Source organism: Pseudoduganella sp. RAF19 (assembly GCF_052114165.1).
GTDB lineage: Bacteria > Pseudomonadota > Gammaproteobacteria > Burkholderiales > Burkholderiaceae_D > Rugamonas.
In genome coordinates this window covers 109,014-330,765 of sequence record NZ_JBFREF010000008.1, presented here as the reverse complement: position 1 = coordinate 330,765, position 221,752 = coordinate 109,014, and the positions used below count along the sequence as shown (strand labels likewise).

General features: G+C 61.9%; 218 protein-coding genes and 1 tRNA gene (1 of these 219 running past the window's edge). 106 read left to right on the top strand and 113 right to left on the bottom strand.

Features of this window, described 5'->3' with window-relative positions; translation table 11 throughout:
* Positions 1–327: 327 nt before the first annotated feature.
* Both AB4Z19_RS22490 and AB4Z19_RS22485 read right to left on the bottom strand, forming a co-directional pair.
* Positions 328–981 (bottom strand): hypothetical protein, encoded by a 654-nt coding sequence (locus AB4Z19_RS22490; protein ID WP_442022836.1) that lies wholly within the window; start codon positions 979–981, stop codon positions 328–330.
* A 13-nt stretch (positions 982–994) separates the two neighbouring features.
* Positions 995–1,432, bottom strand: coding sequence for an Lrp/AsnC family transcriptional regulator (locus tag AB4Z19_RS22485; RefSeq protein WP_442022835.1), 438 nt, complete (start codon positions 1,430–1,432; stop codon positions 995–997).
* A 411-nt stretch (positions 1,433–1,843) separates the two neighbouring features.
* Between AB4Z19_RS22485 and leuA the strand changes: the two genes are divergently transcribed.
* Together leuA and AB4Z19_RS22475 are read left to right on the top strand one after the other, a co-directional pair.
* Positions 1,844–3,541 (top strand): 2-isopropylmalate synthase, encoded by a 1,698-nt coding sequence (leuA, locus tag AB4Z19_RS22480; RefSeq protein ID WP_442022834.1) that lies wholly within the window; start codon positions 1,844–1,846, stop codon positions 3,539–3,541.
* A 107-nt stretch (positions 3,542–3,648) separates the two neighbouring features.
* Positions 3,649–5,262: a methyl-accepting chemotaxis protein gene (locus AB4Z19_RS22475; protein ID WP_442022833.1), complete on the top strand. Its 1,614-nt coding sequence runs from the start codon at positions 3,649–3,651 to the stop codon at positions 5,260–5,262.
* Here AB4Z19_RS22475 and egtB read toward each other — a convergent pair.
* Together egtB and egtD are read right to left on the bottom strand one after the other, a co-directional pair.
* Positions 5,246–6,424 carry an ergothioneine biosynthesis protein EgtB gene (gene egtB, locus AB4Z19_RS22470; RefSeq protein WP_442022832.1) on the bottom strand — a complete coding sequence of 393 codons (1,179 nt, stop codon included), beginning with the start codon at positions 6,422–6,424 and terminating at the stop codon, positions 5,246–5,248. The two genes, AB4Z19_RS22475 and egtB, sit on opposite strands and share 17 nt — an antisense overlap.
* A 13-nt stretch (positions 6,425–6,437) precedes the next feature.
* Complete coding sequence (gene egtD, locus AB4Z19_RS22465; RefSeq protein ID WP_442036047.1) at positions 6,438–7,439, bottom strand: L-histidine N(alpha)-methyltransferase; 1,002 nt, start codon at positions 7,437–7,439, stop codon at positions 6,438–6,440.
* Positions 7,440–7,540: 101 nt separating this feature from the next.
* Between egtD and AB4Z19_RS22460 the strand changes: the two genes are divergently transcribed.
* The 6 genes from AB4Z19_RS22460 (at position 7,541) to AB4Z19_RS22435 (ending at position 11,995) form a co-directional block, all read left to right on the top strand.
* Complete coding sequence (locus AB4Z19_RS22460; RefSeq protein WP_442022830.1) at positions 7,541–8,407, top strand: putative selenate ABC transporter substrate-binding protein; 867 nt, start codon at positions 7,541–7,543, stop codon at positions 8,405–8,407.
* Between the two features lie 3 nt (positions 8,408–8,410).
* On the top strand, positions 8,411–9,247 hold the full coding sequence (locus AB4Z19_RS22455; RefSeq protein ID WP_442022829.1) for a phosphonate ABC transporter ATP-binding protein: 837 nt from the start codon (positions 8,411–8,413) through the stop codon (positions 9,245–9,247).
* Positions 9,238–10,062 carry a PhnE/PtxC family ABC transporter permease gene (locus tag AB4Z19_RS22450; protein WP_442022828.1) on the top strand — a complete coding sequence of 275 codons (825 nt, stop codon included), beginning with the start codon at positions 9,238–9,240 and terminating at the stop codon, positions 10,060–10,062. Before AB4Z19_RS22455 ends, AB4Z19_RS22450 begins: the two co-directional genes overlap by 10 nt.
* A complete protein-coding gene (phnE, locus tag AB4Z19_RS22445; RefSeq protein WP_442022827.1) occupies positions 10,059–10,847 on the top strand; it encodes a phosphonate ABC transporter, permease protein PhnE in 789 nt (262 codons plus the stop codon). Before AB4Z19_RS22450 ends, phnE begins: the two co-directional genes overlap by 4 nt.
* 3 nt (positions 10,848–10,850) lie before the next feature.
* Positions 10,851–11,531 carry an ABC transporter ATP-binding protein gene (locus tag AB4Z19_RS22440; protein ID WP_442022826.1) on the top strand — a complete coding sequence of 227 codons (681 nt, stop codon included), beginning with the start codon at positions 10,851–10,853 and terminating at the stop codon, positions 11,529–11,531.
* Positions 11,532–11,704: 173 nt separating this feature from the next.
* Positions 11,705–11,995: a hypothetical protein gene (locus tag AB4Z19_RS22435; protein WP_395407214.1), complete on the top strand. Its 291-nt coding sequence runs from the start codon at positions 11,705–11,707 to the stop codon at positions 11,993–11,995.
* Positions 11,996–12,047: 52 nt separating this feature from the next.
* Here the strand turns inward: AB4Z19_RS22435 and AB4Z19_RS22430 are convergent, their stop codons facing one another.
* Positions 12,048–12,611 carry a TetR/AcrR family transcriptional regulator gene (locus AB4Z19_RS22430; protein WP_442022825.1) on the bottom strand — a complete coding sequence of 188 codons (564 nt, stop codon included), beginning with the start codon at positions 12,609–12,611 and terminating at the stop codon, positions 12,048–12,050.
* Between the two features lie 9 nt (positions 12,612–12,620).
* Complete coding sequence (locus AB4Z19_RS22425) at positions 12,621–13,091, bottom strand: nuclear transport factor 2 family protein (RefSeq protein WP_442036045.1); 471 nt, start codon at positions 13,089–13,091, stop codon at positions 12,621–12,623.
* A 227-nt stretch (positions 13,092–13,318) separates the two neighbouring features.
* Here AB4Z19_RS22425 and moaA point away from each other — a divergent pair, with 227 nt between their 5' ends.
* The 3 genes from moaA (at position 13,319) to AB4Z19_RS22410 (ending at position 15,528) form a co-directional block, all read left to right on the top strand.
* Positions 13,319–14,335: a GTP 3',8-cyclase MoaA gene (gene moaA / locus AB4Z19_RS22420; protein ID WP_442022823.1), complete on the top strand. Its 1,017-nt coding sequence runs from the start codon at positions 13,319–13,321 to the stop codon at positions 14,333–14,335.
* Between the two features lie 13 nt (positions 14,336–14,348).
* Positions 14,349–14,594 carry a MoaD/ThiS family protein gene (locus AB4Z19_RS22415; RefSeq protein WP_442022822.1) on the top strand — a complete coding sequence of 82 codons (246 nt, stop codon included), beginning with the start codon at positions 14,349–14,351 and terminating at the stop codon, positions 14,592–14,594.
* A 64-nt stretch (positions 14,595–14,658) separates the two neighbouring features.
* The gene (locus AB4Z19_RS22410) at positions 14,659–15,528 is read left to right on the top strand and encodes a hypothetical protein (protein WP_442022821.1); all 870 of its coding nucleotides are present in this window, start codon (positions 14,659–14,661) and stop codon (positions 15,526–15,528) included.
* A gap of 13 nt (positions 15,529–15,541) precedes the next feature.
* Here AB4Z19_RS22410 and AB4Z19_RS22405 read toward each other — a convergent pair whose 3' ends face one another.
* Positions 15,542–15,739, bottom strand: coding sequence for an HVO_A0114 family putative DNA-binding protein (locus tag AB4Z19_RS22405; protein ID WP_442022820.1), 198 nt, complete (start codon positions 15,737–15,739; stop codon positions 15,542–15,544).
* Positions 15,736–17,145 carry an aminotransferase-like domain-containing protein gene (locus tag AB4Z19_RS22400; protein ID WP_442022819.1) on the bottom strand — a complete coding sequence of 470 codons (1,410 nt, stop codon included), beginning with the start codon at positions 17,143–17,145 and terminating at the stop codon, positions 15,736–15,738. Before AB4Z19_RS22400 ends, AB4Z19_RS22405 begins: the two co-directional genes overlap by 4 nt.
* A gap of 172 nt (positions 17,146–17,317) precedes the next feature.
* Between AB4Z19_RS22400 and AB4Z19_RS22395 the strand changes: the two genes are divergently transcribed.
* The 7 genes from AB4Z19_RS22395 to AB4Z19_RS22365 are packed head-to-tail and all read left to right on the top strand — an operon-like array spanning position 17,318 to position 26,349.
* Positions 17,318–19,636, top strand: a complete 2,319-nt coding sequence (locus AB4Z19_RS22395) for an FdhF/YdeP family oxidoreductase (RefSeq protein WP_442036043.1) — start codon at positions 17,318–17,320, stop codon at positions 19,634–19,636.
* On the top strand, positions 19,629–20,984 hold the full coding sequence (locus tag AB4Z19_RS22390) for a cytochrome ubiquinol oxidase subunit I (RefSeq protein ID WP_442036042.1): 1,356 nt from the start codon (positions 19,629–19,631) through the stop codon (positions 20,982–20,984). The genes AB4Z19_RS22395 and AB4Z19_RS22390 overlap by 8 nt, the downstream gene beginning before the upstream one ends.
* Positions 20,977–21,942 (top strand): cytochrome d ubiquinol oxidase subunit II, encoded by a 966-nt coding sequence (locus AB4Z19_RS22385; RefSeq protein WP_442036040.1) that lies wholly within the window; start codon positions 20,977–20,979, stop codon positions 21,940–21,942. The genes AB4Z19_RS22390 and AB4Z19_RS22385 overlap by 8 nt, the downstream gene beginning before the upstream one ends.
* Positions 21,943–21,951: 9 nt before the next feature.
* Complete coding sequence (locus AB4Z19_RS22380; RefSeq protein ID WP_442028786.1) at positions 21,952–22,851, top strand: bestrophin family protein; 900 nt, start codon at positions 21,952–21,954, stop codon at positions 22,849–22,851.
* Between the two features lie 30 nt (positions 22,852–22,881).
* On the top strand, positions 22,882–24,123 hold the full coding sequence (locus AB4Z19_RS22375; protein WP_442036038.1) for a paraquat-inducible protein A: 1,242 nt from the start codon (positions 22,882–22,884) through the stop codon (positions 24,121–24,123).
* Positions 24,116–25,753 carry a PqiB family protein gene (locus tag AB4Z19_RS22370; protein WP_442036036.1) on the top strand — a complete coding sequence of 546 codons (1,638 nt, stop codon included), beginning with the start codon at positions 24,116–24,118 and terminating at the stop codon, positions 25,751–25,753. The genes AB4Z19_RS22375 and AB4Z19_RS22370 overlap by 8 nt, the downstream gene beginning before the upstream one ends.
* Positions 25,750–26,349, top strand: coding sequence for a PqiC family protein (locus AB4Z19_RS22365; protein WP_442027369.1), 600 nt, complete (start codon positions 25,750–25,752; stop codon positions 26,347–26,349). The genes AB4Z19_RS22370 and AB4Z19_RS22365 overlap by 4 nt, the downstream gene beginning before the upstream one ends.
* Here AB4Z19_RS22365 and moaB read toward each other — a convergent pair.
* The 7 genes from moaB to AB4Z19_RS22330 all read right to left on the bottom strand — a co-directional run bounded on the left by moaB (position 26,346) and on the right by AB4Z19_RS22330 (position 32,257).
* The gene (gene moaB, locus AB4Z19_RS22360; RefSeq protein ID WP_442027370.1) at positions 26,346–26,846 is read right to left on the bottom strand and encodes a molybdenum cofactor biosynthesis protein B; all 501 of its coding nucleotides are present in this window, start codon (positions 26,844–26,846) and stop codon (positions 26,346–26,348) included. The genes AB4Z19_RS22365 and moaB overlap by 4 nt on opposite strands.
* Positions 26,839–27,654 (bottom strand): formate dehydrogenase accessory sulfurtransferase FdhD, encoded by an 816-nt coding sequence (fdhD, locus tag AB4Z19_RS22355; RefSeq protein WP_442027371.1) that lies wholly within the window; start codon positions 27,652–27,654, stop codon positions 26,839–26,841. Before fdhD ends, moaB begins: the two co-directional genes overlap by 8 nt.
* Positions 27,655–27,757: 103 nt before the next feature.
* Positions 27,758–28,516: a GNAT family N-acetyltransferase gene (locus tag AB4Z19_RS22350; protein ID WP_442027372.1), complete on the bottom strand. Its 759-nt coding sequence runs from the start codon at positions 28,514–28,516 to the stop codon at positions 27,758–27,760.
* An 85-nt stretch (positions 28,517–28,601) separates the two neighbouring features.
* Positions 28,602–29,156 carry a hypothetical protein gene (locus AB4Z19_RS22345; RefSeq protein WP_442027374.1) on the bottom strand — a complete coding sequence of 185 codons (555 nt, stop codon included), beginning with the start codon at positions 29,154–29,156 and terminating at the stop codon, positions 28,602–28,604.
* Between the two features lie 51 nt (positions 29,157–29,207).
* Positions 29,208–30,662 carry a Ppx/GppA phosphatase family protein gene (locus AB4Z19_RS22340; protein WP_442036034.1) on the bottom strand — a complete coding sequence of 485 codons (1,455 nt, stop codon included), beginning with the start codon at positions 30,660–30,662 and terminating at the stop codon, positions 29,208–29,210.
* A gap of 140 nt (positions 30,663–30,802) precedes the next feature.
* The gene (locus AB4Z19_RS22335; RefSeq protein WP_442030262.1) at positions 30,803–31,960 is read right to left on the bottom strand and encodes a GGDEF domain-containing protein; all 1,158 of its coding nucleotides are present in this window, start codon (positions 31,958–31,960) and stop codon (positions 30,803–30,805) included.
* Between the two features lie 21 nt (positions 31,961–31,981).
* Positions 31,982–32,257 carry a hypothetical protein gene (locus tag AB4Z19_RS22330; protein ID WP_442036032.1) on the bottom strand — a complete coding sequence of 92 codons (276 nt, stop codon included), beginning with the start codon at positions 32,255–32,257 and terminating at the stop codon, positions 31,982–31,984.
* A 138-nt stretch (positions 32,258–32,395) separates the two neighbouring features.
* Here AB4Z19_RS22330 and AB4Z19_RS22325 point away from each other — a divergent pair, with 138 nt between their 5' ends.
* The 3 genes from AB4Z19_RS22325 to AB4Z19_RS22315 all read left to right on the top strand — a co-directional run bounded on the left by AB4Z19_RS22325 (position 32,396) and on the right by AB4Z19_RS22315 (position 36,339).
* Complete coding sequence (locus AB4Z19_RS22325) at positions 32,396–33,160, top strand: methyltransferase domain-containing protein (RefSeq protein ID WP_442025572.1); 765 nt, start codon at positions 32,396–32,398, stop codon at positions 33,158–33,160.
* Between the two features lie 94 nt (positions 33,161–33,254).
* Complete coding sequence (locus tag AB4Z19_RS22320) at positions 33,255–36,125, top strand: bifunctional diguanylate cyclase/phosphodiesterase (protein WP_442036030.1); 2,871 nt, start codon at positions 33,255–33,257, stop codon at positions 36,123–36,125.
* 25 nt (positions 36,126–36,150) lie between these two features.
* Positions 36,151–36,339, top strand: a complete 189-nt coding sequence (locus tag AB4Z19_RS22315; RefSeq protein WP_442025574.1) for a hypothetical protein — start codon at positions 36,151–36,153, stop codon at positions 36,337–36,339.
* Positions 36,340–36,422: 83 nt separating this feature from the next.
* Here the strand turns inward: AB4Z19_RS22315 and AB4Z19_RS22310 are convergent, their stop codons facing one another.
* Both AB4Z19_RS22310 and AB4Z19_RS22305 read right to left on the bottom strand, forming a co-directional pair.
* Positions 36,423–36,890, bottom strand: coding sequence for an acyl-CoA thioesterase (locus AB4Z19_RS22310; RefSeq protein WP_442025580.1), 468 nt, complete (start codon positions 36,888–36,890; stop codon positions 36,423–36,425).
* 53 nt (positions 36,891–36,943) lie between these two features.
* The gene (locus AB4Z19_RS22305; protein WP_442025575.1) at positions 36,944–37,702 is read right to left on the bottom strand and encodes a hypothetical protein; all 759 of its coding nucleotides are present in this window, start codon (positions 37,700–37,702) and stop codon (positions 36,944–36,946) included.
* An 80-nt stretch (positions 37,703–37,782) separates the two neighbouring features.
* On the opposite strand from AB4Z19_RS22305, the gene AB4Z19_RS22300 reads away from it, so the two are divergent.
* The 3 genes from AB4Z19_RS22300 to AB4Z19_RS22290 are packed head-to-tail and all read left to right on the top strand — an operon-like array spanning position 37,783 to position 40,843.
* Positions 37,783–38,121 (top strand): YnfA family protein, encoded by a 339-nt coding sequence (locus AB4Z19_RS22300; protein ID WP_442025576.1) that lies wholly within the window; start codon positions 37,783–37,785, stop codon positions 38,119–38,121.
* A 15-nt stretch (positions 38,122–38,136) separates the two neighbouring features.
* On the top strand, positions 38,137–39,453 hold the full coding sequence (locus AB4Z19_RS22295) for a M16 family metallopeptidase (RefSeq protein ID WP_442036028.1): 1,317 nt from the start codon (positions 38,137–38,139) through the stop codon (positions 39,451–39,453).
* A gap of 4 nt (positions 39,454–39,457) precedes the next feature.
* Positions 39,458–40,843: a M16 family metallopeptidase gene (locus AB4Z19_RS22290; protein ID WP_442036026.1), complete on the top strand. Its 1,386-nt coding sequence runs from the start codon at positions 39,458–39,460 to the stop codon at positions 40,841–40,843.
* A 143-nt stretch (positions 40,844–40,986) separates the two neighbouring features.
* Here AB4Z19_RS22290 and AB4Z19_RS22285 read toward each other — a convergent pair whose 3' ends face one another.
* Together AB4Z19_RS22285 and AB4Z19_RS22280 are read right to left on the bottom strand one after the other, a co-directional pair.
* Complete coding sequence (locus tag AB4Z19_RS22285; protein WP_442025579.1) at positions 40,987–41,346, bottom strand: hypothetical protein; 360 nt, start codon at positions 41,344–41,346, stop codon at positions 40,987–40,989.
* Positions 41,347–41,412: 66 nt separating this feature from the next.
* Positions 41,413–41,550 carry a hypothetical protein gene (locus tag AB4Z19_RS22280; RefSeq protein ID WP_442036024.1) on the bottom strand — a complete coding sequence of 46 codons (138 nt, stop codon included), beginning with the start codon at positions 41,548–41,550 and terminating at the stop codon, positions 41,413–41,415.
* Between the two features lie 186 nt (positions 41,551–41,736).
* Between AB4Z19_RS22280 and AB4Z19_RS22275 the strand changes: the two genes are divergently transcribed.
* On the top strand, positions 41,737–41,895 hold the full coding sequence (locus tag AB4Z19_RS22275; protein ID WP_442023111.1) for a hypothetical protein: 159 nt from the start codon (positions 41,737–41,739) through the stop codon (positions 41,893–41,895).
* On the opposite strand, the gene AB4Z19_RS22270 is transcribed toward AB4Z19_RS22275, so the two are convergent.
* On the bottom strand, positions 41,882–42,046 hold the full coding sequence (locus AB4Z19_RS22270; protein WP_442023112.1) for a hypothetical protein: 165 nt from the start codon (positions 42,044–42,046) through the stop codon (positions 41,882–41,884). The two genes, AB4Z19_RS22275 and AB4Z19_RS22270, sit on opposite strands and share 14 nt — an antisense overlap.
* Before the next feature lie 157 nt (positions 42,047–42,203).
* Between AB4Z19_RS22270 and AB4Z19_RS22265 the strand changes: the two genes are divergently transcribed.
* The 6 genes from AB4Z19_RS22265 to AB4Z19_RS22240 are packed head-to-tail and all read left to right on the top strand — an operon-like array spanning position 42,204 to position 48,775.
* Positions 42,204–43,046 carry an FAS1-like dehydratase domain-containing protein gene (locus AB4Z19_RS22265; protein WP_442023113.1) on the top strand — a complete coding sequence of 281 codons (843 nt, stop codon included), beginning with the start codon at positions 42,204–42,206 and terminating at the stop codon, positions 43,044–43,046.
* A gap of 8 nt (positions 43,047–43,054) precedes the next feature.
* Positions 43,055–44,212 (top strand): acyl-CoA dehydrogenase family protein, encoded by a 1,158-nt coding sequence (locus AB4Z19_RS22260; protein WP_442023114.1) that lies wholly within the window; start codon positions 43,055–43,057, stop codon positions 44,210–44,212.
* An 11-nt stretch (positions 44,213–44,223) separates the two neighbouring features.
* Positions 44,224–45,402: a CaiB/BaiF CoA transferase family protein gene (locus tag AB4Z19_RS22255; RefSeq protein ID WP_442023115.1), complete on the top strand. Its 1,179-nt coding sequence runs from the start codon at positions 44,224–44,226 to the stop codon at positions 45,400–45,402.
* Between the two features lie 9 nt (positions 45,403–45,411).
* A complete protein-coding gene (locus AB4Z19_RS22250) occupies positions 45,412–46,800 on the top strand; it encodes an MmgE/PrpD family protein (RefSeq protein WP_442036022.1) in 1,389 nt (462 codons plus the stop codon).
* On the top strand, positions 46,797–47,759 hold the full coding sequence (locus AB4Z19_RS22245) for an HpcH/HpaI aldolase/citrate lyase family protein (RefSeq protein WP_442023117.1): 963 nt from the start codon (positions 46,797–46,799) through the stop codon (positions 47,757–47,759). Before AB4Z19_RS22250 ends, AB4Z19_RS22245 begins: the two co-directional genes overlap by 4 nt.
* A 14-nt stretch (positions 47,760–47,773) precedes the next feature.
* Positions 47,774–48,775: a TRAP transporter substrate-binding protein gene (locus tag AB4Z19_RS22240; RefSeq protein ID WP_442023118.1), complete on the top strand. Its 1,002-nt coding sequence runs from the start codon at positions 47,774–47,776 to the stop codon at positions 48,773–48,775.
* Here the strand turns inward: AB4Z19_RS22240 and AB4Z19_RS22235 are convergent.
* The 5 genes from AB4Z19_RS22235 to AB4Z19_RS22215 form a co-directional block, all read right to left on the bottom strand.
* The gene (locus tag AB4Z19_RS22235) at positions 48,765–49,664 is read right to left on the bottom strand and encodes a LysR family transcriptional regulator (protein WP_442023119.1); all 900 of its coding nucleotides are present in this window, start codon (positions 49,662–49,664) and stop codon (positions 48,765–48,767) included. The genes AB4Z19_RS22240 and AB4Z19_RS22235 overlap by 11 nt on opposite strands.
* Positions 49,654–51,549, bottom strand: coding sequence for a hybrid sensor histidine kinase/response regulator (locus AB4Z19_RS22230; RefSeq protein ID WP_442023120.1), 1,896 nt, complete (start codon positions 51,547–51,549; stop codon positions 49,654–49,656). The genes AB4Z19_RS22235 and AB4Z19_RS22230 overlap by 11 nt, the downstream gene beginning before the upstream one ends.
* The gene (locus AB4Z19_RS22225; RefSeq protein WP_442023121.1) at positions 51,549–52,145 is read right to left on the bottom strand and encodes a YfiR family protein; all 597 of its coding nucleotides are present in this window, start codon (positions 52,143–52,145) and stop codon (positions 51,549–51,551) included. Before AB4Z19_RS22225 ends, AB4Z19_RS22230 begins: the two co-directional genes overlap by 1 nt.
* 1 nt (position 52,146) lies before the next feature.
* Positions 52,147–54,072 carry a TonB-dependent receptor plug domain-containing protein gene (locus tag AB4Z19_RS22220; RefSeq protein WP_442023122.1) on the bottom strand — a complete coding sequence of 642 codons (1,926 nt, stop codon included), beginning with the start codon at positions 54,070–54,072 and terminating at the stop codon, positions 52,147–52,149.
* 91 nt (positions 54,073–54,163) lie between these two features.
* On the bottom strand, positions 54,164–55,330 hold the full coding sequence (locus AB4Z19_RS22215) for a mandelate racemase/muconate lactonizing enzyme family protein (RefSeq protein ID WP_442023123.1): 1,167 nt from the start codon (positions 55,328–55,330) through the stop codon (positions 54,164–54,166).
* A 118-nt stretch (positions 55,331–55,448) separates the two neighbouring features.
* Between AB4Z19_RS22215 and AB4Z19_RS22210 the strand changes: the two genes are divergently transcribed.
* The 8 genes from AB4Z19_RS22210 to AB4Z19_RS22175 all read left to right on the top strand — a co-directional run bounded on the left by AB4Z19_RS22210 (position 55,449) and on the right by AB4Z19_RS22175 (position 62,405).
* Entirely contained in the window at positions 55,449–56,324 is an 876-nt protein-coding gene (locus tag AB4Z19_RS22210; protein ID WP_442023124.1) for a LysR family transcriptional regulator, read from the top strand.
* A 65-nt stretch (positions 56,325–56,389) separates the two neighbouring features.
* The gene (modA, locus tag AB4Z19_RS22205) at positions 56,390–57,133 is read left to right on the top strand and encodes a molybdate ABC transporter substrate-binding protein (RefSeq protein ID WP_442023125.1); all 744 of its coding nucleotides are present in this window, start codon (positions 56,390–56,392) and stop codon (positions 57,131–57,133) included.
* Positions 57,134–57,137: 4 nt separating this feature from the next.
* Positions 57,138–57,812 (top strand): molybdate ABC transporter permease subunit, encoded by a 675-nt coding sequence (gene modB, locus AB4Z19_RS22200; protein ID WP_442036020.1) that lies wholly within the window; start codon positions 57,138–57,140, stop codon positions 57,810–57,812.
* The gene (gene modC, locus AB4Z19_RS22195) at positions 57,809–58,876 is read left to right on the top strand and encodes a molybdenum ABC transporter ATP-binding protein (protein ID WP_442029649.1); all 1,068 of its coding nucleotides are present in this window, start codon (positions 57,809–57,811) and stop codon (positions 58,874–58,876) included. The genes modB and modC overlap by 4 nt, the downstream gene beginning before the upstream one ends.
* An 8-nt stretch (positions 58,877–58,884) precedes the next feature.
* Complete coding sequence (locus AB4Z19_RS22190) at positions 58,885–59,361, top strand: molybdopterin-dependent oxidoreductase (RefSeq protein ID WP_442029645.1); 477 nt, start codon at positions 58,885–58,887, stop codon at positions 59,359–59,361.
* Position 59,362: 1 nt separating this feature from the next.
* On the top strand, positions 59,363–60,172 hold the full coding sequence (locus AB4Z19_RS22185) for a TOBE domain-containing protein (RefSeq protein ID WP_442036018.1): 810 nt from the start codon (positions 59,363–59,365) through the stop codon (positions 60,170–60,172).
* A gap of 47 nt (positions 60,173–60,219) precedes the next feature.
* Positions 60,220–61,083, top strand: coding sequence for a Kdo hydroxylase family protein (locus AB4Z19_RS22180; RefSeq protein WP_442029279.1), 864 nt, complete (start codon positions 60,220–60,222; stop codon positions 61,081–61,083).
* Between the two features lie 110 nt (positions 61,084–61,193).
* The gene (locus AB4Z19_RS22175) at positions 61,194–62,405 is read left to right on the top strand and encodes an aminotransferase class I/II-fold pyridoxal phosphate-dependent enzyme (protein WP_442029278.1); all 1,212 of its coding nucleotides are present in this window, start codon (positions 61,194–61,196) and stop codon (positions 62,403–62,405) included.
* Between the two features lie 6 nt (positions 62,406–62,411).
* Here AB4Z19_RS22175 and AB4Z19_RS22170 read toward each other — a convergent pair whose 3' ends face one another.
* Both AB4Z19_RS22170 and AB4Z19_RS22165 read right to left on the bottom strand, forming a co-directional pair.
* Complete coding sequence (locus tag AB4Z19_RS22170; RefSeq protein WP_442036016.1) at positions 62,412–62,711, bottom strand: hypothetical protein; 300 nt, start codon at positions 62,709–62,711, stop codon at positions 62,412–62,414.
* Between the two features lie 35 nt (positions 62,712–62,746).
* On the bottom strand, positions 62,747–62,953 hold the full coding sequence (locus AB4Z19_RS22165) for a hypothetical protein (RefSeq protein WP_442036014.1): 207 nt from the start codon (positions 62,951–62,953) through the stop codon (positions 62,747–62,749).
* Between the two features lie 54 nt (positions 62,954–63,007).
* Here AB4Z19_RS22165 and AB4Z19_RS22160 point away from each other — a divergent pair, with 54 nt between their 5' ends.
* Together AB4Z19_RS22160 and AB4Z19_RS22155 are read left to right on the top strand one after the other, a co-directional pair.
* Positions 63,008–63,970 carry a LysR family transcriptional regulator gene (locus AB4Z19_RS22160; RefSeq protein ID WP_442036012.1) on the top strand — a complete coding sequence of 321 codons (963 nt, stop codon included), beginning with the start codon at positions 63,008–63,010 and terminating at the stop codon, positions 63,968–63,970.
* A gap of 91 nt (positions 63,971–64,061) precedes the next feature.
* Positions 64,062–64,907 (top strand): helix-turn-helix domain-containing protein, encoded by an 846-nt coding sequence (locus AB4Z19_RS22155; protein WP_442025312.1) that lies wholly within the window; start codon positions 64,062–64,064, stop codon positions 64,905–64,907.
* Positions 64,908–64,909: 2 nt separating this feature from the next.
* On the opposite strand, the gene AB4Z19_RS22150 is transcribed toward AB4Z19_RS22155, so the two are convergent.
* Positions 64,910–66,304 carry a TolC family protein gene (locus AB4Z19_RS22150; RefSeq protein ID WP_442025311.1) on the bottom strand — a complete coding sequence of 465 codons (1,395 nt, stop codon included), beginning with the start codon at positions 66,302–66,304 and terminating at the stop codon, positions 64,910–64,912.
* 169 nt (positions 66,305–66,473) lie between these two features.
* Here AB4Z19_RS22150 and AB4Z19_RS22145 point away from each other — a divergent pair, with 169 nt between their 5' ends.
* The 3 genes from AB4Z19_RS22145 to AB4Z19_RS22135 are packed head-to-tail and all read left to right on the top strand — an operon-like array spanning position 66,474 to position 69,877.
* Positions 66,474–66,728, top strand: a complete 255-nt coding sequence (locus AB4Z19_RS22145; protein ID WP_442025310.1) for a YtcA family lipoprotein — start codon at positions 66,474–66,476, stop codon at positions 66,726–66,728.
* A 6-nt stretch (positions 66,729–66,734) separates the two neighbouring features.
* Positions 66,735–67,796 (top strand): multidrug transporter subunit MdtN, encoded by a 1,062-nt coding sequence (gene mdtN / locus AB4Z19_RS22140; RefSeq protein ID WP_442025309.1) that lies wholly within the window; start codon positions 66,735–66,737, stop codon positions 67,794–67,796.
* The gene (locus AB4Z19_RS22135) at positions 67,793–69,877 is read left to right on the top strand and encodes an FUSC family protein (protein WP_442025308.1); all 2,085 of its coding nucleotides are present in this window, start codon (positions 67,793–67,795) and stop codon (positions 69,875–69,877) included. The genes mdtN and AB4Z19_RS22135 overlap by 4 nt, the downstream gene beginning before the upstream one ends.
* Positions 69,878–70,008: 131 nt before the next feature.
* Here the strand turns inward: AB4Z19_RS22135 and AB4Z19_RS22130 are convergent, their stop codons facing one another.
* The 3 genes from AB4Z19_RS22130 to AB4Z19_RS22120 are packed head-to-tail and all read right to left on the bottom strand — an operon-like array spanning position 70,009 to position 75,717.
* Positions 70,009–71,478 carry an efflux transporter outer membrane subunit gene (locus AB4Z19_RS22130; RefSeq protein WP_442025307.1) on the bottom strand — a complete coding sequence of 490 codons (1,470 nt, stop codon included), beginning with the start codon at positions 71,476–71,478 and terminating at the stop codon, positions 70,009–70,011.
* Positions 71,475–74,591: an efflux RND transporter permease subunit gene (locus tag AB4Z19_RS22125; RefSeq protein ID WP_442036010.1), complete on the bottom strand. Its 3,117-nt coding sequence runs from the start codon at positions 74,589–74,591 to the stop codon at positions 71,475–71,477. Before AB4Z19_RS22125 ends, AB4Z19_RS22130 begins: the two co-directional genes overlap by 4 nt.
* On the bottom strand, positions 74,584–75,717 hold the full coding sequence (locus tag AB4Z19_RS22120; protein ID WP_442036008.1) for an efflux RND transporter periplasmic adaptor subunit: 1,134 nt from the start codon (positions 75,715–75,717) through the stop codon (positions 74,584–74,586). Before AB4Z19_RS22120 ends, AB4Z19_RS22125 begins: the two co-directional genes overlap by 8 nt.
* Before the next feature lie 220 nt (positions 75,718–75,937).
* Here AB4Z19_RS22120 and AB4Z19_RS22115 point away from each other — a divergent pair, with 220 nt between their 5' ends.
* Positions 75,938–76,618 carry a response regulator transcription factor gene (locus AB4Z19_RS22115; RefSeq protein WP_442025008.1) on the top strand — a complete coding sequence of 227 codons (681 nt, stop codon included), beginning with the start codon at positions 75,938–75,940 and terminating at the stop codon, positions 76,616–76,618.
* A complete protein-coding gene (locus AB4Z19_RS22110; protein ID WP_442025010.1) occupies positions 76,611–78,008 on the top strand; it encodes a sensor histidine kinase in 1,398 nt (465 codons plus the stop codon). Before AB4Z19_RS22115 ends, AB4Z19_RS22110 begins: the two co-directional genes overlap by 8 nt.
* Here AB4Z19_RS22110 and AB4Z19_RS22105 read toward each other — a convergent pair.
* Positions 77,980–78,411: a YcxB family protein gene (locus tag AB4Z19_RS22105; protein WP_442025012.1), complete on the bottom strand. Its 432-nt coding sequence runs from the start codon at positions 78,409–78,411 to the stop codon at positions 77,980–77,982. The genes AB4Z19_RS22110 and AB4Z19_RS22105 overlap by 29 nt on opposite strands.
* A 337-nt stretch (positions 78,412–78,748) precedes the next feature.
* On the opposite strand from AB4Z19_RS22105, the gene AB4Z19_RS22100 reads away from it, so the two are divergent.
* Together AB4Z19_RS22100 and AB4Z19_RS22095 are read left to right on the top strand one after the other, a co-directional pair.
* Positions 78,749–80,395, top strand: coding sequence for a methyl-accepting chemotaxis protein (locus tag AB4Z19_RS22100; protein ID WP_442036006.1), 1,647 nt, complete (start codon positions 78,749–78,751; stop codon positions 80,393–80,395).
* Entirely contained in the window at positions 80,395–82,143 is a 1,749-nt protein-coding gene (locus AB4Z19_RS22095; RefSeq protein ID WP_442036004.1) for a sensor domain-containing phosphodiesterase, read from the top strand. The genes AB4Z19_RS22100 and AB4Z19_RS22095 overlap by 1 nt, the downstream gene beginning before the upstream one ends.
* Here AB4Z19_RS22095 and AB4Z19_RS22090 read toward each other — a convergent pair whose 3' ends face one another.
* Positions 82,144–82,524, bottom strand: coding sequence for a hypothetical protein (locus tag AB4Z19_RS22090; RefSeq protein WP_442025016.1), 381 nt, complete (start codon positions 82,522–82,524; stop codon positions 82,144–82,146).
* A gap of 152 nt (positions 82,525–82,676) precedes the next feature.
* On the opposite strand from AB4Z19_RS22090, the gene AB4Z19_RS22085 reads away from it, so the two are divergent.
* Positions 82,677–83,288: a CGNR zinc finger domain-containing protein gene (locus AB4Z19_RS22085; RefSeq protein WP_442036001.1), complete on the top strand. Its 612-nt coding sequence runs from the start codon at positions 82,677–82,679 to the stop codon at positions 83,286–83,288.
* A gap of 2 nt (positions 83,289–83,290) precedes the next feature.
* Here the strand turns inward: AB4Z19_RS22085 and AB4Z19_RS22080 are convergent, their stop codons facing one another.
* Positions 83,291–84,262 (bottom strand): zinc-binding alcohol dehydrogenase family protein, encoded by a 972-nt coding sequence (locus AB4Z19_RS22080; protein WP_442025018.1) that lies wholly within the window; start codon positions 84,260–84,262, stop codon positions 83,291–83,293.
* Positions 84,263–84,378: 116 nt separating this feature from the next.
* Between AB4Z19_RS22080 and AB4Z19_RS22075 the strand changes: the two genes are divergently transcribed.
* Positions 84,379–85,068, top strand: coding sequence for a haloacid dehalogenase type II (locus AB4Z19_RS22075; RefSeq protein WP_442025019.1), 690 nt, complete (start codon positions 84,379–84,381; stop codon positions 85,066–85,068).
* Here AB4Z19_RS22075 and AB4Z19_RS22070 read toward each other — a convergent pair.
* Positions 85,039–85,524, bottom strand: coding sequence for a DoxX family protein (locus AB4Z19_RS22070; protein ID WP_442025021.1), 486 nt, complete (start codon positions 85,522–85,524; stop codon positions 85,039–85,041). The genes AB4Z19_RS22075 and AB4Z19_RS22070 overlap by 30 nt on opposite strands.
* 142 nt (positions 85,525–85,666) lie before the next feature.
* Between AB4Z19_RS22070 and AB4Z19_RS22065 the strand changes: the two genes are divergently transcribed.
* Together AB4Z19_RS22065 and AB4Z19_RS22060 are read left to right on the top strand one after the other, a co-directional pair.
* Positions 85,667–86,338, top strand: a complete 672-nt coding sequence (locus AB4Z19_RS22065) for a heavy metal response regulator transcription factor (protein ID WP_442035999.1) — start codon at positions 85,667–85,669, stop codon at positions 86,336–86,338.
* Positions 86,335–87,738 carry a heavy metal sensor histidine kinase gene (locus tag AB4Z19_RS22060; RefSeq protein ID WP_442035997.1) on the top strand — a complete coding sequence of 468 codons (1,404 nt, stop codon included), beginning with the start codon at positions 86,335–86,337 and terminating at the stop codon, positions 87,736–87,738. Before AB4Z19_RS22065 ends, AB4Z19_RS22060 begins: the two co-directional genes overlap by 4 nt.
* On the opposite strand, the gene AB4Z19_RS22055 is transcribed toward AB4Z19_RS22060, so the two are convergent.
* The 3 genes from AB4Z19_RS22055 to AB4Z19_RS22045 form a co-directional block, all read right to left on the bottom strand.
* Positions 87,707–88,777: a hypothetical protein gene (locus AB4Z19_RS22055; protein WP_442024288.1), complete on the bottom strand. Its 1,071-nt coding sequence runs from the start codon at positions 88,775–88,777 to the stop codon at positions 87,707–87,709. The two genes, AB4Z19_RS22060 and AB4Z19_RS22055, sit on opposite strands and share 32 nt — an antisense overlap.
* A gap of 70 nt (positions 88,778–88,847) precedes the next feature.
* The gene (locus AB4Z19_RS22050; protein WP_442024286.1) at positions 88,848–89,213 is read right to left on the bottom strand and encodes a hypothetical protein; all 366 of its coding nucleotides are present in this window, start codon (positions 89,211–89,213) and stop codon (positions 88,848–88,850) included.
* A gap of 36 nt (positions 89,214–89,249) precedes the next feature.
* On the bottom strand, positions 89,250–89,660 hold the full coding sequence (locus AB4Z19_RS22045) for a hypothetical protein (protein ID WP_442024284.1): 411 nt from the start codon (positions 89,658–89,660) through the stop codon (positions 89,250–89,252).
* Between the two features lie 231 nt (positions 89,661–89,891).
* Between AB4Z19_RS22045 and AB4Z19_RS22040 the strand changes: the two genes are divergently transcribed.
* Both AB4Z19_RS22040 and AB4Z19_RS22035 read left to right on the top strand, forming a co-directional pair.
* The gene (locus AB4Z19_RS22040; protein WP_442035995.1) at positions 89,892–92,603 is read left to right on the top strand and encodes a 2-oxoglutarate dehydrogenase E1 component; all 2,712 of its coding nucleotides are present in this window, start codon (positions 89,892–89,894) and stop codon (positions 92,601–92,603) included.
* Entirely contained in the window at positions 92,600–93,103 is a 504-nt protein-coding gene (locus tag AB4Z19_RS22035) for a hypothetical protein (protein WP_442024280.1), read from the top strand. Before AB4Z19_RS22040 ends, AB4Z19_RS22035 begins: the two co-directional genes overlap by 4 nt.
* Here AB4Z19_RS22035 and AB4Z19_RS22030 read toward each other — a convergent pair.
* From AB4Z19_RS22030 to AB4Z19_RS22010, 5 genes are all read right to left on the bottom strand, one after another.
* The gene (locus AB4Z19_RS22030; RefSeq protein WP_442035993.1) at positions 93,034–94,056 is read right to left on the bottom strand and encodes a GlxA family transcriptional regulator; all 1,023 of its coding nucleotides are present in this window, start codon (positions 94,054–94,056) and stop codon (positions 93,034–93,036) included. The two genes, AB4Z19_RS22035 and AB4Z19_RS22030, sit on opposite strands and share 70 nt — an antisense overlap.
* Before the next feature lie 48 nt (positions 94,057–94,104).
* Complete coding sequence (locus AB4Z19_RS22025; protein WP_442024276.1) at positions 94,105–95,634, bottom strand: MFS transporter; 1,530 nt, start codon at positions 95,632–95,634, stop codon at positions 94,105–94,107.
* Position 95,635: 1 nt separating this feature from the next.
* Positions 95,636–96,784, bottom strand: a complete 1,149-nt coding sequence (locus AB4Z19_RS22020; RefSeq protein WP_442035991.1) for an HlyD family efflux transporter periplasmic adaptor subunit — start codon at positions 96,782–96,784, stop codon at positions 95,636–95,638.
* Positions 96,777–98,204 carry an efflux transporter outer membrane subunit gene (locus AB4Z19_RS22015; protein WP_442024272.1) on the bottom strand — a complete coding sequence of 476 codons (1,428 nt, stop codon included), beginning with the start codon at positions 98,202–98,204 and terminating at the stop codon, positions 96,777–96,779. Before AB4Z19_RS22015 ends, AB4Z19_RS22020 begins: the two co-directional genes overlap by 8 nt.
* An 86-nt stretch (positions 98,205–98,290) precedes the next feature.
* Entirely contained in the window at positions 98,291–99,226 is a 936-nt protein-coding gene (locus AB4Z19_RS22010) for a LysR family transcriptional regulator (RefSeq protein WP_442024270.1), read from the bottom strand.
* Between the two features lie 133 nt (positions 99,227–99,359).
* Here AB4Z19_RS22010 and AB4Z19_RS22005 point away from each other — a divergent pair, with 133 nt between their 5' ends.
* The 6 genes from AB4Z19_RS22005 (at position 99,360) to AB4Z19_RS21980 (ending at position 105,124) form a co-directional block, all read left to right on the top strand.
* Positions 99,360–100,562, top strand: a complete 1,203-nt coding sequence (locus AB4Z19_RS22005) for an MFS transporter (RefSeq protein ID WP_442035989.1) — start codon at positions 99,360–99,362, stop codon at positions 100,560–100,562.
* 26 nt (positions 100,563–100,588) lie between these two features.
* Positions 100,589–100,942 (top strand): CzcE family metal-binding protein, encoded by a 354-nt coding sequence (locus AB4Z19_RS22000; RefSeq protein ID WP_442023457.1) that lies wholly within the window; start codon positions 100,589–100,591, stop codon positions 100,940–100,942.
* 11 nt (positions 100,943–100,953) lie between these two features.
* Positions 100,954–101,388 carry a DJ-1/PfpI family protein gene (locus tag AB4Z19_RS21995; protein ID WP_442023459.1) on the top strand — a complete coding sequence of 145 codons (435 nt, stop codon included), beginning with the start codon at positions 100,954–100,956 and terminating at the stop codon, positions 101,386–101,388.
* Positions 101,389–101,536: 148 nt separating this feature from the next.
* On the top strand, positions 101,537–103,339 hold the full coding sequence (locus AB4Z19_RS21990; RefSeq protein WP_442023461.1) for a DUF885 domain-containing protein: 1,803 nt from the start codon (positions 101,537–101,539) through the stop codon (positions 103,337–103,339).
* Positions 103,340–103,380: 41 nt separating this feature from the next.
* Positions 103,381–103,728 carry a hypothetical protein gene (locus AB4Z19_RS21985; RefSeq protein WP_442023463.1) on the top strand — a complete coding sequence of 116 codons (348 nt, stop codon included), beginning with the start codon at positions 103,381–103,383 and terminating at the stop codon, positions 103,726–103,728.
* Between the two features lie 31 nt (positions 103,729–103,759).
* Positions 103,760–105,124 (top strand): aminotransferase-like domain-containing protein, encoded by a 1,365-nt coding sequence (locus tag AB4Z19_RS21980; RefSeq protein ID WP_442023465.1) that lies wholly within the window; start codon positions 103,760–103,762, stop codon positions 105,122–105,124.
* A 3-nt stretch (positions 105,125–105,127) separates the two neighbouring features.
* Here the strand turns inward: AB4Z19_RS21980 and ligK are convergent, their stop codons facing one another.
* Genes ligK through AB4Z19_RS21965 form a run of 3 tightly spaced genes read right to left on the bottom strand, consistent with a single transcriptional unit; the run spans position 105,128 to position 107,979 of the window.
* Positions 105,128–105,811, bottom strand: a complete 684-nt coding sequence (gene ligK / locus AB4Z19_RS21975) for a 4-carboxy-4-hydroxy-2-oxoadipate aldolase/oxaloacetate decarboxylase (protein ID WP_442023475.1) — start codon at positions 105,809–105,811, stop codon at positions 105,128–105,130.
* An 11-nt stretch (positions 105,812–105,822) separates the two neighbouring features.
* Positions 105,823–106,848, bottom strand: coding sequence for an amidohydrolase family protein (locus tag AB4Z19_RS21970; protein ID WP_442023477.1), 1,026 nt, complete (start codon positions 106,846–106,848; stop codon positions 105,823–105,825).
* A gap of 24 nt (positions 106,849–106,872) precedes the next feature.
* Positions 106,873–107,979: a 4-oxalomesaconate tautomerase gene (locus AB4Z19_RS21965; RefSeq protein ID WP_442023467.1), complete on the bottom strand. Its 1,107-nt coding sequence runs from the start codon at positions 107,977–107,979 to the stop codon at positions 106,873–106,875.
* Between the two features lie 118 nt (positions 107,980–108,097).
* Between AB4Z19_RS21965 and AB4Z19_RS21960 the strand changes: the two genes are divergently transcribed.
* Positions 108,098–109,300 (top strand): LysR family transcriptional regulator, encoded by a 1,203-nt coding sequence (locus tag AB4Z19_RS21960; RefSeq protein ID WP_442023468.1) that lies wholly within the window; start codon positions 108,098–108,100, stop codon positions 109,298–109,300.
* A gap of 15 nt (positions 109,301–109,315) precedes the next feature.
* Here the strand turns inward: AB4Z19_RS21960 and AB4Z19_RS21955 are convergent, their stop codons facing one another.
* The 7 genes from AB4Z19_RS21955 to AB4Z19_RS21925 form a co-directional block, all read right to left on the bottom strand.
* The gene (locus AB4Z19_RS21955; protein ID WP_442023470.1) at positions 109,316–111,904 is read right to left on the bottom strand and encodes a family 20 glycosylhydrolase; all 2,589 of its coding nucleotides are present in this window, start codon (positions 111,902–111,904) and stop codon (positions 109,316–109,318) included.
* A 2-nt stretch (positions 111,905–111,906) separates the two neighbouring features.
* Complete coding sequence (zwf, locus tag AB4Z19_RS21950; protein ID WP_442035987.1) at positions 111,907–113,370, bottom strand: glucose-6-phosphate dehydrogenase; 1,464 nt, start codon at positions 113,368–113,370, stop codon at positions 111,907–111,909.
* A gap of 53 nt (positions 113,371–113,423) precedes the next feature.
* A complete protein-coding gene (locus AB4Z19_RS21945; RefSeq protein ID WP_442035985.1) occupies positions 113,424–114,374 on the bottom strand; it encodes a 2-hydroxyacid dehydrogenase in 951 nt (316 codons plus the stop codon).
* Positions 114,375–114,381: 7 nt separating this feature from the next.
* Positions 114,382–116,010 (bottom strand): GH35 family beta-galactosidase, encoded by a 1,629-nt coding sequence (locus AB4Z19_RS21940; RefSeq protein ID WP_442028522.1) that lies wholly within the window; start codon positions 116,008–116,010, stop codon positions 114,382–114,384.
* 62 nt (positions 116,011–116,072) lie between these two features.
* Complete coding sequence (locus AB4Z19_RS21935; protein WP_442035983.1) at positions 116,073–116,690, bottom strand: TetR/AcrR family transcriptional regulator; 618 nt, start codon at positions 116,688–116,690, stop codon at positions 116,073–116,075.
* 40 nt (positions 116,691–116,730) lie between these two features.
* Complete coding sequence (locus tag AB4Z19_RS21930; protein WP_442035981.1) at positions 116,731–117,444, bottom strand: SDR family NAD(P)-dependent oxidoreductase; 714 nt, start codon at positions 117,442–117,444, stop codon at positions 116,731–116,733.
* Positions 117,445–117,463: 19 nt separating this feature from the next.
* Positions 117,464–118,339 carry an NmrA family NAD(P)-binding protein gene (locus AB4Z19_RS21925; protein ID WP_442028525.1) on the bottom strand — a complete coding sequence of 292 codons (876 nt, stop codon included), beginning with the start codon at positions 118,337–118,339 and terminating at the stop codon, positions 117,464–117,466.
* Between the two features lie 217 nt (positions 118,340–118,556).
* Between AB4Z19_RS21925 and dctA the strand changes: the two genes are divergently transcribed.
* Together dctA and AB4Z19_RS21915 are read left to right on the top strand one after the other, a co-directional pair.
* Positions 118,557–119,849 carry a C4-dicarboxylate transporter DctA gene (dctA, locus tag AB4Z19_RS21920; protein WP_442035979.1) on the top strand — a complete coding sequence of 431 codons (1,293 nt, stop codon included), beginning with the start codon at positions 118,557–118,559 and terminating at the stop codon, positions 119,847–119,849.
* A 62-nt stretch (positions 119,850–119,911) separates the two neighbouring features.
* Positions 119,912–120,937, top strand: coding sequence for a porin (locus AB4Z19_RS21915; protein ID WP_442035977.1), 1,026 nt, complete (start codon positions 119,912–119,914; stop codon positions 120,935–120,937).
* 1 nt (position 120,938) lies between these two features.
* Here the strand turns inward: AB4Z19_RS21915 and AB4Z19_RS21910 are convergent, their stop codons facing one another.
* The gene (locus tag AB4Z19_RS21910; RefSeq protein ID WP_442023015.1) at positions 120,939–121,862 is read right to left on the bottom strand and encodes a LysR family transcriptional regulator; all 924 of its coding nucleotides are present in this window, start codon (positions 121,860–121,862) and stop codon (positions 120,939–120,941) included.
* A gap of 113 nt (positions 121,863–121,975) precedes the next feature.
* On the opposite strand from AB4Z19_RS21910, the gene AB4Z19_RS21905 reads away from it, so the two are divergent.
* Positions 121,976–122,851, top strand: coding sequence for an amidohydrolase family protein (locus tag AB4Z19_RS21905; protein ID WP_442035976.1), 876 nt, complete (start codon positions 121,976–121,978; stop codon positions 122,849–122,851).
* A gap of 21 nt (positions 122,852–122,872) precedes the next feature.
* Here the strand turns inward: AB4Z19_RS21905 and AB4Z19_RS21900 are convergent, their stop codons facing one another.
* Both AB4Z19_RS21900 and AB4Z19_RS21895 read right to left on the bottom strand, forming a co-directional pair.
* A complete protein-coding gene (locus AB4Z19_RS21900; RefSeq protein ID WP_442035975.1) occupies positions 122,873–122,998 on the bottom strand; it encodes a PEP-CTERM sorting domain-containing protein in 126 nt (41 codons plus the stop codon).
* 26 nt (positions 122,999–123,024) lie between these two features.
* Entirely contained in the window at positions 123,025–123,552 is a 528-nt protein-coding gene (locus AB4Z19_RS21895; RefSeq protein ID WP_442023012.1) for a hypothetical protein, read from the bottom strand.
* 198 nt (positions 123,553–123,750) lie between these two features.
* On the opposite strand from AB4Z19_RS21895, the gene AB4Z19_RS21890 reads away from it, so the two are divergent.
* From AB4Z19_RS21890 to AB4Z19_RS21875, 4 genes are all read left to right on the top strand, one after another.
* Positions 123,751–124,983 (top strand): alpha-hydroxy acid oxidase, encoded by a 1,233-nt coding sequence (locus tag AB4Z19_RS21890; RefSeq protein ID WP_442035974.1) that lies wholly within the window; start codon positions 123,751–123,753, stop codon positions 124,981–124,983.
* Between the two features lie 121 nt (positions 124,984–125,104).
* On the top strand, positions 125,105–126,082 hold the full coding sequence (locus AB4Z19_RS21885) for a LysR family transcriptional regulator (RefSeq protein ID WP_442023010.1): 978 nt from the start codon (positions 125,105–125,107) through the stop codon (positions 126,080–126,082).
* Positions 126,083–126,093: 11 nt separating this feature from the next.
* A complete protein-coding gene (pdxR, locus tag AB4Z19_RS21880; RefSeq protein ID WP_442023009.1) occupies positions 126,094–127,512 on the top strand; it encodes a MocR-like pyridoxine biosynthesis transcription factor PdxR in 1,419 nt (472 codons plus the stop codon).
* A gap of 195 nt (positions 127,513–127,707) precedes the next feature.
* Positions 127,708–128,679 (top strand): GlxA family transcriptional regulator, encoded by a 972-nt coding sequence (locus AB4Z19_RS21875; RefSeq protein ID WP_442023008.1) that lies wholly within the window; start codon positions 127,708–127,710, stop codon positions 128,677–128,679.
* On the opposite strand, the gene AB4Z19_RS21870 is transcribed toward AB4Z19_RS21875, so the two are convergent.
* Together AB4Z19_RS21870 and AB4Z19_RS21865 are read right to left on the bottom strand one after the other, a co-directional pair.
* Complete coding sequence (locus AB4Z19_RS21870; RefSeq protein WP_442023007.1) at positions 128,676–129,419, bottom strand: hypothetical protein; 744 nt, start codon at positions 129,417–129,419, stop codon at positions 128,676–128,678. The genes AB4Z19_RS21875 and AB4Z19_RS21870 overlap by 4 nt on opposite strands.
* 3 nt (positions 129,420–129,422) lie before the next feature.
* On the bottom strand, positions 129,423–130,652 hold the full coding sequence (locus AB4Z19_RS21865) for a hypothetical protein (protein ID WP_442035973.1): 1,230 nt from the start codon (positions 130,650–130,652) through the stop codon (positions 129,423–129,425).
* Between the two features lie 216 nt (positions 130,653–130,868).
* On the opposite strand from AB4Z19_RS21865, the gene AB4Z19_RS21860 reads away from it, so the two are divergent.
* The 5 genes from AB4Z19_RS21860 to AB4Z19_RS21840 all read left to right on the top strand — a co-directional run bounded on the left by AB4Z19_RS21860 (position 130,869) and on the right by AB4Z19_RS21840 (position 136,931).
* Positions 130,869–132,314, top strand: coding sequence for an efflux transporter outer membrane subunit (locus AB4Z19_RS21860; RefSeq protein ID WP_442023005.1), 1,446 nt, complete (start codon positions 130,869–130,871; stop codon positions 132,312–132,314).
* A gap of 17 nt (positions 132,315–132,331) precedes the next feature.
* Positions 132,332–133,480 carry an HlyD family secretion protein gene (locus tag AB4Z19_RS21855; RefSeq protein ID WP_442023004.1) on the top strand — a complete coding sequence of 383 codons (1,149 nt, stop codon included), beginning with the start codon at positions 132,332–132,334 and terminating at the stop codon, positions 133,478–133,480.
* A gap of 9 nt (positions 133,481–133,489) precedes the next feature.
* A complete protein-coding gene (locus AB4Z19_RS21850; protein ID WP_442035972.1) occupies positions 133,490–135,049 on the top strand; it encodes a DHA2 family efflux MFS transporter permease subunit in 1,560 nt (519 codons plus the stop codon).
* Between the two features lies 1 nt (position 135,050).
* Complete coding sequence (locus AB4Z19_RS21845) at positions 135,051–135,617, top strand: LuxR C-terminal-related transcriptional regulator (protein WP_442035971.1); 567 nt, start codon at positions 135,051–135,053, stop codon at positions 135,615–135,617.
* Between the two features lie 78 nt (positions 135,618–135,695).
* Positions 135,696–136,931 carry an NADH:flavin oxidoreductase/NADH oxidase family protein gene (locus tag AB4Z19_RS21840; RefSeq protein ID WP_442029471.1) on the top strand — a complete coding sequence of 412 codons (1,236 nt, stop codon included), beginning with the start codon at positions 135,696–135,698 and terminating at the stop codon, positions 136,929–136,931.
* A gap of 177 nt (positions 136,932–137,108) precedes the next feature.
* Here AB4Z19_RS21840 and AB4Z19_RS21835 read toward each other — a convergent pair whose 3' ends face one another.
* From AB4Z19_RS21835 to AB4Z19_RS21825, 3 genes are all read right to left on the bottom strand, one after another.
* The gene (locus tag AB4Z19_RS21835; protein ID WP_442035970.1) at positions 137,109–137,261 is read right to left on the bottom strand and encodes a hypothetical protein; all 153 of its coding nucleotides are present in this window, start codon (positions 137,259–137,261) and stop codon (positions 137,109–137,111) included.
* 120 nt (positions 137,262–137,381) lie between these two features.
* Positions 137,382–137,801, bottom strand: a complete 420-nt coding sequence (locus tag AB4Z19_RS21830) for a MerR family transcriptional regulator (protein WP_442035969.1) — start codon at positions 137,799–137,801, stop codon at positions 137,382–137,384.
* Between the two features lie 89 nt (positions 137,802–137,890).
* Positions 137,891–138,478: a TetR/AcrR family transcriptional regulator gene (locus AB4Z19_RS21825; RefSeq protein WP_442029763.1), complete on the bottom strand. Its 588-nt coding sequence runs from the start codon at positions 138,476–138,478 to the stop codon at positions 137,891–137,893.
* Between the two features lie 100 nt (positions 138,479–138,578).
* Between AB4Z19_RS21825 and AB4Z19_RS21820 the strand changes: the two genes are divergently transcribed.
* Complete coding sequence (locus AB4Z19_RS21820) at positions 138,579–139,778, top strand: epoxide hydrolase family protein (protein WP_442035968.1); 1,200 nt, start codon at positions 138,579–138,581, stop codon at positions 139,776–139,778.
* Positions 139,779–139,848: 70 nt separating this feature from the next.
* On the opposite strand, the gene AB4Z19_RS21815 is transcribed toward AB4Z19_RS21820, so the two are convergent.
* The 5 genes from AB4Z19_RS21815 to AB4Z19_RS21795 all read right to left on the bottom strand — a co-directional run bounded on the left by AB4Z19_RS21815 (position 139,849) and on the right by AB4Z19_RS21795 (position 143,311).
* Positions 139,849–139,939 (bottom strand) — tRNA-Ser (locus AB4Z19_RS21815).
* 101 nt (positions 139,940–140,040) lie between these two features.
* Positions 140,041–141,333 carry a serine--tRNA ligase gene (gene serS, locus AB4Z19_RS21810; protein WP_442025439.1) on the bottom strand — a complete coding sequence of 431 codons (1,293 nt, stop codon included), beginning with the start codon at positions 141,331–141,333 and terminating at the stop codon, positions 140,041–140,043.
* A gap of 84 nt (positions 141,334–141,417) precedes the next feature.
* The gene (locus tag AB4Z19_RS21805; RefSeq protein WP_442025440.1) at positions 141,418–141,618 is read right to left on the bottom strand and encodes a hypothetical protein; all 201 of its coding nucleotides are present in this window, start codon (positions 141,616–141,618) and stop codon (positions 141,418–141,420) included.
* A 142-nt stretch (positions 141,619–141,760) separates the two neighbouring features.
* Entirely contained in the window at positions 141,761–142,522 is a 762-nt protein-coding gene (locus tag AB4Z19_RS21800) for an alpha/beta fold hydrolase (RefSeq protein ID WP_442025441.1), read from the bottom strand.
* Positions 142,523–142,660: 138 nt separating this feature from the next.
* Positions 142,661–143,311, bottom strand: coding sequence for an FMN-dependent NADH-azoreductase (locus tag AB4Z19_RS21795; protein ID WP_442025442.1), 651 nt, complete (start codon positions 143,309–143,311; stop codon positions 142,661–142,663).
* 99 nt (positions 143,312–143,410) lie between these two features.
* On the opposite strand from AB4Z19_RS21795, the gene pdxR (AB4Z19_RS21790) reads away from it, so the two are divergent.
* Positions 143,411–144,880 (top strand): MocR-like pyridoxine biosynthesis transcription factor PdxR, encoded by a 1,470-nt coding sequence (gene pdxR / locus AB4Z19_RS21790; RefSeq protein WP_442025443.1) that lies wholly within the window; start codon positions 143,411–143,413, stop codon positions 144,878–144,880.
* On the opposite strand, the gene AB4Z19_RS21785 is transcribed toward pdxR (AB4Z19_RS21790), so the two are convergent.
* The 3 genes from AB4Z19_RS21785 to AB4Z19_RS21775 are packed head-to-tail and all read right to left on the bottom strand — an operon-like array spanning position 144,875 to position 149,227.
* A complete protein-coding gene (locus tag AB4Z19_RS21785) occupies positions 144,875–146,182 on the bottom strand; it encodes a replication-associated recombination protein A (RefSeq protein WP_442035967.1) in 1,308 nt (435 codons plus the stop codon). The genes pdxR (AB4Z19_RS21790) and AB4Z19_RS21785 overlap by 6 nt on opposite strands.
* A gap of 4 nt (positions 146,183–146,186) precedes the next feature.
* On the bottom strand, positions 146,187–146,813 hold the full coding sequence (gene lolA / locus AB4Z19_RS21780; protein WP_442025445.1) for an outer membrane lipoprotein chaperone LolA: 627 nt from the start codon (positions 146,811–146,813) through the stop codon (positions 146,187–146,189).
* Positions 146,814–146,821: 8 nt separating this feature from the next.
* A complete protein-coding gene (locus tag AB4Z19_RS21775; protein ID WP_442035966.1) occupies positions 146,822–149,227 on the bottom strand; it encodes a DNA translocase FtsK in 2,406 nt (801 codons plus the stop codon).
* Positions 149,228–149,404: 177 nt separating this feature from the next.
* On the opposite strand from AB4Z19_RS21775, the gene trxB reads away from it, so the two are divergent.
* From trxB to AB4Z19_RS21760, 3 genes are all read left to right on the top strand, one after another.
* Complete coding sequence (gene trxB / locus AB4Z19_RS21770; RefSeq protein ID WP_442035965.1) at positions 149,405–150,355, top strand: thioredoxin-disulfide reductase; 951 nt, start codon at positions 149,405–149,407, stop codon at positions 150,353–150,355.
* Positions 150,356–150,362: 7 nt separating this feature from the next.
* Positions 150,363–151,061, top strand: a complete 699-nt coding sequence (locus AB4Z19_RS21765; RefSeq protein WP_442029241.1) for a Smr/MutS family protein — start codon at positions 150,363–150,365, stop codon at positions 151,059–151,061.
* Positions 151,062–151,164: 103 nt separating this feature from the next.
* Positions 151,165–151,794, top strand: coding sequence for a trimeric intracellular cation channel family protein (locus tag AB4Z19_RS21760; RefSeq protein WP_442029242.1), 630 nt, complete (start codon positions 151,165–151,167; stop codon positions 151,792–151,794).
* Between the two features lie 34 nt (positions 151,795–151,828).
* On the opposite strand, the gene AB4Z19_RS21755 is transcribed toward AB4Z19_RS21760, so the two are convergent.
* Together AB4Z19_RS21755 and AB4Z19_RS21750 are read right to left on the bottom strand one after the other, a co-directional pair.
* Positions 151,829–152,167, bottom strand: a complete 339-nt coding sequence (locus AB4Z19_RS21755) for a P-II family nitrogen regulator (RefSeq protein ID WP_442029243.1) — start codon at positions 152,165–152,167, stop codon at positions 151,829–151,831.
* A gap of 20 nt (positions 152,168–152,187) precedes the next feature.
* On the bottom strand, positions 152,188–154,242 hold the full coding sequence (locus AB4Z19_RS21750) for an NAD(+) synthase (protein WP_442035964.1): 2,055 nt from the start codon (positions 154,240–154,242) through the stop codon (positions 152,188–152,190).
* 144 nt (positions 154,243–154,386) lie between these two features.
* Here AB4Z19_RS21750 and AB4Z19_RS21745 point away from each other — a divergent pair, with 144 nt between their 5' ends.
* Positions 154,387–155,526 carry a GNAT family N-acetyltransferase gene (locus AB4Z19_RS21745; protein WP_442030004.1) on the top strand — a complete coding sequence of 380 codons (1,140 nt, stop codon included), beginning with the start codon at positions 154,387–154,389 and terminating at the stop codon, positions 155,524–155,526.
* Here AB4Z19_RS21745 and AB4Z19_RS21740 read toward each other — a convergent pair.
* Positions 155,504–156,409: a cupin domain-containing protein gene (locus AB4Z19_RS21740; protein ID WP_442035963.1), complete on the bottom strand. Its 906-nt coding sequence runs from the start codon at positions 156,407–156,409 to the stop codon at positions 155,504–155,506. The two genes, AB4Z19_RS21745 and AB4Z19_RS21740, sit on opposite strands and share 23 nt — an antisense overlap.
* 100 nt (positions 156,410–156,509) lie before the next feature.
* On the opposite strand from AB4Z19_RS21740, the gene AB4Z19_RS21735 reads away from it, so the two are divergent.
* The gene (locus tag AB4Z19_RS21735) at positions 156,510–157,046 is read left to right on the top strand and encodes a carboxymuconolactone decarboxylase family protein (protein ID WP_442029080.1); all 537 of its coding nucleotides are present in this window, start codon (positions 156,510–156,512) and stop codon (positions 157,044–157,046) included.
* On the opposite strand, the gene AB4Z19_RS21730 is transcribed toward AB4Z19_RS21735, so the two are convergent.
* From AB4Z19_RS21730 to hemC, 6 genes are all read right to left on the bottom strand, one after another.
* The gene (locus tag AB4Z19_RS21730; RefSeq protein WP_442029081.1) at positions 157,047–157,715 is read right to left on the bottom strand and encodes a substrate-binding periplasmic protein; all 669 of its coding nucleotides are present in this window, start codon (positions 157,713–157,715) and stop codon (positions 157,047–157,049) included.
* Between the two features lie 106 nt (positions 157,716–157,821).
* Positions 157,822–158,358, bottom strand: coding sequence for an inorganic diphosphatase (gene ppa / locus AB4Z19_RS21725; protein ID WP_442035962.1), 537 nt, complete (start codon positions 158,356–158,358; stop codon positions 157,822–157,824).
* Between the two features lie 83 nt (positions 158,359–158,441).
* Positions 158,442–159,638 (bottom strand): heme biosynthesis protein HemY, encoded by a 1,197-nt coding sequence (locus tag AB4Z19_RS21720; RefSeq protein WP_442035961.1) that lies wholly within the window; start codon positions 159,636–159,638, stop codon positions 158,442–158,444.
* Between the two features lie 3 nt (positions 159,639–159,641).
* The gene (locus tag AB4Z19_RS21715) at positions 159,642–160,811 is read right to left on the bottom strand and encodes a uroporphyrinogen-III C-methyltransferase (protein ID WP_442029084.1); all 1,170 of its coding nucleotides are present in this window, start codon (positions 160,809–160,811) and stop codon (positions 159,642–159,644) included.
* Positions 160,808–161,572, bottom strand: coding sequence for a uroporphyrinogen-III synthase (locus AB4Z19_RS21710; RefSeq protein WP_442035960.1), 765 nt, complete (start codon positions 161,570–161,572; stop codon positions 160,808–160,810). The genes AB4Z19_RS21715 and AB4Z19_RS21710 overlap by 4 nt, the downstream gene beginning before the upstream one ends.
* Before the next feature lie 38 nt (positions 161,573–161,610).
* Positions 161,611–162,717 carry a hydroxymethylbilane synthase gene (gene hemC, locus AB4Z19_RS21705; RefSeq protein ID WP_442029773.1) on the bottom strand — a complete coding sequence of 369 codons (1,107 nt, stop codon included), beginning with the start codon at positions 162,715–162,717 and terminating at the stop codon, positions 161,611–161,613.
* 165 nt (positions 162,718–162,882) lie between these two features.
* Between hemC and ppc the strand changes: the two genes are divergently transcribed.
* Both ppc and AB4Z19_RS21695 read left to right on the top strand, forming a co-directional pair.
* Positions 162,883–165,696 (top strand): phosphoenolpyruvate carboxylase, encoded by a 2,814-nt coding sequence (ppc, locus tag AB4Z19_RS21700; RefSeq protein ID WP_442035959.1) that lies wholly within the window; start codon positions 162,883–162,885, stop codon positions 165,694–165,696.
* A gap of 138 nt (positions 165,697–165,834) precedes the next feature.
* On the top strand, positions 165,835–166,455 hold the full coding sequence (locus AB4Z19_RS21695) for a GIN domain-containing protein (protein ID WP_442029580.1): 621 nt from the start codon (positions 165,835–165,837) through the stop codon (positions 166,453–166,455).
* On the opposite strand, the gene AB4Z19_RS21690 is transcribed toward AB4Z19_RS21695, so the two are convergent.
* Positions 166,439–167,101: a GNAT family N-acetyltransferase gene (locus tag AB4Z19_RS21690; RefSeq protein ID WP_442029582.1), complete on the bottom strand. Its 663-nt coding sequence runs from the start codon at positions 167,099–167,101 to the stop codon at positions 166,439–166,441. The genes AB4Z19_RS21695 and AB4Z19_RS21690 overlap by 17 nt on opposite strands.
* 13 nt (positions 167,102–167,114) lie before the next feature.
* On the opposite strand from AB4Z19_RS21690, the gene AB4Z19_RS21685 reads away from it, so the two are divergent.
* The 3 genes from AB4Z19_RS21685 to AB4Z19_RS21675 all read left to right on the top strand — a co-directional run bounded on the left by AB4Z19_RS21685 (position 167,115) and on the right by AB4Z19_RS21675 (position 169,851).
* Entirely contained in the window at positions 167,115–167,453 is a 339-nt protein-coding gene (locus tag AB4Z19_RS21685) for a zinc ribbon domain-containing protein YjdM (RefSeq protein ID WP_442029584.1), read from the top strand.
* A gap of 69 nt (positions 167,454–167,522) precedes the next feature.
* Complete coding sequence (locus AB4Z19_RS21680; protein WP_442035958.1) at positions 167,523–168,629, top strand: HAF repeat-containing protein; 1,107 nt, start codon at positions 167,523–167,525, stop codon at positions 168,627–168,629.
* Between the two features lie 298 nt (positions 168,630–168,927).
* Positions 168,928–169,851 (top strand): SMP-30/gluconolactonase/LRE family protein, encoded by a 924-nt coding sequence (locus AB4Z19_RS21675; RefSeq protein ID WP_442035957.1) that lies wholly within the window; start codon positions 168,928–168,930, stop codon positions 169,849–169,851.
* Between the two features lie 139 nt (positions 169,852–169,990).
* Here the strand turns inward: AB4Z19_RS21675 and AB4Z19_RS21670 are convergent, their stop codons facing one another.
* On the bottom strand, positions 169,991–171,094 hold the full coding sequence (locus AB4Z19_RS21670) for a Gfo/Idh/MocA family protein (RefSeq protein ID WP_442027852.1): 1,104 nt from the start codon (positions 171,092–171,094) through the stop codon (positions 169,991–169,993).
* 79 nt (positions 171,095–171,173) lie between these two features.
* Positions 171,174–173,633 (bottom strand): RNA polymerase sigma factor RpoD, encoded by a 2,460-nt coding sequence (rpoD, locus tag AB4Z19_RS21665; protein ID WP_442027851.1) that lies wholly within the window; start codon positions 173,631–173,633, stop codon positions 171,174–171,176.
* A 355-nt stretch (positions 173,634–173,988) separates the two neighbouring features.
* Between rpoD and AB4Z19_RS21660 the strand changes: the two genes are divergently transcribed.
* Positions 173,989–174,435 (top strand): ProQ/FINO family protein, encoded by a 447-nt coding sequence (locus AB4Z19_RS21660; RefSeq protein WP_442035956.1) that lies wholly within the window; start codon positions 173,989–173,991, stop codon positions 174,433–174,435.
* Positions 174,432–175,229 carry a 3'-5' exonuclease gene (locus AB4Z19_RS21655; protein ID WP_442035955.1) on the top strand — a complete coding sequence of 266 codons (798 nt, stop codon included), beginning with the start codon at positions 174,432–174,434 and terminating at the stop codon, positions 175,227–175,229. Before AB4Z19_RS21660 ends, AB4Z19_RS21655 begins: the two co-directional genes overlap by 4 nt.
* On the opposite strand, the gene AB4Z19_RS21650 is transcribed toward AB4Z19_RS21655, so the two are convergent.
* Entirely contained in the window at positions 175,181–176,632 is a 1,452-nt protein-coding gene (locus AB4Z19_RS21650) for an aminotransferase-like domain-containing protein (protein ID WP_442035954.1), read from the bottom strand. The genes AB4Z19_RS21655 and AB4Z19_RS21650 overlap by 49 nt on opposite strands.
* Before the next feature lie 93 nt (positions 176,633–176,725).
* Here AB4Z19_RS21650 and AB4Z19_RS21645 point away from each other — a divergent pair, with 93 nt between their 5' ends.
* On the top strand, positions 176,726–177,418 hold the full coding sequence (locus tag AB4Z19_RS21645) for a c-type cytochrome (RefSeq protein WP_442027895.1): 693 nt from the start codon (positions 176,726–176,728) through the stop codon (positions 177,416–177,418).
* A 7-nt stretch (positions 177,419–177,425) separates the two neighbouring features.
* The gene (locus AB4Z19_RS21640) at positions 177,426–178,709 is read left to right on the top strand and encodes a c-type cytochrome (RefSeq protein WP_442027897.1); all 1,284 of its coding nucleotides are present in this window, start codon (positions 177,426–177,428) and stop codon (positions 178,707–178,709) included.
* A 63-nt stretch (positions 178,710–178,772) separates the two neighbouring features.
* On the opposite strand, the gene AB4Z19_RS21635 is transcribed toward AB4Z19_RS21640, so the two are convergent.
* Positions 178,773–179,885, bottom strand: a complete 1,113-nt coding sequence (locus AB4Z19_RS21635; protein ID WP_442035953.1) for a type IV pilus twitching motility protein PilT — start codon at positions 179,883–179,885, stop codon at positions 178,773–178,775.
* A gap of 226 nt (positions 179,886–180,111) precedes the next feature.
* On the opposite strand from AB4Z19_RS21635, the gene AB4Z19_RS21630 reads away from it, so the two are divergent.
* The gene (locus AB4Z19_RS21630; RefSeq protein ID WP_442027900.1) at positions 180,112–180,879 is read left to right on the top strand and encodes a head GIN domain-containing protein; all 768 of its coding nucleotides are present in this window, start codon (positions 180,112–180,114) and stop codon (positions 180,877–180,879) included.
* 3 nt (positions 180,880–180,882) lie between these two features.
* Here the strand turns inward: AB4Z19_RS21630 and AB4Z19_RS21625 are convergent, their stop codons facing one another.
* Genes AB4Z19_RS21625 through AB4Z19_RS21605 form a run of 5 tightly spaced genes read right to left on the bottom strand, consistent with a single transcriptional unit; the run spans position 180,883 to position 185,241 of the window.
* Positions 180,883–183,117, bottom strand: a complete 2,235-nt coding sequence (locus AB4Z19_RS21625) for a TonB-dependent receptor (protein ID WP_442035952.1) — start codon at positions 183,115–183,117, stop codon at positions 180,883–180,885.
* Positions 183,118–183,126: 9 nt separating this feature from the next.
* Positions 183,127–183,576 (bottom strand): YcnI family copper-binding membrane protein, encoded by a 450-nt coding sequence (locus AB4Z19_RS21620; RefSeq protein ID WP_442029600.1) that lies wholly within the window; start codon positions 183,574–183,576, stop codon positions 183,127–183,129.
* An 11-nt stretch (positions 183,577–183,587) separates the two neighbouring features.
* Positions 183,588–184,034, bottom strand: coding sequence for a copper chaperone PCu(A)C (locus AB4Z19_RS21615; RefSeq protein WP_442029602.1), 447 nt, complete (start codon positions 184,032–184,034; stop codon positions 183,588–183,590).
* Between the two features lie 33 nt (positions 184,035–184,067).
* Positions 184,068–184,493, bottom strand: a complete 426-nt coding sequence (locus AB4Z19_RS21610) for a DUF2946 domain-containing protein (RefSeq protein ID WP_442035951.1) — start codon at positions 184,491–184,493, stop codon at positions 184,068–184,070.
* Between the two features lie 19 nt (positions 184,494–184,512).
* Positions 184,513–185,241, bottom strand: a complete 729-nt coding sequence (locus AB4Z19_RS21605) for a M48 family metalloprotease (protein ID WP_442027602.1) — start codon at positions 185,239–185,241, stop codon at positions 184,513–184,515.
* 102 nt (positions 185,242–185,343) lie between these two features.
* Here AB4Z19_RS21605 and AB4Z19_RS21600 point away from each other — a divergent pair, with 102 nt between their 5' ends.
* Positions 185,344–186,888: a lysozyme inhibitor LprI family protein gene (locus AB4Z19_RS21600; protein ID WP_442035950.1), complete on the top strand. Its 1,545-nt coding sequence runs from the start codon at positions 185,344–185,346 to the stop codon at positions 186,886–186,888.
* A 13-nt stretch (positions 186,889–186,901) separates the two neighbouring features.
* Here AB4Z19_RS21600 and AB4Z19_RS21595 read toward each other — a convergent pair whose 3' ends face one another.
* The 7 genes from AB4Z19_RS21595 to purU all read right to left on the bottom strand — a co-directional run bounded on the left by AB4Z19_RS21595 (position 186,902) and on the right by purU (position 191,549).
* Positions 186,902–187,279, bottom strand: coding sequence for a VOC family protein (locus AB4Z19_RS21595; protein ID WP_442027600.1), 378 nt, complete (start codon positions 187,277–187,279; stop codon positions 186,902–186,904).
* A complete protein-coding gene (locus tag AB4Z19_RS21590) occupies positions 187,279–187,665 on the bottom strand; it encodes a YybH family protein (RefSeq protein ID WP_442027599.1) in 387 nt (128 codons plus the stop codon). The genes AB4Z19_RS21595 and AB4Z19_RS21590 overlap by 1 nt, the downstream gene beginning before the upstream one ends.
* Positions 187,652–188,050 carry a VOC family protein gene (locus AB4Z19_RS21585; protein WP_442027598.1) on the bottom strand — a complete coding sequence of 133 codons (399 nt, stop codon included), beginning with the start codon at positions 188,048–188,050 and terminating at the stop codon, positions 187,652–187,654. Before AB4Z19_RS21585 ends, AB4Z19_RS21590 begins: the two co-directional genes overlap by 14 nt.
* A 283-nt stretch (positions 188,051–188,333) precedes the next feature.
* Positions 188,334–189,284, bottom strand: a complete 951-nt coding sequence (locus AB4Z19_RS21580; protein WP_442035949.1) for an MBL fold metallo-hydrolase — start codon at positions 189,282–189,284, stop codon at positions 188,334–188,336.
* Between the two features lie 341 nt (positions 189,285–189,625).
* Positions 189,626–190,000 carry a hypothetical protein gene (locus AB4Z19_RS21575; RefSeq protein ID WP_442035948.1) on the bottom strand — a complete coding sequence of 125 codons (375 nt, stop codon included), beginning with the start codon at positions 189,998–190,000 and terminating at the stop codon, positions 189,626–189,628.
* Positions 190,001–190,133: 133 nt separating this feature from the next.
* Positions 190,134–190,670: a YaeQ family protein gene (locus tag AB4Z19_RS21570; protein ID WP_442035947.1), complete on the bottom strand. Its 537-nt coding sequence runs from the start codon at positions 190,668–190,670 to the stop codon at positions 190,134–190,136.
* A gap of 9 nt (positions 190,671–190,679) precedes the next feature.
* Positions 190,680–191,549, bottom strand: a complete 870-nt coding sequence (purU, locus tag AB4Z19_RS21565) for a formyltetrahydrofolate deformylase (protein ID WP_442035946.1) — start codon at positions 191,547–191,549, stop codon at positions 190,680–190,682.
* Between the two features lie 125 nt (positions 191,550–191,674).
* Between purU and AB4Z19_RS21560 the strand changes: the two genes are divergently transcribed.
* The 3 genes from AB4Z19_RS21560 (at position 191,675) to AB4Z19_RS21550 (ending at position 193,675) form a co-directional block, all read left to right on the top strand.
* A complete protein-coding gene (locus AB4Z19_RS21560) occupies positions 191,675–192,691 on the top strand; it encodes an NADP-dependent oxidoreductase (protein ID WP_442035945.1) in 1,017 nt (338 codons plus the stop codon).
* A 58-nt stretch (positions 192,692–192,749) separates the two neighbouring features.
* Complete coding sequence (locus AB4Z19_RS21555) at positions 192,750–193,268, top strand: hemerythrin domain-containing protein (protein WP_442027658.1); 519 nt, start codon at positions 192,750–192,752, stop codon at positions 193,266–193,268.
* Positions 193,269–193,375: 107 nt separating this feature from the next.
* Positions 193,376–193,675 (top strand): KGG domain-containing protein, encoded by a 300-nt coding sequence (locus tag AB4Z19_RS21550; RefSeq protein ID WP_442027660.1) that lies wholly within the window; start codon positions 193,376–193,378, stop codon positions 193,673–193,675.
* Here the strand turns inward: AB4Z19_RS21550 and AB4Z19_RS21545 are convergent.
* Complete coding sequence (locus AB4Z19_RS21545; protein ID WP_442027662.1) at positions 193,665–195,002, bottom strand: hypothetical protein; 1,338 nt, start codon at positions 195,000–195,002, stop codon at positions 193,665–193,667. The genes AB4Z19_RS21550 and AB4Z19_RS21545 overlap by 11 nt on opposite strands.
* Complete coding sequence (locus AB4Z19_RS21540) at positions 194,999–195,343, bottom strand: hypothetical protein (RefSeq protein ID WP_442027664.1); 345 nt, start codon at positions 195,341–195,343, stop codon at positions 194,999–195,001. The genes AB4Z19_RS21545 and AB4Z19_RS21540 overlap by 4 nt, the downstream gene beginning before the upstream one ends.
* 102 nt (positions 195,344–195,445) lie before the next feature.
* Here AB4Z19_RS21540 and AB4Z19_RS21535 point away from each other — a divergent pair, with 102 nt between their 5' ends.
* Complete coding sequence (locus AB4Z19_RS21535) at positions 195,446–196,621, top strand: hypothetical protein (RefSeq protein WP_442035944.1); 1,176 nt, start codon at positions 195,446–195,448, stop codon at positions 196,619–196,621.
* Positions 196,622–196,633: 12 nt separating this feature from the next.
* Here the strand turns inward: AB4Z19_RS21535 and AB4Z19_RS21530 are convergent, their stop codons facing one another.
* Positions 196,634–197,431 (bottom strand): hypothetical protein, encoded by a 798-nt coding sequence (locus AB4Z19_RS21530; RefSeq protein ID WP_442027667.1) that lies wholly within the window; start codon positions 197,429–197,431, stop codon positions 196,634–196,636.
* A 2-nt stretch (positions 197,432–197,433) separates the two neighbouring features.
* A complete protein-coding gene (locus tag AB4Z19_RS21525; protein WP_442035943.1) occupies positions 197,434–197,595 on the bottom strand; it encodes a DUF7661 family protein in 162 nt (53 codons plus the stop codon).
* Between the two features lie 44 nt (positions 197,596–197,639).
* On the opposite strand from AB4Z19_RS21525, the gene AB4Z19_RS21520 reads away from it, so the two are divergent.
* A complete protein-coding gene (locus tag AB4Z19_RS21520) occupies positions 197,640–198,143 on the top strand; it encodes a YgjP-like metallopeptidase domain-containing protein (protein WP_442024781.1) in 504 nt (167 codons plus the stop codon).
* Here AB4Z19_RS21520 and AB4Z19_RS21515 read toward each other — a convergent pair.
* The 10 genes from AB4Z19_RS21515 to AB4Z19_RS21470 all read right to left on the bottom strand — a co-directional run bounded on the left by AB4Z19_RS21515 (position 198,140) and on the right by AB4Z19_RS21470 (position 209,544).
* Positions 198,140–198,709, bottom strand: coding sequence for a TIGR00730 family Rossman fold protein (locus AB4Z19_RS21515; protein WP_442024779.1), 570 nt, complete (start codon positions 198,707–198,709; stop codon positions 198,140–198,142). The two genes, AB4Z19_RS21520 and AB4Z19_RS21515, sit on opposite strands and share 4 nt — an antisense overlap.
* Entirely contained in the window at positions 198,706–199,371 is a 666-nt protein-coding gene (locus tag AB4Z19_RS21510; protein ID WP_442024777.1) for a TetR/AcrR family transcriptional regulator, read from the bottom strand. The genes AB4Z19_RS21515 and AB4Z19_RS21510 overlap by 4 nt, the downstream gene beginning before the upstream one ends.
* 47 nt (positions 199,372–199,418) lie before the next feature.
* A complete protein-coding gene (locus tag AB4Z19_RS21505) occupies positions 199,419–199,823 on the bottom strand; it encodes a phasin family protein (RefSeq protein WP_442024775.1) in 405 nt (134 codons plus the stop codon).
* 62 nt (positions 199,824–199,885) lie between these two features.
* The gene (locus AB4Z19_RS21500; protein WP_442024773.1) at positions 199,886–200,656 is read right to left on the bottom strand and encodes a substrate-binding periplasmic protein; all 771 of its coding nucleotides are present in this window, start codon (positions 200,654–200,656) and stop codon (positions 199,886–199,888) included.
* A gap of 15 nt (positions 200,657–200,671) precedes the next feature.
* Positions 200,672–204,298, bottom strand: a complete 3,627-nt coding sequence (locus AB4Z19_RS21495) for an EAL domain-containing protein (protein ID WP_442024771.1) — start codon at positions 204,296–204,298, stop codon at positions 200,672–200,674.
* Between the two features lie 38 nt (positions 204,299–204,336).
* Positions 204,337–205,473, bottom strand: a complete 1,137-nt coding sequence (locus AB4Z19_RS21490) for an ATP-binding protein (protein WP_442024769.1) — start codon at positions 205,471–205,473, stop codon at positions 204,337–204,339.
* Positions 205,474–205,526: 53 nt separating this feature from the next.
* The gene (locus AB4Z19_RS21485) at positions 205,527–206,423 is read right to left on the bottom strand and encodes an esterase/lipase family protein (protein ID WP_442035942.1); all 897 of its coding nucleotides are present in this window, start codon (positions 206,421–206,423) and stop codon (positions 205,527–205,529) included.
* 10 nt (positions 206,424–206,433) lie between these two features.
* Positions 206,434–208,059, bottom strand: coding sequence for a GMC family oxidoreductase N-terminal domain-containing protein (locus tag AB4Z19_RS21480; RefSeq protein WP_442024765.1), 1,626 nt, complete (start codon positions 208,057–208,059; stop codon positions 206,434–206,436).
* Positions 208,056–208,571 (bottom strand): hypothetical protein, encoded by a 516-nt coding sequence (locus AB4Z19_RS21475; RefSeq protein WP_442024763.1) that lies wholly within the window; start codon positions 208,569–208,571, stop codon positions 208,056–208,058. Before AB4Z19_RS21475 ends, AB4Z19_RS21480 begins: the two co-directional genes overlap by 4 nt.
* Positions 208,572–208,773: 202 nt before the next feature.
* Positions 208,774–209,544, bottom strand: a complete 771-nt coding sequence (locus AB4Z19_RS21470) for an RNA methyltransferase (RefSeq protein ID WP_442035941.1) — start codon at positions 209,542–209,544, stop codon at positions 208,774–208,776.
* 158 nt (positions 209,545–209,702) lie between these two features.
* Between AB4Z19_RS21470 and AB4Z19_RS21465 the strand changes: the two genes are divergently transcribed.
* From AB4Z19_RS21465 to AB4Z19_RS21430, 8 genes are all read left to right on the top strand, one after another.
* Positions 209,703–210,485, top strand: coding sequence for an inositol monophosphatase family protein (locus AB4Z19_RS21465; RefSeq protein ID WP_442023615.1), 783 nt, complete (start codon positions 209,703–209,705; stop codon positions 210,483–210,485).
* A 215-nt stretch (positions 210,486–210,700) separates the two neighbouring features.
* Entirely contained in the window at positions 210,701–212,149 is a 1,449-nt protein-coding gene (locus tag AB4Z19_RS21460) for a DEAD/DEAH box helicase (RefSeq protein WP_442023610.1), read from the top strand.
* A gap of 117 nt (positions 212,150–212,266) precedes the next feature.
* The gene (gene otnI / locus AB4Z19_RS21455) at positions 212,267–213,043 is read left to right on the top strand and encodes a 2-oxo-tetronate isomerase (protein WP_442023608.1); all 777 of its coding nucleotides are present in this window, start codon (positions 212,267–212,269) and stop codon (positions 213,041–213,043) included.
* Positions 213,044–213,118: 75 nt separating this feature from the next.
* Positions 213,119–213,928: a hypothetical protein gene (locus AB4Z19_RS21450; protein ID WP_442023606.1), complete on the top strand. Its 810-nt coding sequence runs from the start codon at positions 213,119–213,121 to the stop codon at positions 213,926–213,928.
* Positions 213,925–214,365 (top strand): hypothetical protein, encoded by a 441-nt coding sequence (locus AB4Z19_RS21445; protein WP_442023604.1) that lies wholly within the window; start codon positions 213,925–213,927, stop codon positions 214,363–214,365. Before AB4Z19_RS21450 ends, AB4Z19_RS21445 begins: the two co-directional genes overlap by 4 nt.
* Before the next feature lie 54 nt (positions 214,366–214,419).
* Positions 214,420–214,842 (top strand): VOC family protein, encoded by a 423-nt coding sequence (locus tag AB4Z19_RS21440; protein WP_442023602.1) that lies wholly within the window; start codon positions 214,420–214,422, stop codon positions 214,840–214,842.
* A gap of 22 nt (positions 214,843–214,864) precedes the next feature.
* Positions 214,865–215,236 (top strand): TraR/DksA family transcriptional regulator, encoded by a 372-nt coding sequence (locus AB4Z19_RS21435; RefSeq protein ID WP_442023600.1) that lies wholly within the window; start codon positions 214,865–214,867, stop codon positions 215,234–215,236.
* An 11-nt stretch (positions 215,237–215,247) separates the two neighbouring features.
* Positions 215,248–216,276, top strand: a complete 1,029-nt coding sequence (locus AB4Z19_RS21430; RefSeq protein ID WP_442023598.1) for a universal stress protein — start codon at positions 215,248–215,250, stop codon at positions 216,274–216,276.
* Here the strand turns inward: AB4Z19_RS21430 and AB4Z19_RS21425 are convergent.
* Together AB4Z19_RS21425 and AB4Z19_RS21420 are read right to left on the bottom strand one after the other, a co-directional pair.
* Complete coding sequence (locus AB4Z19_RS21425; RefSeq protein WP_442023596.1) at positions 216,273–216,632, bottom strand: hypothetical protein; 360 nt, start codon at positions 216,630–216,632, stop codon at positions 216,273–216,275. The genes AB4Z19_RS21430 and AB4Z19_RS21425 overlap by 4 nt on opposite strands.
* 189 nt (positions 216,633–216,821) lie before the next feature.
* Positions 216,822–217,376 (bottom strand): hypothetical protein, encoded by a 555-nt coding sequence (locus tag AB4Z19_RS21420; protein WP_442023594.1) that lies wholly within the window; start codon positions 217,374–217,376, stop codon positions 216,822–216,824.
* Positions 217,377–217,510: 134 nt separating this feature from the next.
* On the opposite strand from AB4Z19_RS21420, the gene AB4Z19_RS21415 reads away from it, so the two are divergent.
* Positions 217,511–218,974 (top strand): ATP-binding protein, encoded by a 1,464-nt coding sequence (locus AB4Z19_RS21415; protein WP_442023592.1) that lies wholly within the window; start codon positions 217,511–217,513, stop codon positions 218,972–218,974.
* Positions 218,971–220,284 carry an HD domain-containing phosphohydrolase gene (locus AB4Z19_RS21410; protein WP_442023590.1) on the top strand — a complete coding sequence of 438 codons (1,314 nt, stop codon included), beginning with the start codon at positions 218,971–218,973 and terminating at the stop codon, positions 220,282–220,284. Before AB4Z19_RS21415 ends, AB4Z19_RS21410 begins: the two co-directional genes overlap by 4 nt.
* On the opposite strand, the gene AB4Z19_RS21405 is transcribed toward AB4Z19_RS21410, so the two are convergent.
* Both AB4Z19_RS21405 and AB4Z19_RS21400 read right to left on the bottom strand, forming a co-directional pair.
* The gene (locus AB4Z19_RS21405) at positions 220,259–221,512 is read right to left on the bottom strand and encodes an ATP-binding protein (protein ID WP_442035940.1); all 1,254 of its coding nucleotides are present in this window, start codon (positions 221,510–221,512) and stop codon (positions 220,259–220,261) included. The genes AB4Z19_RS21410 and AB4Z19_RS21405 overlap by 26 nt on opposite strands.
* Before the next feature lie 6 nt (positions 221,513–221,518).
* Positions 221,519–221,752, bottom strand: the end of a protein-coding gene (locus AB4Z19_RS21400; protein WP_442023586.1) for a zinc-dependent peptidase. The gene runs 663 nt beyond the window's last position; only the last 234 of its 897 coding nucleotides appear in the window; its start codon lies beyond the right edge, outside the window; the stop codon is at positions 221,519–221,521.

The window sequence follows — 221,752 nt, the reverse complement described above, 5'->3', positions numbered from 1 at the left end:
GCATCGACGACACGAACAATATTATCCTCGCCAACGTAGTCGTCCAACTGCTCTGGAAAAAGAATACACTGGCTGCGATCTGCTCCCTCGACATACCGCTTCATCCCGGCCTCCTGAGTGCATGCGTTGAAGTGATAACGCTTCAGGAAMCATCTCGTTTACATTGAGGCCATGTTTTCACACAGTCTCGGGCGGGAACGGACTACCGCATACGTTCTCGTTTAGCGTACTGCATGGTTATGTTGGGTGCCGAAGGATTCGACTCTAAATCTCGAGCGGCCGGCAACCTGAGAGGTGGAAGCGCCCTCAGGCGCATCAATGGGACCGCTACGAACCACTCCGCGGAGATAGGAAGCGGAACGTTGGCTCGATATTTTTCGAATGGAGGTAGGTGACGATGTCCTCCAGCGTCGCATCCTTCAGCAACAATCCTTCTGGCGCAACGCCAGCCGCCACAGTCACTTCTGGCGACCGCGCAGCGCCGGCTGCGGGCTGTCGCAACTGATCCAATGCCTGTGCAAATTGCGAGGCACCTATGCTTTGCAATCCCTCCAGCAAGCCCACCTGCCCTGCTTCCGGCGGCTGCACATCCAACCCTTCATCGCCAGCAAACGAAGCGCCCATGCCTGGATGAATAAACGCCGCCCACTTGCCACTGGATGGATTCAGGACAGGCGGCAGTGCGGCCTGCACGCTTGCAGCGTCGGCGCACAGTAGCCGCGCAAATTCCTCTGCTTCCACCGCGGGCGCTGGCGTCTCCAGGGAAAGCCATAGACCAAAAGCATTCTCACCGGAGATGCTCACGGCTGGCGCAGGCAAACCAAGATCGGCCTGTAAGGCGTTCGCCACTGCGCACAAACGCTGCCAGTGACCATCGTCGCCATCGTTGGCCAGTTTCTTGAACGTCAAAGTGATGACTCGCGTTGTGCCCTCAGGCGTGGACGGATACAGCCTTTTTAATTCTGCATTTAGTTTTTGCATCAAGATTCCTTTGTCAAGCCAGCGGCGCGCGCACGGGTGTCTGGTGCAGGATCACGCGGCTATAGGTGTCCTGCACGCCCGCCTCGCGCAGGGCGTCGATCAGGCGCAGCAAATGGGCCTGGTCGCGGCAGGCCACGCGCAGCAAGCCGTCATAATTACCCGTCAAGAGCGCCACTTCAAGCACACCGGGGATGTTTTGCACCAGGGCCTCGAATTCGTGGGTATTGGTGCCGGCCTTCAGCTTCACGTCGATATAGGCTTGCAGGTGCAGCCCGAGCGCGGCGGGATCGATGCTCGCCTCGAAGCCGCGCACGACGCCATCCGCCACCAATCGGCGCACGCGATCGGCCACCGTGTTGGCGCTGAGGCGGACGCGCTCGCCTAAATCCTTAAAACTTATCCTCGCATCGTCGCGCAAATGCTCGATTATTTCTCGGTCAATCTTATCCATAGACGATTTATCCTCGATCAGTGGCGTATTCTAGCATCCGAAAGCGCGAATATATCGATTTGCGGCGCTGCAAAATTTCCTTGACAGCCCGGAACCGGCTCACTTACATTGGTCAACATGTTCACGCATCTGCACCTATCCGCTTTCCTGCTAAGCGCCCTATCCGAGGCGCTACTACTAGCACGCGCCTGATTTTCCCCTGCTGCACCCTGCGTCGGCCACAAGCCGGCAAAGTTCAAAAAAATCCAGGAAAGTTTGTACCGATGTCCACCAAGGCTTATCGTCCGCTGCCCGCACCACCGCTACTGCTACCGACCGGTTGCCTGGTCTAGCGTCCCGTGGCCCATCAGGCAGCCCAATCGCCACATCGTCCAACTTTCCCGAATTCGAAGAACACAGGAGTACCAAGCCATGATGCTGCAGAACCCAGCTGCGAAATACCGCCCTTACCCGACCATCGACTCGAACGACCGGACCTGGCCGAACAAGACCATCGACACGCCGCCAATCTGGATGAGCACTGACCTGCGCGATGGTAACCAGGCGCTGATCGAGCCAATGAGCGTGGAAAAGAAGCTGAAGTTCTTCGATCTGCTGATCAAGGTCGGCCTGAAGGAAATCGAAGTGGGCTTCCCTTCCGCATCGCAGACGGACTTCGACTTCGTGCGCAAGCTGATTGAGGAAAACCGTATTCCGGACGACGTGACCATCATCGTGCTGACGCAGGCGCGCGAAGAATTGATTCGCCGCACCGTGGAATCCTGCATCGGCGCCAAGCGCGCCATCGTGCACATGTATAACTCCACCGCGCCGGTGTTCCGCAAAGTGGTGTTCGGCGCGAGCCGCGAAGAAATCACGAAGATCGCGACCGACGGCACCAAGCTGGTGAAAGAGCTCTTGGCCCAGCACCCGGAAACCGACTGGACCTACGAATACACGCCGGAATCCTTCTCCACCACGGAGCTGGACTTTGCCAAGCACATCGTGGACGCCGTCTCCGCCGTCTGGCAGCCGACGCCGAACAAGAAGATGATCGTCAACCTGCCGGCTACCGTGGAATGCTCCACCCCGAACGTGTACGCCGACCAGATCGAATGGATGTCGCGCAAGCTGGAGCGCCGCGATTCCATCATCATCTCCGTGCACCCGCATAACGACCGCGGTACCGGCATCGCTGCCGCAGAAATGGCCGTGATGGCGGGCGCCGAGCGCGTGGAAGGCTGCCTGTTCGGCAATGGCGAACGTACCGGCAACGTGGACCTGGTCACGCTGGCCTTGAACCTGTACACGCAGGGCGTGCATCCCGGCCTGGACTTCTCGGACATCGACTCCGTGCGCAAAGTGGTCGAAGAGTGCAATCAGCTGCCAGTGCATCCACGCCATCCGTATGTCGGCGATCTGGTGTTCACCGCCTTCTCCGGCTCGCACCAGGATGCGATCAAGAAGGGCTTCGCCAAGCAGCAGGAAGGCGCGCCATGGGAGATCCCCTATCTGCCGATCGACCCGCAGGACGTGGGCCGCAGCTACGATGCGGTGATCCGCGTGAACAGCCAGTCCGGCAAAGGCGGCATGGCCTATCTGCTGGAGCAGGACTACGGCCTCGAACTGCCACGCCGCCTGCAGATTGAATTCAGCCGCGCCGTGCAGGCTGTCGCCGACCAGACCGGCCTGGAAATCACCGCCGCCGGCATCTACGAAATCTTTGAGAAGGAGTACCTGACTCAGAACACGCCTTACGCTTACGGCGCGCACAAGATGGTCGAGGACACCAGCAGCGATGAGCCGGTGCAGATCGATATCTCGCTGGTCCACAACAAGGCGCCAATGTCCCTGCAGGGCGGGGGCAACGGTCCGATCGACGCCTTCGTCGATGCGCTGGGTCTGGACGTGAAGCTGATGGACTACCACGAACACGCCATCGGCCACGGCGCCAATGCCAAGGCGGCCTGCTACGTCGAGCTGCGCCTGGATAACGGCCCTACCCTGTTTGGTGCGGGCATCGACAGCAATATCGTCACCGCCTCCTTCAAGGCCGTACTGAGCGCCGTGAACCGTCAGCTGAAGGCCAGGGCCGCAGCGTCGGCTAGCTCATCGCAAGTAGCCGCCTAAGCGCCTTCTTCACTCTGGGAGCGAGCCCGCTCCCCTGCCCCAACAGCGCCGCTGCCAGCATGGAGCGGCGCTTGTTTATACTGAATTATCAGCGAAAGGGGGACGTCATGCGCGTAGCGAACCTGAAGATTGGCATTCGGCTTGGCTTGTGTTTCGCAGTAGTCTTCGTTCTGATGACGATGTTGATCGTCGTCGGGCAGCAGCGGCTAAGCAGCATCGGCGATCTGACCGACACCATCATCGAAAAGGACTGGATCAAGGCACGTGCCGCGTCCACCGTCGCCACCACCACACGCGCCAACAGCGCCATCGTCATGGAGCTGCTGGTCAGCGCTGATGCCGCCCACGCCGCGGAACTGAAGCGCCAGCTCGATACCAACAAAGCCATCATCAGCAAGGCGCTCGATACGCTGGAGAAGCTGATTTACCGGCCCGAAGCCAAAGTGCTGATGGTACAGATCCGCAGCGAGCGCGTGGCCTATGTCCAGTCCTTCACCAAGGTTCTGGCCTTGCTGGACGCAGGCCAGCGTGAGCAGGCGACGCAGATGGCCATGTCCGACACCATGCCGCGTTTGACCGCACTGCAAACCAGCGTCGAACGCATGGCCGACATCCAATCGAAACTGGTCACGGAACACGGCGCCCTCGTAATGCAGGACATTTCAATGGCGCGGCAGCTGATGGTCGGCCTGGGCATCTCCGCTTTGCTGATGGGCGCCGCCTGCGCGTGGTGGGTCACGCGCTCCATCACGCAGCCGATTTCGCATGCGCTGAAAGTGGCGCGCGCCGTGGCGTCGGGCGATCTGACCAGCGACATTCACGCGCAACACCACGATGAAGCGGGCCAGCTACTGCAGGCCTTGCGCGACATGAACCACAGCCTGTCCAATATCGTCGGGCGCGTGCGGCATGGCACGGTGGCGATTGCGTCGGCATCGAGCCAGATCGCCAGCGGGAATATGGACCTCTCCTCCCGCACCGAAACCCAAGCCAGCGCGCTGGAGGAAACGGCATCGTCGATGGAAGAATTGACGTCCACCGTGCGCCAGAATGCGGACAACGCACGCCAGGCCAATCAACTGGCGCGTTCCGCCTCGGAAGTGGCGCAGCGCGGCGGCGAAGTGGTGTCGCAAGTCGTGGCCACCATGGGCTCAATCAACGATTCCTCGCGCCGCGTGGTGGACATCATCTCGGTTATCGACGGCATCGCCTTCCAGACCAATCTGCTCGCCCTGAACGCCGCCGTCGAAGCGGCGCGCGCCGGCGAACAGGGACGCGGCTTCGCTGTCGTGGCGGGCGAAGTGCGCAGCCTCGCCGCCCGCTCAGCCGAAGCCGCCAAAGAAATCAAGGCGCTGATCGCCGATTCAGTCGAACAGGTGGACGCCGGCGCGCGCCTGGTGCAGCAGGCCGGCAGCACGATGGACGACGTGGTGGCATCCGTCGAGCGCGTAACAGCCGTGGTGCGCGAGATCACACTCGCCACATCAGAGCAGTCCGACGGTATCGAACAGGTCAACGTGGCCATTACCCAGATGGATGAAACCACGCAGCAGAACGCGGCCCTCGTCGAAGAAGCCGCCGCAGCGGCATCGGCCATGCACGAACAGGCCGACTCCCTTGAGCAATTGGTCAGCCAGTTCCGCCTGGCTGGCGATGCTCAGCAACGGCGCGTCATGGCTAATAACGCCAGCAGCGCGGCGCGGCTTAGCGCGCCAGCCTGATGCCCGTGAACTGCCAGCGTGCGGTGGCGGGGAAGAAGTTGCGGTAGCTGGCGCGGGCGTGGCCGGAGGGCGTAGCTTGCGAGGACCCGCGCAGCACGTACTGGTTCACCATGAACTTGCCGTTGTACTCGCCCAGCGCGCCTTCGGCGGGACGGTAGCCGGGATATGGCGCGTAGCTGCTGCTGGTCCATTGCCAGCAGTGGCCGAACATCTGGCGCAGGCTTTCGTCGGCGCTGGCCACTTCCCACTCGGCTTCCGTTGGCAGGCGAACTCCGGCCCAGCGGGCGTAGGCGTCGGCTTCGAACATGGAGATATGAGTGGCGGGCGCGTGGACATCCAGTGGCGCCAGGCCGTGCAAGGTGAATTCGTGCCAGCGGCCGTCCACCGGTTGCCAGTAAATCGGCGCAGACAGGCGCTGTGTGTTGACCCAGTCCCAGCCTTCCGCCAGCCATAGCGACGGATCGCGATATCCGCCCGCTTCCACGAAGGCCAGGTATTCGCCATTGCTCACCAGCCGCGAGGACAGTTCGAACGGCGCCACATATGCACGGTGGCGCGGCAGCTCGTTGTCAAAGCAGAAGCCGTCGCCGCCGTAGCCGATGTTCGACAAACCTCCTTCATACGCTTGCCAGCCCATTGGCCCCGCTGGCACAGGCGCGGACGCGGCGTCGGCACGGTAGGCCGGCATCAGCGGATTCTGCGCCAGCAGATGCTTTACATCGGTCAGCATGAGTTCCTGGTGCTGCTGCTCATGCTGCAACCCCAACGTAATCAGCGACGCCAGCTCCGCATCGATGCCGGCGCTGATCAGCACCGCCATGCGCTCATCGACATTGGCGCGATAAGCGCGTACCTCAGCCATCGAAGGCCGCGTCAGCAAGCCGCGCTGCGGGCGCGGATGCTTCTCGCCCACGCCGTTGTAATAGGAATTGAACAGCACGCGGAAGGCCGGATGGAAAGGCTTGAAATGGGCTTCACGGCGTTCGAGGATAAAGGTCTCGAAGAACCAGGTGGTGTGCGCCAGATGCCATTTGATGGGACTCGCGTCCGGCATCGATTGCGCACAACAGTCTTCATCGGAGAGTGGTTCAGCCAGCGCCAGCGAGGCGGCACGGACGGTCTGAAAACGCGCGGACCACAGGCCCGCATCGTGCATGTGCATGGGAATTCCCCTCTTATTCGGTCGCTACGCGGGCGTGCATGACGGCGAACCATTGCGCTGCATCGGTCCACACGCCATCCACACGGAAGCCGGCCTCGCTCAGCAAGGCCTTGAATCCTTCGATGGTGTATTTGTAGCTGTTTTCGGTATGAATGCGCTCGCCGCGCGAGAACTCGCGTTCACCGCCGGACCAGCGCACCGTGTGTGCTGCCAGCGCCTCCACGTGCATCTCGATGCGGCTCTCCTCGGCATTGAAGAAGGCCACGTGGCACCACAGGGTCACGTCGAAATTCGCACCAGCCAAGTGATTCAGGTGGCGCAGCATGTTCAGGTTGAAGGCGCCGGTGACGCCGATCGGATCGTCGTAGGCCGCGTTCAGCACGGCATGGTCCTTGACCAGGTCGACGCCGATCAGCAGACCGCCATCACTGCCGGTGTTCTCGCGCACATGGCGCAGGAAGCGGATCGCCTCATGCGGCGTGAAGTTGCCGATCGAAGAACCGGGATAGAAAAACTGGCGGCGCTCGGCCCCCACTTCCGGCGGCAAGGCGAAGGGACCGGACAAGTCCAGCGCCAGCGGCGTCATTTCAATCTGGGGGAAGCGATCGCGCAGGCGCTCGACAGCGCCATTGAGAAAATCGCGTGAAATATCGATCGGCACATAATGCGCCGGCTGGAGCAGCGGAAACAGACTGGCCGCCTTCGCGCAATTGCCGGCGCCAAGGTCGAGCAAGGTCATGCCGGGGCCGGTATGGGTCGCCATGTCCGCCGCGTGCTGCGCAAAAATCGAGGCTTCGGTGCGCGTTGGATAATATTCCGGCAACTCGGTAATCGCCTCGAACAGCTTGGACCCCAGGCTGTCGTAGAAGTATTTGGGCGACACCGATGCTTGCGGCGCCAGCAGGCCCGCACTGATCTCGGCAATGGTCGAGCTATCGCCGTGGGCTTTCCCCACCGGCTCATTGCTCACTTTGGGCGCAACCACGCGGATCGCTGCAGAACGGGACAAGGTCATAGCAAAAGCTCCGATGACATTTTTGTTATGATAGCTGAATATCCAAGATCAGGTGCCGCGGTACCTTTGCCGTGCGTGCCACTAACAATAAGGACCTTAAAATGACCTTCTCTCCCAAACGTGCCCTGAAAACCCTGCTGGCTGCCAGCGTGATGTTCGCCGCCGCACATAGCCAGGCGCAGCAAGTGCTGCGTGTTTCCGCCATCCCTGATGAAGCGCCAACCGAGCTGCAACGCAAGTTCAAACCGCTGGGCGAGTATCTGGAGAAGAAGCTCAACATGAAGGTCGAGTTCACCCCGGTGACCGATTACGCCGCTTCGGTTGAAGGCCTGATCAACCATAAGCTGGACATGGTCTGGTTCGGCGGCTTCACCTTCGTACAGGCCAAGGACCGCAGCAAAGGCAATGTGGTGCCGCTGGTGCAGCGCGTGGAAGACGAGAAGTTCCGCTCCGTGTTCGTCACCACGTCGAAGAGCATCACCAGCCTGGCTGACCTGAAGGGCAAGACGCTGAGCTTCGGTTCCGAGTCCTCGACCTCCGGCCACCTGATGCCGCGCCACTTCCTGCTGGCCGCCAAGATCGATCCGGACACCGACTTGAAACGCATCGCTTTCTCCGGCGCGCATGACGCCACCGTGGCTGCGGTGGCAGGCGGCAAGGTCGATGCCGGTGCGCTGAACATCTCCGTGTGGGAGAAGCTGGTCGAGCAGAAGAAGGTGGACACCAGCGCGGTGCACGTGTTCTACACCACCCCGCCTTACTTCGACTACAACTGGTCCGTGCGTGCCGACATGCCGGCGGAACTGAAGAAGAAAATCACCGACGCTTTCTTGTCCCTGGACAGCAGCACGCCTGAAGGCAAAACCATCCTGGAACTGCAACGCGCCACCAAGTTCATTCCAACCAAGGCCGAGAACTACGTGAACATCGAAGCCGCCGCCAAGAATGCAGGCCTGCTGCAGAAGTAATCAATGACGCAATCCGGTAATAACGCGCCGCTGTACCGCCTGCAGAATCTGTCGGCGCGCCACAGCGGCGGCACGCGGGACTATGCGCTGCAGGACTTGAACCTGCGCTTCGATCCTGCGGAGCACGTGGCAGTAATCGGCCCTTCGGGCGCCGGCAAGACTACCCTCCTCTCGCTGCTGGCTCTGGCCCACAAGCCGGAGTCGGGCAGCTTTGAAGCGTTTGGCGCCGAGCCCTGGCAGCTGGGCGACGCCGCGCGCCACGCACTGCGTTCGCGCCTGTTCCTGGCGCCGCAGACGCCGCCGCTGCCGCCGCGCCAGCGTGTGGTGACGGCCGTGCTGGCGGCACGTCTGCCGCATTGGAGCTTGTGGCAATCGCTGGTGTCGCTGGTGAAGCCCACCGATCCGGATGCGGCTTACCGCGCACTGTCCCGTTTCAATCTGGGCGACAAGTTGTATAGCCGTGTCGATCGCCTGTCCGGCGGCGAGCGCCAGCGCTGCGGCCTGGCGCGCCTGCTGCTGTCGTCCGCTGAAGTGCTGCTGGTCGACGAACCGCTGTCCGCACTGGACCCGGCCTTGTCCCAATTAGCCATCACCACCTTGCAGCAGGAAGCCACGGAGCGCAAGGCGCTGTTCGTGTGTAATCTGCATCAGGTGGACATGGCACTGGCCCACTTCCCGCGCATCGTCGCGCTGAAACAGGGCCGCATCGTATTCGACCTGCCGCGTGCGCAAGTCACGCAAGCCATGATCGACGAGCTGTATCAGGGCGAGCAGGCGTCGGACAATCTGTTCATCGAGCAGGACCTGTCCTCCAAGCTGGCGGTGAGCGCATGCAGGTAGTGCAGCACCACGATCCGGCCTGGCGCGGCCGGGTGATGTGCACCTTGCTGGCTATTGTGCTGTTGTGGCCCATGGTCGTGGCCAGCGAATTCCATCCGTCGATTCTGTTCGACATGCAAAGCCTGCAGGCGACGCTGCACTTCCTCGCCGCTTTCGTGCCGCCGGCCCATTCGGCGGAATTCCTGGAAATGCTGGTGACGGAGACGTGGAAGACCGTCGCCATCGCCACCAGCGGCCTGACGCTGGCCATGCTGGGCGCCATTCCCGCCACCCTGATCGTTACTGAGCGCCTGTCCATTTCGCGCCTGGGCACCGGCCGCATGGCCTTTGTCTCGCGCGCATTGCGCCAACTGGTGCGCTGGCTGCTCATCCTGTTGCGCAGTGTCCCCGAACTGGTGTGGGCGCTGCTGTTCGTGCGCATTATCGGCCTCGGTCCTACTGCGGGGGTGCTGGCGATCGCCCTCACCTATTGCGGCATGCTGGGCAAGGTGTATGCGGAGATTCTCGAATCGTCCGACCGCCATGCCAGCGACACGCTGCTGCAGAACGGCAGCAGCCGGCTGGCCGCGTTTCTGTTTGGCGCGCTGCCGGAATCGGCGGCTGAACTCGTGTCCTACACGGTGTACCGCTGGGAGTGCGCGATTCGCGGCTCAGTGGTAATGGGCTTCGTGGGCGCAGGCGGTTTGGGCCAGCGCATGGACGAATCGATGAAGATGCTGGCGGGCGACGAAGTCTCGTCCATGCTGATCATTTTCGTTCTGCTGGTCGCCATCGCTGATGTGATTTCGCGCTACCTGCGCCGGAGGCTGGGATGAGCCATATGCCTTCTCCACCGCCGCGCAATTGGTCGGGCCTGGTGTTCGGCCTGGCGCTCGTGGCGTTGATCATCGCCAGCTTTGCTTCGCTGTCGCTGAAGTTCGGCGAATTCTTCACGGCGGATGCACTGCACAGCATGGCCGAATTCGTCCACGGCTTCTTCCCGCCCGAATCGGGCAGCGGCTTTGTACGCAAAGTCGCTCTCGCCACAGGCGAAACGCTGGCCATGTCGGCCCTTGGCACGTTGCTGGCTGTAGCGGGCGGACTGCTACTGGCCATTCCCGGCGCCGGCCGCTTCGGACGCGCCGCACGTTCAGCAGTGCGCGCCTTGCTGAACGTGTTGCGCTCGATTCCTGAACTGGTGTGGGGCGCCATCCTGCTGATCGCAGCGGGACTGGGACCGTTCGCCGGCACGCTGGCACTGGCCGCGCACACCACCGGCGTGCTGGGACGCCTGTTCGCGGATGCGCTGGAAAACGCAGCGCCACTGCCGGAACAAAGCCTGCGCACCAATGGCGCCTCGCCGATGGCGGCCTTCTTCTATGCGACCTTGCCGCAAACCCTGCCGCAGATGCTGTCGTACACGCTGTACCGCTGGGAGAACAATATCCGCGCCGCGGCCATTCTGGGCGTGGTGGGCGCGGGTGGCCTGGGGCAGATGCTGAAATACCACCTGTCCCTGTTCCAGATGCAGCGCGCCGCCAGCGTGGTGCTGGCCATGCTGCTGCTGGTGGCCCTGGTCGATGCGCTGAGCTTTGCCATGCGCCGCGGCCTTACACGTTAAGCCATGCTCGAACTGCGCAACCTCAGTAAGACTTACGCCTCCGGTCATCCGGTCCTGGACCGGGTCAACTGGACTTTCGCTCCCGGCGAATTCGTCGCCATCATGGGCGATTCGGGCGTGGGCAAGTCCACTTTGCTGAATCTGATCGCGGGCCTCGACCAGCCCGATCCCGGCGAGGCCTCGCCCATCATCGTCGACGGCGTGGCCATGTCCGCGCTGGACGACGATGCCGCCACCAGATTGCGGCGCGAGCGTATGGGCTTCATCTTCCAGGCCTTCCACGTGCTGCCGCATCTGACCTTGCATCAGAACGTGGCCCTGCCCCTGCTGCTGAACGGCTTGCCGCAGCAGCGGGCCGACGACATGCTGGCGGCTGTCGGATTGAAAGGCCGCGAGCGCGATTATCCGCACCAGCTGTCCGGTGGCGAGATGCAGCGCGTGGCCATCGCCCGCGCCCTGGTGCATCGGCCAGCCCTGGTGCTGGCCGATGAACCCACCGGCAACCTCGATCCGGACACCGCCCACGCCATCCTCCAGCTGCTGCAAACCGAAATCCGCGCCAGCGGCGCCTGCACCATCATGGTCACCCACTCCCCCGCCGCAGCCGCCATGGCTGACCGCATACTGAGACTTACAAGGTCCGGATTACGGGAATCCAACGCTGTCAACGCGACTGAGCAATAACTCAGATTATTTTTTGTACAAAACCTCGCAAAATTTTGTAACCGTAGTATGATTTAATTAACTTGCTTGGTCATATTTACAACAGATACGCCACGCCAGGGACAACCAAGAGTCAGTGGCGCCAGACAAGCATTCGCCTTTCTATCCATGTAGTTAACTTCAGGGAGGAGCAAATGAGCGTCAGGCAAAAGAAACTGGAATTGATCGAAGCGATGAACCGGGCCAGAGCATTGGAACCGTCTAGCTTCGTTCCGAATAAGCTACTCGATACCCTGATCGAGAAGATGCACCTGAAGAATGATGCGGAGTTGTGCCGTGTGCTGGAAGTTCAGCCTCCCATCATTAGCAAGATCCGTCACAGAAAGCTGGCAGTGGGGGCTACCATCCTGCTGCGTATGCATGAGAAGTCCGAGCTCTCCATCAGGGAACTCAAAGAACTCTCGACTGCTTCACAAGTGCACTAAAAATCCGCACGATGCCAGGCGCCGGCATCGCAGTCACCGGCGCCATCTCCCCTTACTGCCCCGGCAGCAGCCGCGCGCGCAGTCGATCCAGTGTTGCAGTGAAGACTTCCGTGCGATCGAATGCACGCGACAGCACCAAAGCCCCCTGAATACCACCGACCGCCTCTTCGGCCAATGCGTGCGCTTGCTTCCTGCTATGGCCGGCCCGAACAAGTGCCTCTGCCAGCGCATCGATCCAGACAGCAAAGTAATCGCGGACGCGCTCGGCAAAGCGGTCGCGCTCGTTGCCCAGGGCGAACACCCCCACCAGGCACACTTTGCGGCCGGACAGGAAATAGCGCCCCACCTCGTCGAACATGGCGGCGATGCCTTGCTTAGCGTCGGCATTGTCGCGCAGCGGTTCGAACACGTGCTGGTGGAACCAGCCGTCGATCTGTTCCAGCACGACGGCCGCCATTTCCTCTTTGCCTCCGGGGAAGAAGTGATAGATGCTGCCTTTCCCTAACCTGGTTCCTTCAGTAATACGAGCCAGACTGGCCCCTTCGAAACCATAGGTGCGGAACACTTCCGCCAGCAGCGGAATCACGTCTTCCCGTTCCGCGATGACTCTCGCCATGAATACTCCTTAAAAACCGAAATCGCTCAGGCCCGGGTGATCGGCCGGGCGCGGACCGCTATTGTCCCAGAAGAACTTGCGATCCTCCTGTTTGATTGGATGCTCATTGATGCTGGCGTGACGGTGGTGCATTAGGCCGTTTTCGTCGAACTCCCAGTTTTCATTGCCGTAAGCACGATACCACTGGCCGGAATCGTCGCGGTATTCGTAGGCAAAGCGCACGGCAATGCGCGCACCGTCATGTGCCCACAGTTCCTTGATCAGGCGGTAGTCGAGTTCACGCGTCCATTTGCGCTTGAGGAAGCCGACGATGGCTTCGCGGCCCTGGACGAACTCGCCGCGGTTGCGCCACCAGCTGTCTTCGGTATAGGCCAGAGCGACTTTTTCCGGGTCGCGGGTGTTCCAGCCGTTTTCGGCGAGGCGAACTTTTTCGATAGCGGTTTCACGGGTGAAAGGTGGCAGGGGCGGACGGATGGACATGTTAATTCTCCTTAAGTGTACTGATTGGGACATTATTTACCGAACGGTACAATTACTATATTCCGCTTGCTGGCACGCCGCAAGCTTTTTTTGAACCCACAGCCTGAAGCGGGTGGCTGCCACGCCGTGGCAGCCACCTGGTTCACGCCTTGGGTTCTTTCTGTACCCCTGGTTAGCAGCCGTGACTGTGCTGCTGTACTCTCCCGCCCCGGCGCTATCCTTTTGCCATGGATACTCTCGATACCCGCGGCCGGCCCCTGAAGGATTTGCGCTTGTCTGTCATCGACCAGTGCAACTTCCGCTGCCCCTATTGCATGCCGAAGGAAAGTTATGGACCGGACTTTCCCTTCATGACTTCGTCCGAGCGCCTGTCGTTCGACGAACTGGCCCGGCTGGCGAAAGTGTTTGTCGGCCTGGGCGTGGAGAAAATCCGCATCACCGGCGGCGAGCCGCTGCTGCGCAAGGATCTGCCACGGCTGATCGAATACTTGGCTGCGATGCATACCGTGAGCGGCAAGCCGCTCGATATCGCGCTCACCACCAATGGCTCGCTGCTGGCCAAGCAGGCGCAGTCGCTGAAGGACGCAGGTCTGCGCCGCATCACGGTCAGCCTGGACAGCCTGGATGAAGCGCTTGCGGCGCGCATGAACGGCGTCGGCTTTCCCGTGGCGCGCATCCTCGAAGGCATTGAGGCGGCGCAGCGCGTAGGCCTGGCGCCGGTCAAGGTCAACACCGTGATCGAGCGCGGCGTGAACGACAGCCAGATCCTGCCGCTGGTGCGCCATTTCCGCTACAGCGGCGTGCAGCTGCGTTTCATCGAATACATGGACGTGGGTGGCGCCAGCCGCTGGAATTCCTCGCAGGTGCTGGAGGCGGACGCCATCCGCGCCATCGTGCAGCAAGCCTGGCCACTGCTGCCCGGCATCGCGCCGCGCGGCCACGACACGGCCGAACTGTGGCACCACGCGGACGGTGCGGGCACCGTAGGCTTCATCGCCAGCATGTCTCATCCCTTCTGCGGCGACTGTACGCGCGCTCGCGTGGCGGCGGACGGCAAGGTCTATCTCTGCCTGTTCGCGCAGCAAGGCACCGACTTGCGGCCGTGGCTGGGCGAGGAGCAGGAAGGTGCGTTGGCTTCACGCGTACGCGCCCTGTGGCAAGCGCGCGGCGACCGTTATTCCGAATTACGCGGCCCGGCCGCGCGCAAGCACCGCGTGGTGCGCATGTCTTTGGTGGGAGGTTGAATTGAAGTTCAGAGTGCGATATTTCGCCGCACTGCGCGAGCAGTCAGGCATCAGTACCGAATCAATTGAAATAGACGAGCCACGCATCACGCTGGCCGACCTGCAGGAACGCCTGGCAGAGCGCAATCCCGCACTGGCGGAAGCTTTTGCCACGCAACGCCTGCTACGCATCTCCGTCGACTTCCGCATGCGCGGCCCCGAACACGAGCTGACTCACGACTGCGAAATCGCCTTCTTCCCCCCGGTGACCGGCGGGTAGACTTCATCCACAGCATTGCTTGCCATATGATAAATTTAGCTTTTCTGACAAAAGAACTAAATTCATGGCAGTCTCGCTTCAAAAATGGACTCAGCTGGCAGGCAAGTTTCGTGACTTTCTGCTCGGCGCACTGGGCCTTGCCTGCATCGGAATCGCAATCTACTTTTCGGCAAATGACCGCCTTCAGACGGCCAGCCTGCTTTTCACTGCGGGCTTGCTCCTGTGCGCGTTCTCCAGCCTTTCACGCTTTGAATCGATCAAAGGCCTCGGTGTCGAAGCAAAGCTGGTCGCATTGAACGACAAAGTGTCGGAAGCCGACCAGCTCTTGAAGCACATGCGGGAGATGGCTGGCTTGATGGCGGATACATCGTTTCAGATGATCGGGAAACTTGGCCGATGGGATGCAGAGATCCCGAAACAGGAAATGCTGAGGACTGTCGAAGGCCTCAATAAGCTGCTGATTGCGCTCGGCGAAGCTGGTCCGGAAATCGAACGCCGCTTAGGCCCATGGCACGCCCACAATGTGCGCGAGTTAGCCCAACCTATTGCGGGAGCACTTCAAAAATTCGTGCAATTTCAGAATCAGCTATTAACCGATCAAACGCGACAGCCTGCCAGCGCCCTGCTCACACCAGCAGAGGTCAGCGACAAGTTCGAGCGAAACGCGGAATTTTTAAGAAAGACCATCGACATCTGGCGCGCCGACGTTGATCGCCTGCCCGATGCGGTAACGGATCTGATTCGCGGGTCGACCAACGCGCCGCCTGAACATCTCCGCTGGCTTCAGGGCCAACTCGATGGCACGCTTGAAGAGCTGCGCTTCTACCTCAAACACAAGAAGTTCCAGAATCAGGCTGCCTGGCTGGCACGCCCATATGCCTGGGAAATACCGCTCGACTTTACCAGCCTGAAAATCCCCGCGATCAAATATTGAGGGCCGGTGCAGTTCAAGCAGCCGGCGGGATAATGCGCACATTGTCGCCGTCGCGCTGAACCAGACCTGCGGCTTCCAGCACGGACAACTCGCGCAGCAAAGTGCTCATCGCCCTGCCCGACTGCTTCGCCAGGCGCGCCAGCGAACAGGGGCGTTCCGCTTCCAGCTCCGCGATCCTGGCCAGCAGGGATACCAGTTCTTCCTCATTCACAGTAATTCTCCAACCAGTTTGCCCAGCGTGCGCAGGGCGTCCTCGATCTCTTTCGACCAGGGATAGCTGAAATTCAGCCGGATGTAGTTCGTGTAACTGCCGCGCGCCGAGAACATATGGCCTGGGCCAACCGTGATCTTGCGCTCCAGCGCTTTCGAATACAGCTGCATCGCGTCCACGCCGTCGGGCAGTTTCACCCACAGCACGTAGCCGCCCTGCGGTTCCGAGACTTCCGTCCCGGCCGGGAAAAAGCGCAGCGCGGCCGCCGCCATCATCCGTGCCCGCTGTTCATAGCCTTTGCGGACTTTGCGCAGGTGGCGGTCGTAGCCATCGTTTTGCAGATACTCCGCAATCGCCAGCTGCGGCAAGGATGGTGTAGTGAGCGTGTTCAGGAACTTGAGCTTTTCCACTTGCGCCGTATAGCGTCCCGGCAGCGCCCAGCCGATGCGGTAATTGGCGGTCAGGCTCTTGGAAAACGATGAGCAGTGCAGCACGATGCCCTTGGTGTCATACGACTTCAGGCAGGTCGGGTGGGTGTCGCCGTAATACAGCTCGTGGTAGACATCGTTTTCGATCACAGGAATGTCGTGCTCCGACAGCAGCTCCACCAGCTCGCGCTTGCGCGCGTCAGGCATCTGGAAGCCCAGCGGATTCTGGAAGTTCGGCATCACCATGCAGGCCGCCACACGCTGCTGCGCCAGCGCCGTGCGCAGCGCTTCAATGCTGATGCCCTTGCGGTGATCGGTCGGGATTTCCAGCGCACGCATGCCCATGCGCTCGATCGCGTGCAGCATGGCGTAAAAAGTCGGCGATTCGACGGCGATGGTGTCGCCCGGCTTGGCCACGGCCTGAAGGCACATATTGATCGCTTCCGTGGCGCCTACCGTGATGATGATTTCGGAAGGATCGACCACCAGCCCATTCTCCATATGGCGGCGCGCGATCTGGCGGATCAGCTGCGGATTCCCCGGCGGCAGATCGTCCATCACACTCCATTCCTGGCTGCGGCGCGCAATCGCGTTGGCGTACTGGCTGATGCGCGGCCAGGGGAACGGTGCGGGGTCGGGATACGGCGAGCCTAGCGGAATGGCGCCCTGGGTGCGGATGGTACGCAGCGTCGATAGCACCAGCCGGCTCACATCCACTTCCGACGACAGCACCAGTGGCGCCGGCTCCGCACTGCGCAGCGTGGTCCGTGGACGTGGGCGCACGAAATAGCCTGACTGCGGACGGCTCTCGATCACGCCGCGGCTCTCCAGCAGCGAGTAGGCGCGCAGCACGGTGCTGATACTCAGCGAGCGATGCTGGCTGGCCTGGCGCACGGAAGGCAGGCGCTCGCCTTCCAGCAGCACGCCGCGCACCACCTGGCCCTCAATATCCGCAGCAAGTGTCTCGTAAAGATTCATAGGCATAGCATGGTAGGGCGGATCATCGATCCGCCATGCCAGTATATCGCAGCAGTACAGTTGCGAACTGGCCCGGTCCACTGTACTCCCCTCCGCCGCCTCTTTCTGTACACGCCGCGCATCACCCAGCGCCAATAACCTTACGGTACGCACAACAGAAAGGAAGCGCATCATGGCAAAACCCGAATCCAAAGGCCATATCTCCCCCTACAGCAACCCTGCCGGCGGCTGGGGAGCCCTGAAATACGTGGCCCTGAACCTGTACCGCGAACGCGTCAGCGCAGGCAATCTGAGCACGCTGTTCTCCCAGAACCAGCCGGACGGCTTCGACTGCCCCGGCTGCGCATGGCCCGACCGTGCCCACACCTCCACCTTTGAATTCTGCGAAAACGGCGTGAAGGCCGTGGCGGCCGAAGCGACCAGCAAGCGCGTACGCGCCGAATTCTTCGCCAAATACACCGTCGCGCAGTTGATGGAGCAAACCGACTACGAGCTGGAACAGCATGGCCGCCTGACCGATCCGATGGTGTACGACAGCGCCAGCGACAAATACGTCCCCATCGCCTGGGCCGATGCCTACAAGCTGATTGGCCGCCATCTGAACGCACTGGACGATCCGAACCGCGCCGCCTTCTACACTTCCGGCCGCGCCAGCAACGAAGCCGCCTATCTCTACCAGCTGTTCGTGCGCATGTACGGCACCAACAATTTCCCCGACTGCTCCAATATGTGCCACGAAGCGACCAGCCGAGGACTGCCGCAAACGGTCGGCGTCGGCAAAGGCACCGTCACGCTGGACGACTTCGAACATGCGGATACCCTGCTGCTGTTCGGTCAGAACCCCGCCACCAATCACCCGCGCATGATGGGCGAGCTGCGTGAATGCGCGAAGCGCGGCGCCACCATCGTTTCCATCAACCCGCTGAAGGAGCGCGGCCTGGAGCGCTTCCAGGACCCGCAAAGTCCCGGCGAGATGGTCACCAACGGCAGCACCCACATCAGCAATATGTTCGTGCAGCCCAAACTCGGCGGCGACTTCGCGCTGATCAAAGCCATCGCCAAGCGCCTGGTGGAACTGGATGACAAAGCCATGGCCGCAGGTCTGAGCCGCGTGCTCGATACGGACTTCATCGCCGAGCACACCGTCGGCTTCCACAATTTCGCCCGCGACCTGCGCGACGAAAGCTGGCATGTGCTGATCGAAGAATCAGGCATCAGCCGCGAACAAATCGAAGAACTGACCCTGCTCTATGCCACCAGCGAACGCGTGATCTGCACCTGGGGCATGGGCCTCACCCAGCACAAAAATTCCGTGCAGGCGATCCAGATGCTGTCGAATCTCATGATGATGCGCGGGAATATCGGCAAGCCCGGTGCGGGACTGTGCCCGGTGCGTGGGCACTCCAATGTACAGGGCGATCGTACCGTCGGCATTGAAGAACAGCCTTCCGTCGAATTCCTCGACCGCCTGCAGAAGGTCTACGATTTCGAGCCCCCGCGCCATCACGGCCTGGACGTGGTGAACACCATCCACGCCATGCTCGATGGCCGCGTCAAAGTCTTCATCGGCTTGGGCGGCAACTTCGCCCAGGCCACGCCGGATACGCCGCTGACCTGGCAAGGCCTGCGCAATTGCGACCTGACCGTGCATATCGCCACCAAACTGAATCGCAGCCACCTGATTCACGGCCGTGATGCGCTGATCCTGCCAACCCTGGGCCGTACCGAAATCGACCTGCAGAACGGCGTGGCGCAAGGCGTGACCGTGGAAGACTCGGTCAGCATGGTGCACATCTCCTACGGCATCAACCAGCCCGCCTCGCCCAACCTGATGTCGGAAGTGGCCATCGTCGCCAATATTGCGCAGGCCACGCTGGGCAGCAAGAAGGTCGACTGGCTGCGCTTTGCGGGCGACTATGCCCTGATCCGCGATGAAATCGAAAAAGTCTTCGACGACTTCTACGACTACAACGAGCGCATCGCCAAACCGGGCGGCTTCCATCTGAAGGTCGCTTCGCGCGAACGCGAATGGCTGACGCCAAGCGGCAAGGCGCAGTTCCTGGTCAACGCCGTCGACCGCGACACGCCGATCCACCGTGCCCGCGCCATTCATGGCAAGCGTCTGCTGACGATGATGACCACGCGTTCGCACGACCAGTACAACACCACCATCTATGGTCTGGATGACCGCTACCGCGGCGTGTTCGGTCTGCGCCGCGTGATCTTCATCAACAAGGAAGACCTGCATATGCTGGGCTTCCAGGCTGGCGGCCGCGTGGACGTTACCAGCGTCTGGCCGGATGGCGTGCAGCGCCGCGCCGACGACTTCCTGCTGGTGGAATACGACATTCCGCGTGGCTGCGTGGGCGCCTATTACCCCGAGACCAATCCGCTGGTGCCGCTGGAAAGCGTGGCGGACCTGGCCAATACGCCAACCTCCAAGTCGATCCCGGTCCTGCTGCATCCCGCCCAAGGAGAACATCATGCATGAGGCGAGCCTGATGCTGTCGCGCGCGCAGTTCGCGATGACAGCCATCTTTCACATCCTGTGGCCCATCCTGACCATCAGCCTGTCCGCCTTCGTGATGCTGATGGAAGCGCTGTGGCTGCGCCGTGGTGAAGTGATCTACTACCACCACGTGCGCTACTGGAGCAAGCTGCTGATCCTGAACTTCGCCGTGGGCGTGGTCAGCGGCATTCCGATGGAATTCCAGTTCGGCACCAACTGGGCAGGCTTCTCGCGCTTCACCGGACAATTTATCGGCAATATCCTCGGCTTCGAAGGCGCCATGGCCTTCATGCTGGAGGCAGGCTTCATCGGCGTCATGCTGTGGGGCTGGGGCAAGGTGCCACGCAAGGTGCACCTGTTCGCAACCGCCATGGTGGCGCTGGGTTCGACCATTTCCGCCTTCTGGATTATGGTCGCCAACTCATGGATGCAAACGCCGGCCGGTATCGCTGTCGAAAACGGCAAGGTCGTCGTCACCAGCTATGTTGACGCCATCTTCAACCCGGCCATGGCCTTTGGCGTGTCGCATATGTGGCTGGCCGCCATGGAAACCGGTCTGGTGGTGGTGATTGGCATCTCGGCCTGGCATCTGTATCGCCGCCGCCACGCGCCCTTCTTCGCCCGCTCCTTCAAGATCGCACTGCTCACCTTGGCTGTCGTGGCGCCACTGCAAGTGCTGATCGGCGACGCCAGCGGCGTGGAAGTCTTTGAGCGCCAGCCTGCCAAAGGTGCGGCCATCGAAGGCCACTGGGAAACCAACGCGCCCGGCACCGCCGCCAACTGGTCGCTGCTGGCCTGGCCGAACAAGCAGGAACAGCGCAACGACTGGTCGCTGGAACTGCCTGGCATGCTGAGTATCCTGGCCACGCACGACGTTCACGGCAAAGTGACCGGCATGCGCGACATCCCGCTGGAAGACCAGCCACCTGCCCTGCCCCTGCTGTATTACGCCTTCCGCGTGATGGCGGGCATTGGCTTCCTGCTGGCCGCACTGGCCGTGTGGACCGCCTGGGGCCTGAAGCGCGCCCGTGGACGTCTTGAAGCGCTGCTGGCCCAGCGCAAGCTGCTGCTGGCCTGGGTGCTGTGCATCCCGCTGCCTTATATCGCAGTGGAATGCGGCTGGATCGTGCGTGAAGTGGGCCGCCAGCCGTGGTCGGTCTACGGACTGCTGCGCACCAGGGACGCGGCATCATCGGTCGCGGCGGGCGCCATCTGGTCCAGCAGCGCCATGTTCATCGCCTTCTACATCGTCTTGTTTATCGCCTTCTTCACCTTTGCCCGCAAATGGCTGCGCAACGGTCCACAATTCGAGGAGCCAAATCATGCATGAAATTCTGACTAACGCCTGGTTCGGCCTGATGTGCCTGATGCTGGTGTTCTATGTGATTACCGACGGCTTCGATCTCGGCGTCGGCATTCTCAGCCTGTTCTCGCGTGAGGAAAAGGAACGCGACCAGATCTTCCTGTCCATCGGCCATGTGTGGGATGCCAATGAAACCTGGCTGGTGGTGCTGGGCGGCGCAATGTTTGGCGCCTTCCCTGCCGCCTATGCGGCCCTGATGGAGCAGTTGTACGTGCCAGTGATGGCACTGATCGCCAGCCTGATTGCACGAGGAGCCGCCATTGAATTCCGCCATGCCGCGGGCCGCCGCCGCGGCTGGGACATCGTCTTCGGCATCGGCAGCCTCGGCGCCGCCGCCTGCCAGGGTGTGATCCTGGGCCGCGTCATCACCGGCCTGGAGCCGGGAGGACTGTCCTTCGGCTTCACCGCCCTGTGCGCGCTGGGCGTGATTGCGGGCTATGCGCTGCTGGGCGCCACTTACCTGATCAAGAAGACGCATGATGAACTGGTCGTGGCTTCGCGCCGCCATACCGTCATCAGCCTGTTGCTGGCTTTTGGCGCGGCGACGGTGCTGACGGCGATGTCGATGCAGTTCCCGGAAATCGGCCATGACCGCTGGATGCAGCCGGGCGTGTTCCCGCTGCTGGCGGCGCTGGCCGGACTGGCCGCTTTCGCCGGTGCCTATGTGCTGTATTCCCTGCACATTCAATCCAGCCAGGGACCGTTCCGCGGCGCCATCCTGCTGTTCCTGGCCTCCTTCCTGGGCCTGGGCGTGAGCATTTTCCCCGACCTGGTGCCGGGCAAGCTCTCGCTGGCGCAGGCGGCGTCGGACAGCGCCACGATGGCCTTCATGCTGTGCGGGATCGCTGTTGTGTTCCCGGTCATGATCGGCTATAACTTGTACCAATACCACGTGTTCCGCGGGCGCGTGGACCTGAGTCACTAAGGAGATCCCATGATCGTCCGTCCCCAGGCTAACTGGTTCCGCATGCTGCTGATATGGCATGGCTCCGTTTTGCCAATGGTCCTGCCGCAACTGGCGATCATGCTGGTCATCAGCCTGGTCGCCGTGTATGGGAACGGACGCTTCTTCGGCGAGCATCTGCACCTCGACACGGCGCCCTTCTCCCTGCTGGGCGTCAGCCTGGCTATTTTCCTCGCCTTCCGCAACAACGCCAGCTACCAGCGCTATGTGGAAGCGCGCCAGCTGTGGGGCAATGTGCTGATCGCGGCGCGCGCCCTGACGTCGCAGACGCTGGTCTACCTGCCGGAGGGCCGAATCGACCGCGTCCGCTTTTCGCATCGCCTGATCGCCTTTGTGCATCTGCTGCGCCATCAGCTGCGCCGCACCGATCCCAAGCCGGACCTGGAGCGCTTGCTGCCGCCCGAAGAAGCCGCGGCGCTTGCGCTGCGTGCCTACCGTCCGATATGCGTGCTGAATGAACTGCGCCGCGAGCTGCATGACGCGGCCGATCCGCAAACCATGTGGATGCTGGATGCACAGATCAACCGCCTGGCCGAAGCCGTCGGCGGCTGCGAGCGTATTGCCAGCACCCCCATCCCCTATCCTTACAATGTGCTGCTGCACCGGACCATTTACGCCTACTGTTTCCTGCTGCCGTTTGGCCTGATGCACGCGATCAGCACGGCTACCCCGCTGATCTCGGTGCTGGTGGCTTACACGCTGTTCGCGCTGGAAGCCATCGCCCAGGAAATCGGCGAACCTTTCGGCAATGCGCCAAACTGCCTGGCGCTGGACGCCATGAGCCGGACCATTGAACGTTCGGTGCTGGAATTGTGCGGCCTGCCGATGCCGGACGAGGTCCCCGTCGGCAAGGACTTCAGGATCGATTAGTGCTGCGAAGTTTTGTCGTATCATGCAGCCATGACTGAGAGCAGGCCACGATACGATTTGATCAGCTGTCACGACTGCGGCGTGCTGCATCGGCGGCGCCCCGTACGTCCGCGCGAAAAGGCGCGCTGCGTGCGCTGCCGCTCGGTGCTCTATCGCGGCATTTATTCGGACGCCGGCCGCATGGCGGCCATCACGCTGGCTGCGTTGATCGTCTATCTGATGGCCCAGCTATTCCCCATCGTCGAGCTGGAGGTCAACGGCAACGCTTCGCGCGCCACGCTGCTGGGCGCCATCCTCGTGCTGTGGCAGGAGCATATGCCGCTGGTGGCGACGGCGGTGTTCCTGTTCACCATCCTGTTGCCGGCCATCGAGCTGCTGTCGCTGCTGCACGTGACCCTGGCGCTGGCCGGCGGCCACAAGCCTCGCTTATTCAATCCCCTGCTGCACGCCGTTCATCTGACACGGCGCTGGGGCATGACCGAGGTGCTGATGATCGGCATCCTCATCACCATCGTCAAGATGACCAGCCTGGCCGAGGTGGTACTGGAGCCCGGCCTGTTTGCCTTTGGCGCGTTGACCATCATGCTGGCGATTGTGGTGTCCTTCGATCCGAAAACACTGTGGAATCTGGGCGATGCCCTGTCGCCGCAGCCCTCGCATACGCCAACGGTGCCGCACGAAGCCCTGTCCTGCCATGTTTGCGGCCTGGTGTCGGCGCCGCATAAACGCTGCCCGCGCTGCCACGCACGCCTGCATCGCCGCCATCCGGACAGCATCGGCCGCACCTGGGCTTATCTGATCGCCGCCGCCATCCTGTACATCCCCGCCAACGTGCTGCCGGTGATGTACACCCACTCCCTGTTCGGACGGGAAGACGACACCATTATCAGCGGCGTGCTCTTTTTCTGGAACAGCGGCTCGCCCGGTCTGGCGGCGATCATCTTCATTGCCAGCATCATGGTGCCCGTGCTGAAGCTGGCCGCCCTGTCGCTGCTGGCGTGGACGGCGCAACGCCGCTCGCCCTGGCGGCCGATGCAGCGCACCCGCCTCTACCGCCTGGTGGAGTTCGTGGGCCGCTGGTCCATGCTCGACATCTTCGTCATCACGCTGACGGTGGCGCTGGTGCGCTTCCAGTCGCTGGCCACCATCACCGCCGGGCCGGGCGCAGTGGCTTTCTGCGGCGTGGTGATACTGACCATGGTCGCTTCCATGCAATTCGACCCGCGCCTGATCTGGGACCCGCTCCCACCGAATGGAGAACAACATGTCTGAGAACGACGGCCAGCCGCCCAACACGGCTGGCGCCCCGCTGCCCGAACCCAGGGTCGACAAGGCCGGCCGCTGGCTGCCTTCCCTGGTCTGGCTGGTGCCCCTGATTGCGGCGCTGATCGGGATCACGCTGGTGGCCAGGTCCTATCTGGACCAGGGTCCGACGGTGGTGGTCAGCTTCCGCAGCGGCGAGGGCCTGGAGGCCGGCAAGACCAAGGTGAAATACAAGGATGTGGAAATCGGCCTGGTACGCGCGATCTCCCTGTCGACGGACTTGAGCAAGGTGCTGGTAACCATCGACATGAACAAGGATGCACGACGCTTCACGGCGGCCGATACGCGCTTCTGGGTGGTGAAGCCGCGCATTGGCGTCAGCGGTGTGTCCGGACTCGGGACCCTGCTATCCGGCGCCTATATCGGCGTCGATGCCGGCAAATCGCAGGACACCAGCCACGAATTCACAGGTCTGGAGAAAGTGCCGCAAGTGGCGGGCGACCAGAAAGGCACGCAATACACCTTGCACAGCGAGACACTGGGCTCGATCGATGCCGGCTCGCCCATCTACTACCGCCGCATCACGGTCGGCCAAGTGATCGGCTACGACCTGGAGAACCATGGCCAGGGCGTGGCAATCAAGGTCTTCGTCAATGCACCTTACGACCAGTACGTCGGCAAGAATACGCGCTGGTGGCACGCGAGCGGCGTCGATCTGCGGCTTGATTCCAACGGCTTCAAGCTGAACACGCAATCGGTGGCGGCTCTGCTGATTGGCGGCATCGCCTTCGAATCGCTCAGCGGACGGCAACCGGATGCCCTGGCGCAGGCCGGCAGCGACTTCCCGCTGGCCTCCGATCAGGCCAAGGCGATGCGCGAACAGGATGGCGCGCCGATTACCACCGTGTTCTACTTCAACCAGTCGGTGCGCGGCCTGTCGCCAGGCGCGCCGGTGGACTTCCGCGGCATCGTGCTGGGCGAAGTGCGTTCGGTGGGCGTGGAATTCGATCCGGTCAAGAAGGACTTCAGGATGCCGGTCACGGTGGACATGTACCCAAGCCGCCTGGGGCGCCGCTTCCAGGCCACGGTGGCGGACGAGCAGGACCGCAATGCCGGTCCGGTGGTACTGGAACGCATGGTCAGCCACGGCCTGCGCGGCCAGCTGCGCACGGGGAATCTGCTGACCGGCCAGTTGTACATCGCGCTGGACTTCTTCCCCAACGCGGCCCAGGTCAAGCTGGATATGAGCGCCTATCCGATCGAGGTGCCGACGGTGCCGAATGCGCTGGACGAGTTGCAGACCCAGATCGCCAGCATCGCGCGCAAGCTGGATAAAGTGCCGTTCGACCAGATCGGCAACAACCTGCGCGATTCGCTGAAGAGCGCCGATACGCTGTTCAAGAAAGTCGATGCGCAGCTGGTGCCGGAGCTGCAGGCCACGCTGGGCGAGGCGCGCCAGACCTTCGGCGCGGCGCAGCAGGTGCTGCAGCAGGATTCGCCGGTGCAGTCCGACCTCCGCACCGCGCTGCAGCAGCTGACGCAAACACTGCAATCGCTGAGCGAATTGTCCGACTACCTCGAACGCCATCCGGAGGCGATCATCCGCGCCAAACCTCTGCCCATGAAGGAGAACAAATGATGCGCTGGCACGTTTTGTCAGGCGGCGCGGCAGCCGCATTGCTGCTGGCAGGCTGCGCGAGCGCGCCGCCGGAACACTTCTATAGCCTCAGCAGCGGCATGGCGCCCGCCTCGGCCGCGCCCAATCCCGGCTACTACATCGAAGTGCACAATGTGAGCGTGCCGCAGCAACTGGCGCGCAGCCAGCTGGTGGTGACTTCGGGTGAAGGACGCATCGACGTGCTGGAGCAGGAGCGCTGGGCTTCGCCGCCCGCTTCGGAAATCGGACAGGCACTGTCGCTGGCGGTGTCGGGCGAGCTTGGCGCAATTGACGTGTTCCGCACCCAGCCGCCGGACAAGGCCACGGTCTATCGCATCAGCACCAGCGTGCAGCGTTTCGAGTCCGCGCCCGGCCAGTATGCCCTGCTGGACGCGGTGTGGAGCGTGCGCCCGGCGGGCAGCCAGCAAGTCCTGACCTGCCGCACCATCGCCCGCGAAGAAGTGGCAGCAGGCAATGAGGCATTAGTGATGGGCCATCGGCGCAATATCGCCCATATGGCCGCCGATATCGCCAGGGCGGTGCGCAGCCAGGCGTCCGGCACGGGGGCTTGTCCTTAAGGTTTGAAGCGCGAGGCGAAGTTGCAGGGCTTGTGGCGGCTGTCCAATTGTTCGGCGAGGATGCCGTCCCAGGCCAGCCGGCAAGCGCCGGGGGAACCCGGCAGGCAGAAAATCAGCGTCTCATTGGCGATGCCCGCCAAGGCGCGGGCCTGCAAGGCGGACGTACCGATATCGTCGTAGGACAGCTGACGCAGCATCTCGCCAAATCCCGGCACTTCGCGGTCCAGCAGCGGCAGCACCGCGTCCGGCACCACATTATTCGCCGCAAAGCCGGTACCGCCGCTGGTCAGCACCACCTGAATCTCGTTCTCGGCGATGCAGTCGCTCATGACGCGGCGGATTTCGTACAAATTGTCCGGCACGATGGCGCGTCGTACCAGCTGATGGCCAGCCGCTTGCAGGCGTTCGGCCAGCAGATCGCCGGAACTGTCATCGGCTGCCGTGCGGCGGCTGCTGACGGTGAATACGGCGATGCGCAAGCTGACGGGATCAGGCATGTTCCACCTCCGTGTATTCGACGAAGCCATCGGCGCGGCAGAAGCTGACCAGTTTCAGGCCTGCCTGGCGGGCAATATCGATGGCCAGCGAGGTGGGTGCCGAAATCGTGGCCAGCATGGGAATCTGCATGCGCGCCGCCTTGCGCGCCAGCTCGTAGCTCGCGCGGCTCGATAGGAAGACGAAGCCCTGGCGCATATCGATACCCTGCATGGCGAGATGGCCCACCAGCTTGTCCAGCCCATTGTGACGGCCCACGTCCTCGAATACGCGGTGAACGGCGCCATCCAGTCCGCACCAGGCGGCGGCATGCACGCCGCCGGTCTGGCGCATCAGGGCTTGATGCTGCCCCAGTTCGCGGGCCGCGCGCTCGATGGCAGGCGCCAGCGGCTCCGGCAAATCGGACGGTGGAATGGGTTCCGGCGAGAGATCCAGCAGCTCCAGGCTTTCGATGCCGCATACGCCGCAACCGGTGCGGCCCGCCAAAGAGCGGCGGCGTTCCTTGAGCTGCATGAAGGCGCCCTGCGCGATGGTCAGCTGCACCTCCGCCGCCGCAGGCAGAAGGCGGGCTTCAAGGTCGTAAATCTCGGATTCGGCGCGCACAATGCCTTCGGTCAGGGCAAAGCCGACCGCCAGTTCTTCCAGGTCGCGCGGTGTCGCCATCATCACGGCGTGGGAGATGCCATTAAAGACCAGTGCCACCGGCACTTCTTCCGCCACGTTATCGGTAGCTTGAGCGGCTTGCCGGCCGCGATGGCGCACGATGGCGCGCTCCTGGTAGCCCGCGCGCTGCGGGGGATCGAATTGCATGGTTCACCTCAGATCTCACAATGCCAGTCTGCATGGTAAGAAATGAGGCGCCGCGCGCGCGTGCACAGTTGGGCACGCGGCGCGGGGGTACAGTCAGTACAGCTTAGGCGGCAACGCCGTAGTGACGGGCGTAGCGGTTGTCCAGATTCGCCAGCGGCATCATCAGGTACAGGTCCGCGCTTTCGAAATCAGGGTCCCAGGCCGGTTCGCCGCAGATCCAGGCGCCAGAGCGCATATAGCCTTTCAGCAGGGGTGGAACCTGTGGCGCACGGGCTGCTTCCACCTGGCCGATCGGGAACGGCAGGTGCGGGGTCACGCGGTACTCAGGCGGCGCCATATGGCTTTTCTTCAGGTGCTCATACACTGCGACGGCGTTGTGGCCACCGTCGGCCAGACTGATGCTGGCGCAGCCGGTCAGGTATTCGCACTGGTGACGGCGCATGTACTCGGCCAGGCCGGACCACAGCAGCATGATCACGCTGCCGCCGCGGTAATCAGGGTGAATGCAGGCGCGGCCCGCTTCAACCATGCGGTTGCGCAGGTGGCGCAGGCGGCCCAGATCAAATTCGTTTTCGGAATACACGCGGCCCAGTTTGCGGGCGCCGGCCGGGTTGAGCAGACGATAGGTGCCGACGACCTTCAGGCTGTCGGCTTCGCGAACGATCAGGTGATCACAGACTTCATCGAATTCATCGCTGTCCAGGCCATCTTCGCTGGCCAGGGAAGTCAGCCCCATGCTCTCAATGAACACCTTGTAGCGCAGACGCTGGACTTCGCGCAGTTCTTCCTGGGTGCTGGCCATGCTCAGCAGCAGGCGACCGGTGACGACCTTCTGTTCTACTACTTGAATAGTGTTTTGCATGCTCTGCCTCCTAGTTGAGTCAGAGCAAGCGTAACTATTGATTACTGCCAGAACATGACATTTCTATGTCAGTTCTATGACATGGTCACGCCTTCTTAGGGCGACCGGTCTTCAGCTGTGGCAAAGACGCCAAAACGCTCTGCAGGGTGGCCAGGTCGATCTGGGAAATCAGGGCGACGCCGATACGCAGCAATTCGCTCTTCTTCACTTCGAAACCGGCCTTCAGGCAGGCTTTTTTCACCTGGCCCAGCACTGCGTACTCGGCTTCCGGCATGGTGAAGCTGTCGCGCACCAGCTTTTCCTTGCGCGGCTTCAGCGCATCGACTGGCTTGTCGGCTGGTTTTGCAGCTTTCGGCGCCTTGGCAGGTTTTGCAGCCTTGGCTGGCTTGGCGGCTGGGGCCTTGGCAGCTGGCTTCGCGGCTGCCGCTTTTGGCGCTGCAGCCTTCGGAGCGGCGGTCTTTGCGGCTGGCTTGGCAGCAGGCGCCTTGGCAGCGGCGGTTTTGGCGACCGGTTTAGCGGCCGGTTTAGCAGCAGGCTTGGCCGCTGGCTTGACGGCTGCTTTGGCAGCAGGTTTCACAGCGGCTTTGGCTGCAGGCTTGGCAGCGGTTTTGGCGGCCGGTTTGGCTTTCGTGGCATTCATGGACTGTTCCTTTTATTGAATAATATAAACAATATATACTATTTTTAACTTTTAAGCAGTAGTCCTGATACTGAAATCCACTCCAACCTCGTCCCAGAACTCCTGTTCCTTCTCCATCCAGTACGACAGCGTAGGGTGTTCTGCCACGCGTTCGCGCTTTACTTCCAAGTCGATACGGTTCTTCATGCGCAGCTTGACGCACTTGTCGTCGACTGTAATGCGCGAATGCATGAAGAGAACTGCCAGACGCAGCGCCACGACTGCCTTGGCGAAATCGGAATCCAGCAAATACTCGCTGATTTTGCGCAGATTGCCCTTCTGTGCCAGAACCATGCGCCCCATCACCTTCTGCTCGCGGGTGGTAAAGCCCGGCAGATCGGCGTTTTCGACCATATAGGCCGCGTGCTTATGGTAGCCGGTCTGCGACACCACCATGCCCGTCTCGTGCATCAGCGCGCACCAGAACAGATAGCGTCCCATGCCATCGCTGGACGGCTTCATCTGCTGGAACAAGGTCAAGGCGTCGTTCGCCACGCGGTCGGCGCGCGCTTCGTCCACGTGGAATTTGCGGATGTAGCTGCGCACCGATTCTTCACGGCGGTCGCGGCGCATGGAGCGCAGGTAAAGATCCCACATCACGCCCAGACGCAGGCCCGCTTCCACCGGCTCCAGCCGCTCGACGCCCAGTTCGTGCATGACGCCGATCAGAATGGCCAGGCCGCCGATGACGGTGCTGGCGCGGTCGGGGCGCAGGCCGGGCATGTCGATTTTGCCGACCTGGCCGATGGCGATAAAGCGCTTGCGCACTTCGTTCAGGCTGGCGGGCGTGATGCCGTCGCCCAGCTTGTTCTTCTCGATGATTTCGGCAATGGCCCGGATGGTGCCGGAGGAGCCGTAAGCCCGCTTCCAGTATTCCGGATGATAAGGCGGCGCCCCATCCTCGAAATGGCTGCGTGCCGACAGAATCGCCGCTTCAAACGATGGCGCATCGATACGGCCATTGATGAAGAAGGACAGGCTCTGCTTCACGCTGCCCACACTGAAGGATTCGGCGCGTTCGATGTCCAGGCCGCGGCCCAGGATCAGCTCCGTGGAGCCGCCGCCGATATCCACCACCAGGCGGCGCTCGTTCGGCTGACCCAGTGCGTTGGCTACGCCCATATAAATCAGGCGGCCCTCCTCCTCCCCGGAGATGATCTCGATCGGATAGCCGATGGCTTGCTCGGCCTGCGGCAGGAAGGTTGAGGAATTGCGTGCGGCGCGCAGCACGGCAGTCGCCACTACGCGCACCGCGTCAAGTTCGTACGCAGCCAGCAGGATACGAAAATTTTTCAAGCACATCAGCGCGCGCTGCATCGCGTCCTGCGTCAGATTGCCATTGGCATCGAGGCCGGCAGCAAGACGGATGGGTTCACGCTGGCTTTTCAGTATGCGGATAGTTTCACCATCGTGCTGGCCGATGGAGAGACGGAAGCTATTGGAGCCGAGATCGACGGCGGCAAACATGGTCGATTCCATTTATATCGTTTATACCGAAAATGCTACCACAATACGGGAGCATTGTTACGGGGTAATGACAAAACCAGCGACAGAAAGGCTGGTGCCTGCCACGGCGTGGCAGGCACCGGGTTCACGCCTCGGGTTCCTTATGCCTCAGCCGGCTGGCTAGCTTCGGCGATCTGGTTGTCGCCGCGCAGCTTGGCGGATTGCAGGGCTTCGTCGGCGCGCTTGAACAGGCTGACGGTGCTGTCCTCGGCGCGGATGGTGGTCACGCCCATGCTGGCCGTGAGATTGATCAAGGCGCGCTCGGTCTTCACCGGCGTCGAGGAAATGGCAGTGCGAATGCGCCCCGCCACCATTTTGGCGTCTTCCAGCGAGGTACGCGGCAGCTGGATGGCAAATTCGGCGCCGCCCAGACGTCCGATCTGATCGCTATCGCGCAGCTGGCGTTTGCAGGTATCGACCATGGCTTTCAGCGCCGCATCGCCCGCATGATGGCCATAGCTGTCGTTGACGCGCTTGAACTGGTCAAGGCTGAGCAAAATCAGGGCAGTTGGCTGGCCCGGACGGCGCGCCAGCGCCATCCACGGCGCCAGCGCCTGATAAAAACCGCGGCGGTTCGGCACATCGGTCAAAGGATCGACAATTTCCAGCCGCGCCAGCTCGCCCTGCAGCTTCTCACGCGACAGCAGGAGGTAGCCGAAGGCATTGGTCAGCATCATCAGATAGAAGGCGCCGAAGCCGAACATCTGCATGGCCGGAGGGCTGAGCCAGGACAAGCCGAGCGGGAACAGCGCCGTCAGCGCGCCGCGCACGGCCACCACCACGGTCAGCACGAACATGGCGACAATCAGGAAACGGCGCAGCATGCTGCCGCCACGCCAGGCGACCGCCAGTGCCGCCACGCCGGACAGGAAGAACGCCGCCACCAGCAGCGAGCCGGCCGCAATCCGCAGGCCCGGATCGGCATCCAGAACGTGCAGCGCCAGCAGCACCGCCACCGCGGCGCCCAGCCCCGGCAGCAGCACGCGCCGCCATCCCGGCTTGCTGGCCGCTTCCCACAGGGCGCCGGCATCGAGTGCGAAGCCCGCCAGCAGGATGGCCATGGCCGCCGGTCCGGACAGCCATTCCGGCACCACGCCGCGGAAGTACAGCAGGAACCAGGCCACGGCCTGGCACTGCTTGGCCACCGCCCAGGTGGACAGCGTCAGCGACTTCTTGCTTTCGTACTCAAAGAAAAACAGGGCGGCGCACAGGCTCAGATTGCCCAGCGCCAGTGCCAGAACCAGGGTTTTGATATCCATTGCTTGGCGGCGGAGCCGCGGTCAGATCTCGTGTTCGACGTTGGTGCTGCCGTCGCCTACTTTGCTGGCCCAGGCTTTGGTGAAGAGGTCTTTTTCCTCTTCGGAGGGAGTATCGTGCCAGAACACGATCAGGGTACCCTTGTGGTCGTGCAGCTGGCTGACCTTTTCGATGAAATGCTCCTTGCCCGTCATGTCCGCCAGGGCGGCGACATAGCCATACACGCGCGTCAGGCGCTCGATACGGTCAGGTTCGGTAAAGCTGTTGGTTGCGGTAATGGTCGGGTGATCTAAAAACATGCTCTTCTCCGTTCGGCCCCCGGGGGCATATGGTTGGCAATGTACCTATAAAAGTTGCTGATGTAAACGCGATCCCGGTACACTTGTCTCCAACCCGCCAGCTTATCAGAACATCATAGTTGACAACAAGTTAGCAAAATGTCTTCCGCTCTCAGCAAGCAACCACAGGTCCGACGGCGCGGGCGCCACGTTTCGCTCGAATTCACGCCGGGCGAGATCCAGAGCCAGATGGACCCGGCCGATCCCTACAGCCTGGTGCTGGCCTACGCCCGCGCCATGATGTGCTTCGTGCTGTTCAAGCCGCGTCCGCAGCATATCGTGATGGTGGGCCTGGGCGGCGGTTCGCTGGCCAAATTCTGCTACCGCTACCTGCCCAACAGCCGCATCACCGTGCTGGAACTGAGCGAAGACGTGATCGCCCTGCGCGAGCGCTTCAAAATCCCGCAAGACGACGAGCGCTTCAAGGTGATTCACGCCGATGCGGTGCGCTACATGCCGCAATTGCGCGACTCCGCCGATGTACTTCTGGTCGATGGCTTCGACGCCGAAGGTTTGCCGCCAGCCCTGACCAGCGCACGCTTTTACGCCGATTGCCGGCGCGCGCTACGGCCGGATGGCGTGCTGGTCGCTAATATGTTTAGTTACGATCCGCGCTACCCTTCCACCCTGGCCCGCCTGCGCGACTGCTTCCAGGAGCGCATCTGCCAGTTCACTGGCATCGCCGGCAACAACCGCATCGTGTTCGCCATCCGCCCCGGACGGACGCCCGGCATGCCCGCCAGCCGCATGCAGCGCAAGGTGGCGGCCTACGGCGGCTACGGCCCCGGCCTCGGCTTTGCCCTCGCCAACCGCCTGCTGGCTCACTGGACTGTTGCGCGCTTGCGCCGCACAGTTGACGTTTGAGCGGCAAATATTTCCACCATGCACCAATTTATGCCACACTGAAGGGCGCAGCCGGACGCCCGGTCTGGCATTTTTGCAACCATTCAGGGACGACATGGCGAATCGCCGCAGGAGAACATCGGTCTACGGAGCAGCCGCGCTGACATTTGGCGCCGGGCTTGCCGTTACCGCCATTCTCTTCGTCGCGGTCAGCGCCCTCGAATACGGCAAGCTGGAACTGGGTTTCCAGCAGCGCGCCAATGTGCGGGTGGCCGCCATTCGGCGCGGGCTGGACGACGCGGTGGAAGTGCTGAGCATGACCAATCAGCTGTTCCGCACCGTGGCGCCGGTGTCGCGCGAGCAGTTCCATACCTTCACCGAGCCCCTGGTCCTGCGCTATCCCTTCATCCAGGCCTTTAATTACCACCGCGTCGTCCCGCTGGCCGAACGCGCCGCTTACGAAGCGTCGATGCGGCCCCGCTATCCCGGCTTCACCATCACCGAGCTATCGGAATCCGGCATCGCGACCGCGCAGCAGCGCGACTTCTACAACGTGGTCGATTATCTGGAACCGCTGGAAGGCAATGAAATCGCGCTGGGACTGAATGCAGGCAGCAATCCCTCGGTGCGCAAGGCGGTCGACCGGATTCTGCGCACCGGACGCCCGGCCGCCACGGCCCTGATCCAGCTGGCTCAGGGTTCAGTGGGCAACCGCGGCTTTGTGATGATCATGCCGGTCTACCGTCCTGGCGCGCCCACCGAAACCTACGAAGAGCGCCGCGCGGCATGGATCGGCGACACCGCCGCCGTGATTCGCGGCCACCATCTGGTCTACACCATCCTGCAAAACAATGGCCTGCTGGACGATCCCCAGGTCATGCTGCGCGTGTACGCCGGCGATGCGCGCGATGCCGACAATCTGGTCTTCAGCCATGGCGTGCAGAACGAGCCGGAAAGCATTTTCGAAGGCCTGCACCGCGTGCTGGGACTGAACTATCGCGACCGTGATCTGCGCAAGTTCGATGTGCTGGGCACCTCCTGGAGCGTGCGCATCGACGCCCTGCCCCGCCCCTTCCTGGATGACCATCTCGGTTCGCTGGGCACGCTGCTGGGCGGCATCCTGTTCAGCCTTCTGAGCGCGGTGCTGGTGCACACGCTGGTGATGCGCTCGCGCCGGGTGCAGCTGCTGGTGGATGCGCGCACCGCCGATCTCCAGCGCAGCAACGAGCGGCTGAACGCGGACGTGGCGGCGCGCAAACACACCGAACGCGCCTTGCAGGACAGCGAACAGCGCTTCCGCCGACTGCTGGCCCTGTCCTCGGACTGGTACTGGGAGCAGGACTCGCAATACCGCTTCACCAATATCACCGGCGCCTTCTTCGAAAAAGGCCACCTGACCAAGGAAAACTACATCGGCCGCACGCGCTGGGAATCCTACCCGGAGATGCTGAACACCAAGTGGGGCCGCGAGCATATGGCCCGCTTGCAGGCCCGCCTGCCGTTCTCCAATCTGGAATACTCGATCGTCGGCAACGACGGCGTGACGCGCTGGTTCACCACCAGCGGCGAGCCGGTGTACGACGCGCAGGGTAATTTCAAAGGCTACCGCGGTACCGGCAGCGAGATCACGGGCCGCAAACTGGCCGAGCAGCGCATCCAGCATATCGCCCACCACGACGTGCTGACCGGCCTGCCGAACCGCATGCTGCTGCAGGACCGCCTGCAACAGGCCATCGCCTATGCCAACCGCTCCGGCCATCCGCTGTGGGTGATGCTGATTGACCTGGACCGCTTCAAGTTCGTCAACGACTCGCTGGGCCACAAGGCAGGCGACCTGCTGCTGAAGACCGTGGCCACGCGCCTGCAATCGAGCGTGCGCGAGAGCGATACCGTGGCGCGTTTGTCGGGCGACGAATTCGTGGCAATTCTGAGCGAGTATCCGGACGAGTCCCTGTCACCGGCGATCGTGGAGCGCGTGATGAAGGCGCTGGCGCAGCCGGTCATGCTGGAGGGTAAAGAGTTCTTCGTCACCTGCTCCATCGGCGTAGCGGTGTACGAGGCGGACGGCACGCCGGCCCAGCACCTGATCGAACACGCGGACATCGCCATGTATTCGGCCAAGAAGCGCGGCCGCAACTGCTTCCAGTTCTACCAGCCTGCCATGAACGAGGAGGCGCAGGAGCGCATCCGCATCGAGAGCGCGCTGCGCAATGCGCTGGAGCGCAATGAATTCGTGCTGCACTATCAGCCGCAGGTGGACATGGAAACCGGCCGCATTATCGGCATGGAAGCCCTGCTGCGCTGGCAGCATCCGGAACTGGGCATGGTGCCGCCGGCGCGCTTCATCGGTCTGGCGGAAGAAACAGGGCTGATCGTGCCGATCGGCGCCTGGGTGCTGCGCACGGCCTGCATGCAGGCCAAGACCTGGCACGACGCAGGCTTCAGCGGCCTGCGCGTGGGTGTGAACCTGTCGGCCCGCCAGTTCGGCCAGCAGAATCTGGTGGCGTCGATTGCGGGCGTGCTGGCTGAATCCGGCCTGCCTCCGTCCGCGCTGGAAATCGAGCTGACCGAAAGCCTGTTCATGAACGATGTGGCGCAGGCCGTCAGCCTGCTGCACGAGCTGAAGGCCCTCGGCGTGGCGCTGGCCATCGACGATTTCGGCACCGGCTACTCAAGTTTCTCTTACCTGCGCAACTTCCCTATCGATGTCCTGAAGATCGACCGTTCCTTCGTTTCGGACATCGCCACCGATGCGGATGATGCGGCCATCATCATCTCCATCATCGCCCTGGCCCACAACCTGAATCTGCGGGTGATCGCAGAAGGTGTAGAATCCGAGGAGCAGCTGGAATTCCTGCGCCGTCACGGCTGTGACGAAATGCAGGGTTATTATTTCAGCCGCCCGGTCGCCCCGCCGGAGTTCGAGCAGATGTTGCAAGAGGGCAAGCAATTGGATGGCGGGCAGCCGGCACTGCTGCGTGCCTGACCGCGCCGAAACAGGGAAAAGAAAAATGCAAACCACACCTCTGCACCGCCAACAGGTGCGCTCAGACCATCGCACGCGCGATGTAGTGAATCAGGCCATTGCCGCCCTGCCCGAGATCGGGCTGCGCCGCGCTGCCGAATTTCTGGCCGCCATGGGCGTGCCGCACCAGGTTGCCGTGCGCACGCTGATCTATCCTGACCAGCGCCGTGTTTAAGCATGCAACGGCGGATCGATGATCCGCCCTACCTGACACGATCCGGCGTAGGGCGGATCATTGATCCGCCATTTCAGCTCCGCCTACTTCTTCCTGGCCTGCGCCACCTGCTGCCGCGCAGCCTTGCGCAACTCGGCCTGTTCGAAACGCGCCTTCTGTTCCTCGGTTTCCGGCACCAGCGCCGGCACGGCCAGCGGCTTGCGGTCCTTGTCCACCGCCACCATCGTGAAATAACAGCTGTTCGCATGGCGCACCAGGCGCTGCTGGATGTTCTCCGTCACCACGCGAATGCCCACCTCCATCGACGTCCGGCCCGTGTAATTCACCGACGCGAGGAAGGTCACCAGCTCGCCCACATGAATCGGCTGCAGGAACATCACCTGATCCACCGACAGCGTCACCACATAGCTGCCCGAATAGCGGCTCGCGCAGGCATACGCCACGCTATCCAGCAGCTTCAGAATCGCGCCACCGTGTACGTTGCCGGAAAAATTCGCCATATCCGGCGTCATCAAAACAGTCATCGTCAGCTCGTGAGCCGACCAGTGCATCGGGCTTTCCATTTCAGGACATCCAGTTGTTGTAATGCCCCTAGCTTACCAGTTCAGCGCGCAGGCGGCGAAGCGGTGACTTTGCCGACGCTGAAAACGCCCGAAAACGCTGGATCTTCGCCGGACATGGCGATACCCAGCGCACCACCCGTGGGCTGGTTGCCCGACAAATCCATCTTGCCGCAATAGCCCGTGCAGATCCACGCAGTGCCCGCCTGGTAGCGTGCGTCCAGGCTGATCACCTTGCCAAGGCGCTCCTGAATGCGCTGGCCAAATGGCGCGCCGCCGATGCTGCTGAAGCGGCTTTTGCCCAACTGGGCGTGCAGGTTGCCGACCAGGACCAGGTTGTATGCCTTGTGCGAGTAAGCGGCCAGGAAGTTGCGCGCCATGGCCTGCCCGCGGTCCGCTTCACCGGCATCCGCATCGATACCGGACAGCGTCACACCGGGCGCCGGCAAGCCGCGCAGATCGCGGTACAGCGCCAGCATGGCCTGGCTCGCGCGTCCGTCTTCGGTCTTCCAATGCGGTGCGGACAGCAGCACCGGCTCATCCGCCTCCTTGCGCAGATAACGGCCCGCGGTCGCAGACTGCGAAGCCGGGAACTCAAGGAAGACGCGCACCTCCTCGCCATTGCTCACAAACTCGCGCACGCACTGGCTGAAGAACTTCGGAATCTCCGTCGTCCCATGCAGCTCACCAAAAATCACCGTACCCGCCTGCGGCATTTGCGCCTTCAGCGTGGAATAGCAGCTTGCCTGCGCAAGCGAAGTAACAGACCAACACACGGCCAGCAGGCCAATCGAAGTTCGCATAGGTAGATATCCCGATTTCGCCAGACCTTATTCGACCATATTTCTTCATAAACCACCACAAATGGCTTATGCTTGCCCGCATGCTGAACGTAGACCTGTTAAAAACCATTGGCCTGTTTTTCGTCACCGCCATTGCTGAACTGCTTGGCTGCTACCTGCCGCTGCTCTGGTTCAGCGGTAAAGGTCCCGCGTGGCTGCTGCTGCCGGCGGCGGCCAGCCTGGCGGCGTTTGTGTGGCTGCTGACCTTGCACCCGGCAGCAAGTGGCCGCGTGTACGCCAGCTATGGCGCGATCTACATTACCGCTGCCATCGGCTGGCTGTGGGTCGTCGACGGCCTGCGTCCATCGGCAACGGATCTGATTGGCGCGGGACTGGCACTGGCCGGGGCAGCCGTCATCAGCGCCGGTGCGCGCTCATAAAGAAAGGGAGAAACAATGAAGTGGAGACTATTGGCGGCGTCAATGGCGTATGCAGCGGCGTCCTATGCGCAAGCGGCGCTCACGGCGGATCAGGTGAAGTCGTTTACCCTGCCGAACGGAATGAAGTTCATCGTCCTCGAAAGCAGCGCGATTCCGAACGCGAATATGTACACCTTCTGGAAAGTCGGTTCGCGCAATGAAGCGCCCGGCATCACCGGCCTGTCGCACTTCTTCGAACACATGATGTTCAACGGCTCCAGGCATTACGGACCGAAGATGTTCGACCGCACCATGGAAGCCAAAGGCGGCGCGAACAACGCTTACACCAATAGCGACGTGACGGTGTATCAGGACTGGTTCCCTGCCAGTGCGCTGGAAACCGTGTTCAAACTGGAAGGCGACCGTATCGCCAGCCTGTCCATCGATCCTAAGATGGTGGAGAGCGAGCGCGGCGTGGTACTGTCCGAACGCAGCACGGGACTGGAAAACTCCAATGTGCGCATGCTGATGCAAGACCTGAACAGCGTCGCCTTCACCGCCCATCCTTATGCGATTCCCACGATCGGCTGGGAATCCGACATCAAGTCGTGGAACCAGAAAGACCTGGAGAACTACTTCCACACTTACTACACGCCCAACAACGCGGTGGCTGTGATCGTGGGCGATGTGAAAGTGGACAACGTGAAGCAGCTCGCAAACAAATACTTCGGCAGCATTCCCAAACGCCCTGTTCCGCCGGCCGTACGCACCAAAGAGCCTGAACAGAAAGGCGAACGCCGCCTGTTTATCGCCAAGGCCAGCGCCAGCGCGCCGAACGTGATGGTCGCTTACAAGGTGCCGGAAGCGAGCCACCCCGACTACTATGCGCTGGACGTGCTGCAAAGCCTGCTCGCGGACGGCAAGACTTCGCGCCTGTACAAGGCCCTGGTCGACACGCAGATCTCCAACAGCGTGTCCGCCTTCAGCACCGACGGTTTCGATCCCGGCCTGCTCTATTTCTACACCGTCTCCGCCGGCAATGTGGGCACCGACAAAATCGAAGAAGCGCTGCTGGCTGCGATCGACAAAGTGATCAAGGACGGCGTCACGGAAGAAGAACTGCAGAAGGTGAAGAACGCCAAGTTGCTGAACCTCTATCGCGCGCAGGAAACCATCAACGGCAAGGCGCTCCAGCTGGGCAATCACGAAGTATTCTTTGGCGATTACGGCAAGATGTTCGATGAACCTGCCCAATACGAAAAGCTGACCGTGGCCGATATCCAGAACGTGGCCGCCAAATATCTGAAGAAGTCGCAGCGCACCATCGGCGTGCTGGCCGCGAAAGAGGAGTGAACGAATGAATAAACTGATCGCACTCACCCTCGTTGGCGCCGCTGCGACCGCGCAAGCCGCCGACTTCAAGCTGCCCGCCTTTGAAACCACCAAGCTGCCGAACGGTCTTACCGTCTACATGATGGAGCGCCACGAAGTGCCGCTGATTTCCGTGCGTGCCGTGGTGAAGGCCGGCGCTGTGAACGACGGCCAGCAGCCCGGCCTTGCCAACCTGACCGGCGATGCCATCCTGCTCGGCAGCCTGACACACAACAAGGCCGCCATTGACGAAGCTTTCGACTTCCGCGGCGGTGTGCTGTCCGGCGGCAGTGGCACGGAACAGAGCACGGTGCAGGCGAACTTCGCTCAGAAGGACATCCCTGTCCTGCTGCCGCTGTTTGCTGAACTGATGCAGCAGCCCAGCTTCGACGCCAAGGAGCTGGACAAGCTGCGCGGCCGCAAAATGAATGTGCTGCGCCAGGCCAAGGAAAGCCCGCGCCAGGTGGCGGGCACCTATTACCGCGCCATGCTGTTCGGCGGCGCGGCATATGGCAATCCGCCAGGCGGCACCGTCAACAGCCTGGGCGCGCTGAAGCAGGACGATGTGCAAGGCTTCTACCAGCACTACTTCCGTCCCGATAACGCGGCCATCATTGTGGTCGGCGACTTCGATCCGAAAGCGATGCGCCAGCAGGTCGAGACGCTGTTCGGCCAGTGGCATGCGGAAGGCCCGGCGCCACAGCGCGCCGATTACGGCCAGGTGCATGCGGACAAATCGCGTGTGTGGCTGGTGAATAAGTCCGATGCGATCGAAACCACTTTCCTGATCGGCGGTCCGGGCATCGCGCGCAATGATCCGGACTATGTACCGCTGCAGGTGCTGAACACGATTCTCGGTGGACGCTTCACCTCATGGCTGAACGACGAGCTGCGCACCAATACCGGCCTGACTTACGGCGCCAGCAGCGCCTTCAGTCCTTTGTCGCAGACCGGCACTTTCTCGATCTCGTCCTTCACCGCGCTGCCGAAAACGGAAGCGGCGCTGGACCTGGCGCACAAGACTTACGAGCGGCTGTGGGACAAGGGCATCGACAAAGCTACGCTGGAATCGGCCAAGGCCTATGTGAAGGGCCAGTTCCCCCCGCGCTTCGAAACCAGCGAACAGCTGGCGGCCCTGCTGGGCGATATGTATGCGCTGGGTGTGAGCCGCGACCAGATCGACAACTTCATGCGCGATGTGGACAGCTTGACACCGGAACGCGCCAGGCTGCTGGTCGAGAAGCATTTCCCGCGCAAGAATCTGCAGACCGTCCTGGTCGGCAAGGCGGAGTCGATCCGCCAGATCGCTCAGAAGTATGGCGAGGTGACCGAGCTGGAAATTACTGCTGACGGGTTCCAGCCTAAACCCTAACCCCTAACCCCTGGTGGCAGCCACGATGTGGCAGCCACCTTGTCAGAGCCGCGGGTTTCGGCGAAGTGGCAGCCACCTTGTCAGAGCCGCGGGCTGCGGCGAAGTGGCTGCCACATCGTGGCTGCCACTAGGGCTTGCCGGTTTTAAAGTCCCTGCGCCTCGATATCTGCCAGGGACTCGCGTCCCTTGGCGGTGACTTCAAAGCCGCCTTCCACCGCAACGATGTGCGACTTCTTGCCGAGGAAAAGCGCCACATCCGCATCCACCGGCGCGGCAGTGTTATCGATCAGCGCTTTCAAGGTCATCACGCAGCGCCGCAGGAACAGGCGTTCCTTGCCCTGCTCCGTGAGCGTGATACGGCCGTCGCGGCCAAAGGAAATCAGTTTGATGCCGGACAGGCGCTTGCTGTTGCGGCCCACGCAAGCGCTAGGCTTGCCCTTGATGCCGCGGGCAACCTCGTCCAGCGCGTTGAATTCGTCGGTGCTTAATTTTTCGTTCTTCATTGCTTGCTAAATCCATGATGGGCTACTGCGGCCATCATGGTACGCGCCCACGCGGGGCGGAGCAAGCTACTTGAACGCGCGGAATGCCAGCCAGACGATGGCGAAGCCTGCCACTGCACCAATACACAACAGCGCCTGAGTGGTTCGCGTGTGCAGGTCGATACGGCGACCAAGGTAGATCTTGTTGTGCAGGGAATTGCCCATGATGGCCTCCGGTAGATCAATGAGACTGTCTATGACTAGATTATAGAAAGACTTTGATGACCCCCATGTGACAGTCAGCACAAAAAGACATAAATGTAGGCAGACGGCAACACTAGTTATCTGAAACCAACTTCGCGCCGCAAGCGCATTTGCCCTGCTAGGATGAATTGAAAGGAGGGACACACTATGAACCAGCCCTATGAGCCCGACGAATCCGAACGCCGCCATCACATGATGGACGAAGACGATATCGGCAGCGGCGAGAAATCGCCTGCCGAAAAAGAGACAGAGGAAGAAATCCGCAAGATTCCTCCCCTGCCGCCCGAAGCCCCTAAGCCTTCATAGGCGGCGGTTTCGGCATAGGCTCCTCGACAGGTGGTTCCACCGGCACCGGTTCGATGTCGGGGGGCGGCTCTTTATCCGGCGGCGGCGGCGGTGTTTCCGGATCGGGGGTGATATGCGCCTTGATGTCGATGTCGATGTCGATGTCGATCATGGGATTTCTCCTCGATAAACATTAGCAAAAACTTCACTTATTCTCATCAGATCGGGCGGCTTTTGGATTTATCAAGCCCCCCTTCCGAAAATACAAATTGTGGCGGCGTGTTGTGCGCCATACACTGGCTCAACGATTAATTCTTAATGAGCCGACAATGTCCGACTTCGATCTTTCCCTGCTACAGCAATGGGTCGGCAGGACCGAGACACTGCAGGACGTGGTGCGTCCGGAAGCCGTCGGCGCACTCGCCGCAACACTCGACACGCCGGCGCCGAACGCCATCCTGCCGCCGCTGTGGCACTGGATCAATTTCTGGTCGGTCGCACCGGCCGCGCAAATCGGCGACGACGGCCATCCGCGCCGCGGCGGTTTCCTGCCGCCGGTGCCGCTGCCACGCCGCATGTGGGCGGGCGGACGCCTGGCCTTCCCCGAGCCGTTACCGATCGGCGCGGCCATCAGCCGCACGTCGTCCATCCTGGACGTGAAGGACAAGGCTGGCGCCAGCGGGCATCTGGTGTTTGTCACCGTGCGCCATGAAATCCGTTGCAGCGGACGCATCGCCATCACTGAAGAACACGATATCGTCTATCGCGATATGCCGGCGCCCGGCTCGCCGCAGCCCGCGCCAAAATCCGCTCCAGCGCAGGCGCAGTGGTCGCGCGAAATTACTCCCGATCCTGTGCTGCTGTTCCGCTATTCCGCGCTGACCTTCAACGGACACCGCATCCATTACGACCGCAGCTACGTCACTGAAGTGGAAGGCTATCCCGGCCTGATCGTGCACGGACCGCTGATCGCCACCTTGCTGATGGAGTTGCTGCGCGCCGAACTACCGGCGGCGCGCGTGACATCGTTCAGCTTCCGCGCCGTGTCGCCGCTGTTCGACATCCATCCCTTTACCGTTTGCGGCCGCCCCGAAGGCAATGGCCGCGTGAGCCTGTGGGCACTGAACCACCGCGGCGAACTGGCCATGCAGGCCGAAGCCACCATTGAGTGAGAACGACAATGCACAACAACGACCAATACCAGGACATCCGCGATGCCGTGCGCGCTCTGTGCGCAGAATTCCCGGCCTCCTATTTCCGCGACGTCGACGAGGCGCGCGGCTATCCGGAAGCCTTCGTCAATGCGCTCACCGAAGCGGGCTGGCTGGCCGCGCTGGTCCCGCAGGAATACGGCGGTTCGGGCCTGGGCCTGACGGAAGCGTCGATCATCATGGAGGAGATCAACCGCAGCGGCGGCAACTCCGGCGCCTGCCACGGCCAGATGTACAACATGGGCACCCTGCTGCGTCACGGCTCCCAAGCCCAGAAAGAGTTTTATCTGCCGAAAATCGCCAGCGGAGAACTGCGCCTGCAATCGATGGCCGTGACCGAGCCAACCACCGGCACTGACACCACAAAGATCAAAACCACGGCCGTGCGCAAAGGCGACCGCTACGTGGTCAATGGCCAGAAAGTGTGGATCTCCCGCGTACAGCATTCCGACCTGATGATTCTGCTGGCGCGCACGACGCCGCTGTCGGATGTGACCAAGAAGTCCGAAGGCATGTCCATCTTCCTGGTCGATCTGCGTGAGGCGATCGGCAAAGGCATGAGCGTGCAGCCGATTCTCAACATGGTCAACCACGAAACCAATGAGCTGTTCTTCGAGAACCTTGAAATCCCGGCCGGGAACCTGATTGGCGAGGAAGGCAAAGGCTTCAAGTACATCCTGGATGGCTTGAACGCGGAGCGCACGCTGATCGCGGCAGAGTGCATTGGCGACGGCTACTGGTTTATCGACAAGGTCAGCAAATACGTCAGCGAGCGCGAAGTGTTCGGCCGTCCCATCGGCCAGAACCAGGGCGTGCAGTTCCCTATCGCGAAGGCTTACGTGAATATCGAAGCGGCAAACCTGATGCGCTACAAAGCTGCCGAACTGTTCGACGCGCACCAGCCCTGCGGCGCGCAAGCAAATATGGCCAAGATGCTGGCGGCGGATGCATCGTGGGAAGCGGCCAACGCCTGCCTGCAATTCCACGGCGGCTTCGGTTTCGCCCACGAGTACGACGTCGAGCGCAAGTTCCGCGAAACGCGCCTGTACCAGGTGGCGCCGATTTCGACCAATCTGATTTTGTCCTACGTCGCCGAGCACGTACTGGGCATGCCGCGCTCGTTCTGAGGAGATTGTTTATGCGACCACTCGACGGCATTACCGTAGTCACGCTGGAACATGCGATCGCAGCGCCTTTCTGCACACGGCAGCTGGCCGATCTCGGCGCACGCGTCATCAAGGTTGAGCGTCCCGGCGTCGGCGATTTCGCCCGCGCCTACGATGCACGCGCCCGCGGACTGGCTTCGCACTTTGTGTGGACCAATCGCTCGAAAGAGAGCCTGACACTGGACGTCAAACACGCCGCTGCGGATGAAATCCTCGGCAAGCTTTTAGACGAAGCCGACGTGCTGGTACAGAATCTGGCGCCCGGCGCTGCGGCGCGGCTTGGCCTGTCCTACGAAGCGCTGAAGGCAACGCATCCGCGACTGATTGTCTGCGATATTTCCGGTTACGGCGCGGATGGCCCTTATCGCGACAAGAAGGCTTACGATTTGCTGATTCAGAGTGAATCTGGCTTCCTGTCGATTACCGGCACGCCGGACGAACCGGCCAAGGCGGGCTGCTCGATTGCCGATATTGCGGCGGGCATGTACGCTTACACCAACATCCTCGCGGCGCTGATCCAGCGCGGCAAGACGGGCAAGGGCTGCCGCATTGACGTGTCCATGCTGGAGAGCCTGGCGGAGTGGATGAGCTATCCGCTCTATTACGCCATGGACGGCGCTTCGCCGCCGCCGCGCGCAGGCGCCGCACACGCGACGATTTATCCGTACGGCCCCTTCCCTGCCGGCGACGGCAAAGTGGTGATGCTCGGCTTGCAGAACGAGCGCGAATGGGCGCTGTTCTGCGAAAAGGTATTGTTGCGGCCCGATCTTGCCACCGATGCGCGCTTCGCATCCAACGCCAAGCGGCACGAGGCGCGCCAGGAACTGCGGGCGCTCATCGTTGAGACCTTCGCGGCACTCACCGCCGAGCAGGTCATCGAGCGTCTGGACCATGCGCAGATCGCCAACGCGCACATGAATTCCATGCACGATCTGTGGCAGCACGCGCAGCTGAAGGCGCGCGAGCGCTGGGTTGAAGTTGGTACGCCGGCGGGCGCAATGCCTGCCCTGCTGCCGCCGGGCGTGCCGAATACGTGGGAAGCACGCATGGACGAAGTGCCGGCGCTGGGGCAGCACACGGACACGATTCTTTCTCACCTCGGCTACGATGCCGCGTCGATCGCCGCGCTGCGCAGCCAGCAAGCTGTCTGAGGAGCCAGCATGAGCACACAGGAACTTGCCACCTTCGCCGCCAACCTCCAGTTCGGACAGATTCCGGACGCCGTCGTACGCCGCGCGGAAGACCTCTTCCTCGACTGGATCGGCTCCGCGCTGGCCGGTAGAGGCGCCCGCCCCGTCGAAGCCATCGCCCGCTTTGCTGAGGAGATGTCCGGTGTTCCGGCGCGCGGTGCCGCCTCCGGCGCCGCGTCCGCCGGAATGTCCGGCGGTGCTTGCGAGGTGCTGATTTCACGTACGCGGACAACGCCGCTGTTCGCGGCGATGGTCAACGGCGCCTCGTCCCACTTTGCCGAACAGGACGACGTGCATAATGGCTCCGTCTTTCACCCTGCCGCGGTGGTCTTTCCGGCGGCGCTGGCAATCGGGCAGGCTGAGGGTCGCTCAGGCCAGGAGCTGCTGACCGCCGCCGTGGCAGGCTATGAGGTCGGCATTCGCGTCGGCGAATTTCTCGGACGCTCCCACTATAAGATCTTCCACACCACCGGCACCGCAGGCACCATTGCCGCAGCAGCGGCCGCTGGACGCTTGCTGAACCTGAGCCCCGAACAAATGCTTCACGCTTTCGGGTCGGCCGGCACGCAAGCCGCCGGCCTGTGGGAATTCCTGCGCGACGCCGCCGATTCCAAGCAGCTCCATACCGGCAAAGCCGCCGCAGACGGTCTGACGGCAGCCTGGCTCGCACGTGAAGGCTTTACCGGCGCGCGCCGCATCCTGGAAGGCCCGCAAGGCATGGCCGCCGGCATGTCGCGCGATGCCGATCCGGCCCGGCTGACCGACCGTCTCGGCGCGCGCTGGGCGCTGGCCGAGACTTCGTTCAAATTCCATGCATCGTGCCGCCATACGCATCCCGCCGCCGACGCGCTGCAAGCCGTCATGCACGAACATGCGCTCACCGCGGCGCAGATTGCACGAGTGGACGCTTTTGTGCACCAGGGCGCAATCGACGTGCTGGGGCCGGTCGTGAATCCGCAAACCGTCCATCAGGCCAAATTCTCAATGGGCACCGTGCTTGGCCTGATCGCCGAATTCGACGCGGCAGGGCTGAGCGAATTCGAACAGAGCTACAACAATCCCCGTGTTGCCGCCCTGCGCGAGAAAGTGCACATGGTGCTGGATGCGGAGGTGGACGGCGCCTATCCGGCGCGCTGGATCGGCAAAGTGGTCGTCACTACGACCGATGGCCGCACGCTGCATGGCCGCGTGGACGAGCCAAAAGGCGACCCAGGCAATACACTGAGCCGCGCAGAGCTGCAGGATAAAGCTGTGCGCCTGGCAGCCTTCAGCGGCGCGGCGACTGCGGCGGAGATGAACGCCGTGGCGGACAAGGTCTGGTCGCTGGCGCATGCCGAGCGCATCGGAGCGCTGCTGTGAGCCCACGCTCATATCTGTTCGTGCCCGCCACGCGGCCAGAGCGCATCGCCAAGGCGCTCGCTTCCGGCGCGGGCGCGATCATCATCGACCTCGAAGACGCCGTCCCGCCAGCCGATAAAGCCACCGCCCGCGCCGCCCTCACCGATTGGTTCGACGCCTACGATCCTGCCCCGGCTGCCCCGGCCGCGCCGCGCGCAGTTAGCAGCACCAGTCCCGCCAGCGCCAATCCCGCCGGCGCCACATCGGCCAGCACATCACTCATGGCGCCAGACGCCGGCCATGCCGATCTGGCATCGCAAGCGTCACCGGATGCCGGGCCAGGGCCAATCGTGCCGATCTACGTCCGCGTCAATGCTGCGGACACGCCCTGGTTTGCCGACGATCTCGCGGCGTGCCGCGCGGCTGGCCGCAAGCTGGCGGGCATCGTGCTGCCGAAAGCCGAGCGCATCGAGCAGTTGGCGCGCGCCACCGCCGTGGCGCCCGTGCTGCCGCTGATCGAGTCCGCGCAAGGCTTCGCCCACTTGCATAAACTCGCCTATGCGCCGCGCGTGGAAAGGCTGCTGTTTGGCTCCATCGACTTCCGCCTTGACCTCGGCATCGAGGATGAACGAGAGGGTCTGCTCTACTTCCGTTCAGAACTGGTGCTGCAATCGCGGCTGGCCGACCTGCCGCCGCCAGTCGACGGCGTCACGACCGATTTTGAGGACGCAGCGGCAGTGGCGGACGACACCCGCTACGCCAGGCGCCTCGGCTTCGGCGCCAAGCTGTGCATCCACCCCAAACAGCTGGAAGCCGTCCACAAAGTATTCTCACCGACAGAACAAGAAATCGCCTGGGCCCAGCGCGTGCTGCAAGCCGCTGAAGCCGCGCAAGGCGCCGCCGTGGCACTGGACGGCAAGATGATCGACCGCCCCATCATCCTCGCCGCCCAACGCATCATCGATTCATCACACCGATAACACCGGAGACACTAATGAAACTGCAATCCATCCTGTTTGCCGCCACAACCCTGTTTGCCGCAAGCGCCTTTGCGCAAAATCCGATCGTGATCAAATTCAGCCACGTGGTCGCGGCCGACACGCCCAAAGGCAAAGGCGCCCAGAAATTCAAGGAGCTGGCGGAAGCGGCGACCAAGGGACGTGTGAAGGTCGAGGTCTATCCGAACAGCCAGCTGTATAAGGACAAGGAAGAACTGGAAGCGCTGCAAATGGGTGCAGTGCAGATGCTGGCGCCGTCGCTGTCAAAATTCGGTCCGCTGGGCGTGAAGGAATTCGAGGTTTACGACATACCCTATATTCTGCCAAGTAAAGCCGCCCTGCAGCGTGTGAACGAAGGCCCGGTCGGCAAATCACTGCTGAAGAAGCTGGAGCCCAAGGGCATCGTGGGCCTGGCTTACTGGGACAACGGCTTCAAGGAAATGACGTCGAATAAGCCGATCCGCACGCCGGCCGATTTCAAGGGACAGAAGCTGCGCATCCAGTCGTCCAAGGTGCTGGACGCGCAAATGCGCGCGCTGGGCGCCAATCCGCAGGTACTCGCTTTCTCCGAGGTCTATCAATCGATGCAGACCGGCGTGGTGGATGGCGGCGAGAATACGCCGTCCAATATCTACACTCAGAAAATGCACGAGGTGCAGAAGCATCTGACAGTGTCGGATCACGGCTATATCGGCTATGCGGTGATCGCCAACAAGAAGTTCTGGGATAGCCTGCCGGCCGATGTCCGCGCGCAGCTGGAAGGCGCGATGAAGGAAGCGACCCGCTACGCGAACGAGATCGCGCAGAAGGAGAACGATGAAGCGCTGGAAGGCATCCGCAAGTCGGGCAAGACGGAGGTCTACAAGCTGACGCCGCAGGAAAAAGCGGAGTGGCGCAAGGCGCTGCTGCCGGTGCAGAAGACTGTAGAGGATCGTGTGGGCAAGGACCTGATCGCGTCCTTCAACCGAGAAGCCGCCGCCGCGGAAGCTACGAAATAACGCGGCCCGCCGCGCAAATGAAGTCCACCAGCTCGCGCGCATAGGCTGGCAGCGCGTCGAGCTTCTGCACCACCACGCTGCGTTCGCGCACCGCCCACGGTTCCTTCAACTCCACCAGCGCCAGCCGCATCGTGCGGCTCAGGCGCACGGCGGAGGAATGCGGCAGGATCGCGACGCCGACATTGTTCTCCACCATACGGCACATGGCTTCAAAGCCGCGCACCTGGATGCGCAACTGCAGCCGCTGCCCCGTCTCCGCCGCAATGCGCGACAGGAAGTGCTGCAGCGTACTGCCTTCGTGCAGGCCGATATGCTGATAATCCAGTGTCTCGGCAAAGCTGATTTCCTTCACCTGCGCGAGAGGATGATCCGGCGCCGCCGCGAGCACCAGCCGGTCGGTGGAGAAATTGATGATCTCCAGCCCGGCGCCGGACACCGGCCCGGCAGCGATGCCGATATCGGCCGTGCCCTCCTGGATGCCGCGGATGATGTCCTGATTCAGACGCTCTTCCAGCGCTACATTCACCTGCGGATGGCGGCTCAAAAACTGCCCCAGCACCTCCGGCATGAACTCCGTCACCGCCGTGGTGTTGGCGAAGATGCGGATATGGCCCTTGATGCCATTGTTGTACTGCTGCATATCGCTCTTCAGCCGTTCCACCTGCTGCATGAAGGCCTGCGCATGCGCCAGCAACGTTTCGCCGGCGGGCGACAACTGCACGCCCTTGTTCTCGCGGTACAGCAGGCGCGTGCCGAAGCGCGTTTCCAGTTCCTTGATGCGGTTGCTGGCCGCCGCCAGCGAGATGTGCATGCGCTCCGCAGCGCGGGTCAGGCTTTTCTGTTCGGCGATGTGGATGAAGAGGCGCAGGTCGGTGAGGTCAAACAGCATGGGCAAATCCTTCTCGGCTACCCGCCAGTATGGCACTGATCTGCTCAAAGCTCACGGGTTTCACGAGATGGCCTTCGAAGCCTGCGTCGAAGGCCTGCTGCCTATCTTTCTGCTGTCCCCAGCCGGTCACCGCCACCAGCACCGTCTTGCGCAACGCGGGCATGCGGCGGATGGCGCGCGCCAGGTCGTATCCGTTCATCTGCGGCAGGCCGATGTCGAGGAAAGCGAAATCCGGCACGAAGGCTTCCGCCGCGACCAGCGCCTGATTGCCGTCATGGCTGATCTGCACCGTATGGCCCATGGAGCGCAGCAGCGCGCCGATGCTGTTGACGAAATCAATATTATCGTCCGCGAGCAGGATGCGGTACTGGCGCACCGGCCCCGGCATCCCCTGCGGCGCCGCGACCACCGCCGCCGGCTCGGCCACCACCGGCAGCATGACCAGAATTTCGGTGCCGGTGCCCAGCCCTTCGCTCGAGGCGCGGATGGTGCCTCCGTGCAGTTCCACCAGTTTGCGCGCCAGCGACAGGCCTACGCCCAGCCCCGCCGTACTGCGTTCCAGCGAGGTGTCGGCCTGGATGAAGAGTTCGAAAATTTCGCCCAGCATATTGGCCGGAATGCCGATACCGTTGTCCTTCACGCGGATCAGCACCTGCTCATTGACGACGATGGCACGAAGACTGATGGCGCCGCCGCGCGAGGTGTACTTGGCCGCGTTGTTCAGCAAATTGGACAGCACCTGCGCCAGGCGCGTGCCATCACCCAGCAAGTGCACGGGCTTGTCCGGCAGCGACACCTCCAGCTTGTGGCCCTGTGCATCGATGAAAGGACGCGCCACTTCCAGCGCATCGTTCACGACATCGCTCAGCCTCACCTGATCGTGGCGAATCGTCAGCTTGCCGGTAGTGATGCGCGAGACGTCCAGCAGGTCATCCACCAGGCGCACCATCTGCTTGAGCTGGCGTTCCATGATGGCGCGCGCGCGCTCGACGGCGTTGGCATCCTTGCCGTTGACGCGCATGATGTCCAGACCCGTGCGGATCGGCGCCAGCGGGTTGCGCAGCTCGTGCGCCAGCGTGGCCAGGAACTCGTCCTTGCGGCGGTCCGCCAGCAGCAGTGCGCGCTCCGCGCCCTGCCGCACATGCATCTCATGTTCCAGTGTGCGGTTGGCGTCCTGCAGCGCGTGCGCGCGGCGCTCCACCTCGGCCAGCATATCGTTGAAGGCCGCCACCAGCGTGCCGATTTCGCCGGTCGCATCGCTGCCGACGCGCAGGCTGAAGTCGCGCCGCAGCATCACTTCGCGCGCCACGCCGGTCACCGCTGCCAGTGGCCGCGTGATGGCTTTCTGCAGGCCGGACGCCACCAGCGCCGCCACCAGCATGCTGGGCACCAGCACCGCCGCCAGAATCATGGCGTAGCTTTCGACCCGGTCCAGCAGACGATAGCTGGCATTCAGGTACACCGTGCCGATGCGTTCGCCGTGATCGACAATGGGATGGTAGACGATCATGCTGCCGCCCTGGACGGCGTAGCCGACTTTGCCCGGCCTGGCCGGGAATTCAGGCGCATCGACCGGCGACTGGCTGTAGGAGGCGAACAGCTGGCCGGTATCCGTGTACACAGCGCCCGCCAGGATCTGCGGCCGCACGCGCAGCAGCGCCAGGTTTTGCCGCGCCGTGGCCGGATCGTTGAAACTCACCGCCGGCGCGGACATGGTGGCGATAATCTCGGCCTGTGTGGTCAAGTCGTCCACCCAGCCCTGCTGGAAGCTGCTCAGGTCATACAGCAGCATGCAGACCGAGGTCGTGACCAGGGCGACAAGTGTCGTGGCCAGCGCCATCATGATCAGCTTGGCCCGCACCGAGGCCGCATGCAACCGCAACATTACTGCCCCTTCTGCACCTGATAAGCAACCGACAGCAGGCGGGAACTCAGGCGCACATTATTCTTCTCAGCCGCAGGCAGCGAAATCTCGAAACGCACGCGGTCATCGACCAGGCGGAAGTTGATCACACTACCCTGCTGCAGACCATTCTCGGTTTCCGTCACGCTCAGCACACCGTTCTTGGCCGCATTGCGCAGGATCTGCGGCGTCTGCGCCGCATCCCCGCCGACAAAGACCAGCTGCAGGCCCGCCAGCGCATCCGGGTCGCGCAAAGTCTTCACGACGATCGGGCGTCCGTTGATCATACGCCCGGCTGTAATTTGCGTAAGTTCGGTAGCGATATCGTCCGCACCGATCACACCGACCGTCATCTGAGCCGGCGTATCGCCGGGGTACTCGACATAGCCGAGGAATTTGTACAGGAAAGCTGCCTTCACGCTGCGTTCCAGGTTCTGCCCCTGCGCCTGCGCACTTTGCGGCGGCAGACCGCTGGCAACGCACCCCAGGGCCAGCGCCAGCAGCAGCGCGGCAACAACGCGGCCGGTCCACGCGGGCACGGCGTCGCAGGACATCATGCGGAGAGAGGCGGCCATCATGTCAGTACCGCAGCGTCATCTGCAGCATCGCCGTACGTTCGATTACGCTGCGCGTCGGCAGCGCGCCAAACTCCGCGTGATTACGATGCAAAAGGTTTTGTCCAATCAGCGCAAATTCCATATTGGCGCTGGCTTTCCATGACAGGTGCATATCCAGTTCGTGATAGGAAGGTACTTCAGGATGCGGCAATTTACCGACGCGGCGCAAGGTCCAGTCCAGCTGCATACTGGCGGGCAGGTCGTGCGAGGAACGCAGCATCCAGCGGCTGTTGGGATCGTTCGCATTCAAGCCCGCCGCGGCAGCCAGATCCTTACTTCCAGGCAGACCCTTGATATCCACATTTTGCACCACAAGGCCGGCGTGCAGGCGCCAGTGCGGCGTGGCCTGGAAACTGCCCCAGACTTCCAGGCCGCGCGTGTAGCCTGCGGAGAGATTGCGGAATACATTCAGGCCGGTGTTCGGCAACGGCAGCGGATTCGGTTCCAGCGTGCGCAAGCGGTCGTAGTCGGCATACCAGAGTGTGGCTGAATACGACCACCGCGGTGATGGCTGGGCGCGATAGCCCAGCTCCGCCACCTTGGCCACTTCCGAATCGAAGTCCGGACCGCCACCGTAGAGATAGCGCGGCACGCCGCCAATCTTCACCGGCACCGGCGGTGCGTAGAAATCGCGGTCGATGCGCGATGGAGCACGCACGGTGCGCGCGAGGCTGGCCCATAACAGGCGGCCACTGTCCGGCATCCATGCAAGGCGTGCGCTCGGCAGCCATTCGGCGCCGGTGTAATTATTGTGTTCCACCTTGGCGCCGGCTGTCAGGCGCAGTTGCGGCGTCAGCGCGTATTCGTCCTGAACAAACAGATTCCCCCAATGCATGGTCAGATCGCCGGGCAGGAAGCCGAAGCCCGGACCGGCGATATTCGTGTCGCGCGACTCGCGGTAGCCGCCGCCCCACACGATGCTGTTACGCGCCAGGCGCACGCTGTGCTGGGCTTGCAGCTCATAGGTATCGAGGCGGTCGATGTAGGCGTTGGGCTGGTCGCGTTCCGTGTGGTCCAGTACCACCTGCACGCTCAGATCGGAGTCGGCAGACAGCTTATGCACATAGCGGGTATTCAGGTTGCCGCCGGAGATGTCGATGTCGCGCGTACCCAGCTGATGCAGCTTGCCCTGATAGACATCGCCGGACACGGTCAGTCCCATGCGCTCCCAATCCGCACGGAAGCCGGCCTGGCGGCGGTGCCAGCCCGTGAAATCGCTCATCGTTTTGCCCTCGCCGATATCGTCCGCATCGGCATAGCGCGCATAGAGGCGGAAGTGGCCGCCATTCGGCAAGGCCCCGCCATAGCGCGCGGAACCATCGCGGTTATTCGATCCGGCGGCAAGGGAGGCCAGCGTGCCTTGCGTGTCCGTCACCGAGCGCGTGATGATGTTGATCACGCCATTGACCGCATTCACACCCCAGATAGTTGCACCGGGACCGCTGATCACTTCGATGCGCTCGACGTCCTCCATCACCACATCCTGCGCGTCCCAGAACACACCGGAGAACAATGGCGAATAGATGCTGCGGCCATCGATCAGCACCAGCAGTTTGTTTTCGAGCGCACTGCCGAAGCCGCGCGCGGTGATCGCGTAATTGCGCGCATCGACTTGCGCCACTTGCAGATTCGGCGCGAGGCGCAAGGCTTCAGGCAGCGAGCGCACACCGCTGCGGCGGATGTCTTCATTGCTGATGATGAAGACTGAAGCGGCGGCGTTACTGAGGCGTTCTTCCTGGCGCGATACCGAAGTGACGACGATGTCGTTGAGCTCTTCCAGCGACATGTCGGCAAGCTGGGTGCTCTCGACCGTGCTGGCGCCCGCCGTCAGGGCACGGGCCAGCAAGGCGGCAAGCAGTAAGGTGCTGCGAGTTTTATTATTGGGCATGGACCCTGAGACTGGCTTATGTGGTCTCAGGGATTATAGCCATTTCCGTTTTTTCCACCGCGCACTATTTAAACGCTGTGGCAACTTTGCCTCAAGCGGACAACTGGCGCATCACCGAAATCAGATCGGACTTGCCTTCAAAGCCAATACCGGGCAGGTCCGGCATCGTCACATAGCCCTGCTCCACTTTCACGCCATCAGGGAAGCCACCGAATGGCTGGAACAGGTCCGGGTAGCTTTCATTGCCGCCCAGCCCCAGGCCCGCTGCGATGTTCAGGGACATCTGGTGGCCGCCGTGCGGGATGCAGCGCGAGGCCGACCAGCCGTGCTGTTCGAGCATATCCAGCGTGCGCAGATATTCAACCAGACCATAACTGAGTGCGCAGTCAAACTGCAGCCAGTCGCGGTCCGCGCGCATGCCGCCGTAGCGAATCAGGTTGCGCGCATCCTGCATCGAGAACAGGTTTTCGCCCGTCGCCATGGGGTTCGCGTAGTAGTTGCGCAGCGTCGCCTGTAACTCGAAGTCGAGCGGATCGCCTGCCTCTTCGTACCAGAACAGATCGTATTGCGACAGCGCTTTCGCATACTGAATTGCGGTGTCCAGGTCAAAGCGGCCATTGGCATCGACCGCCAGCTTCTGGCCATCCTGCAGCACGCTCAGGATCGAATCGATGCGGCGCAGGTCTTCGTCCAGCGACGCGCCACCGATCTTCTTCTTCACCACCGTGTAGCCACGATCGATGTAGCTACGCATTTCGTCTTTCAGTTTGCCGTGGTCCTGGCCGGGATAGTAATAACCGCCCGCCGCATAAACAAAGACTTTACGGTCAGGCTGGCCATTGCCATAACGCTCGGCCAGCAACTGGAACAGCGGCTTGCCTTCGATCTTGGCGACCGCATCCCACACGGCCATATCGATGGTGCCGATGGCAACCGAGCGCTCGCCGTGGCCGCCCGGCTTCTCGTTCTTGAACATCGCGTCCCAGATCTTGTGCGGGTCCAGATTCCTGCCGCTGTCGTCCAGCAGCGATTCCGGCTCCGCTTCCATGATGCGCGGGATGAAGCGCTCGCGCATCAGCTTGCCCTGGCCGTAACGGCCGTTGGAGTTGAAGCCGTAGCCGACCACTGGCTTGCCGTCGCGGATCACGTCGGTGATCACGGCAACCAGGCTCAGCGTCATTTTGCTGAAGTCGATGTAAGCATTGCGGATAGGCGAGCTGATTTGAAGGGTTTGTTCACGGATTTCAACGATGCGCATGGCGGGTCTCCTTGGTAGCGTAGGGCGGATCATTGATCCGCCGTATATCGATAGCCGTAGCATAATCCCCGCGCCATGCACTAAAATTGAATGCAATTCATTTCATTATTAACTTCCAATGAAGAATGACCTTGAGTTCTTCGTACTGCTGGCGCGCCATGGCAACCTCGCCGCCGCCGCACGCGAGCTGGACCTGACGCCGCCCGCCGCCACCAAGCGCCTGGCGCAGATGGAAGCCCGTCTCGGCGTGCGCCTGGTAAACCGCACCACGCGCAGCATCAGCCTGACCAACGAGGGCGAAACTTATCTGTCTTATGCAACGCGCATATTGGCCGATCTGCGCGAGATGGAAGACGCCGTCTCGCGCGGCGGCGCCGAGCATCGCGGCCTGCTGCGGGTGAATGCGACGCTGGGTTTTGGCCGCACGACGATTGCGCCGCTGGTGTCCGAATTCGCCAGGCGCTATCAGCATGTGGAAGTGCAGCTGGAAGTGACCGACCGCCCAGTCGACCTGGTGGAAAGCGGCTTCGACCTGGCCATCCGCTTCGGCGCCCTGCCCGACAATCGCCTGAGCGCGCGGCGCGTGATGTCGAACCGCCGCTTCCTGTGCGCCTCCCCGGCCTATCTGGAACACCACGGCACGCCGAAAAAGCTGGCCGACCTGGCCCAGCACCGCTGCATCATCCACCGCCAGAACGAGGACGCTTACGGCATCTGGCGTTTCGAGAGCGGCGAGACGGTGAAAGTGTCTGGCGCGCTATCCAGCAACGACGGCGACATCGTCCTCGGCTGGGCCCTGGATGGCCATGGCATCCTGATCCGCTCCGAATGGGACCTGGCCAAATACCTGGAAAGCGGCCGTCTGCGCGTGGTGCTGCCCGATAGCAAACTGCCCTCCGCCGACTTGTTCGTGTATTACCCCCAGCGCCGCCAGCAAACCGCCCGTGCAAGGGCGTTTATCGACTTCCTCGTAGAAAAGTTTGCAAAGAGATAATCGTGCAAACAGGCACGGATCGTTATATCATCTTGTATATTGCGCTTTGAAACCAAGGGAAAACGATGAGAAAACTGGTCCTGACAACCATTCTTGGCACCGCCTTTACTGTTGCTCACGCCGATGAAGTCCAGGTGGCGGTAGCCGCCAATTTCGCCGGTCCGATGCAGAAAATCGCCGCCGCTTTCGAGCAAAGCACGGGCCATAAGGTGCTGCAAACCTCCGGCTCGACGGGCAAGTTCTACGCCCAGATCAAGAATGGCGCCCCCTTCGAAGTGCTGTTTGCGGCCGACGATGAGACCCCAGCCAAACTGGAAACCGAAGGCGCAGGCGTGAGCGGTTCGCGCTTCACCTACGCCGTAGGCAAGCTGGTGCTGTGGAGCGCCAAGCCTGGCCGCGTGGACGACAAGGGCGAAGTGCTGAAGAAAGGCGACTTCGCCCACATCGCCATCGCCAATCCCAAGCTGGCGCCTTACGGACTGGCCGCCACTGAAACCATCAAGGCAATGGGCCTGACCGACGCCCTGACACCGAAATATGTCGTTGGCGAAAACATCGCCCAGACCCACCAGTTCATCGCCACCGGCAATGCAGACCTGGGCTTCGTCGCCATGTCGCAGGTGCTGGACGGCGGCAGCATCAAGACCGGTTCGGCGTGGGTAGTGCCGGCCAACCTGTACTCGCCGATTCGCCAGGACGTCATCCTGCTGAATAAGGGCAAGGGCAAGCCTGCCGCAGAAGCGCTGTTGAAGTTTATGAAATCCGATGCGGCGAAAGCAGTGATCACCGCGTCCGGCTACTCGCTGTAATGTCATGATCGGCACGGAAGACTGGTCTGCAATCCGTTTGACGCTGGAGCTGGCGACAGCAACGACCGTCATCCTGCTGATCCTCGCGACACCGCTAGCCTGGTGGCTGGCCCGATCCCGATCGATCGGCGCCACCATTGCCAGCGCCGTCACCACGCTGCCGCTTGTGCTGCCGCCGACGGTGCTGGGCTTTTATCTGCTGGTGTTATTGGGCGACCAGGGTCCCATCGGCCATCTGACGCAATCGCTGGGCTGGGGACTGCTGGCCTTCAGCTTTCCCGGTCTACTGATAGCCTCCATCCTCTATTCCCTGCCTTTCACCGTGCAGCCTTTGCAGCAAGCCTTCCGCGAAATCGGTACGCGCCCATTGGAAGTGGCGGCCAGTCTGCGCGCTTCGCCGCTGGATGCTTTCTTCACCGTGGTGCTGCCGATGGCGCGTCCCGGCATTCTCACGGCTGCGGTGATGACCTTCGCCCATTCGGTCGGTGAATTCGGCGTGGTGCTCATGATCGGCGGGAATATCCCCGGCAAGACGCGCCTGATCTCGATCCAGATTTTCGACCACGTGGAAGCGCTGGAATATCCGCAAGCGCACTGGCTCGCAGCCGGCATGCTGGGCTTCACCTTCGTGGTGCTGCTTGCGCTGCATCTGCTGAACCGCAGGAGCCGCGCAGCATGAGCATCCAGGCACGCTTCAAGCTCGATCACGGCAGCTTCGTGCTGGATGTGAATCTGGAATTGCCCAGCCATGGCGTGACGGTACTGTTCGGGCCTTCCGGTTCGGGCAAGACTTCCCTGCTGCGCTGTATCGCTGGCTTCGAACCTGCTGCGCGCGGGCGTCTGTGCATCAACGATGAGTGTTTGCAGGACGACAGCCGCTTTGTGCCGACGCATGAACGCCATGTCGGCATCGTGTTCCAGGAAGCCAGCCTGTTCGGCCACCTGAATGTGCAGCGCAATCTCGACTACGGCCGTTCGCGTACACCGCCGGCGCAGCAGCGCATCGCCTTCGAACAGGCCATCGAACTGCTGGGCATCGGGCATTTGATGGACCGCAGCGTGGCCAAGCTGTCCGGCGGCGAGCGCCAACGGGTGGCGATTGCACGTGCGCTGCTGACCTCACCGTCCGTGCTGCTGATGGACGAGCCCTTGTCGGCGCTGGACCAGAAACGCAAGAAGGAGATTCTGCCCTTCCTCGAACGCCTGCACCGCGAACTCGATATCCCCATCATCTATGTCACCCACGCCATCGATGAAGTGGTGCGGCTGGCCGACCACATCGTGCTGCTGGAAGACGGCCGCGCCGTAGCCAGCGGTCCCATTTCCGATACGCTGGCGCGGCTTGATCTGCCGCCCGCCTTCATCGAGGAGGCCAGCGCGGTGCTGGACGGCCTGGTCGCGGACATCGACGAACCGCACGCATTGGCGGCGCTGTCCACACAAGCGGGCACGCTGTGGGCGCCCGTGGGCGCGCTGCGTACCGGCGCCGCCACGCGCGTCCGCATCCACGCACGCGACGTGAGTATTGCCTTGTCGCGGCACGAAGACTCCAGCATTCTGAACGTGCTGCCCGCCACGGTGCTGTCCTTTACCGCGGCGGCGCAGGCCGCGCATGTGCTGGTCGAGTGCCAGTGCGGCGCCACCAAAGTCGTCGCCCGTATCACTTCCCGTTCATTTGACGCCCTGAACATTGCGCCCGGACTGCACGTCTGGCTGCAGGTGAAGGCCGTCAGCCTGGTATGAGGATCGCCATGTCAAAATTCCTGCCCCTGCTGCTCGCTCTTGCCATCGCCGGCGCATCTGCGCACGACCGGCCCGCCGGCCCCGTGACGACGTCGGTCGCGGTCGAAGGCGCGGTCGAACATAAGCTAAACCTAGGCGTCGAGGCGCTGACGAAGGACTTTCCCGTCATACAGTTCGACAAATACCGCGGCGTGAGGCTGCGCGATGTGCTCAACAAAGCCGTGGTGCAAGCGCCCGACCGCCACGACGTTAAGAAGATGGTGATCATCGCTACCGCCAGTGATGGCTACAAAGTCGTCTTCAGCTGGAGTGAACTCTTCAATTCTCCGCTGGGCGACAATGTGCTGGTGCTGTTCGAAAAGGATGGCGCGCCACTCGGCAACGAGGAAGGCCGCATTGCGCTGATCTCCGGTTCCGACCTGCACACCGGCCCGCGCCACGTGAAGTGGCTGCGATCCCTTGAAATTCGCAAGATTGTTGACTGAAATGAGCAATGACACGCCTTTCGCCCTGCGCGGCTCCGTCTGGATGATGGTCGGCGACGAGAACTTCGGCGGCCATGGCCGCATCGCCCTGCTGGCCAGCATTGCCGAATGCGGCTCGATCACCCAGGCGGCCAAAGCCATCGGCATGAGCTACAAGGCCGCGTGGGACGCGATCGACACCATGAACACCCTGGCCGGTGAGCCGCTGGTGGCACGCGCGGCGGGCGGTAAAGGCGGTGGCGGCACGCGTCTTACCGCGCGCGGCCTGCAACTGGTGGAAAACTTCCGGCTGATCGAACGCGAGCACCGCCGCTTTATCGACCAGCTAAGCCAGCAAGCCCCAGCGCTGGCCGATGACTGTCTGCTGATAGGGAGATTGAGCATGAAAACCAGCGCACGTAATCAGTTTGCAGGAAAGGTCGCCCGCGTCAAGCAAGGCGCGGTGAACGACGAAGTGGAACTCGAAATTCCCGGCGGCGAACGCATCGTCGCCATCGTCACGCATGACAGCACGGAGTCGCTGGGTCTGAAAGTGGGCGCCGAGGCTTTTGCGCTGGTCAAAGCATCGTCCATTATTCTGGTCAGCGAGGACAGCGATGCCCGCTTCTCGGCCCGCAACCGGCTCAAAGGCGAGATCACGCGCATTACCACCGGCGCCGTCAACTCGGAAGTCATCATCGGTCTGAATGGCGGCGGAGCCATCGCCGCCATCATCACCAACGAGAGCTGTTCCTCGATGGGATTGGCGCCAGGCGGCACGGCGACCGCCATCTTCAAAGCGTCCAGCGTGATCGTCGGTGTTCCCGCCTGACCGGTTATACTTGCGGGCTACACAACAGAGAAATACCTGAGGCACCTATGGAAAGTCTGGCTGTCCCAATCGACCGCAGCAATCTCGCAAGCAAACAACTCGAATACGCCGCTGAACTGGAAGCAGGCAAAGTCCTGCTGCTGAATGACCTCACCTTCACGCCGAGCGCTGAAGAACTGAAGCTGTTCCGTCCCGATATCCTGTCGCCGAAGTCGCGCAACATCAGCCTGGGCGCGGATGACCGCCTCAAAGGCGCGGCGGGCAACGAAGACGAACAGAAGATCCTGGCTGCCATGATTCTGCGCTTTCGCAATGAGGCGGAGGCGGTGCTGAATCAGCTGCTGCCGAAATATGGCGACCACCTGAAGCGCGGCGCGACCAGCTTCCGCCCGGCGACGGTGGAAAGCCGCGTCCAATCCTGGCGCGCGGACGACCGCCGCCTGCACGTGGACGCCTTTCCTTCGCGTCCGAACCGCGGCGAGCGTTTGCTGCGCCTGTTCCTGAACGTGAATCCCAATAACGTGCCGCGCGTGTGGCGCGTGGGCGAACCGTTCCAGGACATCGCCAGGCGCTTTGTGCCGCGCGCCAAGCCCTATGTGCGCTGGCAGGCGGACTGGCTGAACAAGCTGGGTGTGACCAAGACCTTCCGCACCGAGTACGATCACCTGATGCTGCAGCTTCACGATGGCATGAAGCAGGACATGGAATACCAGCGCACCTGCCGCCAGGAAGTCATCAACTTCGCACCCGGTACTGCGTGGATCTGCTTCTCGGACCAGCTGGCGCATTCCGTGATCTCGGGCCAGTTCCTGATGGAGTACACGGTGCAGCTGCCGCCGGATGCGCAGTACGACGTCGACGCCTCACCGCTCGCCATCCTCTCCCGCATGACCGCGCGCCAGCTCGTGTGACGCGCCGCGCGTCCGCATGACGGCGGATCATCGATCCGCCGCTCCTTAATGAGACATTAATGAACCTTGCAGTAATGTGGCGAACTTTAGCCTAAGCGAGATTCCGTTTCATGCAAGAGTTAAGCGATATCGGGCGCTGGTTGCAGACCAACGCCGTGCATCACGACAGCAACGCACACGCAAGCCTGCCCGATCCGACCTTCGTGTCGGCGGGCCGCGAATACGTATCCTTCAGTACCAACAACTACCTGGCCCTGGCCAGCCACCCGCGCCTCGTCGCCGCCGCCAAAGATGGCCTGGACCGCTACGGCGTCGGCAACTGCGAATCGCGCCTGCTGGGCGGCGATCTGGACGTGTACCGTGAGCTGGAAGCGCGCCTCGCAGCGCTCAAGCACAAGACCGACTCCGTGCTGTTTGTGACGGGTTATATGACCAATATCGGCGTGCTGTCCTCGCTGGTCAAAGCGGGCATGCTGGCACGCCTGCACGGCTTCCGCGCCGGCAAGCGTTATAAATATGCTTACTTCTCGGACGAGTTCAATCACATCAGCATCCGCGAAGGCATACAGATGTCCGGCGCCGAGCGCCATACCTTCAAGCACTGCGATATGGATCACCTGGAATCGCAGCTGAAGGCCGCGGAAGGTGTCACGCCGATCATCGTGACCGACGGCGTGTTCAGCATGGAAGGCACCATCGCTCCCCTGCCCGACCTGGTATCGCTGGCCGAACGTTATGGCGCCATGCTGTATGTCGATGACGCGCATGCCACCGGCGTGCTGGGTGCGAACGGCGGCGGCAGCTCCGAGCACTTCGGCTGCTACAGCCCAACCATCATCCAGATGGGCACACTGAGCAAGGCGCTTGGCTCCATCGGCGGCTTCGTGGCGGTGGAGAAGGAAGTGGCTGACGTGATCCGCCTGACCAGCTCCGCCTACGGCTTCACCTGCCCACCGCCGCCGGACCAGGCAGCGGCCCTGCTGGCCGCGCTGGACCTGCTGGAACAGGAACCGGAACGCCGCCAGCGCCTGTGGGACAACCAGCGCTACTTCGTCTCGCGCCTGCAGCCGCTGGGCCTCAAGATCTCGTCAACGGAAACGGCCATCGTGCCGGTGGTGATTGGCGATGCGGAAGAATGCCTGGCGTATGCGCGCGCGCTGCGCGAAGAAGGCATTCACGTGGATTCGGTGCAGTTCCCGGCCGCGCCAATCGGCCAGGCGCGCCTGCGCTTCATGATGAATGCGGGCCACACCCGCAAGCAGATCGATCACGTGATCGACGTCATGACCCGGCTGACCGAACGCCTGCCGGCCGCCGCTTAAGGCCTGTCAGGCCCCTTCTATGTAATACGTACACATGTTGATGATCGGCCCTAACTGGGCCGCATCGGCACGCTCGCTCAGCACTTCCTTCACGAGCGCAATCTGGGCGCGGCTGGGAATGATCTCGGTCGCGCTGTGCTCCATCCAGTTAATCAGTGCCGCCTTCAATTCTGCCGCAGGCAGGGTCGCGATTTGCTTTCGCGTGGGTACGTCAGCATGCAGCTTTTGCTTGCTCGCCTTGCTGCGCTGCTTTGCCGCTTCCATATTTTCTTCAGGAATACCGAAAAACGGGGAGTTGTCTTTCATATCATCAATTCGATGCTGTTGATGAGCCTCACATGTTACTCCAAAAAAAAAGCCACCCGCTTAAGGGTGGCTGAATCATTCATTGCCATGATTGTGGAGTGAGCCATGAATGAGGAGACGGGTTGCATTATGGCAATGAATTGTGACGCCCGTATGACGTGTACCATTGCAGAGTATTCATCGGCGGCGTGCAAATTCTTCAGCGCTGTTGTCTGGACTTCAAGTGCGGCTTGGTTAATCATCGCCAGCTTTCCAGAACACGAGAGAGCCCGATGCAAGACAGTCGGGGAGAGGCTGTGAGTATCCGCAAAGTTGACCTTAATCTGTTTCGCGTTTTCGAGGCCGTGATGGTCCACCGTTCCATCATCGGAGCCAGCCGCGAACTGCATCTCACACCATCGGCAGTCAGCCATGCGCTGACGCGGCTGCGCACCGTGCTGTCCGATCGCCTGTTCGTCGCTGCCGACGGTGTGATGACGCCGACCGCACGCGCCATGGAACTGGCGCCGCATATCCGCGCGGGCCTTGAGCGCATCGACGGCGCGCTGGTGCGCAAGCATTTCGATCCGACTGCCACTTCGCGCGTATTCCGCCTGGCCGCTTCCGATTACGGCAGCCTGACCGTGATTCCTCACCTGGCCGCGCGCCTGGCGCGCAGCGCACCCAAAGTGGATTTGCGCGTGTTCCCATTCAACCGGCCGGACACCGTGCGCCAGCTGGACGATGGCCGTATCGACCTCGCCTTCAGCTGGTTTTCCGAGCTGCCCGAACGCATGCGCCGCCACACGCTGTGGCGCGACCGGGAAACGGTGATCGTGCGCAAAGGCCATCCGCTGACCGAAGGCCCGCTGACGCGCGAGCGGCTGCTGAGCTACCCGCACATCGTGGTCGAACTCACGGGCAGCAACGACGCGGCGAATCACGGCTATCTCGACGATCGCGGCGTGTCACGCCGGGTATGGATCGAACGCTTCCTGATGGAGCTGCGCGAGGATGGCGAAACCACGGCGGGACGGGCTGCCGTCTCCGTGCCGCACTTTGCGACCGTGATCCCCACCGTCATCCATTCCGACATGGTGGCGACCCTGCCACAAAGCCTGGTGCATGCCGCCAGCCAAAGGGGAGATGTGGTGGCGCTGTCGCTGCCCTATGATCCACTGACAGTGAATGTGGAAGCGATCTGGCACGAGCGCAGCGAACAGGACCCGGCCCTGAAATGGCTGATTTCGGAAACCATTGCGGCCATGCCGCCATCGTGAACAGGATTCACTGCCGGCGCTGAACAGACTTCATTTGTCGCTCAGCCATTCTCTGGATATTGTTGCAACTCATTCAAGCGAGGAGTTCATCATGCCCGACGATCGAAACCTGCCATGCGGCGCGCCCTCGCCGACGGAAGCACGAAGCGAAACGATCAGGATACGCACAGGCCGCGGTGAACCCTCATGCGAACGCGAAGACGCTCTCGCCTCGCACACGATTGCCGTGCCCACCACCGAATCCAGCTTTGTACTAAGCCACCGCGACGAGGCGGGCAAGCTGCAACGTGTGGCGCTGGGCGAGCGCCACGTTGCCGTGATCCCGGCCGGCATATGCCACAGCTTCCACGGCACAGCCCAGGCCGCGCTGACGACAGTGATGATCGCGGCGGACTTCCTGTGCACATTGGCGGAACAGCACCGGATGAACGAATTCATGCTGGCTGGCCATTACGCCACCGTCGACCCATTCCTGCTGTACTTCGCGCGCACGCTGGAACTGCGCCTGCAGCGCCACGGGCCGCCAGATCGCGCCTATCTCGAAGCGGCAGCGGTCGTGCTGGGACAGCACCTGCTGCTTAACTACTCCACCACGCCGGACACGCCCTCCTGCGGCCTGCCGCGCTATAAACTGCGCCGCGCACTGGAATACATCGAGCAGCACTTCCATGACGACATCGGCTTCCAGGACATCGCAGGCCACGTCGGCATCAGCCCATTCCACTTCGCGCGCCTGTTCAAGCAGGCCACCGGCGAATCGCCGCATCAGCGCATCATGCGTTGCCGCATCGACGCTGCCAAGCGCATGCTGCTGGAATCGGACAAGCCGATTTCCGACATCGCCTTCGAAGTCGGCTACAAGAGCCAGAGCTATTTCACCACGCGCTTCGCGCTATTGGCGGGCATGCCGCCGGCCGCCTACCGCGCACGCAGCTGAGATCAGGGCAGCACGTCCAGCATATCGCCGGCGGCGAAGGCCAGCACGGCGCGTGCAGTGCGCTGATCGGTGTTGGCCTGGCTGGCCGAGGTTTGCGCGCGCGCCAGCGATGCGGTGGCGGCGCTCAGCTCCTGCATGGTGGACAAGCCCTGTTTGTAGGACTTGAGCGTTGAATTGAAGGATTCCTGCGCCGCCGCCAGCAAATCCTGGGTCGATTCGACGCGGCGCCGCGCCAGGGTCAGATCCAGCCGCGCCTTGACGACTTCGTGCACCACCTGGTTTTTCACACTATCCAGCCTGGCCTGCGCGATTTCCTGCTTCGAGTGTGCCAGCGCCACATTATTCTTGCGCATGGAGCCGTCGTACAGCGGCAGCTGGAAGATGACGCCAATGCCATAGATCGGCTGATTGACCGACGACCAGGGGCCGCCATTGGAGCTGGTGCGGCCGATGTTTTCGCCCACATGAGCGTGCAGCAACACCTTGGGGCCGTAATCGGACTTCGCCAGGTTCACCGCGGCTTCGCCGGCGCGCACCTGCGCCATCGCCGCCTGGACCTCCGGCCGGTTGGAAATTGCCTGCTCTACCAGCTTGTCGATTTTCTGCTCGCCTTCCGGTTCGGGTGCGCCGGCCGGCACCTGGATGCACAGCGCCGTGTCGGGGCGCAGGCCCATTGCTTCCAGCAGCGCCATGCGCCCATCCTCGACCGCCGTGATCGCATCTTCCACCTGCAGGCGCGCTTCGGCCACCGCGGCATGCGCCTGCAACGCTTCCGGCGCCGTACCGAGGCCGCGCTGGCGGCGCGCCTGGGCAACCTGTTCGACCATCAGTGCATTCTGCAGCGTAGCTTCGGCCGCTTCGCGCCGGGCCAGCACGGCACTCAGGTGGTAGAACTGGCGCATGATCTGGATAGTGACCTTGCGGTGCGTGGCGTTGAAGCTGAATCTGGCTCCGGCCAGGGCCTGGCTGGCCTGTTCGATCGCCGCCTCCTTGCCGCCAGAGTCATACACCAGCCATTTCAGCGCCACCGACGGGATGAAGCCTTCGGCATTCGACTTGAAATAACCTTTGGGATCGAGGTTCTTCGGCAGCGGGAAGGCTGAATGCTCGTGCAGGGCCACCGCTTCCGCCGCCAGCATCGGGCCGAATTTGCTGCGCGTGATGCCGAGGTTGAGCGAAGCATCCTCCGCCTGTAGCCAGGAAGTTCGGGTGTCCGCATTATTCTTCATGCCGATCGCGATCAGATCGGGCAGTGTTTGCGGACGATCGGGCGAGATGCTCTCGCCATCGGGTGCATGGCTGCCACCGCAAAACAAAGCCTCGGCAGCGGCGGACATGGTAAAGGACAGCGCCAGCAGACCGCCGGCCAGGATCGGGAGTGAAGTACGGAGGAACATCGCGCGGCAGAAAAAGATACAGAGACGTTTTCAGTGTATCGGCCATCTCCCGCCCCAGGCCCCATCTCACGGAAAAATACGCAAGACATCAAAACGCTGAGCAAAAAAGCTGAAGATCACCTCCGGGCAACGATGCCATGATGGCCACTCGTACAAGGATTTCTTCATCATGCACCTCAAGACCGCCCTGGTGCTCGTTCCACTGCTGTGCAGCGGCTGCAGCCTCGCGCCAAGCGTCGCCATCTTCGGCGCCTTCTTCCCCGACTGGATGATCTGCGCCCTGCTGGGTATCATCGCCACGCTGGTGGCGCGCGCCCTGGCCGGGGCGACGGGCGTCATCGAATCGCCGGCGCCGCCGCTGCTCTACCCCATGCTTGCCCTGCTCTTTGCAGCGCTGTCGTGGATCATTCTGTTCCGTGGATAGACCATCATGAATACCGTACCTGCTTCCCAGCCGCCTGCCGCCAAGCGGCGCCGCCTTATCGTTCCCATCGTGGCCGTGCTGGCACTGATCGCCATCGGCTACACGCTGGTCGCCATCAATCATTCGCCCCGTACCGACGATGCCTACGCCCAGGCTTACACCATCGGCGTGGCTTCGCAAGTCGCCGGCCGCATCGTCGAACTCAAAGCCACCGACAATGCGGTTGTCCACAAAGGCGATGTGCTGTTCAGGATTGATCCCACGCCCTACGATCTCGACGTCCAGAAGCTGAAAGCGCAGGCCATCACGCTGGAACACCAGATTGCCCTGACACAGCGCCAGGTCGACGCGCAAACCCATGCCGCATCCGCCAGCGCGGCCAGCGTGGCGCGCGCGGCCGACAACGCGGCACAAAAACGTTCTTCGCTGGCGCGCCTGGAACCGCTGCTGGAGGATGAATTTGTCAGCAAGGAGCAGGTCGATCTGGCCCGCACGGCCGCCAATTCGGCCAGTCTGGAGTTGAAGGCTGCGCGTTTTGACCAGCAGCGCGCACAGAGTTCCGTCAGCAGCGTCGAGGCGCTGGTGGCGCAGAAGGCTGAACTGGCGGCCGCTTTGGCTCACGCTGAGTTCCTGGCCGACCAGACCGTGGTGCGCGCGCCGTTCGACGGCCGCATCGTGGACCTGAAAATCGCCGTCGGCGAATTTGCCGCCGCGGGCCGTGCACTGTTCACGCTGATCGATACGCGCAACTGGTATGTGATCGCGAATTTCCGCGAAACGGAGCTGGGGCAGATGCATATTGGCTCGCAGGCCAATCTCTACCTGATGAGCGCCCCGGACCGCAAATTCAAGGGCGTGGTCGAATCTGTCGGCTGGGGCGTAGTGCCAGATGAAGGCGGCAGCGCCGGCGGCCTGCCGCGCGTACCCCGCTCGATCAACTGGGTGCACGTGGCGCAGCGCTTCCCGGTGCGCATCCGCGTGACCGAGCCGGCTGAGGATTTATTCCGCATTGGCGCGTCCGCCGTGGCCGTGGTCAGTTCCGACAGCAGCCAGCGGCAGGCGAAATGAATAGCGCGGCTGACGCCTGCGACCAGCCGCAAGGCTCTGCGCCGGGCGCCTTGCTTTCCTTCCTGCGCGAGTCGATGCGCCCCTACCCGGGCCGCATGGAGGCCACCATGCGCATGGTGCTGGCCTGCCTGATCATCGTCAGTATTTCCATGTCGCTGCAGGTTCCCAGCCAGGCGCTGGCGGCTTACATGGTGTTCTTCGTTTCGCGCGAAGACATGGCGACGACGGCCAAGACGGGCATCGCGCTCATTGTGGCGTTCAGCCTCGCCATTGTGCTGTCCCTGCTGGTATTCCGCGTGACGGTCAATGAGCCGGCCTTGCGCCTGGCGCTGATGACCATCCTGTTCACGGCAGGCATGTATGTGTCGCGGATCTTCGTTCTCGGGGCGCTTGGTTTCGGGCTGGGATTTGTTTTTCTCATCACGCAATCGACAGTGGATCTTTATCCTGCCGGCGAACCGCTGGTACGCGACACGCTGTGGCTTTGGGTTGCGCTGACGTTTTCGATTGTGGTCGTCATTCTGGTGAATGTACTGGTTTTGCCTGCGCGGCCGGTCGCCTTGCTGCGCGAAGAAGCCTTGTTCCGCCTGAATTTCGTGGCCACCCATCTCACATTGTCGGGCAGCGGCCCGGCCTTGCCGTCCGGCGCCATGCGCGCGCTCGATCCGATGCGGCCCTTCATGCTGATGAAGCTTGCCGGCAGCGATCCCGATTTCGCGCGCCGGGTACCGGCTTACAGGGCAGCGCTGGCGTCGCTGAGCGAGCTGATTGAAGCGGCCTGCATGCTGGCCGCGCTGCCGTCCAGCCCTCCCTCGGCCGGGCAGGAGGCACGCATGCAGCGCCTGCGCGAAGCCTGCCTTTCGATGGCGCGTAGCGTCGCCAATCCCGCCGAGCGGCCTGCACCGCCAGTTCCGCCCGCCCCCGCACCCGCCCCCACTTCCGCCCCCTCCCCTGACCAAGGCCCCGCCCCTGCTCAAGGCCCCGACGCTGCCCAAGGCCCCGTTCCGGGCCTGGCCTCTGCCCGCGCCACTGGCCTTAGCCCTGGCCCGGCGCTGACGCCGGCGGAGCGCTACAGCGGCGGCGGGGCGACCCGGGACTCGCTGCTGGGCGAGATGGAGTCCGATATGGCCGAAGTCTGGCAGCACTGGGACGCTGCCCAGCGAGGCGATGGCGCCGCTGATGCCGCGCCAGCGTCCAAGCCAAAGCCCTTCGCCGCCGATGCGTTCAGCAATCCTGCCTACATGCAGTTCGCGCTGAAGGTCACTTTCGCGGCGATGCTCTGCTATGTGCTCTACACGGGATTCAACTGGCCGGGCATCCACACCTGCGTCGTCACCTGCGCCGTGATCGCACTGACAACCAACGGAGCCACCGTCCACAAGGCCACGCAGCGGATACTGGGCGCGCTGACTGGCGGTGCGCTGGCCTTGTTGGCGACGGTGTTCATCGTGCCGCATCTCGAATCTCTGGGCAGTCTGCTGTTGCTGATTGCGCCGGTCGCGCTGGCGAGCGCCTGGATTTCCACCGGCGGCGAACGGATTGCCTATTTCGGCTGGCAGATGGCGTTTGCGTTCTTCCTGTGCATCCTGCACGGTTACGGGCCGAGCGAGGATGTCACGATTGTCCGCGACCGCCTGGTCGGAATTCTGCTTGGTACGGTGGTGATGGGCGTGATGTTCCGATACGTGTGGCCGGAACGCGCATCCGACCAATTGCGGCATACGCTGGCGCGCATCCTCCGCACCTGCGACCGCCGAACGGTCCTGCAGGACCTGCGCACAGCGGGCAAGCAGGCGGAGGCAGCAGCGTTTGAAGGCACACTATCCCACGCCACGCGCACCGAGGCGCTGTTCGCGGCCACTCAGGCGGTCGCTCTCAGCTGCCTACATGCGGGCCAGCGCAGCGCCGAAGTGGACGATGTGCTGTGCCAGTATGCCGATTACCTGTCCGCCGGCCATCACGCCCGCCGCGAGCTGCCCGCGTGCCTGATCACGCCCGCACACTCGCCCGAAGAACAAGCGCTGCTGACCCGCATCCAGTGGCTGCGCTCGCGCTACATCGACTTTTTCGGCGGCGCCTGATCCATCGCCATTGGCACCCCGCCCGCGGCTCAACCGCGAGCGGCGACGCAAATGATCGTTGCCCCGAAGCCAGCCACGTGCCGCACATTGCCGCGCGCAAGCCGCTGCACCTGCCCTCGACCGCGTCACCGTCAGCGACCAGGCAGCGTGCTGGCCTGGCCCTCAAGCCACCAGCCACCACCCAGCGCCTGATACAGCGCCACCGTGTCCGCGTAGCGCGCCGCACGGGCTTGCGACAAAGCGATCACGCTCTGCTGGTAGGCCTGCTGCGCCAGCAGCACTGCCGGACGGCCGGCCATGCCAACCTGCTGCTGTTTTCGCGCGATCTGCAGGCTCCGGCGCGCTGCCTGCTCGGCTGCCGCAGCAGCACGCAGGCCCTGCGCATCAGACTGAATCGCGGACAGCGTATCGGCCACGTTCTGGAACGCAGTCAGCACGGTCGCGCGGTATTGCGCCGCCGCCTGATCGTAAGCCGCTTCTGCCGCCCGTTGCTGATGACGTAAGGCGCCGCCGCGGAAGATCGGCTGCACCAGGTCGGCGCCGATGCCCCACTCGCCAGTGCCGGACTTGAACAGCGTGCCAGCGGTCAGCGCGGAACTGCCCAGGGCCGCCGTCAAGGAGATATTCGGCAGACGCGCGGCGGTTGCCACGCCAATCTGCGCACTGGCCGCGTGCAGCTGCGCCTCCGCGGCGCGAATATCCGGACGCTGCTCAATCAGCTGCGCGGGCAGGCTCAGTGGCAGTTCGTCCGGCAGCTTAAGTGCATCCAGCTGCAGCGGCGCGATCTCCGCATCCGGGAAGCGCCCGGTCAGCGCGGCCAGGGCATGCTTCTGCTGTGACAACTGCTTCTCCAGCCCCGGCACACCGGCCTCCAGCTGCGCCAGCGCTGCTTCCTGCGCCGCGACATCGGCCGCGCCAAGCTGGCCTGCCTGGCGCTGGCGCGCAATCACGTCAAGCTGGTCGCGCGCCAGGCCAATCAAATCGCGTGTCGCCTGCAACTGCGCCTGCAACGCGGCCTGCTGAATGGCCGCAGCGACGATATTGGATGTCAGCGTCAGCCAGGCTGCATGGCGCTGGAATTGCGCTACTTCAGCCTGCGCGGCCGAGGCTTCCACCTGGCGGCGCGTGCCGCCGAAGACGTCGGGAACATAGCCAATATTCAGCTGCGCCGTATGCAGCGTGTACAGATTGGTCCCGGACGCCGTTGGACTGGACAGCGGATCTGCTACGCGCTGGCGCGTCGGCTGATATTGCAGATCCACGGTCGGCCAGAAGCTGCCACGCTGCGCAGCGGTGGATTCCTGCGCCACGCGCAAGGCCGCTTCCGCCGCCTGCAAATCCGGGTTGGCCTTCAAAGCATCGGCCACCAGCTGGTTCAGCGCATCGGAACCAAACAACGTCCACCATTGCGCCTGCACGGACAGCGTGTCGTCAAAGCGTTGCGACACGCCCGCCGCACTGGCCGAGGATACGGTCTGCGCCGGCGTCTCAGACGCATAGCGCGCGCCAGCAGGCGCCTCCGGACGGTTGAAGTCAGGTCCCACGGCGCAACCAGCCAGAGCCAGCGCCACCGCTGCGGACATCACACGAATTGCGATCATGGTTTTTCTCCTTCCACTTCAGCCAGGGCGACCTTGGCTTCGGCCCTGCGGCGGGCGACACGGTCTTCCACCAGGTAGTACATGGCCGGCAGCAGCACCAGCGTCAGCGCGGTGGCCGTCACCAGCCCACCCACCACCACGGTCGCCAGCGGACGCTGTACGTCGCTGCCCAGGCCATGCGCCAGAGCGGCAGGCACCAGACCCAGCGCCGCAACAGTGGCGGTGGTCAGCACTGCACGCAGACGTTCACGCGCACCGCCAATCACCGCTTCGCGCAGCGGCAAGCCGGATTTCTTGCGCCAGCGGTTCAGGTTCGCCAGCATCACGACCGCATTCAGCACCGCCACGCCAAACAGCGCAATGAAGCCCACCGCTGACGACACGTTGAACGTCATGCCGCGCAGATGCAGAGCCAGCAGACCGCCCAGCAGTGACAGCGGCACCGCCAGCAGGATCAGGCCAGGCTGGCGCAGGTTGCCGAATTCGGCGAACAGCAGCACGAACATCAGCAGCAGCGCGCCCGGAACGATGGCAGCCAGACGTGCCACCGCGCGCTGCTGGTTCTCGAACTGGCCGCCCCATACGATGCGATAGCGCGCGTGGTCGTAAGTGATCTCATGCTCGATGCGGCCCTGCGCGTCTTCCAGGAAGGATGACAGGTCGCGGCCACGCAGGTTGGTACGCACGGTCAGGTGGCGCAGGCTCATCTCGCGCGTGATCGTCGTTTCACCTTCGGCAAAGTGGATCTTCGCCACCTGGGCCAGCGCCACGTGGGCGCCGTTGGCGGCAGTCAGCACCAGGTTGCCGATGGCGGCCGGATCGTTGCGCGTGGCGCCTGCAAAGCGCGTGACCACGTTGTAGCTGCGATCATCCACATACATTTGCGTGACAGGCGCGCCGCCGATGCCGGTTTCGATCAGCGCCATCACATCCGCCACATTGATGCCGAGGCGTGCCGCGGCATTGCGGTCGACGTCGATGCGCAGCTGCGGCAGTGGGGGTTCCTGGTCCAGTATCACGTCCTCCGCGCCGGGCACAGTCTTCAGCAGATTGACCACGGAGGTGGCAACCTGGCGCGTTTCGCGGAAGTCGTTACCGTACACTTTCACTACCAGGTCGCTGTGTGCGCCGGCCAGCTTATCCAGCACGCCATCGATCATGGGCTGCGAGAAGCCAACGTCGGTGCCCGGCAGTTCCTTGAACCGCGCCGATAGCTTGTCGATCAAGTCCTGCTTGCTCATGCCGGACGGCCATTCAGCATATGGATGCAAGGCCACGGCGGTTTCGATGTGCGAAGGCGTGAACGGGTCGGTGCCCTCATCGTTGCGGCCCAGCTGCGTCACCACGTGTGCGACCTGCGGCTCCTTCAGAGTCGCTTCGCGTAGCGCATCCGCCATCTTGCCCGCTTTTTCCAATGAGATCCCTGGCGGCAGCGTGACCTGCAACCAGATCGAGCCTTCGTCCAGCGTCGGCAGGAAGTCACGGCCAATGGTGGCGCCAAGGAAGACGACGCCGGCCAGCGTGGCGACGGCGATGCCGATCACGGCGCCGGAGCGGCCAACCAGCTTTTGCAGCAGGCTGTCGTAGCGCGGCATCATCCAGTCCAGCAGCCTGTTGTGGAAGATCTTGCGTGGCTTGTGGAAGGCCCAGAACGCAAGACCTGGCACCAGCGTCATCGTCATCAGCAATGCGCCCAGCAGCGCAAAGCCGACTGCAAAGGCCATCGGAGAGAACAGCTTGTACTCGATGCGCTGGAAGGCGAACAGCGGCAGGTAGGCCAGCATGATGACGACCATGCCGAACACGGTCGGGCGCATCACCTGGATGGTGGCCTTCATCGCATCTTCGCCCGACATCAGGCCTTCACTCTGTTCTTCGCGGCGGCGCAGGATGTTCTCCAGCACGAAGATCGCGCCGTCAACGATGATACCGAAGTCGATGGCGCCCAGCGACAGCAGGTTAGCCGGAATATGGAAATGGCGCATGAGGATGAAGGCCACCAGCAGCGAAGCGGGAATCGTTACCGCCGCAATCAGCGCTGCGCGCGGGCTGCCGAGGAACAGCACCAGCACGATGGTCACCAGCACCACGCCTTCGATCAGCGTCTTGCCGACCGTATGCACGGTGGCGTCCACCAGGCCGCTGCGGTCCAGGTAAGGCACCACCTGCACATCTTTCGGCAGCACGTGCTCGTTCAGCTCCTTCACCGCCTCGTGCACACCGGCGATCACATGCGACGGATTCTGCCCTTTCAGCAGCAGCACGATGCCGGACACCGTGTCCGACGTATGGTCGCGGCCCAGGATGCCGTGGCGTTCCTGATAGCCGAGCGTCACCTTGCCCAGATCCTTGACCAGCACCGGCACGCCGTTCTTCTGCGTGACCACCACATTGCCCAGATCATCCAGATTACGGATCAGGCCAACGCCGCGCACTACCAGACCTTGTTCGCCGCGCGTCATCACGCTGCCGCCTGCATTGGCGTTGTTGGCGCTGATGGCTTGCGTGATCTGCGGCAGCGACAGGTTGTACTTCGACAGCTTGAGTGGATCGAATTCCAGCATGAACTGGGTAGTCACGCCGCCAAAGTTGGTCACATCCACCACGCCGCCCACCTGCTTCAGGCGCGGGATGACCTTCCAGCGCTGAAGCTCGGACAGCTCACGCAGGCTGCGCGTCTTCGAATCCAGGGTGTAGCGGAAGATTTCGCCGACGGGCGATGTGAGCGGGTCCAGCGTCGGCTGGGCGCCATACGGCAAGGTCACGCCGGAGATACGCTCCTGAAGGCGCTGGCGCGACCAGTAGTCTTCCGCGCCATCCTCGAAAACGACGGTAATCAGCGACAGCCCGAAGGTGCTCTTGGAACGCATCACGTGCATGCCGGGCGTGCCCATGATCTCGCGTTCCAGCGGAATGGTGATCTGCTGCTCCACTTCCTCGGCCGCCAGGCCATTGACCTGGGTGACGACCTGGGAGGTGGTGTCCGCAATATCGGGATAAGCTTCAAGCGGCAGCTGGGTCCAGCAATAGCCGCCGTACAGCGCGACCAGCAGGAACACCAGCGAGACGATGCCGCGCCGGTTGAAGCAGAGAGTAACGAGACGCTCAATCATTCAGCAGCACTCCGTTCTTGATGACGATGCGCTCGCCGGCTTTCAGGCCGCCGGTAATTTCAACATTGTCGCCGGCCTGCGCGCCCAGCGTGACGGTGCGCGCGGCAAAGGTCCATGGCGTGGACTCAACATAGATGTGGCTATCGAAGCCGCTTTGTACCACCGCCGTCATGGGAACGAGAATGCCGTTGTGCGGCTTAGCGAACAGGCTGGCCTCCGCGAACATGCCCGGCTTCAGTTTGCCGTCGCGGTTAGCCACGGCCATGCGGATCTTCACGGTGCGGGTGTCCGGGTCGAGCATTTCGCCGACGAAGCTGACCTTGGCCTGCACTGCTTCCGGATAGGCATCCAGCTTCACGCTGGCGCTCTGGCCGGCGAAGACAGCGCCCAGATCCTTTTCCTGCGCGTTGGCGGTGATGAAGACTTGCGACAGGTCGGCGACGGTCATGACGGGTGCGGTCGCGTCATTCCAGTAGGCGCCGGCAGCCGCCGAGAGATCGGTCACGCGGCCGGCAAAGGGCGAGCGCACGGCGAGCGCGTGGCCGCTGCCTGCGCCTTTGCCCGCGCCAAGCTGCGACAGGCGCGCCTGCGCGCGGGCCGCTTCGCTGCTGGCGGCTTCGTAATCGCTGCGCGCCTGATCCAGATCGCGCTTGGCGGCGATGTCCGAGCGGTCCAGTTCCGACTGGCGGTCCAGATTGCGCCTGGCCAGCGACAGCGCGGCCTGCGCCTTGCCTGCGTCGGCGCTCGCCTGCGCAAGATCGGCCGAGTCGATGGTGAACAGCACATCGCCCACTTTCACTTCGTCGCCCAGGTGCTTGTTCAGGCTGACGATGCGGCCGGATAGCGGCGGCAGCACCTTGACCAGGCGCGCTGGATCAGCTTCCACGACGGCCGGCAACAGGAAGGAGGTCGAGACGTCCGCGCCGGCCACTGGCACCACGTCCAGCGCCTTGCGCAGCGGGGATTTCTCAGGTACGAGCAGTTGCTCGCCTTTGTGCACCAGCGGCGGCACAGGCTCGCTTGCAGACTCTTTCGCATGCAGCACCTGCATGCCGCGGCTGCCCAGCGTTATCGCGCCAACGCCGATAATGGCCGCCGTAATATATTTGACATGATTATTCTTCATCGTTTTTCTCCGCTGCTGGCACGCGCGCGCGAGCGCAATCGGCACGGTCGCGCGCGAGTCTTGTCATGGGGTGAGTGCGCTACGCAGGCGCAATGGGGCGGGCCGTCTGTGGGCCGTCTTGAAGTAGCTGTCTCATTGTTATGTTACTGAAAACAGGCGTTTTCTTCCCTGAATTCTTCTTCAGGAAAGCTGCGAAAAGCCGGTGCTATACTCGGCCACCATGAGAATCCTGCTGGTCGAAGACAACGAAAAAGCGGCACGGGTGCTGGCGCGCGGCCTGGAAGAAGAAGGCTTCCAGGTACAGATCGCGCACAACGCGGCGCAAGCCGACGCACTGGCCGCGAGCGCACCGGATCTGGTCATCCTGGACTGGATGCTGCCGGACAGGGATGGCATCGCCCTTTGCCAGGAATGGCGCTCGCGCGGCAGCAAGCTGCCGATCCTGATGCTCACGGCGCGCGACGCCGTCGGCGACCGCATCGAAGGCCTGAATGAAGGCGCGGATGATTACCTGACCAAGCCTTTCGTGTTTGACGAGCTGCTGGCGCGCATCCGCGCCTTGCTGCGCCGGGCCGAGCGCCATCCCCCGCAAATTCAGATTGCCGATCTGATGGTCGATCCACAAAGCCACGCCGTGTCGCGCGCCGGCGCCGAGTTGACGCTCACCCAGAAGGAATACGCGATCCTGGAATTGCTGGTGCGGCGTCCGGGCCAGGTCGTCAGCCGCCTGGAGCTGGCCGAGCATGTATGGCATGCGGACCTGATTGCGATCGACAATCTGATTGATGTGCACATGAAGAACCTGCGCCGCAAGATCGATCCGCCCGGCTGCCCTGCCCTGATACAGACCGTGCGCGGGCGCGGCTTCTGCCTGTCCGCATCGGAGGCTGCCGATGATTAGCCTGCGTCAACGGCTGGTGCTGGTGCACCTGCTGACGGTCGTAGCCATTGTGGCTTGCGCGGCTTTCGCAGGCTGGTGGGTTTTGTCGCGCTCCGTGGAAGGCCAGCTGGATGCGGCCTTGCTTGCACTGGCCGAGATCGAAGCAGGCGCGCTGACGGATGCGCACGGCCAGCCGATCCGTGTCCATGAGGCGGCTGCCGGCACCGCACCACCGTCGCTGGTCCGCCTGGACCGTCTGGTGCAGATCATCGACGCCAGGGGCAAGGTGCTGGCCCGCAGCGCCAACCTTGGCGCCGCAGTGCTGCCTGCGCCGAAACCGCTGCTCGACCGGCTTGGCGCCGGCGAGACGGTGTTCGAAACACTTCCGCACACCAGCGAAGAACCGCTGCGCATGGTGGCCTTGCCTATCGTGGTCAATGGCCAGGCGCTGGTTATCCAGGTTGCGGGCTCGCTGGATGACGTCAACCAGATCCTGCAGTCTTCAACCCTGCTGTTCGCCAGCCTTGCGACCGCGCTGCTGATCGCCGTGGGCTATGCCGGCGCGATCTTTACGCGCAAGGCGTTCCGCGCCATCGACAATATCGTTGATCAGGCCCACCGCATCGGCGACGCAAACCTCAGCGAGCGCCTGCCCCATCCCGGCACCGACGACGAGATCGGCCACCTTGTAGACACGCTGAACGCCATGCTGGAGCGCCTGGAGCGCACCTTCGACCTGCAGCGCCGCTTCACCGCCGATGCATCGCACGAACTGCGCTCGCCGCTGTCTCGCCTGCGTGCCGAGATTGAAATCACCTTGCGCCGTCCACGCGAAAGCCAGGATTACGTCGACGCGCTGCGCTCAAGCCTGGAAGAAGTCGAACGCCTGACGATGCTGGTGGAAGAGCTGCTGATGCTGGCGCGTCTGGATGCGGGCCAGGAGCATAGCCCGATCGAACCCGTCTCCCTCAACGCCCTGGTGGCGGAAACCGTGACCCGCATGGAGCCCATCGCGCGCGAGCACCAGATTCGTATTGCGGTCGATGCGGCGAGCGAAGTCGTCGCCAAAGTCGCGCACGGCCCCGCCGCCCTGGTGCTGACCAACCTGCTCGACAACGCCCTGAAATTCTCGCCCAGCGCCGGCGAGGTGACCGTGCGCATTTTCGCCGACCAGCAGAACGCCATGCTGTCGGTGGCCGATCAGGGCGCGGGCGTGACCGCAGAAGATTTGCCCGGCCTGTTCGAACGCTTCTACCGCGGGGCCAGCGCCCGCACCTCCGGCACGCCCGGCGTCGGCCTCGGCCTGTCGCTGTCACAAGCCATCGCCCACGCCTACGGCGGCCGCATCGACGCCAGCAACGGCGTCAATGGCGGCGCCGTCTTTACAGTGTCATTCCCGCTTGCTGCTTGATGTAGGTCGCCAGGAGCTCCCGCTGCTCGGTCGTCAACACTCTAAATGGGATCGGCAAACCACCGTTGGCCTTCATGATGATGTAGCCTACGGGGTACTCATGCAACGCCACTACGCTTGACCAGGGCAGCACCATTTCACCCGTCTTCGATTGACGCACCAGCCCTGATTCGTCAATCGCGAAACTGCACTCGCCCACCTTCAGCACCTTGAACGCAAAAATGGGCGGTCCAAAGAGCCACACGGCACCGCGAGCAAGCAGCGAATCGATACGCCCGATCGCCTTTCCTTGCTTAGCCTTCCGCCGCGCCACCTCCGCCAAAGCATGCGAATGGATCAGGCTTAGATATTCGCCCAGACGGTACTTGATCCGGATATTGATTGCCGACGCCGCGTTTTCCATGCACGCGAAGGTAACACGGCAGGGCACAGAAAAAACTCACGCTTAATCACGCCCTCCTGAATCGAGCGAAGAGACGCAGCAGCGTCTTGCTAGCGTCGAGACCTCAGGCAGACTGCCCGATACTACGTGCGTTGGCAGGCGGGAAAACGGTTGCCTGACAGCCAGAACAACATCGAAAACCCAGCTATGAGCCGCACATTACCTCCGTTGTTCAGTTAGTAGTTATTGCCTATCACTCACATTGTTTAAATCAATTGTAAATAATAAAAAGAAACGCCATTTACCTAAGAAGCAAGATTAATTGCAATTTTGCATCATCGGACTTGGGAACTTAAACATGCGAACAAATAGCAGGGAAATGAGCGTGGCGGCCCGCCTGGGTATCGGCTTTGCGGCGATTCTGGGCATGATGCTGGTGCTGAGTATTCTGAGCATCGCCAAGGTCAACTCGATTGAGATGAGCCTGAATCACGTCAGTGAGGTCAACAACGTCAAGCAGCGATACGCCATCAACTTTCGTGGCAGCGTGCATGACCGCGCCATTGCCTTGCGCGACGTCACGCTGGAGTCGGACAACCGGCTGGCTACCGAAGTCGCCCTGATCGAAAAGCTGGACAAGGATTATCAGGAATCCGCCGCCAGGCTCGATGCCATGTTTGCCGATCCCAAAGCCGACCTGAAGGCCGAGGAAAAGGCCGATCTCGCCGCCATCAAAGCGGTTGAAGCGCGCACTCAGCCGCTGATCACGAAAATCATCGCGGCTCGCAAAGGCGGCGATATTGATGGCGCGCGACAGCTAATGCTGACCGACGCCAAGCCCGCCTTCATCGACTGGCTGGCCGCCATCAATAGATTCATCGACCTGCAGGAGCAGTTCACCGAGCAGGAGTCCACCGAGGCACGTCACGTCGCGCGCAACTTCCAGACCTTGCTGCTGTCGCTGCTGGTGGTTGCCGTGGCAGTCGGCGCAGCTGTCGCTATCTACGTCACCCGCCATCTGCGCCGCGCACTGGGCGCCGAACCAAATGAAGTGATTGCACTGGCCAGCGCCATTGACCGCGGCGAGCTGTATCACGAAGCGGCCCTGCGCGCGGGCGACAAGGACAGCATCATGGCCGTATTGATGTCCATGAACCGCAATCTGCGCGCTACCGTGGCGGAAGTATCGGAAGCCTCGGTGGCCGTGCAAACGATCAGCAGCGATATCGCCGAGCACACCTCCGACCTCTCCGGCCGCACAGAAGACCAGGCCAGCTCGCTGGAAGAAACCGCCGCCGCAATGGAAGAACTGACGGCCACCGTCAAGCAGAACGCCGAGAACGCGCGCGAAGCCAATACGCTGGCGATCAATGCTTCCGACATCGCGGGCAAAGGCGGCGAGATTGTGGGCGAAGTGGTGCAGACCATGACGGCCATTGACGAGTCCTCGCGCAAGATCGTGGAAATCATCGGCGTCATCGACGGTATCGCCTTCCAGACCAATATCCTGGCGCTGAACGCCGCAGTGGAAGCAGCGCGCGCCGGTGAACAGGGCCGCGGCTTTGCGGTAGTGGCCAGCGAGGTTCGCAATCTGGCCCAGCGCAGTTCCACGGCTGCCCGCGAAGTGAAAACGCTGATCGAAGAATCCGTGGACAAGATCCACAGCGGCTCGCAGCTGGCCGAGCAAGCCGGCAGCACGATGCGCGACATCGTCGCCAGCGTGCAGCAGGTTACCCATATGGTGAACGACATCACCATCGCCAGCAACGAACAGCGTCAGGGCATTGAAGAAGTCAACCGCGCCATCTCGCAGATGGACCAGGTGACGCAGCAGAACGCGCGCATGGTCGAACATGCGCAAGGCACGGCGAACAAGCTGCACGAACAGGCCGGCCATCTGAATCATGCCGTCGGCGTGTTCAAGACCGAGCGGCAACCTTCTATGCGCCGTTCCGCCAGGCCCGCGCCTGGCCTGCTCGCGGTACCGCTGGCGGAGGCTGCCTGATGGAGGCCCAGCGCATCGCAGCATTGGAAAACCTTGGCATTCTGGACACCCAGACCAGCGAGTATTTCGATGGCATTGCGCGGCTGGCGATGGACGTCTTCGACATGTCCAGCGCCTTCATCTCGCTGATCGACCGTGACCGTCAATGGCTGAAGGCCAAATCGGGCTTCTTCACGCCGACCGACTCGCGCGAGCAATCCTTTTGCACGCACACGATCCAGGCCGCTGATGTGCTGGTGATCGAGGATACGCAAAAGGACGCCCGCTTCCGCGACAATCCCATGGTCACAGGACCGGACAAGATCCGCTTCTACGCCGGCGCCCCCATGCTCACGCGCGACGGCTTTGCAATCGGCGCGCTGTGCCTGATCGACCGTGCACCGCGCAAGCTGGATGAAGCACAGCGTGCGCGCCTGAGCGAACTGGCGGCACTGGTCACCTCGCACATCGAACTGCGCCGCGCGGTGGGCCATGTGGATGCGGTGAGCGGCATGTCCAATAAGTTCCAGCTCGAAGAGGATCTGAAGGAGCAAGGCATGGCGGCGCGAGGCGAAGAGCGCGTCCTGCTGTACATCGATATGCCGGATGCCGCCAAAGCTTTCGAAATCGCCAGCGTGCTTGGCGTGACCGTATATGACGACCTGATTCGCGGCGTTGCACGCAAACTGTCGCAGCTGTTCCGCCAGCGTGCCAACGTGTATCACATTACCGATGCGCGCTTTGCCGTACTGTCCAGGGATAGCGACACCGCCGGCTTTATCGATTTCGTGCACAGCCTGGAAGCGGCGCTGCAGGAACCGCTGCTGGACTTGAACGTGCCGCTCAATCTGGCCAGCTTCGGCGGCATTGTGCCCTTCAAACTCTGTCCGGATTCGTCCACCGACGCGCCGCGCAAGGCATCGGCGGCCGTCAATCAGGCGCTGATCGCCCGCCAGCGCTGGTCGGACTACGATACCAAGGCGGACGCCGACCAGCAGCGCGCCTTCCAACTGTTGAACAGTGTGGAAGACAGCCTGGCCAATAATGCCTTCCAGCTGGTGTACCAGCCCAAACACGATGTCAGCAGCGGCGCCAGCCAGTCAGCGGAAGCGCTGCTGCGCTGGCAGCATCCCGAACTGGGGTTCATCTCCCCGGCGGAATTCATTCCGCTGATCGAAAAGACGGCGTTGATCGAACCGCTTACCGATTGGGTCATCCGCACTGCGATCCGCCAGGCGGCGCAGTGGCACCAGCAGGGTCACCGCATTAAGATTGCGCTCAACCTTTCGCCGCACAATTTCGAGGAGCCGGACATTGTCGAACGCCTGGCCAACGCCTGCACTGAATTCGGACTGGCCCCGCGCTATGTCGAAGTCGAGTGCACAGAAGGCGTGTGGATGGAGAGTGCCTCCGTCCTGAAAACACTGCAAGGCATCCGCGATCTCGGCATGAGCCTGGCGCTGGACGATTTCGGCACCGGCTACAGCAACTTCGCCTACCTGCAAAAGGTGCCGGCCACGGTGATCAAAGTGGATCAGTCCCTGATCCGGCATGTGCACACGAATGAGCGCGACCAGCGCATCGTGCGCTCACTGATCGCGCTGGCGCGCGAGCTGGATTATGAAGTGGTGGCGGAAGGCGTGGAAACTGAACAGTCGCTGGCGATGATCCGGAGCTGGGGTTGCCACGTGGCGCAAGGCTACCACTTCGCCAAGCCGCTGACGGCGCAAGACTTCATCGAGCACGTGAGGGAATACGCCACGGCCTGATTACAGCGGATCGAAAGAGTACAAATCAAAGCGCTTTCGATTCGCCACGTAGTCCGGAATCCGCAAGGCGCCCAGCCCCGCCAGCTCCGCATGCAGGCCGTGGCGGGTAGCGATTTGCCGCATGCCGTCACGCAGGTATTGGCTCAGAGACGGCTGGCGGCGCCTGCCACCGAAAAGATAGTTACCTTCCAGCTCGAAGCCATCCTCGAACTTGACGTGAACGTGGCATTCGGCTTTCCTGATCGCCGCCTTCGACCAGCCGGACAGCAGCCGGTCGGCCGCTTTCAGATCGGACACGATCACCGCCTGTTGCGGGCTACTGCGGTAAATCCTGATCCGGCTGACCTCAATCAGGTCGTCAATTTGGCTGTCCAGGTCCATGTGCCAACCTCCATCATCAAGTACGACTGCTGTGCGATTGAGTATGGCGGATTGACGCCCGTTCGCCATCCCCCTTTTGGGGCAGTTGACGAGCCTCAACAGCAAGCTAACTTGTATAATGAGGTGGATCAGGTTACAAAAAAAGGCTTTACATGCAATACCAGCACGTCCCAGCTATGTTCGTCGCGGATGACCTCGGGGTCGACTTCCTCAATTCGATCGCCACGCCAGTCGACGTCGCAGTGGATTGGATCGCCGATGGCGAAGGCCTGCTGCGCTGGCTTGAACAGTCCGGGCTGATGTCCGCCGAAGCGCTGAATACCGTGCGCGCTCAAGCCCTGCCGGGGGAACTCGACGCCGTCGCCGGGCAAGCCCGCGCACTGCGTGAATGGTTCCGGGATTTCATCAATCGCCATATTGGCCAGGCCTTGAGCAGGAAGGCGTTCGGCGAACTGACGCCACTCAACCAGATCCTCGCGCGCGACGAACAGTTCCAGCAAGTCGCCCTGGTCGATGGCGCGCTCGCGCTGGAATCGCATCGCCGCTGGCGTTCAGCGGAATCGCTCCTGCTGCCTATCGCACGCACCCTGGCCGAAACGGTATGCAGCGCCGATTTCAGCTTCGTCAAGCACTGTGAAGGTGCGGGATGCACCCTGCTCTTCATGGACAAAACGAATCGCCGCGCACGGCGCTGGTGCAGCATGGCCGTTTGCGGCAACCGCGCCAAACAGGCCGCGCATCGTGCCCGCGCGGCCAAGGGCTGACGTCACACTACGACCACCATCTTCCCTGCTGCCTGATTGGCTTCCATGACCCGGTGCGCTTCGCGGATTTCATCGAACCGGAAGACACGTGCCGGTTTGACGTCGAGGCGTCCCCGCGCAGCAGCTTCCGCGATGCGCTGAAGCGGCACGTCCGAAACGGGAAAATCCGGCGTACCGAACACGAAGCTGCCGAAGAAGGTCAAATACACTCCGCTCGGCATTTGCAGCAACGGGTTAAAGCCATCGATGGGCGCCAGGCCGCCCAGCCAACCAGCCAGGCATGAGCGGCCGCCACGGCGCAGCATCGCCAGTGAATCGAGCATCACGCTGTTGCCGACCAGGTCCAGCACCGCGTCGATTTGCTTCGCCTCTGGGATGCGCCTGGACAGATCCGGGCCTTCGAGCTCGACGCGCGCTGCACCCAGCGCCTCCAGCAGCGCGAAGCGGTCGCGATTGCGTGTGGTCGCAATGACCTTTACGCTGGCTTCCACGGCCAACTTTACAGCCGCCTGGCCAAACGAGGACGTCGCACCGCGCACCACCAAAGTCTGCCCCGCTTCAACCTCCAGATTGCGGAACAGGCAGGTCCACGCTGTCGCGTAAGTCTCGGGGATTGCCGCCAGTTCGGCCCACGGCAGGTCGGCGTCGATCAGTGCCACGTTTTCAACCGGCACACGCGTGTATTCGGCGTAGCTGCCGTTAATGGTACGGCCCATGCCGCCCATCAGCGCAGCCACCTTGGCGCCCACCGGAAATTCGCCACCCGGACAGGACTTCACCAGGCCCACACATTCGATACCGCTGACCTTTGCCGCTTCAGCCCATTCGCCCCGCCGCATATGCATCTCGGCGTGATTGATACCGAACGCCTTGATTTCGATGACAACATGCCCTTGCAACGGCTCAGGCTCCGGAATGTCCATATAAACCAGGCTGTCCAGACCACCAAACTTCTCCAATACGATCGCACGCATATTTACCCCCCTCAAAAGTAACCCATCAAAAAGTATTTCAAAGGTTATTCCACATATTGTAACTTGTCAAACAAATTTTAGAGGGTTACCATATCGAGAAACCACAGGAGGCTGAAATGGAGCAAATCAAAGCGATTGCATTCGATCTCTACGGCACGCTGTTCGATGTGTACTCGGTGGCCAAACAATGCGAGGACCAGTTTCCTGGCCGGGGCGCCGAGGTCAGCATGCTGTGGCGGCAGAAGCAGCTCGAATACACCTGGCTGCGCAGCCTGATGAATCGATACGAACCGTTCGAGCGCGTCACCCACGATGCCTTGCAATTCACTTGCCGCCATCTGGGACTGAATCTCGATGCCGGCGCGGCTGAGGTGCTGGAAGAAGCCTACCTTGCACTGCCCGCCTTCCGCGAGGTGCCGGAGACATTACGCGAGTTGCGGCGCCGCGGCTTGCGGCTCGCCATCCTGTCTAACGGTACGCCGAATTCGATTGGCTCCGTGGTTCGGAACGCCGGCCTTCAGGATGCATTCGACTTTCTACTCAGCGTGGAAGAAGCCGGGATCTACAAGCCGTCGAGCCGTGCCTACGTCCTTGCCGAACAGGCTTTCGAACTGCCGAAGAGTTCCATTCTCTTTGTGTCGTCGAATGGCTGGGACGTGACCGGCGCCCGCGCTTACGGCTTTCCGGCTTGCTGGATCAATCGTGGCGGGAATGTCTTCGAAGAGATGGGACAGCAACCGGACCGGCAGCTGTCCCGCCTCGATGGGTTGCTCGCCCTATTTCCGCTGAAGGGACAGGTGGATTAAGCCATCCAGCGAATAGCGCCCCGCGCCGGCCAGCACCAGCACGGTGAGCCCCGCAAGATACAGCAGATCCGTTTCATATCCAGGCTGGCCGAAGCGCGCCCCCGTTGACGTCACTGCCAGCAGCTTGATCGAGCTGAATCCATTTGGCAGATGTACGGTGAAGATCGCAGTGAGGAGCACAATGATCATCGGAATGCTCGCCAAAATAACGAAGGCCCCCACGAGAATGGCCAGCCCACCCAGCAATTCAACCAGAATCGTGGCCCAGGCCATGAGTTCCGGCGCCGGCACACCCAGCGCCTGCATGATGCCGATGAAATGTTCCGATCCCCGCGCCAGCTTCGCATAGCCATGCTGGAAAAAGCCCAGGCCTATAATCAGGCGCAGAGGTATGGGCGCCCAGTCACGCGCCGTCGAATTGGTGGTGAATGGCAGTTCGGACAGTAGTTTCAACATGTGTCATCCTTCTCAACTAAAAATCAGAGCTGCCAAGCATGCCTTCCCTACCCTGACCGCAGCATGGCCGCAAGATGACAGGAATGTAATCCAYGGACCTGATCAGCCCCGGCACAATGAGAAGCTGGGAACAGAGGTATCTATGCATATTTTGATCGTGGAAGATGAACCAAAGCTCGGCGCCTACCTGCGCAAGGGCTTGCTGGAGTCCGGATTCATTACCGACTTGGCAATCACCGGCGAGGAAGGCCTGCACATGGCATTGGAAAGCAGCTATGAGCTGATCCTGCTCGACGTGATGCTGCCGAAAGCCGATGGCTGGACGGTGCTGCGCAAGCTGCGCGAGCAAAGCGAAGTTCCTGTACTGATGCTGACGGCGCGCGACGAGGTATCGGATCGCGTGAAAGGGCTGGAACTCGGCGCCGACGACTACCTCGTCAAGCCCTTCGCCTTTGTCGAACTGGTGGCGCGCATAAAAACCCTGCTGCGGCGCGGCCCTGTGCGCACGGCGGAAGTGATACGGGTGGCGGACCTGGAAATGAACGTATTGCGGCGGCGCGTAACGCGCGCGGAGCAGCGCATCGATCTGACCGCGCGCGAATTCGCGCTGCTCCAGCTGCTGGTGAGCCGCCACGGCGAAGTGCTTTCCCGCTCGCTGATCGCGTCCCAGGTGTGGGACATGAATTTTGACTCGGACACCAACGTCGTGGATGTCGCCATCCGCCGTCTGCGCTCCAAAGTGGACGATCCGTTCGAGCTCAAGCTGATTCACACCGTACGCGGCATGGGTTATGTGGCCGAGGACCGCGGATGAAGACCCTGCGGCCCCTGTCGATTTCGCTACGCCTCGCACTACTGTTTGCCACAGTGGCGATGCTGGCCTTTGCCCTGATGGGCGGCTATCTTTACCAGTCGCTGGCCGTCAAAATGGCGCATCACGACGATGCCGAGCTTCTGGTGCGGGTCAACCTGCTGCGTCACTTCCTGGCGGACGTTCACGGCACGGAAGAACTGGAACGCTCGTCCCTTCCCTTCCTCAATGGCATATTCGATGTCGAAGGGTGCATCCTTCAATTGCACACGCTCGACGGCAAACTCCTGCTGCAAACCGCCGTTCCAAGCGCCGCCTTGCCGGCAATCGAACCCGTTGCGGCTTCACGCACAACCTCGCTGTCGGATATCCGCGACTGGGTGCCGGCTGCGGGCACCGGCCGCATGCTGAGCGCCATCGCCGTGCTGGGCGACACTGCCCACACGCCCGTGCGCATCACCATCGCTCGCGAGCACTCGGAACGCACCGTCATGCTCAAGCGCTATTCATGGGAATTGACGCTGGTGGTATGCATTGCCGGCCTGCTTGTGACCCTGCTGGGATTCCTCATCGTTCGTCGCGGCATGCAGCCCTTGCACGCCGTGATCGGCAAGGCAAACGACATCAGCACGCATCGCCTGAACACCAGACTGGCCGTGGACCAGGTGCCAGCCGAATTGCAGGAACTGGGCAAAGCGTTCAACGCCATGCTGGCGCGGCTTGAAGAAGGCGTGCAGCGGCTGTCCGGCTTTGCCGCCGACCTGGCGCACGATATGCGCACACCGATTTCCACGCTGAGAGTACAGACCGAAGTCGCATTGGCGCATACACGCAGCAAAGAGGAATACCAGCACCTGCTGGCGTCAAATCTGGAGGAATACGAACGCCTGGCACAAATGATCGAGAATACGCTGTTCCTGGCACGCGCCGACAATGCGCAGCTTGCGGTGCAGCGCCAGGTACTCGACGCGACGGCTGAACTTGAGCGCATCCGCGACTACTTTGAAGGACTGGCCGAAGAAGCGGGCGTCATCCTGACCATCACCCCCGGTAACGTGTGCATCGATGCCGATCCTATCCTGTTCCAGCGCGCCGTGGGCAATCTGGTGTCCAACGCGATTCAGCATACACCTCCCGGCGGCGCCATCCGACTGGCCGCAAGCGACACGGCGCTTGGCCCACAGATCGCTGTCGAAAATTCCGGCCCCGGCATCGCACCGGAACATATGGCGCATATTTTCGACCGCTACTACCGCGCCAACCCGGCGCGTTCCACCGGCACCGCATCGGCCGGACTGGGGCTGGCGATTGTGCGCGCCATCATGGAACTGCATGGCGGCGATGTCTCCGCCTTCAGCGTTCCCAATCTGACTACCCTCGTCCGCCTGCAATTCGTCCGCTAGCTTCTTCCGGCGTAAAGTCATGCGGCAAATGGCCACCCAGCTGGTCTTCCCGTTCGAGAATCTGGCGATTCCGTGCAGCCAGCTGTCCAGCCCCCAGTGAAGGCACGCGCTTCGCATCGACCTCAAAGTTCACAGCTTTGCGGATACTATCGAACTCGCGATGCTGCAATGCCCGGCTGCGCGTCGCGATTGACAGCTGCGCAATACTGGCGGGATGCAGCTCCCTGCTAAAGCGCGCAAAGCCACGGTAGCGGAAGCCCTCGTCGATCAGCGAGTCGCTGTGCTGAATGAGCGCGTCCGTTACGGCATGCAGCAGGGCCGCCTGTTTCCGCGTGCGCAGCACCACCGTCAGCATCAGCTGCTCGATGCCGTAACGCGTATGTTCGTCTTTTGGGCGCGATGGTGCACCGAATTTCAGATCGAGGACCACATCGCCGTTGGCGCGCAAGGCCGCGTCGTGCACCAGAATTTCACGGCCTGCGAATTGCATGCCAATCAGCCAGTGCTGAAATGGCTTTTCGGCGTCGGCGCGATGCACCAGCTCCGGATAGCGCGCCATCAGCGGCAGATCAAGGTGGGTACTGAACGGCGTCCCAGTTTTGCCACTGCTCGCGTCACGCACGGTGAACAGTTCCCGCACTTCATGCTCACAAGCCTTCTTCACCGCCAGCAGCGCCGTCTGAATCACTTCCGAGGTCGGCGTGTAGCTTTCGATGCGCCATTTGCGCCCATACACCAGGCGGCGCGGACGCTCGACCGAGTGATCGTAGTTGTCAGGACCAAGCACGCCGACTTGCAGGTACAGGCCATTTTCGTCATGGCCGCAAAACAGAACGATGTCTTCCATCGGTTCGATGTCATGCAGGATCTCGGATAGCGAATCAACGGTCTGCTGGTACGTCAAATAATGCTGGGGTATCCATCGTTTGCCGTTATCCAGCTCGACGCAGGGAGCGAGCGGCATCGGCTTCTCACTCTGCCCCAGCTGCGCCAGCACGCTTTCACCGTTTTTAGCAGAATGAATGTCGTGGATACTCATGCTCGCCCCCTATAACCCGTTACATTGATGTTTACAGGTTACTATGGATTATCAGCGCTGTAAAGCGGTGTCAGACCAATTTCACGGGGATGGCAGCACCAGCGATCTTTTCCATGTCTCCTCGCTCAACGAACTCCTCGCCCTCAAGTAGTACCTCCACAATATTGAAGCCTTCGCCTCTGCAGGTCTGGCTCTGCGCAATCTGATAGGCCAGCGTGGCCGCCTCAATCACCGTTCTAGGAATGCCTTCGTGACCAATGGGATTGAATGCTTCGCTGCCGGGCGCGGCATAATTCAGCTCAACATGGGCGATTTTCGTGCTGGACGCATTCGGTTGCGGCATCAGCACAGTGCGGACGCGCATGCCATTTGCAAGACGGAAGTCCAGTTTTTGCAGCGGCAGCAGCGTGGTGAGCGGATAAGTGTTCTTGGCCATTGGGCCTCCAAAAATAAAAGTAAAACGGTGGCTTCCTCAATCAGGCGGAACCCGGCCGGTAAAAAAGGCGTACAGAGTGCGTACGCAAAGTCCAGCGATTGAAACCGTGGCAAGCAGCAGCAATAGCGCTGCGGTCAGGCGCAGTCTTGGACCTGAAATTTCGCCCGCGTAGATCTGTGCAGCATTCGCCAGCACCGCCAGCGGCAAGGCGACGAGCCACCAGACCATCGCCAATGGCCCCGCGACTTCGGAATGCTCCATCGCCTTCGCGCCATATGACAGGACCATCACAACAAACAGCAGCATTGCAATTACAGCGATGCCATGGGCCATCAGGACGCTGGCCCCATGGTCTTCGCTGGCCCGGCGCCAGGCCAGCGCCAGTGCCCCCATGGCCATGACGCATCCGGGCAGAAGCTGTATCGGCTTGGCTTGAGCAGGTTCCATGATCGGCTCCGCAGTGTTGGTGAATTGATTTTGCACCAGCGGAAGCGCGATGTAAGGGGCCTGTCCCTAAAGGCGCGCGACTTGTCCCAAAACGAATGATCGGTCCGGACCTGTCCCGAAATCCACTCCGTTTGGCGCATAAGCGGCACAGTTGCGAATTTCCTTTCGGGACGCCGAATTCCATACTGGATTCATCAGAGGGCGATTTCACGCCCGGTAAAGGAAAACATCATGTTGAAGAAAATGCGAAAGACGTCGTTTCTCTTTGGAGAAAACGTCCCCTACATCGAAGAGCTGTACGAGGCCTATCTGGAAGACGCAGCTTCCGTGTCGAAGGAATGGCACGACTACTTCGCGGCACTCCAGACAGCGCCCGCTGCCGACAACAGCAACGTTGATGCTTTAACACTCGCGAGGAGACAAGTCGCAGTGCAGTACCTGATTGCGGCATACCGCATGGTGGGCAGCAGGCAAGCAGACCTGGACCCACTGCGCTGGAGCCCTGTCGCTCCAGTCGCTGAACTGAACCCCGGCCTGTATGGCATTGGACAGGCTGACATGAACGCCACCGTCAGCACCGAAGGCACTTATCTTTCGGACGCAGAATTCCTGCCGCTGAAAGAAATGGTCGCGGCACTCAATGAAACTTATTGCGGCACATTAGGCGCGGAATTCATGTACCTGGCCGACGCTGGCCAGCGCCAGTGGTGGCAGATGCGGCTTGAGTCGAGCCGCTCGAAGCCAAGCCTCACCGCAGACCATCGTAGGCATATCCTGCAGCGGCTGATCGCCGCGGAAGGCCTGGAGAAGTATCTGCACAACCGCTACGTCGGGCAAAAGCGCTTCTCGCTGGAAGGAGGCGATTCGCTGATTGTGCTGCTGGATGAATTGATACGCCACGGCGCGGCAAACGGCATCAAGAGCGTCATTCTGGGCATGGCACATCGCGGCCGCCTGAATGTACTGGTCAACACCGTCGGCAAGCCGCCCCAATCCCTGTTCGACGAATTCGATGGCAAGACCGCGCGCCTGCTGCCAGCGGGCGACGTGAAGTACCACAAAGGATTCAGCGGCGTCAGTCAAACGGAACACGGCAATGTCGACGTCACCCTCGCTTTCAACCCGTCCCACCTGGAGATCGTCAATCCGGTCGTACAAGGCATGGCGCGTGCTCATGCCGAGCAAATGGGCGTACTTGTCGAAGGTGGCGTGCTGCCGGTCGAGATTCATGGCGACGCGGCGATGTCCGGCCAGGGCATCGTGATGGAGACGATGAACCTGAGCTACACCAAAGGCCATGGCACCAGCGGCACCATTCATATCGTGGTGAACAACCAGATCGGCTTCACCACTTCCGATCCTGCCGAAACCCGCTCCAGCTTTTACTGCACCGATATTGCAAAGCTGATTGAAGCGCCCGTCCTGCACGTCAACGCGGACGATCCCGAGGCCGTGGTGGAGGCAGTACAACTGGCGATCGAATACCGCATGGCCTTCAAGCGTAGCGTGGTCATTGACCTGGTCTGCTTCCGCCGCCATGGTCACCAGGAGCAGGACACGCCCCACATCACCCAGCCTATGATGTACCGCTCCATCGCATCTCATCCCGGCGCGGCCGCCATCTACGCGCAAAAGCTGGTGGCCGAGCAAGTCGTGACGTCGGAGGACGTAACGCAGTTCGCCAATGAATACCGGGAATATCTGGCCCGCGCCAACGTACCTGTTTCACACTCCGAGCCCAACGCCGAAAAGTCACGCGCCATTCCCGCAGAACTGGCCATCGACGATATCCGCTCGATCGCGCAGCGTCTGACCTACGTTCCCAAAACAACCACGCTGCACCCGCTGGTCGCCAAGGTGATCGCCAGCCGCCGTGAGATGGCTGAAGGCGTGAGGCCTCTGGACTGGGGCATGGGCGAGCATATGGCCTTCGCCACACTGCTGGCTCAGGGCGTCAATGTCCGCCTGAGCGGGCAGGATAGCGAACGCGGTACATTCAGCCACCGGCACGCTGTGCTGAACGACCAGCGCCGCGAAGACCGGCGCGACGGCAAGTACACTCCGCTGTATCACGTCGCCCCAAACCAGGGCGCATTCACTGTCAATAATTCCATTCTGTCCGAAGCTGCGGTGCTGGCTTTTGAATACGGCTATTCCAGCGTCCGCAGCGATTCGCTCGTCATCTGGGAAGCGCAGTTTGGCGACTTCGCCAACGGCGGCCAGGTCGTGATCGACAATTTCATTTCCGCCGCTGCGGCCAAATGGGGCCAGCAAAACGGATTGACCCTGTTCCTGCCGCACGGCCAGGAAGGCGCAGGACCTGAACACGCCTCGGCGCGGCTCGAACGCTATCTCCAGCTGTGCGCCCAGGAGAACATCCAGGTTTGCCAGCCGACCACGCCCGCCCAGCTCTACCATCTTCTGCGTCGCCAGGCTTCATTAGTCGATCGCAAACCACTGATCGTTATGACGCCCAAGTCGCTGCTGCGCCACGCGGAGGCGGTCAGCACACTGGAAGATCTGGCGCATGGCCAGTTCAGGGAAGTGCTGGGCGATGCTCAGCCGGCTGCGGACATCCGAAAAGTCATCATCAGCTCCGGCAAAGTGTATTTCGACTTGCTTGAACACCGCCGCACGCAGCAGAGCGCCGGCGTCGCGCTTATCCGCCTGGAACAGCTCTATCCCTTCCCTGCTGCTGCACTGAAGGCGGAACTGGCCCGCTACAGCAATGTCGAGGAAATCGTCTGGGCCCAGGAAGAGCCGCGCAATCAAGGCGCTTGGAAGGCAATCGAAGAAGATCTGCGCGCCGTCACGCCAGCCACGGCGACGCTGCGCGACTCCTGCCGTGAGGCCAGCGCGTCGACAGCGCCAGGCTATATGTCGCTACATCTGGAACAACAGGCACGTGTCGTACACAACGCCTTCGAGGGGAGCAAATCATGAACGCCGCAAAAAACGACATCAACCGACTGCTTGGTGATTTCATGAATCTTTATGAAATGTGGCAGGAACAACCCGCCGCGTTTCGATGGGAGGATTTGCAATCCCTCGCAGCCGAGGCAGCGCAAGCCTATAACGAAGGCAAGGGTCCATCGTTTCACGTACTCGTCTTCGACGGCTATGCGCATGGAGAGTTCCACGAACGGCTGCTGGGATATCTGATTGCCGCCGGCTTCGATCCATTCAAGACTGTGCGCACAGCGCCGGAGGCCAGCTATGTCGCGGTGTTCGGGCATGACGGGCTGGCGATGGCGTCCATAGAGAATCCCGTGTCGGCGCGTATGCGGGATTCGCTCTATGCCATCGCACGGGAGAGATTCGGCGAGAGTTCAACGATGGACGCCGAAGCGTTGCGCCGCATCGTGCTGTTCTGCTACGAGTCCATCCCCAAAGATGTGCTTTCAAGGATCGCACCGGAATTCGTATCGTCCGTCCCGTTATAAGCAACGCGGAAGCGCTCCCGGTAATCCTTGGGAGAGCTTCCTATCTGGCGCAGGAAGATCATGCGCATCTGTGTCGCGCTATTGAACCCGCAGCGGAAGGCCACAGTCTTCAACGGTACATCGGTTTCTTCCAGCAGCTTGCGGGCAAAATCGATCCGTACCTGATCCACAAAAACCGAAGGAGTTACGTTCGCGTGCTTGGCAAAGGCGCGCGAAAAAGTACGTCTGCTGACGCCAACCGCATCGGCGATATCTTCGATAGTCAAGGGATCGCTGATATGGTCAGTCACATATTTCAGCACCTTGGCGACCAGCGAGTCCTCATCCGGGCCGACAGCAAGATAAGGACTGTACTGCGATTGCCCGCCATCGCGGCGGATATAAACGATCAGCCGTTTAGCAACACGCACTGCAATCTCATGTCCCCAGTCCTCTGCCAGCAGCGCCAGGCACAAATCAATGCCCGCCGTAACGCCGCCGCAGGTGAACAGGTTCCCGTCCCGCACATAAATCTTGTCGGGTCTTACCTTCGATGTGGGGAATTGCTGGGAAAGCCGGTCAGCATGATCCCAATGCGTGGTGATTTCGCGCCCGGCCAGCAAGCCGGCATGGCCAAGCAGGAAGACACCGTTGCATACGGCGCCAAAGCGGCTCGCATGACGGGCGCGCTCGCCCAGCCACTCGGCGAGTTCAGGTTCGGGACGGTATTCCGGATAGCGCGGACCGCCCGCAACCAGCAGCAGTTCGCTCTCGGCGTGAAAATTCCGGTAGTCGTAATGCACCTTGAATTCAACGCCGCTGGAGCACATCACGCTGCCCGGCTTCTCGCCGACCAGCGTGATTTCGTATTGATCTTTCTTCGGCAGGAAAAGATTCGCCTCCGCGAAGACGTCCATTGGACCTGCAAGATCCAGTGCCTGGACGCCATCGAGTACCACCAAAGTCAGTTTCATTGAATTGTTCCTCAATCCATAAGGACATTCTATCCCATGCTGAGTATCTTATTTCAGGATGCGCTGAGCCATCATGACTGTTGCACCCAGCAGCCCAAGACCGACCAGGAAGCCAAAGAAATCCAGGCTGGACAGCAGGACAGCCTGCTGACTGACTTGCTGCACCAGCGTCGCCGTCGCCGCCTGCGCAGCCTGCGCGCCGTAACTGGCGGAGAACTGCTCACCCAGTTGGCCCGCCACGCCGTTGAAGACCGCATCGCCGGGAGAGAAGCGCTCAACCAGCGCTGACAGGTGCGCGCTGCTGCGCCATTGCAGGAACAGTGCGGCGCCAGCTGCACCGAGCGACACGCCAAACTGAGACATCATATTCTTCAGTTGCTGGCCGTTCGCGAACGCCACTTCATCGCCCATCAGGTCCATGAAGGAATGCAAGGCCGTCGTCACCATCACCGGCGTGATAAACGCACCGAAGACTGCGATGCCGGGCCACACATCAGTCCACAGGTTCGCCTCAGGATTCAGGCGCACCAGCAATAGGCTGGACAACGTCAGGAAAGCAAAGCCGGTCACGTAGAACTTCTTGGCCGACTGATTCCGCTTCAAGACCATGGCCATGATGGCGAACGTTGGCACCGCCGCAATCAAGCCGGCAGTCTGCACTTTGCCGCTTACTTCCCATGAAAAGCCAAGGCCGCCCTGCATCAGCACTGGGAACATATAATTGTTCGCCCCCAAAACCATGTAGCCAAGCGTGAAGGTCGCAATGCCGGCCACATAGCGAGGAATCATCAGGCGTTTCAGCACCAGCAGTGGATGCTCATGCCTGTGCTGATGCAAACCGAAATACAGCAGGCCGCCAATGCCGGCGATCAGCATCAGCAGCAGAACAGGTCCCCGCGAGAAAAAGTCATACGGCGCGCGCAGCAAAGCGTAAAGAGTCAGGAATGTCCCAGCCATCATCACCAGCACAGTCAATGGGTGGCCATGGCTGCGCTTCTCCACCGGCACGATATCGGCGGGCAGCGCAAGCGTACCAAGCGCGCCTGCAATTGCGGCCAGAACGGCCAGCAGTACGAATATCCAGGATGCGTCGCCATGCGACACTGCCAACGAGGCTACCCAGGGCGCCAGGCCATTACCTACCGTGAGCGAGCCAGCGAAAGCCAGGATTCCGCGAAAGCGCCGCGGGCTTGGCGGAATCAGATTGACGGTCACGCGGGCCGCGGTCAGGAACTGCCCGCCGCCCAGTCCCATTACTGCACGACCGGCCAGAAATACCGCAAAAGCGCTACTGTTGGCGCAAATCGCCGCGCCAGCGATATACACCGCTACCGACATTTGCAGAAAGCCGCGCCAGCCCATGCGCTCGACCAGCCAGCGCTGGTGCGAGAGCGATGCGATGGCAAATACGGCATACACCACGGTCGCCAGCGTGAACTCCTCAGGCGAGCCTGCGGCCTGGCCGAAGATTGGGCCAGCAGCGAAAGTGATCATGCCGACCTGCAGGAACTCAAGCCCACACAGCATGAAGATGGTCGCCAGCAGCAAGCCCTCGCGCGGATATTTGGGCGGGCTCATTTCAGTTCACCTTGGCCAGCTCATTGCTGCCACCAAGATTGGCGGCGACGATGCGTTCGACCAGCTGGTCAGCCTGTTCCAGCTCATTCTTGAACACGTCGGTCCGGTAAACACCGCGATTGGCCGCCGTGTTCATTGCCACCGCGCCGCTACGATCGCCCGTATCGACCACTACGTGCATGGATAGGCCAAGCTTCAAGGGATGTGCCGCCAGTTCTTTCTGATCGAGCGCGATACGGATCGGCACACGCTGCACGACCTTGATCCAGTTGCCCGTGGCATTCTGTGCCGGCAGCAGTGCGAGCGCACTGCCGGTGCCGGCATCCTGCCCGATCACACGCCCGGAGTAATGCACCGTCTTGCCATACACATCGGCCGACAGCGTAACAGGCTGGCCAATGCGGATATCGCGCAACTGCGATTCCTTGAAGTTCGCGTTCACCCACATTTGATCGGGCGGCACAATGGCCATCAAGGCTGCGCCTGCGTTGACGCGCTGCCCCAGCTGCACATTTCGCTTGGTGACCAGGCCGGACACCGGCGCACGCAAGGTAGTGCGTACCGAAGCGACATAAGCCTCGCGCAGCTGCGACACGGCAGCCTGCACATCAGGATGGCTGGTGACGCTGGTCTGATCCACCAGTGCGCCGGCACCGGCCTGCTGCTGTTCCGCCACGCTCAGTGCTGCACGCGCGGCCTTGACGGCATCTTCCGCGTGATGAATGTCCTCACCCGAAATCGCGCCGCTTTCGGCCAGGTCACGGCGGCGGGCCAGGTCGGCTTCTGCGCGCGACAAATCCGCCGCCCTCAGCGTAACATTGGCGCGGAACTGGCTGGCGTTGGAAAACTGCACACGGACCTGGCGTACGGCACGCGACAACTGCGCTTCCGCGCGCGCCAGCGCAAGCTCGGCATCGACTTCATTCAGCTGTACCAGCACCTGGCCGGCTTTGACGTAATCGGTGTTATCGGCGCCGATCTGCGTCACGCTGCCGGAGACCTGCGGCGTCAATTGCACTACATTGCCATCGACGTAAGCATCTTCGGTCACTTGCTGGCCGGTGGGCGCGAGCATGGTCCATGCGGTGCCGGCGGCGCCCACCAGCAGCGCAGCTGCGACGATCGTCTGCGTTTTGGAAAACTTATTCATTGGCGTATCCCCCACCGAGCGCGCGCGCCAGCTGCATATCGAGCTCGAATCCGCGCGTATCGAGGTCGATCTGGGAGCGCTGCTGGGACAGCACCTGGATTTGCGTCGCCAGCACCTGCAGATAACTGCCGACACCTGAGCGATAGCGATTCATGGCCAGACCATACGCTTGCTGAGCGGTGTCCAGCGCTTCGTCCTGCAACGCGCTGCGCTCGGCCAGCGAATGGATGGACACCAGCTGGCTCGAGACATCACGCAGCGCATCGATCAGCGTCTGGTTATACGCCTCAACCGCCACATCGTAGTCGGCATCGCGCAAGGCCAGATTGCCGCGCAAGCGTCCGCCGTCGAAGATCGGCAGGTTCAACCCCGCCCCTGCGCTGGCAATCCCGCTGCCGCCCTGCAGGAAGTGGCTGAAACCCAGGCTTTGCAGCCCGATCAGGCCGTTCAGGTTGATGGTCGGGTAAAACTGCGCCTTTGCTACATCAATATCCTTGCTCAGCGATTCAACCCGCCAGCGCTGCGCCACGACGTCCGGCCGGCGCGCCAGCAGTTCGCTCGGCAACAGGCTGGGAACCGCAGCCGGACGCGCCACCTTGAGCTGCGGCCGTACAATGCTGGCGCCGCGATCCGGCCCCGCCCCCATCAACGCGGCCAGCTGAGTGCGCACCAGCGCAATCGACTCATCGGTCGCCGCGATATCACCCTTCGCCACCGGAATTGCCAACTGCGCCTGTTTCAAGTCCGCTTGCGAATCGATTTTTGCTGCGACGCGCTTCCCGGTCAGGTCCAGCACCTGTTGGCGCTGTTGCAGGACTTGCTCGCCCAGATCGCGCTGTGCATAGAACTGCGACAGTTTCAGATAAGTCTGCGCGATGCCGACCGTCAGCAGCAAGCGTGCTGCCTCGGCTTCCACTTCGGCAGCCTTTTGACGCCCTACTGCCGCATCCAGCGCGGCCTGATTCTTGCCCCAGAAGTCCAGCTCGTAGGAAAAGTTCAAGCTTGCTTCGTTACTCCATTTCCAGGAACCGGCCAAAGGTTTTGGAACATTGCTGTTCTCACTAAACGCCACCCGGTTGCTGCGTGCAGCGCCAGTCACCTGCGGCGACAACGCCGAGCCGGTGATCTCGGCGATTGCCGCGGCCTGGCGTACACGGGCTTCCGCCGCGCGCATGGTCGGGCTACCGGCCAGGGCCTCGCCGATCAACTGGTCGAGTTGCTTGTCACTGTAGCGATGCCACCAGTCGCGCGCCGGCCACGCTGCCTGCGATACTTCCGCGTGCGCCAGCGTCGCCCGCGCCTGCAGCTGGTTTGCATCGGTCATTCGCGACTGCGGCTTCAGCCCGCCGTCGCTGGCGCAGCCCGCCGCCAGTGCGGCGGCGCCGGCAAGGACAGCGATACGTAAAACGTGCGTACTCATAATGAGTCCTCCTGATTTTTGGATAGACCCAGTATCGGTTACCGCACACGCAAAAGGAATTCCTGCCTGCTGCGGCAGGTGGACAATCAGGATCGTTTTTGGGACAAGGCTGTGACGTCGGACAGTTCTTGCGCCATACGCGCACGCAAACGCGGCGCGACAAAATCAAAGAAGGCACGCAATTTCAGCGGCAGCGGCGCCTGCCCTTTATGCACAAGGCTGATCGGTAACGGTGCGGCTTCGAATTCCTCGAGCACCACGCAGAGCGCCTTATCGCGTATGGCCTGCGCCACCTGATAGGACAGCACACGCACCACGCCCACACCAAGCTTGGCGGCATCAATGGCCGCTTCCGCCGTATTGACTGAAAGCCTTGAATGTACCGGCACCCACTGCTCCGACTTGCCGCCGCCAAACGACCAGGCGCGCTTGGACTCCAGCACCTCAAAACTGACACAGTTATGCGTGGACAAATCTACAGGCTTGTACGGAACGCCATGTCTGGCCAGGTATTCCGGGCTGGCGCAGACCACGCGGCGTACGGCGCCCACACCGGTCGCCATCAGTGCGCTGTCGGGCAATTCGCCGATGCGCACTGCCACGTCTATTTGCTCATCCATCATGTGCACGACGCGGTCCGTCAGCATCAGGTTCACATCAATCTCGGGATACTGAGCCAGGAATTCGGCAACGACAGGCACCACATGCAAGCGCCCGAACACCACTGATGCCGTTACATCAAGCTTGCCTCGGGGAGCAGCATATTCGCCGGTCGCCGTGCGTTCGGCCTCGCCCACGTCTTCAAGGATGCGGCGGCAGGCGGCGACGTAGGAAACACCCGCTTCCGTGAGCGAGAGCTGCCGCGTTGTCCGGTGCAGCAGGCGCGTCTTCAGATGCGTTTCCAGTTCACTGACCTTGCGGCTGACATTCGCCAGCGGCATGTCGAGGCGGCGCGCCGCGGCAGAAAGACTGCCTGCGTCGACTACCGCAACAAGGATGGACATTGATTCGAGGCGATCCATCGGGCTCTATCAAATTATGGAAGGTTGATTCTCAATCTTATGGGATTCTCTTTGTACGTGCAAGGACCTAAGCTTCAGACCAAGCCAACAACCGCGCTAAAGCGGCCAACGTCCGATACGAAAGGAAAAGCACGTGAGCAAGCTGCCCACATCAACGATTAGTCCAACTGCCCCGGCGCTGGCGTCGCGCGGCAAGATCCTCATGATGGCCGGCGTTGCCGGTGCCGTGATCACCAATATCTACAGCACCCAGCCGATTCTTCCATTGATCGCTTCGGACTTGCGCGTCGGCCTGACGCAGGTTGATCTGGTGGCCGGCGCTGCCTTGCTTGGTTTCTCGACAGGCCTGGCCCTGCTGCTGCCGCTTGGCGACCGCTTCGACCGGCGCAAGCTGGTGCTGGGTCAAATCGTGCTGGCATTCGTGTTCGCCGCAGCCGCGGCGTTTGCGCCAGGCATCTGGGCACTGATCGCGGCATCCTTCGCGCTTGGCATCGTCAGCTGCGTGCCCCAGCAACTGGTGCCTTTTGCGGCCGTGATGTCGCTGCCTGCTGAACGCGGGCGCGCAGTCGGAACGGTCGTCAGCGGCATCATGGTCGGCGCCCTGCTCGGCCGCACCATCAGCGGCATGATCGGAACCGCCTATGGCTGGCGCGCAGTGTACGGCGCGGAAGCTGCATTCATGATTCCCGTCTGGATTGGAGCGGCCACCTTGCTGCCTCCCGGTGTGCCGACCACTAATCTGACTTACGGCCGATTGCTGGCGTCACTGTGGCCACTGGCGCGCAACCATCGTCCGATTCGGGAATCGATGATGATCCAGGCGCTGCTGTGGGCTTGCTTTAATGCCTTCTGGGTGAACCTGGCTTCGCTGCTGGCCAATGGCCCATGGCATTTGAACAGCGCCTGGGCCGGCAGCTTCGGCATCATCGGCGCGGCGGGTGCGCTGGCCGCTTCCGTCGGCGGACGCGCCACGGACAAACTCGGGCCGCGCAACATCATTGGCGTCAGCATCGGCGTTGTGACGCTTGCTTACATGCTGCTTGCGGGCGCTGAATCCTCGCTGGCCCTGCTGATAATCGGTGTCATCGTGCTCGATATCGGCGTGCAGTCCGGGCTTGTATCGAACCAGACCCGCGCTTTCGCAGTTGACCCGACAGCACAAGGCCGCATCAACAGCCTTTACATGACTGCGACCTTCTTTGGAGGCGCCGTTGGCGTAACGATCAGCGGATGGCTGATGACACGCTACGGCTGGATGGGCGTGGTCGTCTTTGGCGTCGCGCTGGGCCTGCTCGCATCCACCCTTCACTGGCTCGGCGCGCGGCGCCGCAGCTGAATCATTTATTTCATTAGGAGTTGACCATGAAAACCACCAGAACCCTTGCGGCCATTGCCTTTGCAGCCGCTGCCTTTGTCTCGAACGCCAATGCCGGCATCTTTGACGTAACACCAAAAGTCTATGGCGCGCCGGCCGCAGCGGCGGCAGCCGAACGCGTCGTCGACATCAACGCCAACACCAGGGACGTCAAGGTGGTGAATGGCGAGACGATCACCTTCAACATCGAGGGTAAACAGTTCACCTGGAAATTCGATTTGTTCACACCGGAGGGCGGCGTGCTCAATCTGTCCTTCATTCTGCCGAAGGACCTGCACGCGGATGGCGTGAAAGTCCACGTCGCCGAAAACCCGGAGTTCCGCGAAATGTACCGCAATTGAGGCGATGCGCCATGCGTATCGGCATCCTGATCTTCGCCGGCGTACATGCGCTGGAAGTCGGCGGCGCGCTGGACGTGTTCTACAAGGCGGCGCAGCTGGCGCACCAGCCGGCTGCCTACCAATTTGAGCTGATCGGACTGCAGCAAGGTCCGGTCCGCGCCTCGAACGGCATGCTCTTCCAGCCCACATGTACCATCGATGCTGCACCGCACGACATCGACACCTTGCTGCTACCCGGCGGAATGCAGTTGCACGAGAAGGCAGCCAGGCAGCGCCTGATCCACTGGCTGGTACAGCGGGCTGCTGTGGTACGGCGCCTGCGCTCCATCAGCTCCGGCACACTGCTGCGCGCGTTGTCGATGGTCGAAGAAGACCTGGGGGCGCAAATCGCATCGCAGACTGCCCGCGAACTGATGATCATCCCGGAACGCCCGATACGCGTATAGCCGGAAATCTTCATCTCAACCCCGATTTTTAGCGGTCTGTCGCATGGTTTTGCTGTGGCCAGGGGAGTTTCATATACTGGAGGGCGGTCCACCCGAACCCATCCCCGGGCTGCCACAAGCAGCTTGCCACTTACAAAAAAGGAATCCGATGTCGAAACCAAACTGGAAAGTCCGTGCCGTGCTGGGCGCGATCACGCTGGCGTTCTCCTCCCTGTCCGGCTTCGCTGGCGCCGCCGAACCAGGCTGGGTCGCCAAGAGCAACGACAACGCCAAGCTGCTGCTGAACCTCATGGCCAAATATTCGCCGGAGAGCGCCAGCTCGCTGGGCGTGGATGGCTATGATGAACTGATCACCGACATGTCGCACGACCAGTACGATGCCACCGTCAAGGATACGCGCGCAGTCGTCGCCGAACTGCTGAAGCGCCTGAAAGCGGAAACGGACCCGAAGATCAAGCAGGACCTGCAAATCCTGATCAACACCGGAAATGACCAGCTCAAGACGAACGAGCTGCAGCGCAAGCTGATGCTGCCTTACCAGGACATGAACCAGATGCTGTTCGAGGTGGTGCGCCAGACCCTCGATCCGCGCATCCCAAAAGAACGCCAGAAAACCCTGCTGGTGCGCCTGCAAAAATACGCGGGCATGACCAAGGGCTATCGTCCGATCACCGAACTGGCGCAGGAGCGTTTGCAGGAACGCCTGAAAGCCAATCCGAAGCTGCTGGGTCCCTACAAGGGCGAAGTGGAACAATCGCTGAACGATGGGCCGCAACTGATCGCCGGCATGAAGGATCTGCTGACCAAGAGCGATCTGCAAGGCTGGGAGCCGGCCTTCAGCGCGCTGGAAAAGCAGCTGAACGCGTATAACGACAATGTGCGCAAGAAGATTCTGCCGCTGGCGCGCGCCGATCACCGCCTGCCACCGGAAATCTATGCCGACAACCTGCACCAGTTCGGCGTCGACATCACGCCGCAGGAACTGATTGCCAAGGCACTGACTTCGTTCTCCGAGATCCGCAACCAGATGAATATTACGGCCGGCCTGATCGCCAAAGAGCGCAAGCTGCCTAATGCGGACTACCGCGCCGTCATCAAGGAATTGAAAAAGCAGCAGATCCCGCTCGACAACGTGATGCCACTGTACCAGGAGCGCCTGGGCCAGATCGAAGCCGCAGTGCGTGAACAAAAGATCGTGAGCCTGCCTGACCGCAAGGCCGTGATCCGTCTCGCCACGCCGGCCGAAAACGCCGCCCTGCCCGCGCCACATATGAACCCGCCACGCCTGATCGGCAACACCGGCGAATATGGCGAATTCGTTCTGACCACCGGCATGCCGCCGGATGCCAGCGGCAAAGCCAAGGTCTTCGACGACTTCACCCACCAGGCGGCTACCTGGACCCTGACCGCGCATGAAGCGCGTCCGGGCCACGAACTGCAGTTTGCGAAGATGATGGAAACCGGCGTATCCACCGCCCGTGCGGTGTTTGCCTTCAACAGCGTGAACGTGGAAGGCTGGGCGCTGTATGCGGAAGCGGAAATGCAGCCATATGAGCCGCTGGACGGCCAGTTGTTTGCGCTGCAAGCCCGCATGCAGCGCGCGGCACGCGCCTTCCTCGATCCGATGGTAAATCTGGGCGAAATCACGCCGGAAGACGTGCACTCCTTCCTGATGGACCAGGTGTGCCTGTCCGACGGCATGGCAACGCAGGAAATGCAGCGCTACACCTTCCGCTCGCCGGGCCAGGCAACCTCTTACTTCTACGGCTACCAGCGCCTGATGGAAACCCGCCAGGCTGCTGAAGTAGCCCTGCGTGCGAAGTTCGATCGCAAGGCCTTCAACGACTTCGTGCTGGCCCAGGGCATGCTGCCTCCTGCTCTGCTGCGTAAAGCCGTGATGGAGGACTTCGTTCCGGCACAAGGCAAAACGGTAGCGCAAGCCTCGCGCTGATCGTAGACGCCGCTGGGCCGGATTTGGTGTATTCTGCCGAAATGAACCAAGACACCGACATCCAGCTCAGCGGCCCTTTCAAGGCCAGCGACGGCAGCGGCCGCTCCATCGACATCAAAGCCATCCGCATTTTCGACGAAGGCTATGGCGTAATCGACCTCTATGTTGACCTGGCTGCACCGGCCAGCGACGGCCTGCACAAGGACAAAAAGCTTATCGCCGAGATCAGCGCGCACCTGCGCACGCTGGGCTACAAGGGTCCCGACCTGACGCCGGGCGACCCGGTGATTCAGGAAAAGAAGCTGATCGTACTCGATACGCCGGATGAATTCCTGGCTTTCGCCGTACGCAAGGGCTTCAAAGACCTGAGCTCAGAATTCGACGAGTAGATCCGTCGGCAGTATGTCCCATAGAAGATCCATGGAATGGCTGCCTGTGCTGGATTCAGGAGGCGGCCCACGCTACCTGCAAATTGCCGATGCCCTCGAACGCGCAATGTTCGAGGGCCTGCTTAAACCCGGCGACAGGTTGCCGCCGCAGCGCGAACTGGCGGCCCAGCTGGATGTCGACCTGACAACCATCACGCGCGCTTATGACGAAGCCAGGCGGCGCAATCTGCTGGAAGGCCGCGGTGCGCGCGGCACCTATGTCGCCGTGCCCAAGGTCGAACTGGCGCAAGTGCTTGACCTGAGCATGAACGTCCCTCCGCCACCTGCCGGCGTGAATTTTGATGATCTGATGAAGCAAGGCGTGTCGCAGGTGCTGCTGCGCGCGGAGAACGCGCTGCTGATGACTTATCACCTGGGCGGGGGCAGCGAATCCGACCGCGCCGCCGGTGCCAAATGGCTGGAACCGATGTTCGGCAAGCTCGATCCTGAACACATCGTGGTCTGCCCTGGCGCGCAGGCGGCGCTGGCTGCGCTGATCCTGGCGCATTCGGCGCCGGGCGATGTGATTCTGTCCGAGCCAACAATTTATCCCGGCTTGCGCGCAGCAGCCATGCAGCTGGGCCGCCAGCTGGTGACCGTCGAAACGGACGAATCCGGCATGCTGCCCGATGCTCTGACGAAAGCTTGCAAGCGTCACGGTGCGCGCCTGGTCTATCTCAATCCCACCCTGCAGAATCCGACCACGGTCACCATGCCGGCAAAGCGGCGCAAGGAAATCGCGGCGGCTGTCGTGCGCTGCGGGGTGCGCATTATTGAGGATGATCCATACTGGCTGTTTGCCGACTCCGCGCCATCACCAATAACGCGCCATGCGCCGGACCATGCCTGCTACATCTCCACCTTGTCGAAGTGCCTGACGCCGGGCTTGCGCGTCGCCTTTGTCGTCCTGCGCGACGCAGTGGAGCGCCAGCGCTTCATCTCCGCCCTGCGCGCCTTCGTGCTGATGGCGCCGCCGCTGACAACGGCGCTGGCCACCCAATGGATTTTCGACGGTTCCGCGCAGCGGCTATTCCAGGGCGTGAAGGAAGAAGCACAAATTCGCCAGCAACTTGCTCATGAGCTGCTGGCAGGCCGCCCCGGCGCGGCGCCCGATGGACTGCACATCTGGTTGAAGCTACCCAGCTACTGGACTTCTTCTGATCTGGCACGCGCTGCCGCCATGGAAGGCCTGGCAGTCACACCGGCCGAAGCCTTCAGCGCCGAAGTGGAAGGGCAGCACGCGATCCGCATCTCACTCGGCAGCATTCAGGACCGCAAGCACCTGGGTGCGGGCTTGCACCGCCTGTCCCAGCTGCTCACACGCGTGCCCCACTCTTTCAATGACTCGGTGATCTGAGTTTCAATCGATGTATTTCAGCCCGGCCTGCTCCAGCGGGCCGCGCATGCTGTACATGTCCAGACCCAGCACGCCGGATGCCAGCTTGGCACGCTTTTCGGCTTCCAGGTCTTCGCGCTTCTGGGCCACGGCAGCGACGCGGGCCGCATCGGCTGCCGGCACAATGACCACGCCATCGTCATCGGCAATGACAGCATCGCCCGGATTCACCAGCGCACCGGCGCACAGCACGGGAATGTTCACGGAACCCAGCGTCGCCTTGATGCAGCCTTTGGCGCTGATTGCTTTGCTCCAGACCGGAAAGCCCATCTCCTTCAGCACCCGCACATCGCGCACGCCGGCATCGATGATCAGCGCCTTGGCGCCGCGTGCCATGAAGCTGGTCGCCAGCAGGTCGCCGAAGTAGCCATCGGTGCAATCGGCCGTGATTGCCGCGACCACGATATCGCCAGGCTGGATCTGCTCCGCCGCCACGTGCAGCATCCAGTTATCGCCCGGATGCAGCAGCACGGTGACGGCGGCGCCGGACGCCTGCGCGCCCGCATAGATCGGGCGCATGTACGGCTTCAGCAGGCCCATACGGCCCATGGCTTCGTGCACCGTCGCGCTGCCGAATCGGCCCAGGTGATCGACATGCTCGCGCTCTGCGCGCACAATATTGCGCTTGACGACGCCCAGTTGATTGATCAGCGGTGTGGTCATAGTCCCTTCTCCTTCAGTGCTGCATCCAGGCGCGGATACACGCGGCGCGCGTTGTGTTCGAAAATATTGGCGCGGTCGTCGTCGCTCAGATTGGCTGCTTCGATATAGCGTTTGGTGTCGTCGTAGTAGTTGCCGGTTTCCGGATCAATGCCACGAACGGCGCCGATCATCTCGGAAGCGAACAGCACATTCTTCACCGGCATGACCTTGGTCAGCAGGTCGATGCCCGGCTGGTGATACACGCAAGTATCGAAGAAGATGTTGTTCAACAGGTGTTCGCTGAGCAGCGGCTTTTTCATCTCCTGAGCCAGACCGCGGAAGCGTCCCCAGTGATACGGCACCGCGCCGCCGCCATGCGGAATCAGGAACTTCAGTGTCGGGAAATCCTTGAACAGATCACTGGTCAGGCACTGCATGAAGGCGGTGGTATCGGCATTCAGGTAATGGGCGCCCGTTGTATGGAAGCAGGCATTGCAGCTGGTGCTGACGTGGATCATGGCCGGGATGCCGTATTCCACCATCTTCTCGTAAATCGGATACCACGATTTATCCGATAGCGGCGGCGAGGTCCAGTGGCCGCCTGATGGGTCGGGATTCAGATTGATGCCGACCATGCCGTATTCCTTGACGCACTTCTCCAGCTCCGGAATGCAGGTCGCGGGGTCGACGCCAGGCGATTGCGGCAACATGGCCGCGCCAATGAAGTGGTCCGGGAACAGCTGCGCCACGCGCGCGCACAGCTCATTGCAGATGGCAGCCCAGGTAGCGCTCGTATTGAAATCGCCGATGTGGTGCGCCATGAAGCTGGCTCGCGGCGAGAAAATAGTCAGATCCGAGCCGCGCTCCTTCATCAGGCGCAGCTGATTCAGTTCGATGGACTCGCGCAGTTCATCGTCGCTGATCTTCAGCTCCGATACTTTCGGCCCCAGTTCCGGCGTATTCAAGTTGGCGATCTGCTTGTTGCGCCATTCCTCCAGCGCTTTCGGCGCGGTGGTGTAGTGGCCGTGGCAGTCGATAATCAAAGGCTTGCGCATGGTCTTCCTTCTTCAGAGATGCGCGGGAACGAGCACTTCGCCCCGCATGATGGGCCGGGCAGTACGCAGCAGCGCGGCGCGCGTGACTTGCCCGGGATTGTTCGGGTCCAGACCCAGGTCCACGCTGAATTCGCCGGTTGGGTGTTCGATGGACAGTGTTTTCTCATCGCCTGGCGGCACAACAGCGATGCCGTCAGCGACCGAGCCGTCAAGAACGCAGGCCGTAGCGACGGTCACGGCGGCCAGGACCCCAATGGAATCGTGGCAAACGTGCGGGATGAAGCAGCGTGTCGCGAGCGCCCCGCCCTCGCGCGGTGGCGCGATCAGGCACATTTTCGGATAATTCCTGGCGCTGACATCGCCAAGGCCCATCAGCGGACCAACGGCCAGGCGCAGCGCTTCCAGACGAGCCTTCAGCGCTTCATGCGCATTCAGTTCGGCCGCGGTTTCGTAGCCGGTGATGCCGAAGTCGGTGGCGCGCACCAGCACCATGGGCATGCCGTTGTCGATCAGGGTGGCTTCGATAGTTTCGGCGCCAACGCTGACGCGGTCCAGCACACGGCCACTCGGCAGCATGGACGGACATACCGAACCGGCGGTATCGAGGAAGTTGATACTGATTGGTGCCGCCGTTCCCGGCACGCCATCGATGCGCGCATCGCCGCCGTATTGCAGCCTGCCGTGCGGCGTCTGCACCGTCACGTCGCATTGCATACCGGTGTTGAGAGTCAGGACGCGCGCGGTGGTCGTGCCGTTGGAAATCGGCAGCAGGCCGCGCTCCAGGGCAAACGGCAGCACAGCGGCCAGCATATTGCCGCAATTGGGCGTGACGTCCACCGTGTCCTTATTCGGCTGCAGCTGCGCGAACAGGAAGTCGAGATCGACGCCCGGCGTGGTGCTGCGGCGGACAATGCCGACTTTGCTGGTCAGAGGATGCGCGCCGCCCAGGCCATCGATCTGGCGCGGATCGGGTGAACCCATGGCCGCCAGCAACAGCCGGTCGCGCGCGGCGGTATCGGCCGGCAGGTCGGATTCCAGGAAAAATGGCCCGCGCGAGGTGCCACCGCGCATCAGCATGCAGGGCACGGCGCGCAGATCGGAGTCGGGTTGATTGCTCATGATGCGTTGCGGTTTTGCTGTTTGAACGACACCAGTATCCGCGCAGAGACGGCAGCCTTGGTTGCGTTGTGGACGATGATTTGTTCTAATTTACTTATTACACCTACATTTTCCGTCCATGATCAGCCTGCGCCATCTTCATGCCTTTAACGCCGTCGCGGCCAGCGGGGGAATCCGGGCTTCGTCAGAGAGCCTGTACCGGGCCTCGTCCGCCGTGGCGCGCTCGGTGGCGACGCTGGAGGAGAACCTGAGCACCCAGCTGTTCGAGCGCAAAGGCCGCGGCATGCTGCTGACCGCGGCTGGGGATGTGGTGCGCCGGCGCGCCGACCGTATTGAGGCTGAACTGCATGCAGTGCGCGAGGAAGCCGTACGGCTGCGCGACCGCAATGGCGCCAAAGTAGGCGGCATCGAGGCTCTGCTGAATGAGCGCCGTCTTCAGGCTGCGGCGCTGTTGGCAGAGATGCACCACATGCCCAGCGTGGCGCACGCCATGGGCGTGTCGCAATCGGCGGTCAGCCAGGCCATCGCGCGGCTTGAGGATATGCTGGGCCAAGCGCTCTTCCTACGCAGCGCGCACGGCATGGTGCCCACCGATTCAGGCCGCCGCTGGACGGAATCCTTCGAGCGCGTGCTCGCCGAGCTGCGCCACATTCCCGAGGATATCGCGGCGCTGCAAGGCGTGGTGCTGGGCACCGTGACCATTGGCGCGCTGCCGCTGGCGCGCTCGCAGATTCTGCCGATGGCGATTGCCTCGGTACTACAGCGTCATCCACTGCTGCATGTCCGTTCGCTCGAAAGTCCTTATGAAGAATTGATGGCGAGCCTGCTGAGCGGCCGCATCGATTTCATTGTCGGCGCTCAGCGCAGCGGCGTTGGCGATGACTTTGACTCGCGCGCGCTGCTGGAGGACAAGGCGGCGCTGGTGGCGCGTGCCGGCCATCCACTGGCGCAGCGCGGCAAATTGAAATTGAAGGATCTGGCCGGCTATCCCTGGGTGCTGTCGCGCAGCGGCACGCCATTGCGCGAATCGCTGGAACACTTCTTTCAGCGGCACGGAGCGCAAGCGCCCTCGCCTGCCGTCGAAACGGGCGACCTGGCGCTGCTGCGCGGCCTGCTGGTGTGCAGCGATATGCTGACCGTGCTGTCAGCACACCAGCTGCATCACGAGGTGCGCACCGGCCAGCTGGTGGTGCTGCCGTTCGACCTGCCGGGTACGGAACGCAGCATCGGCATCACCACACGCAAGAACGCACATCTATCGCCAGGCGCCAACGCACTGCTGGCGGAAATTGAAGCGGTCAGCGCGCACTGGCGCAGCTGACCGCAGCGCGCAGGCTTATGGCAGGCGCACTTCCGACACCGCGCCCACCCGGCCGTTCTGCGCCACCGCAGCTACGCGTACCAGTCCATGGGTACGGATGGGGCCTGTCACGAGCGGGCTGTTTGCCGTCGGCACGCTGCCATCCAGCGTGTAGTGCAGTGCAAAGCTCGGCAGCTGATGATTGGCCAGCACCTGCCCGTGCTCGACGTGCAAGCCCGGTGGCGCGATGCGATAGGCGATGCCGCTGCGTTCTGCATCCAGGCGTGGCAGCACGCGCTTGCCTAGCTGGTTGGCGAAGACGGACCAGTCGCGGGCCTGCTCGGGCGCCCAGGCGCGTTCCGCCAGCGCGAGCATGCGCGGCATCAGCAGATAATCCATGCGATCGAGTTCGCGCACGGTTTCCGTGAACAGCGTGCACTCAATACCGAGGATGTTGCGCGTGCCATAGTGGGCTGGGTCAAACGCAAAGGCTTTGTCCAGCTCAGTGTATGCCGCCCAGTTCACGCCCGGTTCATCCGGATTGCGGTTGTAGGCCATGTCGAAATAGAGCTGCGTCGCCGGCGCCAGCACGACGCCATAGCCGGCATGCGCGAGCCGGTTGGCCATGTCCGCGGAGGTGCCGACGTCGTCCCAGACCAGCAGCTGAATGCCGCGCTGGCTGAAAGCCGGATTCGGCTCCTTGTGCCGCACGCCAAGCTCCTGCCAGCCATATGCGGACATGCCGTGCCGCGCCAGAATACCCGTCACGCGGTCGTAGAAACGGTCCCACAGGTCGGCGGTCGAGTTCAGCTTCAGGCGCTGGCTGGCCGGTGATTTTTCCCATGCACCGGCTGGGACTTCGTCGCCGCCAACGTGCATGCGGGCCAGCGGGACGCCTGCTTCCTTGTGCATGCTTGCGACTTCCGCGACAACGTGCTCGATGAAGGTGTAGGTGGAGTCCAGGCCAGGGTCCATCACGTGGTCGTGATATAGCTGGGGCGAGGTGTATGCCGAGCGGTCGCCGGGATCGCGCAGCATGTAGCGGCGCGCGGCGGCCGGATCGCTAGCGGCCAGGCGGCGGTAGCGCTGCTCCATGGCCTTCACGGCAGCCCGCGCGTGGCCGGGCATTTCAATTTCGGGGATGACTTCGATGTGCCGCGCCTGAGCGTAGCGCAGGATGGCGATGTAGTCCTCGCGCGTGTAAAAGCCGCTGCCGTGCGGGTCGTCCAACTGCGGGCCGGAGCCATAGGCAGGCTGCAAATGGCTGGCGACACTGAGCGTGTGGCCGCGACGTGCGCCGAAGTCCGTCAGCTCGGGCAGGCCTTTGATCGCCAGCCGCCAGCCTTCATCGTCGGTGAGGTGGAAATGGAATACATTGAGCTTGTAGCGTGCCATCAGATCGAGCAGGCGGAAGATGACTTCCTTACGCTGGAAGTTGCGCGCTACATCGAGCATGACGCCGCGATAGGCGAAGCGCGGCGCGTCGGTGATCTTCAGCTCGGACAACTCGACGCCGCCGGTCGCCGCAGGCATCAGCGGCAGCAACTGGCGCAGCGACTGCAGGCCACGGAATACGCCGCTCGGCGTGGCGCCCTGCACTGTGATGCCCTGCGCCGGATCGACGGCCAGCACATATGCCTCAGGCGAGGCGCTGCCGGTGACTTCGGCAACACGCAGCGTCAGGCGTGCCCTTGCCGCCGCTGACGCCGTGGTCGCAGGTGGGACCGGAAGCGTCGTCGTGGCCACGCCGGAGGCGGAACCGGCCGGGACCGCGCCAGTGGCGGGCACGCCGCCCCGGACGCCGGCCCGGCTGCCGGCTGGAGCGTGGGCCGTGCCGGGCGCCATCGCGCCGAAGTATGGTGCCAGCACGGCCGTTGCCATCACTGCTTCGTTGCGCAAGGCGGGCGGTGCGTCGATCATAGGCATGGCCGCCAGATGCAGCATGCCCGCGCCGCGCTCGGCGTGCTGCGGGCTTGGGAACACTGGCGGCAGCGCATCGGGCGCGATGTCGGCAATAGCGGAGTTGCGTGCGTACCAGTCTTCCGGCGTCACAATGGCCGGCGCATGCGGCCCGGCGTTCAGCTGCTCGGGGCGGAGTAAAGGCGCAATCTCGTAGCTGGTGATCGCAGCGCCGGATTCCGGCTGATTATCAAAGGCCAGATACGGTCCGGCGGGCGCTTTCACTGTGTTGGTCAGCGGGCCGGGGTAAAGAAAATCCGCCGCGACGCTGGCGCCTGGCGCCAGACCCGCGAAGCCAGCAACGGGACGCAGCCGGAACAACTGCCCGCTGACCTGTTCCAGCGCCAGGCCATTGCCCAACGATTGCGGCGCAAGGCCATCCATGACGTTGAAGTACAGCGCCCAGCCGCTGGTGGGCAAGGACAGCTTGTCACTGCTGATGGTCAGCCGCGCAAGCGCTCTGCCCGGCCCTTGGGGCGGGACCTCGTTGCGCAGCAGTTCCCAGCGCAGATGCAGCGGCCCAGCGCCAAACGCGCCCGCATCCGATGAGACGCCCGCCGTCGGGGTGGCGGCGGCGGGCGTCGCCGGCACGGTGATCGCCACGCCGAGAGCCAGCGAGAGCAGACCGCCTGCCAGTGCGAAGAAACCTCTGCGGCTGCGGGGCATGCCTATTCGACCCAGTTAAATCCATCCCGGGCCAGCAGCGCGAACGATTCGGATGGTCCCCAGGTACCAGCCGCGTAGTTGTTGGGCTTCTCGGCCAGCGCAGTCCAGCCGTTGATGATCGGCTCGACCCACTGCCATGCCGCTTCCAATTCATCGCGGCGCATGAAGTGCGTGAGGCGTCCGCGCACCACGTCGATCAGCAGGCGCTCGTAAGCCTCGGCGCGGCGCTGAGAGAAAGCGGACTGCAGGTCCAGGTTCAATTCAACCTGCTGCATCTTCATGCCGCTGCCCGGCTGCTTGGCCATGACCTGCAGCTTGATCGCCTCTTCCGGCTGCAACTCGATCACCAGGCGATTGGCAACACCGCCCGGGCTCTCAGGGAACAGCGGGAACGGCGGGTTCGCGAACTCCACCACGATCTTGGACGAACGGCGCTGCATGCGCTTGCCGGTACGCAGATAGAACGGCACCTTGGACCAGCGCCAGGTGTCCACGTAGGTTCGCAGGGCGACGAAAGTCTCGGTGCTGCTATCCTGCGGCACATTGCGCTCCTCCAGATAACCTTCCACCGGCTGATTGCCGCTCACACCGCGCACATACTGGCCGCGCACCGTATCGCGCGCAATGGTGGCCAGGGTGAAGGGCCGCAGCGAACGCAGCACCTTCAGCTTTTCATCGCGGACCGCGTCCGGCGCCAGCGACGCCGGCGGCTCCATGGCGACGATGCACAGCAGCTGCAGCAAGTGGTTCTGCACCATATCGCGCATGGCGCCTGCACTGTCGTAGAAGCCGGCGCGGCTGCCAACACCCACCTCTTCGGCCACCGTGATCTGTACGCTGGTGATGTTCGGCGCGCGCCACAGCGGTTCCAGAATCGAATTGCCAAAGCGCAGAACCATCAGATTCTGTACCGTTTCCTTGCCCAGATAATGGTCGATACGATAGATCTGCGATTCCTCGAAATGCTTGCCGACCGCCTCGTTGATCTCGACCGCCGATGCCAGATCGCGGCCCAGCGGCTTTTCCAGCACCACGCGGGCGTTCTTGTCGACCAGCCCAGCGGCGGCCAGCTTGTCGCAAATGGTGGTGAACAGGGACGGCGCGGTGGCCAGATAGAACACGCGCTCTGCACCGGGACGCGACGCCTTCGCCAGCGCCGCCAGATCATCCTGCTGCACATCCAGGCGCACATATTCCAGCAACTGCAGGAAGCCGCGCCATGCCTCGTCGGTGAAGGCGCCGCCGGTAATAAAGGAACGGGAATGCTCTTCGACAAAGGCCAGATAGGCATTCCGGTCGAATTCCTGGCGGCCAGTGGAAATGATGCGGGTTGTCGGAGGCAGGTTGCCATGCAGGTGAGCCATGTACAGCGCTGGCAGCAGTTTGCGCATGGCGAGGTCGCCCATGCCCCCGAAGATGATCATATCGAGGGCCAGGCTGCAGTCGGTTTGAGCGGTTGTGGTCATGTCGGATCAGGCTGAATTTTTGGGTACGAACGCTCATCATACCCAAAGTCTGACTACATGACAGGTGTAGCTAGCGGACGGCCGCTGAAATGCGCAAGAAGGTTGTCCACCACCAGCTGGCCCATGGCGTGGCGGGTTTCCACCGTCATGCTGCCGATGTGCGGTGTCAGAATCACGTCTTCCAGTTCACATAACGCAGCCGGAACACTCGGTTCGTCGGCGAAAACGTCCAGGGCGGCCATGCCAAGTGTCCGGTCATGCAGGGACGCGATCAGGGTTTGCTCATCCACCAGGGAGCCGCGGGCGATATTGATCAGTGTTCCCTGGGCACCCAATGCCTGCAGCACTTCCGCGTTGACCGCGTGATGGGTGGCCGGGCTGGCCGGGGCCGCGATCACCAGATAGTCGCTTGCTGCAGCCAGTTCGAGCAGGGAAGCAGCGCGTGGCACCGAAGCACCTTCAATGGCGCGCGGCTGGAAATAAAGTGTTTGCATGCCAAAGGCCTGGGCGCGCATGGCAATCGCCTGGCCAATCCGGCCGAAACCGAAGATGCCGCAGACTTTGCCGCGCAGGGCGCGTGCCGGCGTCAGCGCTTTTCCCGCCGCCCAGGAACCATTGCGGACGAAAGCGTCCATGGCCGGCAAACGGCGCGCGGCGGACAGTAGCAAAGTGAGCGCCAGATCAGCCACATCGTCGGTCAGCACGCCTGGTGTATTGCTGACCGCGATACCGCGCGCCCGGGTGGCCGCCAGGTCCACCGCATCGGTGCCGATGCCGTTGACGGCGACCATTTCCAGCTTCGGCAGCTGCGCCACCAGGTCTGCCTTGATACCGATGCTGCCGGTAGTGAGCACGGCCCGCACACCGCCTGCCACGCCGGCCAGCCAGGCTGCCTGCAGCTCCTTCGGCTGCTGCCACAAGTGGTGGCATTCGAAATGCTGTTCAAGTTGCGACATCACATCTGCCGACGAAACGGCCGCCATCACTAACACTTCAGGTTTCATGCTCTCCTCAGTAGGTGCCCAAGCGCACCTTGAGCACGACCGGCTTGTCGGTCAGGTTCAGACCATAATCGGTCTGATCCCCGTTCCAGTTACGTTCCATGACCCACTTGCCGGACGCGTCGAAATAGCCCTCTTCCACGCGGGCATATAGCGCGCGCTTGTTTTCGCCACCGATCTTAACACGGGCATTCTGACCGACGACGATGAACTCATTGTCGGCAATCTGGGCAATCGCCACGCCGCCATTGGGGGACTCGGTACCGGGCGGCAGCTCGGTGAGATTGGGGAAGAAGTGCTTCTCGCCCATCTGCCATTCGCGGAAGGACACCACCGCATTCCATCCCTTCATCTGAATCGTCTGCGGCGAACGCTCCTCGCTTTCCGCTACGCCGTAGGTGCGGCCCTCGAACGCCCATTTTGCCCACTGCCGCTGCATGGGGCGGAATACCTTGTACACCTTGGCGAAGGGCTCGACCATGCGCTTGTCTTTCAGCTTGGCGCCGAGCGGGAAATTACTGTAGTCGAAATAATCCAGACCAAAGGGTGAAAAGCCCAGCGCGCCGCGGCCGATGATCAGATAGGCGAAACGCGCAAAGTCTTCGGAATTGCCGATTTCAGGCACCAGCAGCGGATTATCGGGCCGCTGGAACTTGCCGATCGTCGCGGTGACCTTGGTCCACTCGTGCTGATAAATATCCGGCGCAGCAAGCTCGATATGCGGTGCGGCAGCTTTATAGATATCGATCGCGTCGAAGGTCGGACCGCCGCTGGCAAAGTTGTCCTTCCACGGCGCCATCGGTTCCAGCGGATCGCGCAGCGCATTATTGACGTACATCGGCAGGTCGTAAATCGCCCGCCCGGCCTTGGCGATTTCCTCGATATAGCTGGCGATGGCCCAGGTATGAAAGTATTGCTCGGCATACGGACCGTAGACCTGGGACCAGGTGCCCGCTGCGGCGCCCGGCGCCGGCGACTTCTTCGCCGCCAGGATTATTTGCGGCACCGGCTGCGCGAAAGCCGCCTGCGCCTTGGCGCCGTAATCGCGATCCAGGCCGTAAGTACCAACCTCGTTCTCCACCTGCACCATGATCACGGTGCGGTCCTTCTCGTCGATCTGCCTGACGTGCTTCATCAGTTCGACAAAGGCTTTGCGGTCGGCCTTCAGCGTCTCTTCGCCGAAGGGCGACAGGCAATAAATCGGCTCACCCGCCTTGTCCAGCATGCGCGGGAAGCGCGTGTTATTGAACTTCACCCATTCCGGCGCATAGGTGGCATTGGTGTTCTTCCAGGTACCAAACCACAGCAGCACCAGGCGCACCTTGTTCTGGCGCGCTTCCTTGACCAGGGTATCGACAAAGCTGAAATCGAAGCGCCCTTCCACCGGCTCGATCTGCTCCCAGGCCACCGGCACTTCGACCGTGTTGGCGCTGGCATCGGCCGTGGCCTGCCACAGCTGCTTGAGCGCCCCCGGATAGTTGCTGGAATTGTGAGCCTGTCCGCCCAGAATCAGGAACGGCGCGCCATCGACCATCAAGGCATGTCGCCCATCTTTCGAAACGATGCGCGGCAGCTCGCTGGCGATACTGGTTTGGATGAGACAGACGGATAGGATGAGGGGGCTGAGGTATTTGTGCATCCAAACATTTTGCATGCACCAAGCCAATTTGTGACCGATTTTGTAATCAATCGGATGATTGATCAGCGCCCAGCCATGCTTAAGGCCGGACTGGTCGCCGCCCCGTCGAGCAAGAGGGTGACCGCTTTCTGAGCGTTCACCAGGATCGCCTCAGCCGCCGCCTCTGCCGGCGTCATGCCGGAAAGCGTCACCGCCCCCACCAGGACCACCACAATTGATTCGGCCAGGCCCACATAATCCATGTAATCCAGCCGTATCAGGTAGGAGGCGAAGAGCTTCACAAAATGGGAATAGCCCTGGAACGCAGCGGTTTTGACCAGATCATCGGCCAATCTAAGTTCGCTGGACAGATTGGAGAGCGGACAACGTGGCTGGTCTTCCGCCGCAGTCAGTTGATGCAGATAGCGTTCAGCCATAATCTGGACGGCCTCACGCGGCGCCTTGCCGGAGATGGCAGCTTCGAGATTGGCAAAAATCTCCTCAAACCCCGTCGCCATGGCTTCCGCCACGAGCTGCTCTTTCGAATCGAAATGCCGGTAGAAGCCGCCCTGCGTCAGACCCGCCGCGATCATGATGTCCGAGATCGCCGTCGCAGCGATCCCGTTGCGCAGGAAGATATTGGCGGCCGTAGACAGAATTCGCTTACGCGTTTCCGCGGCATCGGCTTTCGATCTACGCACCACCAGCTTCCCCTTCCAAATAATAGAGGATTATAGCAATCTAAGCCCCAAATGGCGGAGGGTTCAGATATGCCGGATTGACGCCGCTCAAACTTGCTTTAATTGCCGCCGTGCCTTCATCGCCGAACACCTCATCCTGATTCGCCTCCAGTGCGTCCAGCGTACGAACCGCCACAACGTTCGGGTCGGTCTTGACCAGATCCAGGCTCGCAGTCATGTCGGTATCCATCAGGCCGACGTGCAGGCCCAGCACCTGTACGCCGGAAGCTTTGAGCGTCAGGCGCAGCGCATTCGTGTAACTCCATGCGGCGGCCTTCGAGGCACCGTACGCCGTCAGCATCGGAACGCCCAGCCAGGTGGCGTCCGACAGCACATTCACGATTGCTCCCCGCGCAGTTTTCAGCGCCGGGGCGAAAGCAGTCGACGCGCGCAGAATGCCGCCGTAATTGGTATTGAACATGCGATGCGAGGTTTCGACCAGCGCGCCGTCGAATGCATCCGCATCCAGCGCGACGATGCCGGCGTTGTTGATCAGGATCGTGGTATCGGCGCAGGCAGCAGCGGCGCTTTGCACGCTGTCCATGTCGGTGACATCAATCCGGACCGGCGTCATACCGGGTTCATTGAAACCCTGGGTATCGCGTACGCCGGCGTACACTTTCTTCGCGCCGCGGCGCAGTGCTTCGCGCGCCAATGCAAGTCCCAGGCCGCGCGAGGCGCCGGTCACAAATACGACTGAATTTTGAATGTTCATAGTTTGCTTTCTGATGAAGTTAAAAGAGATCGCGCTTGGCGTTGACGTATTCGGCCACCGTCTGCGGTGCCTTGCCCGTGAGCTTTTCGATAACCTGGTCTTCTCCGGCAAAGATCCCGTTCTGGTAATCCGTCGCAATGGCCATGAAGTGCTGAATCAGGAATTGATCAAGTTCGTATGAGTTTAGATGTTCCTCATACTCTTTCATGGTGAATGGGGCGTAGACGATTTTCCGGCCCAGGACGCGGCTCATTTCATCGGCGATCTGCTGCTGATTCATCTCGACAGGCCCGCACAGGGTGTAGGTCTTGCCAATGTGGCCGGCTGGATCAGCCAGCACAGCCGCGATAAAGCGCGCCTGGTCTTCCGCCGCAATGGCGGCATGGCGCCCTTCTCCGTAAGGCAATGTGATCTTGCCTTCCTGATTGATTTTGTCGCGTACCCACGGGAAGGTCAGCCACTCGGAAAAGAATGTCGGACGAATATGGACAGCAGGAACGCCGGACCAGTCCAGCACACGCTCAGCAATCCAGTGGTCGCGCGCCGCATGGCTTTTCGAGTTCTCGCGGGCGGAAATCTGGGACATCTCCACCACGACCTCCAGCCCGGCGCGCCGGGCGGCGTCAGCGAAATAGGCGGTTGCCTGGATATACCCTGGACGAACCGGGTAGCACAGATAAGCGCCATTGACACCCTGGGTGGCGCGAATGACATCGTCATGTTCCAGCAAATTGCCGACGACGATCTCCACACCTTTCGCCTTCAAGGCTGCACTGCGCTCATCTTCCGTGCGCACCAGAGCACGTACCGCATGCCCTTGCGCCAGCAGATTGTCGATGGTGTACACACCGGTTTTCCCGGTCGCGCCTGTCACGAGGAATTTACGCTGCTTCATACATTGCTCCTTAATGTGCATATGCACAGTTATGATGAAAAAATTTGCCCGCTGAGAGAACGGGCATCGCATTTGTTTTAGATTGTAATCGACATCTATAAATAGTCAAGGGCGAACCGACGTTATTCAATTTAGTCATAACAGCTAGTGCGTTATTGGCATTGTATGTTTTCCGGGCTATGACAGAATGCGCCTTAGACCTATAAGGAGACGTTTCATGCTGACTAGCACCATGGAGAGTGCGCCCGCCAAACCGGCTGTGCGGCGCTGGTATAAACAACTGTGGATTCAGGTTCTGATCGCGATGGCGCTCGGCATCCTGCTGGGCCACTATTTCCCTGAATTCGGCACCAAAATGCAGCCGCTGGGCGATGGCTTCATCAAGCTGATTCGCATGCTGATTGCGCCGATCATCTTATGCACGGTGGTACTGGGCATCGCCAAGATGGACGATATGTCCCGCGTCGGCCGCGTCGCCATCAAAGGCCTGCTGTATTTTGAAGTGATGACCACGATTGCGCTGGTGGTTGGCCTGGTGGTGGTCAATCTGTGGCAGCCGGGCGTGGGCATGAACGTCAACGCATCCAATCTGGATACGGCCTCCATCAAGAATTACGTGGCCCAGGGCCATGAGGCGGGCATCATCCCCTTCATCATGAATATCATTCCTTCGACGATGGTGGGATCGCTGTCGGAAGGACACATCCTGCAAGTGCTGCTGGTATCGGTGCTGCTGGGCTGCGCCCTGGTGCGTGTCGGTCCAATCGGCAAGCCGGTGATCGACGTACTGGAAGGCTTCTCCAAAGTCCTGTACGGCATGGTCGGCATTGTGATGTGGGCGGCGCCGCTGGGTGCTTTTGGCGCCATCGCTTTCACGGTCGGCAAATACGGCGCGACTGCCCTGCTCTCTCTGGGCAATCTGCTGATCTGCTTTTACGTGACCTGCCTGATCTTCATCTTCGCCATCCTCGGCCCGATCGCCCGCATGTGTGGATTCAGCCTCTTCAAGCTGATGCGCTATCTGCGCGAAGAAATCCTGGTCTGCCTGGCCACCACTTCCTCGGAAAGCGTGCTGCCGCGCATGCTGACCAAGATGGAGCAGCTGGGCTGCAAACCCAGCGTCGTCGGCCTGATCATCCCGACCGGCTACTCTTTCAACCTGGATGGCACCTGTCTCTACCTGTCGGCAGTGACCGTGTTCCTGGCGCAAGCCACCAACACTCCGCTGGACCTGACCCAGCAAATCGTGCTGCTCAGCGTTCTGCTGCTGACATCCAAGGGCGCCGCTGGTGTCGCCGGCGCTGCCTTCGTGGTGCTTGCCGCCACCTTGTCGACGGTCGGCTCGATTCCGGTCGCGAGCGTGGCCCTGATCCTCGGCGTGCACCGCTTGCTGTCCGAAGGCCTGACGCCGACCAACCTGATTGGCAATGCGGTCGCCACCATTGTCATCTCGAAATGGGAAAAGGCGCTGGACACCGAACAAATGCACCGCGTACTTAACCGCGAATAATTCCCTTCCCCCTGCCAGACGGACCACCAGAGTCCGTCGGCATTCAACCCGGAGACTTCACTATGCGCAGCCCACAACGCGCGGCAGCTTGCTGCCTCGTTGCCCTTTTTCTTGCAAGTACCAGCTATGCCTATGCAGCGGACGGCGTAGAAATCTATGGTCTGATCGGCAGCTATGCCGGCAGCATCAAACGCAGCGACAGCGTGGCACGCACTGCCGTCGTCGGCTCCGGCGGCTTGACCACGTCCTGGTGGGGCGTACGTGGCAGTGAAGATCTGGGCGGCGGCATGAAAGCAGTCTTCCAGCTCGAACAATTCTTCCAGCCCGATACCGGCGGCGCAGGCCGCAGTGCCGCTGACCCGACCGGCTTTTCACGCAGCGGCTGGGTAGGCCTCTCCGGCGCTTATGGCCAGCTGACTTTTGGCCGACACACCTCGCCTTATTACGTGTCGATGCAGATGGTGAATCCCTTCGGTTCTTCCGTGGTGTTCTCGCCGCTGGTGGTGCAAAGCTATGTGGCGTCCTTCAGCAACACCGTCATCGGCGACACCGTATGGAACAACGTGATCCAGTACGTGGCGCCAACCGTGGGCGGCTTGAGCACGACCGTGGTGTATGCGCCGGGCGAAGTAGCCGGCAACAACAAGGTCTATAACGCGGGCCTGCATTTCCGCTACGTGAACGGTGCGCTGACCGCAGTGTTCTCGGCCCAGCGCGATCGCACGGCAGCCGTGGCGCCATCGACCAGTCAGGACGCTTACCTGGCCGGCGTGGCTTACAACGCGGGCTGGGCCAAGCTGTACGCTTCGGCGCAGCACACCGACAACAATATCACCAACGTCACTTCGCGCACCTGGCAACTGGGCACTTCCGTGCCGGTCACCGCAACGGGATCGATCCTCGCCTCGTGGGCTCGCACCACGGTGGACAATCCGGCCGTCCACACCGGCGCCCACAATACTGGCGGCCTCGGTTACGACCACTATCTGTCAAAGCGTACCGATATCTATGCCACCTATCTGTACGACCATATCGATGGCCGCGTGAAGGGCAACAGCTACGCCGTCGGCATCCGCCACCTGTTCTGATTCAGCCCAGGTAAGCGTCGATATTTTTCTGGCGCGCTTCATACAGCGGCATGATTTCGCTCTCCAGCATGGCCACCGCGCGCGTGGCCAGCCGCGACATCGGGTGCTGGTTGCTGGTGGCGATCGCCATACGCCCCTGAATCACAGGATCGGTGATGCGTGTGCAGCGGAAGCGGTCCTTGCGCGGGTCGGCCAGGATCGCGTTCAAGGCCAGCGCGGCGTGGCCGAAGCCCTCGTCCACCAGATCCAGCAACGGCGGCACGGCGTCGATTTCCAGCGCGATATTCAGCTGCACGCCGCGCTCCGCCGCATACATCTCCACCAGGGTGCGGATCGCGTGCGTGCGGCCCGGAATAATCAGGGGATATTTATGCAGCTCTGCCAGCGTGATGGAAGACGGCACCTTGGCGTCGCGGCGGCTGATCAGAAAGATCTCTTCCGTGAACAGCACGCGCTTGTCGACCAGCGCGGTTTCACCGGTGTCGTACATGATGGCGGCATCGATCCTGCCCATCGCCAGCCATTCCGCCAGATTGCTGGACAGCCCTTCGGACACGGTAATGCTGGCTTGCGGGAATTGCTCGCGGAAGCCATGCACCAGCGCCAGCGTGGCAAAGCGTGCCACGCTAGGCGCCAGGCCAATGCGGAAATGCCCGTCCAGCGATCCCTGCAAATTGTTCAGCGCATTCCGCGCGCTATCCACCTGATGCAGGATGCCCTTGCTGTGCTCCAGCAGCACCCTGCCCGCTTCCGTCAGCACCACGCCGCGGCCGTTGCGGCGCAAGAGGTTCTGGCGCAGGTCCACTTCCAGCTGGCGCACCAGCCGGCTCAGCGCGGGCTGCGTGCGGCCCAGAATGGCCGATGCGCGGGTAAAGCTGTTCAATTCAGCGACGTGGACAAAGGCTTCGAGCTGGTCGAGATTCATGGCGGTTCAGCTATGCAGAAATCGCATATTAGCTAGTGAGGTATTGCCATTGTAACGAGTCGGCATGGTGGGCACAATCAGCCTCACAGAATCATCTTTACTCAAAACGCCTTATGAAAACTTGCCTGCCCCCCGATCCGAACCCCGTCAAACCGGCCTACCGCATGCCGCCCGGTGCCTGCGATGCGCACTGCCATGTGTTCGGCCCTGCGTCCAGATTCCCTTACGCGCCCGACCGCAGTTATACGCCGCCGGATGCGCCGGTAGAGGCGCTGCGCGCGCTGCATGACCGCCTCGGCGTTTCGCGCGCCGTGATCGTGCACGCCAGCTGCCACGGCACCGACAACACCGTCACCCTGGACGCCATCAAGTCCAGCAACGGCGCCTATCGCGGCGTGGCGAATGTGAATGCGGACATTACAGACAATGCGCTGGCCGACCTGCATGCAGGCGGTATTCGCGGCATCCGCTTCAATTTCGTGAAGCACCTGGGCGGCGTGCCGGACGTGTCGGTGATCGAAACGATGGTAAAACGCATCGCCCCTCTGGGCTGGCACATCGTGCTGCACTTCGATGCGGAGAACATCCCCGAACAGCAGGACCTGCTGCGCAAGATTACCGTGCCTTTCGTGATCGACCACATGGGCCGCGTGCGCGCCGAACAGGGACTGGAACAGCGTCCCTTCCAGCTACTGCTGCAACTGATGCGCGAGAACCCGCTGGCCTGGGTGAAGATCTGCGGCGCGGAGCGTGTATCCGCCGGCAAGCGCCCCTTCACGGACGCGATTCCTTTCGCGCAGCAACTGATCGCCACCGCGCCGGAACGCCTGCTGTGGGGCACCGACTGGCCCCATCCGAACATTTCCAAGGACATGCCGAACGACGGCGAATTGGTCAACCTGTTCTACGCCTACACCCACGACGAGAAAATCCAGAAGCAGATCCTGGTCGACAACCCGGCGCAGCTCTACGGCTTCGACCCACTGTAAGGCCGTCTGCCCTCGAAGGGCTTATCGTGCCGCACCATGCTGGCGGCGACGCGACATGACGCCAAGCAGGCCAAGGGCCGGGACCATCAGCGCGATGGCGGCCGGCTCAGGTACGGCTGCTGCAGCGCCTTCGGCAACGTCAGCCAAGTGAATTTTCACATTTACGGCACAAGTTATTTTGCCAGGCCCGCCAGTAAGGCTGGCGTACTGTCGCTGTCGGCCTGCGCGCGGTACAGCGCCATCACGTCGGCAGGCTTGGTCGAATCCTTGGCAACCAGCGAGTTCAATCGTTTGATGAAGGCTGCGCTGCTGAATGGATCAGGGAGACTGTCTTCGAATTCTTTTGCGGTCACCTTGCCGTCCTTGTCCATGTCCATGGCGGCATACAGCGCCGCGGTGTCCTGTGCGCTGCCGCCGCCGGCCTGCACCTGGCTGCCCAGTTCTGCGGCCGAGATCATATGGTCCTGGTCCTTGTCGACGTCGGCCAGCACCTTGTCCTTGTAGTCACCGGCGAAGGAGCGCACGGTCAGCGTGAATCCTTTGGCCGCCAGACTGGCGACACCGGCGGCATTCTGCGCGGCGAGTGCGGCTGCATCGGCGTCGGCCTTGGCTGAATCGGCCTGGGCCTGATAAACGGAAGGCTGCTTGCGCGCGGTGTTGGCTGGATGCGCCGCCGGATTGGAAGAAATGGAGTTGACCATAGGACGCCCGAGTTGTTGAGTCCACCCATTGTGCGGCAACTCGCGCGGCAACTTTAGAGCCATATTCCGCTTTTCGCATTGGGCCATGATTGGTGTGCGCCATGCACCATGGTGCTGCCCGCCGCATGCCTACCGGCCGCCCGGTCCAAATCCTAGAATCGATTGCACTTCATCTGAACGCCATCAAAGGACATGGACATGAATCATATCGACGCCCGCCGCCAATTGCTGCGCTACCTGGCCTCCAGCCCGCTGTTTGCCGCACTTCCCTCGATCTCACTGGCGCAGAGCTACGATGTACTGCGCGCGCAAACCAAGAAGATCGGCGACATCATCGACTCGCCCGAGGATGCATTGGACGTATTCGATTTCGAACCCGCCGCCCGCAAGGCCCTGCCGCCGGCGCACTACGGCTACCTGGCGACCGGCGTCGATGGCGACGCCACCCTGCGCGCCAACAGCGAGGACTACGCCAAAGTGCGCATCAAGGCTAGCCGCCTGATCGATGCGCGCAAGATCGACACGCGCATGCATTTGTTCGGCCTGGAATACGCCAGTCCGATCTTCCTCTCCCCGGTCAGCAGCCAGGGTGCATTCCACGCCGACGCCGAAATAGCCGTTGCACGCGCGGCCCGCAAAAAGGGCATGCATATGATTCTGTCGACGGTCGGCAATTCTGCGATCGCGGACGTCAGCAAGGAACATGGCTCGCCGGTCTGGCTTCAGTTGTATCCCACCGACGACTGGGGCGTGACGATGGCCCTGATCAGGAAGGCCGAGGCAGCAGGCACGCCGGCGCTGGTGCTGACCGTGGATCGCCAGGGTGGACGCAATACGCAAACCCTGTTCCGCCTGCGCCGCAACGACGACCGCACTTGCATCGCCTGCCACGGCGGCGGCTTCGCCAATGAGGTGTCGCGCAAGCCCATGTTCCAGGGCGTTGACGTATCGAAGGTCACCAATCTGTATGGCACCGGCATGACCTGGGAGTTCGTCAACAAGCTCCGTAACAGCACCAAAATGAAAATTCTCCTGAAGGGCATCATGACGGCCGAAGATGCGGAGAAGGCGGTGCGGGCCGGCGTGGACGGCATCATCGTCTCCAACCACGGCGGACGCGCCGAAGAAAGCCTGCAATCCACCATCAGCGCCCTGCCCGCCGTGGTCAAGGCCGTCGACGGGAAGGTGCCGGTGCTGGTTGATGGCGGTGTGCGGCGCGGCACCGATGTGTACAAGGCGCTGGCACTGGGCGCTACCGCTGTCGGTATCGGGCGGCCTTATTGCTGGGGCCTGGCCGCATTCGGCCAGCCCGGCGTGGAAGCGGTTCTCTCCATTCTACAGCGTGAGTTCGAAACCATCATGCGCCAGGCGGGCCCCACCAGTCTGAAGCAAATCACCGCGGCCTCAGTCATCAGCGGCCTTCAGGCATGAGCTCTCCCTCTCACTAAATGCCTAATGGCGCTGGCATAAAATCCGGGAAATTTGGCACTTTTTCCCGGATCAGCGCTCCTACAATTTCAGCGTGTCCCCCGTGTTATCTGCCTCGCTGAACATGAATCCTGAACAACACAGTAGCGATCCCCTCGCCGCGAGCTTTTCGACGACTTATGCTGGCGTCATCGCATTCATTACCGTGGTCCATGAAGGCAGCTTTGCCAGCGCCGCACATCGGCTTGGCATCGGACGCTCGGCGGTCAGCCGCAGCGTTCAGCGCCTGGAGGAGCAACTCAATACGCGCCTGTTTCAGCGCACCACGCGCAGCACCTCGCTGACCGACGAGGGGCAGCTGTTCTATGAATCGTGCCGGCCCGGCGTCGAATGCATCATCCGCTCTGTCGAAGAGATGCAGGCGCTGCGTAGCTGCTCGCCACGCGGACAGCTACGCATCAGCGCAACGGCGGGCTTTGGCCGGAAGATCGTGGCGCCCTTGCTGCGCGGCTTCTACGACCAGTATCCCGATATCGCGCTGGATTTGATACTGGATGAAAAACAGGCCAATTTCGTTTCGGACCGTATCGACATTTCCTTCGTCAATGGCCGGGTTGACGATGGCCAGGTCGTGGCCAAACAACTGGTTCCGATGCAGATGCATATCTGTGCCTCACCGGAATACGCCCGGCAGTACGGCCTTCCGCAATGTATCGAGGATTTGGCGAACCATCGCTGCGTGAATTTGCGGTTAGCCTCCGGCCGCATCTATGAATGGGAATTCAAGGTCCAGGGGCATATGCAGAAAGTGGCCCCCAAGGCATCGCATTGTTTCAACGATCCGGACCTGGTGCTGCAAGCCGTGCTGCGCGGCGAAGGTGTGGCCCAGCTGGCGGGCTACCAGATCAGCGATCATTTGCGCTCCGGCGAGCTGGTGGTGTGCCTGGCCCAATATGCGCCGGACGATCGCGGCCACTTCATCTGCTTCCTGAGCCGCCATCACCTGCCCGCCCGCATCAGGGTCTTCGTCGATTACATGACCCAGGCCATCCGCGCCATGGATCTCTATAACTGGGGCGACCTTCATCACGCCCAGCATTAACGTCCGTCCGCATGCATCTACAATTTAAAGAGCACCTTACGCTCGATGGCAATAGCCCGATCCCGCTATACCGGCAGATCCATCAGCGCGTACGCGAGGCTGTCGAAACCGGCCTGCTGCGGCCCGGCGACCGGGTGCCGGCCACGCGCGCACTGGCACAGGAACTCGGGCTCGCGCGCGGCACTGTCGCCACGGCGTACAAGCTGCTGATCGCAGAGGGCTATGTGGAAGCGCGCGGCCAGGGCGGTTGCGTGATTGCAGGCAGACTGGCTTCCGCTGCGCAGACGCGCCAGCCTGTGCGTACGCGCCCCGCCCCGCGTGAAATGGATGGCGGCGCCTCGAAACCCAGACCCTTTCAAATGGGGCTGCCTGCGCTGGACGCCTTCCCGCGCAAGACCTGGGCGCGGCTGGCTGCGCGTGCGGCACGCGCCACGCAGCTGCATCATATGGTCAAGGAATCGTGCTTTGGCGCGCCCGAACTGCGCAGCGCCATCGCAGGATATCTGAAGATCGGACGCGGCATCGACTGCGCACCGGAGCAGGTTTTCATCACGTCCGGCTATCGCAGCTCAATGGAACTAGTCATGCGCGCCCTCCTCGCGCCCGGCGAACAGGTCTGGATCGAAGAACCGGCCTATCCACCCACGGTTGCCTTGCTGCGCGGCGCCGGCCTGATGCCGGTGCCGGTTCCTGTTGACCAGGAAGGGCTGGCGGTGCCGTTTGGCCTGTCGCTGGCGCCGGATGCGCGTGCTGCCGTCGTCACGCCCGCGCATCAGTCGCCGCTGGGCGCCACACTGTCCGCATGCCGGCGCCGCGCATTGCTGGACTGGGCCGCGCAAAAGCAGGCCTGGCTGATCGAGGACGATTACGACGGCGAATTCCGCTATGTCAGCCGTCCCTTGCCGGCGCTCGCCAGCTGCGGTACTGCGGGCCGCGTGATCCACTGCGGCACCTTCAGCAAAGTGCTGTTCCCCTCCATCCGTCTGGCCTACGTCGTCGTGCCACCGGCACTGGTCGACATCTTCGAGAATACCTGCAGCGTGATCGCGACCGGCTGTCCGGTGCTCACGCAAACGATCGTCAGCAATTTCATGCTGGAGGGGTATTTCTCGCGCCACGTGCAGCGCATGCGCGAGCTGTATGGCGAACGGCACCAGCTTGCCATTGATGGTTTGAGCAGTGTCCTCGGCGACCGGCTGCAGTTCGCGCCGCAGCATGGCGGCATGCATCTTCTGGCGCTGACTGCCGATGGCAGYGATAAAGCGCTGGCCGACCGCATGCGCGGAGACGGCATGGCGCCGCAGGTACTATCCGAGTGGTACGCCGGTTCGCCCGGCCAATGCGGTCTTCTGCTGGGATTCACGAATATCAGCTCCGCCGCACAAGCGGCCGAACTGGGGCAGCGTATCGCACGCATCATGGATGAATAAGCGGGCACCCCGATGGATCAACTGAAAAGTCGATTCATGGCCCAGACATTGGACTACTTCAATTCGCGCTTCATGGCACTATTGCGTCCGGCAGGCCCCAGCTACTGAGGCCGTAATTTGTAGTGGAAGAATCAAGCGTAAATGGTAGACACCCCGGAAATCAAGCCAGTTTCGATCAACAGGAAGCGGCACATTTTGTTTATCGCATTTTCCGGCATGCAGATGCTCGACCTGGCCGGCCCGCAAACCGTATTCTGGCTGGCATCGCAACGTTTGAAGAAGCGTGGACTGGCGAGCTATGAGTGCAGCACTGCCAGCGTAAGCGGGGGCCTGGTGCCCGCGCTGGAAGGCGTGGCGCTGCACACTTCGGCCCTGGTCGATGTCGCCGTGAATGAGACTGACACCATCTTTATCCCAGGCTGCCAGGACATCGCTCCCTCAGTGGAGCAGTCGGCGGAACTGGTGGAATGGCTGCGTCTATCTTACGGTATAGCGCGCCGCACAGCGGCACTTGGCAGCGGCGCGTTTCTACTGGCGAAGGCGGGACTACTGGAAGGGAAACGCGCGACCACGCACTGGAGTTTGTGCGACGTGCTCCGGGAATGCTATCCCGCCATTGAAGTCGACTCCGATGCGATCTTTGTCCAACAGGACGAGATCTGGACGTCCGCCGGCGTGGCAACGGGGATCGATCTCGCGCTGGCCTTGATCGAAGCCGATTGCGGCCGCGAAATCGCGCTGGAAGTGGCAAGAGAACTGGTCGTCTTCCTGAAGCGTCCGGGCGGCCAATCGCAATTCAGCATGCTGCTGCAAGCGCAAACCCAGCACAGCGTGGCATTCGACGATCTGCATCTCTGGATCGCCGACAACCTTGGCCGCCAGACGCTGACCGTCGAACATCTCGCTGAACGGGCGAATATGAGTACGCGTAACTTCGCCCGTGTCTACAAGGAGAAAACCGGCCGCTCTCCCGCCAAGGCGGTGGAGGTATTCAGGCTCGAAGCAGCGCAGCGGATGCTGGAAGATTCCAGCCGCAGCATGGGCCAGATCGCCCGTGCGACCGGTTTCGGCGATGAGGAGAGAATGCGCGTGACGTTTCAGCGCAATCTCGGTATCGCGCCTACGGAATACCGCAAGCGATTCACGCGCGAAGTCAGCGACGCTTAGTCGACTGAGAACGCCACGGCTTCATCGGCCGCTGGGCCGCGCGGCATATCCGCGGAAGTTTCGAAGTGGCCGTTCAGGCGATTGCCGGCGGCGTCCTCCAGGGTGCCGCGTACAACAAGTTGGTACTTCCCGGCGCGCCACGGCTTCTGCGGCGTAAAGGTCCAGACGCTCTCGCCTTGTTGGAGCCCGGCACGCCCTTCGACTCGCCGGCCATGCCCATCGACGATGGCCAGATAGCCCGCATCCCTGCCATCGATGGGTCCATCCAGTGTCACAACAAGCACTTGCCTGGATGCCCTGTGCACTGCCGACAGCTTCCAGGCCGATGCTGCCGGCCCGTCTGTCTTGGCCGCGCCGACGTGCCACTGCCGGACAGGCGCCCCGTCCAGCGTCAGAACCACATCATCCTGCTCCGCCAGAATCGGCCCCAGTTCATCGTGCGCATTCAAGCCGCTCTTGACGCGGCCCGGATGCAGCAGCACCGTCAGAATCCTGCCGTCCGGCGACCAGAGTTCCTGTTCCAGAAACGGCTCCTGAATCGCAGCACCGTCCGCGTGCATCAGAGCGAGCCTGGGCAGCACCGGTCCTTCAATCGGTGCTGCAAACTCGATGGAGATGCGCAGCAGATTGGCTGGTATCTGTGGCGCGGACGGATGCACCAGCAAGATGCGCGCTTCGGCCTGCGCCGCATTGGCGGCTACCGCAAACGCCAGGATGCCAATCCACTGTAGCAGGCGCATGGCTTACTCCGATGCCTTGACCAGATCAGGGAAGCCTTCATCCTTCATGATCTGATCCAGACGAGGTTTCACATACTGGAGCTGGAAGGCGTTGTCCTTGAACCGGAAGTCAGGGAAAGCGTATTCCGAAAGGTGGTCACTCAGGCGGAAGCTCAGCTCCTTGCTGACGGAAACCAGCTGCAGCGTGTCCTTCTCAAGGAAGCGGCGCACCAGCAGGAAGGACTTGTCGTCCAGATTATCGAGCCGCAGAGCGCCTACCAGCGGGGCCTGCGCTACATCCAGACCGGCAATCTGGCCATATGGCACAGGCTTTTCCAGACCAGGACGGGCATCGGCGGCTTCCAGCTGCGATACCGGAATGATGTTCGACACCCGCTCGAAATTCACCAGCAGCAGGTAATCCTCCGTCTTGCCATTGTCGGTTTTGGAGTACGAGATCATGCCGGCTGGCGTGTTGCCATAGCCTAGCTCAGCGATCGTCTTGCCCTTTATGTGGGCGCCATCCTTCAGATCGTCGAGCGGAATCAGGACCACGGGCGTGCAGGTGTAGGCAGCCACCAGATAGGACTTGCCGCCCCAGTTGGCAAAGCTCATCGCGCGAATCGGTGCACGGGTTTCCACCAGATTGTGACCCGTGTGATAAATCTCCACAGAGCTGATCGACTGATCGGCGCCGAATGGATATTTGACCCGGCGCAGCGTTGAAGCGAAGTCCTGATTGGAAAGACCCGCCACGAACAGTTCGCCGTTACGCCACTTCATGTCGGTCACCGTGAAGCTGCGCTGCGGTGTCTCTTTCCAGATTTTGTAGTCCGATGTATTGGCATTGCGCAGCGCCACCGACGTAGCTTTCGCCGCTTTCAGATCGATGCGGCGGGCCTTGTTGTCGCTCGTGACCACAAACAGTGCGGGTGTCTTCGCAGCGCCATAGCTGATCGCGACATAGGCTTCCGCCGTGCCGGGACGCACAACCATATCTTCAACCGTAATTTTTCCGCCGCCGACCTGTTTGGATAGCAGTCCTTCGAGATCGAGAATGTTGAATTGCGTTCCGCTCGGCTTTTGCTGCGCAGCCGGCAGGGTAAGCGCGTGCACCTTCGCCGCCTTCCAGTCGGCGACAAACAGCACATTATCCGGTCCTGCAGCGAGGCGGGAAATGGATTTGACATCGGCCGCATGGGCGGCGCTGGACGCAGCCAGACAGCAGGCCAGCGTGATTACAGTAGTACGCATGAATAGCTCCTCATTAAGTTATTGACCACGAATTAATTGTAGGAATGGCTGTCGCGTAGCGCTAGGCATGTGGGAAGCACCATCGTGTTGACTTCACCGCACCGATGCGATTGGTGCGTTCCATGCACCACCGTGCGGCCTATTGCATGCCTACCTCCTTGTTGATCGCCGCTCTACACTGGCGGCCATGTTTCCTTCACCCGATTAAGTCAGATCATGCGAACTCAGAAAAAGGCCGTTTCACTCCTGCTCTCGCTGGCCACGGCAGCCGTCCTGCCGGGTTGCGTCAGCTATAAAGGCATCGGCAGCAGCGCTCAAACCGCCCAGCCAGCAGACTACGCTGCATCTCAAGCATTGGCTGATGAGCATGGGCACTGGCCCTCGGCCGACTGGGCCAGCCGCTTCGGCGATCAGCAGCTGGCCGCCCTGATTGCCGAAGCACTGAAGAACAGTCCCACCCTGGATCAGGCCAAGGCGCGCGTCGCCGCAGCAGCAGCCTATAGCGACAGCACTTACGCTGCGGCCGGCGCCAAGGTGAATCTGGACGCCAGCGTCACGCGCCAACGCTACACATCAAATGCATTGGTGCCGCCGCCGGTCGCAGGTTCCTACCAGACCGAGAACAAGGCGCTGCTGAGCGCTTCCCATGAACTGGACGTGTGGGATAGACACCGCGCGGCGGAGCGGGCGTCTGTTTCGCGCCTGTTGTACGCCGAAGCAGAAAAAGAAAAGGTAAAACTGGCCCTGAGCACTGCCATCGCCCACACCTACAATGAGCTGGCCGGCCTTTATCAACAGCGCGACCTGGCGGCCGACGACATCGCACAGCGCCAGCAACTACGCCAGTTAAGCACCGCGCGCACCCGCGCCGGTCTGGAAACCGAAGTCGAACTACAGAACATCAACCGCGCCATCGCCAGCAGTCAGACCTCGCTGGCGGCACTGGATGGCAAAATCACGGACGTGCGCTTCCAGCTGGCCGCCTTGCTGGGTGCGGGTCCCGATCGCGGCCTGCTCATCGCACGTCCTGCGCTCGCTGAAGGCAACGCGCAACAGGACAGTCTGCCCGACAATCTGCCGGCGGACCTGGTATCGCGCCGTCCCGATATCGCCATGGCGCGCTGGTCTGTCGACGCCCGGACGCAAGACATCTCCGTGGCCAAGGCGGAGTTCTATCCCAACCTGAACCTGAGCGCCGCGGTTGGCCTGGATTCCTTTGGCTTCGGCCGCTTCCTCAACGCGTCCAGCCGCAGCTTGTCGGCCGCCCCTGCCGTGCATTTGCCGATCTTCGACAGCGGCGCCCTGCGCGCCCAGCTCAAGGGCCGTTACGCCGATTTCGATTACGCCGTGGCCAACTATAACCAAACGCTGATTACAGCCTTATCCGAGGTGGCGACCGAAGTGGCACGCATCCGCAGCACCGACGTGCAACTGAACGATGCGCAATCCGCCAGCGACGCCGCCCGGCGCAACTGGCAGCTGGCCGCCAGCCAGTACAAGGCGGGACTCAGCACGCAGCAGAACGAGCTGCAGGCACGCCTTAACGTCATTGCCGCCGAACAGACCATGGCCAATCTGCGCAATGCCCGCCGCGATCAGCAAATCGGCCTCGCCGCCGCACTGGGTGGCGGCTTCGGCGACAACGAAAACTCCGCAAAATAATTTCAAGAGATGACATCATGAACGACCAAGTCCAAACCGCTCCTAAATCCAAACGCCGCGTCGCCCTGATCATCCTGGGCGCAGCAACCGTCTGCGCCACTGTCGCCTGGGCAGCCTACTACTTCAGCTACAGCCAGTATTTCGAAGAGACGGACGACGCCTACGTCAACGGCAATCTGGTGCAGTTGAACTCCCAGATCGGCGGCACCGTCGTGGGCATCTTTGCCGATGATACGCAGATCGTTCAAAGCGGCGACAGCATGGTAAAGCTGGACGCGGCCGATACCCGCATTGAACTGGAGCGCTCCAAAGCAGCATTGGCGCAAGCCGTGCAGCAGGTCAGCACACTGTACGTCAACAACAGCACGCTCAGCGCGCAGATCACCCAGCGCCAGGCCGAACTGGCGCGCGCCGAGGATGATCTGAAACGCCGCCAGTCAGCCGATATGGCAGGCGCAGTGTCGGCCGAAGACCTTGGCCACGCACGCGACGCCATCAGGGAACGCAAGGCAGCGCTGGCTGCGGCGCAGCAGCAACTTGCCGCCAACCGCGCGCAAACCACGCAGCAGCACATCGGCGAACATCCCAGCGTTCTGGCAGCTGCGGCCCGTCTGCGCGCCGATTATCTGGCCTATGCGCGCAGTAATGTTCCGGCACCTGTGACAGGTTATGTCGCCAAACGCTCGGTGCAACTGGGCCAGCGCGTGGCAGCAGGCACGCCGTTGATGGCGATCGTTCCCCTCGATGGCGTTTGGGTGGACGCCAACTTCAAGGAGAGCCAGCTGAAGGCAGTCCATCTCGGCCAGCCGGTTACCCTGCACGCGGAATTGTATGGCAAAGACGTTGACTATCACGGCAAGATCATCGGCTTCTCGGCCGGTACGGGCAGCGCGTTTGCGGTACTGCCGGCGCAGAACGCGACCGGCAACTGGATCAAAGTGGTACAGCGCCTTCCGGTGCGCATCGCGCTCGATCCGAAAGAGCTGAAAGATCATCCACTGCGCATCGGCCTGTCGATGGCAGTGGAAGTCGACACGCATGACCGCAATGGCTCCCAGCTCGCTGCGGCGCGCACCAGCTTCCAGACGTCCGTGTTCGACAACTACGGCAAGGAAGCTGACGCGGAAATTGCCGCCATCATTGCAGGCAACCAGAGCGTGCATTAAGGAGCCCTCATGGACACTCCCATCAAACCAGGGAACCCGCCGCCATTGACAGGCGGCAGGCTGGTGCTGGCCACTTTCGCAGTGGCGCTCGCCACCTTCATGAACGTGCTGGATTCGTCCATCGCCAACGTGGCCATTCCCACGATCTCGGGTAACCTCGGCGTATCGGTGGACGAAGGCACCTGGGTGATTACGCTGTTCGCGGCGGCCAACGCCGTGTCGATCCCGCTGACCGGCTGGCTAACGCAGCGCATGGGCCAGATCAAGCTGTTTGTCGCCGCCATTCTGCTGTTTGTAATTTCGTCCTGGCTATGCGGCGTGGCGCCGACTTTGCCCGTGCTGCTGGCGGCGCGCGTGCTGCAAGGCGCGGTCGCCGGGCCTTTGATCCCGCTGTCGCAAGCCATCCTGCTTAGCTCCTATCCGAAGGCCAAGAGCGGATTGGCACTGGCACTGTGGTCGATGACTGCGACCGTCGGCCCGATCGCCGGCCCTGCCCTCGGCGGCTGGATGACGGACCGCTATTCCTGGTCGTGGATCTTCTACATCAATGTGCCGGTCGGCCTGTTCGCCGCGGCCGTGACCTGGGCCATCTACAAGGATCGCGACACGCCTTCGCGCAAGCTTCCTTTCGATACCGTGGGCCTGGCCTCATTGGTGGCCTGGGTCGCCTCGCTACAGATCATGCTCGACAAGGGGAAGGACCTGGACTGGTTTCAGTCGCCGCTGATCGTCGGCCTGGCCATCTTCGCCGCGCTGAGTTTCACCTTCTTCGTGATCTGGGAACTGACCGAAGCGCACCCCATCGTCAATCTGCGCCTGTTCATGGGCAGGAACTTCCTTGGCGGGACGGTGGCGATCTCCGTCGCATACGGCGTGTTCTTCGCCAACCTCGTGCTGCTGCCGCAGTGGATGCAGCAATACCTGGGTTACCGCTCTGTCGATGCAGGCATGGCCACCGCGCCACTGGGCGTCTTCGCCGTGCTGCTGGCGCCCGTCATGGCCAAACTCATGCCACGGTCGGATGCCCGTGTGCTCGGCACGGCGGCCTTCGTCGGCTTCGCCGTCGTGTTCTTCCTGCGCTCGAACTACTTCCTTGATGTGGATTTGTGGACGCTGATTTTGCCAACGCTGCTGCAAGGTATACCGATGGCGCTGTTCTTCGTGCCACTGACAGCCATCATCCTGTCTGGCCTTCCGGCGGAGCTGATCCCCGCCGCCGCCGGCTTGTCGAACTTCGTGCGCGTGTTCTTCGGCGCAGCTGCCACGGCCATCGCCAGCACGGCGTGGAATAACCGCTCCATCCTGCACCACGCGCGGCTGATCGACCAGGCGCACGCCAACAATCCCCTGTTCACCGACAGCCTGCAACAGCTGCAAACCGCGCTGCATGTGAATCCACAACAGGCCTATGCCAGCTTCGAAAGAAGCGTCGTAGCGCAGGCCGCGATGCTGGGACTGGACGATGTGTTCTGGATCTCCGGCGTGATCTTCATCGCCATCATTCCGCTGATCTGGCTGACCAAACCAGTGCGTGGCCAAATGTCCGACGCAGCTTCCGCTGCACACTGATATGACTCGAATACGCCTGATACACAGCGACCCGATCGTCAACATCGGCCTCGCCACGCTTTGCGATAACCTGGCCGGCGTGATTCTTTGCCGCGACGATGAACAGGGGCCCGGCATCGTGATCGCCGACTATCAACGAGGTCTGGACCTGACACGCCGCCGCGAATTCGATCAGGCCCGCATCCTGGTCATCACGCATTACAACAAAGAAGGCGAAATACGGCGCGCCCTGCAATCCGGCATTCACGGTTACCTGCTGCAGAACTGCGTGCTCGATGAGCTCAAGCCAGCGATCACGGCGCTGAGCTGCGGCCAAAGCTACTTGAGCGAGGACGCAAAACGGATCATCGACAACAGCTGGAGCCGCGCCGAACTTACTTGCCGCGAGTCGGATGTACTGCAATTGCTGGGAAAAGGCTACGGCAACAAAGCCATCGCCCGCGAATTGGGAATCAAGGAACAAACCGTCAAGAGCCACCTCAAACACATGATGTCCAAGCTGGACGTCTCTGCCCGAACGCAGGCCGTTGCAGTCGCCAATCAGCGGGGGTTGCTGACAATGGAATGAAATGGCCTGCAAATATCACTTGACCTTCAAGTTCACTTCAACCTTACAGTACGGGCAGATTCAAACTGAGGAGTCAACATGAAAGTATTTGACAAGCTTGTCCTGCCAAACGGTACGACCATTCCAAACCGGATCGCAAAAGCCGCCATGGAAGAAAACATGGCCGACGCCGAGCACGGTCCGTCCGATCAGCTGATGCGCCTCTATCAAACCTGGGCCGACGGCGGTGCGGGCCTGCTCATCACCGGCAACGTGATGGTCGACAGCCGGGCGATGACGGGACCTGGCGGCGTCGTGTTGGAGAATGATGAACAGATCGGGAAATTCAAGCGCTGGGCGGAAATTGGACGGGCCAAGGGCGCGCAGTTCTGGCTGCAGATTAATCACCCGGGCCGGCAAATGCCCGCCAATCTTGGACAGGATACGTGGGCGCCGTCCGCAGTCCCCATCGATCTGGGAAAAATGTCCAAACACTTCAACGCTCCTCAGGCGATGACGCAGGAGATTATCGAGGACGTGGTTCGGCGCTTCGCCAATTCCGCGCGGCTGGGCGAGCTGGCCGGATTCACGGGGGTAGAAATTCACGCCGCGCACGGCTATTTGCTTAGCCAGTTCCTGTCCCCACTGACTAACCGGCGCACCGATGCGTGGGGCGGGTCATTGCAGAATCGCGCAAGATTATTGGTGGACGTTGTCAAAGCCGTTCGTGCTGCTGTTTCGCCGGCATTTACGGTGGCGGTCAAACTCAATTCCGCCGATTTCCAGCGAGGCGGTTTCAGTGCGGACGATGCCAAGCAGGTAGTGCAACTTCTTAACGATCTGGCCGTCGACCTGGTTGAACTGTCAGGCGGCAGCTACGAAGCGCCAGCCATGCAGGGCGACGCGCGCGACGGCCGCACACTCGCACGGGAGGCATATTTTGTTGAATTCGCCCGTGATATCCAGACCGTCGCGAAAATGCCGGTCATGGTGACCGGCGGGATTCGGCGTCGACAGGTTGCAGAACAGGTCGTAGCAAGCGGATTGGACATGATCGGCATAGGCACGGCGCTGGCCATTGACCCTCACCTGCCGCGCGACTGGCGGCTTGGTAAAAACAATGCGCCTGCCCTTCGTCCGATCAACTGGAAGAACAAGGCGTTGGCGTCACTGGCAAATATGGCAGCCGTCAAATTCCAGCTCAATAAGCACAGCGCTGGCAGGAATCCGGACCCGCAGGTGTCGCCTTTGAAGGCCTTGGTCTTGCAGCAGATCGCCAACACTTGCCGCGCCCGGCAATATCGCGTCTGGATGGCGCAACGTTCAAGACGGTAACCGTAGGTTTCCGCCCAGAGGTGGGCGGGGTTCTTTGCGCGCCACCTTAGCTGGCGGCGCGTTTTTTTTATCAGTCCAGTGCTTTCGGCGCGTAAAGCGCGCTTTGGACCTCCGGTACGTACTCATACTTGACCGTCTTCCCGGGTCAGATGTCCTTCCCGATCGCGGTTGGTGAAGTTATTCGTGACCATGACGGCTTTTGCTGGAGATATCGCCCAGCTTCTCTCCCTCGATGACAACGTCGGCCTTCCCCGTCTCCGCATCAGCAATTTCAAAGACAACGCTCTTGCCGCTTTCACGCAAGCTTATGCCGGTGAGCCACTTCGGCAAGTTGTAGCCCACCACCCCGCGGACTCTCTGTCGTTCTCACAGTACCGATACGCATAGGCGGAGAGCGCCACCAGTCCCCTGCCCGGCCACACCTGCAGCGGCAGGACCTTTGCCAGCATGTCAGGATTTCTTTCGCGCGGTGATGCCCAAGGTATCCATCACTCTGGCAGCATTGTCCTCGCATGCCATCTCTTCCGGTTTCGAGTCGATCAGCTGAATCAGCGTGAGCAGATGTGCTTTGTTCTGGGCCAGACGAACTTCCATTGATTCGATGTCGCCAACCTTCTTCCTGAGCGCGGCGATCAGTTCATCGTGCTGCCAGCCACTGGCGTCCGCAGGCAGCACCTGCTTGATTTCGTCCAGCGTAAAGCCAGTCTGTTGTGCGTTGACGATGATGGACAAAATCGCGACCGCTTCAAGCGGATATTCCCGATAGCCGTTCGACTTCCGGTCCACGGCCTTCAAAAGCCCCTTCGCCTCGTAGAAGCGAATCGTCGCCGGCGTCAGGCCAGTTCGTTTCGCCAGGTCACCGATCTTCATCGTCTTTTCACCCAAGTATCCCCTGCCAACTTTATACCTGAAGTGAACTTGAATGTCATACAGGGCGTTGCGCTACTCAGCAGCAACGCCTACAACCCCATACCCGACAGGAACGCCTCAATCTGCTGTTCAAAGCGCGGCCGTTCATACGCTAACAGCGCCATACGCCATAGGCCCTGCAGGTAGGTAGTGATCACGGACGCGGTGATCTGCGGATTCAGCGACTGAGGCAACACTCCCTCATCCTTATCCTTTTGCAGACGTTCGCAGAGAAGTGCCTGGACGCTCGCCAGCCCTTCTTCGGCACGCGTCCGCAACTCTGGTTCCGACAGCACTTCTTCAGTGAGCATGGCTGCGATCATGCATAGCGGCGACGGAGTATTCGGCGCATCCAAAGTGTCCAGCACCATACGGAAAAAGGCACGTACCCCTTCGCCAGCCGTAGGGGCCGACAGCACAGCGTCAAAGCGGTGGCGCGTGACCATGTCTTCGTATCGGTCGACACAGGACAGATACAGCTGCTTCTTGCTCTTGAGGGTGTTGTAGAACGAGCCCTCGCCGATGTCCATGACCTTCAGAAGATCGCGCAGACCAGTTTCCGCGTAACCGCGCTGCCAGAACAGGGCCGTCGCCCTGTCCACCGCCTGCTCATAGTCGAAAGTGATTTTGCGTGCCATAGCGGCACTATACTTTATTTGTATCGACTGCTACAAGATAATTGACATCACCGGCTCATGAAGTTTAAATTGTAGCGACCGCTACAATTATGGAGATTACATGAGTGATATCGCAGCCGTTACACCATTTGAAGTCCAGGTTCCACAGTCCGCTATTGATGATTTGCGGCTTCGCCTAAGCCTCACCCGCTGGCCGGATAGAGAGATCGTCGAGGACTGGTCGCAGGGCGTTCCACTGAATGCGGCTAAATCCCTGGTGGATTACTGGCTCAATACCTACGACTGGCGCAGGTTTGAAGCGCGCCTGAACAGCTTTCCCCAGTTCCGGACCGTGATTGACGGCGTGGGCATCTATTTCATCCACGTTCGCTCGCCGCATGCGAACGCGATGCCTATCCTTCTGACCCACGGCTGGCCGGGATCGGTGGCCGAATTCCTGAACGTCATTGAACGGCTTTCCGACCCGACAAAATTTGGCGGTAACGCTGAGGACGCTTTCCACGTGGTTCTGCCGGCGATTCCGGGTTACGGCTTTTCCGACAAGCCAACTGAGCTGGGATGGAATCCAGCACGTATTGCCCGGGCCTGGTCGGTACTGATGACGGATCGTCTTGAATACACGCATTGGGTAGCCCAAGGCGGAGACTGGGGATCGGCGATTACAACCGCATTAGCCGGTCAGGCGCCGAAGGGTTTGCTGGCTGCACACGTCAATCTGCCCATGGTCGTTCCAGCAGAATTGCCAGAGAACCCGAATGAGGAGGAACGCAAGGCGCTTGAAGATATTGAACGATACGTTTCCAATATGTCCGGCTACGCAAACCAGATGAATACACGTCCGCAAACCATCGGTTATGCGCTGCATGACTCTCCGGTGGCGCTTGCGATGTGGATGTACGAAAAATTCTGGGAGTGGACCGACAACCAGGGCCTACCGGAAGATGCCCTCTCGCGCGACCAGATGCTGGATGACATCTCGCTGTATTGGTTTACCGGCACTGGGACTTCGAGTGCGCGGCTGTATTGGGAAGGCGTAGGCAGCACGATCCGCAGTTCAGACTTCTTCTCAAGCGCTCGTTCAGGTGTGGGACGCATTCAGGTTCCGATGGGCGCCACGATCTTCCCCGCTGAGACATTCCAGCCACCGCGAGCGTGGGCTGAAGCGGCATGGGCTAATCTGTTTTATTGGAACGAAGTTGATAAAGGAGGGCACTTCGCTGCATTCGAACAGCCTGAGATCTTTGCCATCGAAATGTGGGAGGCGTTCCGGCCGTTTCGCAGTAAGCGCTCTGGTCAGTAAGTCCGGATACACACTCGCCCGTCCGGACAAAAAAAATGGGCTCCGCAGGGGAGCCCATTTTTCTTTGTTCTGGCGGAGAGGGTGGGATTCGAACCCACGGTAGGGGGACACCCTACGCCTGATTTCGAGTCAGGTACATTCGACCACTCTGCCACCTCTCCAGGTACTGCAGCAACGGTGGTCGCCGTTGGAAGACCAAGATTATAGCAGCGTTATTCCAAAATGGAAGGGTAATTTCTGCAAATCCTGGAAATTGTTTTCATCAGGCCGGGGTCAGACGCTCGGCACCGGCCATGTATGGGCGCAGTGCTTCAGGAATGATCACGCTGCCATCAGCTTGCTGGTAGTTTTCCAGGACAGCGACCAGGGTACGGCCCACTGCCAGGCCGGAGCCGTTCAGGGTGTGCAGCAACTCAGGCTTGCCCGAAGCGTTACGGAAGCGTGCCTGCATACGGCGCGCCTGGAAGGCTTCGCAGTTGGACAGCGACGAGATCTCGCGGTAAGTGTTCTGCGCCGGCAGCCACACTTCCAGGTCGTAGGTCTTGGCGGCGCCGAAGCCCATGTCGCCGGTGCACAGCTGCATGACGCGGTACGGCAGGCCCAGTGCCTGCAGAATCGTTTCAGCCTGGCCCACCATTTCTTCCAGCGCCGTATAGGACTGCTCCGGATGCACCACCTGCACCAGCTCCACTTTGTCGAACTGGTGCTGGCGGATCATGCCGCGCGTGTCGCGGCCGTAGGAGCCGGCTTCGGAACGGAAGCATGGCGTGTGTGCGGTCATCTTGATCGGCAGCGCATCGGCGGCCACGATCTCGTCGCGCACGATATTGGTCAGCGAGACTTCGGAAGTCGGGATCAGGTAGAAGGTTTCGCCTTCGCCTTCTGCGCCGCCCTTCTTCACCGAGAACAGGTCCGCTTCGAACTTCGGCAGCTGGCCAGTGCCCAGCAGCGAATCAGCGTTGACCATGTACGGCGTGTAGCACTCGGTGTAGCCGTGCTTTTCGGTGTGCGTGTCGAGCATGAACTGCGCGAGCGCGCGGTGCAGGCGTGCGATGCCGCCCTTCATCACGGAGAAGCGCGAGCCAGTCAGTTTGGTTGCGGTGTCGAAGTCCAGACCCAGCGCTGCGCCGACGTCAACGTGGTCCTTGATCTCGAAGTCGAAAGCGCGCGGGGTTCCCACTTTACGCACTTCGACGTTGGCCGTTTCGTCGGACCCTGCGGGCACGGATTCGTGCGGCAGGTTCGGTACGGCCTGCAGGAAGCTCGACATCTTTTCCTGCACTTCGCCCAGCTTTACTTCATTCGCTTTCAGCTCGTCGCCCAGTCCTGCGACTTCGGCCATCACGGCGGAGGTGTCTTCTCCTTTACCCTTCAGCATGCCGATCTGCTTGGACAGCGAATTGCGCTTGCTTTGCAGTTCCTCGGTCCGCATCTGGATGGCTTTACGTTCACCTTCCAGGGCATTGAAGCCAGCCACGTCCAGCTGGAACTTGCGGGTCGCCAGTTTGGCGGCGACGGTATCAATATCTTTACGGAGAAGTTGGATGTCAATCATGGCATTGCCGGCTTATGTCGAAAGGAGCAATTGTACCAAGATGAAGCCACTTCTATCGAGTTTTACGCCCTCCGGCGCCCGGCATCAGATCAGTGCAGATTTTTCTTCTTTGCTCAGGCGCTTGGCGGTGATGGTCACAACTGGCATTGCGCTGTCGGCGCTCGCCACGACTGCTGGATCGGCGGCGACTTTAACAACTGGGGTGCTGGCGGTAGCGAAGCTTGCGACGATCGACAGAGCGGCAGCGATAACGAAGGCGGCTTCGAAGTTTTTCAGGGCTTTCATGATGTTCTCCTTTGGGGTTCAGTTGAATCAATTACTGCTTGGATGATTCCACTGTACGTAAAGGCGCCCTGCCCCGCCATCGCCTTGCGACGGAGCGCGGAAAACACGGAATGAAATGCAGAAAACGCGGTCCTGAAGCGTCTTATTGCACGTACTGCTCTGGCATCGTTGGGGAGGTTTGCAGCCAGCCCATCACGGCATCGTTGAAGGCATCCGGCTGCTCGCGCATGACCCAGTGGCCGCTGCGGAAAGCCAGCACCTTATTGCCTGGCTTGGCCTGCACAGCCGCTTCGAAATTCCGTGTGTGGAACTGGAAGGGACGGCGCCGTCCATAGATGTACAGCATGGGACAGCGCAGCTTGAACGGCAGCGCCGTGCGCCGCGCAGGATGGTCGTTGAACCAGCTGACGGCATAGGGACAGTTCAGATGTGCGCTGACTTTCTGCGCTTCAGCGCGCGTGCTATTGGCCGCCATCGACAGGCGCATCTTGTAGAACGCGAGCTTGAGACGACCCGCCCAGTCCAGCGAATCGCGGAAGGAGGCCTGGCTGGAGCCGCCAATGCCCACGCCGATGATGCGCGACACCAGTTCAGGAAAGCGCATGGCAAATTGATAGCCATATACGCAGCCCCAGTCGTGCAGCATCAGCACGACCGGCTTGTCCGGGCTGATCAGCCGCACGGTTTCGGCGAACATGGTGGTAACGTCTTCCAGCGAACGGCCGCGGCCGCCGCGGTAGCCGGAGAACGTGAAGCGAACGCAACGATACGAGGGGGACAGCGCTTCCACTTGCGGGTCCCATAGCCGCAGATCATCCGGCCAGCCGTGGATCATCAGGATGGTTTCATTGCCCCGGCCTTCCACGTGGACCGTGACACCATCAACCACGAGCTGCCCCATCATTTGCGACACCCCCAGAATTTTTTGTTAAAAGTATGACAATATCATACTCAGGGGATTTATTACTGTCCAGCTTTAAAATGTTGTAACCGCAAGCCTGCCTAAGCTTCAATATAAACGACTGTTGTAGTTATACAAAGCTCACGCGGCCGTCTTGTCGAAACGCTGAAGGAACCCTTCAAGGCTGGCTTCGATCCATGCATTCGCCTGGAATTGCACTGCATTCATCGCGCTGCCGCTGAAGGCCAGTCCGGTGGCCGCCACATAGCTGATGTCCCGGATGCCGATTACGCCCAGCGCGGCGTTCAAATAAGGACGGAAGAAGTCGGGCTGCTTTGGCGGGTCGCGGAACATCGCACCGCCCGAGCTGACGGCGACCAGCGTTGGACGATCGCCCAGCAAGCCCTTCTTCCCCTCCGGCGTATTATGGAAAGTCACGCCGTTGCGCACCACCATATCGATCCACAGTTTCAGCGATGCGGGCACCGTGAAGTTATGGACCGGCGACGCGATCACCACCAGATCGGCCCACTTCAGTTCCGCGATCAGCTGGTCGGAGACAGCCAGCGCCGCGCCGTAGCGCGCCTGCGCCTCGTCGCGCGGCAGCTGTACCGACTCCGCGTACTCGGCCGACATGGCCGGCAGCGGCTCGGCGCCGATATTGCGCTCGATCAGTTCGACCGGACGGCCGCTGCGCGCGGTAATGGCATCCACAAGATGGCGGCCCAGCGCGCCGCTCGTTGCGTTGGCGTTCGCTTGGCGTGGGCTGCATTCGATAAGAAGCATTTTCATGATGAATTCCTGCAGAAATTTCAGAGATGAAACATCCTAGCTTTCATGCGGTACAATTCATATGCCCATTTATCGAAACTTTTACCAGGCCACTTTGCAATGAAACGTGCCAATGAGCTGGAATTTGCACTGGGCCTGCGTCCCGAGGGCATTACCCTGCAGCGTTGGCTGTACAACGAACTGCGCGATGCCGTTCTGAGCGGCCGCATTGCACCCGGCCGCCGTCTGCCGTCCAGCCGCGATTTCGCCCGCCAACAGGACATTTCCCGCGGCACCGTGCTGGCCGTGTATGAGCAGCTGATCGCGGAGGGCTACCTGATCGGCACCACGGGCAGCGGCACCACGGTGTCGCCGAATCTGCCAGCCAACCTACCCGCCGCCGTACCGCCGCGGGCGCTGGCTTCGACGCGGCTGTCGCAGCAAGGCAAGCGTTTGGCCTGCAGTCCTTTTGTGATGGGCGAGCAGCGCATGCCCTTGCAGCCTTTCCGACCCAACCAGCCGGACGTATCGGCCTTCCCCATTGCCACCTGGCGCCAGCTCGCCAACCGCTATGGACGCACCCGCTGGGCCGATGAACTGCACTATGGCGACGCGGCAGGCTACGCGCCGCTGCGCCAGGCGATTGCCGAGCACCTGCACTATTCGCAGCGCATTGCGTGCGAGGCGAGCCAGGTCGTCATTTTCTCCAGCGCCCAGCAAGCGCTGGACCTGAGCGCCCGTCTGCTGCTCGATCCCGGCGATGCGGTGTTGATGGAAGATCCCGGCTATCCGGGCGCGGCGCGCATTTTCGGGCTGAATGGTGCGCGTATCATTGGCGTGCCGGTCGATATGCAAGGCTTGCGCACCGATCCTCCCTTGCCTTCCACGCCCGATGTGCGCATGGCTTATGTCACCGCCGCCCACCAGGCGCCGCTTGGCGGCAGCCTGCCGCTGGAGCGCCGCCTCGCGCTCTTGTCCTGGGCCGAAGCGAACAACACGATGATCATCGAGGACGATTACGACGGCGAATTCCGCTTCGATGGCCAGCCTCTGCCCGCGCTGAAAAGCCTGGACGGCAGCGAACATGTGATCTACATGGGCTCTTTCAGCAAGCTGCTGTTCCCTGCCCTGCGCCTGGCGTACATGGTTGTGCCGGCCTGGATGGCGGATGCTTACCGTTCCGCCATCTCGCTCACCTGCCGTCACGCGCCCGTGTATCAGCAAGCGGTGCTGGCTGACTTCATCGCCGGCGGCCACTTCGCACGCCACCTGCACCGTATGCGCCTGCTGTACGCCGAACGCGCGCGGCGTTTCCAGCACGAGTGCAAAACCCGCTTCGCCGGCTTGCTCAAGCCGATCCCTGTCAGCACGGGCCTGGACGCCACCGTTCTCCTGCCCGCCCACGTCAACGACGCCGATGTCGCGGCTGCGCTCAATCGCAATGGCATCGAAACACGCGCCGTATCCTTCTACTGCATGCAGCAGAAGGCGCCACCGGGACTGGTGATGGGTTTCTCTTCGTTCGACGAAACCGCCATGCGCAATGGCATGGACGATATGGAGAAAGTGTTCGGCCAATTGGCCTTATGATTTGCCGGCGTCCTCGTCCAGCTTGCGCAGGAAGGCCAGCTTGTCGGCGATTTTGGATTCGAGCCCGCGCGGCACGGGTTGATACCAGCCCGGTTCCGTCATGCCGTCCGGCAGATAGGTTTCGCCTGCCGCATAGGCATGCGGTTCGTCGTGGGCGTAGCGGTATTCGTGGCCGTAGCCCAGTTCCTTCATCAGCTTTGTCGGCGCGTTGCGCAGGTGGACCGGCACTTCGCGTGACTTGTCGCGTTTGACGTAAGCCATGGCGGCGTTGAAGGCGTTGTAGCCCGCATTGCTCTTGGCCGCGACGGCGAGGTAAATCACTGCCTGCCCCAGTGCCAGCTCGCCCTCCGGAGAGCCAAGCCGCTCATAGGTTTCCGCAGCATCGTTCACCATGGTCAGCGCGCGTGGATCGGCCAGGCCGATGTCTTCCCACGCCATGCGGATGATGCGCCGTGCCAGGTAGCGCGGGTCGGCCCCGCCGTCGATCATGCGGCAGAACCAGTACAAAGCCGCATCCGGATTCGAGCCGCGCACGGATTTGTGCAGGGCCGAAATCTGATCGTAGAAATTGTCGCCGCCCTTGTCGAAGCGGCGCGCGTTCAGGGTCATCGCGTTCTCGACGAACTTGGCGTCGATTTTCTGCACACGCGCCGAACGCGCGGCGGTCTGCGCCTGTTCCAGCAAATTGAGGAAGCGGCGCGCATCGCCGTCCGCAAAGCCAACCAGCGTATCGATGGCGACGTCTTCGAATTCGATATCCTGCAGCGCCGTCTTCTGCGCCTTGGCCAGCAGCTGGCGCATTTCCTCGTCGGTCAATGACTTCAGCACATAGACCTGGGCGCGCGACAGCAATGCCGAGTTGACCTCGAAGCTTGGGTTCTCCGTGGTGGCGCCGATGAAGGTCACCAGGCCGGATTCCACGAACGGCAGCAGCGCATCCTGCTGCGCCTTGTTGAAGCGGTGGATCTCGTCCACGAACAGGATGGTGTGCTTGCCGTACTGGTCCAGCGTTTGCTGCGCCTGGTCCATCGCAGCGCGGATATCCTTCACGCCCGCGAACACCGCCGACAAGGCGATGAACGACGCGTCAAAGGCATTGGCGGTCAGGCGCGCCAGCGTGGTCTTGCCCACGCCCGGCGGCCCCCACAGGATCATGGAATGCGGTTTGCCGGCCTGGAAAGCCAGGCGCAATGGTTTGCCCTCGCCCAGCAGATGCTGCTGGCCGATCACCTCGTCCAGCGTCTTGGGGCGAAGCGATTCGGCCAGTGGCTGGCGTGGTTCGGATGAAAAGAGATCGGCCATGACGTCAATTATTGATGACGTCCGCACCCTTCGGCATGACGAATTTAAAAGAGGTCGCGTTCAGTGCTGGATTTTTTTCAAACTTTTTGAACGCCAGCACGGAAGTCTGCCCGAAATTGTCCTTCAGCTCCATCGCTTCCGGCGCGCCGTTTTTCAAGCCGATCAGAATTTGCTCGAAGCTGGTGTCCTTGGTCTTGGGGACGGCTTTCAGCCATTCCAGGCCATCGCGGGCGCCCGCATCGGACAGGGTGAAGTTTTTTTCCAGGTCATTGCTGCCGAACAGAATGGCGGCCGGCGAGGAGCCCAGGGCATTGCCCAGTTTCTTGACGGTGACCTGGTTCAGGTCCTTGTCGAAGATATACAGCTGCTCGCCATCGGCCTGCAGCAGCTGCTCGTAAGGCTTCTGGTAAGTCCAGATGAATTTACCCGGACGCTCGAATACGAAAGTGCCGGAGGCGGGCTGCGACACCTTCTCCTTGCCGTCCACATTCTTCACCAGCTTTTGCGTGAAATCGCCGCGCGCCGCCTTGGTCGAGGCAACGAACGATTTGAACTGGTCCAGCGCGGAAGCGCCGGCGCTGCCTGCAACGAGCAGGCCCGCGGCCAGGGCCGCAACAATTTTCAGCTTCATAAAATTCCTTATTCCGCGGACGCCGTCGGCGCGATGATTTCGCGGTTGCCGTTCGACTGCATGGCCGATACCACGCCGCTGTTTTCCATCTGTTCCAGCAGGCGCGCTGCGCGGTTGTAGCCGATGCGCAGGTGGCGCTGCACCAGCGAGATCGACGCCTTGCGGTGCTTGAGTACCACCTGCACGGCCTGGTCGTACATCGGGTCGGACTCGCCGCCCCCCTCACCGCCACCGCCTGCCATTGCGCCGTCGCCGCCCTCTTCCAGCGTGCCGCCTTCGAGGATGCCATCGATATAATTCGGTTCGCCCTGCTCTTTCAGGTGCTTCACCACGCGGTGCACTTCATCGTCCGACACGAAAGCTCCGTGCACGCGGATCGGCAGGCCGGTACCGGGCGGCATGTACAGCATGTCGCCCATACCCAGCAGCGCCTCCGCGCCCATCTGGTCCAGAATGGTACGCGAGTCAATCTTGGACGATACCTGGAAGGCAATACGGGTCGGAATGTTGGCCTTGATCAGGCCCGTAATCACGTCTACAGATGGGCGCTGCGTCGCCAGAATCAAGTGTAGGCCGGCCGCACGGGCTTTCTGGGCGATACGGGCGATCAGCTCTTCCACCTTCTTACCGACCACCATCATCAGGTCGGCCAATTCGTCGATGATGATGACGATGGTTGGCAGTTTCTCCAGTGGCTCCGGCGAATCCGGCGTGATCGAGAATGGATTCGGGATCTTTTCTTCGCGCTTGGCCGCTTCCGCGATCTTGGCGTTATAGCCGGCCAGGTTACGCACGCCCAGCTTGGACATCAGCTTGTAGCGGCGCTCCATCTCGTTCACCGCCCAGTTCAGCGCGTGGCCAGCCTGGCGCATATCGGTCACCACCGGCGCCAGCAAGTGCGGGATGCCTTCGTACACCGACATCTCCAGCATCTTCGGGTCGATCAGGATCATGCGCACATCGTGCGGATCGGCCTTGTACAGCAGCGACAGGATCGTGGCATTAATACCAACGGACTTACCGGAACCGGTGGTACCCGCCACCAGCAGGTGCGGCATCTTGGCCAGATCAGCCACCACCGGCTTGCCGGCGATGTCCTTGCCCAGCGCCACGGTCAGCGGCGAAGAGTTGTCGTTATAAACTTTGGAGCCCAGAATCTCGGTCAGGCGCACGATCTGACGCTTCGGATTCGGCAGCTCCAGCGCCATGTAATTCTTGCCGGGGATGGTCTCGACCACGCGGATCGACGTCAGCGACAGCGAACGTGCCAGATCGCGCGCCAGGTTCACGATCTGGCTGCCCTTCACGCCCGTTGCCGGCTCGATCTCGTAGCGCGTCACTACCGGACCCGGATACGCCGCCACCACCTTGGCTTCCACGCCAAAGTCGGACAGCTTCTTCTCGATCAGGCGGCTGGTGAATTCCAGTGTCTCGACCGCCACGGTTTCCTGTTGCGGCGGCGCGTCATCCAGCAGCGACAGCGGCGGCAGGTCGGTATTCTCGATTTCGCTGAACAGCGTGCCCTGCTTCTCCTTGATCACGCGCTCGGACTGCACCACCTGGGTGACTTGAGGCTCGATCTTGACCAGTGGCGGCGGCGGCGCTTCCGGCGCACCCGGCACGCTTGGCGCGACCGGCGCCGGGCGCGGATGCTTCTCCTCGTGCTTCACGCGCTCCTTGACCACCACTTCCTCGCGCTTGACCATGGCGGCCTCGCCCTGGCGGCGGTCTTCGCGCATCTCCATGCGCGCCTTGACCCAGTCCAGGGCCAGCTCGATGCCATAGCCGATGCGCTCCGCCACCGTCATCCACGATACGTGGAAGAACAGGCTGAAACCGGTGCCGAACAGGAGCAGCAATACCAGCGTAGCGCCGGTGAAGCCCAGTCCAACGTGGGCCGAGTGGCCGATCAGCTCACCCAGCACGCCACCCGGTGCGCGCGGCAGTTGCACCTTCATGGTGTACATGCGCAGGTATTCCAGGCCCATGGAGCCGCACAGCAGGAAGGCGAAGCCGATCACGCGGATCAGGCCTTCCTGGCGGTGTTCCGGGTCGGGTTCCGTCTCCAGCACGAATTTATGTGTCAGCCGGCGGTAGCCCTGCCACACGAAGCGCAGCATATACATGCACCACCACCAGGCCGAAAAACCGAAAATAAACAACATCAGGTCGGACAACCAGGCGCCGCCGCGGCCGCCCAGGTTCATCACCTTGGCGACATTGGTATTGTGCGACCAGCCCGGATCGACCCGGTTATAACTGGCCAGAATCAGGATGAAATACACGCAGACGACCAGCAGGGCGAAGAATTTCGCCTCTGACAACAGCCGCACCAGCCGGTTCGGGAGCGGCTGGCGTTCGACCGGATTGCGCTTGTAACCTTCTTTGGTCGTCGCTTGACTGGCTTTACTCATTGCTTCGAGGAATTTTTTCCATATTGCGCTTATTCTAAGGCATACAGGGTGGAAAAGCCCTCTCAATTCATGTGAAATCAATGCTTCGCTTATAATTCCTGTTTCCGCGGGCGGGGGTTGCGCTGAGGCACCCTGCCCCAATGTACAGTGCATCCAACTTATTTGAAGAAGCTTCCCATGACCACTACCAAACACGCCCGCGTACTGATCCTTGGCTCCGGCCCAGCCGGCTACTCCGCTGCCATTTATGCGGCGCGAGCGAACCTGAACCCGGTTCTGATCACCGGCGTTGAGCAAGGCGGCCAGCTGATGACCACCACCGACGTGGAAAACTGGCCGGCTGACCCGCTGGGCGTGCAAGGTCCGGACCTGATGCAGCGCTTCCTGCAGCACGCCGAGCGCTTCAAAACCGAAATCGTGTTCGATCACATCCACACCACCAAGCTGAATGAAAAGCCAATCCGCCTGATCGGCGACAGCGGCGAGTACACCTGCGACACCCTGATCATCTCCACCGGCGCCTCGGCCCAGTACCTCGGCCTGCCGTCGGAAGAAGCGTTCATGGGCCGCGGCGTGTCCGCCTGCGCCACCTGCGACGGCTTCTTCTACCGTGGCCAGGAAGTGGCCGTGGTCGGCGGCGGCAATACCGCTGTCGAGGAAGCGCTGTACCTGTCCAATATCGCCACCAAGGTCACCCTGGTGCACCGCCGCGACAAGTTCCGCGCCGAGCCTATCCTGGTGGACCGCTTGATGGCCAAGGTCGCTGAAGGCAAGATCGAACTGAAACTGAACTCCAACCTGCACGAAGTGAAGGGCGACGACTCCGGCGTGACCGGCATCGTGATCCAGCACAACGACGGCGGCCTGAGCGAAGTTTCCGTGCACGGCCTGTTCATCGCCATCGGCCACAAGCCGAACACCGGCATCTTCGAAGGCCAGCTGGAAATGCACAACGGCTACATCAAAACCCGCACCGGCACCGAAGGCATGGCCACCGCCACCTCCGTACCGGGCGTGTTCGCCGCCGGCGACGTGCAGGACCACGTGTACCGCCAGGCCATCACCTCGGCCGGTACCGGCTGCATGGCCGCACTGGACGCACAGCGCTACCTCGAAGGACAGGAGTAATCGTCGTATGAAGTCGTTCGCCGACCTGAAAGGCTTTGGCAAGCAGCTGAAGGAACAGGAAGAAGCCAAGGCCGTCGCCGAGAAGGAGCGCGTACAGCGCGAAAAGGCGGCGGCTGCGGCGGCGAACGTCTTTGCCACCTCGATGGGCGGCGTGCAGAAAATGAAACCGTCGGACCGCTATGTGGCGCCGATTGCCAAGGCGCCTTTTTCGGATGCCGCCCGCGCTGCGGCTGCAAAATCCGGCCCGCGCAAGCCGCTGAACGCCGCCGAGCAGGCCGCCGATGATGCCGCCGTGCTGCGCGAATCCATGCTGTCCGACCAGTTCGATGTCGATCACTACATCGAAGAAGACCCGGCACTGAACTACCTCGCACCCGGCGTCGGCGTCGACGTGATGAAGCGCCTGCGCAAAGGCTACTGGCCAGTGCAGGACGAGCTCGACCTCCACGGCCTGCGCCGCGACGACGCCCGCAACGCTATCGGCCAGTTCCTCACCAAGGCTGCGCAGCGCAACTACCGCTGCGTATGCGTCATCCACGGCCGCGGCTTCGGCTCGCGCGGCGGCGAACCGGTGCTGAAGTCCATGGTCCACAGCTGGCTGGTGCAAACCGACGGCGTCATCGCCTTCACTCAGGCAAACGCAGCCGAAGGCGGCGAAGGCGCCCTGATGGTCCTCCTCCGCGCCGCTCTCGCTCCAGTCCGCTAAATATTATTGCGTCCCCATTTACGGCCCCGTTTGGTGCGCGTGTTTGCAACTCTTGTGGGTGGGATGCTAATCTGTAGTTATTTGCAACCAATAACTACAACGCATGAAAATCGTCCCACACGTCTCGCTCATTACGATTATCGAGGTCGTGGCAATCCTGGTTGGGGCGTTCTCGGGGTTTATTGAAGCCCGGCGCAAGCGGATGGACATCGTCGGTGTCTTCATCGTCGCCTTCATCACCGCATTTGGCGGCGGTACCATGCGTGATGTGCTGCTGGACAAGCGTCCCCTGTTCTGGGTGGCGCATCAGGAATATACGATTCTGCTCTTCGTGGTCGCCCTGTGCGCGGCGCCCTTCATCAAGCAATTAAGACATATCGTTTCCGAACGGCTGATCGTGATTGCCGATGCGGCAGGCCTCGGCCTGTTCGCAGTGGCGAGCGTAGCCCAGGCACTGGCGGCGGGGATGCCGCTGTTTATCGCGTCCATGATGGGCGTGATTACCGGCATCTTCGGCGGCGTACTGCGCGATGTGCTGTGCAACGAGGTGCCGATGGTCTTCCGCGACGGGAAGCCTTACGCCATCTGCGCTTTCTTCGGCTGCTGGTTCTACATCGGGCTGCAGTACACCAGCGTGTCCGATGACGTGGCGCTGTGGTCGAGCGCGGCGCTGATCATGGCCATGCGCCTGGTCAGCTGGAAGTTTGACCTCAAGCTGCGCGGCTCCACCTAAGCGCACTAGCGGGCGCCCGGCCCGCCACGCATGATTAAACGGCGTCCGGGCCGGTTTCGCCGGTGCGGATGCGGATCACCTGCTCGATGTTCTGCACGAAGATCTTGCCGTCGCCGATCTTGCCGGTGCGGGCGGCCTTGATCACGGCGTCCACGACCTGTTCGGCCACGCCGTCATCGACCACCACTTCCACTTTCACTTTCGGCAGGAAGTCCACGACATACTCCGCGCCGCGATACAGTTCCGTATGGCCTTTCTGGCGGCCGAAGCCCTTCACTTCCGTCACGGTCAGGCCGGTGACGTTCACTTCAGCCAGCGCTTCGCGCACTTCGTCCAGCTTGAATGGCTTGATGATGGCGGTAATTTGCTTCATTGCGGTTCTCCTTATAGTGATTAGGCGTCGGGCACAGTCTTGAGATTTTCCAGCCACACGGCGGCTTCGGAATCGCTTGGCGCGCGCCAGTCGCCGCGCGGCGACAGCGATCCGCCCGAGCCGACCTTCGGCGCGTTCGGCACGCAAGTGCGCTTGAACTGGCTGGTCTGGAAGAAGCGTTTCAGGAAGATGCCCAGGTTGTGCTTGATGTCCTTCAGTTCGTACTGGTTGCGCTGGACATGCTCGTCCTCCGGCCACTGCCCCACTTCGCGGTCCTTCCACGCGTGGTAGGACAGGAAGGCCACCTTGGACGGCTGGAAGCCGAAGCGCAGCGTGTAGTACAGATTGAAGTCCTGCAGCTCGTACGGGCCAATCACGTTCTGCGTGATCTGGGCCGGCGCTTCATCGCCAGCTTTGCCAGGCACCAGTTCCGGGCTGATTTCGGTATTCACCACGGCCAGCAGCACGCTCGAATTCACGTCGCCGAACTGCTTGCTCTCGGCGACCCAGCGCACCAGGTGGGCAATCAGGGTCTTGGGCACGGAGGCGTTCACGTTGTAGTGCGACATATGATCGCCCACGCCGTAGGTGCACCAGCCCAGCGCCAGCTCGCTCAAGTCGCCGGTACCGATCACGATGCCATTCAGGTGGTTCGCGAGGCGGAACAGGTGGTTGGTGCGCTCGCCCGCCTGCACGTTCTCGAAGGTGATGTCGTACTGCTCTTTGCCTTCGGCGTATGGGTGTCCCAGATCCTTCAGCATCTGGATGCAGCTTGGGCGGATATCGATCTCGGAAGCGTCGCAGCCGACGAAAGCCATCAACGCCCTCGCCTGCTCCAGCGTGCGGCTGCTGGTCGCAAACCCGGGCATGGTGACGGCGATGATATTTGTGCGCGGCAGGTTCAGACGGTCCATCGCCTTCGCGCATACCAGCAGCGCATGCGCGGAATCAAGTCCACCACTGACGCCGATCACGACCTTCTTGATGCCGCTGGCGGACAGGCGCTGCACCAGCGCCTGCACCTGGATGTTGTAGACCTCATTGCAGCGCTGGTCGCGCAGGGCGCGGTTGGCCGGCACATAAGGGAAGCGTGCGACGTTGCGCTCCAGCGGCAGCACACGATGCGTCGGCAGCTCGATCGGGAAGCGCACGGTGCGGAACTGCTGCACTTCCTCTTTGTGGCGGCGCACGGATTTGCCGAAGGTGGTGGTGCGCATGCGCTCGCGCGACAGGCGCTCCAGGTCCACGTCGGCGAAGATCAGGTGCGACTCATCGCTATAACGCTCGGACTCGCGGAGGATTTCGCCATTCTCCGCAATCAGCGCCTGGCCATCCCAGGCCAGGTCGGTGGTCGATTCTCCGCGTCCTGCCGACGAATACAGGTAAGCGGCTAGGCAGCGCGCGGACTGTTGGCCGACCAGCTGGCGGCGGTAATCCGCCTTTCCGACCACGACGTTCGACGCCGACAAATTCACCAGCACGGTCGCACCAGCCAGCGCGCCAAACGACGATGGCGGAATCGGCACCCACACGTCTTCGCAAATCTCGACGTGGAATTTGAACAGCGGCAGATTCTCGATCTCAAACAACTGGTTCACGCCAAACGGCACCGTCTGGCCGCAGAGTTCAACCTGCGTGGCGATCGCCTCGTCGGCCGCGCTGAACTGGCGCGCCTCGTAAAACTCGCTGTAATTCGGCAGGAAGGACTTCGGCACCACGCCGCGAATCTGTCCGCCGCTGACCACCACTGCGCAGTTGAACAGCAGATGATCCACGCGCAGCGGCACGCCGACGATCATCACGCAGTTGATCTGCTGCGACGCCTCCACCACCTTGTTCAGCGCCTGCAGCACGCCGTCCAGCAGCGCGCGCTGGTGGAACAGGTCGTCGCAGGAATAAGCCGACAAGCCCAGTTCCGGGAAAGCGACCAGCGCGGCGCCTTGGGCGGCGGCATCCCTGGCCAGAGCGATGGTCTCGTCCGCGTTATGCAGCGGATCGGCCACGCGGCAGCGCGGCACGCCAACAGCCACACGGGCGAAGTCATGGTGGTACAGATTATGGAAAGAGTGCGACATACGAACAGTTACCGCTATGAGATGGCGAAGATTGTAACATTGCCTCCGCACCACCGCATTTTGGGGTCAGGCGCCAAATGCGACACGGCCTCATGTAGCGTTTGGCGCCTGACCCAAAAAAGAATATTTCGCTAGAATAGGCCGATGAGCTATCGATTCAGCGTGATTTCCTCCCTGTCGGAAGTCGGCCAGGCGGCGTGGGATGCGCTGGCCGCCGAAGACGGCAACCCTTTTCTGTCCTACGCCTTCCTGCACGCCATGCACGAATCCGGCAGCGCCTGCGCGGATACCGGCTGGCAGCCGCAGTACCTGGCCGTCCACGAAGGCAAGCAGCTGGTGGCAGCCATGCCGCTCTACGTCAAGCACCACTCTTATGGCGAGTATGTGTTCGACTGGGCGTGGGCCGAGGCGTATCACCGCAATGGCATCGAATACTATCCCAAGCTGCTGTCTGCCATTCCGTTCACGCCGGTGACCGGCGGCCGTCTGCTGGCGCGCGACGATGCTGCCCGCGGCGCCCTGCTCGACTATCTGTGCGAGCAGCAGCAAGCGGCCGGCATGTCGTCCACCCATGTCCTTTACCCGCCTGAAGACCAGGCAGAGATGCTGGAGAAGGCCGGTTTCATGCTGCGCAGCGGCGTGCAATTCCATTGGCTGAATCAGGGCTATGCGAACTTCGACGAATTCCTGGCCTCGCTGGAGCATAAGAAACGCAAGAACATCCGCGCCGAACGCCGCAAGGTGCAGGAAGCCGGCGTCACCATGCGCCGTATCCGCGGCAAGGATGCGACCGACGCCGATTGGACCTTCTTCCATCGCTGCTACAGCAATACCTACGCCGAGCACCGCTCCTCGCCCTATCTGAACCTGGACTTCTTCCTGCGCATCGGCGCCAGCATGCCGCAGAACATCCTGCTGGTGGTGGCCGAGCGCGGCGGCCGGCCGATCGCCTCCTCGCTGGTGATTCACACCGAGGACACGCTCTACGGCCGCTACTGGGGCGCCATCGAGCACGTGCCCTGCCTGCACTTCGAAACGTCCTACTATCAGCCGCTGGAATTCTGCATCGAGAACAAGATCGCGACCTTCGAAGGCGGCGCCCAGGGCGAGCACAAAATGGCGCGCGGCTTCCTGCCGCAGAAGACCTGGTCGGCCCACTGGCTGGCCCACCCCGCTTTCGCCGATGCCGTCGAGCGTTTCCTCGCCCGTGAAAGCGGCGGCGTCGATGACTACATCAGTGAGCTGAACGACCGCAATCCCTTCAAGCCCGCAGACGACGCTTGAATTCTCCCGGCCCCACGCCGTGATGGCGCGAGAAGGCGCGGCTGAAGGCTGCTTCGGATTGATAGCCTACCGCTTCTGCCACGCGCGCGGCGGTGGCGCCCTCGTGGCCCAGCAATTGCGCGGCGGTCTGCATGCGCAGTTGCGTCAGCATTTCGGCGGGCGGCATGCCTGCGGCCTTGGCGAATAAGCGGGCAAAAGTAGCGCGCGACATGAAGCACAGCTCGGCCAGCTGCTCCAGCGTCCAAGGCGCTTCGGGCGCGCGCATCATGGCTTCCAGCGCCGCATGCAGACGCCGGTCCGCCAGCACGCCGAACAAACCGGGCGCTGGCTCCTGCTGCTCCATCCAGGCCCGCAGCAGCAAGGCGAACAGCGCGGCGGCCAGCTGGCTCAGTACCGCGGTGGCGCCGGGGCGTTCGGATTCCGCCTCGGATTGCAGCACATCCATCAGCGCCCGCAGATTGCGCTGCTCGGCGGTCCGCACCACCATCACGGGCGGCAGGCTGCGCAGCAGCGGTTCCGCGTCCGGGCCAAAGCGAAACTCGCCGCACAGTACGTCCGCCGGCTCACCTTGCCCGCCATTCTCGACCAGCCGCAAGGGATGATCGCCCAGCCGTACCTCGCCCTGTGTCGCCCCGGACAGCTGTCCGCCATAAATCCGATGCGCCTCGCCGCGCGGGAATACCACGATATCGCCCTCCGCCAGCGGCACATCGTCCCGGCCCGCAACCTGAAGCGAGGCTTGGCCCTTGGTCAGCAAATGGTATGGCGCCGTCCCCGCCGCCATGGCCGGATGTTCCAGCACCCAGGGCGCGCCGAAATGGCAGCGCACGTCCAGCGCCGTCTGCGGCGGGTAGAGGGACAGAATTTTGCTGAGAGCATCCATGAGACGATTGGGCAAGTTATTGAAGATTTAAGTCATTCTAAGTCGCATTGGCGAAGCCTACAATTCCTCCATCGAAACTTACTTCTCAAAGGAGAACAACATGTCCCGCCTCTTCAACCAAGCCATCGAACAAGCCACCGGCGACGCAGCGCAACTGTTTGCAGGCATCAAAAAAGCCGTCGGCAAAGTCCCTAATGCCTACGCCGTCATTGGGAACAACAGCCCGCTGGCCCTGCAAGCCATGCTGACCCTGGAAGCATCCCTCGGCAAAAGCAGCTTGGCCGCCAAAGACCGCGAAATCATCAAACTGGCCGTCAGCCAAACCGCTGGCTGTGACTACTGCCTGGCCGCCCATACGATGATGGGCAAAAAAGCCGGCCTGGGCTCCGACGAAATCCTGGCCGCACGCCATGGCCAGTCCTCCGGCGACGCAAAGGCCGACGCACTCTCGACCTTCGTTCATACCCTGACCACCACCAGCGGCACCCTGTCCGCCGCTGCCGTGGACGCGGTAAAAGCCGTCGGCTACACCGACCAGCAAATCGTGGACATTCTGCTGACCATGTCCAGCATTAACTTCACCAACCTGTTCAACCGCGTGAACGACACAGAAGTGGACTTCCCTGCCGCTCCGTAATCACTTCACCGCCTTGCGGCACTCGGGCACATGGGCATTGAACTGGTCCATGAAGCCCGGATGCCGCGCCAGAAATTGCTTATTGAAAAAGGCGTGCTGCGGCGTGTTCCGCAAGGGCACGATACGGAATGCCTTCGGATCGAGTTTCAGCTCCCGCACCGCCTCTTCCAGCGCCAGATCGGAGCCGAGAATCGCATCGGCCCTACCCGCTGCAAATGCCTGCAGCAGCGCCCTGTCGGTCTGCGGACTCAGCACAACCTTGTAGTTCTCCTGCTCCAGCATCTTCAGCCGGATCGATCCAAAATGCGCCCCCACCGTGGCGCGCTGGCGGAACTCCGCACTCAGCGGGTCGAGCGTGCTGCCTGCGCGCAGATACCAAACCCAGCGCTGCGCCGCGATCGGCGCGCTTTCCGTGGTCCAGCGCGCCCGCTCCGACAGATACGTCCCCGGAAAAAAGCCGTCGATTTCGCCCCGCTCCGCCAGCGCCAGCACGCGCGCCCAGGGCATGGCCTGCATCGTGTAGGGCTGCTCCATCTTGCGCAGCGCACATTCCACAACGCGCACCGCAATGCCGTCGAAGCTGCCATCGGGACGCACAATCGCATACGGCGGCCGTTCCTGAGTTCCGAGGCGAAGCGGCTCAGCCGCATGTAATGGCAGAGTGATCAACAATGCTGTAATAGCTAGCAATTTAGACATTTCCCCAGCTTAGCCTGTTACTGGGCGAAAAAAAAGGCACCCCGGGGTGCCTTTTTTCGAACTGCTGAGCGCAGGATTACGGATTCGACTTCTTATACTGGTCAACGCCGTTCAGGATTTCCTGCTTGGCTTCTTCCGGACCGAACCAGCCATCCACTTTCACCCACTTGCCTGGCTCCAGGTCTTTGTAGTGCTCGAAGAAGTGCTGGATCTGCTGCAGACGCAGGTCTTGCAGGTCTTCCGGCTTCTGCCAGTGCTTGTAGATTGGCAGCACTTTGTCGACCGGCACGGCCAGCACTTTGGCGTCCTGACCGGACTCGTCGGTCATCTTCAGCACGCCGATGGCGCGGCAACGCACCACCACGCCGGGGATCAGCGGGAACGGGGTGATGACCAGCACGTCCACCGGATCGCCGTCGTCGGACAGGGTGTTCGGCACATAGCCGTAGTTGCACGGATAGTGCATGGCGGTGCCCATAAAGCGGTCCACGAAGATGGCGCCGGATTCCTTGTCCACTTCGTACTTGATCGGGTCCGCGTTCATCGGGATCTCGATAATCACGTTGAAATCGTTCGGCACATCGCGGCCGGCCGGTACTTTATTCAGGCTCATTTTTTTCCTCGGGTTAATGCGAATTCAGTCAGTAGAACCTTGCAATTATAGCGCCGCGCGCGCCGCTTGTGCGGCGCAGCACGTCACAGGATGGTCGCAAGCGCGCACTGACGATAGTGATTGGCGGCTTCTTCTGGCTGGGACAGGGCTTCGTGCAACTGGGCCAGTTTGAGGTGGGACTCGCGCACCATGCGCGGTTCGGTGGCGTCGGACAGGGCTTGTTCCAGGTAGCGCTGGGCCTTGCCCCACAGTTTCTGCTTCAGGCACAGCGAGCCCAAAGTGAGCGCCAGTTCAGCGTCGGTCGGACGGTCGCGCAGCCAGGCTTCGCAATGTTCGATCTGGGCCAGCAGCGCGGCGGAACCAACCGGCGCGGCCGCGTCACGGTAGGCGCGCACCACGCGGTCGTCCCAGTTCGCGGCCAGGGCTTCTTCGCACACCAGACGCGCTTCGTCGTGCAGCCCACGCTCGTTCAGGGCGGTGGCTGCGCGGCAGGCCACGTATGGCTTCACGCGGTCGGCAGTCGGAATCGTCGCCCACACGCGCTGGATCGACTCGGCATCGTGCATGCTGCTCGCCAGCAGATCGTCATATGCCAGCTCGCGCAGGCGGGCGGACAGTGCCGGGTGCAGGGCTTTGTGCTTGTCCAGCAGCCGCACCAGACGCAGCACTTCCGGCCAGTTCTTGGCCTGCTGGTGCGCCTTCAGCGACAGCTGCAGCGCATGGATATGGCGCTGGCCATTTTCATGCAGCTCGCGCACGGCCTCCAGTGCCGCCTCGGCCTGGTGGTCATCGACCAGCAGTTCGGTGGACGTCATCAGACGCGCAGTCTTCATGCCATTGTCGTTGGCGATGCGGTTCAGCCATTGATCGCGGCGCGCATTCTGACGCATGCGGTGCGCGGCGCGGGCGCCGATCAGCGCGGCCACACCGGCATTTTCAGGCAGTTCGGCGGCACGCAGCGCGGCCTTCTCGGCCTGGCCGAAACGGCCTTCGAACAGGGCTTTCAGCGCATCGCGCAGACCCTTGTTGCCATCGCGTTCGCGCTTGCGCTGGCGGTACTCGGCCACGCGCTGCGGCATGCTGGTGGTAGCGGCAAAAGCGCGCACCAGGAAGTACAGCAACACGAACAGCAGCACTTCCAGCAGTACGAAGAAGTTCAGCGACAGGTCGACACGGTACGGCGGATAAAACAGAACCACATTGCCCGGATTGAAGCGGGCCGTCACGGCGATGCCGATGGCCGCGGCCATCAGGGCGACTAACCAGAGGAATAAGCGCATGGTTTAAGGCTTCGCTTTGTAATTGCGCACGGCGTTCAGGGAATCCGCCAGCGTCGGCATTTCGATCGACAGATTGCTGCCCTGGACCTGGCGCAGCAGCTGCTGCACGGTCTGGGTCTGCTTGGCGCGGGTGTCGAAATACTTGGCCAGAGCTTCCTGCGCCGCCAGCAGGTCGGCGCGGAAGGCGCCTTCATTGCGGGACAGCAGGGCCATACGCGCGTTCAGCAGGCGCAGCTTCAGGTTCTCGCGCAGGAAGTAGGCATGGGTCGGCGACAGCATCAGCGCATCCGGCGAGTCCACCGTGCGCACGCGGATCAGCTGCGTGACTTCGGACCACATATCGGTGCTCCACTCATGCCAGGCGCTCTGCAGGCGCACGCCCCAGGTGTCTTCCGGCGGCGTGACAACCGTTTCCTTGGCCGTGGCGCCCTTGCCTTTCACGGCAGCGGGCTTGATTTTCTTTTCCGGGACAGCCGGGGTGGCGGGCTTTTCGTCGGCCAGCAGCGGCAGATTGTCGATCTGCGCGATCACGTTATCGAGGCGCACGGCCAGGCCCACGTTGTCCACGCTCGGCAGCGCCTTCAGGCGTTCGATGTCCTTGGCGATGGCGCGGCGGATGGTGATGAATTGCGGCTTGTCGGAACGGGACAGGCTGCGGTCCGCGTTCTGCAGTGCGATCAGCGCACCCGGCACATTACCGGCCAGCTGCAACTGCTGGCTGGCGGTGGACAGCACCTGTTCGATCTCCGCCAGCGCCCATTCGTCGCGATTCTTGGACAGGTCCTGGTACAGCTGTTCCAGCGCCAGTTGCTGGCTCTGGGCTTCCTGCTGGCGGCTTTCCAGCAGGCCTACCTTGATTTGCAGTTCCTTGCTCGACTCCTGCGTTGCGCGCACCAGCTGTCCCGTCTCCGCATTGGACGCGTCGCCCTTCTGCAGGCGGCGCGCCATCTCTTCGCGCAGCAGGGTCACGCGCTTGTGCGAAGACCAGGTCTCGGCAGCCAACAGGATGCCGAGCACGATCACCGCAATGGTCAGCGGACGCTGGATCATTTCGGAGAGTGTCGGTTCCCGTAGCGTCGGCGCAGCGGGCGCCGCCGGTGCGGCTGGAGTGGGTTCCACCGTGGGGCCATTCTGCGGGCCCGACTGATTTGGCAAGGTAGGTAAATCGTTCATGGTCGTGATTGTAACGCGGCGAGCAGGCCTTCGTCGCCAGATGCTGTCTGAGTCACCCTATGACAGCCCAGTGCAGCGGCCGTTTCGGCAATTCGGGCATGGGGGACGATCAGGTGTTGTTGTTGCAACTTTGCAACAGTTGCAGGACCGTCAAGTTGTTCGGCCAACTGGGCCAGGCCGCGCAGGGCTTCGCTGCTGGTGATCAGCCAGTCGTTCTGGCCGTCGAGCAGCCTGGCCAGACGCTCAGCCAGTTGCGCGTCCAGCTGCGGCACGCCGCGGCGGTAAGCCGGCAGCAGCGTGACCTCGGCGCCGGCAGTGCGGAAGCTGTCGGCCATCAGCTCGCGGCCGGATTCGCCGCGCACGATGAGGACTCTGGCTCCTCGCAGCGCTCCAATGTCGAGCACTTGCAACAGGTGTTCGGTATCGCTGTGCGCGGGATCGGCCGGGCTGGCGATCGCTTCGGCCGGAACGCCGTGAGCCAGCAAGGCGACGCGGCTGCCCTCGCCCACCACGGCCGCACGCAGACCCTGCGGCCATTTTGCGATGTAGGCGAAAGCGGCGTCGATCGCGTTGGGCGAAACGAAAGCGATCAGCGCGTACGGTGTGAGGTCAGCCAGGGCGGCGCGCAGCGGAGCCTGGTCGGGCAGCGCAGAGATTTCGAGCAGCGGCAGGATTTCGACCGTCCGTCCCAGCGCGCGGACGCGCGCCGCCAGCGGCTCGGCCTGAGCCAGCGGGCGGGTGATGACGACAGTTGCAGTCATGCGGCGCGAGTCAGCGGACGCGATCGGGAGCGCGGCGCTCAGCCGGCGCCAACGTCCGTGTCGTCCGGCGTGCGCGACCATGTCGCAGCACCGCCGGGTGCAGCGGCCGCACCGGACGCGGTCGTGGCGTTGCCGGTCGAGGCAGCGGCGCCAGTCGTCGCTGCGGCACCGGGTGCGGCGTTCGGCGTCATGTCGGGCGCGGCATCGGCCAGGCTGGCGGCGAGGATGGCGGCGGCGTCCTGCGCGCGCAGCAGCTCGGCGACGTCGTGGCCCAGCTGTTCAGCGTCAACAGCCTCACCGCGCACTTCAGCGCTGGCGACGCGAGCGCCGTCCGGCGTCGCGACCATCGCGCGCAGGTGCATCTGGCCGCCCTCGACGGTCGCGTAGGCAGCCAGCGGCACCTGGCAGCTGCCGCCAAACACCTTGGACACCTTGCGCTCAGCCGCTACCGCCTGCGAAGTCGCGAGGTCGTTCAGCGGCGCCAGAAAGGCGCGCAGGTCCACGCCATCGCTGCGCTCAGCGATCTCGATTGCCATCGCCCCCTGGCCCGCGGCCGGCAGGCTGGCTTCCGGCGCCAGCAGCGCCTTGATGCGCTGCGACAAACCGAGGCGCTTCAGGCCCGCAGCAGCCAGGATGATGGCCGCGTACTCGCCGCGATCCAGCTTGCCCAGACGGGTATCCAGATTACCGCGCAGCGGTTTGATAATCAGCTGCGGATAGCGCGCCGCGATCAGCGACTGGCGGCGCAGCGAGCTGGTACCGACGATGGCGCCTGCAGGCAGCTCGTCCAACGAAGCGTAGTCGTTCGAAACGAAGGCATCGCGCGGATCTTCACGTTCCAGCACGGCGGCCAGCGCGAAACCTTCCGGCAGCTCCATCGGCACATCCTTCAGCGAATGCACAGCGAGATCGGCGCGGCCCTCGGCCATCGCCACCTCCAGCTCCTTCACAAACAGGCCCTTGCCGCCGACCTTGGACAGAGTGCGGTCCAGGATCTGATCGCCCCGCGTTGTCATTCCGAGAATTTCAATGCTGCACTGCGGATATAATAAAGACAAGCGCGCGCGGACATGCTCTGCCTGCCACATGGCCAGGCGGCTTTCGCGCGAAGCGATCACCAATCGGGAAGGGATCTGTTGGGCCAATTCTGAAGTATTCAAAACCTGTTCTTTCGCTGTTGCTAACGCTTAACCGGCGTTCACCAGTAAAGCAGCGCATGATTAAGATCACAAATTTTATCATGTGTCACTATGCAGACCGGGGCCATAAGCCTATTGCACGACCATTCAATATCTTTGTGAAGATCTACTATGGCAAACCATGTAAGTGCAACAGACGAACAAGGCGTGGATAAAGACGCGCCGCTGAAAGAAGATATCCGCCTGCTGGGCCGCCTGCTCGGCGAAGTCCTGCGGGACCAGGAAGGCGAGGAAGTATTCTCCGTCGTAGAAACCATCCGTCAGACAGCCGTGCGCTTCCGCCGTGAGGCCGATGCAGGCGCAGCAAAAGAGCTGGACGGCATGCTGAAAATCCTGACACGCGAACAAACCATTACGGTGGTGCGTGCCTTCTCCTACTTCTCCCACCTGGCGAACATTGCGGAAGACCAGCACCACATCCGCCGCCGCCGCGCCCACCTGCTGGCCGGTTCGGCTCCGCAGCGCGGCAGCATCAGCTACGCACTGTGCAAACTGAAGGAATCCGGCGTCGAGCTGGACACCGTCAACAAGTTCTTCGGCGAGGCCCTGATTTCGCCCGTGCTGACGGCCCACCCGACCGAGGTGCAGCGCAAGTCCATCCTGGACGCGGAGCATGACATCGCCCGCCTGCTGACTTCCCGCGACCTGCCGCAGACGCCGAAAGAGAAAGCCAACACTCTGCACATGCTGAAGGCGCGTATCGCGGCCCTGTGGCAGACCCGCATGCTGCGCTACTCCAAGCTGACCGTTGCGGACGAGATCGAGAACGCCCTGTCCTACTACCGCATCACCTTCCTGCGCGAGCTGCCAGGCCTGTACGACGACATCAGCGCCGAAATCGCCGAGCGCTACGAGCAGCCGGAAGCGTCGATCCCCGCGTCTTACGTGCAGATGGGCAGCTGGATCGGCGGTGACCGCGACGGCAATCCGAACGTCAACGCCGGCACCATGCAGCACGCGCTGGAGCGGCAGGCCACGACCATTCTGGACTTCTACCTGGATGAAGCGCACGCGCTGGGCGCCGAACTGTCGATCTCCAAACTGATGGTGGATTGCTCGCCCGAGCTGCAAGCGCTGGCCGACGCCTCGCCCGACACTTCCGACCACCGCTCGGACGAGCCATACCGCCGCGCCCTGATCGGCATCTACGCCCGTCTGGCCAGCACGGCCCGTGCGCTGGGCGCGACCAACATCCTGCGCAAGGAAGTGGGCCACGCCGAGCCTTATCCGTGCCCGGCCGATTTCGCGGCCGACCTGCAGGTGCTGATCGATTCGCTGAACGCCAACCACGGCAGCGAGATGGCGCGTCCACGTCTGACCACGCTGAAGCGCGCGGCCGACATCTTCGGCTTCCACCTCGCCTCGCTGGACATGCGCCAGTCTTCCGACATCCACGAGCGCGTGCTGGCCGAGCTGTTCGCCAAGGCCGGCGTGCAAGCCGACTATTCGGCACTGGACGAAGAAGCCAAGGAAAAGCTGCTGCTGGCCGAACTGGCCCAACCTCGCCTGCTGTATTCGCCGTACATCGCGTATTCCGACGAGACGACGTCCGAACTGACCATCATGCGCGCGGCTTACGATATCCGCCAGCGCTACGGCCAGCGCGCCATCCGCAACTACATCATCTCGCACACCGAGACGGTGTCCGACCTGCTGGAAGTGCTGTTGCTGCAGCAGGAAACCGGCCTGATGCGCCAACTGGCCGACGGTTCGCGCAAGTCGGACCTGATGGTGATTCCGCTGTTCGAGACCATCCCCGATCTGCAACGCGCAGCCGGCATCATGGAAACCTTCATGGCGCTGCCGCTGGTGAAGGAACTGATCGCGGACAAGGGCCAGATCCAGGAAGTCATGCTGGGCTACTCCGACTCCAACAAGGACGGCGGCTTCATGACCTCGAACTGGGAGCTGTACAAGGCCGAGATCCGCCTGATCGACGTGTTTGCGAAAGCAGGCGTGAAGCTGCGCCTGTTCCACGGCCGCGGCGGCACGGTAGGCCGCGGTGGTGGCCCAAGCTACGAGGCGATCCTGGCGCAGCCGAAAGGCACCGTGAATGGCCAGATCCGCCTGACGGAACAGGGCGAGATCATCGCGTCCAAGTTCTCCAATGCCGAAATCGGCCGCCGCAACCTGGAGCTGCTGGTGTCCGCAACACTGGAAGCGAGCCTGATGCCGGCACCGGCCGACGCCTGCCACGGCGAGCGTCTGCAAGGCTTCGAAACCGCGATGGCCGAGATTTCCGAACTGGCTTACAAGGCTTACCGCAACCTGGTGTACGAAACCCCGGGTTTCACGGACTACTTCTTCCAGGCCACGCCGATTGCGGAAATCGCGGAGCTGAACCTCGGTTCGCGCCCGGCCTCCCGTAAATCGACGCGCCGCATCGAAGACCTGCGGGCGATCCCATGGGGCTTCAGCTGGGGCCAGTGCCGACTGCTGCTGCCGGGCTGGTACGGTTTCGGCAGCGCTATTGGCTCCTGGATCGCGGCAGGCAAGCGCGAGGAGCGCATGGCGCAGCTGCAGGCCATGTATCGCGACTGGCCGTTCTTTGCTACCCTGCTGTCGAATATGGACATGGTGCTGGCCAAGACCGACCTGGCTATCGCCTCGCGTTATGCGGAGCTGGTGCAGGATGCCGAACTGCGCGAACGCATCTTCAAGCGCATCGGCGAGGAGTACCAAGGCACGCTGGCGCGGCTGGAAGAGATCACGGGAGCGAAAGAACGCCTGGCGGGCAACCCGCTGCTGGCGCGTTCGATCACCAATCGATTCCCGTATCTGGACCCGCTGAACCACTTGCAGGTTGAGCTGATCAAGCGACGACGCGCCTTGAGCAGCGATCCGGAAAAGGCTGATCCGCGCGTGCACCGCGGCATTCATCTGTCCATCAACGGTGTCGCGGCAGGTCTGCGCAACACCGGTTAAAAACCCGGCGGCTCAATGAGCCGCCCTACGCAACGCCGGCATCCGCCCCCCCCCCCCCCCGGGCGCGCAATGCCGGCGGCTGAACGAATCGCTGCCGCGTAGGGCGGATCATTTGATCCGCCGTCATTTGGAGCGTTTATGCATAAACTGCTGTTCCTCCCCGCCCTGCTCCTGGCTGTATCGGCCCACGCCGAACAACAGCCGCGCAAGCTGGACAACTTTGTCGGCATCAACGTCAAAGGCCCCGTTAGTATGTCGGTCGAAGTCGGCAAGCCGCAATCGGTCACCATTAACGGCGACCCAGCCTTCATCAGCCGCGTGGAAACCGTGGTCGATGGCGGCGTGCTGCGCGTCACCTGGAACGAAAACGGCCCGAAAACCATCAAGGGCGAATCGAAAATCGTGGTGACCGTCCCTGCCCTGACCAGCTTCCGCGTGCAAGGCGCCGGTGAAGCAAATCTGCGCGGCGTCAGCGGTGAGCGCATCGACATCAGTTTCGAAGGCGCCGGCGCGCTGCATGCGGCCGGCCAGGTCAAGCTGCTGCGCCTGAAAGCCCAAGGTGTCGGCGAAGTCGATACCAGGAACCTGAAAGCCGAACGCGCCGACGTCAATTTCAACGGCATGGGCGACGTGGCCGTACATGCTAGCGACACGCTGAACCTCGTGGTGCACGGCATGGGCAACCTGAGCTACTACGGCCATCCGAAGACGGTCAATAAGTCGATCGGCGGCTTCGGCAGCGTCAACGCGAAGGACTGATCACTTTCGCGTGTTTCAGCTCGCGCGTAGGCTTGAAGCCCAGCGCTTCGTATAGCGCCTGCGCGCGTTTGTTCGCTGATCCCACATGCAGAAAGGGCTGCACGCCCTGCTGCTGCATATGGTGCATGCAGTCCAGCACCAGCAGCCTGGCCAGTCCGCGGCCCGTGAAGCCGGGATGCGTACACACTGCGCTCACTTCGCGCATCGCGCCCAGGTCCATGCGTTCACCGGACATGGACACCAGCTTGTCCTGTTCGTGAATACCGATATAACGCCCCATCAAACCGGTACGCGTGCGGAAGTAGCCGGGAAAGGCGATATTGGTCAGCTCCACCATCTGCGGATCATCCTGCGCCAGTTCGCGGATCATGCTGCGATCCGGCGCCGGCACCGCCCCACCTTCGTACACCATCTGCAGCACGTTCGACAGCGGCTGCAACGACCAGCCATCCAGCAGCGCCGGGAAAACGCCCAACACATAGTAATCGCCAGTCATGGACGCGACGTCGGCCGGCATGCCCTCTTCCGGCACCGCCAGAAAAAGCGCTACATCGGCCGGATAGCGGCGGGCCGCCCCGGCCGGAATGTTAAAATGCTCATGCGCCGAAGTCAGCGCAGCCCAGATCGGGTTTTCCAAATTCTGCATACTGTTTATCCCAATGAGTAACTTCCCTGCCTGCCCTAAATGCCAGTCCGAGTATACCTATGAAGACGGCAGCAACTACATCTGCCCCGAGTGCGGCCACGAATGGTCCGCCACCGCGGAAGCGGCTGTGGAAACCGCACGCGTCTATCGCGACGCCGCCGGCAACCTCCTGCAGGATGGCGACACTGTCACCGTTATCAAGGACTTGAAACCAAAAGGTTCGGGCGGCGTGATCAAGCAAGGCACCAAGGTCAAGAACATCCGCCTGGTCGACAGCGATCACGATATCGACTGCAAGATCGACGGCTTCGGCGCCATGAGCCTGAAGTCCGAGTTCGTGAAGAAGGTGTGACAATTCGCGTACATTTGCGACGAAATAGTATCGTATAGTCAAGCCTTCTTTCATCATAGGAGGCTGTCCATGAAAAGAGCGCTGATTGCCCTCGGCATCACGATGCTGTTCTCCACCGCCCACGCTGTCAGCCCAATGGGCGAGAAGAGAGACGAATCCAGCGCCATCATGGACGTCAACGCTGCCGGTGAAACGGTCGGCGAAATCAAGGACGAAGACGGCAACCGCCGCGCCATCCTGATCTCCAATGGACGCAATATCGAAATCGGCACGCTCGGCGGCAATGAGAGCGTGGCCAACGCGATCAACAATTCCGGTCTGGTCACAGGCGCTGCACTGACCGCAACCAACGCCTGGCACGCTTACCGTTACGACGAAAGCCTGCGCATGCGCGACCTGGGCACGCTGGGCGGCAATAGCAGCGTGGGCACGGCCATCAATGATCAGGGCCATGTAGTCGGCTATGCGGATACCCCTGACGGCACTTTCCATGCGTTTGTCGATAACGGTGTTGGCATGCTGGACCTGGGCACTTTCGGCGGCAAGAACAGCTACGCGACGGCCGTCAATAATCACGGACTAGTAGTGGGCGCGGCCCAGCTGCCGAACGGCTATCGCCGCGCCTTCCTGTACAAACCGGGCAGCGGCATGATCGAGCTGCCGGGCTTCGGCGGCCGCATCAGTGTGGCGACTGCGATCAACGATGCCGGTGTGGTGGTCGGCGCGGCCGAAACCCCGGATCATAAATGGCATGCCTTCACATATGACGGCAAGCGCATGGTCGATCTCGGCGCCATGATGGTTGCCGGGAACAGCTACGCAACCGGCATCAATGCCAACGGCGATATCGTCGGCACGCTCAAGATCAAGAACCACGATGCGCCGCATACCTTCATCTACAAGGATGGCCGCATGCACATCCGCGCGGGTGGCCGCGGCCTCTACCTGACCAAGCGCATCACCGACGACGGCCAGATCATCGGCGCCTGGTACACGGGCCACGTCCTCAAAGCCGGCACGGTCCCGGCCGTGCAGCCGGAAGGCGCCGCACGCTTCAATCCCGGCGACTGGATGACCTTTGCCCTGCTGGTGGGCGTGCTGCTGTGGGCGGTCTTCAAAGTGATCGAGCACAAACGCAAGGGCTTCGAATTCCGCATGTTCAGTTTTTCGTTCTGAAGACTTGCCGGAGCGATTGCGCAGCAAGCATCGCATCGCTCCACGCTTCCAATTGCTCCAGGCTTCCAATTGCTCCAGGCTGTCCGCAGGCTGGCCGTGCAGCTCGAAGATGCGGTAGTTGTAAGCCAGCACGCGGCGAGCCAGGGTGTCGTCGCGCTGGGCGGTCTTCCATGGCGAGTCGTATTGGCCTTGTGCTGAGGCAGGCATACCGCCAAGTCCGCGAGTGCAGCGCGGGGCGTGTTGAGAACGCGCAAAGCAGGCTACACTAGCGGACATCAATCATTAGGAGACCCGCCGCATGCAACGTCACATCCCTGCCCTGATCGCAATCGCCGCGGCGACGATGTTACCCGTTACCGCTTTCGCAGCTGCCTGCGGCAAAGCGCCATCTGGCGAGCTGACGGCGCAGCGCATTGCGGCCGTTACGCCAACGCGCAATGAGCCGGGACTGTATGAAGGTCCGGTATGGATCGGTGACGCACTGTACTTCTCTGACTTTGCGTTCAGCCAGGGCTTCCCTTCGCGCATTCGCAAGCTGGCCGCCGACGGCAGCGTCAGTACGGTCACCGATGATAGCGGTAGCAATGGCCTGGCCGTTGACGCGGCCGGCAAGCTGATCGTGGCAAGCCACAAGGACAAGGCAGTGCTGCGGCAATCGAGCGATGGCAAGCGAACCGTCATCGCGCAGCGCTACGAAGGCAACGTCTTTAATTCGCCGAACGATATCGCGCTCACCACTGACGGCACGCTTTACTTCACCGATCCGGACTATCAGAAAACCGCTGCGCCGGGCGGCCAGCCGGTGACAGGCATCTACCGCGTCGGCACCGACGGCAAGGTCACGCTGGTGGACGGCACGCGCCACAACCCGAACGGCATTGCGCTGTCGCTGAAGGAAGACATCCTGTATGTGAACGCCAGTGATGATGAAGTGCGCGCATACCCAATCAAGAACGGCGTACCGCAATCGGCACGGCATTTCGCGCGCATCGAAGGCGGCGACGGCATGACGCTCGACTGCCACGGCAATCTGTACGTGACCGAGCACGGCGCCAGGCGCGTGCGCGTGTTTGATCCGCAAGGCGAAGTGCTCGCAACGATTCGCGTAGACGCCAACGTGACCAACGTGGCCTTCGGCGGCAAGGAGGGCAAGACGTTGTACATCACGGGTGCAGGCGCCGTGTGGCAGCTGCCGCTCGACGTCACCGGACGCCCGTACTAGCCGTCACCGGCGCGCAGCCGCCCACGCATCTGACGCACAACTGCGCGCGCCAGCCAAGGCCGCGATGCCGAAGCCGAAGGCCGCGATAGCAGCGATGGGTATGGCTAAGGGCGTAGGCCACTCGGGCCTCGCCGGCTTCTCAGGCGCGCAGCGCGATGCGGCGGCGCTCGCGGGCTGACTGATAAATCGCCTCGATAATGCGGATATCGCGCAAGCCCTCTTCGCCCGCCACGATAGGCTCGCGGTTCTGCAAAACGCATTGCGCCATATGATCGAGTTGCCCCGCCCATTGCGTGGCGCCCGGCCCCGGCGGCGGCGTGATTTCGTTGTCGCGCCCGCGGCCAACCCACAGCCGGTTGCCATCGTAAGACGTGCCCGGCTCCAGTTCAATACGTCCCTTATCGCCCATCAGCAAAATGTGATTCTGGTTCGCGCTGTACATCGACATGCACGAACCGATCACGCCTGAAGGGAACTCCAGGGTGAACTGGATCATATCCTCCACCTCGCGGAAGCGCGGATCATTGCGGTCCGTCTGCTCATGCGCATACACGGCCACCGGCTCCTCGCCCGTCATATAGCGCGCCGCCTGTAGCGCATAGATGCCGATGTCCATCATCGAGCCGCCGCCGGACATGGCCTTCTTGAGGCGCCACGCATTCGGATTGCCCGCCACGAAGCCATGCTCCGAGCGGAAATAGCGCAGTTTGCCGATCTCGCCCGCCCGGGCGCGGCGCACCGCCTCCAGATTGTAGGCTTCGAAATGGCAGCGATAGCCGATCATCAGCTTCTTACCCGCTTTTTTGCAGGCCGCAATCATCTGTTCGCACTCGGCCGACGATACCGCCATCGGCTTCTCGCACAGCACATGCTTGCCCGCCTGCGCCGCGCGGATCGTGTACTCGGCATGCATCGACACCGGCAAGCAGACGTAGACCACATCGATATCCGGATTGTCGCGGATGCCGTCGTAATTCGCGTAGTTATAGATCGAGCGCTCCGGCACGCCATATTCGGCCGCCACGCGGCGCGCCTTGGCTGGGTCGCCGCTGACCAGCGCCACCAGCTTGCTGTGCTGGCAGTTCTTGAACTGCGGGATGATGATGCCCAAGCCATAGCCGCCCAGGCCGACGATGGCATAGCCGATCTTGCGGCCGGTATTCTGAGCAGCGGCGGGAGCGCCGATGGCGGCGGCCGCGATGGCGCCACCGGCGGCGAGTACGAATTCACGACGATCGGTCATTGCGAACTCCTGGCAGAAAAATGGTAGCGCAATCATACCACCATAAAAAAATGGACGCCGCAGCGTCCATTTTCGATTTTTAGCCCTGAGTCAGGAAGGTCTTCAGCTTGTCGGAGCGCGACGGCTGGCGCAGCTTGCTCATCGCCTTCGCCTCGATCTGGCGGATGCGTTCGCGGGTCACGTCGAACTGCTTGCCCACTTCTTCCAGCGTGTGGTCGTTCGACATCTCGACACCGTAACGCATGCGCAGCACCTTGGCTTCGCGCGGAGTCAGGGAATCCAGCACTTCCTTGATCACGTTGCGCATCGACGCGTGCAGCGCTGCATCCAGCGGCGCCAGCGTGGTGTTGTCTTCGATGAAGTCACCCAGCTGGGAATCGCCATCCTCGCCCATCGGCGTCTCCATGGAGATCGGCTCCTTGGCGATCTTCATGATTTCGCGGACCTTCGATTCCGGCATTTCCATCTTCACTGCCAGCGTTGCCATATCCGGCTCGGAACCGGTTTCCTGCATGATCTGGCGCGAGATGCGGTTCATCTTGTTGATGGTTTCGATCATGTGCACCGGCACGCGGATGGTACGGGCCATGTCCGCGATCGAACGGGTGATGGCCTGACGAATCCACCAGGTCGCGTAGGTCGAGAACTTGTAGCCGCGGCGGTATTCGAACTTGTCCACCGCCTTCAGCAGACCGATATTGCCTTCCTGGATCAGGTCCAGGAACTGCAGGCCGCGGTTGATGTACTTCTTCGCGATCGAGATCACCAGACGCAGGTTAGCCACGGTCATTTCGCGCTTCGCGGTACGCGCACGCTTTTCGCCGGCAGCCATCTGCTTGTTGATCACGCGCAGATCGGCCAGCGGCAGCGCCACGCGCTCCTGCAGGTCAACCATCTTGTTCTGCAGTTCCTTGATGGCGGGGACGTTACGGCCCAGCACCGCGGAATACGGATGGCCCGCAGCCACTTCGCCGTCCACCCAGTCCAGGTTCGTCTCGTTGCCGGGGAAGACCTTGATGAAGTGGGCGCGCGGCATACCGCAGCGGTTCACGCACAGTTCCAGCACGGCGCGTTCGATCGAGCGCACCTGCTCCATCTGCGAACGCAGGGTGTCGCACAGCTTCTCCACCACTTTCGCGGTGAAGCGGATGCCCAGCAGCTCGCTGGAAATCACGTCCTGCGCCTTCTTGTACGAAGCGGAACCGTAAGCAGCCTTGCGCATCTTGTCGTACTGCGACGAGATCAGGGCGAACTTTTCCAGCGCATCGTTCTTCAGCTGCGCCAGCTGTTCGGTCGAATAACCGGCCGCGCCGCCATTGACGTCGCCGTCCTCATCGTCGTCCAGTTCTTCTTCGTCGTCTTCATCGTCGGAAGCTGCGGCCTTCGGCGCAGGCGCGACCGGCGCGCTGACTTCGTTCAGGTCCACGAAACCGTCGACCACGTCGTCAACCTTCATCTCATCGTTCTCGATCTTGGCAGCCAGGGCCAGGATTTCGTCGATGGTGGTCGGGCAGGCGGAAATCGCCTGGATCATGTCGCGCAGGCCTTCTTCGATACGCTTCGCGATCTCGATTTCGCCTTCGCGGGTCAGCAGGGCCACGGCGCCCATTTCACGCATATACATACGCACCGGGTCGGTGGTACGGCCGAAGTCCGAATCCACGGTGGACAGCGCGGTCGCCGCGGCAGCTTCCACTTCATCGTCGCTGGCGGCAGCCGGCACGTTATCGCTCAGCAGCAGCGCTTCCGCATCCGGTGCGCGCTCGTACACGGCGATGCCCATGTCGTTGAAGGTTGCGATAATGCCTTCGATTGCTTCCGGATCGACAATGTTTTCCGGCAGGTGGTCGTTGATCTCGGCGTAGGTCAGGTAGCCGCGGTCCTTGCCCAGGTTGATCAGGTTCTTGAACTGCAGGCGGCGCTTCTCCATCTCCTCGGCGGAGGAGCCTTCGCCCATGGCCAGTGCGTCCAGGCCCTTGGCCTTGCGCTCGCGCGCCTTGGACGCGTGCTTCAGCTCTGCGCGTTCCACCGCGTTCAGCGCTGCCACTTCGTCGTTCTCTGGCGTGAATTCGCTCGGCTTGCGGCCACGGCGGCCCGGCACCTTCACTTGCGGCAGCAGATAGCCGGAGGTGTCGATGGATGCCAGCACGGCGGCGTCCTTCACTTCCACCACGGCGGCCGGACCGGAAGTCACGGCGGCTGGCGCAGCGTCGGCTGCCTTGGCCTTGCGGGCACGGGTAACTTTCACCGCAGGTGCAGCTTCTTCAACAGGAGCGGCCAGCGGCGCTGCCTTGGCGGCGGCGGTCTTGCGCACGGCTTTCACTTTCACCTCCACTGCCGGCTCTTCCACTGGTGCCTCAACCGGCACAGCGGACAGGCGGCGGGTTTTCTTGACCACGGTGACTTTGCCGGCTTCCTCTTGCGCGTTGTCGATCACATACGATAAAGTAGGTTTCGGTACTGCCAGGTTGGCGGCGGCGGCGGTGCGCGACGACGGCTTCTTGGCGGACAGCGTAAGGGTTTTCGGCGTTTTCGTCATTGAAATATCTTCCTCTGCGCGCCCAACGGGCACACAACGCGATTGTTCGGGTCGGGATAATCCGGAATGAAAAAAGCCCGTCGTACGGGCCGTTTCACTATGTATTCAGTGCTGAATAGAAGAGAGGGCACATGCCCAATGGCTGGACTACTGAGGGCGGCTCGGCCCCGGTCTACAACTCTTTACCAAACTGAACTCACACCGTCCTGCATTTGGTGCGTCGATCATTATACACAGTTTACGGCCTGACTGCACCTGCGATTTCAGTGAGCAAAACAACATCATGGCGGGAAATGCAATGCGTGGCCCCCTCGCCCATGGTATGCTGGCGGCTTCCGAGTAACCTCCGAAGTCAATGAACACTAGCACTACCCCTCAGGCGCCGGACGCTGAAGTCCCGGCCGCGCCGCAGTCCGCTCGCTCCCTGCTCAAGCAATTGCAGCAAGAATACGCTCCATTCCGCGATTGTCTGCCTCTTTCCATCGGCATCGATAAGCAGATAGTGGCGGCCATCCCGGAAATCAACCGCAAATTGATGCGTGCCGCGCTTGGCATTCACACCAGCTCGCAGCGTTACCTGCGCGCCATGGAAAAAGCCACCGTGCGCTACAACCTGGATGGCACCACGGGTGCTGAAGTGACGGACACGCACCGCAAGCATGCCAAAGAGGTATTGCAGGAGCGCTTCAAGAAGGAAGTCGATCGCCGCAAAGCCGAGCGTGAAGCTGCCGCCGCCGAGGAAGCCGCGAAGCGCCGCCAGGAAAAACTGGAAGCGCTGACCGCCAAATTCTCACGCAAATGATCGAGTCGCCGGAATCCACGCCGGAACTGCCGCCTTACCCCGGCATCCGGCTGGCCGACGTCCGGCTCGTGAAGTCCGCCGCCGATGCGGAAGCCGCGCAAGCGGCCCTGCTGGCAGCGGACGCCATCGGTTTCGATACCGAGTCCAAACCTACTTTTGTCAAAGGCGAAAGTTCGGACGGCCCGCATCTGGTGCAGTTGGCCGACGATAAACACGCCTGGCTGTTTCAGGTTGGCGCAGATCCTTCGCCCTTTTTGCCGGCGCTGCGGGCGATTCTGGAATCGGACAACACACTCAAGGTGGGCTTCGGGCTGTCCGACGACATCAAGCGCGTGCGCGCCAAACTGGGCATCGAGCCGCTGAAAGTCGTTGACCTGTCCGTTCTGCTGCGCGTGCCGGGACAGAAGAATGACCTCGGCGCGAAAAGCGCCGTGGCCAAGTTCTTCGGCCAGACGCTGCAGAAGTCCAAGAAGATTTCGACCACCAACTGGGCCGCACCGCGCCTCAGCGAAAAACAGATTCTTTACGCGGCCGACGATGCGCAGGTTGCGCTGCGCGTGTTCCGCCACTGGATCGCGGAAGGCAATGTGCTGCCGCCGATTCGTCCACCCAAGCCGCCGAAGCCCAAGCGCGCGCCGAATCCGCCGCGCCCGCTTGCGCCGGTCCTCGCGCAAAACGCCGGCGGCTCGCGCCCCGCTGCAGCTGCGGCGGGCGCCAACGCTGCGGGCGCGGCCAGCGCCGCAACTCAGGCCGTGCCGGCGCTGCTCAAGCCTACGCCGCCCTCGCACGACTGAGCGCAGGCCAGGCGTCCCAGCGTCGCCACCGCGGCGGCATGCCGCTCATCCCACACATGTCCGTAATTCAGGCGGATGCAATTCCTGAACTCGCGCTTGGCGCTGAACATCGGCCCCGGCGCGATGCTGATGCCTGCCGCCAGTGCTTGCCGGTGCAATTCCAGCGCGTCGCATTGTTCCGGCAAGACCAGCCAAAGGAAATAGCCACCTTCGGGCCGCGTCACGCGCGTACCTGAGGGGAAGTGCTGCGAGATCGCATCCAGCATGTGCCGCTGCTGTCCCGACAACGCCGCGCGCAACTGGCGCAAGTAGCGCTCATAGCCGCCCTGCCCCAGATAACCCGCCAGCGCCAGCTGCGAGGGCATCGCGGCGGCCAGGCTGGTGGTCAGTTTCAGGCGCTCGACATCGCGCGCAAACCGCCCCGGCGCCGCCCAGCCCACGCGAAAGCCCGGCGCCAGGCACTTCGAAAACGAGCTGCAATGCATGACCAACCCCTGCGTGTCGAAGCGCTTGGCCAACGCGGGACGCTGCGCGCCAAAATACAGCTCGCCATACACATCGTCCTCGATCAGTGGCACGCCATGTGACGACAGCAGCTCAACCAGTGCCTGCTTCTTCGCCGGCGGCATCAGGCTGCCCAGCGGATTCTGGAAGCTGGTCATCAGCCAGCACGCCTTGGGCTGGTGCTGTTCCAGCGCCACGGACAGCGCATCGAGATCGATGCCATCACGCGGATGGGTCGCGATTTCGACGGCCTTCAAATCCAGCCGCTCCAGCGCCTGCAAGGCCGCATAGAAACTGGGCGACTCGATCAGTACGGTGTCGCCAGGCCGTGCCACCGCTTGCAGACAAAGATTCAGCGCCTCCAGCGCGCCGTTGGTGATGACGATATCGTCGGCCGGCACCTGCACGCCATCGAGCTGGTAACGCAAGGCGATCTGGCGGCGCAGCTCCGCATTCCCCGGCGGGAGATCGGCCACTGTGCTCCACGGGTCGATATTGCGCAAGCTGGCCGCCGCCGCGCGCGCCAGCTTCTCCAGCGGGAACAGCAGGGGGCTGGGGAAGGCCGAACCGAAAGGCACGATATCCGGCGCGCGGCTGGCATCGAGCACGCTGAACACCAGCTCACTGACATCGACCCGCGTGGACGCAGGGTCCGGCCGCGACACCTCAGGCTCCGGGGCAGCCGGCAATCGGCGCGGCGCCACGTAGTAGCCGGAACGGGGACGGGACTCGATCAAACCGCGCGCTTCGAGCAGGTAGTAAGCCTGGAACACGGTCGACGGGCTGACGCCGCGCCGCTCCTGCTGCTGCCGCACGGACGGCAGGCGCTCACCTTCGCGCAGCACGCCGCTGGCCATCAAATCCCCAAGTTCTTCGGCCAGCGCCTCATACAGCTTCAAACTGATACCCCCGTGATGGTGAACTTTTGATCCTGTTATTCTTCAGCCAGCAGGCGTATCCTTGGAGGACAACCAAGAATAACGGATGCATTTATGCGAATTTTCTCATCAATCGCTCTCCTTGTGGCCCTGCCGCTTCTGGCCCGCGCGGAGCCACTGAAACCCCTGCCCGATACCGTTGAACAGCGCGTGGTGGCGTGCACGGCCTGCCATAAACTGAAGGAAGAGGGAGACGCCTTCTTCCCGCGTATCGCAGGCAAGCCGGCCGGCTACCTGTTCAACCAGCTGCAGAACTTCCGCGACGGCCGCCGCCAGTACCCGCTGATGACTTACATGGTGGAGCAACTGCCGGAGTCCTACCTGCGCGAGATCGCGCAATACTTCTCCGACCTGCATCCGCCCTACCCGCCGCCGGCGCCGACCAGCGCCACCCCGGCCATGATCGAACGCGGGCGCGTCATCGTGCACCAGGGCGACCCGGCCAATAAAGTCCCGGCCTGCATCGCCTGCCACGGCGACAAGATGACCGGCGTTGCGCCATCCATTCCCGGCCTGATTGGCTTGCCGCGCGATTACATCAATGCGCAATTCGGCGCCTGGCGCAATAAGGTGCGCAAGGCCCACGCGCCGGACTGCATGGCAGATATCGCCAACCGCCTGAGCGAGGCCGACGTGGCCGCCGTCTCCGGCTGGCTCGCCAGCCAGCCTGCCGACGCCGAAATGCGTCCCGCCGACAGCTTGCCCAAGCCTTTGCCGCTGAAGTGCGGCGGCGTACCACAACAATAAAACTGCCATGAAAAGAACAATCCGAATCATCATCGCCGTGCTCCTGCTGCTGGTTGTGGGCGCGGTCGGCTTCATCTGGCCCAAGCACGATGCCGGCCCGCCGCCGAGCGAAGCATCGAAGTCCATGCCGCTGGCCGACAAGGTGGCGCGCGGCGCTTATCTGGCGAAAGCCGGCGACTGCATGGCCTGCCACACGCCGCGCGGTGGCGCAGCTTATGCGGGCGGCCGTACCTTGCAGACGCCGTTCGGCGGCGTGGTGTCGCCCAACATCACGTCCGACAAGGAAACCGGCATCGGTTCCTGGACCGCCGACGATTTCTGGAACGCCCTGCATAACGGCACCGCCAGGGATGGACGCCTGCTCTACCCTGCTTTCCCGTACACGAACTATACGGTTGTCAGCCGCGACGATTCGGATGCGCTGTACGCCTATTTCCAGACCGTGCCTGCGGTGAAAAAGAAAAGCGAGCCGCATACCCTGCGCTTTCCTTACAACCAGCAGGTGATGCTGGCCGTCTGGCGCGCGCTGTACTTCAAACCGGCCGTCTTCGAAGCGAACAAGGCGAAGCCTGCGGACTGGAACCGCGGCGCTTATCTGGTCAACGGCCTGGGGCACTGCGTGGCCTGCCATAGCTCGCGCAATGTGCTGGGCGCCAGCGACAACAGCTTGTCCGGCGGCCTGATTCCGGTGCTGGGCTGGTATGCACCTTCGCTGACGTCCGATGCCGAAGCGGGTCTCGGTAACTGGCAGGTCGAGCACATCTCGGATCTGCTGAAGACTGGCGTGTCGCCACGCGCGACCGTGTTTGGTCCGATGGCCGAGGTGGTGCGCGAGAGCTTGCAGCATCTGTCCGACGACGATGTGCACGCGATGGCGGTCTATCTGAAGTCGCTGCCGGCCGAGAACGACGGCAAGCCGCAGTATGAACGCTCGAAGGAAGCCGAAGCGATTGCTTATCTGGCGGCCGGCGAGAAGATCTACAGGAATATGTGCATGGACTGCCACGGCGAGAAAGGTGAAGGCAATGCGCCGCACTATCCGCCGCTTTCGGGTAATCGCGCGCTGACCATGGACGTGGCGGTCAATCCAATTCGCATTGTGCTGAATGGCGGCTTTGCGCCGGGCACTGCAGGCAATCCACGGCCTTACGGCATGCCGCCGTTCAGCCATGCGCTGAGTGATATGGAAGTGGCGCAGGTGGTGTCTTACCTGCGCAGCGCCTGGGGCAATAATGCGCCACCGGTGAACAGCACGGACGTGAACCGCTACCGCAACGTGCCGCTTGATTAAAACCTGATGCAAAAGCTAGTGGCAGGCACATCGTGCCTGCCACTTGGTTTCCGCCGTGGGTTTTTACATCATGTCCGCGAAACCGATGCGATCGGTGGTGGCGTTGCGTGCATCGTCGACGCCAACCTTCTTCTTGGCCAGCAGCTCACGCAAGGAGGCGTTCATGGTATGGCAGCCTTCCGCGCCCTTGTGCTCCATCAGCTGGCGAATACCGGACAAATTCGCCGACTCGATCAGCTCCTTCACTTCAGGATGAACGGTCAGCGATTCCGTGGCCAGGTGGTAGCCGTCATTATCCTGCGCCGGCAGCAGCGCCTGGCACAGCACACCGCGCAAGGCATGCGCCAGCGCCTGGTTCTGCGATTCCGAATTACCCAGCAGGCGCATCATCTTCTGCAGTCCCAGCTCGGTCGAGCGCGCATGCAGGGAAGCCAACACCAGCGGACCGGATTCAGCCAGCGCCAGCGCCTCGCGCGCCGTTTCCGCATCGCGGATCTCGCCAATCACGATCACGTCCGGACGCTCGCGCAAGGCATCTTTCGCGCCCAGGTCAAAGCTCTCCACGTCGCCGTCATAACCCACTTCGCGCTGCGTGATGACGCATTTGCGCTGAGGGATCAGGGTTTCGACCGGATCTTCAATGGTGATGATGTGGCCGGAGCGGGTCTTGTTAATCTCGTCCAGCATCGACGCGATGGTGGTCGACTTGCCCTGGCAAGTGTCGCCGATAATCAGCAGCAGACCACTGGTCAGGTGAGCGAATTTGGCTTCGTTGGTGCGCAGACCCAGATTCGCCAGCGGCAGCGGTTCACGCGGGAAGCGGCGCACCACGCAGCCCAGGCGCTTCTTGCCCTGGAAGGAGAAGCAGTTGGCGCGGATGCGCGCCGTATGCAGGTCGATGGCGCGGTCAAACGCGCGGTCCTGGATGCGTTCGCGCCAGTTCGGCTCCACCACCTCGAAGAATTCTTCCAGCTCCTCGCGGGTGATCGGGGAGTCGGTCACCGCCACCATGCCCTTCGGCTGGCGCAGCAGCAGGGGCGAATTCTGGTGAATCAGGATGTCGCTGAAAACCAGTTTGGAGTTAAGCAGGTGCAGGATCTGTTCGACCAGGGTCCCAAATACCGGGTGGTCTTCGTTCTCGATATAGGAAAGGGTGCGAATTTGCGAGTTTTCCATGGACTCTGCTTTCTCCGGGTGGTTTGTGCGGCTTGCCATGATTCTATTTCATTTGCGCAATAGATATAAGTAGCTTTCATCGTTGCTACAACACTCACACCCGGCTATTCCGCCCCGTTTGCATTCTGATCCCCGTTCAGCGCACTCTGTCGCAAGCGGAAGACGTGGAAGCGGCTCCTGATCTATGATTCTCATCATCAAATATTCGAATTCGAAGGAGCAAGAGATGACTTTTTCTGCTGCAGTGCGCAAATCCGTGCTGGCGATTGCCCTGATGGCGGCCGTGGCGCCGCTGACGCAGGTGTCGGCTTCGCCGGGCTGGTTCGCCGGTGAACGCGTTCAGGGCAGCGGCACGATTGTCAAAACGTCACGCGATGTGAGCGGCTACGACGGCCTGGAAATGGGTCTGCCCGGCACCGTGGAAATCCGTCTCGGCGGCTCGGAAGGTGTGCAGATCGAGGCCGACGATAATCTGACTCCGCTGATCGAAACCGTGGTTGAYGGCGGCACCCTGAAAATCCGCCCTGTGCGCAAGGAGCTGCAATTCAACTCCCGCAACCTGCGCATCGTGGTCAACGCCCGCAAGATGGAGCATATTTCGGTGGGCGGTTCCGGCACCGTGGATGCGGACGGTCTGCGTGGCCAGCGCATGTCCTTCAACGTGGGCGGCTCCGGCTCGATCAATGTGCGCGGCCTGGAAGCCGAATCCGTGAAGGTGTCGCTGGGCGGCAGCGGCAACCTGAAAGCCAGCGGCAATGCCGATAGCTTGACGGTGGCGATTGGCGGTTCCGGTAAGGTCGGCACCGGCCAGTTGCAAGCGCGCGCGGTGAGCGTGAGCATCGGCGGCTCCGGCCAGGCGACTGTCTGGGCCAAACAGACGCTGGCCGTGAGCGTGGCCGGTTCGGGCGATGTGTCTTACTACGGCGACCCGCAAGTCAGCAAATCCATCATGGGGTCCGGCAGTATTCGCCGCATGAGCGGAGCGCCGCAGTAAGCATTACAAGTCGTACTTCAGCTCAGCGTTGACGGTACGCTGCGTGTAGGGGTGGAAGGCCCAATACTTTTTGTTATTGAGATTGTCCACCCCGACCGACGCCGTCCAGTGCTTGTCGAACCGGTAGCGCACCCGCGCATCCATCACGAAGTAATCCGATACCCCCGTGTACGTGAAACCATTCGGATCGCTGTTATCCAGCGTGCCGTATTGCTTGCCGCTGTAGCGCGCACCCAGGCTGGTGGTCCAGTGCTGGCCCACGTGGTAGGACGCCAGGAAGGTGGCCCGCCACTGCGGCACGCGCGGCTGACGCTTGCCGACGCTGGCCGGCAGCGCGTCATTGCTGACGATCTTCGAGTCGGCGTAGGTCAGGCTGCTGTTGATGGACAGACCATGCACCAGCACTTCGTCTTCCTGCTGCGAGATTTCCAGCCCCGTTGTGCGGATCTTGCCCACGTTCTGCACGGTGCTGATGGTCGGCGCTTGCGGCAAGGGCTGCGAGTACAGCGCATCACGCGTGGTTTCGTGGAACACCGTGGCGCGCAGGCTTCCTTTCGCGGTCAGGCGCTCGGCCGTCAGCTCGCTGGTCCACGACTTCTCGGCGCGCAGATTCGGATCGCTGTTGATGATCTTCCCATCGAGGATCGAGCCCTGGAACAGCTCCGAGGCGGTCGGATTGCGCACCGCACGGCCGGTGGAACCCTTCAGCGTCCAGTGGTCGTTCGCCCGCCACGACAGGGCTGCTTTCGGCGACCAGCTTGATTCGCTGCGCTCTGGGAAGCCAACACCCGTCAACTCGCCGCCGTAAGCTTGCCAGCGCTCGCGGCGCAGGCCCAGCATCGCGCGCCAGTCCTCATCGATGCGCCAGGTGTCCTGCACATAAGCGGACGTCAATCGCGTGTTGCCGTTGAAGGTCGACACGGTCTTGCCTTCGCCGGCACTGATCCAGTCGGCGCCGCTGAATACGCGGGTGCGCAGCTTGGCCGTATCGCGCTGCAGACCGAAGTCCAGCGCGTGGCCGTCACCGGGACGCCAGCTACCCTTCAGCGCCATCGTGTTCCAGCCGCTGCCATGCAGATCGGTCACATTGCCCTGCCCTACCGTATCCGGGTCCGGCACCGCCACGGTCGGCGTACGCACCAGGTCACGCACGTAGTCGTACTTGCTCAGCGCGACTTCCCAGTCGAAGCTGCCACGGGCATGGGTCTTCAGCGAGAGGCCCTGCATGATGTGCTCAAGATCGCCGCGGCTTGGCGCGAAATCGGAAGGCAGCAACGTGAAGCGCTTGCCATTGATATTAATGTCGCCCTTGTAGACCGGATTACCTGCCGCGTCGCGCAGATAGGATTCCGAACTGCGCACGGCATCGTTCTGCCACCAGCCCAGCGTGTAGCTGGCGCGCAGCGTCGGCGACAGGTCGTAGGCCAGCTTCACCTTGGCGTGATCCTGCACCGTGTGAATCTGATTGGTGCTGCCGAGGATGTACCAGTCCTTGTTGGCTGGGTTCCTGTCCGCCACCGCGCCCGTCACCGGCACGCCTGCCGTGCTGTTGACGCCCGCAGATAGCAGCTTGTTGGCAAAGGCGATCGGCTGCCCATCGCTATTCAGGCGCGACACGTCCACCCACCACGACAGCGCGCCGTTGCGATTGCCCAGCGAGGCGCTGCCCTGGCGGCCGTAATGATGCGAATCCGTCGCGTACTGCTCGAAGCCCTGCGCAAAGGCGTTGACCTTCACGTGCGCTTCCAGTTTGGTCGGCATGCGGGTCTGGTAGTCCACCACTGCGCCAACCGAGCTGCCCGCGTAGGCTGCAGAGAACGGGCCATACAGCACATCGACGCGCTCGATTTCTTCCGGCGTCACTAGGCCCCAGCGCGGCGTGAACGTCGCACCATTGCCCAACAGATTTGACAGCAGAATGCCATCCGCGTACACCAGCGAACGCGCGCTGTTGCCGGTGCCGGAGGCGCGGCTGGCCAGTACGGCGTGATCGTAATCGCCTGCATAGCGCTTGCGCACATTCAGGCTTGGCAGGTATTTCAGCGCGTCCTCGGCGTCCACCGCGTTGATGCGATCTTCAATCTGCTCGCCAGTGATGCCCTCAATCGTGGTCGGAATCTGCGTCGGCAGCGAGGTTGGACGGCCGCCCGTCACGGTCACCACGTGGTCCGCGTGCGCCGCGCAGGAAAGGCCCATCGCCGCCAGCATCGCTGCCAGCGGTTTGTATTTCAGTTGCATAGGGACTCCTTAGTGGTGCGCGTGTTCGCTCGGCGCGGCAGGCTGAATCTCCAGCGCTGGCGCCGGGTTCTTGCCGCCAGGCGTGGTCTCATCCCAGCCCTCGCTGCCCTTTTCACAGACCTGCGCCACTTTGAAGTAGCGTGTGCCGGTGTCGGCGGGCAGTTTTACCTGCATCACAAATTCGTCGTAATACTCGTCCGGTAGCGGGCCGCCAGTCCAGGTCACGCTGTTCGGCGTAGTCTTGATTTGCCAGCCCTGCTTGGGCATCGGCTTGGCGCCGTTGACGCCTTCCGGCAGTGTGACGGTGATTTCACGCGTCGGGCTGCCCTTGCAGCCATGGCCTACGCGGAAGGTCAGCTTCTGGTAGCTGCCGGCGGTAGCGGTTTTCTGTTCCAGCGTGATGTGGGCGTGTGCCGACGTGGCCAGCAGCGCAGCTGCGGCGATCAGAATGCGTTTCATGTTGTGGCCTTTCAGTGCTGCGCGGGGCTGTAGCCCAGCGGTTTGACCGGCACCTGCACTTCAACGTTGGTGCGCTTCTTGTCTTTCTTGTTTTCGACCACGAGGGTCATCGGCACGGTTTCGCCTTCTTTCAGCTGGCGTTTCAACTGCATCAGCATCACGTGGTAGCCGCCGGACGCCAGCGCCACCGGCTTGCCTGCCGGGAGATCGACGCCATCGACCGGCGCCATATTCATACGGTCGCCCTTCATCTTCATCTGGTGGATTTCAGCATCGGCGACTGGAGTGCGCACTTCGACCAGGCGCGCGTCCTGGGCCGATTGCAACTGCATGAAAGCGCCAGAGGCTTTCGCTGCGGGCACGGTGGCCCGAATCCATGGGTCTTTGACGGTAACTTGCGCGCTTGCGGAAGCGGCAAAAGCGATCGACATTGCGAACGCGAGGAAATGCTTGTTCATTGTTTTCTCCTGAATTGAGGTTAGTCGGATAATTCAGGAGAGCGCGGGCGGACCTCGCGGGTTGGACGTCGACCACACCTGCAACGGTGCGGGCGACTGGTAGAACAGCAGTGGACGCAGGGCGGGCGCCGCATGGTGCACCAACGGGGGTGCGTCGGTTGGCGGCAGGCCGGTGCTGCCTGCATGCGGCAGGCAGTAGGCGCAATCTTCCATGTCCATCTGCATGCCCGTGATGGCACGCGCGGGCTTGCTGCGATCGGTCAGCGCCAGGAAGGTGGCGGCATCCAGCTCGCCGGTGCCACGCAGGCGGGTGCCGTCATTCAGGCAGATCTCCCACACGCGCGGATGGCCTTTGGCGAAGGCCATCGCATGCGAAATCGTCGGCGCGAGCGCGTTCAGCAGCACCGCGAAGCACGCGAGCCAGATGAAAGCCAGCCGTTTTGTCGATTTCAGACGCATGGCGGAGGATTATACCTGCTCAACGGCCGGCACGCTGCGGGCTGCGGCCTGCCGCCTCATCCTGCTCAGCGGCCAGTTTTTGGGCCAGCTCCCTGGCCGCTATCCAACGCCGCGCTGGCGCCGGATGGGCGAAACTGTCGAAATTCGGGTTATCGCTGCTGCGCGCCAGCTTGCGGTAGTAGCCGGCCAGGGCCATCGGCGGCCACCCGGCCCTCGCCGCAAAGCGCATCCCCTCGCGGTCAGCCTCCTCTTCCTGCGCCGCGTTGAAGCCGGCCAGCTTGCGCATCAGGGTATTGTCATTGTCGATCGCGTGCTCGAATTCCGCGTATGGCCGCTCGCCCCACTTCGGCTCCAGCCTCAGTGCCTCATCAAACTCTTTCAGATTGTGCCGCAGCACGGCATGCATGATCTCGTGCGCCAGCAGCATCGCCAGCTCCGCATCATTCAGCCCCAGGTCCACAACATAGGCGCGGCTCACCAGCAGCTTACCGCCTGCCATGGCGAAGGCGTTGGCATCACCGTCCGTGGTCGTATGCAACTCCCAGTTCCAATCCGCCGATTCGGGAAACTCGCGCTTCGCTTGCTCAATCAAGGGCCGCGCCACAGCCTCGACGCGCGCGCCAAAGCGGGCATCGTCATCCAGCCGATACGCGCTGCGCAGCTCTTCAATCCGTTCGCGATAAAGCCTCGCCGAGCCCGCCATCACCTGATCCTGCGTCACCGCCTGCGCGGCTCCCTCAACCAGCATCAGGAGGACAGCGAGACAACAAGCTGACACCGGTATGGAGGTCTTCCTTTGTGTCCCCATGGCAACCATGCAGTAAATAAAAAGCAATACAATTGCCATCATATGACGACATCCCTACGCTACCAAATTACGGCCGCGCTGTTATTGGCCGCCGCCCTTCCCGCCTCCGCCGCAGGCTTCGATTGCAGCAAAGCCAAACAGAATTACGAAAAAGCGATTTGCGAAGACAAGGCGTTGTCCGCTCTGGACGACAAACTCGCCACAACGTATCGCGATTTGCTCAACACATCCGCCGACACGGCCCTTGTCCGCACCAGCCAGCGCGAATGGAACGCAAGCCGCGGCGAGTGCATGCTCGCGGATAAGCCAAAAGCCTGCCTGGCCGAGATGTACAAGCTGCGCATCAATACCATCACGCTGCTTACCAACGCGGTGCAAAAGCCCGATACCTCGGCAAAGCACTTCGAGCTGCCGGGCATTCTGCCGGATCACGTCTTCACCATCCGCCTGCTAACGCAGTGTAAGGCCGCGGACGAATGCACCGGTCCCGCCCTCGTGCAGATCACGCACAAAGATTCAAGCCAGGTCTTGCAGACCATCGCCGTCCCCGACATCCGTATGCACATCCCCGATGGCAAACCGCTGGCCAACTCCAACGCCATGTACGACTACGGCGGGGTTATCAATGGAATGGACTACAACCTGGACGGCAAACTCGATTTCGCTATCCAGACGGGGAACAGCGGTCCCTACTCGCAGCCCAGCTATGACATTTTCCTGAACGAGAGTGACGCCGCCTTCAAACATAGCCCCGCTTTCACACTCTTGTCACTCGATTCGCTGAACTCTATCGACGTCGAAGGCAATCAGCTGGTCACCACCAGCAAGAGCGGCTGCTGCATTCACTACAAAGAGTGGCACAACGTGGTGAACAATAAGCCCGTGCCAGTGCGTCAGTTGGTGCTGGATTCCGCATCCGACGAAAAGTACGACCTGACCATCACCAACGCCTGGAAGAACGGCAAGTGGCAGCGCGTCAGCGTGGAAAAGGACCGGAAGAGCGATTACTGCGAAGAAGAGCTGTGGGAGACTGTTCGAGGCATGGGCCACACCGTCCATGAGAACGTGAAATTCGCCTGTCAGACGGTGCCGGGCAATAAGAAACAGGTAGTCCTCGCGACGGCTCTGACTAAAGGAAAAGCTGACACCCTCCTGGTTATCCTGGGCCGCATCGGCGACGGTAAGCTCATGGCCAGCTATCTGCGCAATCAGCCGTATGGCGGCAGGATCACCGAAGTGCGCCTGATGGACAAGCCAGTCCCACTGGCGCCCGGTGTCAACGGCGTAGAAGTCCTGACCTTCATCGAACAAGGCAATCGCATTTATGCTGTCGCCACCGTCCTTCGCAAAGATGGCGACAAGCTGGTACCCGTGCTCGACAATCTGCTTGCCAACTTCGGCCAGAGCGGCGCGATGCGCCTTCGCTATCTGACGGATCTGAAACCGGTCAGCGAGGGTTCGGCCAAACTGACCGTTCACGAGACTATTCAGGAATCGGCCAGCAAGCCGGCCGTAACGCGGGACGTACCGCTTACCTTCGACGGCACGCGCTATCTTGTGCCGCCCGATATGCAATACAAGCCCTGATCAATTCGGGAGCTCAGCCTTCGGGCTGCTGACACACTACTTCGATATTGTGGCCGTCCGGACCAATCACGAACGCGGCATAGTAGTTCGCGTTGTAGTTCGGACGCAGACCCGGCGCGCCATTGTCCTTGGCGCCCGCTTCCAATGCAGCGCGATGGAAGGCGTCAACCTGCTGGCGGTTCTCCGCGACGAAAGCCAAATGAAGATGCGCCGGCTTCTCGTCGGTTTGGAACAGGCACAAGGAAGTATTGCAGTTCGGACGAATCAGCTCAATGCCGTAAGTCGGCACGCCTTCCCCGGCGATCTCTATACCGAGCGGTTCGAGAGCCTTGAGGTAGAACGCTTTGCTGGCAGCGAAGTCGCTGACGCCGAATTTGACGTGGTCAAACATTAGATCTCCTGAAGAGTATGGGCATCGCGGGCCAGGTGCCAGCGGCCGCCCTGCAATTTGCGGTAAACAGTCATGCGGTATCCGGCGAATCGCATCGTATCGCCGCCTGCGCGCGGCGATATGGTCAAACTGTCGCGCGCCCGTGTGTATGCGACATCGCCTGCCACCACGACCTCCTCCAGCTCGCTGACACAGTCGATAAAATTCTTCTGATGCGCTGCCGGAAGGTTGGCCGAAAATTCGTTCTTGCCAATTGGCGCCTGGCCCGGGCCGATAAGGACGGCGTCGTCCATCAGCAATGTCAGCAAGCACGCCAGATCGCCTGCATTGACGGCTTTGATCCAGGTGGCGTGTACTTCGCAGACTGCGCGTTCATCGGCTTCCATCGGCGGCCTCTTCAAAGTTAAGTTCCACACCGTTCCCTGCCGGGTCGTTGAAGAAAATCTGAACCAGCTGCGTCTCCGGAACGACGCCAACTCTGTACCTGATGCCCCGCCGCGAAAGTTCATGCTCATATGCCGCTCGACCCGTGCAGCTGAAAGCAGCATGGTCAAATGTCCCTTGCGGCTGGGCCACCCGCTCTTCACCAGGACGGGCTTCGGACAAATGCAAGACAGCCTGGCCTCCGGCATAAAGCCAGTAGCCAAAGCTGCGAAATGGCGGCCGCGCCCCTACTTCCAGGCCAACCACGTCGCTGTAGAAATCGCGCAACTCGTCAAGCATCGCCCTTGCGGCGCGTAAGTTGTAATGGCTAAACCCGATGGCAGGCACTTGGACTCCCTTAAACTTGTCGCATTGAACCCGCGTATTCTAAGCCCGATAACCCCACATTAGCATCACTGCGACGACAGCGACAACAGGTACCGAGTGCGACGCGCCAGCCGCTCCGGGCTGTCAAGGTACGCGGATGGCGCATAAGCGATGGCAACCAGCTTTGCCGCCTGCGCTACGTCGAGTCTGTCCGGCCGCACAACTAGCGCATCAAACGCCAGCGCGCCGAGCCCACAGCACAGCAGAAGGCCAACGAGGCAGTAAGCAATCCAGCGCAATGCATTCACGTTTGCTCGCCGCAGTATTCCTTGCGCTTAGCCGGCACGCGCAGGACCTGATCGACATAATAGGTCAACGCCTCCTCCGTGTATTTGGCATCCGGATGCATAGCGACGAAAGGCGCGCCCTGCTGCATCCATGTCGCAACGCAGCTTGCAGTAGGCTGGCTGCTCTCAGCGCACGCAGTGAACGCATCAAACGCGTGGCGGTAAGTCGAGAACATGGCATGGTCCATCGGCAGACCATGGCCCGGCACGAGGGTCTGGAAGTCAAGCTGATCGATCTCGGCCAGCGCCTGGCGCCAGCCTTCAGCGCAGCCGGTATCGAAGAACGGCAGCGGCACGACCACCAGATCGCCGACGAATACGGTCTTGCTGCTCGGGTCGTGAACCCAGACATCGCCCTCGGTCGCAGCGTATTTCGCCAGATGCAGCCGTAGCTCGCGCTCGCCCAATTTAATCGACGTTGGTCCAGTGACGGGATGATCGGGAATCAGATTGGCAGGATCACTGATCGCATTCAGATACAGCCGCGTATCAGCCTTGTTCGCCTCCGGCACGGCCGGATCTGCCAACCGCGCCTTGGCCTTATCGGCATTACGGATCAAAAATCCCTTCAGCGCGCTCTCCACGGCTGTACTCGTATAAAGCCTTGCGCCGGGGTAGGCAGCGCGAATTCGCGCGTTGCCGGTCGAGTGATCCAGGTGCCAATGCGTATTGATGATGGCAGTGATCGGCTTGTTTCGCGCCTTGGCCACGGCGATGATCTTGTCCGTGTGCTCCGGATGACGGCCTGTATCGATGACCACCAATTCCTTCGGCCCTTCGAACACGATTGAGTTCCCATCGGGCTGCACGTCCTCCGGCACTTTGCCTTCAATGAAGGTGTAAGGTGCTTGCGCGGCCGGCGTAGCGCCTAATCCCATGAGCAGTGCCAATGTAGCGATCGTTGCCATTCCACTCCCCTCTTTCTAAGCAGTTGGGACATCCAAACGGCCATTTGCGGCGTCGCCAAGCGTCCGCCGCCATTTCCTTGCACTTGTCACTGGGAACTAGAGGACTTACCACGACGGATTCGCCACAAGGCCAAGCCGAATACCGCCAGACCAACGACCAGCGCTGGCACCAGCGTCACAACAAGATTACCGTCTGGCGTGAGCCACGATACGACTCCAGCCGTGATAAAGGTTGCGACGGCTCCACAAGCGATAGCCAAGAAAGGCACCGTCGACTTTGCGTGTTTATCTTGATTCGGCCTATCCATAATATTGCTTGCTGACGTGGTTGTTCGGCGGCGCTATACAGAGCTTGGGCGCGGCAACACGACCTTACGATAGGAGGTAGGAAATCCCAGGCTGCGCAACACGAGATCAACAACCACCTCTACGACAAAGAGAGCGCCTATGACCGTCCATTCACCAACTGCATCGAAAATCGAGCCAACAAAACTTTCCGGCGCAAGCTTCGCGGTCGCGAGCAAACCGAACATCAATGTGACGAGCAGTATGGAGAGTATCCAGCCAGTCTTCGTCAGTCGAATTTCGGTACGGATCTCCGTGCGGTGCTGCCGCCTCTTCCAGGCGAACCACAGAAAGAACGGCAAGTAGAGGATAACGCCCGCAGCGACGGTGAAGGCAACAAAGATAAAGATGACTTTGCTATCTGGGGACAATGTGAGGACTCCGGGGCTCTATAAGCGCATGCGAAATTGCTGTTTTTGCAAATATTATCACGGAGAAAAAACGGGAAGCAATCTAATGCGTCCCGTCGGTGGAGGAGATTGAATCGAGCGCTGGCGTTCGCGCTTAAGCCTTCCAGACTTCGCGCGGCACTTCGACAGTTGTCTCGCCATCGGTCAGCCAGATCTGGCCGTCCTGGATCGTGCATTGGAGCTGCATGGTGCGCTGGGCCATCTTCTCCAGTGCGGCAGAAACATCGGCGTCGATATTGACCACGCTGACGTTCTTGGCACGGTCGATCTTGGAAGCGATCTGCTTCCACCACACGTGCGAGGCGGAGCTGTACGAATACACCATCACCTTTTCAGAACGGCCGGCGGCCTTGAGCAGGCGGCGTTCGTCCGGCTGGCCGACTTCGATCCACAGCTGGATCGCGCCGGTCAGGTCCATCTGCCACAGGTCCGGTTCCTCGGTATCGGAAATGCCCTTGGCGTTCACCAAGGCCTCATCGGCGTGGATGGCGAAGGCCAGGATGCGGATCATCAGGCGCTCGTCCGTTTCGGACGGATGGCGCGCCAGGGTCAGCAAGTGTGTGCCGTAGTAATTGCGGTCCATGTCCGCAATGGAGAGTTCTGCTTTGTAGATTGTAGATTTGAGAGCCATGAAACTAATTTACTTGAAAATCACAGTACGGTGGCCGTTCTGCAGCACGCGGTGTTCGGTGAACCATTTCACCGCGCGCGCCAGCACCACGCATTCGACATCGCGGCCGATGGCCGACAGGGTTTCTGCACTCATCGAGTGGTCGACGCGTTCCACGTCCTGCTCGATGATCGGACCTTCATCCAGGTCGCTGGTCACGAAGTGTGCCGTAGCGCCGATCAGCTTCACGCCGCGCTGATGCGCCTGCGCGTAAGGCTTGGCGCCTTTGAAGCTGGGCAGGAAGGAGTGGTGAATATTGATCGCCCTGCCCTTCAGCTGCGCGCACAGCGACGGCGACAGAATCTGCATATAGCGCGCCAGCACCACCAGATCGATCTGATGCGAATCCAGCAGCTCGATAATGCGCGCTTCCTGCGCCTGCTTGGCCGTCTCCGGCGCGCCAGCCGCCAGCGGCAGATGATGGAACGGGATGTTGTAGCTGGCCGCCAGCTGGTAGAAGTCCATGTGATTGGACACAATCGCCGGAATCTCGACCGGCAGCAGCCCGCTCTTGTAGCGGAACAGCAGGTCGTTCAGGCAGTGGCCGATCTTGGACACCATCAGCATCACGCGCGGCTTGCGGCCCGCATCGTGCAGCTCGATTTCCATGCCCATCGCCTCGCCGACCGAAGCCAGCGCCGCGCGCAGATCCGCGTCGGTGATGGCCGCATCTTCGCGGGCGAAGTGCACGCGCATGAAGAAGCGCTTGGTTTCCGGGTCGCCGAACTGGGCCGAGTCGATGATGTTGCAGCCGTGCTCAGCCAGGAATCCGGAAACGCGATGGACGATGCCGCGCTGATCGTGGCAGGCTAGCGTGAGGATGTATTCTGGATGGTTCATGGCCGCATTTTCGAATAGGTGAGCCGTCTATTGTCGCATGAACCACAGAAAATCCGGAAATAGCACGTTCGTATTATTTTCAGGTATAGTCTTTCCACCACACCCAACCACAAGGAAAACAACAGATGGAGACAGCCCAATTCCGCCTGGCCGCCCGCCCTGTCGGCATGACCAAGGAAAGCGACTTCGAACGCACCACCGAAACCGTGCGCGAACTGAATGATGGCGAAGTGCTCGTCAAAACCCTCTACCTCTCGCTCGACCCGGCCATGCGCGGCTGGATGAACGATGCCAAGTCCTACATCCGTCCAGTCCAGATCGGCGAAGTGATGCGCGCCGGCGGCCTCGGCGTCGTGGTCGCGTCGAAGTCGGCCAAGTTTGCCGTGGGCGATCACGTGTCCGGCGGACTCGGCGTGCAGACATACTGGCTCGGCGCCGCGGATGACCGCTCGGCCGCGCTGTACAAGATCGAGCCATCGCTCGCGCCCCTGCCGACCTGGCTCAACACGCTGGGCATGCCGGGCATGACGGCTTACTTCGGCCTGCTCGAAGTGGGCCAGCCGCGCTCGGGTGAAACCGTGGTTGTGTCCGGCGCGGCCGGCGCCGTAGGCCAGACGGTGGGCCAGGTTGCCAAGCAACTGGGCTGCCGCGTGGTCGGTATCGCCGGCGGCAAGGACAAGTGCGATATGGTGGTCAACGAGCTCGGCTTCGATGCCTGCATTGACTACAAGAACGGCGACGTGCGCGCCGGCCTGAAGGAACACTGTCCAAATGGCGTTGACGTATACTTCGATAACGTTGGTGGCGACATCCTGGATATAGTCCTGACACGCATCAATATGAAGGCACGCATCGTTATCTGCGGCGCCATCTCTCAATATAACAACACCACCCCCGTCAAGGGTCCGTCCAATTACCTCTCCCTGCTCGTGAACCGTGCGCGCATGGAAGGCATGGTGGTATTCGACTATGCGGACCGCTACCCCGTCGCCGCTGCCGCGCTCGGCAAATGGCTGAAGGAAGGCAAGATCAAGAGCAAGGAAGATGTGGTGCGCGGCATCGAGAATTTTGTGCCTGCACTGAACATGCTGTTCGAAGGGAAAAACTTCGGCAAGCTCATCCTCCAAGTGGCTGATCAATAACCCACCTGATCCTCGGCTCTTTTTGCGCGGCATTTAACCGACTGAAAGGAGCCGAACCATGACTGATGCAATTGCCCTACTCACTGCCGACCACGACAAGGTAAAGCAGCTGTTCCGCGAATACGAGCGCTGCGATCCCTCGCACAAGGGCTTCAAGCTGGACATCGCCCACCAGATCTGCCTTGAACTCACCATCCACACCAATATCGAAGAAGAGCTCTTCTACCCTGCCGTGCGCGCCGAAACGGGCGACGAGCAGCTGGTCGACGAAGCGCTGCAAGAGCATGCCCAGGCCAGGGAGTTGATCGAACAGCTGCGCGACATGAAGCCCGAAGATAACGAGGTGGACAGTACAGTCGCCAAACTGCGCGCCGCCATTGACCACCACGTACAGGAAGAAGAATCCGAGATGTTCCCCAAAGCCCGTTCCAGCGGCGCCGACCTTGCCGAGCTGGGCGCGCAAATGCAGGACCGCAAGGAAGAACTGGAGCACGAACTGGGCGCCGTTCCCGTCCGCAGTAGCGCCAGCAGCGAGGCCGCCGGTGAGCAATCCGCCGTGGGCCAGGCCGGGGCATAAAAAAGACGGAACTTCGCCCGCCGCCACCTCTCCAACCCATCAGAACGGCCACTGCCGTTCCAGGGCCGGACGTCAGCTCCGGATCGATTCCTAGTTTTGGGAGGTGGATGATGGGCGACCAGGAACAAAGCAATACGCAACAACCCAAGGCCAAGCGCGGTTTCGCCGCCATGGACGAATCGACGCAGCGTCAAATCGCCAGCAAAGGCGGCCAGGCCGCCCATCAGAAAGGGACGGCGCACGAGTTCAATTCCGAAGAAGCCCGCCGGGCCGGCCAGAAAGGCGGCGAAGCCGTCAGCCGGAACCGCGAGCACATGGCGGAAATCGGACGCAAAGGGGGAGAAAGCCGGCAATCAGCCCGCGGCAACCGTCAGGCCGACAGCAAGGAGGAAAAAGCTAACCGTTGACGATGGGCTGGGCGATGATCCACAGGCTAAGCAGCGTATAGGCCACCATCAGGGCCAGCATCGGTAGCTGGCTGCGCGCAGCCCGAGCGCCGAATTGGCGCAATGCCGTCTGGTGACCAAGCCAGACGGCGGCGACGTGTCCCGCGACAATTGCGAACAGCGACACATACCACACCATGCGCGCATCGACGATGCCGGGGCGGATGAAGTAAAGCCCCGTGCCAAACAGGTCCCATCCCAGTCCCAGCGGATCGGATGCCAGAGGAATCAGGTACTGCACCGCCATCGCCAGGAACGACAGATAATGCGAAAAGTGATAGGCGATCGCGATCGGCACCAGGGTGAGTACATACCACCCCGCCGTCGCCGTCAGCGGTGCCCCACCGCCGAACCAGGCGATGGCGCGGCATACGGCCAGATAAACCAGCATGAACAGCGAGGGCAACATGAACAGCGCCAATGCACGCGCGCCCTCGGGAGGGAGCGGCATGCGCGATTGAAGATTTAACCAAGCCTGCGTTTCCATCAAACCGTCAAAGCTAACGGAAGCGAGCATCAGCATCACCAGCGCGATGTACGACCAGCCGACGGGGCGATCAACCAGAAGTCCGGCGCCGAATGGGCGCACCTGCCAGCGCCCTTCCTGCACGACGTTCGGTCCAAACCGCGCCAGCAAGCCGAAAACGACGGCAAATACTTCGCCATGCATCAGCCATGTGCCACGTCCGAACAGATACATGCCCAGCCAGGTGAACGCCGAATAGACCAGCATCGCCGTCGCCAGGCTTGCCGGCTGTTCGCTGCCCTCCCAGTTCAATTCCATGTTCACGAACACGAAGAACAGAAGCGCGGCGGGCCACACGCCCAGCCACTGCGGCCACGCCAGCTTACCGGGCCGATCGGCGGCGGCCCAGCGATACAGCGTATCGAGTGGATTCACCACCGCCCACACATCGCCAACGAGGGCGGAAAGATAAGCCATGCCGACCCACCAGATCGCCCAGATCATCGCGGGCGCGATATTCTTGATGGGACTTTGCACGCCGAAGAATCCAGCGAAGAGCACCAGCAAGTACAGAAGCAACACGATCAGCCGTGCGGCCGCAGCCAGCGTGCCTGCCATCGGAATCCGCATCAGCATGGTCGCCTGGCCTGGCTCTCGCGGCGCCGCCCGGCGCTGCGCGGCAAGCAGTGCGAATGTCACGGCGACGGTGGCGCCGGCGCCGGCCATGAACATCCAGAGTGGCAACGGCAAATCGAAGCGCTGGCCGAAGCCGTGCGCAAAGGCAGGGAGCGGGACGATGGCTGCCAGCAGCCAGCGCTTCATCGCGGCACGACTTCCAGATAAAGCAGCGTGGGACCGTGGCGATGGCCGGCGCCGTGCGTCGCCAGCGGGAAGCGTCCCAGCGTATTCGCCATCAATTTCATACGCCCCGGCGTGTTGGGCTTGAGCGACAGCGGCACATCGTAGCCATGCAAGTGCACATCGAGCGCCGCATCGCTGCGCAGTTCCAGCACCAGCGTATCGCCTTGCGTCACGCGCACCGTGGGCGCCGGATTGGCAATGCGCTGCTGCCTTACTTCAAAGCTGACGTGCTGCTCCGCCGCCCACACAGGGGCGCTTGCGAGCAGCGCTGCCGACAAGCAGAGAAGGCGGAAAGGTCCCATGTGGCGATTCTACCGCAGCTTAAATTTCGGTCAATTACCCTGATACCAAAAGGCGTAGAATTCAAAGGTTGATCCCTCAACCTGACAGGAAGGTGGTGAATCATGCGCATCCGGTCCCTGCTTCCCCTCGCCTTTGGCCTGTGCTTCCACGGCTGGGCAAGCGCCGAAATTCTGGCGATGATGAATTACGAAACCAAGTCTCCTGAGTCGCTCAAATCCCTCAAGAATCCAGTCGCTCCGGCAGCACGCAAGGAAGGCATCGCGATAGTCGATGTCGATCCGCATTCCAAGTCCTTCGGAAAAATCGTCAAGGACATTCCCCTGCCCGCAGATCTCGTGGCCCACCACATCTTCTACAACCACGATATGAGCAAGGCCTATGTTACTGCGCTCGGCAAGCCCGAACTGCGCGTGATGGACATGAAGTCGAAAGACTACGCCATGCAAACGGTGAGCATACCGACTTGCAATGTCGGCGAGGACGTTGCCTTCTCGCCCGATCACAAGCACTGGTACGTGAGCTGCATGGGTACGCAGAGCATGGTGGTCGGCGATGTGCAGACCAATAAAGTGCTATCAACGATCAAGGTTGCAGCACCTTATCCGCACGGCCTGGCCGTATCAGGCGCCGCCGACCGCACGCTGCTGACCTCCACGGTGCGAGCATCCGATCTTGGCGACGCCGGAGAAGTCATCAGCGCCGTCGAAACCAGCACTGGCAAAGTGCTCGGCACCTACAAGGTATCGAAGAAAGCCTCGCCCGCCGGTGAAGCACCAGTGGAGATTCTGTTCGTACCGAACGCAAGGCCCGCAATCGCCTACGTCACCAATATGTATGGCGGCACCTTGTGGACCGCAAGTTGGAAGCCCGAGAAAAAAGATTTCGAAGTCGCCCAGGCCTATGACTTCGCCGACCTGAAAGCTGGCGTACCGCTTGAAATCTACTTCAACAAGAACGGTTCGCGCATGTATGTGACGACCGCCAAACCTGGGCACCTGCACATCTTTGACATCTCGTCGAAGGTTGGCGAACCGAAGCTGGTGAAATCCATCCCCGCCGCCGAGGGCGCCCACCACGTCGCCTTCACGAAGGACGGCAAATACGCCTTCGTCCAGAACGCGCTACTGAATCTTCCCGGAATGAGTGATGGTGCTGTGACCGTGGTCGACCTGCAAAGCGGTACTGCAGTGGCGAGCATGGACACGCTCAAGAACGCCGGCCTCAATCCCAACAGCATCGTCCTCCTCCCGCAATGGAACGACCTGATGGGCCACTAAAATTCGGGAGCGTCAGCGGACGTCGGCTGGGCGGCTATGGACAGTGGGTATCGCGTTCCAGTACCAGTAGAAGTAGCCGCCCTTGTCCAGCAACAGCGTCTCCGTGACGATGCTGTTTTGGCGGATATCGCCCCAGCACGCGCGTGCGGAGTTGCGGTTGTTGTGCAGATCGATGCACTCGGCATCCGGCGACGAGGGCATCGGCGGAATATACAGCGCGCAGCCTCGCGGTACCCACAGGTCGGCCAGGCGAATTTTGCCCAGCTTCGGCCAGTAGCGGCCGACGGATGTCACCAGCGGCTGCCAGGGATCGATCGACGCGAAGACGTGCGGGAAGTCGTGGTGTTCGAGGTCGGTGCAGACGACGCTGAGCAGCTGGTCTCCGGTTTTTTGGTACGGCGACCAGTGGCCTGCGAACACGCCGTATTCGTAATCGATGTGCTGCAATTTGGGCACCGGGCTTTCAATCCTGATCGCCTGCCCCGGCTCAATCAGCGTAATGCCAAACGCTGCGGCGACATCGCGCGTCGCCCACATTGGTTCGAACACCACTTCCTTCGCGCCGATGCCAAACTGTGTCTCGGTGCCGAACTTCGCGTTTTTCCTGACACCCAATATGTCGGCCACAACGTACTCATTGCCCATTGCGATAGCCGGATCGACGGCCGCCGGCTGCAGTGGCTTAACACGCGGCGGCAGCTTGCTCAGGTACTTCGGCACACCGGCGTCATTGTAGAAATAGGGCTTTTTGGCGATATTGACATCGCTCCTGTGCAGCTCATTGATACCGACCGGCGTTGCAAACTTCATCTTCACTCCACTATTAATTGCGGCTGCTCTGCAACCTCGGCAGGCACCACGAAGTCTGCCGGCCCGCGCTTGCCTTCCGCGCCGGGATAGAAGACTTTCCACGCGCCCGGCGCGCCGCTGCTGGCGATCAGCGAACCCAATATCTTGAATCTCAATTCCTTCATGTCAGACCTCCGCAAAGCCGCGTCGTGATACCATTCGCGCCTCCATGAAATACCTCAGCGCCTATTCCGAACAGACTTTGCAGCAGGTTCAGCTCCTGATCGATCAGGACCGCCTCGGCGAAGTGCTAGTGAAACGTTATCCGAAAGCTCACGATATCCGCACGGATCGTGGACTGTATGACTACGTCCAGGATCTGAAGACGGAATACCTGCGCAGTTCCGCGCCGATCGACAAGGTGGCTTACGACAGCAAGATCCACGTGATCAATCACGCTCTTGGCCTGCACACGGCCATCTCACGCGTCCAGGGCGGCAAGCTGAAGGCCAAGCACGAGATCCGCGTGGCGACCATGTTCAAGGACGTGCCGCTGGAATTCCTGCGCATGATCGCAGTACACGAGCTGGCGCACCTGAAGGAAAAGCAGCACGACAAGGCCTTCTACAAGCTGTGCACCTACATGGAGCCCAACTACCACCAGTATGAGTTCGATGTGCGCCTTTACCTCACGCAGCTCGATCTCTCAAGCGGCCAGAAGCTCTGGGCTTAGCGAATCCACTTCGCCACGTTTTCGGGACGCGGTTCGCGCAGGCGTTCAATCAGCTTCTGCGGGACTTCTTCCACCATCATCAGCGCCGCGTGCTGCGGGCGGATGAAGCCTTGCTCGCTGGCGTGGCCGATGAACTGAACCAGGTGGTTGTAGAAGCCGTCCACATTCAGCAGGCCGACCGGCTTGGAATGAATGCCCAGCTGCGACCAGGTCAGCATCTCGAACAGTTCTTCCAGCGTGCCCATCCCGCCCGGCATGGCGATGAAACCATCCGACAACTGGGCCATCATGGCTTTACGTTCGTGCATGTCCTTGACGATGAACTGGCGCGTCAGGCCGGTGTGCCCTACTTCGCGCTCCATCAGCGCGGTGGGGATCACGCCCGTCACTTCGCCGCCCAGGCGCAGCACTTCGTCCGCAATCACGCCCATCAGGCCGACGTTGCCGCCGCCATAGACCAGGCCCAGATTCTGTTCCACCAGCGCGGCTGCCAGGCCACGCGCACCTTCCGCGTAGAGCGGAGTGACGCCAGCATTGGCGCCGCAGTACACACAAATCGATTTCATTTCAGCTTCTTCAAATATTCTTCAGACAGTTTCTGGAACAGGACGCTGGTTTCGCCCCGCAGATAAGGGCCGATCTGCGACAGCACCTGATAGCAGCCGCGCGCCAGCGCATCGGCGATCGATTGCTGTTCCGAGTATTTGCGCGGATTGCGCACGAATTCATAGGACAGCCAATACGTCGCCACCACCACCATATTCACGCTCATGGCGTCGATGGCCATATCGCTGGCTTCCAGCGAACCTTCCGTGCGCAGGTCGACGCACAGATTCTTGGCCACCTTGATCTTGTGGGCCAGCAGTTCCTTGAACTCCAGTTCCAGCTTGCGGTTGCGCGACAGAAGATCGTTCAGGTCGCGGTAGAAGAAGCGGTAGCGCCAGATCAGTTCAAACATCAGGTGCAGGTAGAGCCACACGTCCTCGATATTCGAGCGGCGGCCACTGGGCACCTGCAGCATGCGCTCTGCCTCCGCCTTGAACTGGACGAAGATGGAGTTGACGATATCGTCCTTGTTGCGGAAATGGTAGTAGAGGTTCCCGGGCGAGATGTTCATCTCTTCCGCGATCACGGTGGTCGTAATATTCGGCTCACCGAACTCGTTAAACAAGCGCAGCGAGAGTTCCAGAATGCGTTCGCGGGTTCGTCTAGGAGCTTTTTGTTGCATGGCAGGGGTCTCTATTGGCACCCCTGCAAGGATATCATTGTTGAGCGTCAGGCAACAGGCTTGCGGGATGCGGTCTTTTTTGCCGTGGTTTTTTTCGCAGCGGGCTTTTTTGCCGCCGGCCTGGCCGCCACAGGCTTCTTGGCGGGCTTGCCGCCGAGCGCCTCCACCTCGCGGCTCAGCTCTTCCACCCGGGCAGTCAGCGCGTCAATCTCCTTGCGCATGGGGACTCCGATCGATTCCAGCGCCCGCGTCACGCGCTCCTGGAACACCTGCTCCAGCGTGTTGACGGTTTCCTCGACATGGCCTGCCTTATCGCCCGCAACGCCGCGTGTGCGCTGCTGCAGGTCGGTGAATGCGCCCAGGCCCGCCTGCCAGATCTGTTTCGCGGATGAGCGCACGGCCTTGGTCATATGGTCCTCGCTCTTTTCCTGAGTCTTGGTCTTCTTGGCCATTTACTCTCTCCTCGAATGTCCGTTTATTGTAATCGAGACAATCTAGAAGACGGCATCTAAAGCTAGTGATTGCGCGCCACTTCTTCCTGTGGCAAAGGGTAGCCCGGCATCCATTTGTGGTAGATGCGCTGGAACGTACCGTCGCGCTTCATCTCGCGCAGCGCGTCGGCCCAGGCCTTGATGGTGGATTCGGGCGTGCCATTCGAGAAGGCAAAGTACGCGTTGAAGGCGCCCGCGCGCTTGATCTCTTCCACGTCCTCGCGCTTGTAGCCCTCATGCTCCAGCGCCGGACCGGCCAGCTCTTCGCCATCGAACCACAGGTCGAAACGCTTCAGCATCAGCATGCGCGCGGCCGTTTCGCTGGATACCGGATCGTCCGTCACGTTGTATCCCTGCCGGCGCGCCTGCTCGATAAATATGGAGCCGCGGCGCGCGCCCGCGCGCAGCTTGCGGATATCGTCGCCCATGGCATGCAGTTCCTGCGCCCTCTCCTTCAGCGCAAAAATGCCGACATAAGCCACGAAGATCGGGCCGACATAAGTGTAGTGCTGGTCGCGCTCCGCCGTGTGCGCCAGCGGCATTACCATCACGTTGGGCGTGACATTGCCGATGGTGATGGCGCGCGCCAGCGTGCGCAATTCGACTTCCGAGCGCACGCCGATGCGCAACTGAAGCTGATCCACCAGTTCAATCAGCATGCCATCCGCATGGTCGCCGTTGCGGAAGCTAAGCGGCTTGTTCTCCATCGCGAGGATGCGCAAGCCCTCCTCGGCTGCCACGCTGCAAGCCATGACCGTCGACAGCAGCAGACCGGCCAGCCATGGGGAGTACATGGCCAGCCTCGCGCATCATGCTGCGACCTGTGCGGTCGCGCGCAACTGGCTGTGCAGGCGGAATCCCTCGCGGATATTCTCGCGCAGCACAGCGCCCTTCCAGGGCTTGGTGTAGAAGCGGTCGATGGCGCCATGGTTGATGGCCGCCATGATCGGCGTCAGGTCCGCATAGGCCGACAGCATGATGCGGAAGGTGTCCGGCGCCAGGTTCTTCACCCGCTCCATGAACTCCGTGCCGCTCATCATGGGCATGCACTGGTCGCACAAGATCACCTGCACCCTATGCCGGGCAAGAACATCAAAGCCTTCCGCTGCTGTTTGTGCGGTGAGGATGCGGTAGCCGTCCTGCGCCAGGAAATCGCTCAGCACATCGAGCATGAAGGCATCGTCGTCCACAATCAGCAAGGTTTGCTGATCGACGATGCTCTCGTCCACCGGCGCTTGCAAGTGGCGGCCTTCACGCAGCATCAGTTCGAATTCCTCGGCCGGTACGGGGCGGCTGAAGTAATAGCCCTGCATCTCATCGCAATCGTGGCGGCGCAGGTAGGACAGTTGCGCGTCCTTCTCCACACCTTCCGCGATCACTTTCAGCTTCATGCTGTGCGCCATATTGATGATGGCCAGCACAATCGCCGCATCGTCCGGATTGCTGGTCACTTCACGCACGAAGGCGATATCGATCTTCAGCTTGTCGATCGGGAAGCGCTTCAGGTAAGCCAGCGAAGAATAGCCGGTGCCGAAATCGTCAATGGAAATCTTGATGCCCAGCGCCTTCAGGTTCTGCAGCACCGTGATGGTTTCCTCGGCATTGGACATCAGCGAACTTTCCGTCAGCTCCAGTTCCAGCAGCTCCGGTGCGATATCGTGCTCCTTGATGGCGCGCATCACCTCTTCTTCCAGTCCGCCCACGAAGAACTGAATGCCGGACACGTTCACCGACAAATGCACCGCGCCCGTCTTGGACCGGTTCCACTCCGCGATCTTGCGGCAAGCCTCGTGAATCACCCAAGTGCCGACGCGCACGATCAGCCCCGTCTCTTCCAGCAGCGGAATGAACAGGGCCGGCGACACCATGCCATGCCCCGGGCGCTGCCAGCGGATCAGCGCCTCGGCGCCACTGATGCGGCCCGTGGCGATATGCACTTTCGGCTGGAAGTACAGCACGAATTCTTCGTTGTCGATCGCGCGGCGCAGCGCGTTTTCCATATCGAGCCGCGCCAGCGATTGCGCGTTCATCTCCGCGGTGAAGAAGCGGAAGGCATCGCGGCCGGCTTCCTTGGCGCGGTACATGGCCGTGTCGGCGTACTGGATCAGGGTATCGGGATCGGTGCCATCATCCGGGAACACGGAGATACCGATGGACGCGGTCACCGTGACTTCATGCCCTTTCAGGTCGAAGGGATGGCGCATCGCTTCGCGAATCTTGTCGACGACTGCAATCGCGTTCTGCGCGCCCTCCGGCAGCATCAGGATGGCTGCGAACTCGTCGCCGCCGAAACGGCCAATGGTGTCGCGCACACGCAGGCAATCCACCAGGCGGCTGGAGAACTGAATCAGCAGCTCATCGCCGATGGTATGGCCCAGCGTGTCGTTGATATTCTTGAAGCGGTCCATGTCGATGAACAGCACGGCCAGCGCCCAGTTGTGCTCACCGGCCTGCTTCAGCGAATGCGCAAGCGAATCGTAGAACTGGCTGCGGTTCGGCAGATTGGTCAAGGTGTCGAAGTGGGCCAGTTTCAGCAAGCGCTTCTCGGCTTCCTTGCGCTCCGTGATGTCGCGCGCCACCGCCACCAGAATCCAGTTCTGGCCCGAACGCAGGGTGCGGCGCTGCACTTCCACCGACAGCGAACTGCCGTCCTTGCACTGCAGGAGCAGTTCTGCCATGGCGCCGCTCTGATCACCGGCCAGCAATTTGTCGTACAGATCTTCCAGCGGCACCAGATCGGGAATGGTGGACTTGTTCGGCCCCACGCGCAGGAAATCGTCGCGCTCGTAGCCCAGCATGCGGCAGGCTGTCACGTTCACGTCGATGAAGCACATGTTCGCGCGGTCCACCAGGAAGATGCCGTCGGCGGTCGCATCCATCGCGAGACGGAAACGGCGCAAGTCTTCATCCAGGCGGATGCGCGCATTCATGTCCAGCTGCAGCTGGGCGTGGTGACGGCGGATCTCGTCATACAGCAGCAGATTTTCGTAAGCGACCGCGATCTGCGCCGCCACGGTCGACGCCACGCGCTCATCGACTTCACTGAATTCGCTCGCGCCCAGCTTATCCACCAGATACAGCCAGCCATGCACACGCTCGCGCGAGGCAATCGGCACGCCGAGGAAGGAATGCACCGGAGGATGGCGCTCCGGCAGGCCAATTTCGGTCGCAGGTCCCGGCAGTTCACTCATGCGCACCGGCACGCGCTGCTCCAGCAAAGCGTTCAGTATGCCGGCGCGCGGGGTCTCCGCAATCACGGACGCCTGTTCGCTGGTGCCGCACGTCGCGAAAAAGCTCATCTCTTCCGCAGCCGGTTCCAGCACGCCAATGCAGGCGTAGCGCGACACGCAAATATTCTGCGCCACGCGGCCGCCGATTTCGATCAGCGCCTGCGGATCACGTTCGGCGCCCAGATCGATCCCCAGTTCAATCAGCGATGTCAAACGCAAGCTCACCGCCTGCAGGCTGGAGAGGGAGCGCGACAGGCGCTGCGTCATCTGCGTCAGATGCTCCGGCTCGGACTCCTTTACTTCACCATTGGTGGCAAGGTGTGTAATCAGCTGGCTGCTCGATTCCAGTTCATCGAGATACTCGGCGACCTTGTTCTCGATATCCACCAGCCGGTTCTCGGACGGCGGCTCGGGCGCAAAGGCCGGCACGGTTTCTTCCTGCTCCGCCACACCCAGCGCTTCATGCACCGTTTTCAGAATCACGTCCGGATCGGAAGGTTTCGGCAAGACCCAGCGCACACCGCAGGCTTCCGCCACCGCCATCGCTTCCCGCTCGCGGTAGGTCGCGGTGTAGAAGATGATGGGTACGTCCGCAGTTTTCGGATTGGCCTTCATGCGGCTGACGAATTCGTAGCCGTCCATATTCGGCATCAGAATGTCCGAGATCACCAGATCCGGACGTTCCGTTTCCATGACCTTCAAACCATCGATGCCGCTGGATGCTTCCAGCAGCCGGTGGCCGCTGTAGCCCAGCAAGGTCATGAGGAATTCGCGATTCAGCACATGGTCATCGACAATCAGAATCGTGGCGATGTCGTTTTCACCTCGGGGCGACATCTCCCCGGGTAAAAAAGACTCGATCTGTGTGACGAAAGTATCCGGCTCGATCGGCTTGCCGATATAGCCGTCAAAACCTGCCGCCAATAGTTTTTCGCGGTCGCCCACCATGGCCAGTGCGGTCACCGCCAGCGTGGGAATGGCTTTCAGTTCCGGGTCCTGCTTCAGGCGCGACACCACGCCGTAGCCATCCAGCTTGGGCAGGTGCACATCGCAAATAATGAGGTCCGGTTTTTCGCGGCCTGCTGCGGCAACGCCTTCTTCGCCATCGTGCGCCATCAATGGCTGATAGCCGAAAGCGCGCAGCAGGTACACCATCAACTCCATATTGGTGGGGTTGTCTTCGATGATAAGGATGCGGGCTGACACGTTGGCGCTCCTAATAGATTCGTTCACGAGAGTATCCCCTATTCCAGCGGCAGTGAGAGCACGAATATGCTGCCTTTGCCCTGCTGGCTGGAGCAGCTGATTTTGCCTCCCAGCAGTCCGGCCAGTTGCTGGCTCAGATGCAGGCCAAGGCCCGTGCCTTCGAATTGCCGCGTTGTCCCCTGGTCGATCTGGGTGAATGCCTGGTACAGCTTGTCCTGGTGATGCTGGGCGATCCCAACGCCCGTATCTGTCACGCTGATCAGCGCGTGTTTCATCGATTTCTCCAGCACGACATTGACTTCGCCGGAATCCGTAAACTTGATCGCATTGTTCATCAGGTTCATCAGGATCTGCTGCAGCGCGCGGCGGTCGGTGCGCAGCGTCACCGGATCAGCCGGTGCACGGAACTGCAACACCAGGCCTTTTTGCCGCGCCTGCGGCCGGAACACCAGCGCCAGTTCTTCAATCACGGCGCGGCAGTTGACCGGCTCAGGATGCAGTTCCACTTTTCCGGATGCGATCTTGGTCAGGTCCAGCAAGTCGTTAATTAATGAGAGCAGATGGCGTGCGCTGGACTGCACGGTGCGCAGCTGCTTTTCCTGTTCCGCATTGACCGGGCCGGGCAACTGCATCAGCAGCGTTCCAGTAAAGCCGATCACGGCGTTGAGTGGCGTTCGCAGTTCATGCGACATATTCGCCAGAAAGCGGTCCTTGGCCTGGTTGGCGCGGGACAGTTCCAGATTCTTTTCATGCAGCGCCTGCTCGAAGCGCTTACGTTCGCTGATGTCGCGGATCGCGCTCATGATCAGCGTGCCTTGCCCGGTCGCGACAGGACTCAGGCTGATTTCGACCGGAAATTCATGGCCATCCTTGCGCAGGCCATACAGCTCGCGGCCAGCGCCCATCGGCCGTACACTCGGCTGGCGCGCATAGCCATTGCGGTGCGATTCATGCATCGCACGAAAACGCGCCGGCATCAATTCTTCCAGCAGCTTGCCTTGCAGCTCGCCGCGCGCATACCCGAATAGCATATCGGCCTGACTATTGGCCAGCACCACGCGGCCGTGTGCATTGGCCATGATGACCGCATCCGGCACGGATTCCAGCAAGCTGCCGAACCGCACTTCTGCGTCTTGCGTATCCTTGTGATCCAGCTTACCGAACTCTGTCGCCATCGTACAGCTTTCAGAAAGTAAGTACCTGCCTTAGGGCTTTCCTGAAAGACAGTCTAAGGGATCGACAGAATCTCCGCAACAACACGCTGCAGAATGGCGGGATGGCGGCCCAGTGCCACGTGGCCTATTCCACCAAATGGGATATTTTTCGCACCCGGTAGATGGCAGGAAGTCTGCGGCGCGATGATGTTGTCGTGATAAGAATAGATCGATGTGAACAGGCCACGCTGCTCGCGGTCAAAGGCTTCCAGCTGCTGCAGCCACTCGCAACTAAGCTGCATTTGCCTGGCGTTGTTGCCAACGCCCATGCTGGCGAGTCCCGTTCCATGATGTGGAGTGCCAAGCGTAATCACGCGCGCCACATCGCTTGCACCGTGGCGGCGCAGCCAGGCCCGCGCTACCAGGCCGCCCATGCTGTGTCCCACAATTGCAACTTTGTGCGCTCCGCTCGCCTTGCGCAAGGCTTGCACGGCACGCTCGACCTGGGCCGCGTAGTCGTCGATGGACGCGGTCATCGGCTCCAGATTGACGGTGGTGTGACTGATGCGCTCATGCTCCAGCATGCCGCTCAGGTGCGCCCAGAAGCCGCCATTGGCGCCATACCCGTGTATCAGCAGTACCGGCGTCCCGCGCGGATTGCTTGCGATATGCATGCGCTCCCGATGGCGCAGCATATTCCACGATGTGGTCAGCATGGTGGACGAATATTCATCCAGGAACAGGCGCAAGCGGCCGAACAGGTCCAGCTTGTGCTCATCGGGCGGCGCGCTGCCCATGCGCGCGGCAAGACGGAAGTTGTTGGCGGTGATGATCATACGTACCAGCAGCACGATCACGATCGCCAGCACCAGCGCGACGTCGAGCGGCATCCAGCGTGAGAACAGATACCAGAACAGTCCCGCCGCCACCAGCTGGACGACCATGATCACTGCAAGTACGCGTGCTACCACCTGCCCTCTCCTATGCCGCGACAGGCCTTGGCGCAGGACGGCCCGTCAGATCCTCGGCCAGACCACTGGCCAGCCTCGCTACGATACCGTAAATCGACAGCTGGGGATTGGCGCCGATCGAGGTCGGGAATAACGAACCATCATGTACTGAAAGATTCGTAACGCCGTGATAACGCCCTTTTGGATCGGTCACACCGTTGCGATCATCTGCCGACATCATGCAGCCACCCATCACGTGCGCCGATACCACGCGCGTGATCAGCTTTTGCATCGGCAGCGCGCTGATGGCCTGTCTGGCTTCGTTCCAGCTGGTATAGGTCTGCGCCAGTTCGTGCACCGGCGACACGCCATTGGCGCCGGCTGCGAACTGAATCTCTGCCATCGTCAGCAGCGCGCGGCGCGCGCCATCCCACACGTAATCGGTGAGCGGATAGTCCACCACCGGCGAGCCATCGCTGCGCAGCTCCACCGCGCCGCCCTGCGCACCATCGTGGAAACCATCGCGCAGCAGCGCCAGCATGCCCTGCACATGCGGATACTTGTGCAGCAGGGCCGCATGGGCTGCGCCGAATCCCGCCATGGTCGTGGCTGATATCAGCGGATGCATGGGTGCCACTTCGAGCTTGTAGCCAATCGGTCCGTCCACCGGACCAGTGTGCAGGAAGTGGTCGGAATACACGGTCTGCGGCGCGCCGGAGTAGGCTTCCACCGGCTGCGGATAGGTCGCCGCCGATACCACCACCGGATGCAGGAAAGTACGTTTGCCCAGCAAGCCATGCGGGTCGGGTGCGCCGGAGCGCATCAGCAGCGCGGGCGAGTTGATCGCGCCGCCCGCCACCACAAAGTGTCTGGCCTTCAGCGTGATGCGGCGGCCGTTGGATTCGATGCCGTCGGCAGTGAGCGCGCTGCAATCGAGGCGTTCTGCACGGCCATTCTGCAAGGCGAAACGCTCGGCGCGGGCGCGCGTGAGCAGCGTGGCGCCATGCGACAGCGCGCCCGGAATGGTCGTCACCAGCATCGATTGCTTGGCATTGGTCGGACAACCCATGCCGCAGTAGCCCAGATTCCAGCAGCCGTTCACGTTGCGGCGAATATGGCCGAAGGAGATGCCCAGCTTTTGCGCCCCCTCGCCCAGCAGGCCATTGTTGGCATTGGGCGGCGTCGGCCAGTCGGCGATGTGCAGGCGCTCTTCCATCAGCTGGAACCATGGCGCCAGCGCGGCAACGTTGTAGTCCTTCAGGCCATAGCGGTTCTGCCACCAGGACAGCGTGTCGGGCGGCGTGCGGAAGCTGGAAGTCCAGTTGACGGTGGTCGAACCGCCCACGGTGCGGCCCTGCAGAATGTTGATGGCTTTGTCCTTGGACTTGCGCGCGGCCGATTCCTGGTAAAGCTGGGGATAGGCGTCGGCCTCGCGCATCTTGAAGTCGCGCGAGGATTTCAGCGCGCCCTCTTCCACGATGACCACGCGCAGCCCGGCCAGACTGAGGATTTCGGCCGTGACGCCACCACCGGCGCCGCTGCCGACGATGACCACGTCGGCATCGAGCGTCAGGTCCTTGTCGAGTGCTGAGGCGTCGATGACTTTCCAGCCGGAGGCCAGGCCGGCGGTGATTGGATCTGGGATTGGGCTCGTCATGCGCTCAGCTCCTTCAGCGGACCGGGATAGCCAATGGCCGCCCAGCTCACCGGGTCGGCATACCAGGCGCCCAGCACCAGGTCGTGCAGCGCGTGATAAGCCGTTTGCAGCAGGCCGAGACGATGCGTGCGCCAGCTTTGCAGGAAGTCCGCCAGTTCCTCCGGCGTGGCTTCGCGCCAGTTGCGGATACCGGCCAGCAGATGGCGCGTGGGCGCCAGCGAGAGCAATGCAAACAGATCGGCGACTTCTTTTTGCGTGGGCAGCGGCAGGCCGGCTATGGCGCCGGCGACGCGGTCCACTGCGCCATCCAGAACGGCTTTACGCTGCGCTGTGTCCTGCGGCAGCACCGGGCCAACGATGGCCGGCACCAGGGCGGCCACAATGGTGCGCGCGTTGTCGTCCATCGCATAGCGCTGCAGGATTGGCGGATGCAGCTGGCGATAGACGGCGCCGCCCGCGGCCAGCGCCAGCGCCCCCAGCAGCCCCGCTTTCAGAAACGATCTGCGTTGCATGGTCTCCCCTTGTGATATTTTTAGTCACAAAAGTGTACGTTCGTGCGGGGATTCGTAATAGAGGAAAACCTCTAACTGCTGGTGGCAGGCACGATGTGCCAGCCACCGGCTAGACGCCGCGTACCAAAATGGCCGATGCGGCACGCGTACCAAAGTGGCAGATGCGGCGCGTACCAAAGTGGCTGGCGCGGCGCGCCTGCCACTAGGGGTTAGCTTTGGGTTTGCTGCGCGCGATAATCTGGCGGGCGATACCGCGCAGGATATTGACTTCTTCCGTTTCCAGGCCGGTGCGCGAGAACATGCGCTTCAGGCGGGGCATCAGCTTGCGCGGGTTGCTGGCGTCGAGGAAGCCGACTTCCACCAGCGCCTGTTCCAGGTGCTCGTACATGCCCTCGATCTGCGCCAGGCTGGCCGTTTCGCCGTGGAAGCCCACATCGGTCGCGGCGCGCTGCCCCGCCAGCGCCGCCATGCGGCATTCATACACCAGCACCTGCGCCGCCTGCGCCAGATTGAGCGAAGAATACTCAGGATTGGCCGGAATATTCACCAGCACATTGGCCTGCTGCACGATGTCGTTGGGCAGACCGAAGCGTTCGTTGCCGAAGATCAGCGCGGCACGCAATGACTCATCCGCCGCAACATGCTCGCCCACCTCGCGCGGCGACTGCACCGGCGGCGAGAACTCGCGCAAGCGCGCCGAAACCGCTGCGGCGAAGTTGATGCCATCCAGCGCCTCCGCCATCGATTCCACAATGCGCGCCGATGCCAGGATATCCTGCGCCCCGCTGGCAAAAGCCACCGCTTCCTCGTGCTGCAGCGCGCCTTCGAAGCGTGGATTGACCAGCACCAGTTCCGAAAAGCCCATGGTTTTCATGGCCCGCGCCACCGAACCGATATTGCCGGGACGGCTGGTTTCCACCAGCACGACGCGCAGCCGGGAAAACAGGGAAGGTGCGGATTCGGTCAGCTTCATTTAAAATAGCGGAATTCTGCGTTGGCAAACGGGGCGGCAATTGTACCTCTCCCAGCGGCGCACCGTTCTTTCTCACTCTTGTTCACAAACCGTCGCCGGAAGCGCGAAGCGCTGCCGCGGGCGGTATTGCCTATTTTACGGAAGCTAGTATGCACCCAATGCTCAATACGGCCATCAAGGCCGCGCGCCGTGGCGCCGCCGTCATCAACCGCGCCTCTTTCGACCTGGACCGCGTCAACGTAACGGAAAAGCAACATAACGATTTCGTTACCGACGTTGATCAGGCCGCCGAGCAGGCCATTATCGAAGTGCTGCTGGGTGCGTATCCGGGCCACGCCATCTTCGCCGAAGAATCCGGCATCACGGGCACTGTGAACGACGAGAGTGAGTTTGTGTGGATCATCGATCCACTGGACGGCACCACCAACTTCATGCACGGCTTCCCTCAGTACGCCATCTCCATCGCCCTGCAGCAAAAAGGCGTGGTGACCCAGGCCGTCGTCTACGATCCTGTGCACAACGACCTGTTCACCGCCACCAAGGGCGCCGGCGCCTACCTGAACGAAAAGCGCATCCGCGTGAACAAGCTGGACCGCATCAGCGGCGCCCTGCTGGCTTCGGGCTACAAGCCAGGCAGCCCGGCCGCCATCGCCGAATTCGCCAAGATGTTCACCATCATGGCTGAGCGTTCGCACGGCATCCGCCGTGCCGGCGCCGCGTCGCTGGACCTGGCCTACGTGGCATGCGGCCGCCTGGACGGCTACTACGAGAAGAACCTGAAACCTTGGGATATCGCCGCCGGCGCCCTGCTGGTAACGGAAGCTGGCGGCATCGCCGGCGAGTTCAATGGCGAGTCCAACTATATGAATACCGGCCACATCATCGCCGCCAGCCCGAAAGTCTTTGGCCAGATGGTGCCTCTGCTGGCCGAATTCGCCTGATTTAAGAACCCACGGCAAAGACCGGTGGCAGGCACGATGTGCCTGCCACCTGGGGTTCGCCCTGGGTTTCAGAAAATGGGGACGTAACACATTTAACTTGAAAATGTGTTACGTCCCCATTTTCTGTTGTTTCCGCACGTCAATTATTCCCAGATTGCTGCTATACTGACTGATGAGTTGCCACTCGGCAATACATCCATTTTTAAGAATTAACTATGTCCTTTTCCCAACTTGGTTTGTCCGAGGCGATCGTCCGTGCCGTGACCGAAACCGGCTACACGGCGCCGACCCCGATTCAGACGCAGGCGATCCCTGCGGTGCTGAACGGTGGCGATCTGCTGGCGGGTGCCCAGACCGGCACCGGCAAAACCGCAGGCTTTACCCTGCCGGTGCTGCACCGCCTCTCCACCGACGCTCTCGGCATCAAGCTGACCAATAACACGTCGCCACGACCGATCCGCGCCCTGATCCTGACCCCGACCCGCGAACTCGCGGCCCAGGTCGAGGAAAGCGTAAAGATGTACGGCAAGCACACCCGCCTGAATTCGGCGGTGATCTTCGGCGGCGTGAGCATCAATCCACAGATCAAACTGCTGAAGCACGGCGTCGACATCCTGGTCGCCACACCGGGCCGCCTGCTGGACCACCTGGCCCAAGGCACCGTCAACCTGGACAAGATCGAGATCCTGATCCTGGACGAAGCCGACCGCATGCTGGACATGGGCTTCATCCGCGACATCCGCAAAGTGCTCGCTGCCCTGCCGGCCAAGCGCCAGAACCTGCTGTTCTCCGCTACTTTCTCCGACGAGATCAAGGCGCTGGCCGATGGCCTGCTGGACAAGCCGGCCACCATCGAAGTCGCACGCCGCAATTCCACCGTGGAAGTCATCGCGCAGAAGATCCACCCGGTCGACCGCGACAAGAAGCATCCGATGCTGTCCCACCTGATCCGCACCCACAAGTGGACGCAGGTGCTGGTGTTCACCCGCACCAAGCACGGCGCCAACAAGCTGGTCGAGCAGCTGGGCAAGGACGGCATCAATGCCATGGCCATCCACGGCAACAAGAGCCAGAGCGCCCGTACCCGCGCCCTCGCCGAGTTCAAGGACGGCACCCTGCAGTGCCTGGTTGCGACCGATATCGCCGCGCGCGGCATCGACATCGACCAGCTGCCGCACGTGGTCAACTACGACCTGCCGAATGTGCCGGAAGATTATGTGCACCGTATCGGCCGCACCGGCCGCGCTGGTGCGACGGGCGAAGCCGTGTCGCTGGTGTGCGTGGACGAGCACGTCATGCTGCGCGATATCGAGCGCCTGATCAAGCAATCGCTGCCACGCGAAGTGATTCCGGGCTTCGAGCCGGACCCGAACGCGAAAGCACAACCGATCCAGCTGCGCAGCGGTACCGGCCATCACCGCAATCCACGCCCGAACGGCGGCGGTGGCAATGGCGGTGGACGTGGCAACGGCCAGCAGCGTGCCAATGGTAGTGGCGGCAACGGTGGCCAGCGCTCCAACGGCGGCCAGCGCGCGGCCAACGGCAGCAACGGCACACCGCGTTCCGCGGCAGGTCCGGTGGACGGCATCCGCCGCAACGGCCCGCGCCCTGCGGGTCCGCGCCCGAGCGGCCCACGCAACGGCCCGCGCGCCGGCGGACGCTAAGCAACACCCACGGCCGAAACCTGGTGTCAGCCACGATGTGGCTGACACCTGCATCTGCCGTGGGTTCTTCTTTGCTTCGACGTAGCGCATAGCCCTGTCGTGGTAGCATGCTGAGCCATGCCGAAATTCGCCGCCAATCTGTCCATGCTGTTCACCGAAGTGCCCTTCATCGAGCGCTTTGCAGCAGCCCGCAACGCCGGCTTCGACGCCGTTGAATTCCTCTTCCCCTACGCCTTCGACGCCGACGATATCGCCGAGCGCCTGCAACGTCATCAGCTTCAACTCGTGCTGCACAACACGCCGCCCGGCGACTGGAATGCGGGCGAGCGCGGCATGGCTTGCGATCTGCGCCGCGTCGACGAATTCAAAGCCAGCATTCACACCGCGCTGGCATATGCCACCGAACTGAAGGTCCCGCGCGTGCACTGCATGGCCGGCATCCTGCCTGGCGGCCTCGCGCCCGAACGCGCACGGGAAGCCTACATCGCCAACCTGCAGTACGCCGCCGATCAGTTCGCGCCGCACGGCATCGACGTGCTGATCGAGCCGATCAACAGCTACGATATTCCCGGCTACTTCCTGAACGGCTCCCGGCAGGCGCTGGAGATTCTGGCCGAAGCGGCGCGCCCCAATCTCGGCCTGCAATACGACATCTATCACATGCAGCGCATGGAAGGCGAGCTGAGCAACACGATCCGCGCCTGCCTGCCGCATATCCGCCACATGCAGCTGGCTGATACGCCAGGCCGCCACGAGCCGGGCACGGGCGAAATCAACTACCCTCACCTGTTCCGCCTGCTCGATGAACTCGGCTACGGCGGCTGGATCGGTTGCGAGTACATACCATCGGCCAGCACTGAAGCCAGCCTGGGCTGGCTGCCACGCACGGCCTGAACCGCATCTTTGCGCTGGCGCAAACGCCGCCGGCCGCAGCAGGATCAAGATGGGATCTCTGTCATGGAGGTCGCCATGCGTCCCATCGTCCTGCTCACCCTGCTTTTGGCCCTGAGCGGCTGCGCCAGCAACGCGCGGCTCAATCAGGTGCGCGACTTTGCCGACCAGGCGCCCAAGCTGGCCGGCTTCGTCGATCTCAGCGCGCGCTTCCGCGATACCTACAAACGCGAGCAGCCTTATCTCTCGCCGCAAGCCGAGGCGCGCGAGCGGGTGATCGACATCAAGCGCCACGAAGCCTATCCCGATTTCATCGCGCTGCACGACGCCGTCAGCAGCTATCTTCACGCGCTGGGTGAGCTGGCCGCGCACGGACGCTACGACTTCAGCGCCGAAAACAAGGCAATGGCCACCAGCATCAAAGCCTGGCCCGGCACTGGTCTGGAAGAGCGCCACGTCAACGCCTACAACGCGCTTTCGCGGCTCCTGCTGCGCGCAGCGGGCACGCGTGAGCAGGACAAAGCGGTGCAAGCCCTGCTGCGCGAAGGCTACCAGCCACTGCAGGATGCGCTGGATGCCATGCACACCCTGCTACGCTACTTCAGCAAAAATAATGAAAACGAAGAACGCATCGTGATGGGGATGCTGGAATCGGAAATTCCTTTTGCCGAAGATCCCCACGACCGCCTGCTGGCGGCGCTGGCCAAGTCCCACCAGCAGGAAAAAACCACCGAATATCGCCTGATCAGCCTGCGTCACACGCTTGCAGCAAAACACGTGGATGATCTGCGTGAGCGACACCTGGCGCTCTATCGCGCCCTCGATCCAGCAGCCCCCGCCATTGAAACCGGCACGCCAACCGCCGCACTGCAAGGAGCCCGTCCATGAGCCTGACCGCCAGCCTGCCGCAAGACCTGGAAGCTTTGGCCGACAGCCTGTCCGCCTGCGCCGACGAACTGCATTCCCGCCTGATGCGCGCCCTGCGCCGCCAGCAGCCCATGCAGGGCGGGCTGTCGCAAGGCGCTGCCCAGGCTCTGTTCGAGAACGAAGTCGCGCTGCGCCAGCAGGCCAACAGCCTGTATATCGATGCCGCCACCGTCTCGCTGCAGGGCATGGGTGCCACGCGCCAGGAGCTGCTGGACCTGGCGGCCAAGACCCGTCTCACCATCCGCCGCATCGACGTGATGAAGGATCTGGCCGACATCACGGCCGACTTGCTGGGCGTGGCCGCTGCAGTGGTGGCCATGCGCCCCGAGCATCTGGCCGACCCGTTGCAGAACCTGCGCACCCACCTCGCAGCACTGCATGATGACAGGAGTGCATAAACTCCGCAGCAGGCATACAATGGTCTTCCGGACAACAAAATTCGGAGACCTACCATGGCGCAACTTACCCCCTACCTGACGTATGGCGGCAATTGCAGGGAAGCGTTCGAGTATTACCGGGAACATATCGGTGCTACCGAGCTCATGATCCGGCCCTTCCGGGGCAGTCCGGCGGAAGCCGACGTGCCCGAGGATTGGAAGGACAAGACCCTGCACGCGTCGTTGATGGTAGGCGGCAATATGCTGCTGGCGTCCGATTGTCCGCCGCACGTCCCTTATCACGGCATGCAAGGTGTTTCCATCATGCTGTCCACGCCCACGGATGCGGAAACCCAGCGCATCTTCGACGCCCTCGCGCGCGGCGGCAGGATCATCATGCCGCTCGGCCAGACGTTTTGGGCCAGCAGCTTCGGCATGGTCACTGACCAGTTCGGTGCGCCCTGGATGGTCATGACCGACAGTACGCTAAAACAGTAAATCTGCCCGCGGGGGGGCCGCCATGAATGGATTGACGCCAGAACAGCTTGCGTCGTTACAGGCAGCACTGGAGCAGCGCAAAGTCGCGCTGCTGAACCAGCTCGGCGACCGCGTCGAGGGCATCGTCACGCGTGCCCAGGCGGTCGAGGAAATCGAAACCTCGCCGGCCGATAGCGCCAGCAATCGCACGCTGAATCAGCTGGAACTGGAGGCTGATGAACACAAGCTCAATCAGCTCAGTTGTATCCGCCACGCGCTCGCCAAGATCGAGGATGGCAGCTACGGCCTGTGTGAGAACTGCGACGCGGAGATTCCGTTCTCGCGCTTGAACGCGCGCCCTGAGGCGGGTCTGTGCATTGCTTGCCAGACCAGGCTGGAGAAGGCTATCCGCTAGGTGGCGGGTCAATGACCCGCCCTACGATGCGTCACGGGCGCGATATGATGCGTCACGGGCGCGGTCCTGTGGCAGCGTGCGCAGCGGTTCTGTGCCAGCGTGCGCAGCGGTTCTGGCGCACGGCCTATAATGGCCTCATGGGCTACAAGACCATTCTCGTGCATGCTGATGAGGCGCCCCATTCGGCGGCGCGCATCCTGATGGCGGCCGAACTTGCGCTGCAGGAGGGCGCGCATGTGATCGGCGTGTCCACCACCGGCATTTCACGCTTCCTGTACCAGGGCGAAACGGTGGATGAAGAAGATCCCAACCTGGTCCGCCATCTCGACGTGCTGCGCGAGCGCGCAGCCCACGCACTGGCCGAATTCGCGCCCCGCCTGCGCCACGTTGGCGTGCAATCTTTCGAGCAGCGCGTGCTGGACGATGAGCCCGGCGCCGGCATCAGCCTGATGGCCCGCCATGCGGATCTGGTCGTCATCGGCCAGTCCGCGCCCCAGCAGCGCGGCGGCCCTGATGTGCCGGCCGAAGTGCTGAGCGGTTCAGGCAAACCGGTATTGATATTGCCTTACAGCGCGCGCACTTCGTCCGCTATTGCGGTCGATTCGGCCGGTCTGGCCAGCGCGGGCGGACCGGCGCCCGGCCGCCACATCCTCGCCGCCTGGAACGCCAGCAAGGAAGCCGCGCGTGCGCTGGACGACGCCCTGCCCCTGCTGCTGCGCGCAGAGAGCGTGACGATTGCGATTTTCGATGCGGAGGAACGCCCCGGCATTTATGGCGATCCGCCAGGCAGCGAAGTGCAGGCCTGGCTGGAGCGCCACGGCATTCACGCGCAACTGGTGCTGCAGCAGTCGGAGCGCCAGGGCTTGCTGAAGCGTCCCGGCAATGTGGGGGAGCACCTGCTCGCACTGGCTGGCGAGCGCGGCTGCGATTTGCTGGTGATGGGGGCGTACGGACATTCGCGCTTCCGCGAATCCCTGCTGGGCGGCGTCACGCGCACCGTGCTCGATGCAATGACCTTACCGGTGCTGCTGTCGCATTAATCCTCGGACAGCCAGGGCAGGCTGCGGATCTTGGCCACCTGGCGCTGCGCCAGCAGCTTCCACAACTGCAAAGCATCGTCCTGGCCGCAGGACATATGGCGCGGGCTGGCCAGCGCAATTTCGCAATCGCGGTCCGACCATTCTTCGAAACGTACGGTGCCGCCCGTGGCGACTTCGACCTGGTACATCAAGCCATCGTCATAACCGAACTTGAGCACCGCCGAACCGGGCGTGCCGTCGGGGGCGGCAATTTTGCCGCCATACACTTCTGCCAGGGCCGCGGCAAGCTGGGCTTCCGTCGGGGCCGATACATCACGGCCATCCGGCCGCGTGAGCAATACCCATGCCTGTGTCATTGACGCTCTCCCTCTTCAAAAAAGCGTATGCAGTCTTCTGGCAGATAATGTACTGGTCAGCACTCCAGGGCTGTTGATCTGCGTCTAGTCCAAGCGGTTCAATGACGCCTGATGCTCACTTTATTGTAGCAACTCTCGTTACCGGCAATTACTTTAGTTCAGGACAGTGTTAGTGGGCCGCAACAGACTTCACACCCACTGCGGAACCGATAATACGGCGAAATCCTTCCAGTCACCGTTCTCGATGTGTCCGTCTGCGCGCTCGATGTGGTGCGTACCCAACTGGCGGAAAATATCGATGGCCTGCTGTTCAGTCTGGTCGTCCACCGCGACCGCAATCATCATGCCGGCCTTGCGCGGCTCAACCTGGTTGGCGACGCTGCCGCCCTCCTCTTTCTCTCCCGCATCCTTCATGTGGGAGAAACTGTAGAGCGAACCAACGTGCCCGCCCACCAGTCCCCCCAGCGCCGGACCAAGCGGGCCGGTCAGGGGGATGGTCGCCGCGCCCAGTGCCGCGCCAATGGCGGCGCCTGCCGCCACGCCTTCACCCACACCGGCCGGGGTTTCCTTGGCGCCGGGGGAATTATCGCGATCGCCGCCGAGAGGGATGACGGCGTGCTGACCCTGGGTGTTCACATAAAAGCTGCTGATGCGATCGTCCGCAAATCCGGCCGCGCGCAGCGATTCGCGCGCACGGTCAATTTCGTCTTGCAACTGTAGATGGGCTGCGATGATTTTGCTCATATCGCTCTCCTGCCAGAGTGAAAAATGCCCCCAGCTTGCCGTGCCCACCCGTTGCGCACTGTACGCGGACGCACACAGCCCTTTTGGCGATGACAGCCGTATAATAAAAATTCCAAATAAGATGCCACTTTGCCATGAGTAGCTTCTATAACGAAAGTCCGGACGATCTCCAGACGGCCGTGCAGCCAACGGCCATCGCCTTGTCCGAACTGCTGGACGGACATCCGGTAGCGACTTTCGTGATCGGCACCGACCATGTGGTGACGCACTGGAATAAAGCCTGCGAACACTTGCTGGGCTGGAGCACCGCCGAAATGGTCGGCACAACGAAGCACTGGCAAGCGTTCTACGCCCGCCCGCGTCCCTTGCTGGCCGACCTGATCGTTTCCGGCGTCGATCCGGCGGATGACGATTACTACCGCGGCAAACACAAGCACTCCGCCCTGATTTCCGGCGCTTACGAGGCGGAAGACTTCTTCCCTAATCTCGGCGAGGCCGGCCACTGGTTGAACTTCACCGCCGCACCGCTGCGCGGCCCCAACGGCGAACTGGTGGGCGCCATCCAGAGCCTGCGCGACGTGACCGAGCGGCGCGTGGCGGAAAACGAATTGCGCCGCGCCCATGACACGCTGGAGCATGTGGTTCTCAAACGCACCGCGCAGCTGGCGGAACTCAACGCCAAGCTGGAGGAAGACATCCGCCAGCGCCAGCAGGCCGAAGATGAACTGCGCCGCCGCAACGTGGAACTCACCGACCTCAACGAACAGCTTGGCAAGGCCCAGCAGCAGCTGGTGCAGTCGGAGAAGATGGCGTCCATCGGCCAGCTGGCCGCCGGCGTGGCGCACGAAATCAACAATCCGATCGGCTACATCTTTTCCAACTTCGGCACCCTGCAAAGCTATCTGGATAATCTCTTCGCCATGCTGGACGCCTACCAGCAAGCCGAAGGCAGCATCGCGTCGCCGGAAGTGGCCGAGCGCCTGCGTTCCATGCGGCACCAGGTCGAACTGGGCTTCCTGCGCGAAGACATCCCCTCGCTGATGCAGGAATCGAAGGAAGGCATCGTGCGCGTGCGCCACATCGTCCAGGACCTGAAGGACTTTTCGCGCCTTGATACCCAGCAGGACTGGGTGTGGGCCAATCTGCATCAGGGCATCGATTCGACGCTAAATATCGTGGCCAACGAAGTGAAGTACCGCGCCGAAGTGGTGCGCGAATACGGCGACCTGCCCGACATCGAATGCCTGCCCCTGCAACTCAATCAGGTGGTGATGAACCTGGTGGTCAACGCGGCACAGGCCATTGGTGCGCAGCGTGGCAGCATCAAGCTGTGCACCGGCCGCGAAGGCGAGAACGTCTGGCTGACCGTCAGCGACAACGGCAGCGGCATCGCACAGGAAAACCTGGGCCGCATCTTTGATCCCTTCTTTACCACCAAGCCCGTGGGCAAGGGGACCGGACTCGGGCTCTCGCTGGCTTACGGCATCATCCGGAAACACCATGGCCGCATCGAAGTGGATTCCACGCCCGGCAAAGGCACTTGCTTCCGTATCACGCTGCCGATCCGCCACCCGCCCGAACAGGAGACTCGCCCATGAATTCTGCCGCGCCAAGCGCCGCCGAAGCCAGTTCGTCCACCTTGCTGTGCGTGGACGATGAGCCGAATATTCTGTCCTCGCTGCGCCGCCTGTTTCGCGGCAAGGGCTACCGGGTGCTGACCGCCGAAAGCGGCGCGGAGGGTTTGCAGGTATTGGAGAGCGAGCCGGTGGATCTGGTGATCTCGGACATGCGCATGCCCGAAATGGACGGCGCGCGCTTTCTCGCCAAGGTGCGCGAGCGCTGGCCCGACACGGTGCGCCTGCTGCTGACGGGCTATTCGGATATTCAATCCATCCTCGACGCCATCAACAAGGGCGAGATCTACCGCTACATCACCAAGCCCTGGGACGACAACGATATCCTGCTGGTGGTACGCCACGCGCTGGAACGCCACGAGCTGGAGGCACTCACCAGGCGTCAGCACGCGGAGCTGGTGGAGCTGAACCACTCGCTGGAGCAGAAGGTGGAGGCACGCACCCGTCAACTCAAGCTGGCCCACGATGCCGCTGTCTCGGCCAACGAAAAGCTGAAGCAAAACTTCCTCACCACGATCAAGATCCTGTCGGGCATCGTTGAAATGCGCGGCAGCAGCCTGCCCGGCCACGCGCGCCAGGTGGCCGATCTGGCGCGCAAGATCGCCATTCAGCTCAAGCTCGATGCCAGGGAAGTGCAGGACGTGTTCATCGCCTCGCTGTTGCATGACCTAGGCCGCATCGGCTTTTCGGACGAGATGCTGAAGACGCCCGTCACCCTGCTGCAAGGCGAGAAGCTGGCGCAGTACCGCAAACATCCCCTGTTTGCCGAGCACCTGCTGATGCCGCTGAACGACTTGCACGGTGTGGCATCCATTCTGCGCTCGCAGATGGAGCGCTTCGACGGCAATGGCCATCCGGACCGTCTGATCGGCTTTGCGATTCCCATGGGCGCGCGCATCCTGGCGCTGGCAACCGATTACTACAATCTGCAGCAAGGCGCGCTGGTGCAGCGCCATGTGAAGGCTGAGGAAGCAAAGTCCCTGATTCTAGACGCCAGCGGCAAGCGCTATGACCCGGCCGTGGTGATGGCCTTCCGCCAGATCATCGATGGCGGCACGCCGGCCGGCGAGGAGCCGAATGGCGTGGAGCTTCTTTCCGGCGAGCTGATGCCCGGCATGGTGCTGGCGCGCGACCTGGTGAGCCGCGATGGTCTGATGCTGCTGGCCGCCGACCACACGCTCGATGCGCGCATGATCCAGCAAGTGCAGGACTTCGAGAAGAAAAGCGGCGCGCGCTTGCCGATCTGGGTCAGGCAGCGGCACCCGGCGGGCTGACCGGCAGGTGCACAGTGAAGGCTGTGCCCTTCCCCACTTCCGAGATCACTTCGATATGTCCGCCGTGGCGGTTGACGATGCCATAGGACAGCGACAGCCCCAGCCCCGTTCCGCTGCCAACCGGCTTGGTGGTGAAGAAGGGCACGAAGATCCGCTTCAGATTTTCGGGCGCGATGCCAACGCCATTGTCCTGAATCCGCACCCACACCCAGCCCTCACGCGTGCCTGTAATGATGCGAATGACGCCGTGATCCTTGATGGCTTGCGCCGCATTGATCAGCAAATTCATGAACACCTGATTCAGCTGGGAAGCCAGGCAGCGCACCAGCGGCAGCGGGCCGTAATGCTTTTCCACCGTGGCCTTGAACTTGATCTCGTTGTGGGCGATGTTCAGCGTGCTGTCGAGGCCCTGGTGCAGATTGGCCATCTGCCATTCCGTTTCGCCGACGTGGGAAAAGTCTTTCAGCGCCTGCACGATGTCGCGCACGCGGCGCAGGCCGTCAAGGGATTCGCGCACCAGGGCGCGTGTGTCGTCCTTCAGGAAATCGAGGTCGGCGTGCTGCAGCGCTGGCAGCACGCGCGCCTGCACCGCCGGCTGGTCGGCGCTGGCCTGCTGGTAGGCGTCGATCACCGAGAACAGCGTGCCGACATAGGAGGCCATGGTGCCCATATTCGAATTCACGAAGCCGACCGGGTTATTGATCTCGTGCGCGATGCCGGCCGCCAGCTGGCCGATGGACGCCATCTTCTCCGCTTGCAGCAGCTGTTCATGCGCCTCGCGCAGCTGGGTGATCAGCTCGCGCTGCGCGGTGATGTCGGTGAGGGAGCCAATCACCTCCAGCGGCGCACCGGCTTCGTCGCGGATCAGGCGCAGCTGGTCGTGCATCCACAGATAACGGCCATCGGCGGCGCGAAAGCGGTACTCATAGGTGCGCTCGCCTTCCGTGAAGATGCTGGCCAGGCTGGAAACGATCGTGGGCGCGTCATCGGGATGAATATGGTCGAACCAGAAGTTCGGGTCCGCCAGCATGTCCTCCGGCCGGTAGCCCAGCACATTGAAGGCATTGTTGCTGACGAAAGTCATCTTGAAGTCGCCCGACGGCACGGTGGCGTAGATGATGGCCGGCGTGTTATCGACCAGGTACTTCAGGCGCTGCAGGGGCGACGCGGGCTCGGTAGCCCGCTGCGGGGATTCGGAGGTGAAGAATTCGAAGTCTTCAAACTCCATGGCCTGCTACCAGTTGGCCCACGCGTAGGAGCGCGACGGGACGGGCATGGCGAGCATCACTGGCTCGGGTTGCGGCGGCGGCGGTGCAGGCAGCCATTCGCGCGGATCGACACGGTAGTATTTCTGCAGCTCGCCAAACAGCTCGGCGTGGCGCTCGGCCAGCTGCCAGGGCTTGCCGAAGAAGGTTTCGGTGGCGACGGCAAAGAATTCGGCGGGACTGGTGGCGCCGTAATGATCGAG

Excerpts from the sequence above, each read along its gene's own strand:
- AB4Z19_RS22490 (WP_442022836.1), bottom strand. The coding sequence starts at position 981 with ATGCAAAAACTAAATGCAGAATTAAAAAGGCTGTATCCGTCCACGCCT.
- AB4Z19_RS22485 (WP_442022835.1), bottom strand. The coding sequence starts at position 1,432 with ATGGATAAGATTGACCGAGAAATAATCGAGCATTTGCGCGACGATGCG.
- leuA (WP_442022834.1), top strand. The coding sequence starts at position 1,844 with ATGATGCTGCAGAACCCAGCTGCGAAATACCGCCCTTACCCGACCATC.
- AB4Z19_RS22475 (WP_442022833.1), top strand. The coding sequence starts at position 3,649 with ATGCGCGTAGCGAACCTGAAGATTGGCATTCGGCTTGGCTTGTGTTTC.
- egtB (WP_442022832.1), bottom strand. The coding sequence starts at position 6,424 with ATGCACATGCACGATGCGGGCCTGTGGTCCGCGCGTTTTCAGACCGTC.
- egtD (WP_442036047.1), bottom strand. The coding sequence starts at position 7,439 with ATGACCTTGTCCCGTTCTGCAGCGATCCGCGTGGTTGCGCCCAAAGTG.
- AB4Z19_RS22460 (WP_442022830.1), top strand. The coding sequence starts at position 7,541 with ATGACCTTCTCTCCCAAACGTGCCCTGAAAACCCTGCTGGCTGCCAGC.
- AB4Z19_RS22455 (WP_442022829.1), top strand. The coding sequence starts at position 8,411 with ATGACGCAATCCGGTAATAACGCGCCGCTGTACCGCCTGCAGAATCTG.
- AB4Z19_RS22450 (WP_442022828.1), top strand. The coding sequence starts at position 9,238 with ATGCAGGTAGTGCAGCACCACGATCCGGCCTGGCGCGGCCGGGTGATG.
- phnE (WP_442022827.1), top strand. The coding sequence starts at position 10,059 with ATGAGCCATATGCCTTCTCCACCGCCGCGCAATTGGTCGGGCCTGGTG.
- AB4Z19_RS22440 (WP_442022826.1), top strand. The coding sequence starts at position 10,851 with ATGCTCGAACTGCGCAACCTCAGTAAGACTTACGCCTCCGGTCATCCG.
- AB4Z19_RS22435 (WP_395407214.1), top strand. The coding sequence starts at position 11,705 with ATGAGCGTCAGGCAAAAGAAACTGGAATTGATCGAAGCGATGAACCGG.
- AB4Z19_RS22430 (WP_442022825.1), bottom strand. The coding sequence starts at position 12,611 with ATGGCGAGAGTCATCGCGGAACGGGAAGACGTGATTCCGCTGCTGGCG.
- AB4Z19_RS22425 (WP_442036045.1), bottom strand. The coding sequence starts at position 13,091 with ATGTCCATCCGTCCGCCCCTGCCACCTTTCACCCGTGAAACCGCTATC.
- moaA (WP_442022823.1), top strand. The coding sequence starts at position 13,319 with ATGGATACTCTCGATACCCGCGGCCGGCCCCTGAAGGATTTGCGCTTG.
- AB4Z19_RS22410 (WP_442022821.1), top strand. The coding sequence starts at position 14,659 with ATGGCAGTCTCGCTTCAAAAATGGACTCAGCTGGCAGGCAAGTTTCGT.
- AB4Z19_RS22400 (WP_442022819.1), bottom strand. The coding sequence starts at position 17,145 with ATGAATCTTTACGAGACACTTGCTGCGGATATTGAGGGCCAGGTGGTG.
- AB4Z19_RS22395 (WP_442036043.1), top strand. The coding sequence starts at position 17,318 with ATGGCAAAACCCGAATCCAAAGGCCATATCTCCCCCTACAGCAACCCT.
- AB4Z19_RS22390 (WP_442036042.1), top strand. The coding sequence starts at position 19,629 with ATGCATGAGGCGAGCCTGATGCTGTCGCGCGCGCAGTTCGCGATGACA.
- AB4Z19_RS22385 (WP_442036040.1), top strand. The coding sequence starts at position 20,977 with ATGCATGAAATTCTGACTAACGCCTGGTTCGGCCTGATGTGCCTGATG.
- AB4Z19_RS22380 (WP_442028786.1), top strand. The coding sequence starts at position 21,952 with ATGATCGTCCGTCCCCAGGCTAACTGGTTCCGCATGCTGCTGATATGG.
- AB4Z19_RS22375 (WP_442036038.1), top strand. The coding sequence starts at position 22,882 with ATGACTGAGAGCAGGCCACGATACGATTTGATCAGCTGTCACGACTGC.
- AB4Z19_RS22370 (WP_442036036.1), top strand. The coding sequence starts at position 24,116 with ATGTCTGAGAACGACGGCCAGCCGCCCAACACGGCTGGCGCCCCGCTG.
- AB4Z19_RS22365 (WP_442027369.1), top strand. The coding sequence starts at position 25,750 with ATGATGCGCTGGCACGTTTTGTCAGGCGGCGCGGCAGCCGCATTGCTG.
- moaB (WP_442027370.1), bottom strand. The coding sequence starts at position 26,846 with ATGCCTGATCCCGTCAGCTTGCGCATCGCCGTATTCACCGTCAGCAGC.
- fdhD (WP_442027371.1), bottom strand. The coding sequence starts at position 27,654 with ATGCAATTCGATCCCCCGCAGCGCGCGGGCTACCAGGAGCGCGCCATC.
- AB4Z19_RS22350 (WP_442027372.1), bottom strand. The coding sequence starts at position 28,516 with ATGCAAAACACTATTCAAGTAGTAGAACAGAAGGTCGTCACCGGTCGC.
- AB4Z19_RS22345 (WP_442027374.1), bottom strand. The coding sequence starts at position 29,156 with ATGAATGCCACGAAAGCCAAACCGGCCGCCAAAACCGCTGCCAAGCCT.
- AB4Z19_RS22340 (WP_442036034.1), bottom strand. The coding sequence starts at position 30,662 with ATGTTTGCCGCCGTCGATCTCGGCTCCAATAGCTTCCGTCTCTCCATC.
- AB4Z19_RS22335 (WP_442030262.1), bottom strand. The coding sequence starts at position 31,960 with ATGGATATCAAAACCCTGGTTCTGGCACTGGCGCTGGGCAATCTGAGC.
- AB4Z19_RS22330 (WP_442036032.1), bottom strand. The coding sequence starts at position 32,257 with ATGTTTTTAGATCACCCGACCATTACCGCAACCAACAGCTTTACCGAA.
- AB4Z19_RS22325 (WP_442025572.1), top strand. The coding sequence starts at position 32,396 with ATGTCTTCCGCTCTCAGCAAGCAACCACAGGTCCGACGGCGCGGGCGC.
- AB4Z19_RS22320 (WP_442036030.1), top strand. The coding sequence starts at position 33,255 with ATGGCGAATCGCCGCAGGAGAACATCGGTCTACGGAGCAGCCGCGCTG.
- AB4Z19_RS22315 (WP_442025574.1), top strand. The coding sequence starts at position 36,151 with ATGCAAACCACACCTCTGCACCGCCAACAGGTGCGCTCAGACCATCGC.
- AB4Z19_RS22310 (WP_442025580.1), bottom strand. The coding sequence starts at position 36,890 with ATGCACTGGTCGGCTCACGAGCTGACGATGACTGTTTTGATGACGCCG.
- AB4Z19_RS22305 (WP_442025575.1), bottom strand. The coding sequence starts at position 37,702 with ATGCGAACTTCGATTGGCCTGCTGGCCGTGTGTTGGTCTGTTACTTCG.
- AB4Z19_RS22300 (WP_442025576.1), top strand. The coding sequence starts at position 37,783 with ATGCTGAACGTAGACCTGTTAAAAACCATTGGCCTGTTTTTCGTCACC.
- AB4Z19_RS22295 (WP_442036028.1), top strand. The coding sequence starts at position 38,137 with ATGAAGTGGAGACTATTGGCGGCGTCAATGGCGTATGCAGCGGCGTCC.
- AB4Z19_RS22290 (WP_442036026.1), top strand. The coding sequence starts at position 39,458 with ATGAATAAACTGATCGCACTCACCCTCGTTGGCGCCGCTGCGACCGCG.
- AB4Z19_RS22285 (WP_442025579.1), bottom strand. The coding sequence starts at position 41,346 with ATGAAGAACGAAAAATTAAGCACCGACGAATTCAACGCGCTGGACGAG.
- AB4Z19_RS22280 (WP_442036024.1), bottom strand. The coding sequence starts at position 41,550 with ATGGGCAATTCCCTGCACAACAAGATCTACCTTGGTCGCCGTATCGAC.
- AB4Z19_RS22275 (WP_442023111.1), top strand. The coding sequence starts at position 41,737 with ATGAACCAGCCCTATGAGCCCGACGAATCCGAACGCCGCCATCACATG.
- AB4Z19_RS22270 (WP_442023112.1), bottom strand. The coding sequence starts at position 42,046 with ATGATCGACATCGACATCGACATCGACATCAAGGCGCATATCACCCCC.
- AB4Z19_RS22265 (WP_442023113.1), top strand. The coding sequence starts at position 42,204 with ATGTCCGACTTCGATCTTTCCCTGCTACAGCAATGGGTCGGCAGGACC.
- AB4Z19_RS22260 (WP_442023114.1), top strand. The coding sequence starts at position 43,055 with ATGCACAACAACGACCAATACCAGGACATCCGCGATGCCGTGCGCGCT.
- AB4Z19_RS22255 (WP_442023115.1), top strand. The coding sequence starts at position 44,224 with ATGCGACCACTCGACGGCATTACCGTAGTCACGCTGGAACATGCGATC.
- AB4Z19_RS22250 (WP_442036022.1), top strand. The coding sequence starts at position 45,412 with ATGAGCACACAGGAACTTGCCACCTTCGCCGCCAACCTCCAGTTCGGA.
- AB4Z19_RS22240 (WP_442023118.1), top strand. The coding sequence starts at position 47,774 with ATGAAACTGCAATCCATCCTGTTTGCCGCCACAACCCTGTTTGCCGCA.
- AB4Z19_RS22235 (WP_442023119.1), bottom strand. The coding sequence starts at position 49,664 with ATGCTGTTTGACCTCACCGACCTGCGCCTCTTCATCCACATCGCCGAA.
- AB4Z19_RS22230 (WP_442023120.1), bottom strand. The coding sequence starts at position 51,549 with ATGTTGCGGTTGCATGCGGCCTCGGTGCGGGCCAAGCTGATCATGATG.
- AB4Z19_RS22225 (WP_442023121.1), bottom strand. The coding sequence starts at position 52,145 with ATGATGGCCGCCTCTCTCCGCATGATGTCCTGCGACGCCGTGCCCGCG.
- AB4Z19_RS22220 (WP_442023122.1), bottom strand. The coding sequence starts at position 54,072 with ATGCCCAATAATAAAACTCGCAGCACCTTACTGCTTGCCGCCTTGCTG.
- AB4Z19_RS22215 (WP_442023123.1), bottom strand. The coding sequence starts at position 55,330 with ATGCGCATCGTTGAAATCCGTGAACAAACCCTTCAAATCAGCTCGCCT.
- AB4Z19_RS22210 (WP_442023124.1), top strand. The coding sequence starts at position 55,449 with ATGAAGAATGACCTTGAGTTCTTCGTACTGCTGGCGCGCCATGGCAAC.
- modA (WP_442023125.1), top strand. The coding sequence starts at position 56,390 with ATGAGAAAACTGGTCCTGACAACCATTCTTGGCACCGCCTTTACTGTT.
- modB (WP_442036020.1), top strand. The coding sequence starts at position 57,138 with ATGATCGGCACGGAAGACTGGTCTGCAATCCGTTTGACGCTGGAGCTG.
- modC (WP_442029649.1), top strand. The coding sequence starts at position 57,809 with ATGAGCATCCAGGCACGCTTCAAGCTCGATCACGGCAGCTTCGTGCTG.
- AB4Z19_RS22190 (WP_442029645.1), top strand. The coding sequence starts at position 58,885 with ATGTCAAAATTCCTGCCCCTGCTGCTCGCTCTTGCCATCGCCGGCGCA.
- AB4Z19_RS22185 (WP_442036018.1), top strand. The coding sequence starts at position 59,363 with ATGAGCAATGACACGCCTTTCGCCCTGCGCGGCTCCGTCTGGATGATG.
- AB4Z19_RS22180 (WP_442029279.1), top strand. The coding sequence starts at position 60,220 with ATGGAAAGTCTGGCTGTCCCAATCGACCGCAGCAATCTCGCAAGCAAA.
- AB4Z19_RS22175 (WP_442029278.1), top strand. The coding sequence starts at position 61,194 with ATGCAAGAGTTAAGCGATATCGGGCGCTGGTTGCAGACCAACGCCGTG.
- AB4Z19_RS22170 (WP_442036016.1), bottom strand. The coding sequence starts at position 62,711 with ATGAAAGACAACTCCCCGTTTTTCGGTATTCCTGAAGAAAATATGGAA.
- AB4Z19_RS22165 (WP_442036014.1), bottom strand. The coding sequence starts at position 62,953 with ATGATTAACCAAGCCGCACTTGAAGTCCAGACAACAGCGCTGAAGAAT.
- AB4Z19_RS22155 (WP_442025312.1), top strand. The coding sequence starts at position 64,062 with ATGCCCGACGATCGAAACCTGCCATGCGGCGCGCCCTCGCCGACGGAA.
- AB4Z19_RS22150 (WP_442025311.1), bottom strand. The coding sequence starts at position 66,304 with ATGTTCCTCCGTACTTCACTCCCGATCCTGGCCGGCGGTCTGCTGGCG.
- AB4Z19_RS22145 (WP_442025310.1), top strand. The coding sequence starts at position 66,474 with ATGCACCTCAAGACCGCCCTGGTGCTCGTTCCACTGCTGTGCAGCGGC.
- mdtN (WP_442025309.1), top strand. The coding sequence starts at position 66,735 with ATGAATACCGTACCTGCTTCCCAGCCGCCTGCCGCCAAGCGGCGCCGC.
- AB4Z19_RS22135 (WP_442025308.1), top strand. The coding sequence starts at position 67,793 with ATGAATAGCGCGGCTGACGCCTGCGACCAGCCGCAAGGCTCTGCGCCG.
- AB4Z19_RS22130 (WP_442025307.1), bottom strand. The coding sequence starts at position 71,478 with ATGATCGCAATTCGTGTGATGTCCGCAGCGGTGGCGCTGGCTCTGGCT.
- AB4Z19_RS22125 (WP_442036010.1), bottom strand. The coding sequence starts at position 74,591 with ATGATTGAGCGTCTCGTTACTCTCTGCTTCAACCGGCGCGGCATCGTC.
- AB4Z19_RS22120 (WP_442036008.1), bottom strand. The coding sequence starts at position 75,717 with ATGAAGAATAATCATGTCAAATATATTACGGCGGCCATTATCGGCGTT.
- AB4Z19_RS22115 (WP_442025008.1), top strand. The coding sequence starts at position 75,938 with ATGAGAATCCTGCTGGTCGAAGACAACGAAAAAGCGGCACGGGTGCTG.
- AB4Z19_RS22110 (WP_442025010.1), top strand. The coding sequence starts at position 76,611 with ATGATTAGCCTGCGTCAACGGCTGGTGCTGGTGCACCTGCTGACGGTC.
- AB4Z19_RS22105 (WP_442025012.1), bottom strand. The coding sequence starts at position 78,411 with ATGGAAAACGCGGCGTCGGCAATCAATATCCGGATCAAGTACCGTCTG.
- AB4Z19_RS22100 (WP_442036006.1), top strand. The coding sequence starts at position 78,749 with ATGCGAACAAATAGCAGGGAAATGAGCGTGGCGGCCCGCCTGGGTATC.
- AB4Z19_RS22095 (WP_442036004.1), top strand. The coding sequence starts at position 80,395 with ATGGAGGCCCAGCGCATCGCAGCATTGGAAAACCTTGGCATTCTGGAC.
- AB4Z19_RS22090 (WP_442025016.1), bottom strand. The coding sequence starts at position 82,524 with ATGGACCTGGACAGCCAAATTGACGACCTGATTGAGGTCAGCCGGATC.
- AB4Z19_RS22085 (WP_442036001.1), top strand. The coding sequence starts at position 82,677 with ATGCAATACCAGCACGTCCCAGCTATGTTCGTCGCGGATGACCTCGGG.
- AB4Z19_RS22080 (WP_442025018.1), bottom strand. The coding sequence starts at position 84,262 with ATGCGTGCGATCGTATTGGAGAAGTTTGGTGGTCTGGACAGCCTGGTT.
- AB4Z19_RS22075 (WP_442025019.1), top strand. The coding sequence starts at position 84,379 with ATGGAGCAAATCAAAGCGATTGCATTCGATCTCTACGGCACGCTGTTC.
- AB4Z19_RS22070 (WP_442025021.1), bottom strand. The coding sequence starts at position 85,524 with ATGTTGAAACTACTGTCCGAACTGCCATTCACCACCAATTCGACGGCG.
- AB4Z19_RS22065 (WP_442035999.1), top strand. The coding sequence starts at position 85,667 with ATGCATATTTTGATCGTGGAAGATGAACCAAAGCTCGGCGCCTACCTG.
- AB4Z19_RS22060 (WP_442035997.1), top strand. The coding sequence starts at position 86,335 with ATGAAGACCCTGCGGCCCCTGTCGATTTCGCTACGCCTCGCACTACTG.
- AB4Z19_RS22055 (WP_442024288.1), bottom strand. The coding sequence starts at position 88,777 with ATGAGTATCCACGACATTCATTCTGCTAAAAACGGTGAAAGCGTGCTG.
- AB4Z19_RS22050 (WP_442024286.1), bottom strand. The coding sequence starts at position 89,213 with ATGGCCAAGAACACTTATCCGCTCACCACGCTGCTGCCGCTGCAAAAA.
- AB4Z19_RS22045 (WP_442024284.1), bottom strand. The coding sequence starts at position 89,660 with ATGGAACCTGCTCAAGCCAAGCCGATACAGCTTCTGCCCGGATGCGTC.
- AB4Z19_RS22040 (WP_442035995.1), top strand. The coding sequence starts at position 89,892 with ATGTTGAAGAAAATGCGAAAGACGTCGTTTCTCTTTGGAGAAAACGTC.
- AB4Z19_RS22035 (WP_442024280.1), top strand. The coding sequence starts at position 92,600 with ATGAACGCCGCAAAAAACGACATCAACCGACTGCTTGGTGATTTCATG.
- AB4Z19_RS22030 (WP_442035993.1), bottom strand. The coding sequence starts at position 94,056 with ATGAAACTGACTTTGGTGGTACTCGATGGCGTCCAGGCACTGGATCTT.
- AB4Z19_RS22025 (WP_442024276.1), bottom strand. The coding sequence starts at position 95,634 with ATGAGCCCGCCCAAATATCCGCGCGAGGGCTTGCTGCTGGCGACCATC.
- AB4Z19_RS22020 (WP_442035991.1), bottom strand. The coding sequence starts at position 96,784 with ATGAATAAGTTTTCCAAAACGCAGACGATCGTCGCAGCTGCGCTGCTG.
- AB4Z19_RS22015 (WP_442024272.1), bottom strand. The coding sequence starts at position 98,204 with ATGAGTACGCACGTTTTACGTATCGCTGTCCTTGCCGGCGCCGCCGCA.
- AB4Z19_RS22010 (WP_442024270.1), bottom strand. The coding sequence starts at position 99,226 with ATGGATCGCCTCGAATCAATGTCCATCCTTGTTGCGGTAGTCGACGCA.
- AB4Z19_RS22000 (WP_442023457.1), top strand. The coding sequence starts at position 100,589 with ATGAAAACCACCAGAACCCTTGCGGCCATTGCCTTTGCAGCCGCTGCC.
- AB4Z19_RS21995 (WP_442023459.1), top strand. The coding sequence starts at position 100,954 with ATGCGTATCGGCATCCTGATCTTCGCCGGCGTACATGCGCTGGAAGTC.
- AB4Z19_RS21990 (WP_442023461.1), top strand. The coding sequence starts at position 101,537 with ATGTCGAAACCAAACTGGAAAGTCCGTGCCGTGCTGGGCGCGATCACG.
- AB4Z19_RS21985 (WP_442023463.1), top strand. The coding sequence starts at position 103,381 with ATGAACCAAGACACCGACATCCAGCTCAGCGGCCCTTTCAAGGCCAGC.
- AB4Z19_RS21980 (WP_442023465.1), top strand. The coding sequence starts at position 103,760 with ATGGAATGGCTGCCTGTGCTGGATTCAGGAGGCGGCCCACGCTACCTG.
- AB4Z19_RS21965 (WP_442023467.1), bottom strand. The coding sequence starts at position 107,979 with ATGAGCAATCAACCCGACTCCGATCTGCGCGCCGTGCCCTGCATGCTG.
- AB4Z19_RS21960 (WP_442023468.1), top strand. The coding sequence starts at position 108,098 with ATGATCAGCCTGCGCCATCTTCATGCCTTTAACGCCGTCGCGGCCAGC.
- AB4Z19_RS21955 (WP_442023470.1), bottom strand. The coding sequence starts at position 111,904 with ATGCCCCGCAGCCGCAGAGGTTTCTTCGCACTGGCAGGCGGTCTGCTC.
- zwf (WP_442035987.1), bottom strand. The coding sequence starts at position 113,370 with ATGACCACAACCGCTCAAACCGACTGCAGCCTGGCCCTCGATATGATC.
- AB4Z19_RS21945 (WP_442035985.1), bottom strand. The coding sequence starts at position 114,374 with ATGAAACCTGAAGTGTTAGTGATGGCGGCCGTTTCGTCGGCAGATGTG.
- AB4Z19_RS21940 (WP_442028522.1), bottom strand. The coding sequence starts at position 116,010 with ATGCACAAATACCTCAGCCCCCTCATCCTATCCGTCTGTCTCATCCAA.
- AB4Z19_RS21930 (WP_442035981.1), bottom strand. The coding sequence starts at position 117,444 with ATGAACATTCAAAATTCAGTCGTATTTGTGACCGGCGCCTCGCGCGGC.
- AB4Z19_RS21925 (WP_442028525.1), bottom strand. The coding sequence starts at position 118,339 with ATGAAGCAGCGTAAATTCCTCGTGACAGGCGCGACCGGGAAAACCGGT.
- dctA (WP_442035979.1), top strand. The coding sequence starts at position 118,557 with ATGCTGACTAGCACCATGGAGAGTGCGCCCGCCAAACCGGCTGTGCGG.
- AB4Z19_RS21915 (WP_442035977.1), top strand. The coding sequence starts at position 119,912 with ATGCGCAGCCCACAACGCGCGGCAGCTTGCTGCCTCGTTGCCCTTTTT.
- AB4Z19_RS21910 (WP_442023015.1), bottom strand. The coding sequence starts at position 121,862 with ATGAATCTCGACCAGCTCGAAGCCTTTGTCCACGTCGCTGAATTGAAC.
- AB4Z19_RS21905 (WP_442035976.1), top strand. The coding sequence starts at position 121,976 with ATGAAAACTTGCCTGCCCCCCGATCCGAACCCCGTCAAACCGGCCTAC.
- AB4Z19_RS21895 (WP_442023012.1), bottom strand. The coding sequence starts at position 123,552 with ATGGTCAACTCCATTTCTTCCAATCCGGCGGCGCATCCAGCCAACACC.
- AB4Z19_RS21890 (WP_442035974.1), top strand. The coding sequence starts at position 123,751 with ATGAATCATATCGACGCCCGCCGCCAATTGCTGCGCTACCTGGCCTCC.
- AB4Z19_RS21885 (WP_442023010.1), top strand. The coding sequence starts at position 125,105 with ATGAATCCTGAACAACACAGTAGCGATCCCCTCGCCGCGAGCTTTTCG.
- AB4Z19_RS21870 (WP_442023007.1), bottom strand. The coding sequence starts at position 129,419 with ATGCGCCTGCTACAGTGGATTGGCATCCTGGCGTTTGCGGTAGCCGCC.
- AB4Z19_RS21865 (WP_442035973.1), bottom strand. The coding sequence starts at position 130,652 with ATGCGTACTACTGTAATCACGCTGGCCTGCTGTCTGGCTGCGTCCAGC.
- AB4Z19_RS21860 (WP_442023005.1), top strand. The coding sequence starts at position 130,869 with ATGCGAACTCAGAAAAAGGCCGTTTCACTCCTGCTCTCGCTGGCCACG.
- AB4Z19_RS21855 (WP_442023004.1), top strand. The coding sequence starts at position 132,332 with ATGAACGACCAAGTCCAAACCGCTCCTAAATCCAAACGCCGCGTCGCC.
- AB4Z19_RS21850 (WP_442035972.1), top strand. The coding sequence starts at position 133,490 with ATGGACACTCCCATCAAACCAGGGAACCCGCCGCCATTGACAGGCGGC.
- AB4Z19_RS21845 (WP_442035971.1), top strand. The coding sequence starts at position 135,051 with ATGACTCGAATACGCCTGATACACAGCGACCCGATCGTCAACATCGGC.
- AB4Z19_RS21840 (WP_442029471.1), top strand. The coding sequence starts at position 135,696 with ATGAAAGTATTTGACAAGCTTGTCCTGCCAAACGGTACGACCATTCCA.
- AB4Z19_RS21830 (WP_442035969.1), bottom strand. The coding sequence starts at position 137,801 with ATGAAGATCGGTGACCTGGCGAAACGAACTGGCCTGACGCCGGCGACG.
- AB4Z19_RS21825 (WP_442029763.1), bottom strand. The coding sequence starts at position 138,478 with ATGGCACGCAAAATCACTTTCGACTATGAGCAGGCGGTGGACAGGGCG.
- AB4Z19_RS21820 (WP_442035968.1), top strand. The coding sequence starts at position 138,579 with ATGAGTGATATCGCAGCCGTTACACCATTTGAAGTCCAGGTTCCACAG.
- serS (WP_442025439.1), bottom strand. The coding sequence starts at position 141,333 with ATGATTGACATCCAACTTCTCCGTAAAGATATTGATACCGTCGCCGCC.
- AB4Z19_RS21805 (WP_442025440.1), bottom strand. The coding sequence starts at position 141,618 with ATGAAAGCCCTGAAAAACTTCGAAGCCGCCTTCGTTATCGCTGCCGCT.
- AB4Z19_RS21800 (WP_442025441.1), bottom strand. The coding sequence starts at position 142,522 with ATGATGGGGCAGCTCGTGGTTGATGGTGTCACGGTCCACGTGGAAGGC.
- AB4Z19_RS21795 (WP_442025442.1), bottom strand. The coding sequence starts at position 143,311 with ATGAAAATGCTTCTTATCGAATGCAGCCCACGCCAAGCGAACGCCAAC.
- pdxR (WP_442025443.1), top strand. The coding sequence starts at position 143,411 with ATGAAACGTGCCAATGAGCTGGAATTTGCACTGGGCCTGCGTCCCGAG.
- AB4Z19_RS21785 (WP_442035967.1), bottom strand. The coding sequence starts at position 146,182 with ATGGCCGATCTCTTTTCATCCGAACCACGCCAGCCACTGGCCGAATCG.
- lolA (WP_442025445.1), bottom strand. The coding sequence starts at position 146,813 with ATGAAGCTGAAAATTGTTGCGGCCCTGGCCGCGGGCCTGCTCGTTGCA.
- AB4Z19_RS21775 (WP_442035966.1), bottom strand. The coding sequence starts at position 149,227 with ATGAGTAAAGCCAGTCAAGCGACGACCAAAGAAGGTTACAAGCGCAAT.
- trxB (WP_442035965.1), top strand. The coding sequence starts at position 149,405 with ATGACCACTACCAAACACGCCCGCGTACTGATCCTTGGCTCCGGCCCA.
- AB4Z19_RS21765 (WP_442029241.1), top strand. The coding sequence starts at position 150,363 with ATGAAGTCGTTCGCCGACCTGAAAGGCTTTGGCAAGCAGCTGAAGGAA.
- AB4Z19_RS21760 (WP_442029242.1), top strand. The coding sequence starts at position 151,165 with ATGAAAATCGTCCCACACGTCTCGCTCATTACGATTATCGAGGTCGTG.
- AB4Z19_RS21755 (WP_442029243.1), bottom strand. The coding sequence starts at position 152,167 with ATGAAGCAAATTACCGCCATCATCAAGCCATTCAAGCTGGACGAAGTG.
- AB4Z19_RS21750 (WP_442035964.1), bottom strand. The coding sequence starts at position 154,242 with ATGTCGCACTCTTTCCATAATCTGTACCACCATGACTTCGCCCGTGTG.
- AB4Z19_RS21745 (WP_442030004.1), top strand. The coding sequence starts at position 154,387 with ATGAGCTATCGATTCAGCGTGATTTCCTCCCTGTCGGAAGTCGGCCAG.
- AB4Z19_RS21740 (WP_442035963.1), bottom strand. The coding sequence starts at position 156,409 with ATGGATGCTCTCAGCAAAATTCTGTCCCTCTACCCGCCGCAGACGGCG.
- AB4Z19_RS21735 (WP_442029080.1), top strand. The coding sequence starts at position 156,510 with ATGTCCCGCCTCTTCAACCAAGCCATCGAACAAGCCACCGGCGACGCA.
- ppa (WP_442035962.1), bottom strand. The coding sequence starts at position 158,358 with ATGAGCCTGAATAAAGTACCGGCCGGCCGCGATGTGCCGAACGATTTC.
- AB4Z19_RS21720 (WP_442035961.1), bottom strand. The coding sequence starts at position 159,638 with ATGCGCTTATTCCTCTGGTTAGTCGCCCTGATGGCCGCGGCCATCGGC.
- AB4Z19_RS21715 (WP_442029084.1), bottom strand. The coding sequence starts at position 160,811 with ATGAACGATTTACCTACCTTGCCAAATCAGTCGGGCCCGCAGAATGGC.
- AB4Z19_RS21710 (WP_442035960.1), bottom strand. The coding sequence starts at position 161,572 with ATGACTGCAACTGTCGTCATCACCCGCCCGCTGGCTCAGGCCGAGCCG.
- ppc (WP_442035959.1), top strand. The coding sequence starts at position 162,883 with ATGGCAAACCATGTAAGTGCAACAGACGAACAAGGCGTGGATAAAGAC.
- AB4Z19_RS21695 (WP_442029580.1), top strand. The coding sequence starts at position 165,835 with ATGCATAAACTGCTGTTCCTCCCCGCCCTGCTCCTGGCTGTATCGGCC.
- AB4Z19_RS21690 (WP_442029582.1), bottom strand. The coding sequence starts at position 167,101 with ATGCAGAATTTGGAAAACCCGATCTGGGCTGCGCTGACTTCGGCGCAT.
- AB4Z19_RS21685 (WP_442029584.1), top strand. The coding sequence starts at position 167,115 with ATGAGTAACTTCCCTGCCTGCCCTAAATGCCAGTCCGAGTATACCTAT.
- AB4Z19_RS21680 (WP_442035958.1), top strand. The coding sequence starts at position 167,523 with ATGAAAAGAGCGCTGATTGCCCTCGGCATCACGATGCTGTTCTCCACC.
- AB4Z19_RS21675 (WP_442035957.1), top strand. The coding sequence starts at position 168,928 with ATGCAACGTCACATCCCTGCCCTGATCGCAATCGCCGCGGCGACGATG.
- AB4Z19_RS21670 (WP_442027852.1), bottom strand. The coding sequence starts at position 171,094 with ATGACCGATCGTCGTGAATTCGTACTCGCCGCCGGTGGCGCCATCGCG.
- rpoD (WP_442027851.1), bottom strand. The coding sequence starts at position 173,633 with ATGACGAAAACGCCGAAAACCCTTACGCTGTCCGCCAAGAAGCCGTCG.
- AB4Z19_RS21660 (WP_442035956.1), top strand. The coding sequence starts at position 173,989 with ATGAACACTAGCACTACCCCTCAGGCGCCGGACGCTGAAGTCCCGGCC.
- AB4Z19_RS21655 (WP_442035955.1), top strand. The coding sequence starts at position 174,432 with ATGATCGAGTCGCCGGAATCCACGCCGGAACTGCCGCCTTACCCCGGC.
- AB4Z19_RS21645 (WP_442027895.1), top strand. The coding sequence starts at position 176,726 with ATGCGAATTTTCTCATCAATCGCTCTCCTTGTGGCCCTGCCGCTTCTG.
- AB4Z19_RS21640 (WP_442027897.1), top strand. The coding sequence starts at position 177,426 with ATGAAAAGAACAATCCGAATCATCATCGCCGTGCTCCTGCTGCTGGTT.
- AB4Z19_RS21635 (WP_442035953.1), bottom strand. The coding sequence starts at position 179,885 with ATGGAAAACTCGCAAATTCGCACCCTTTCCTATATCGAGAACGAAGAC.
- AB4Z19_RS21625 (WP_442035952.1), bottom strand. The coding sequence starts at position 183,117 with ATGCAACTGAAATACAAACCGCTGGCAGCGATGCTGGCGGCGATGGGC.
- AB4Z19_RS21620 (WP_442029600.1), bottom strand. The coding sequence starts at position 183,576 with ATGAAACGCATTCTGATCGCCGCAGCTGCGCTGCTGGCCACGTCGGCA.
- AB4Z19_RS21615 (WP_442029602.1), bottom strand. The coding sequence starts at position 184,034 with ATGAACAAGCATTTCCTCGCGTTCGCAATGTCGATCGCTTTTGCCGCT.
- AB4Z19_RS21610 (WP_442035951.1), bottom strand. The coding sequence starts at position 184,493 with ATGCGTCTGAAATCGACAAAACGGCTGGCTTTCATCTGGCTCGCGTGC.
- AB4Z19_RS21605 (WP_442027602.1), bottom strand. The coding sequence starts at position 185,241 with ATGCTGGTTGAGGGAGCCGCGCAGGCGGTGACGCAGGATCAGGTGATG.
- AB4Z19_RS21600 (WP_442035950.1), top strand. The coding sequence starts at position 185,344 with ATGACGACATCCCTACGCTACCAAATTACGGCCGCGCTGTTATTGGCC.
- AB4Z19_RS21595 (WP_442027600.1), bottom strand. The coding sequence starts at position 187,279 with ATGTTTGACCACGTCAAATTCGGCGTCAGCGACTTCGCTGCCAGCAAA.
- AB4Z19_RS21590 (WP_442027599.1), bottom strand. The coding sequence starts at position 187,665 with ATGGAAGCCGATGAACGCGCAGTCTGCGAAGTACACGCCACCTGGATC.
- AB4Z19_RS21580 (WP_442035949.1), bottom strand. The coding sequence starts at position 189,284 with ATGGCAACGATCGCTACATTGGCACTGCTCATGGGATTAGGCGCTACG.
- AB4Z19_RS21570 (WP_442035947.1), bottom strand. The coding sequence starts at position 190,670 with ATGGCTCTCAAATCTACAATCTACAAAGCAGAACTCTCCATTGCGGAC.
- purU (WP_442035946.1), bottom strand. The coding sequence starts at position 191,549 with ATGAACCATCCAGAATACATCCTCACGCTAGCCTGCCACGATCAGCGC.
- AB4Z19_RS21560 (WP_442035945.1), top strand. The coding sequence starts at position 191,675 with ATGGAGACAGCCCAATTCCGCCTGGCCGCCCGCCCTGTCGGCATGACC.
- AB4Z19_RS21555 (WP_442027658.1), top strand. The coding sequence starts at position 192,750 with ATGACTGATGCAATTGCCCTACTCACTGCCGACCACGACAAGGTAAAG.
- AB4Z19_RS21550 (WP_442027660.1), top strand. The coding sequence starts at position 193,376 with ATGATGGGCGACCAGGAACAAAGCAATACGCAACAACCCAAGGCCAAG.
- AB4Z19_RS21545 (WP_442027662.1), bottom strand. The coding sequence starts at position 195,002 with ATGAAGCGCTGGCTGCTGGCAGCCATCGTCCCGCTCCCTGCCTTTGCG.
- AB4Z19_RS21540 (WP_442027664.1), bottom strand. The coding sequence starts at position 195,343 with ATGGGACCTTTCCGCCTTCTCTGCTTGTCGGCAGCGCTGCTCGCAAGC.
- AB4Z19_RS21535 (WP_442035944.1), top strand. The coding sequence starts at position 195,446 with ATGCGCATCCGGTCCCTGCTTCCCCTCGCCTTTGGCCTGTGCTTCCAC.
- AB4Z19_RS21530 (WP_442027667.1), bottom strand. The coding sequence starts at position 197,431 with ATGAAGTTTGCAACGCCGGTCGGTATCAATGAGCTGCACAGGAGCGAT.
- AB4Z19_RS21525 (WP_442035943.1), bottom strand. The coding sequence starts at position 197,595 with ATGAAGGAATTGAGATTCAAGATATTGGGTTCGCTGATCGCCAGCAGC.
- AB4Z19_RS21520 (WP_442024781.1), top strand. The coding sequence starts at position 197,640 with ATGAAATACCTCAGCGCCTATTCCGAACAGACTTTGCAGCAGGTTCAG.
- AB4Z19_RS21515 (WP_442024779.1), bottom strand. The coding sequence starts at position 198,709 with ATGAAATCGATTTGTGTGTACTGCGGCGCCAATGCTGGCGTCACTCCG.
- AB4Z19_RS21510 (WP_442024777.1), bottom strand. The coding sequence starts at position 199,371 with ATGCAACAAAAAGCTCCTAGACGAACCCGCGAACGCATTCTGGAACTC.
- AB4Z19_RS21505 (WP_442024775.1), bottom strand. The coding sequence starts at position 199,823 with ATGGCCAAGAAGACCAAGACTCAGGAAAAGAGCGAGGACCATATGACC.
- AB4Z19_RS21500 (WP_442024773.1), bottom strand. The coding sequence starts at position 200,656 with ATGTACTCCCCATGGCTGGCCGGTCTGCTGCTGTCGACGGTCATGGCT.
- AB4Z19_RS21490 (WP_442024769.1), bottom strand. The coding sequence starts at position 205,473 with ATGGCGACAGAGTTCGGTAAGCTGGATCACAAGGATACGCAAGACGCA.
- AB4Z19_RS21480 (WP_442024765.1), bottom strand. The coding sequence starts at position 208,059 with ATGACGAGCCCAATCCCAGATCCAATCACCGCCGGCCTGGCCTCCGGC.
- AB4Z19_RS21475 (WP_442024763.1), bottom strand. The coding sequence starts at position 208,571 with ATGCAACGCAGATCGTTTCTGAAAGCGGGGCTGCTGGGGGCGCTGGCG.
- AB4Z19_RS21470 (WP_442035941.1), bottom strand. The coding sequence starts at position 209,544 with ATGAAGCTGACCGAATCCGCACCTTCCCTGTTTTCCCGGCTGCGCGTC.
- AB4Z19_RS21465 (WP_442023615.1), top strand. The coding sequence starts at position 209,703 with ATGCTCAATACGGCCATCAAGGCCGCGCGCCGTGGCGCCGCCGTCATC.
- AB4Z19_RS21460 (WP_442023610.1), top strand. The coding sequence starts at position 210,701 with ATGTCCTTTTCCCAACTTGGTTTGTCCGAGGCGATCGTCCGTGCCGTG.
- otnI (WP_442023608.1), top strand. The coding sequence starts at position 212,267 with ATGCCGAAATTCGCCGCCAATCTGTCCATGCTGTTCACCGAAGTGCCC.
- AB4Z19_RS21450 (WP_442023606.1), top strand. The coding sequence starts at position 213,119 with ATGCGTCCCATCGTCCTGCTCACCCTGCTTTTGGCCCTGAGCGGCTGC.
- AB4Z19_RS21445 (WP_442023604.1), top strand. The coding sequence starts at position 213,925 with ATGAGCCTGACCGCCAGCCTGCCGCAAGACCTGGAAGCTTTGGCCGAC.
- AB4Z19_RS21440 (WP_442023602.1), top strand. The coding sequence starts at position 214,420 with ATGGCGCAACTTACCCCCTACCTGACGTATGGCGGCAATTGCAGGGAA.
- AB4Z19_RS21435 (WP_442023600.1), top strand. The coding sequence starts at position 214,865 with ATGAATGGATTGACGCCAGAACAGCTTGCGTCGTTACAGGCAGCACTG.
- AB4Z19_RS21430 (WP_442023598.1), top strand. The coding sequence starts at position 215,248 with ATGACCCGCCCTACGATGCGTCACGGGCGCGATATGATGCGTCACGGG.
- AB4Z19_RS21425 (WP_442023596.1), bottom strand. The coding sequence starts at position 216,632 with ATGACACAGGCATGGGTATTGCTCACGCGGCCGGATGGCCGTGATGTA.
- AB4Z19_RS21420 (WP_442023594.1), bottom strand. The coding sequence starts at position 217,376 with ATGAGCAAAATCATCGCAGCCCATCTACAGTTGCAAGACGAAATTGAC.
- AB4Z19_RS21415 (WP_442023592.1), top strand. The coding sequence starts at position 217,511 with ATGAGTAGCTTCTATAACGAAAGTCCGGACGATCTCCAGACGGCCGTG.
- AB4Z19_RS21410 (WP_442023590.1), top strand. The coding sequence starts at position 218,971 with ATGAATTCTGCCGCGCCAAGCGCCGCCGAAGCCAGTTCGTCCACCTTG.
- AB4Z19_RS21405 (WP_442035940.1), bottom strand. The coding sequence starts at position 221,512 with ATGGAGTTTGAAGACTTCGAATTCTTCACCTCCGAATCCCCGCAGCGG.